General features: G+C 71.8%; 190 protein-coding genes and 5 pseudogenes (2 of these 195 cut by a window edge). 99 read left to right on the top strand and 96 right to left on the bottom strand.

All coding sequences use genetic code 11. From position 1 onward, the window contains the following. Positions 1-799: the 3' portion of an ABC transporter ATP-binding protein gene (locus tag IE212_RS11600; protein WP_190197677.1), read on the top strand. Its footprint begins 68 nt before the window's first position; 799 of the gene's 867 nt are visible here — the last part of the coding sequence; its start codon lies off the left edge, out of view; the stop codon is at positions 797-799. Then, on the top strand, positions 796-1,467 hold the full coding sequence (locus IE212_RS11595; RefSeq protein WP_190197676.1) for an ABC transporter: 672 nt from the start codon (positions 796-798) through the stop codon (positions 1,465-1,467). Before IE212_RS11600 ends, IE212_RS11595 begins: the two co-directional genes overlap by 4 nt. Before the next feature lie 68 nt (positions 1,468-1,535). On the opposite strand, the gene IE212_RS11590 is transcribed toward IE212_RS11595, so the two are convergent. From IE212_RS11590 to zapE, 8 genes are all read right to left on the bottom strand, one after another. Beyond that, on the bottom strand, positions 1,536-2,372 hold the full coding sequence (locus IE212_RS11590; RefSeq protein WP_190197675.1) for a polysaccharide deacetylase family protein: 837 nt from the start codon (positions 2,370-2,372) through the stop codon (positions 1,536-1,538). Positions 2,373-2,434: 62 nt separating this feature from the next. Continuing rightward, a complete protein-coding gene (locus tag IE212_RS11585) occupies positions 2,435-3,952 on the bottom strand; it encodes an FAD-dependent oxidoreductase (RefSeq protein WP_190197674.1) in 1,518 nt (505 codons plus the stop codon). A gap of 111 nt (positions 3,953-4,063) precedes the next feature. Then, positions 4,064-5,446 carry a PhoX family protein gene (locus IE212_RS11580; RefSeq protein ID WP_190197673.1) on the bottom strand — a complete coding sequence of 461 codons (1,383 nt, stop codon included), beginning with the start codon at positions 5,444-5,446 and terminating at the stop codon, positions 4,064-4,066. A gap of 90 nt (positions 5,447-5,536) precedes the next feature. Further along, entirely contained in the window at positions 5,537-6,427 is an 891-nt protein-coding gene (locus tag IE212_RS11575) for a slipin family protein (RefSeq protein WP_190197672.1), read from the bottom strand. A gap of 170 nt (positions 6,428-6,597) precedes the next feature. Beyond that, entirely contained in the window at positions 6,598-8,091 is a 1,494-nt protein-coding gene (locus IE212_RS11570; RefSeq protein WP_190197671.1) for a SulP family inorganic anion transporter, read from the bottom strand. A gap of 14 nt (positions 8,092-8,105) precedes the next feature. Next, positions 8,106-8,687, bottom strand: a complete 582-nt coding sequence (locus tag IE212_RS11565) for a carbonic anhydrase (protein WP_190197670.1) — start codon at positions 8,685-8,687, stop codon at positions 8,106-8,108. 79 nt (positions 8,688-8,766) lie between these two features. After that, positions 8,767-9,195 carry a hypothetical protein gene (locus IE212_RS11560; RefSeq protein ID WP_190197669.1) on the bottom strand — a complete coding sequence of 143 codons (429 nt, stop codon included), beginning with the start codon at positions 9,193-9,195 and terminating at the stop codon, positions 8,767-8,769. Between the two features lie 198 nt (positions 9,196-9,393). Beyond that, a complete protein-coding gene (gene zapE / locus IE212_RS11555; RefSeq protein WP_190197668.1) occupies positions 9,394-10,494 on the bottom strand; it encodes a cell division protein ZapE in 1,101 nt (366 codons plus the stop codon). Between the two features lie 37 nt (positions 10,495-10,531). Here zapE and IE212_RS11550 point away from each other — a divergent pair, with 37 nt between their 5' ends. From IE212_RS11550 to msrB, 4 genes are all read left to right on the top strand, one after another. Continuing rightward, positions 10,532-11,335 (top strand): pyrimidine reductase family protein, encoded by an 804-nt coding sequence (locus tag IE212_RS11550; RefSeq protein WP_190197667.1) that lies wholly within the window; start codon positions 10,532-10,534, stop codon positions 11,333-11,335. A gap of 157 nt (positions 11,336-11,492) precedes the next feature. After that, the gene (locus IE212_RS11545) at positions 11,493-11,966 is read left to right on the top strand and encodes an indole-3-glycerol phosphate synthase (RefSeq protein WP_190197666.1); all 474 of its coding nucleotides are present in this window, start codon (positions 11,493-11,495) and stop codon (positions 11,964-11,966) included. A gap of 70 nt (positions 11,967-12,036) precedes the next feature. After that, on the top strand, positions 12,037-13,428 hold the full coding sequence (gene murC, locus IE212_RS11540) for a UDP-N-acetylmuramate--L-alanine ligase (protein WP_190197665.1): 1,392 nt from the start codon (positions 12,037-12,039) through the stop codon (positions 13,426-13,428). A gap of 14 nt (positions 13,429-13,442) precedes the next feature. Next, positions 13,443-13,850, top strand: a complete 408-nt coding sequence (msrB, locus tag IE212_RS11535; protein WP_190197664.1) for a peptide-methionine (R)-S-oxide reductase MsrB — start codon at positions 13,443-13,445, stop codon at positions 13,848-13,850. Positions 13,851-13,858: 8 nt separating this feature from the next. Here the strand turns inward: msrB and IE212_RS11530 are convergent, their stop codons facing one another. Beyond that, the gene (locus tag IE212_RS11530; RefSeq protein WP_229864214.1) at positions 13,859-16,717 is read right to left on the bottom strand and encodes an ABC transporter substrate-binding protein; all 2,859 of its coding nucleotides are present in this window, start codon (positions 16,715-16,717) and stop codon (positions 13,859-13,861) included. 136 nt (positions 16,718-16,853) lie between these two features. Beyond that, positions 16,854-17,396 carry an MOSC domain-containing protein gene (locus IE212_RS11525; RefSeq protein WP_190197662.1) on the bottom strand — a complete coding sequence of 181 codons (543 nt, stop codon included), beginning with the start codon at positions 17,394-17,396 and terminating at the stop codon, positions 16,854-16,856. 221 nt (positions 17,397-17,617) lie between these two features. Here IE212_RS11525 and IE212_RS11520 point away from each other — a divergent pair, with 221 nt between their 5' ends. The 4 genes from IE212_RS11520 to IE212_RS11505 all read left to right on the top strand — a co-directional run bounded on the left by IE212_RS11520 (position 17,618) and on the right by IE212_RS11505 (position 21,147). Then, positions 17,618-18,739: an ABC transporter ATP-binding protein gene (locus tag IE212_RS11520; RefSeq protein WP_190197661.1), complete on the top strand. Its 1,122-nt coding sequence runs from the start codon at positions 17,618-17,620 to the stop codon at positions 18,737-18,739. Next, positions 18,736-19,434: an ABC transporter permease gene (locus IE212_RS11515; protein WP_190197660.1), complete on the top strand. Its 699-nt coding sequence runs from the start codon at positions 18,736-18,738 to the stop codon at positions 19,432-19,434. Before IE212_RS11520 ends, IE212_RS11515 begins: the two co-directional genes overlap by 4 nt. Then, positions 19,431-20,096, top strand: coding sequence for an ABC transporter permease (locus IE212_RS11510; RefSeq protein WP_190197659.1), 666 nt, complete (start codon positions 19,431-19,433; stop codon positions 20,094-20,096). The genes IE212_RS11515 and IE212_RS11510 overlap by 4 nt, the downstream gene beginning before the upstream one ends. Positions 20,097-20,187: 91 nt before the next feature. Further along, positions 20,188-21,147 (top strand): ABC transporter substrate-binding protein, encoded by a 960-nt coding sequence (locus IE212_RS11505; protein ID WP_190197709.1) that lies wholly within the window; start codon positions 20,188-20,190, stop codon positions 21,145-21,147. Here IE212_RS11505 and IE212_RS11500 read toward each other — a convergent pair whose 3' ends face one another. The 8 genes from IE212_RS11500 to IE212_RS11465 all read right to left on the bottom strand — a co-directional run bounded on the left by IE212_RS11500 (position 21,148) and on the right by IE212_RS11465 (position 29,113). Next, on the bottom strand, positions 21,148-21,732 hold the full coding sequence (locus IE212_RS11500) for a GTP-binding protein (protein ID WP_190197658.1): 585 nt from the start codon (positions 21,730-21,732) through the stop codon (positions 21,148-21,150). Next, the gene (locus IE212_RS11495; protein WP_190197657.1) at positions 21,719-22,078 is read right to left on the bottom strand and encodes a DUF742 domain-containing protein; all 360 of its coding nucleotides are present in this window, start codon (positions 22,076-22,078) and stop codon (positions 21,719-21,721) included. Before IE212_RS11495 ends, IE212_RS11500 begins: the two co-directional genes overlap by 14 nt. A 1-nt stretch (position 22,079) precedes the next feature. Next, entirely contained in the window at positions 22,080-22,511 is a 432-nt protein-coding gene (locus IE212_RS11490; RefSeq protein ID WP_190197656.1) for a roadblock/LC7 domain-containing protein, read from the bottom strand. A gap of 28 nt (positions 22,512-22,539) precedes the next feature. Beyond that, on the bottom strand, positions 22,540-25,032 hold the full coding sequence (locus IE212_RS11485; RefSeq protein WP_190197655.1) for a sensor histidine kinase: 2,493 nt from the start codon (positions 25,030-25,032) through the stop codon (positions 22,540-22,542). Positions 25,033-25,222: 190 nt separating this feature from the next. Continuing rightward, a complete protein-coding gene (locus IE212_RS11480; RefSeq protein WP_190197654.1) occupies positions 25,223-26,236 on the bottom strand; it encodes a substrate-binding domain-containing protein in 1,014 nt (337 codons plus the stop codon). Positions 26,237-26,598: 362 nt separating this feature from the next. Then, positions 26,599-27,855 carry a cytochrome P450 family protein gene (locus IE212_RS11475; protein WP_190197653.1) on the bottom strand — a complete coding sequence of 419 codons (1,257 nt, stop codon included), beginning with the start codon at positions 27,853-27,855 and terminating at the stop codon, positions 26,599-26,601. A gap of 128 nt (positions 27,856-27,983) precedes the next feature. Beyond that, positions 27,984-28,442 (bottom strand): DUF6114 domain-containing protein, encoded by a 459-nt coding sequence (locus IE212_RS11470; RefSeq protein WP_190197652.1) that lies wholly within the window; start codon positions 28,440-28,442, stop codon positions 27,984-27,986. After that, positions 28,442-29,113, bottom strand: coding sequence for a DUF6230 family protein (locus tag IE212_RS11465; protein ID WP_190197651.1), 672 nt, complete (start codon positions 29,111-29,113; stop codon positions 28,442-28,444). Before IE212_RS11465 ends, IE212_RS11470 begins: the two co-directional genes overlap by 1 nt. Before the next feature lie 646 nt (positions 29,114-29,759). Here IE212_RS11465 and IE212_RS11460 point away from each other — a divergent pair. Then, the gene (locus IE212_RS11460) at positions 29,760-30,401 is read left to right on the top strand and encodes a Tat pathway signal sequence domain protein (RefSeq protein WP_190197650.1); all 642 of its coding nucleotides are present in this window, start codon (positions 29,760-29,762) and stop codon (positions 30,399-30,401) included. A gap of 18 nt (positions 30,402-30,419) precedes the next feature. Here the strand turns inward: IE212_RS11460 and IE212_RS11455 are convergent, their stop codons facing one another. After that, the gene (locus IE212_RS11455) at positions 30,420-31,331 is read right to left on the bottom strand and encodes a lytic polysaccharide monooxygenase auxiliary activity family 9 protein (protein ID WP_190197649.1); all 912 of its coding nucleotides are present in this window, start codon (positions 31,329-31,331) and stop codon (positions 30,420-30,422) included. 350 nt (positions 31,332-31,681) lie between these two features. Here IE212_RS11455 and IE212_RS11450 point away from each other — a divergent pair, with 350 nt between their 5' ends. From IE212_RS11450 to IE212_RS11430, 5 genes are all read left to right on the top strand, one after another. Beyond that, entirely contained in the window at positions 31,682-33,481 is a 1,800-nt protein-coding gene (locus IE212_RS11450) for a S8 family peptidase (RefSeq protein ID WP_190197648.1), read from the top strand. A 281-nt stretch (positions 33,482-33,762) separates the two neighbouring features. Continuing rightward, a complete protein-coding gene (locus IE212_RS11445; RefSeq protein WP_190197647.1) occupies positions 33,763-34,410 on the top strand; it encodes a ScbR family autoregulator-binding transcription factor in 648 nt (215 codons plus the stop codon). A 44-nt stretch (positions 34,411-34,454) separates the two neighbouring features. Next, complete coding sequence (locus IE212_RS11440; protein ID WP_190197646.1) at positions 34,455-35,639, top strand: damage-control phosphatase ARMT1 family protein; 1,185 nt, start codon at positions 34,455-34,457, stop codon at positions 35,637-35,639. A 115-nt stretch (positions 35,640-35,754) separates the two neighbouring features. Beyond that, a complete protein-coding gene (cyc2, locus tag IE212_RS11435; protein ID WP_190197645.1) occupies positions 35,755-37,920 on the top strand; it encodes a germacradienol/geosmin synthase Cyc2 in 2,166 nt (721 codons plus the stop codon). 142 nt (positions 37,921-38,062) lie between these two features. Continuing rightward, complete coding sequence (locus IE212_RS11430; RefSeq protein WP_190197644.1) at positions 38,063-38,626, top strand: PDZ domain-containing protein; 564 nt, start codon at positions 38,063-38,065, stop codon at positions 38,624-38,626. 30 nt (positions 38,627-38,656) lie between these two features. Here IE212_RS11430 and IE212_RS34880 read toward each other — a convergent pair. Next, a pseudogene (locus IE212_RS34880) lies at positions 38,657-38,962 on the bottom strand (hypothetical protein); the annotation flags it as partial. A gap of 184 nt (positions 38,963-39,146) precedes the next feature. On the opposite strand from IE212_RS34880, the gene IE212_RS11420 reads away from it, so the two are divergent. Together IE212_RS11420 and IE212_RS11415 are read left to right on the top strand one after the other, a co-directional pair. Continuing rightward, complete coding sequence (locus tag IE212_RS11420; protein ID WP_190197642.1) at positions 39,147-40,274, top strand: aminopeptidase P family protein; 1,128 nt, start codon at positions 39,147-39,149, stop codon at positions 40,272-40,274. 47 nt (positions 40,275-40,321) lie between these two features. Next, a complete protein-coding gene (locus tag IE212_RS11415; RefSeq protein WP_190197708.1) occupies positions 40,322-41,275 on the top strand; it encodes an aminoglycoside phosphotransferase family protein in 954 nt (317 codons plus the stop codon). Between the two features lie 51 nt (positions 41,276-41,326). On the opposite strand, the gene treZ is transcribed toward IE212_RS11415, so the two are convergent. Then, on the bottom strand, positions 41,327-43,072 hold the full coding sequence (gene treZ, locus IE212_RS11410; protein WP_190197641.1) for a malto-oligosyltrehalose trehalohydrolase: 1,746 nt from the start codon (positions 43,070-43,072) through the stop codon (positions 41,327-41,329). Between the two features lie 172 nt (positions 43,073-43,244). Here treZ and IE212_RS11405 point away from each other — a divergent pair, with 172 nt between their 5' ends. Then, positions 43,245-43,796: an FHA domain-containing protein gene (locus IE212_RS11405; RefSeq protein WP_190197640.1), complete on the top strand. Its 552-nt coding sequence runs from the start codon at positions 43,245-43,247 to the stop codon at positions 43,794-43,796. Between the two features lie 175 nt (positions 43,797-43,971). Next, complete coding sequence (locus IE212_RS11400; protein ID WP_190197707.1) at positions 43,972-45,312, top strand: M14 family zinc carboxypeptidase; 1,341 nt, start codon at positions 43,972-43,974, stop codon at positions 45,310-45,312. Positions 45,313-45,330: 18 nt separating this feature from the next. Here IE212_RS11400 and IE212_RS11395 read toward each other — a convergent pair whose 3' ends face one another. The 3 genes from IE212_RS11395 to lpdA all read right to left on the bottom strand — a co-directional run bounded on the left by IE212_RS11395 (position 45,331) and on the right by lpdA (position 48,795). After that, positions 45,331-46,581, bottom strand: coding sequence for a M14 family zinc carboxypeptidase (locus tag IE212_RS11395; RefSeq protein WP_190197639.1), 1,251 nt, complete (start codon positions 46,579-46,581; stop codon positions 45,331-45,333). Continuing rightward, entirely contained in the window at positions 46,578-47,090 is a 513-nt protein-coding gene (locus IE212_RS35610) for a hypothetical protein (protein WP_373301376.1), read from the bottom strand. The genes IE212_RS11395 and IE212_RS35610 overlap by 4 nt, the downstream gene beginning before the upstream one ends. 241 nt (positions 47,091-47,331) lie before the next feature. Then, positions 47,332-48,795 carry a dihydrolipoyl dehydrogenase gene (gene lpdA / locus IE212_RS11390; RefSeq protein WP_373301375.1) on the bottom strand — a complete coding sequence of 488 codons (1,464 nt, stop codon included), beginning with the start codon at positions 48,793-48,795 and terminating at the stop codon, positions 47,332-47,334. A 90-nt stretch (positions 48,796-48,885) separates the two neighbouring features. Here lpdA and IE212_RS11385 point away from each other — a divergent pair, with 90 nt between their 5' ends. After that, positions 48,886-49,836 carry a LysR family transcriptional regulator gene (locus tag IE212_RS11385; protein WP_190197637.1) on the top strand — a complete coding sequence of 317 codons (951 nt, stop codon included), beginning with the start codon at positions 48,886-48,888 and terminating at the stop codon, positions 49,834-49,836. 464 nt (positions 49,837-50,300) lie between these two features. Here the strand turns inward: IE212_RS11385 and treY are convergent, their stop codons facing one another. Together treY and glgX are read right to left on the bottom strand one after the other, a co-directional pair. After that, the gene (gene treY, locus IE212_RS11380; protein WP_190197636.1) at positions 50,301-52,703 is read right to left on the bottom strand and encodes a malto-oligosyltrehalose synthase; all 2,403 of its coding nucleotides are present in this window, start codon (positions 52,701-52,703) and stop codon (positions 50,301-50,303) included. Between the two features lie 118 nt (positions 52,704-52,821). After that, the gene (glgX, locus tag IE212_RS11375; RefSeq protein WP_190197635.1) at positions 52,822-54,954 is read right to left on the bottom strand and encodes a glycogen debranching protein GlgX; all 2,133 of its coding nucleotides are present in this window, start codon (positions 54,952-54,954) and stop codon (positions 52,822-52,824) included. A gap of 820 nt (positions 54,955-55,774) precedes the next feature. On the opposite strand from glgX, the gene IE212_RS11370 reads away from it, so the two are divergent. Then, entirely contained in the window at positions 55,775-57,046 is a 1,272-nt protein-coding gene (locus IE212_RS11370) for a DUF5919 domain-containing protein (RefSeq protein ID WP_190197706.1), read from the top strand. Positions 57,047-57,186: 140 nt separating this feature from the next. Then, the gene (locus IE212_RS11365) at positions 57,187-57,909 is read left to right on the top strand and encodes a 3'-5' exonuclease (RefSeq protein ID WP_190197634.1); all 723 of its coding nucleotides are present in this window, start codon (positions 57,187-57,189) and stop codon (positions 57,907-57,909) included. A gap of 11 nt (positions 57,910-57,920) precedes the next feature. Here IE212_RS11365 and IE212_RS11360 read toward each other — a convergent pair whose 3' ends face one another. Continuing rightward, positions 57,921-58,796, bottom strand: coding sequence for a phosphotransferase enzyme family protein (locus IE212_RS11360; protein WP_190197633.1), 876 nt, complete (start codon positions 58,794-58,796; stop codon positions 57,921-57,923). A 303-nt stretch (positions 58,797-59,099) separates the two neighbouring features. Here IE212_RS11360 and IE212_RS11355 point away from each other — a divergent pair, with 303 nt between their 5' ends. Then, on the top strand, positions 59,100-59,648 hold the full coding sequence (locus tag IE212_RS11355) for a DUF1697 domain-containing protein (RefSeq protein WP_190197632.1): 549 nt from the start codon (positions 59,100-59,102) through the stop codon (positions 59,646-59,648). After that, positions 59,641-60,015: a nuclear transport factor 2 family protein gene (locus IE212_RS11350; RefSeq protein WP_190197631.1), complete on the top strand. Its 375-nt coding sequence runs from the start codon at positions 59,641-59,643 to the stop codon at positions 60,013-60,015. The genes IE212_RS11355 and IE212_RS11350 overlap by 8 nt, the downstream gene beginning before the upstream one ends. Positions 60,016-60,039: 24 nt before the next feature. Here IE212_RS11350 and IE212_RS11345 read toward each other — a convergent pair whose 3' ends face one another. Continuing rightward, positions 60,040-61,383 (bottom strand): VCBS repeat-containing protein, encoded by a 1,344-nt coding sequence (locus IE212_RS11345; RefSeq protein ID WP_190197630.1) that lies wholly within the window; start codon positions 61,381-61,383, stop codon positions 60,040-60,042. A 326-nt stretch (positions 61,384-61,709) separates the two neighbouring features. Here IE212_RS11345 and IE212_RS11340 point away from each other — a divergent pair, with 326 nt between their 5' ends. After that, positions 61,710-62,525 carry a GvpL/GvpF family gas vesicle protein gene (locus IE212_RS11340; protein ID WP_190197629.1) on the top strand — a complete coding sequence of 272 codons (816 nt, stop codon included), beginning with the start codon at positions 61,710-61,712 and terminating at the stop codon, positions 62,523-62,525. A gap of 28 nt (positions 62,526-62,553) precedes the next feature. Here the strand turns inward: IE212_RS11340 and IE212_RS11335 are convergent, their stop codons facing one another. The 15 genes from IE212_RS11335 to IE212_RS11265 form a co-directional block, all read right to left on the bottom strand. Further along, a complete protein-coding gene (locus IE212_RS11335) occupies positions 62,554-63,306 on the bottom strand; it encodes a sirohydrochlorin chelatase (RefSeq protein WP_190197628.1) in 753 nt (250 codons plus the stop codon). A gap of 5 nt (positions 63,307-63,311) precedes the next feature. Beyond that, positions 63,312-64,211: an ABC transporter permease gene (locus IE212_RS11330; RefSeq protein ID WP_190197627.1), complete on the bottom strand. Its 900-nt coding sequence runs from the start codon at positions 64,209-64,211 to the stop codon at positions 63,312-63,314. After that, a complete protein-coding gene (locus tag IE212_RS11325; protein WP_190197626.1) occupies positions 64,198-64,986 on the bottom strand; it encodes an ABC transporter ATP-binding protein in 789 nt (262 codons plus the stop codon). Before IE212_RS11325 ends, IE212_RS11330 begins: the two co-directional genes overlap by 14 nt. Positions 64,987-65,035: 49 nt before the next feature. Next, the gene (locus IE212_RS11320) at positions 65,036-66,139 is read right to left on the bottom strand and encodes an aliphatic sulfonate ABC transporter substrate-binding protein (RefSeq protein WP_190197625.1); all 1,104 of its coding nucleotides are present in this window, start codon (positions 66,137-66,139) and stop codon (positions 65,036-65,038) included. Positions 66,140-66,362: 223 nt separating this feature from the next. After that, a complete protein-coding gene (locus IE212_RS11310) occupies positions 66,363-67,697 on the bottom strand; it encodes a sulfate adenylyltransferase subunit 1 (protein ID WP_190197623.1) in 1,335 nt (444 codons plus the stop codon). A 2-nt stretch (positions 67,698-67,699) separates the two neighbouring features. Then, positions 67,700-68,638: a sulfate adenylyltransferase subunit CysD gene (cysD, locus tag IE212_RS11305; RefSeq protein ID WP_190197622.1), complete on the bottom strand. Its 939-nt coding sequence runs from the start codon at positions 68,636-68,638 to the stop codon at positions 67,700-67,702. Then, positions 68,635-69,171, bottom strand: a complete 537-nt coding sequence (gene cysC / locus IE212_RS11300; protein WP_229864225.1) for an adenylyl-sulfate kinase — start codon at positions 69,169-69,171, stop codon at positions 68,635-68,637. Before cysC ends, cysD begins: the two co-directional genes overlap by 4 nt. A 32-nt stretch (positions 69,172-69,203) precedes the next feature. Then, positions 69,204-69,914, bottom strand: a complete 711-nt coding sequence (locus IE212_RS11295) for a phosphoadenylyl-sulfate reductase (RefSeq protein WP_190197620.1) — start codon at positions 69,912-69,914, stop codon at positions 69,204-69,206. Beyond that, a complete protein-coding gene (locus IE212_RS11290) occupies positions 69,911-70,090 on the bottom strand; it encodes a hypothetical protein (protein ID WP_190197619.1) in 180 nt (59 codons plus the stop codon). The genes IE212_RS11295 and IE212_RS11290 overlap by 4 nt, the downstream gene beginning before the upstream one ends. Continuing rightward, entirely contained in the window at positions 70,087-71,784 is a 1,698-nt protein-coding gene (locus IE212_RS11285) for a nitrite/sulfite reductase (RefSeq protein ID WP_190197618.1), read from the bottom strand. The genes IE212_RS11290 and IE212_RS11285 overlap by 4 nt, the downstream gene beginning before the upstream one ends. A 136-nt stretch (positions 71,785-71,920) precedes the next feature. Continuing rightward, positions 71,921-72,004: a putative leader peptide gene (locus IE212_RS35605; protein WP_311241247.1), complete on the bottom strand. Its 84-nt coding sequence runs from the start codon at positions 72,002-72,004 to the stop codon at positions 71,921-71,923. A gap of 126 nt (positions 72,005-72,130) precedes the next feature. After that, a complete protein-coding gene (locus IE212_RS11280) occupies positions 72,131-72,703 on the bottom strand; it encodes a GNAT family N-acetyltransferase (protein WP_190197617.1) in 573 nt (190 codons plus the stop codon). 58 nt (positions 72,704-72,761) lie between these two features. Next, complete coding sequence (locus IE212_RS11275; protein ID WP_190197616.1) at positions 72,762-74,075, bottom strand: hypothetical protein; 1,314 nt, start codon at positions 74,073-74,075, stop codon at positions 72,762-72,764. A 176-nt stretch (positions 74,076-74,251) separates the two neighbouring features. Then, positions 74,252-75,529 (bottom strand): GAF domain-containing protein, encoded by a 1,278-nt coding sequence (locus IE212_RS11270; RefSeq protein ID WP_190197615.1) that lies wholly within the window; start codon positions 75,527-75,529, stop codon positions 74,252-74,254. A 262-nt stretch (positions 75,530-75,791) separates the two neighbouring features. Next, positions 75,792-77,426 (bottom strand): acyl-CoA dehydrogenase family protein, encoded by a 1,635-nt coding sequence (locus tag IE212_RS11265; protein WP_190197614.1) that lies wholly within the window; start codon positions 77,424-77,426, stop codon positions 75,792-75,794. Positions 77,427-77,535: 109 nt separating this feature from the next. Between IE212_RS11265 and IE212_RS11260 the strand changes: the two genes are divergently transcribed. From IE212_RS11260 to IE212_RS11240, 5 genes are all read left to right on the top strand, one after another. Continuing rightward, positions 77,536-78,663 (top strand): YihY/virulence factor BrkB family protein, encoded by a 1,128-nt coding sequence (locus IE212_RS11260; protein ID WP_190197613.1) that lies wholly within the window; start codon positions 77,536-77,538, stop codon positions 78,661-78,663. A 280-nt stretch (positions 78,664-78,943) separates the two neighbouring features. Then, positions 78,944-82,834, top strand: a complete 3,891-nt coding sequence (locus tag IE212_RS11255; protein WP_190197612.1) for a hypothetical protein — start codon at positions 78,944-78,946, stop codon at positions 82,832-82,834. Between the two features lie 22 nt (positions 82,835-82,856). Continuing rightward, a complete protein-coding gene (locus IE212_RS11250) occupies positions 82,857-83,276 on the top strand; it encodes a hypothetical protein (protein WP_190197611.1) in 420 nt (139 codons plus the stop codon). Next, the gene (locus IE212_RS11245; protein ID WP_190197610.1) at positions 83,273-83,665 is read left to right on the top strand and encodes a hypothetical protein; all 393 of its coding nucleotides are present in this window, start codon (positions 83,273-83,275) and stop codon (positions 83,663-83,665) included. The genes IE212_RS11250 and IE212_RS11245 overlap by 4 nt, the downstream gene beginning before the upstream one ends. Before the next feature lie 271 nt (positions 83,666-83,936). Next, positions 83,937-84,134: a hypothetical protein gene (locus IE212_RS11240; protein WP_190197609.1), complete on the top strand. Its 198-nt coding sequence runs from the start codon at positions 83,937-83,939 to the stop codon at positions 84,132-84,134. 15 nt (positions 84,135-84,149) lie between these two features. On the opposite strand, the gene IE212_RS11235 is transcribed toward IE212_RS11240, so the two are convergent. Beyond that, positions 84,150-85,081 (bottom strand): IS5 family transposase gene (locus tag IE212_RS11235; RefSeq protein WP_444545056.1). Its coding sequence is split into 2 segments (ribosomal slippage): positions 84,150-84,701 and positions 84,704-85,081, totalling 930 coding nucleotides; the frame shifts between segments, so codons are not numbered across the junction. 56 nt (positions 85,082-85,137) lie between these two features. Continuing rightward, positions 85,138-85,383, bottom strand: a pseudogene (locus IE212_RS11230) (YxiG-like protein); the annotation flags it as partial. Between the two features lie 320 nt (positions 85,384-85,703). Here IE212_RS11230 and IE212_RS11225 point away from each other — a divergent pair. Next, on the top strand, positions 85,704-87,860 hold the full coding sequence (locus IE212_RS11225; RefSeq protein WP_190197608.1) for a GDSL-type esterase/lipase family protein: 2,157 nt from the start codon (positions 85,704-85,706) through the stop codon (positions 87,858-87,860). A gap of 504 nt (positions 87,861-88,364) precedes the next feature. Here the strand turns inward: IE212_RS11225 and IE212_RS11220 are convergent. Continuing rightward, entirely contained in the window at positions 88,365-89,699 is a 1,335-nt protein-coding gene (locus tag IE212_RS11220) for a glycoside hydrolase family 68 protein (protein WP_190197607.1), read from the bottom strand. 209 nt (positions 89,700-89,908) lie between these two features. Further along, positions 89,909-90,928 (bottom strand): LacI family DNA-binding transcriptional regulator, encoded by a 1,020-nt coding sequence (locus tag IE212_RS11215; RefSeq protein ID WP_190197606.1) that lies wholly within the window; start codon positions 90,926-90,928, stop codon positions 89,909-89,911. 84 nt (positions 90,929-91,012) lie between these two features. Here IE212_RS11215 and IE212_RS11210 point away from each other — a divergent pair, with 84 nt between their 5' ends. Further along, positions 91,013-91,699, top strand: a complete 687-nt coding sequence (locus tag IE212_RS11210; protein ID WP_190197605.1) for a helix-turn-helix transcriptional regulator — start codon at positions 91,013-91,015, stop codon at positions 91,697-91,699. Here IE212_RS11210 and IE212_RS11205 read toward each other — a convergent pair. From IE212_RS11205 to IE212_RS11190, 4 genes are read right to left on the bottom strand one after another with little or no spacing between them, the layout of a single operon-like run. Then, entirely contained in the window at positions 91,682-92,083 is a 402-nt protein-coding gene (locus tag IE212_RS11205; protein WP_190197604.1) for a VOC family protein, read from the bottom strand. The two genes, IE212_RS11210 and IE212_RS11205, sit on opposite strands and share 18 nt — an antisense overlap. 54 nt (positions 92,084-92,137) lie before the next feature. Further along, positions 92,138-93,154, bottom strand: a complete 1,017-nt coding sequence (locus IE212_RS11200) for a DUF5954 family protein (RefSeq protein ID WP_190197603.1) — start codon at positions 93,152-93,154, stop codon at positions 92,138-92,140. Positions 93,155-93,200: 46 nt separating this feature from the next. Further along, positions 93,201-93,452, bottom strand: a complete 252-nt coding sequence (locus IE212_RS11195; protein ID WP_190197602.1) for a DUF397 domain-containing protein — start codon at positions 93,450-93,452, stop codon at positions 93,201-93,203. Further along, the gene (locus IE212_RS11190; RefSeq protein ID WP_229864210.1) at positions 93,449-94,273 is read right to left on the bottom strand and encodes a helix-turn-helix domain-containing protein; all 825 of its coding nucleotides are present in this window, start codon (positions 94,271-94,273) and stop codon (positions 93,449-93,451) included. Before IE212_RS11190 ends, IE212_RS11195 begins: the two co-directional genes overlap by 4 nt. A gap of 112 nt (positions 94,274-94,385) precedes the next feature. Here IE212_RS11190 and IE212_RS11185 point away from each other — a divergent pair, with 112 nt between their 5' ends. After that, positions 94,386-94,805 (top strand): ATP-binding protein, encoded by a 420-nt coding sequence (locus tag IE212_RS11185; protein ID WP_373301373.1) that lies wholly within the window; start codon positions 94,386-94,388, stop codon positions 94,803-94,805. Positions 94,806-94,894: 89 nt separating this feature from the next. Here the strand turns inward: IE212_RS11185 and IE212_RS11180 are convergent, their stop codons facing one another. The 3 genes from IE212_RS11180 to IE212_RS11170 form a co-directional block, all read right to left on the bottom strand. After that, entirely contained in the window at positions 94,895-95,371 is a 477-nt protein-coding gene (locus tag IE212_RS11180; RefSeq protein ID WP_190197600.1) for a hypothetical protein, read from the bottom strand. 171 nt (positions 95,372-95,542) lie between these two features. Next, positions 95,543-96,793 carry a TolB family protein gene (locus tag IE212_RS11175; protein ID WP_229864208.1) on the bottom strand — a complete coding sequence of 417 codons (1,251 nt, stop codon included), beginning with the start codon at positions 96,791-96,793 and terminating at the stop codon, positions 95,543-95,545. Positions 96,794-96,940: 147 nt separating this feature from the next. Next, entirely contained in the window at positions 96,941-97,984 is a 1,044-nt protein-coding gene (locus IE212_RS11170; protein WP_190197599.1) for a LacI family DNA-binding transcriptional regulator, read from the bottom strand. Positions 97,985-98,325: 341 nt separating this feature from the next. Here IE212_RS11170 and IE212_RS11165 point away from each other — a divergent pair, with 341 nt between their 5' ends. Then, positions 98,326-98,919 carry a peptidase inhibitor family I36 protein gene (locus tag IE212_RS11165; protein WP_190197598.1) on the top strand — a complete coding sequence of 198 codons (594 nt, stop codon included), beginning with the start codon at positions 98,326-98,328 and terminating at the stop codon, positions 98,917-98,919. Positions 98,920-99,090: 171 nt separating this feature from the next. Then, on the top strand, positions 99,091-100,644 hold the full coding sequence (locus IE212_RS11160; RefSeq protein ID WP_190197597.1) for a carboxylesterase/lipase family protein: 1,554 nt from the start codon (positions 99,091-99,093) through the stop codon (positions 100,642-100,644). A 323-nt stretch (positions 100,645-100,967) separates the two neighbouring features. Here the strand turns inward: IE212_RS11160 and mmuM are convergent, their stop codons facing one another. Beyond that, a complete protein-coding gene (gene mmuM, locus IE212_RS11155) occupies positions 100,968-101,879 on the bottom strand; it encodes a homocysteine S-methyltransferase (RefSeq protein WP_190197596.1) in 912 nt (303 codons plus the stop codon). Between the two features lie 130 nt (positions 101,880-102,009). Here mmuM and IE212_RS11150 point away from each other — a divergent pair, with 130 nt between their 5' ends. Together IE212_RS11150 and IE212_RS35600 are read left to right on the top strand one after the other, a co-directional pair. Then, entirely contained in the window at positions 102,010-103,386 is a 1,377-nt protein-coding gene (locus IE212_RS11150) for an amino acid permease (protein WP_190197595.1), read from the top strand. Between the two features lie 48 nt (positions 103,387-103,434). Next, positions 103,435-103,527: pseudogene (locus IE212_RS35600) on the top strand (IS5/IS1182 family transposase); the annotation flags it as partial. 82 nt (positions 103,528-103,609) lie between these two features. Here the strand turns inward: IE212_RS35600 and IE212_RS35740 are convergent. Further along, a pseudogene (locus IE212_RS35740) lies at positions 103,610-103,891 on the bottom strand (TSCPD domain-containing protein); the annotation flags it as partial. Between the two features lie 379 nt (positions 103,892-104,270). Here IE212_RS35740 and IE212_RS11140 point away from each other — a divergent pair. The 8 genes from IE212_RS11140 (at position 104,271) to IE212_RS11105 (ending at position 115,352) form a co-directional block, all read left to right on the top strand. After that, positions 104,271-105,572 (top strand): MFS transporter, encoded by a 1,302-nt coding sequence (locus IE212_RS11140; protein ID WP_190197593.1) that lies wholly within the window; start codon positions 104,271-104,273, stop codon positions 105,570-105,572. A gap of 651 nt (positions 105,573-106,223) precedes the next feature. Beyond that, positions 106,224-107,735, top strand: a complete 1,512-nt coding sequence (locus IE212_RS11135; RefSeq protein WP_229864206.1) for a pentapeptide repeat-containing protein — start codon at positions 106,224-106,226, stop codon at positions 107,733-107,735. A gap of 24 nt (positions 107,736-107,759) precedes the next feature. Continuing rightward, positions 107,760-108,050 carry a phosphopantetheine-binding protein gene (locus IE212_RS11130; RefSeq protein ID WP_190197592.1) on the top strand — a complete coding sequence of 97 codons (291 nt, stop codon included), beginning with the start codon at positions 107,760-107,762 and terminating at the stop codon, positions 108,048-108,050. Positions 108,051-108,077: 27 nt separating this feature from the next. Then, positions 108,078-109,049 carry a tryptophan--tRNA ligase gene (locus tag IE212_RS11125; RefSeq protein WP_190197591.1) on the top strand — a complete coding sequence of 324 codons (972 nt, stop codon included), beginning with the start codon at positions 108,078-108,080 and terminating at the stop codon, positions 109,047-109,049. After that, positions 109,046-110,446, top strand: coding sequence for an SDR family oxidoreductase (locus tag IE212_RS11120; RefSeq protein WP_190197590.1), 1,401 nt, complete (start codon positions 109,046-109,048; stop codon positions 110,444-110,446). Before IE212_RS11125 ends, IE212_RS11120 begins: the two co-directional genes overlap by 4 nt. Positions 110,447-110,567: 121 nt before the next feature. Further along, on the top strand, positions 110,568-112,619 hold the full coding sequence (locus IE212_RS11115; protein WP_190197589.1) for an aminotransferase class I/II-fold pyridoxal phosphate-dependent enzyme: 2,052 nt from the start codon (positions 110,568-110,570) through the stop codon (positions 112,617-112,619). 164 nt (positions 112,620-112,783) lie between these two features. After that, positions 112,784-114,004: a 4-nitrotryptophan synthase gene (gene txtE / locus IE212_RS11110; protein ID WP_190197588.1), complete on the top strand. Its 1,221-nt coding sequence runs from the start codon at positions 112,784-112,786 to the stop codon at positions 114,002-114,004. A gap of 160 nt (positions 114,005-114,164) precedes the next feature. After that, positions 114,165-115,352 carry a nitric oxide synthase oxygenase gene (locus tag IE212_RS11105; RefSeq protein WP_190197587.1) on the top strand — a complete coding sequence of 396 codons (1,188 nt, stop codon included), beginning with the start codon at positions 114,165-114,167 and terminating at the stop codon, positions 115,350-115,352. A 14-nt stretch (positions 115,353-115,366) separates the two neighbouring features. Here IE212_RS11105 and IE212_RS11100 read toward each other — a convergent pair whose 3' ends face one another. From IE212_RS11100 to IE212_RS11090, 3 genes are read right to left on the bottom strand one after another with little or no spacing between them, the layout of a single operon-like run. After that, positions 115,367-117,013 (bottom strand): GMC oxidoreductase, encoded by a 1,647-nt coding sequence (locus IE212_RS11100; RefSeq protein WP_190197586.1) that lies wholly within the window; start codon positions 117,011-117,013, stop codon positions 115,367-115,369. 57 nt (positions 117,014-117,070) lie between these two features. Then, positions 117,071-118,378: a DegT/DnrJ/EryC1/StrS family aminotransferase gene (locus IE212_RS11095; protein WP_190197585.1), complete on the bottom strand. Its 1,308-nt coding sequence runs from the start codon at positions 118,376-118,378 to the stop codon at positions 117,071-117,073. Continuing rightward, complete coding sequence (locus IE212_RS11090; protein ID WP_190197584.1) at positions 118,378-119,724, bottom strand: condensation domain-containing protein; 1,347 nt, start codon at positions 119,722-119,724, stop codon at positions 118,378-118,380. The genes IE212_RS11095 and IE212_RS11090 overlap by 1 nt, the downstream gene beginning before the upstream one ends. 855 nt (positions 119,725-120,579) lie before the next feature. Here IE212_RS11090 and IE212_RS11085 point away from each other — a divergent pair. Further along, the gene (locus IE212_RS11085; protein ID WP_190197583.1) at positions 120,580-121,677 is read left to right on the top strand and encodes a glycoside hydrolase family 43 protein; all 1,098 of its coding nucleotides are present in this window, start codon (positions 120,580-120,582) and stop codon (positions 121,675-121,677) included. 1 nt (position 121,678) lies between these two features. Continuing rightward, positions 121,679-123,091 carry an RICIN domain-containing protein gene (locus IE212_RS11080; protein ID WP_190197582.1) on the top strand — a complete coding sequence of 471 codons (1,413 nt, stop codon included), beginning with the start codon at positions 121,679-121,681 and terminating at the stop codon, positions 123,089-123,091. A gap of 12 nt (positions 123,092-123,103) precedes the next feature. On the opposite strand, the gene IE212_RS11075 is transcribed toward IE212_RS11080, so the two are convergent. After that, complete coding sequence (locus tag IE212_RS11075; RefSeq protein ID WP_190197581.1) at positions 123,104-124,765, bottom strand: rhamnogalacturonan lyase B N-terminal domain-containing protein; 1,662 nt, start codon at positions 124,763-124,765, stop codon at positions 123,104-123,106. A gap of 194 nt (positions 124,766-124,959) precedes the next feature. Between IE212_RS11075 and IE212_RS11070 the strand changes: the two genes are divergently transcribed. From IE212_RS11070 to IE212_RS11060, 3 genes are all read left to right on the top strand, one after another. After that, positions 124,960-125,994, top strand: a complete 1,035-nt coding sequence (locus IE212_RS11070) for a rhamnogalacturonan acetylesterase (RefSeq protein WP_190197580.1) — start codon at positions 124,960-124,962, stop codon at positions 125,992-125,994. A gap of 116 nt (positions 125,995-126,110) precedes the next feature. Further along, positions 126,111-127,793 carry a DUF2264 domain-containing protein gene (locus IE212_RS11065; RefSeq protein WP_190197579.1) on the top strand — a complete coding sequence of 561 codons (1,683 nt, stop codon included), beginning with the start codon at positions 126,111-126,113 and terminating at the stop codon, positions 127,791-127,793. A 53-nt stretch (positions 127,794-127,846) separates the two neighbouring features. Continuing rightward, positions 127,847-128,638, top strand: coding sequence for an isocitrate lyase/PEP mutase family protein (locus IE212_RS11060; RefSeq protein WP_190197578.1), 792 nt, complete (start codon positions 127,847-127,849; stop codon positions 128,636-128,638). On the opposite strand, the gene IE212_RS11055 is transcribed toward IE212_RS11060, so the two are convergent. From IE212_RS11055 to IE212_RS11045, 3 genes are all read right to left on the bottom strand, one after another. Continuing rightward, positions 128,635-129,606 carry a phosphotransferase enzyme family protein gene (locus tag IE212_RS11055; RefSeq protein ID WP_190197577.1) on the bottom strand — a complete coding sequence of 324 codons (972 nt, stop codon included), beginning with the start codon at positions 129,604-129,606 and terminating at the stop codon, positions 128,635-128,637. The genes IE212_RS11060 and IE212_RS11055 overlap by 4 nt on opposite strands. Further along, positions 129,599-130,189, bottom strand: a complete 591-nt coding sequence (locus IE212_RS11050; RefSeq protein ID WP_190197576.1) for a TetR/AcrR family transcriptional regulator — start codon at positions 130,187-130,189, stop codon at positions 129,599-129,601. The genes IE212_RS11055 and IE212_RS11050 overlap by 8 nt, the downstream gene beginning before the upstream one ends. Positions 130,190-130,260: 71 nt before the next feature. Then, positions 130,261-131,595 carry a jacalin-like lectin gene (locus IE212_RS11045; RefSeq protein ID WP_190197575.1) on the bottom strand — a complete coding sequence of 445 codons (1,335 nt, stop codon included), beginning with the start codon at positions 131,593-131,595 and terminating at the stop codon, positions 130,261-130,263. A gap of 666 nt (positions 131,596-132,261) precedes the next feature. Here IE212_RS11045 and IE212_RS11035 point away from each other — a divergent pair. The 5 genes from IE212_RS11035 to IE212_RS11015 all read left to right on the top strand — a co-directional run bounded on the left by IE212_RS11035 (position 132,262) and on the right by IE212_RS11015 (position 139,112). After that, positions 132,262-133,563: an MFS transporter gene (locus tag IE212_RS11035; protein WP_190197574.1), complete on the top strand. Its 1,302-nt coding sequence runs from the start codon at positions 132,262-132,264 to the stop codon at positions 133,561-133,563. A gap of 232 nt (positions 133,564-133,795) precedes the next feature. Then, positions 133,796-134,677, top strand: a complete 882-nt coding sequence (locus IE212_RS11030) for a universal stress protein (protein ID WP_190197573.1) — start codon at positions 133,796-133,798, stop codon at positions 134,675-134,677. A gap of 117 nt (positions 134,678-134,794) precedes the next feature. After that, positions 134,795-135,394, top strand: coding sequence for an Rv1733c family protein (locus IE212_RS11025; protein ID WP_190197572.1), 600 nt, complete (start codon positions 134,795-134,797; stop codon positions 135,392-135,394). Positions 135,395-135,853: 459 nt separating this feature from the next. Next, positions 135,854-136,729 (top strand): universal stress protein, encoded by an 876-nt coding sequence (locus IE212_RS11020; RefSeq protein ID WP_190197702.1) that lies wholly within the window; start codon positions 135,854-135,856, stop codon positions 136,727-136,729. A gap of 13 nt (positions 136,730-136,742) precedes the next feature. Further along, positions 136,743-139,112, top strand: a complete 2,370-nt coding sequence (locus IE212_RS11015) for a glycoside hydrolase family 65 protein (RefSeq protein ID WP_190197571.1) — start codon at positions 136,743-136,745, stop codon at positions 139,110-139,112. A 32-nt stretch (positions 139,113-139,144) separates the two neighbouring features. On the opposite strand, the gene IE212_RS11010 is transcribed toward IE212_RS11015, so the two are convergent. The 9 genes from IE212_RS11010 to IE212_RS10970 form a co-directional block, all read right to left on the bottom strand. Next, the gene (locus tag IE212_RS11010; protein ID WP_190197570.1) at positions 139,145-139,951 is read right to left on the bottom strand and encodes an ABC transporter permease; all 807 of its coding nucleotides are present in this window, start codon (positions 139,949-139,951) and stop codon (positions 139,145-139,147) included. A 1-nt stretch (position 139,952) separates the two neighbouring features. Continuing rightward, positions 139,953-140,756, bottom strand: coding sequence for an ABC-2 family transporter protein (locus IE212_RS11005; RefSeq protein WP_190197569.1), 804 nt, complete (start codon positions 140,754-140,756; stop codon positions 139,953-139,955). A 1-nt stretch (position 140,757) separates the two neighbouring features. Next, complete coding sequence (locus IE212_RS11000; RefSeq protein ID WP_190197701.1) at positions 140,758-141,753, bottom strand: ABC transporter ATP-binding protein; 996 nt, start codon at positions 141,751-141,753, stop codon at positions 140,758-140,760. A 137-nt stretch (positions 141,754-141,890) separates the two neighbouring features. Continuing rightward, a complete protein-coding gene (locus tag IE212_RS10995; protein WP_190197568.1) occupies positions 141,891-144,755 on the bottom strand; it encodes a glycoside hydrolase family 2 TIM barrel-domain containing protein in 2,865 nt (954 codons plus the stop codon). A 12-nt stretch (positions 144,756-144,767) separates the two neighbouring features. Continuing rightward, positions 144,768-145,649, bottom strand: coding sequence for a carbohydrate ABC transporter permease (locus tag IE212_RS10990; RefSeq protein ID WP_190197567.1), 882 nt, complete (start codon positions 145,647-145,649; stop codon positions 144,768-144,770). Then, a complete protein-coding gene (locus tag IE212_RS10985; RefSeq protein ID WP_190197566.1) occupies positions 145,646-146,611 on the bottom strand; it encodes a carbohydrate ABC transporter permease in 966 nt (321 codons plus the stop codon). The genes IE212_RS10990 and IE212_RS10985 overlap by 4 nt, the downstream gene beginning before the upstream one ends. 20 nt (positions 146,612-146,631) lie before the next feature. Next, positions 146,632-147,897: an ABC transporter substrate-binding protein gene (locus tag IE212_RS10980; RefSeq protein WP_190197565.1), complete on the bottom strand. Its 1,266-nt coding sequence runs from the start codon at positions 147,895-147,897 to the stop codon at positions 146,632-146,634. Positions 147,898-148,118: 221 nt separating this feature from the next. After that, entirely contained in the window at positions 148,119-149,366 is a 1,248-nt protein-coding gene (locus tag IE212_RS10975) for an ROK family transcriptional regulator (protein WP_190197564.1), read from the bottom strand. Positions 149,367-149,536: 170 nt separating this feature from the next. Next, positions 149,537-150,247: an ANTAR domain-containing protein gene (locus IE212_RS10970; protein WP_190197563.1), complete on the bottom strand. Its 711-nt coding sequence runs from the start codon at positions 150,245-150,247 to the stop codon at positions 149,537-149,539. A 134-nt stretch (positions 150,248-150,381) separates the two neighbouring features. On the opposite strand from IE212_RS10970, the gene IE212_RS10965 reads away from it, so the two are divergent. Then, positions 150,382-150,723: a helix-turn-helix transcriptional regulator gene (locus IE212_RS10965; protein WP_190197562.1), complete on the top strand. Its 342-nt coding sequence runs from the start codon at positions 150,382-150,384 to the stop codon at positions 150,721-150,723. Positions 150,724-150,760: 37 nt separating this feature from the next. Here IE212_RS10965 and IE212_RS10960 read toward each other — a convergent pair whose 3' ends face one another. Next, a complete protein-coding gene (locus tag IE212_RS10960; RefSeq protein ID WP_190197561.1) occupies positions 150,761-152,011 on the bottom strand; it encodes a D-arabinono-1,4-lactone oxidase in 1,251 nt (416 codons plus the stop codon). 212 nt (positions 152,012-152,223) lie between these two features. On the opposite strand from IE212_RS10960, the gene IE212_RS10955 reads away from it, so the two are divergent. The 4 genes from IE212_RS10955 to IE212_RS10940 all read left to right on the top strand — a co-directional run bounded on the left by IE212_RS10955 (position 152,224) and on the right by IE212_RS10940 (position 156,331). Further along, positions 152,224-153,231 carry a hydroxyacid dehydrogenase gene (locus IE212_RS10955; protein WP_190197560.1) on the top strand — a complete coding sequence of 336 codons (1,008 nt, stop codon included), beginning with the start codon at positions 152,224-152,226 and terminating at the stop codon, positions 153,229-153,231. Positions 153,232-153,494: 263 nt separating this feature from the next. Then, positions 153,495-155,378 (top strand): ATP-binding cassette domain-containing protein, encoded by a 1,884-nt coding sequence (locus IE212_RS10950; protein WP_190197700.1) that lies wholly within the window; start codon positions 153,495-153,497, stop codon positions 155,376-155,378. Between the two features lie 45 nt (positions 155,379-155,423). Then, positions 155,424-155,759 carry a MazG-like family protein gene (locus IE212_RS10945; RefSeq protein ID WP_190197559.1) on the top strand — a complete coding sequence of 112 codons (336 nt, stop codon included), beginning with the start codon at positions 155,424-155,426 and terminating at the stop codon, positions 155,757-155,759. 125 nt (positions 155,760-155,884) lie between these two features. Beyond that, on the top strand, positions 155,885-156,331 hold the full coding sequence (locus IE212_RS10940) for a VOC family protein (protein WP_229864204.1): 447 nt from the start codon (positions 155,885-155,887) through the stop codon (positions 156,329-156,331). A gap of 12 nt (positions 156,332-156,343) precedes the next feature. Here IE212_RS10940 and IE212_RS10935 read toward each other — a convergent pair whose 3' ends face one another. Continuing rightward, on the bottom strand, positions 156,344-156,682 hold the full coding sequence (locus IE212_RS10935) for an inner-membrane translocator (RefSeq protein WP_190197557.1): 339 nt from the start codon (positions 156,680-156,682) through the stop codon (positions 156,344-156,346). Between the two features lie 179 nt (positions 156,683-156,861). Between IE212_RS10935 and IE212_RS10930 the strand changes: the two genes are divergently transcribed. The 5 genes from IE212_RS10930 to IE212_RS10910 all read left to right on the top strand — a co-directional run bounded on the left by IE212_RS10930 (position 156,862) and on the right by IE212_RS10910 (position 163,263). Next, the gene (locus tag IE212_RS10930) at positions 156,862-158,187 is read left to right on the top strand and encodes a radical SAM protein (protein ID WP_190197556.1); all 1,326 of its coding nucleotides are present in this window, start codon (positions 156,862-156,864) and stop codon (positions 158,185-158,187) included. Positions 158,188-158,421: 234 nt separating this feature from the next. Continuing rightward, on the top strand, positions 158,422-159,936 hold the full coding sequence (locus tag IE212_RS10925) for a cellulose-binding domain-containing protein (RefSeq protein WP_190197555.1): 1,515 nt from the start codon (positions 158,422-158,424) through the stop codon (positions 159,934-159,936). Positions 159,937-160,149: 213 nt separating this feature from the next. After that, complete coding sequence (gene rsgA, locus IE212_RS10920; RefSeq protein WP_190197554.1) at positions 160,150-161,256, top strand: ribosome small subunit-dependent GTPase A; 1,107 nt, start codon at positions 160,150-160,152, stop codon at positions 161,254-161,256. Between the two features lie 55 nt (positions 161,257-161,311). Next, complete coding sequence (locus IE212_RS10915) at positions 161,312-162,778, top strand: DNA-3-methyladenine glycosylase 2 family protein (RefSeq protein ID WP_229864203.1); 1,467 nt, start codon at positions 161,312-161,314, stop codon at positions 162,776-162,778. Then, positions 162,778-163,263, top strand: coding sequence for a methylated-DNA--[protein]-cysteine S-methyltransferase (locus tag IE212_RS10910; protein WP_190197552.1), 486 nt, complete (start codon positions 162,778-162,780; stop codon positions 163,261-163,263). Before IE212_RS10915 ends, IE212_RS10910 begins: the two co-directional genes overlap by 1 nt. 43 nt (positions 163,264-163,306) lie before the next feature. Here the strand turns inward: IE212_RS10910 and IE212_RS10905 are convergent, their stop codons facing one another. Then, positions 163,307-163,789 (bottom strand): DUF456 domain-containing protein, encoded by a 483-nt coding sequence (locus IE212_RS10905; RefSeq protein ID WP_190197551.1) that lies wholly within the window; start codon positions 163,787-163,789, stop codon positions 163,307-163,309. A gap of 208 nt (positions 163,790-163,997) precedes the next feature. Between IE212_RS10905 and IE212_RS10900 the strand changes: the two genes are divergently transcribed. Both IE212_RS10900 and IE212_RS10895 read left to right on the top strand, forming a co-directional pair. Next, positions 163,998-165,695, top strand: a complete 1,698-nt coding sequence (locus tag IE212_RS10900; protein ID WP_190197550.1) for a protein phosphatase 2C domain-containing protein — start codon at positions 163,998-164,000, stop codon at positions 165,693-165,695. A 436-nt stretch (positions 165,696-166,131) separates the two neighbouring features. Then, the gene (locus IE212_RS10895) at positions 166,132-166,530 is read left to right on the top strand and encodes an ATP-binding protein (RefSeq protein ID WP_190197699.1); all 399 of its coding nucleotides are present in this window, start codon (positions 166,132-166,134) and stop codon (positions 166,528-166,530) included. Between the two features lie 140 nt (positions 166,531-166,670). Here the strand turns inward: IE212_RS10895 and IE212_RS10890 are convergent, their stop codons facing one another. Further along, positions 166,671-167,711: a DUF2637 domain-containing protein gene (locus IE212_RS10890; protein WP_190197549.1), complete on the bottom strand. Its 1,041-nt coding sequence runs from the start codon at positions 167,709-167,711 to the stop codon at positions 166,671-166,673. Positions 167,712-167,938: 227 nt separating this feature from the next. Then, a complete protein-coding gene (locus IE212_RS10885; protein ID WP_190197548.1) occupies positions 167,939-168,790 on the bottom strand; it encodes a (2Fe-2S)-binding protein in 852 nt (283 codons plus the stop codon). Positions 168,791-168,955: 165 nt separating this feature from the next. Between IE212_RS10885 and IE212_RS10880 the strand changes: the two genes are divergently transcribed. Further along, positions 168,956-169,753: a GntR family transcriptional regulator gene (locus IE212_RS10880; protein WP_229864200.1), complete on the top strand. Its 798-nt coding sequence runs from the start codon at positions 168,956-168,958 to the stop codon at positions 169,751-169,753. 299 nt (positions 169,754-170,052) lie between these two features. Here the strand turns inward: IE212_RS10880 and IE212_RS10875 are convergent, their stop codons facing one another. Both IE212_RS10875 and IE212_RS10870 read right to left on the bottom strand, forming a co-directional pair. After that, the gene (locus tag IE212_RS10875) at positions 170,053-170,823 is read right to left on the bottom strand and encodes a hypothetical protein (protein WP_190197546.1); all 771 of its coding nucleotides are present in this window, start codon (positions 170,821-170,823) and stop codon (positions 170,053-170,055) included. A gap of 165 nt (positions 170,824-170,988) precedes the next feature. Further along, the gene (locus tag IE212_RS10870; protein ID WP_190197545.1) at positions 170,989-172,662 is read right to left on the bottom strand and encodes a PucR family transcriptional regulator; all 1,674 of its coding nucleotides are present in this window, start codon (positions 172,660-172,662) and stop codon (positions 170,989-170,991) included. Between the two features lie 259 nt (positions 172,663-172,921). Here IE212_RS10870 and IE212_RS10865 point away from each other — a divergent pair, with 259 nt between their 5' ends. From IE212_RS10865 to IE212_RS10850, 4 genes are all read left to right on the top strand, one after another. Continuing rightward, a complete protein-coding gene (locus IE212_RS10865; RefSeq protein ID WP_190197544.1) occupies positions 172,922-173,812 on the top strand; it encodes an FAD binding domain-containing protein in 891 nt (296 codons plus the stop codon). After that, the gene (locus tag IE212_RS10860; protein WP_190197543.1) at positions 173,812-174,369 is read left to right on the top strand and encodes a (2Fe-2S)-binding protein; all 558 of its coding nucleotides are present in this window, start codon (positions 173,812-173,814) and stop codon (positions 174,367-174,369) included. Before IE212_RS10865 ends, IE212_RS10860 begins: the two co-directional genes overlap by 1 nt. A 2-nt stretch (positions 174,370-174,371) precedes the next feature. Beyond that, positions 174,372-176,768 carry a xanthine dehydrogenase subunit D gene (pucD, locus tag IE212_RS10855; protein ID WP_190197542.1) on the top strand — a complete coding sequence of 799 codons (2,397 nt, stop codon included), beginning with the start codon at positions 174,372-174,374 and terminating at the stop codon, positions 176,766-176,768. Positions 176,769-176,847: 79 nt separating this feature from the next. Next, the gene (locus IE212_RS10850; protein ID WP_190197541.1) at positions 176,848-177,999 is read left to right on the top strand and encodes an XdhC family protein; all 1,152 of its coding nucleotides are present in this window, start codon (positions 176,848-176,850) and stop codon (positions 177,997-177,999) included. 39 nt (positions 178,000-178,038) lie between these two features. On the opposite strand, the gene IE212_RS10845 is transcribed toward IE212_RS10850, so the two are convergent. Beyond that, positions 178,039-178,479: an SRPBCC family protein gene (locus IE212_RS10845; protein WP_190197540.1), complete on the bottom strand. Its 441-nt coding sequence runs from the start codon at positions 178,477-178,479 to the stop codon at positions 178,039-178,041. A 78-nt stretch (positions 178,480-178,557) separates the two neighbouring features. Continuing rightward, positions 178,558-179,273 (bottom strand): annotated as a pseudogene (locus tag IE212_RS10840) (polysaccharide deacetylase family protein). 122 nt (positions 179,274-179,395) lie between these two features. Between IE212_RS10840 and IE212_RS10835 the strand changes: the two are divergent. The 12 genes from IE212_RS10835 to IE212_RS10780 all read left to right on the top strand — a co-directional run bounded on the left by IE212_RS10835 (position 179,396) and on the right by IE212_RS10780 (position 192,608). Further along, complete coding sequence (locus IE212_RS10835; RefSeq protein ID WP_190197539.1) at positions 179,396-180,397, top strand: NAD-dependent epimerase/dehydratase family protein; 1,002 nt, start codon at positions 179,396-179,398, stop codon at positions 180,395-180,397. A gap of 109 nt (positions 180,398-180,506) precedes the next feature. Continuing rightward, positions 180,507-182,162 carry a carbamoyltransferase family protein gene (locus tag IE212_RS10830; protein WP_190197538.1) on the top strand — a complete coding sequence of 552 codons (1,656 nt, stop codon included), beginning with the start codon at positions 180,507-180,509 and terminating at the stop codon, positions 182,160-182,162. Next, entirely contained in the window at positions 182,159-183,157 is a 999-nt protein-coding gene (locus IE212_RS10825; protein WP_190197537.1) for a glycosyltransferase family 2 protein, read from the top strand. Before IE212_RS10830 ends, IE212_RS10825 begins: the two co-directional genes overlap by 4 nt. Continuing rightward, complete coding sequence (locus tag IE212_RS10820; RefSeq protein WP_190197536.1) at positions 183,154-183,753, top strand: D-glycero-alpha-D-manno-heptose-1,7-bisphosphate 7-phosphatase; 600 nt, start codon at positions 183,154-183,156, stop codon at positions 183,751-183,753. Before IE212_RS10825 ends, IE212_RS10820 begins: the two co-directional genes overlap by 4 nt. Next, positions 183,750-184,739 carry a glycosyltransferase family 9 protein gene (locus IE212_RS10815; protein ID WP_190197535.1) on the top strand — a complete coding sequence of 330 codons (990 nt, stop codon included), beginning with the start codon at positions 183,750-183,752 and terminating at the stop codon, positions 184,737-184,739. Before IE212_RS10820 ends, IE212_RS10815 begins: the two co-directional genes overlap by 4 nt. Then, positions 184,736-185,686 carry a glycosyltransferase gene (locus IE212_RS10810; protein ID WP_190197534.1) on the top strand — a complete coding sequence of 317 codons (951 nt, stop codon included), beginning with the start codon at positions 184,736-184,738 and terminating at the stop codon, positions 185,684-185,686. The genes IE212_RS10815 and IE212_RS10810 overlap by 4 nt, the downstream gene beginning before the upstream one ends. Continuing rightward, the gene (locus tag IE212_RS10805) at positions 185,683-186,900 is read left to right on the top strand and encodes a glycosyltransferase (RefSeq protein ID WP_190197533.1); all 1,218 of its coding nucleotides are present in this window, start codon (positions 185,683-185,685) and stop codon (positions 186,898-186,900) included. Before IE212_RS10810 ends, IE212_RS10805 begins: the two co-directional genes overlap by 4 nt. Further along, positions 186,900-187,502: a D-sedoheptulose-7-phosphate isomerase gene (locus tag IE212_RS10800; RefSeq protein WP_190197532.1), complete on the top strand. Its 603-nt coding sequence runs from the start codon at positions 186,900-186,902 to the stop codon at positions 187,500-187,502. The genes IE212_RS10805 and IE212_RS10800 overlap by 1 nt, the downstream gene beginning before the upstream one ends. Position 187,503: 1 nt before the next feature. Then, complete coding sequence (gene rfaE2, locus IE212_RS10795; protein ID WP_190197531.1) at positions 187,504-188,865, top strand: D-glycero-beta-D-manno-heptose 1-phosphate adenylyltransferase; 1,362 nt, start codon at positions 187,504-187,506, stop codon at positions 188,863-188,865. Between the two features lie 1,016 nt (positions 188,866-189,881). Further along, positions 189,882-190,820, top strand: a complete 939-nt coding sequence (locus tag IE212_RS10790; protein WP_229864222.1) for a glycosyltransferase family 9 protein — start codon at positions 189,882-189,884, stop codon at positions 190,818-190,820. A 16-nt stretch (positions 190,821-190,836) separates the two neighbouring features. After that, positions 190,837-191,715, top strand: a complete 879-nt coding sequence (locus IE212_RS10785; RefSeq protein ID WP_190197530.1) for a glycosyltransferase family 2 protein — start codon at positions 190,837-190,839, stop codon at positions 191,713-191,715. Then, complete coding sequence (locus IE212_RS10780) at positions 191,712-192,608, top strand: glycosyltransferase family 2 protein (RefSeq protein WP_190197529.1); 897 nt, start codon at positions 191,712-191,714, stop codon at positions 192,606-192,608. Before IE212_RS10785 ends, IE212_RS10780 begins: the two co-directional genes overlap by 4 nt. 21 nt (positions 192,609-192,629) lie before the next feature. On the opposite strand, the gene IE212_RS10775 is transcribed toward IE212_RS10780, so the two are convergent. Continuing rightward, on the bottom strand, positions 192,630-192,950 hold the full coding sequence (locus IE212_RS10775; RefSeq protein WP_190197528.1) for a DUF3040 domain-containing protein: 321 nt from the start codon (positions 192,948-192,950) through the stop codon (positions 192,630-192,632). A gap of 351 nt (positions 192,951-193,301) precedes the next feature. Continuing rightward, a complete protein-coding gene (locus IE212_RS10770) occupies positions 193,302-194,210 on the bottom strand; it encodes a polysaccharide pyruvyl transferase family protein (protein ID WP_190197527.1) in 909 nt (302 codons plus the stop codon). Between the two features lie 527 nt (positions 194,211-194,737). Between IE212_RS10770 and IE212_RS10765 the strand changes: the two genes are divergently transcribed. Continuing rightward, entirely contained in the window at positions 194,738-196,297 is a 1,560-nt protein-coding gene (locus IE212_RS10765) for a Re/Si-specific NAD(P)(+) transhydrogenase subunit alpha (RefSeq protein WP_190197526.1), read from the top strand. A gap of 5 nt (positions 196,298-196,302) precedes the next feature. Further along, positions 196,303-197,736, top strand: a complete 1,434-nt coding sequence (gene pntB, locus IE212_RS10760; RefSeq protein ID WP_190197525.1) for a Re/Si-specific NAD(P)(+) transhydrogenase subunit beta — start codon at positions 196,303-196,305, stop codon at positions 197,734-197,736. Positions 197,737-197,819: 83 nt separating this feature from the next. Here pntB and argG read toward each other — a convergent pair whose 3' ends face one another. The 4 genes from argG to IE212_RS10740 form a co-directional block, all read right to left on the bottom strand. Beyond that, positions 197,820-199,274: an argininosuccinate synthase gene (argG, locus tag IE212_RS10755; RefSeq protein WP_190197524.1), complete on the bottom strand. Its 1,455-nt coding sequence runs from the start codon at positions 199,272-199,274 to the stop codon at positions 197,820-197,822. A gap of 79 nt (positions 199,275-199,353) precedes the next feature. Further along, positions 199,354-200,346 carry a methylmalonyl Co-A mutase-associated GTPase MeaB gene (gene meaB / locus IE212_RS10750; RefSeq protein ID WP_190197523.1) on the bottom strand — a complete coding sequence of 331 codons (993 nt, stop codon included), beginning with the start codon at positions 200,344-200,346 and terminating at the stop codon, positions 199,354-199,356. Further along, positions 200,343-202,517 (bottom strand): methylmalonyl-CoA mutase, encoded by a 2,175-nt coding sequence (gene scpA / locus IE212_RS10745; protein WP_190197522.1) that lies wholly within the window; start codon positions 202,515-202,517, stop codon positions 200,343-200,345. The genes meaB and scpA overlap by 4 nt, the downstream gene beginning before the upstream one ends. Beyond that, the gene (locus tag IE212_RS10740; RefSeq protein WP_190197521.1) at positions 202,517-204,325 is read right to left on the bottom strand and encodes a methylmalonyl-CoA mutase family protein; all 1,809 of its coding nucleotides are present in this window, start codon (positions 204,323-204,325) and stop codon (positions 202,517-202,519) included. Before IE212_RS10740 ends, scpA begins: the two co-directional genes overlap by 1 nt. A 424-nt stretch (positions 204,326-204,749) precedes the next feature. Here IE212_RS10740 and IE212_RS10735 point away from each other — a divergent pair, with 424 nt between their 5' ends. The 3 genes from IE212_RS10735 to IE212_RS10725 all read left to right on the top strand — a co-directional run bounded on the left by IE212_RS10735 (position 204,750) and on the right by IE212_RS10725 (position 207,408). After that, the gene (locus tag IE212_RS10735; protein ID WP_190197520.1) at positions 204,750-205,952 is read left to right on the top strand and encodes a cytochrome P450; all 1,203 of its coding nucleotides are present in this window, start codon (positions 204,750-204,752) and stop codon (positions 205,950-205,952) included. Continuing rightward, the gene (locus IE212_RS10730; protein WP_190197519.1) at positions 205,949-206,170 is read left to right on the top strand and encodes a ferredoxin; all 222 of its coding nucleotides are present in this window, start codon (positions 205,949-205,951) and stop codon (positions 206,168-206,170) included. The genes IE212_RS10735 and IE212_RS10730 overlap by 4 nt, the downstream gene beginning before the upstream one ends. A 122-nt stretch (positions 206,171-206,292) precedes the next feature. Further along, the gene (locus tag IE212_RS10725) at positions 206,293-207,408 is read left to right on the top strand and encodes a winged helix DNA-binding domain-containing protein (RefSeq protein ID WP_190197518.1); all 1,116 of its coding nucleotides are present in this window, start codon (positions 206,293-206,295) and stop codon (positions 207,406-207,408) included. A gap of 100 nt (positions 207,409-207,508) precedes the next feature. On the opposite strand, the gene IE212_RS10720 is transcribed toward IE212_RS10725, so the two are convergent. The 3 genes from IE212_RS10720 to IE212_RS10710 form a co-directional block, all read right to left on the bottom strand. Further along, positions 207,509-208,300: a S1 family peptidase gene (locus IE212_RS10720; RefSeq protein ID WP_190197517.1), complete on the bottom strand. Its 792-nt coding sequence runs from the start codon at positions 208,298-208,300 to the stop codon at positions 207,509-207,511. 204 nt (positions 208,301-208,504) lie between these two features. Then, complete coding sequence (locus IE212_RS10715; protein WP_190197516.1) at positions 208,505-211,357, bottom strand: helix-turn-helix transcriptional regulator; 2,853 nt, start codon at positions 211,355-211,357, stop codon at positions 208,505-208,507. Between the two features lie 206 nt (positions 211,358-211,563). Then, on the bottom strand, positions 211,564-212,376 hold the full coding sequence (locus tag IE212_RS10710; protein WP_190197515.1) for a helix-turn-helix transcriptional regulator: 813 nt from the start codon (positions 212,374-212,376) through the stop codon (positions 211,564-211,566). A 124-nt stretch (positions 212,377-212,500) separates the two neighbouring features. Between IE212_RS10710 and IE212_RS10705 the strand changes: the two genes are divergently transcribed. From IE212_RS10705 to IE212_RS34870, 3 genes are all read left to right on the top strand, one after another. Further along, positions 212,501-214,171 carry an AMP-binding protein gene (locus IE212_RS10705; protein WP_190197514.1) on the top strand — a complete coding sequence of 557 codons (1,671 nt, stop codon included), beginning with the start codon at positions 212,501-212,503 and terminating at the stop codon, positions 214,169-214,171. Next, on the top strand, positions 214,168-215,757 hold the full coding sequence (locus IE212_RS10700; RefSeq protein ID WP_190197513.1) for an AMP-binding protein: 1,590 nt from the start codon (positions 214,168-214,170) through the stop codon (positions 215,755-215,757). Before IE212_RS10705 ends, IE212_RS10700 begins: the two co-directional genes overlap by 4 nt. Positions 215,758-216,117: 360 nt before the next feature. Continuing rightward, positions 216,118-222,927 carry a beta strand repeat-containing protein gene (locus IE212_RS34870; protein WP_268250638.1) on the top strand — a complete coding sequence of 2,270 codons (6,810 nt, stop codon included), beginning with the start codon at positions 216,118-216,120 and terminating at the stop codon, positions 222,925-222,927. A gap of 111 nt (positions 222,928-223,038) precedes the next feature. Here IE212_RS34870 and IE212_RS10650 read toward each other — a convergent pair whose 3' ends face one another. From IE212_RS10650 to IE212_RS10635, 4 genes are all read right to left on the bottom strand, one after another. Next, positions 223,039-223,545, bottom strand: a complete 507-nt coding sequence (locus IE212_RS10650; protein ID WP_190197512.1) for a GNAT family N-acetyltransferase — start codon at positions 223,543-223,545, stop codon at positions 223,039-223,041. Positions 223,546-223,571: 26 nt separating this feature from the next. Next, a complete protein-coding gene (locus IE212_RS10645; RefSeq protein WP_190197511.1) occupies positions 223,572-224,315 on the bottom strand; it encodes a hypothetical protein in 744 nt (247 codons plus the stop codon). A 126-nt stretch (positions 224,316-224,441) separates the two neighbouring features. After that, positions 224,442-225,092, bottom strand: coding sequence for a TIGR04222 domain-containing membrane protein (locus tag IE212_RS10640; protein WP_190197510.1), 651 nt, complete (start codon positions 225,090-225,092; stop codon positions 224,442-224,444). A 159-nt stretch (positions 225,093-225,251) separates the two neighbouring features. Continuing rightward, entirely contained in the window at positions 225,252-225,488 is a 237-nt protein-coding gene (locus tag IE212_RS10635; protein ID WP_190197509.1) for a hypothetical protein, read from the bottom strand. Positions 225,489-225,711: 223 nt separating this feature from the next. On the opposite strand from IE212_RS10635, the gene IE212_RS10630 reads away from it, so the two are divergent. The 6 genes from IE212_RS10630 to IE212_RS10605 all read left to right on the top strand — a co-directional run bounded on the left by IE212_RS10630 (position 225,712) and on the right by IE212_RS10605 (position 229,655). Continuing rightward, on the top strand, positions 225,712-225,963 hold the full coding sequence (locus tag IE212_RS10630; RefSeq protein WP_190197508.1) for a YkoF family thiamine-binding protein: 252 nt from the start codon (positions 225,712-225,714) through the stop codon (positions 225,961-225,963). After that, positions 225,960-226,328, top strand: a complete 369-nt coding sequence (locus IE212_RS10625; RefSeq protein WP_190197507.1) for a helix-turn-helix domain-containing protein — start codon at positions 225,960-225,962, stop codon at positions 226,326-226,328. Before IE212_RS10630 ends, IE212_RS10625 begins: the two co-directional genes overlap by 4 nt. A gap of 115 nt (positions 226,329-226,443) precedes the next feature. After that, entirely contained in the window at positions 226,444-226,950 is a 507-nt protein-coding gene (gene uraD, locus IE212_RS10620) for a 2-oxo-4-hydroxy-4-carboxy-5-ureidoimidazoline decarboxylase (RefSeq protein ID WP_190197506.1), read from the top strand. A gap of 15 nt (positions 226,951-226,965) precedes the next feature. Beyond that, positions 226,966-227,358 carry a hydroxyisourate hydrolase gene (gene uraH, locus IE212_RS10615; protein ID WP_190197505.1) on the top strand — a complete coding sequence of 131 codons (393 nt, stop codon included), beginning with the start codon at positions 226,966-226,968 and terminating at the stop codon, positions 227,356-227,358. A 4-nt stretch (positions 227,359-227,362) separates the two neighbouring features. After that, positions 227,363-228,265: a factor-independent urate hydroxylase gene (gene pucL, locus IE212_RS10610; protein ID WP_190197504.1), complete on the top strand. Its 903-nt coding sequence runs from the start codon at positions 227,363-227,365 to the stop codon at positions 228,263-228,265. Between the two features lie 10 nt (positions 228,266-228,275). Continuing rightward, positions 228,276-229,655 (top strand): 8-oxoguanine deaminase, encoded by a 1,380-nt coding sequence (locus tag IE212_RS10605; protein ID WP_190197503.1) that lies wholly within the window; start codon positions 228,276-228,278, stop codon positions 229,653-229,655. A 101-nt stretch (positions 229,656-229,756) separates the two neighbouring features. Here IE212_RS10605 and IE212_RS10600 read toward each other — a convergent pair whose 3' ends face one another. Further along, positions 229,757-230,179, bottom strand: coding sequence for an acyl-CoA thioesterase (locus IE212_RS10600; RefSeq protein ID WP_190197502.1), 423 nt, complete (start codon positions 230,177-230,179; stop codon positions 229,757-229,759). Between the two features lie 65 nt (positions 230,180-230,244). Next, positions 230,245-230,686: the 3' portion of a hypothetical protein gene (locus IE212_RS10595; protein WP_190197501.1), read on the bottom strand. Its footprint extends 188 nt past the window's final position; the window shows 442 of its 630 coding nt (coding positions 189-630); its start codon lies off the right edge, out of view — the gene reads right to left on this strand; it ends in the stop codon at positions 230,245-230,247.

Below are 230,686 nucleotides of genomic sequence, written 5' to 3'. Positions count from 1 at the left end.
CGGCGTCGACCTGACGGTCGCCCCGGGCCGGCTCGTGCGCGTCGAGGGCGCGAACGGCAGCGGCAAGTCCACCCTCCTGCGGCTGCTCGCCGGCATCGACTCCCCCAGCGAGGGCCGGATCACCGGCCGCCCGCGCACGGCCTACGTCCCCGAGCGTTTCCCGGCGGCGCTGCCGTTCACCGCCCTCGGCTACCTCACCCACCTCGGCACCGTGCACGGCCTGACCCGCGCGGCGGCCGCCCGTGCCGCGGGCGAGTGGCTGGAACGCCTCGGCGCCGCCGCGTACGCCGGGACGCCGATGGCCCGGCTGTCCAAGGGCGGCAGCCAGAAGGTCGCCGTCGCCCAGGCTTTGCTGGGGGAGCCGGAGCTGCTGGTGCTGGACGAGGCCTGGACCGGCCTGGACGCCGATGCCCGCGCCGAGTTCGAACGGGCCGTCGCGGAGCGCACGGCGGCCGGCGGCTCCGCGGTGTTCGTCGACCACGACCCGCGCCGCCTCGCCGGGCTGCCCGACGCGACCTACGCCGTGCGCGACGGACGCCTCGCCCCGCGGGCGGCCCGGGAGACGGTTCCGTCCGGCCCGCACATGACCGTCGAGACGCAGGGCCCACCGCAGGGACAGCTCCCCGAGGACGTACGCCGGACGGCCACTTCGGCCGAGGAGACCGGGCCGGGCCGCTACCGCCTCACCGTCCCCGCTCCGCACTCCGACGTCCTGCTCCGCACCCTCCTCACGGCCCGCCCGCCCTGGCATGTGGTGAGCGTGTCCCAGCCGGACGACACCTCCGGGGGCCTTCGATGACCGCCCTGCTGCGCTACCACGCCGCCCTCCTGCTGCGATCGCAGCGCTGGCTTCCGCCGTTCCTGCTGTACGCCGCCTTCCTCGCGGTCAGTGTCCGGGCCGGCCAGCCGGTGCTCGACTCGCTCGGCTACGCCGCCGCCGCACTGCTGCCGGTCGCCGCCTGGCTGACGCGGATCTGCGTCACAGCCGAGCCGGACGCCGCGCGCGGCTGCGTGGCGGCGGCCGCCGGGCCCGCCCGAGCCCACGTGGCGTGTCTGCTGGTGGCACCGGCCGCCTCGGCGGCGCTCGGCGCGGTCACGACCCTGCTGGTGACGCTGGTCAGCGCCCCCGTCGCCTCCGACCACCGCACCCCGGTGCCGCTCGTCCCCGCCTGCGGGGCCGGACTCCTCGCCGCCCTGTCGTGCGCCCTGCTCGGCACGGCCGTCGGCGCGCTCACCAGCCGCCCGCTGCTGCGGTCGCGGGGCCGTGCCGTCCTGGCGCTGCTGCCGGCGACGCTGCTGTCCCTGGTGGCCACCGGTTCTCCGGCGCAGGCGGCGGTACAGGGCCTGGTGACCGGCTCACGGTCGGGTACCGTCCCGCTCCCGCTGCTGCCCCTGGCCGCGGCAGCCCTGGTCACGGCCGCCGCGCTGGCCCTGGCCGGTGCGCTGGCGGCCCGCAGATCACCCTGAGCAGGTGGTGCGCTCCGCTTCCCGCCACTCGCGGACCCCCACCGCGTCATACGTCCAGCGTAGGACGGTCAGCGCCGTCCACCCACGGTCCCGATCAGCTCGGAGACCTTCACGAACCTGAAGCCCCTGCCGCGCAGCGCGGGCACGATCGCGCGCACCGCCCGTTCGGTCGCCGGAGCGGCACTGCGCGTGCAGTGCAGCACGACCACCGACCCCGGCCGCACCCCGTCGAGCACCTGCCGCACCACCACGTCCGCGTCGGTCTCGAACGCGTCGCCGCCGACCACGTCCCACTGCACGGCGGTCACACCGGTCGGGGTCAGCGCCCGGAGCGCCCGCCGGTCGTAACAGCCGCCGGGGAAGCGGAAGTACGGCATCGGGGCCCGCACGCCGGCCTTCCGGAAGGCGGCGTAGGCCCGCTCCACGTCCGACCGCATGAGTTTGCGGGGCACGGTCGGCAGGCCGTAGCAGTCCCGGGTGTACGCGTAGTGGCTGTAGGAGTGGTTCGCGACCTCGAAGCGCGGGTCCCGGCCGATGGAGCGGGCCTGGTCCGGATACTCCTCCGCCCACCGCCCGGTCATGAACACGGTGGCCGGCACCCTCAGCGCGCGCAGTGTCGAGATCAGCTGCGGATGGTCGAACCGTTCACCCGCCGCCGCTCGCGCCCCCTGCCCGGCGGTCATGTCGGCGTCGAAGGTGAGTGCGACGGTCCTGCCGCGCGAGCGGGGACCGTGTTCGAAGACGGGGGTCAGACCGGCCGGGCCGGGCGCGAGGGTGGGGGGCGCGGGCGGTGGCGCGGACACCGGCGCGGGGGGCGTCCTCCGCTGGGGCTGGGCGGTCCCGCAGGCGGCGAGGGCGGCGCCGAGGGCGCACACCAGGCCGGCGCGACGGAGAAGTGCGATCACCGTATGAAGATATGAGCCGGATCGCCCGGGTATTCCTGTCCCGTGCGGCTGTCACCCGAGCGTCAGATGTCCCGGCGCTCCAGCGGCTTGGTCGCCGGTCCCTGGATCACCTTGCCGTCCGTGTCGAAACGGGAGCCGTGGCAGGGGCACTCCCAGGCGCGCTCGGCGCCGTTGAAGGAGACCAGGCAGCCCAGGTGGGTGCAGCGGGCGGAGACGGCGTGCAGGGCCCCGTCGTCGTCCCGGTAGACCGCGACGCGGTGGCCGTCGGCACGGACCACGGCGCCCTCGCCGGGCGGCAGGGACTCCACCGGCGGCGACGGCCGCAACCGGTCGCCCACGAAGTGCCCGGCGACCTTGGCCTGCGTCTTCAGGAACGACGGTGCCTCCCGCACGGCGGGCCTCACCCGGCGCGGGTCGTACAGCCCGCTCCACGCGCACTCCTCGCCGGTGATCTGCGCGGTGAGCAGACGGCCCGCCATGATGCCGCCGGTCATGCCCCAGCCGGCGAAGCCGGTGGCCACATAGGCGTGCCTTGCACCCGGGTGCAACGGGCCCACCATCGGCACGGTGTCCGTCGGGTCGTTGTCCTGGGTGGCCCAGCGGTGGGTGACGTCGAGGTCCGGGAAGTGGTCGACCGCCCAGGCGGTGAGGTTCTCAAAACTGGCCCTCGGGTCGCCCGTGCCGGGCGTGAAGTGCTCGCCGGTGACCACGAGCAGGCGCCGGTCGCCCTCGAAGGGCGCGGTGCGCACCGAGCGGGTGCCTTCGTCGGGCGTGATGAACATGCCGCCCGGGTCCTGGTCCGCGGGGATCGTGCCGGCGACCACCAGTTCGCGGCGCGGGGACAGCCGGGTGAACAGCATGGCCCGGTCGAAGATCGGGTAGTGCGTCGCGACGACGACGTCCCGGGCCCGGACCGTCGCCCCGGCCGCCGTCGACAGCCGGCACGGTTCGCCTTCGTCCAGGCCGAGGACAGTGGTGTCCTCGTAGATGTGCCCGCCGCGTTCCACCAGGTCGGCGGCGAGGGCCAGCAGGTACTTGCGCGGGTGGAACTGGGCCTGCCCGGTGACTTGGACCGCGCCCGCCACCGGGAAGGGCAGACCGGTCTCCGTCACAAACGAGGCGGGCAGCCCGGCCTCGGCCGCCGCCCGCGCCTCGGCACGCAGTTCCTCGACCCGGCCCGCGTCACAGGCGTAGGTGTAGGCGCTCCTGGTCTCCCACTCGCAGTCGATGCCCAGTTCCGCGACGACCCCGGCCGCGTGCTCGAGCGCCTCGGACTGGGAGCGGGCGTACAGCCGCGCGCCCTCGGGGCCGCGGGTGCGGCGCAGTTTGTCGTAGACGAGCGAGTGCAGGACGGTGACCTTGGCGGTGGTGTGCCCGGTGACCGACGCCGCGACCCGCCCGGCCTCCAGTACCGCGACGCTCCGCCCGGCCCGCGCGAGCTCCCACGCCGTACTCAGCCCGGCGATCCCGGCCCCGATCACCGCCACGTCGACGTCCACGTCCTCCGTCAGCGCCGGGAACCGGCCGCCCGGTGCCGTGTCGAGCCAGTAGGAGCTGCTGACCTGCTGCTTCTCGCTCATACGTCGCCGAGTACCCCCGTCCGCCCGCTTCAGTGGGGCGCTTCGCGAGGAGGGAAAGAGAACTATGCCCGCCCGGGTCGCGTGGTCCGGGCGGGCATAGTGAAAGGACCCCTAACGGCGCCAGGGGCCCGTCACCGCGAACGTGGTGCCGGGGTTGTAGCAGTTGACGTACATCGTGTCCCCGTCGGGGGAGAAGGTCACGCCGGCGAACTCACCCCACTCGGGCGCTTCCGGGGTGCCGATGTTCTGCCGGTTGCGGGCCATCGCGTAGACCTTGCCGCGCCGGGTCACCCCGTAGACGTGCTGGGCGCCCTCGCCGTCCTCGCAGACCATCAGGCCGCCGCTGGGCGCCAGGCAGATGTTGTCCGGCGACTCGCCCGGGAGCTGCAGGTCGGTGTCCGGGCCGAAGACGATCACCAGGGTCAGCCTGCGGCACTCCGGGTCGTAGCGCCAGACCTGCCCGTAGTGGTCGGCGGCCGAACCGTCCGACCGGCGCGCGAACGACGACACGAAGTACACCGAACGCCCGCCCCAGTAGCAGCCCTCCAGCTTCTGCGCGTGTGTGATGCCTCCGCGGCCGAAGTCCTGGAACCGGATGGGCGTCTGAGCCGCCTGCGGGTCGGGGACGTCCACCCACTCGATGCCGTCGAACTCGGCGCCGATGTCCTGGATGGTGGACAGGTCGGGTACCCCCGGCACGCGCATGGCCTGGAGCCTGCCGCCCGCGCGCAGCGAACCCCGGCCGCCCAGGGGCTTCTCCGGCAGGAAGCGGTAGAAGAGGCCGAAGGGCTTCTCGAAGGCGTCCTCCGTCTCGTACACCACCCCCCGCCTGGGGTCGACGGCGATCGCCTCGTGCTGGAAGCGGCCCATCGCGGTCAGCGGCACGGCTCCGGTGCGGCGCGGGTCGGCCGGGTCGACCTCGAAGATGAAGCCGTGGTCCTTGGTGTAGCCGTTGGTGCCGGCCTTGTCCTCGGTCTCCTCACAGGTCAGCCAGGTGCCCCACGGCGTGGGGCCGCCCGCGCAGTTCACGGCCGTACCGGCGATCGCGACGCGCTCGGACAGCACGCGGCCCCGCGCGTCCAGCGTCAGCGCCGTACAGCCGCCCTTGCCGGCCGGATCATAGGTGAGGCCCTCGACGGCCGGGACCGGGATCTTTCCGCCTGCGCGGTTCTCGTGGTTGCGGACCAGGTGGACACGGCCGGCTCCGCCGGCGAAGGCCGACATGCCGTCGTGGTTGGAGGGGACCTTGCCCTCACCCGAACGGAGCTCGTCCCCCTGCCGGGAGAGGACCCGGTAGCTGAAGCCCTCCGGCAGATCCAGCAGCCCCTCGGGGTCGGGGACGAGCGGGCCGTAGCCGTCGCGGCCGAGCGGCTGCGCGGCGGCGGTGCCGGCGAAGAGTTCTGACAGGGCGCCGGAGAACGCGATCCCGAGGCCCGCGGCGCCCGCCCCGGCGAGCACCTGACGTCGTGTGGCGGAACGACCGGATTCGGTCATGGGGAAACCTTCCTGCTGGCGGACAGGAACAGTGATCCCGCTGTGTCTATCACCTGGGGCGGGTCGCGGGAACCACGCGCGTAGCGCGCGTCACTGCTCGACCGCGCGCCGCAGCTCCTCCATGGCCCGTTCCGTCTTGTCGGCGTCGGCGTCGGCGTCGGCGTCGGTGTCGGCGTGGGCGTCGGTGTCGGCGTGGGCGTCGGCGTCCGCCGGCCGGCCTTCCTCACGTCCCCTTTCCAGGAACCGCAGGAGCTCCACCGGGATGGGCAGCACCAGGGTCGAGTTCTTCTCCGCCGCCACGGCCATCACGGTCTGCAGCAGCCGGAGCTGGAGCGCCGAGGGGGTGTCCGCCATCTGGTGGGCGGCCTGGGCCAGTTTCTTCGAGGCCTGGTACTCGGCGTCGGCGTTGATCAGGCGGGCACGGCGCTCGCGGTCGGCCTCGGCCTGACGGGCCATGGAGCGCTTCATCGTGTCGGGCAGGGACACGTCCTTGATCTCGACGCGGTCGATGGTCACACCCCATTCCACGGCCGGGCTGTCGATCATCAGCTCCAGGCCCTGGTTGAGCTTCTCCCGGTTGGACAGGAGATCGTCCAGCTCGCTCTTGCCGATGATCGAGCGCAGCGAGGTCTGTGCCATCTGGGACACCGCGAAGCGGTAGTCCTCCACGTTGACGACCGCGGCGCCGGGGTCCACGACCTTGAAGTACACCACCGCGTCGACCCGCACGGTCACGTTGTCGCGGGTGATGCCCTCCTGGGCGGGCACCGGCATGGTCACGATCTGCATGTTGACCTTGCGCATGCGGTCCACCGCCGGAACGATCATGGTGAACCCGGGCCGGCGTACGTCGCCGTGCAGCCGGCCGAGCCGGAATACGACCCCGCGCTCGTACTGCTTCACGACCCGGGCCGCCGCGGCCAGATAGACCACGCCGGCGGCACCGGCGGCCAGAATCGCCGCGACCAGCTCTTCGAGCATGGTGACCTCCCCGTCCAGAGGTCCGGTTTTTTCTGCTTCTGCAACGATATGCCCGGTTCGGGTCGCGGGGCCACGCCCGGGGGCCGGGCGCAGCCGCACACACGGCGGCCCGGGGCGCGCGTGGGGTGCGCGCCCCGGACCGGGGGAGACCGGGTGGTACGGCCGGCTTGCTAGACCGCCGCCACCTTCTCGCTCTGAGGCGACTCCTCCGGCTCCATGACCTTCACCGGCTCGGTGCCCGTCGCGCTGTGGCGTTCGGCCCAGCTCTCCAGGGCCGTGCGGCAGGCGTGGTCGAGGTGGTGCAGACCCTTCAGGTCCAGCTCGACCGGGCGGTCCTGCGGCAGGTTCTCCAGGCTGTCCAGGATCTTCGGCAGCCGCAGGAACGTCGCGTTGCCCGACAGGTACGCCTGGATGGGACCGGCGCCCTTGTCGATGACGTCGAGCCTGACGTGCGACGCCTCCCAGGCGGTCTTCACGACCGACAGGGCCAGACCGATGAGCACACCCTCGAACATGTTCACCGCGACGATGGACACGGCGGTGACCACCAGGATCAGCGCCTCACCCTTGTGGGCCCGCCACAGCGCCGTGATCTGGCGGAACGGGATCAGCTTCCAGCCGGCGTGCACCAGGATGCCCGCGAGAGCGGGGATCGGTATCAGGGCCAGGGCCCACGGCATCGCGGCGGCGAACAGCAGCAGCCACACGCCGTGCAGCACCCGGGACGCCTTGGTCCTGGCGCCCGCGGCGACGTTGGCGGAGCTGCGCACGATGACCGCGGTCATCGGCAGCGCGCCGAGCAGACCGCACAGGGTGTTGCCCGCGCCCTGGGCGATCATCTCCTTGTTGTACTCGGTGCGCGGGCCGTTGTGCAGCCGGTCCACGGCCGCCGCGCTGAACAGGCTCTCCGCGGAGGCGATCAGCGCGAAGGCGATGATGGTGCCCCAGATGGCCGGGCTCGCCAGCTCGCCGAAGGCCTCGGCCCCGGGCGGCTGGATGACGCCGAGCAGGCCCTCCACCTGGACGGTGGCGACCGGAAGGGAGAAGGCGAGCGTGGCGGCCGTGGCCAGGACGACCGCCGCGAGGGCGCCGGGCACGGTCTGGACCGCCTTCGGCAGCTTCTTCCACAGCACGATGACGGCGATGGTGCCCGCGCCGATCGCGAGGGACATCAGGGCCCGGGTGCTGCCGAGCGTGTCGGCGAACATCCCGGGCAGGCCGGCGATCTTGTCGAGTCCGGACTCGGGTGCCTTCAGGCCCGCCGCCGCGTAGACCTGACCGGCGATGATCACCAGTCCGATGCCGCACAGCATGCCCTCGACGACCGAGACGGAGATCGCCCGGAACCAGCGGCCTATCCCGAGGAAGCCCATGGCGAGCTGGAGCAGCCCGGCGATCAGCACGATCACGCCGAGCGTGGCCACTCCGAACTCGCTGACGGCCTCGAAGACCAGCACGGTGAGGCCGGCGGCGGGCCCGGAGACCTGAAGGCTGCTGCCGCGCATCAGCCCGGTGACGAGGCCGCCGACGATGCCGGTGATGAGACCCAGCTCGGCGGGGACGCCGGAGGCGACCGCCACGCCGACGCACAACGGCACCGCGACAAGGAAGACGACGATCGAGGCGAGGAAGTCCTGCCTCAGGTAAGGGAACTTCGACAGCATGGTCACCGGCCCCCTCAGAGCGTCTCGAACGTGTCGGACTGCGCGCGGTGTTCCCGCACGACGCCGGTGTGGACCTCGTAGTACCAGCCGTGCAGCTGGAGTTCACCCGCCTCGAGGCGCTGCTCGATGCAGGGGTAGGAACGCAGCCGCAGCAGCTGCGTCAGCACGTGGTTCTGCACCGCCTCGGCGACCGTCGGGTCGCCGGGGTCGGAGCACTTGGGCTCGTCCGCCGCGTGGGCGAGCCAGTCCCGCACGGCGGGTACGGCGGCGAGATCGTCGTGGCGCACCACCGCGCCGACGGCGCCGCAGTGGGAGTGGCCGCACACCACGATGTGCTGGACGCCGAGCACCTGGACGGCGTACTCGATGGTGGCCGCCTCGCCGGTGGGGGTGGCGGAGGCGTACGGCGGGACGACGTTGCCCGCTGTGCGCAGCTCGAAGAGCTCGCCGGGCCGGGCGCCCGTGATCAGGGCCGGTACGACCCTGGAGTCGGAGCAGGTGATGAACAGGACGTCGGGGGACTGGCCCTCGGCGAGGCGGGCGAACTCCTCAGGGCGCTGTCCGAACATGCGGGCGTTGTCGATGAGGGGCTGCATGAGTGTGGTGACTCCTCCTGGCGCGCGTGGGGGCGCGTCGGACGGACATGACAGAGGTGGGGGTGAACGGCTCTGATCCTCAGCAGCGGAAGATCTGAAGCGCTGCCGGAGTGTGCGACGCCGAGGATCTCGACGTGCGTTGGTGCGCGGCGCCGGGGGTGACCGGTTCCTCCGCCGTCGGCTGGATGTGCCTGAGCGGCGGCCGCTCGGGTGCCGGGGGCGCGGAGTCGGCTGCGTGGGTGCGGAGACGGGTCCGCAGGGGACCGGTCGGGTCCCCGTGGTGTCCGGCGCGGCACGAGGCGATCTCGTCGCGCAGTGCCTTCCCGGTGAACTCGGTCCCGGGACGCGAGGACTTGCCGGAGGGTGTGGTTCCGGTCTGGGGCTTGGCCTCGACTTGACTGGGGGAGTGCGCGGTTGCGAAGGACGCTGCCGGAGCGAAGAACTGGAGGGCGAGCAGGACGGCGGAGAGCAGCGAAACCACGGTCCGTGCCGTCGTACCTCGGTACATGCGCCCCCCTCCGGATGCTCAACACGTCTAGCGCTGACCAACAGTTGGTCAATCACTGGTCAAGAAACACGTTAACCCTGCAAAGCCGTTTGCAGGGTTAACTTAGTGTTTCAAGCTGAAGAGAGCCTGAAAACCGTGGCTGGGCTGGCTTGAAAAAGCCCTTACTTCACGGTAGTTGGCGCGGTATTGGGATTGTGGTCACCGGGGGTCGGCGAGCCGGCCCGCGTCGCGGGCCAGGGCCGTGAGCCGGGAGATGGCCCGGAAGTACTTCTTGCGGTAGCCGCCGTTCAGCATCTCCTCGCTGAACAGCTGGTCGAAGGGCAGACCCGAGGCCATCACGGGCACCTCACGGTCGTAGAGCCGGTCCGCGAGGACGACGAGCCTGAGGGCCGTCGACTGGTCGGGAACCGGCCGCACCCCGGTGAGGCACACGGCCTCGATTCCGTCCGTCAGAGCGCCGTAGCGACTGGGGTGGACCCGGGCGAGGTGCTCCAGGAGGGGCGAGAACGCGTCGAGCGAGGCCCCCTCGGTGGCGTGCGCCGCCTTGGTCACCTGCTCGTCGGAGTAGGGCGGCGGAGCCTTGGGCAGGCCGCGGTGACGGTAGTCCTCGCCGTCGATGCGCAGGGGGCGGAAATGCGCCGACAGGCCCTGGATCTCGCGCAGGAAGTCGGCCGCGGCGAACCGGCCCTCACCGAGCTTGCCGGGCAGGGTGTTCGAGGTGGCGGCGAGCGCCACGCCCGCGTCGACGAGCTTGCCGAGCAGGGTGGAGACCAGGACGGTGTCACCGGGGTCGTCGAGCTCGAACTCGTCGATGCACAGCAGACGGTGGCCGGACAGCGTCTGGACGGTCTTCTGGAACCCGAGGGCGCCGACCAGGTTGGTCAGCTCCACGAAGGTGCCGAAGGCCTTGAGCTCCGGCTCGGCCGGGGTGGCGTGCCACAGGGACGCCAGCAGGTGGGTCTTGCCGACGCCGTAGCCGCCGTCGAGGTAGACGCCGCGCGGGCCGGCCGGAGCCTGCTTCGCCGCCTTGCCGAATCCGAACAGCCGCCGCTTGCCGGATCCGCCCGCGCCCGGGCCGAGACCCGCCGCGAAGCTCTCCAGGACCTGGACGGCCTCCGTCTGGCTGGGCTGGTTCGGGTCCGGGATGTACGTGCTGAAGCGCACCGAGTCGAACCGGGGCGGCGGCACCATTTCGGCGACCAGCCGGTCCGCGGGAACGTGCGGCTCGCGGGCGCACAGGGAAAGCGGGGCCGCGTCGGTTGTCGGGCCGGTACCGGAGGGGGCGGGGGAAGAGGACACGGTTCACCATGCTACGGCGCGTGGAACACTGCACGGCATGCGACGTCTGTTCCCTGTGACCGATGAAACAGCAGCTCCGGGCCCCGGCGAGGGGGTGGCGGACCGTGCCGGACGGGAGTGGAGCCTGGACGAGCTGGCCGCGGCTTACGCCTATCCCGAGCCGGGCCCCGAGGGGCCGGCGCCGTGGCTGCGCGCCAACATGGTGTCCACCCTGGACGGGGCAGCCCAGCACGACGGCCGTTCGCAGCCCATCTCCAGCGCCGCCGACATGCGGATCTTCGGCACGCTGCGGGCCCTGGCGGACGTGGTGGTCGTCGGCGCGGAAACAGTGCGCCGGGAGGGGTACCGCCCGGCCCGCGCGCGTGCCGAGTTCGCGGCGACGCGCGAGGCGGCCGGGCAGACCCCCGCACCCGCGATCGCGGTGATCACCGCCAGCCTGGATCTGGACTTCTCGCTCCCCCTGTTCACCTCGCCCCTGGTACCCACCCTGATCCTCACGGGAGCCTCGGCCGCCCCGGACCGCCTCGCCGCCGCGGAGCGGGCGGGCGCGCGGGTGCTGGCCGCCGGGGACGGCGTCGGCGTGGATCCGGCCCGTGCCGTTCAGGCCCTCGCCGGCCTCGGCCACACCCGGCTGCTGACCGAGGGCGGCCCGCGGCTGCTCGGGCAGCTGGTGGCGGCCGGTGTGCTCGACGAGCTCTGCCTGACCGTCTCCCCGATGCTCACCGCGGGCGGGGCGCAGCGCATCGCCGGGGGCCCCGCAGTCCCGGTGCCGCAGCGCTTCGGGCTGGTGTCGATGCTGGAGGAGGACGGCTTCCTGTTCACCAGGTACGCACGGGCCTGACGTACTGAATCCCGCGGCACGGGGTAACGGCTCCTCGGTACAGATGCCGCCGGTCGGGTCATCGGCGGCGAACACGGGGCAGGATGGTTTCCGCAGGGTCCGGCACACGGCCCACGGCATGGGGCCACAGGCCCCCCGGAGCAGAAGGGCGCCTGGTGTGTTCACAAGCGTACTGATGATCGAAAAGGCCCTGACGTCCGCCGACGTGGAGTTCGTCACCACCTTGCACGGGGAGGAGGAGGTCGCCTTCCGGGTGCTGCTCCAGCCGCGCGGCGAGCAGGCGGACCGGCTGCTGCGGGCCATCGACGACGTCGCGCTCGGCGAGCTCGACGAGGCCGTGCGCGAGGGGGAGACACCGGAGGGGCAGGAGGCGCTGAGCGTGGGGCAGCGGGCCCTGGAGGTCTCCCTCACGGCGCTGCGGGCCTCCGGGAGCCCGGCCGAAGGGCGGTTGATCGAGGATCATCCGCTGGACGCGCTGAAGTCCCTGGTCGAGGAGGCCGACGCGGACGAGGTCATCGTGCTGACCGACCCCCACTACGTGGAGGAGTTCTTCCACCGCGACTGGGCGTCCCGCGCCCGGCACAAGGTGGGGGTGCCGGTGCTGAAGCTGTTCTCGCACAGCAAGGCGTAGGGGCGTCCGGGCCCCGCGCAGGCAATAGGCTGGGGGCGCTAACCGTCCCGGAACGCTCTTGGAGATCTGCATGGCACCCGGCCTTCCCCCCGCCATGGAACGACCGCACTTCATCGGTATCGGTGGGGCCGGGATGTCGGGGATCGCGAAGATCCTCGCGCAGCGCGGGGCCGTCGTGGCGGGCAGTGACGCCAAGGAGTCGGCGACGGCCGAGGCACTGCGGGCGCTGGGTGTGACGGTGCGCGTCGGGCACGCGGCGGACCACCTGGCCGACGACGCCAGCTGCGTGGTCGTGTCGTCGGCGATCCGGCAGGACAACCCCGAGCTGGCCCGCGCGGCCGAGCTCGGCATCCCCGTCGTGCACCGCTCCGACGCGCTCGCCGCCCTGATGGACGGCCTGCGCCCGATCGCGGTCGCCGGTACGCACGGCAAGACGACCACGACCTCGATGCTGGCGGTGTCGCTGAGCGAGCTGGGCCTGAAGCCGTCCTACGCCATCGGCGGCGACCTGGACGCGCCCGGCTCCAACGCGCTGCACGGCGAGGGCGAGATCTTCGTCGCCGAGGCGGACGAATCGGACCGCAGCTTCCACAAGTACACCCCCGAGGTCGCGATCGTCCTCAACGTCGAGCTCGACCACCACGCGAACTACGCCTCGATGGACGAGATCTACGAGTCGTTCGAGACGTTCGTCGACCGCGTCACCGAGGGCGGCACCCTGGTGATCACCGCCGACCACGAGGGCGCCCGGGAGCTGACCCGCCGGATCGCGGGGCGCGCCGTGCGGGTGGTGACGTACGGCGAGTCCGAGGACGCCGGCGTGCGCATCCTGTCGGTCGTGCCGCAGGGGCTGAAGAGCGAGGTCACGGTGGTGCTGGAGGGTGAGGAGCTGACCTTCACGGTCTCCGTCCCCGGCCGCCACTACGCGCACAACGCGGTGGCCGCGCTGGCGGCCGGTGTGGCGCTCGGCATCCCCGCCGGGGAGCTGGCCCGGGCGCTGGCGGCGTACACGGGCGTGAAACGGCGGCTCCAGCTGAAGGGCGAGGCCGCCGGCGTGCAGGTGATCGACTCCTACGCCCACCACCCCACGGAGATGACGGCCGACCTGGAGGCGATGCGCTCGGCGGCGGGCGACTCCCGCATCCTGGTCGTCTTCCAGCCGCACCTGTTCTCGAGGACGCAGGAGCTTGGCAAGGAGATGGGGCAGTCCCTGGCCCTCGCGGACGCCTCCGTGGTGCTGGACATCTACCCGGCACGAGAGGACCCGATCCCCGGCGTGACCAGCGAGCTGATCATCGAGGCGGCCCGGGCCGCGGGCGCCGACGTGACGCCGGTCCACGACAAGGCGGACGTGCCGTCGGTGATCGCGGGAATGGCGAAGCCGGGGGATCTCGTTCTCACCATGGGAGCGGGCGATGTCACCGACCTCGGCCCGCGCATCCTGGACCGTCTGTCGAACTGAGGGGCTGGAGGCTCATGCCGTACGACGTCGAGAAGCCGGACGAGCAGTGGCGCGCGGAGCTGAGCCCGGGCGAGTACGCGGTGCTGCGCCAGGCGGCCACGGAGCCCGCCTTCACCGGTGAGTACACGGACACCAAGACCCGGGGCGTCTACTCCTGCCGCGCCTGCGGGGCGGACCTGTTCACCTCGGACACCAAGTTCGAGTCCCACTGCGGCTGGCCGTCCTTCTTCGACCCGAGGGACACCGACGCGGTGGAGCTGATCGAGGACCGTTCGCACGGCATGGTGCGGACCGAGGTGCGCTGCGCGCGCTGCGGCTCGCACCTCGGGCACGTCTTCGAAGGCGAGGGCTACCCCACGCCCACGGACCAGCGGTACTGCATCAACAGCATCGCGCTGCGGCTGACACCCGACGAGGGCTGAGGCAGCGCTCAGCGAAGGGCGCACTCCTTCCTCGTGAGGCGTTTGGTGTTCCCCGCTTCGCGGCTGCACACCACGCGGAGTGTGGAGGTGCCGTCCTCGGCGCGGCTGACCTCCTTGAGGACGATGCTGTGACCGGCGCGGTCGCCGTACAGCGGGGCGCCGGTGAAGTCGATGGTGCCGGTGGCCATGCCCTCGATCTTGACGTTGCGCAGGTTCACCCAGGTCGAGGCGCGGCTCTGGGGCCGGTCGTCCCGGGTGGCCGCCCAGTACAGGGCGCGGGTGGCGTCGTGCGCCAGGGCGGTCTGGCCGCTGTCCAGGGCGGGGCTGTCGTAGCGCAGGCGGTGGCCCCGCAGCCCCGGCAGGTACGCGGCGGCGTCCAGGTAGAAGGTCGTCCTCTCGGCGGCCTTCTTCAGCTCGGCCAGGGCCGCGTGGTACAGCGTGACCTTCGGAGCGACGGGTGGCCCGCCGGCGCTGAAGCGGGCCTTGGACAGGTCGTCGCCGGTGAGGATGGCCAGGGGCGTCCCGGCGCAGCCCGGCTCGGTGCCGAGGTGGGTCATCAGGGAATCGATGTCCTCGACCCGGCCGGCGAAGTAGATCACCGACGGGACCCGGCCGCCCCGGCAGATCTCCTGGGCGTGCGAGCGGAGTTCCGGCTTGCCGCCGCTGAGCGTGTAACGGCGCTGATCGAGCAGGGTGAAGCCGTGCCGGCGCAGCATGAGCTGGCCGTACCGGGCCTGTTCGTCGGTGTACAGGTCGTCGGTCCTCGCCGTGTCGCGGGCGAGGACGAGGGCGTACTGCCGCCGCTTCGGCGTGCGCAACTGGGCCGCGATCAGGCCGAGTTGTTCGGTCTGCCACTGGTCCGTGGCGGCCAGGCTGAACCAGTTGGCGAACTCGCGGGGCAGATAGGTGGCGGAGTTCGTGCCGGAGACGATCGGCAGGCCGGCCTCCATCAGCGTGCGGGTCGTCGCCCTGCTCGACTTCAGGTCGCGGCCGGTGCCGACGACCCCCACCACGGTCGGGTCCTCGGCGGCGTACGCGGCGACCGCCTCGGCCATCTCCTCCTGGTGGCCCAGGTCCACGCCGCCGTTGGCGAGCAGCACCCGCAGCTTGACGCTGGAGTTCTTGTTGATGACGGCCTGCGCCAGATACACCCCCGCCAGCTCCTCGGCGCCCTTCACGAGGGAGGAGCCGTCCGAGGAGTCGGCGCTGAGCGGCCCGGCGTAGACGACGGTGACGTACTTGCCGGAGTGGTGGTCGAGGACGTCGTCGTTCTGCCCGGCGATGAGGTCCTCCAGGTCGTCGACCGTCCAGGGCGTTCCCTCGTCGGCCGTCAGGGCACTGACCTCGTCGGCGGGCCCGGGCACGGGCAGCCAGTCGGCGAAGCGGACGCCGTCCGTCGCGATGCCGATGCACTCCGTGCCGCCGCCGGGCGTCCGCTCGCGCCGGGTGTCCCGGTTGGCGGTCAGTACGGAAGCCGAGCAGTACCGGTCGTGCAGGGCGTCGGCCCGCATGACGGTTCCGGCGGTCAGCAGGACGATCACCAGGACCAGAGTGTGCAGGGCCCACACCAGCCGGGCGGGCGTGGGCCGTGTGGAGGCCCGCAGATGGCGGCTGCGTTCCTGGACGGGAGCGAGCTGGTCGTGCGGCAGCGGGATCTTCATCACCCAGGGCAGGACGGACCGCTCCCGGCTGGGCGACTGCTCGGCGCGCAGGTTGCGCCCCCACTCGCGGTACCAGGTGCGCAACCGGTCGCTGAACCTGGACGGAATCGCCTCCGGCTCGGCTGCCGCCGGAATGACGCTGCGCTCCAGGCGCGACACGTCCTGGGCGCGCACCCCGGCGACCACGAGCAGGGGATCGAGCTCGCTGCGCCGGCTGCGGACGTCGCTGATGGCCCGGATCAGCTCGATGCCGCCGTTGCGGGTGTCCGCGTTCGGCAGGAACAGCATCGGCGGGCGCGTCCGTTTGAAGCCGCGCAGGTCCCAGCTCCAGCGGCGGTGGTTGTCCCGCAAATCCTCCCGCAGCGCGAGCACGCACAGCTGGAGGTGGAAGTCGCCGCCCGCGGTGAGCGCCTCGGCCACGTCGTACGCCCGGGCCGCGATCGCCTTCCAGGACTGGACCGGCCGGAGCAGCGAGACCTCGGTGGGATCCTCCTGGTCCGGTGCCCTGAGGAAGGTCGTCGTCATGAACCAGCGGCTCTCCCGGCGCAGCCACAGGAAGATCGGCGCCCGTCCCGGCAGGACGTAGTTGAGGACCGTCAGCAGCAGCAGGAAGACCAGACCGGCGCCCACCGCCACGTACCACTCGCTGCGGGCGAGTAGCGCGGCGAGGACGGTCACGAGGCTCGCCGGGAGGATGTGCGCCATGTCGAACAGCGGCAGCCCCGAGTGCCAGCGCGCGGTGTTCCTCGGCCGCCAGCGCTGCTGGGCCAGCTGGTTCAGCAGCCGCTGCCGCTGGTCCTGACCGGCCTCGGGACTGCCCGGGGCGGGCGCGGGCCAGGTGTCGCCCAGCGCCGCCACCGCGTCGTCGATGGCGTGCACCAGCCGCAGCCGCGGAAAGGCGTAGCGCCGGTAGACCGCCTTCGGGCCGCCCCACCTCTTCGGATCGCTCAGCGCCCGCACCATGGCCGCGGCCCGGCGCACCTCGGTGGCACCCTCGTAGGTGTCCTGCGCCACCGCGCAGCGCGTGCGGTGCGCCTCCTGGCCCGCGTGCAGCTGCCGGACCAGTCCGGTCACCGCGTCGTCGTCCGCGCCGTCCTGGGCGTGCACGACGAACACCGGCATCGGCGGCTCGGCGCTGGTGCGGAAGTCCTGGATGAGGATCTCGAGCTGGTCCTGGAGGTGGAGCCCGGCGCCACTCTCCGGCATGCCGTCATGTCCCCCAGGGCAGTCCGGTGGCGTGCGTTCGACGTTCACCATGGGCAACCCCCCGTTCACCTTCGGTGGCTTACGAGGCTAGCGGGTGCGGCTGGGGTGGGAGTGGGTGACGACAGAACCGTTGAGTTCAGACGCGTTCCAGCGGTCGGTGCGGTTCAGCCGGGAGACGCACCTCGACGGTGTCGCCCGGCCGCACCACGCCGCCCGCCCGCACCACGCTCATGACGCCTGCCTTGAGCACCACCCGGCCGGTCTCGTCGCGGCCGACGACCTGCTTCAGCAGTCCCTCCTGGAAGGCGTCGATCTGGACGCAGGGATTGCGCAGGCCGGTCACCTCCAGCACCGCGTCCGCGCCGATCCGCAGCAGCGTGCCGGCCGGCAGGCCGAGCAGGTCGATGCCGCGCGTGGTGATGTTCTCGCCGAGCTGACCGGGCGCCACCGTGAAGCCGGAGGCGGCGACCTCGGCGAACAACTCCTCGTGGATGAGGTGCACTTGACGCAGGTTCGGCTGGGTGGGGTCCTGCGCGACGCGCGAACGGTGCTTGACCGTCACGCCCGCGTGGACGTCGCCCTCCACACCGAGCCCTTCGAGCAGCGTGATGCTGTCCCGGTTCGGCTTGGTGAACGAGTACACCCCGTTGCTGCTGACCGCCGTCACCGTGGCGTTCATGCCGCCGGCCCCCTTCCGTTCGGCAGTGATCCGTCCGGAGCTTAACCCGCCGCGGCCACGGCTGCCCCTTCCCGGGCCACCGGGAAGCCCGCCGGCGCAGCACAGAACGCGGAGGGGTTCCGGCCGCCCCCGGGCCGGAAACGACCGCCGTCTAGACTCGACCGGCACCAGCCGTACGACCATGGCCGACAGTCTCCGCCAACCCGAAGGGCCCCGGCGTCTTGATACGGATCGAATCAGTCACCAAGCGGTATCCGGACGGCACGGTGGCGGTCGACCGGCTCTCGCTGGAGATACCCGACCGCTCGATCACCGTCCTCGTCGGACCGTCGGGCTGCGGGAAGACGACCACCCTGCGAATGATCAACAGGATGGTCGAACCGAGCGAGGGAACGATCCTCCTCGACGGCCAGGACATCCAGCGGCAGCCCGTCACCACCCTGCGGCGGTCCATGGGTTACGTCATCCAGAACGCCGGCCTCTTCCAGCACCGCACGATCGTCGACAACATCGCGACCGTGCCCCGCATGCTCGGCTGGGGCAGACAGAAGGCCCGGGCCCGCGCCGCCGAGCTGATGGAACGCGTGGGTCTCGACGCCGCGCTCGCCAAGCGGTACCCGTACCAGCTGTCCGGCGGCCAGCAGCAGCGCGTCGGGGTGGCCCGGGCGCTCGCCGCCGACCCGCCGGTGCTGCTCATGGACGAGCCGTTCTCGGCGGTCGACCCCGTCGTGCGCAAGGGACTCCAGGACGAACTGCTGCGCATCCAGGACGAGCTGGGCAAGACCATCGTCTTCGTCACCCACGACATCGACGAGGCGATCAAACTCGGCACCATGGTCGCCGTGCTGCGCACCGGCGGCCACCTCGCCCAGTACGCACCGCCCGCCGAGCTGCTGGCCGGCCCCGCCGACGCCTTCGTCGAGGACTTCCTCGGCGGCGACCGCGGCATCCGGCGGCTGTCCTTCTTCCCCTCCGGTGCGCTGGAGCTGACGGCAGGCCCGGTGATCCCGCTCGACGCGACCGCCGAGCAGATCGCCGCCCCCGACGCCCCCTTCCTCCTGGTCACCGACGCGGACGGCAGGCCGCTCGGCTGGAGCGAACCGGGCGACCTGGCGGCCGGGGACATCAGGCCCGACCGGCTCCTGTCCCACGGGCGGCCGTTCGTGCCCGGCACCGACTCGCTGCGCGTCGCCCTCGACTGCGCGGTGCTCTCCCCGACCGGCTGGGCCGTCGCCGTGGACACCGACGGCAAGGTGACCGGAGTCGTCTCGCAGCAGACCATCGGCGAGGCGATCCGCAGCGCCCACGCGGCCGGGCGCGCCCACGACGAGGTCGCCGGATGAGCGACTACCTCCACGACTTCTTCGACATCCCCAGCGACCTCCAGCACAGCTGGCTCGGACTGATCGGGCTGCACCTGAGGGAAGCCCTGCTGCCGGTCGCCGCCGGGCTGCTCCTCGCGCTGCCCATCGCCCAGCTGTGCGTACGCTTCCGCTGGCTGTACCCGCCCGTCCTCGGCGTCACGACCGTGCTCTACGCCATCCCGTCGCTGGCCTTCTTCGTCGTCCTCATCGACTACACCGGGCAGAGCGAACTCACCGTGATGATCCCGCTGGCCGTGTACAGCCTGGTGGTGCTCGTCCCGGCGATCGTCGACGGGGTGCGGTCGGTGTCCGAGGAGACCCTGGCCGCCGCCACCGCCATGGGCTTCGGTCCCGTACGGCGTTACTTCCAGGTGCAGTTGCCGATCGCGGTACCGGCCATCATCGCCGGTCTGCGGGTGGCGACCGTGTCGAGCGTCTCCCTCGTCAGCGTCGGCATGCTCATCGGCAACCAGGGCGCCCTCGGCAACCTGCTGCACGACGCGCAGATCTACAACCGGCCCGAACTGACCTGGAACTCCGTGATCACCACGGCCCTCCTGGCGATCGTCCTCGACGCCCTGCTGGTCCTCGTCCGCGTGCTGCTGACGCCCTGGATGCCGAACCGCCCGACGCGCCGCAGGCCGGCGCCCGCTCTGGAGGACGCCGCCCGGTGAACGTCCTCCACTTCGCGGGCGCCTTCTTCAGCGACAGCGCCCACTGGCACGGCTACGACGGCATCCCCGCCCGCCTCGGCGAACACGCGCGCTACACCCTGCAGGCGCTGCTCCTCGCCACCGCCATCGGACTGCCGGTCGGCCTGGTCACCGGCCACTACGGCAGGGGCGGGAACGCCCTGTCCCTGGTCGCCACCGCCGGACGGGCCCTGCCCAGTTTCGGGCTGCTGGTGCTGATGACCACCCTGCTGGGGTTCGGGATGCTGCCCGTGATGATCCCGCTGGTCGTCCTCGCCGTCCCGCCGATCCTGGTCACCACCTACGAGGCGATGCGCTCCGTCGACCCCGCGCCGGTGGACGCCGCCCGCGGCATGGGCATGCACGAGTCGCGCATCCTCTTCCAGGTGGAACTGCCGGCCGCGCTGCCGCTGGTCCTGAGCGGGCTGCGCTCGGCGGCCATCCAGATCGTCTCGACGGCGACCATCGCCGCGTACGTCAGCCTGGGCGGCCTCGGACGGTACATCGTCGACGGGCTCTACCAGCGCGACTACGAGAAGGTGGTGGGTGGCGCGACGCTGGTGGCCGTCCTGGCGCTGGTCACCCTCGCGCTGTTCTGGGCGGTGGCGCGGATCTCGGTCTCGCCCGGGGTGCGCAGGAGATGAGCGGCGGGGGTCGCAATCCGGCCCGAATCGACGCCGATTGGTAACCAGGCCGCTCTTGACTGAGCGAATATCCGCTGGCTTGGATCAGTGGGTGATTATTACGGCGAAGAGCAGCACCCGGTCCATCCCGAGGCACCCCGGCCCGGCAGCGGTAGCGCTGGCCGCCACGGCGGCGCTCCTCGCGGGCTGTTCCTCCGGCGGCACGTCCGAGGACCCGCTGAAGGGCGGCGACGCGAAGGGCGGCACCGTCGTCGTCGGCTCCAACAACTTCGCCGAGAGCATCCTGCTCGCCGACATCTACGGCGAAGCCCTCAAGTCCAAGGGCGTCAAGGTCACCTACAAGCCGAACATCGGCAGTCGCGAGACCACGTACGGCCTGATGAAGAACGGCGGCATCACCGTGCTGCCGGAGTACAACGGCTCCCTGCTGGCGTACCTCGACGCCAAGGCCAAGCCGAAGACGGTCGAGGAGACCACGACCGCCATCAACGGCAAGCTGGACTCCGGGCTGGAGCTGCTGAAGCCCTCGGCCGCGCAGAACAAGGACTCGGTGACGCTGAACTCCGAGACCGCGAAGAAGTACAAGCTGACCTCGGACTCCTCCATAGCGGACCTCAAGGACGTGGCCAAGGACCTGGTGTTCGGCGGCTCGCCGGAGTTCCAGACCCGGCACCAGGGCCTGGTGGGCCTGAAGTCCGTGTACGGGCTTCAGTTCAAGACCTTCAAGTCCCTCGACGCGGGCGGGCCGCTGACTCAGGCGGCGCTGAAGAAGAACACCGTGCAGGCCGCGGACGTCTTCACGACCGACCCGACCATCGCCCGGGAGAAGTTCGTCGTCCTGAAGGACCCGCAGAACCTCTTCGGCTTCCAGAACGTGCAGCCGCTGGTCCGCAAGGGCGAGCTGTCCGAGGAGGGCGCCGAGGCCCTGAACGCGGTCTCGGCCAAGCTGGACACGAAGGCACTCCTCGAGCTGGACGCGCAGGTGCAGTTGGAGAAGAAGGACCCGCTGGACGTGGCCAGGGCCTGGCTGAAGTCGGCGGGCCTGGACTGACTAGGACTGGACCGCCGACGCGATCAGCTGGTCGATCAGGGCGATCAGCACGTCACGGCAGGACTCACGGTCCCGGGCGTCGCACAGCAGCACCTTGACGTCCTCGGGCAGCGCGAGCGAGTCGTGGATGTCCTCGGCCGGGTAGGGGTGTTCGCCGTGGAAGCCGTTGACCCCCACGACGAACGGGATGCCCCGGCGTTCGAAGAAGTCGATCGCGGCGAAGCTGGACTCGGGTCTGCGCACGTCCACCAGGACCACGGCGCCGAGCGCGCCGAGGGCCAGGTCGTTCCACATGAACCAGAAGCGCTGCTGCCCTGGCGTGCCGAACAGGTACAGCACCAGCTCCCGGCTGATGGTGATCCGGCCGAAGTCCAGGGCCACGGTGGTGGCCCGCTTCTCCTCGATGCCGTCCAGGTCGTCGACGCCCAGACCGGCCATGGTCAGGGGTTCCTCGGTGCGCAGCGGGACGATCTCGCTGACCGACCCGACCATGGTGGTCTTGCCGACGCCGAAGCCACCGGCGATGAGGATCTTGACGGTGTCGGGTGCCGGGGGTGCGTCGGTGGTGGAGTCAGAGCCGGCCAAGGCCGTCCCTCACTTTCTGCAGCAGGTCCAGGTCCGGAGTGGTGCGGGAGACGAGACGCGGCGGGCGGACGCTGATCCGGCCCGCCTCGAGCAGGTCGCAGAGCAGGATCACGACCACGCTCACCGGAAGGTCGAGCAGGGCGGCCAGTTCGGCCACGGCGACCGGCTCGGCGCACAGCCGGAGGATCCGGTTGTGCTCGGGCTGGCAGCGGGCCGCCGTGGCGGGCTGCGGATCGACCGCGGTCACCGTAGAGATGAGCGTGAAGTCGGCACGGCTGGGCCGGGTCCGGCCACCGGTCAGAGTGAACGGCCGGACGAGCCGGCCCGCCGAGTCGCCTCCGCCCACCTCACACGCCGGGGTCGACGACGGGCACGGCCATGCCCCGCGGTGCCGCGCTGAGGTGCTCGCCGATCTTCTTCACCAGCATGTTCATCTGGTAGGCCACCACGCCGACGTCCGCGCCGGGCCCGGTGAGCACGACCAGGTGAGCGCCGGGACCGGCGGAGGTCAGGATCAGATAGCTGTTGGCCATCTCGATGAGCGCCTGGCGCACCGGACCGCCCCGGAAGTCCATGCTGACGCCCTTGCTGAGGCTCATCAGACCGGACGCGGTGGCCGCGAGCCGCTCGGCGTCGTCGCGCAGGAATCCGGTGGACTTGCTCACCACCAGGCCGTCCTCGGAGAGCACCACGGCCTGGTTCACGTCGGCGACCCGCTCCACGAGTCCGGTCAGCAGCTGGTCGAGCTGGGTGTGAGTGGCGGGGATGGGGCGTGTCATCGCGGTGTCCTTCTTCAGCGGTCGGCGGTCAGCGGTCGGCGGGCGGAGTCGGGGAGAACGGGGCGGCGGCCTGCCGGGGTGCGGCCGGCTCCTCGCCGTACGGAGGCTCGGCGTCGCTGCCGCGGGCCCGGAGCGTGCCGCGCTGGAAGCCGGCCAGAGAGGAGGCGGCGGCTTCCGCCGTGAACTCGTCGAAGGAGCCGTCGTCTTCGGGCGTGGGCTCCTCGCGCAGCTCCTCCACCAGGCTGGTCTGCGGCACCCGGCGGGGGAGCGGGGCGAGGCCGTCCCGGTGGGGGACGACCTCGCGGGCGGCGACGGTGGTGGCGGCGGCCGTGCGCGCCGTGGCGACGGGACGGGCCTCATGGGAGGATCCGGCGGTGCGGCCGGCTCCCCGCGGGGCATCGCCTCCTCGCGGCGCCCCGGAGTGGGCCTTTGCCGGCTCGGCGTCCGTCGCATCCCGCCCGGCCGCCGGGACCCGCCCGTCCTCCGGAGCGTCGCCGTTGTCCGTGCCGCCGTCCCCGGCTTTCGGGCCGGCCGGGGCCACCACGCCGTTCACGCCGGTTCCGCCGCCGGCGTCCCTCGCCCCGCCGCCCGGGATCTCCCGCACCACGATCTCGTGCGGGAGCAGCACGATCGCCGTGGTCCCGCCGTACGGCGACGAGCGCAGGGTGACGGCGATGCCGTGCCGGTGGGCCAGCCGGCCGACCACGAACATGCCGAGCCGCAGGTCGTCGGCGAGCGCCACCACGTCGAACTGCGGAGGCACCGCGAGCTGTTCGTTGAAGGACGTGTAGTCCTCCTCCGGCATGCCGAGGCCGCGGTCCTCGACCTCGACGGCCAGGCCCTTGGCCACCATCTGGGCCCGTACCGTCACGGGGCTCGGGGCGGGTGAGTACGCCGTCGCGTTGTCGATGAGCTCGGCCAGCAGATGGATCACGTCGGCCACCGCGGGCGGGGCGACGAACACCTCCTCCTCGGTCTGCACCTCCACCCGCTGGTACTCGGCGACCTCGCCGACCGCGCTGCGCAGGATGTCGATCAGCGCCACCGGCTCGGACCAGCTGCGGCCGGGCCGTTCGCCGCTGACGATGACGAGGTTCTCCTCGTAGCGGCGCAACTGGCTGGCCGTGGAGTCCAGTTCGTACAGGCCCTTGAGGATGCCCGGGTCGGTGTGCTCGCGTTCCAGCGCGTCGAGTTTGCTGAGCTGGAGGTTGACCAGGTTCTGGCTCTGCCGGGCGATGCCCAGGATGATCTTCTGGAAACCGCGCCGGGTGTCGGCGAGTTCGACCGCGGTGTGCACGGCCGTGCGCTGGGCGGTGTTGAACGCCCGGGCCACCTGGCCGAGTTCGTCGTGACCGTAGTCCAGCGGTTGCGCCGCCGACTCCGGGTCGACCTTCTCGCCCCGTTCCAGCCGCGCCACCACGTCGGGCAGCCGCTCCTGCGCGAGGCTGACGGCGGCCCGGCGCAGTCCGCGCAGCCGCCGGGACAGCGAGCGGGTGATCCGCCAGGACATGCCGACGCACACCAGCAGCGCCAGCAGCCCGCCGGCGCTCAGCGACGCCGCCTTGAACAGCAGCCCGTCCGCGTTGTCGGCGCTGCGCTCGAGCAGTTCCGTGGTCTGCTGCCGGATCAGGGCCGCGTAGTGGCCGGACAGCTTGTCCATGGCGGCGTTCCACCGCTTCCGGGCGTCCGGCAGCGCGATCCGGTCCGCTTCGGCGCCGGCGTTCCGGGATGCCAGCACCTGGTCCTCGACCGACTGGAGCGTCTTCCACTCCGGGCTCGCCAGGATCTGCTCCGTCCGCGCCTTGGCGGTGCCCGTCAGCTGGGGCACGACCTGGTCCTGGACCAGCCAGCGGCGGGTGTTCACCAGCTCCGTGAACCGCACCCAGTCCCGGTCGGTCAGGTGCCCGGTCGGCCAGGCCAGGGTCAGCTGCGCGTCCTCCCGGGAGACCAGCTCCGCCGCGTGCTCCAGTCCGACCAGCGGTCCGGCCTGCGAGGTGAGGTCGCCGTCGTCGACCTGGGAGAGCTCCTGGAAGGCGTGGATCTGGTCGTCGATGATCGAGGAGTACTGGTCGAGTGCCTGCTGCGCGGTGATGTCGGTGGGGTTGTCGACCTGGTCCCGGTAGTACTCCAGGCTGGCCACCGACCCCAGCACCGAGTACAGCCGGTCCGATATGCGGGCGGGCGCCTTCTCGATCGCGTCCGCCTGCCCGACCAGCTTCGCGACCGCCTTGTCGGTCTCCTCGCGCTGCGCGTCGAGGGTGGCCCGGGAACCGTGCGGCGAGGCCAGCCAGGCCGCCGACAGGCTCCGCTCCCGCTGCAGCGCGAGCGTCGCGTCGGTTCCCATGGCACCGGTCGACCGGCTCAGCTGCGTCTGGTCACGCAGCCGGAGCCCCTCCGAGAACATCTGGATCGTCGTCACGCCCCACATGGCGGCCAGGGTGACGCTGGGCACCAGGGCCAGAAGCACCAGGGAGAGGCGTATGGAACCGAGACGGCGCCGGGAACCTGTCCGTCGAGACATCGTCGTCCTAGGGCGATCAGCGGGGAGCGGGGAGCGGGGAGGCGGAACGGTGGGGGAGGAAGGGGGACGGGCGCGGGAGTGGGGGCGTGCCGCGCACGCCACATGGGATGGGCTGGATGTTATCCGTACAAGTGACCGTACGAACCGGACCTGACCGAATCTTTGGCGACACCGTCACAGGAAGTGTCCGTCACCGGGTTCCGGCGGCGGCGAGCCGGGCCACCGTGGACACGTTCGACCTGGTCACGAAGGCCGGGCCGGTGAGCACCGGGGCCGTCCCGCCGCCGCTGACGTTGCCGTTGGTCCGGTACAGCCACAGGGCGTCCACCGCCAGGTAGCCCTGGAGGTACGGCTGCTGGTCCACGGCGAACTGCACCTCGCCGCCCCGGACCGCCTCGACCAGGTCCTTGTTGAGGTCGAAGGTGGCGACCCCGGCTCTGCTGCCGGCCTGTCGCACGGCCTCGACCGCGGCCATCGCGAACTGGGCGCCGTTGGTGACGACCTCGTCGATGCTCGAGTCCTGCCGCAGCCGGGAGGCGATCGTGGCGGTCACCGCGCCGGTGTCGGTGCCGTCCACGTACAGGTTGTCGGTGTCGCCGCGGAACGTCTTCCTCACCCCGGCGCAGCGGGCCTCCAGCGCGACGTTGCCCCGCTCGTGCACGACGCACAGGGCGTGCTTGGCCTTGAGAGCGTCCAGTTTGTCGCCGACGGCCCGGCCCGCGACGGAGTCGTCCATGCCGAAGTACTGCAGCAGGCCGGAAGGCCGCCAGGCGCCGATGCCGGAGTTGAGCCCGACGACGGGGATGCCGGCCGCTCTGGCCCGGGCGATCGGCCCGCGCATGGCCGCCGGCTTGGCCAGCGTCACGGCGATGCCGTCGACCTTGTCGCGGACCGCGGTGCGCACCAGGTCGGCTTGGGCGGCCGGGTCGGCGTCGCTGGCGTAGGTCAGTTCGACGCCGTCCTTGGCGGCGGCCGTCTCGGCCCCCCTGCGCACCAGGTCCCAGAACGCGTCGCCCTTGCCGCCGTGCGTGACCAGGGCGACCTTCATCCCGGTACCCGGTCCGCCCGCCGCGTTCGTGTCCGTCCCGTCCTCGGCCGCGCGGAGGACGGAGCAGCCGGCCACCAGCAGACACAGGGCGGACGCCAGGGCCGCGGCACGGATGGCTCGTCTCGCTGCGGTGTGCGGTGGGGGAGGAGTGTTCATGGGGGGCGGACCTCGCTGTGCGGCCGAGCAGGGGGAGAGCGGGGCCGTGAACGTGCACGGCCCGATGACTCTCGCTGGCCACGGAGCCAACCGTGTGTGACCGCCGGCCGTCAAGTGAGCGGCCACATTCTGTGAGTTGATGCCGCCGCATCGTGATGATCCGTTCGACCAGTCGAACGATGGACGGCCCTTTGTCCTGGTCAGTCATGGCCTGCGCCTCACCGGTCCGTGCGTCGCGATCTTCTTCTCCTCGATCGTGCGGGAGTTCGGTCGGCTCGGCTTTCCGTACCGTCCGTGCGGTTCGGGGGCCTGTGCGCGCCGGTGTGCGCGGCTCGCGGGCCACCGGACCGCCGGTCAGCCGGTCAGCCGGTCAGAACCGGCAACGACCGGTGACCGTGGGAGATGAACGAGTCCACCGGGCGCAGTTCGTCCGACGGCACGGCGAGGGTGAGGCCGGGGAACCGCTCGAACAGGGCCGGCAGGGCGACCCGTGCCTCCAGCCGGCCGAGCGGGGCGCCCAGGCAGTGATGGACGCCGTACCCGAAGGCCAGATGGTCCTTCGCGGCGCGGGTGACGTCGAAAGCGGCGGCGTCCGGGCCGTGCTGCTCGGGGTCACGCCCGGCGGCGGCGTAGGCGGCGAGGATCGCCTCCCCCTTGTGGATCACCGCGCCGTGCGGCCCGCCCAGTTCGCCGAGCGGGATGTCCTCGACCGCGTACCGCAGCGGCAGGCTGGCCACCGGCGCCTCGGCCCGCAGGGTCTCCTCGATCACGTCGTCCCAGGAGGCGCGCCCGCCGCGCACGTGCGCGAGCTGGCCGGGGTGGGTGAGCAGCGCGTGGACGGCGTTGTCGAGCAGGTTGACCGTCGTCTCATGGCCCGCGCTGATCACCAGCATCAGGGTGTCGAGCAGTTCCTGCTCGCTGAGCCTCGTGCCGCCCTCCTCCTCGCGCGCCGCGATCAGCGCGGAGGTCAGATCGTCGCCGGGCGACGCCCGTTTGGCCGCGACGAGTTCAGCGAGGACGGCGTAGAACCGGGCGTAGACGTCGACGACTTCGGCCGGGTCGGCCGAGGTGTGGAAGACCCCGTCCACCACGGCCCTCAGTTCGGTTCCCAGCTCCTCGGGCAGTCCGAGCAGTTCGCCGATGACCTGGATGGGCAGCGGATAGCAGAACTCCTCCCGCAGATCGACCGGATGGCCGTCGGCGCCACCGCCGGCCCCGGCCTTGGCGACCCGGTCGAGCAGCGTCGCGGTGATCTCCTCGATCCGCGGCCGCAACGCGGCGGTGCGGCGGGCGGTGAACGCCGTGGAGACGAGGCTGCGCAGCCGCTTGTGCTCGGTTCCGTAGGCCGTGAACATGCTCTGCACCGCGACCCAGGTGTAGAGCGGCCAGTCCGGTGAGACCTGGCCGTCGATCCAGCGCTGCCAGTGCCGGCGCGGGTCCTTCGACACCCGCGGGTCGGTGAGCAGCCGCTTCAGCAACGGGGCGCTGCTGACCGCCCAGGCCGGGACACCCTGGGGGAGCTCGACGGGGGTGACGGGTCCGCGCTCGCGGATGCGGGTGGCCTCGCCGTGGATGTCGCGGCCGGTCGGGTCGATCACTGTCGGGCGGGTGAATTCCATCGGTCTCTCCCTGGGCTGACGACTGATGGTGCGGGCGCGCGTTCGCCTGGTGAGCGAGTACGCGCGACACGTCCAGCCAAGTCGCCGCGGCGGGGTGGCGCCAGGGGGCAGAGGAGCACTGACTTGTTTCAGGCGGTCTGGCCGGCTTCCCGCTCCAGGGGCTGCGCCACCGCCTTCGCGGCCCGCGCCTCCTTCCTGCGCTGCCGTCGGCTGACGCGCGGTTCCTGGTCCGGGAGCCACCCGAAGGTGCAGCAGCTGCCGGCGACGCCCAGGAGCAGACCCACGAAGAAGCCGCCCAGGTTCGAGGTCACCCAGCTGCCCAGGGAGACCAGGACCCCGATGACCGAGTAGAACAGGCGCTGGGAGGGGCTGAAGAGGATCAGCAGGCCGCACAGCAGCATCACGACCGGGAGCAGATAGCCGGCCAGGCCCTGCATGCCGACGTGCAGGACGACGTCGAGCGACGCTTTCAGGGTGAGCAGGATCTCCGCCCCGCCCAGGGTGAGCAGCAGCCCGCCCCAGAACGGACGGCCGGCCCGCCACCCGCGGAAGGCGGGCCGGAACTTCCCGCGCGGCACGCCGGACATCAGCAACCCGACTCGCTGAAGCCCAGCTTCAGCCCGGGCAGCCTGAACACGGCGGCCGTCGTGGCGTAGTTGGTCTGGCGCAGTTCGGTGATGCGCACGGTGTCGGACTGCTGGCTGAACACGCCCTTCGGGCCCTTGCCCTGGGGGCCGGCCTTGTTGAGCTCGCTGGCGTCGTTGCCGATCTCGATGTTGGTGAAGCGGGCGTTGCCGGACAGCTCCGTCGAGTCGGTGGTCAGGTCGCTGGCGCGGACCTTGTTCTTTCCGCCACCCGCCTTGATGACCAGGTTCGTGCCGCCCAGGTTCACGCTCTGGCAGAGCTTGGTGAGCGTCGCCTTCTTGATCACGGACGTGACGACGACCACCTGGCCGCCGGTGTCACCCGCGTTCGGGCTGCCCTCGGCCATCTCGCGCATACCGCCGAACTGCGCGAAGCCGTCGCCCTTCAGTTCGGTGGCGGTGACCGTGAACGGCATGCCGGAGATGGCGAACTGCACGCCCAGCGCCCCCTCGGCGGTGAGCACCGCGAGTCCTGCGGCGACCAGGGTGGCGGGCACCGCCATCACCGCGGCCCGGCGTGCCCGGACCCGCCCGCGTCGTGCGGGGACATCACCGGCGTCCGGCGCGGTGGCGCCGTCCGGTCTTTCGGAGGGGTGCTCAGCGGAGAGTGCCATGTCTGCTCCAGGTGCATGTCGGTGCGGATCGGACGTCGGTGGCACGTTGTCCTGGCGCGGACCCCGACCGCGTGCGCACGTCTCCCCGCAACTCCCGGCCGTTGCAAGGGCTTTCTCGTTACGCCGCAGTAGCCGACTCGGAAGTTACCGGGGGTTACATGAAGGGTCAAGGGAAGTGTGAACAAAGAGTGTGGAATGTGCGCCGCAGGTGAGCCGCCATTCTCGGATGGGCCTCAGCATGCGCACAACTACCCCGCCCGGCCTTGACGTTGACTGACGAGTAGGTCTACAACTCTCCTGGTCTCACCGGATCCGTGGCGCCGGATCCGCCGCGTGGCGCCCGTCCACGTGCCCCGCACCGTCCGTCCCGTACGGGCATCTCACCGCCCGGTGCGTCCGCACGGGCTTTCTGTTCGCCCGTGCCCGACCCGCCACGGCCTCGGTACGGCCCTTCCTTCGACAGCCGTGCCACCAGCCACCCCCCACCCGGCCCGGCCGGTACCGCGTCCCCTCACTCGGTCCAGCCGGTGACCGGCCTGACGTCGCCGGCCCGTCACGTACGGAGAAGGTGTGACGGGCCGGCGACGGCGGACGCCGACCCGCGTCCCCCACCCCACCCCCCGTTTCAGAGAAGAGGTACACCCGCATGCGTACGCGCACCCTCCTCACCCTCACCGCCGCCGTCGCCGCCCTCGGTCTCGCCGCCCCCGCCTCCGCGGCCGACACCCCGGTCCTGACCACCACCGACGGTGCGGCCGTCGCGGTCGGCGACGTCCTCGACGCGTCCTTGGCGAGCGGCACCACCGCGACCTTCTACTCCAGCGCGACCGGCACCAGCGGCATCTCGTGCACCACCTCGGCGTTCTCGGTCAAGGTCACCGACAACCCGGCCGCTCCCGGCACCGCCACCGAGTCCCTCACCTCGCACACCTTCGACACCAGCGGCTGCACCACCAACGTCGTCGGTGTGCTCGGCGTCAGCGGCATCACCGTGGACAACCTGCCGTACACCACCAGCGTGTCCTCCGACGGCAAGGTCTCCGTGACTCCGGCCCCGGGCTCCACCGTCCGGTCCACGGTCAAGCTGCGCACCCTGCTCGGCAACGTCACCTGCGTCTACCAGGCGCCCGGCCTGACCGGCACGGCGAGCAACGCCGACCACAGCATCACCTTCGCCAACCAGCAGTTCAAGAAGGTCTCCGGCTCGTCACTCTGCTTCGCCGACGCCTTCTTCACCGCCAAGTACGCCCCGGTGGCCAAGGGAGGCGTCCCCGTCAACGTCAACTGAGGCCCGGGCGGCGTCGGTTCAGCGCCGACGCAGCCGTACCATCAGGGCGGCGCCAGCGGTGAGCACCAGCACCGCGGCGGCGCCGCCCGCCAGCACGGGCGTGGACGGGCCCGAGGAGGAGCCGGAGGCGGAGGCCGCCGCGGTGCGTTCACTCTGCGGCCGGAGCCGCGGAGCCGGGACTTCCGGTTCAGTGGTGCTCTCCTCCCCTTCCTTCTCTTCCTCCTCCTTGGTTTCCTCCTTCGCCTCCTCCGTCTTCTCCGCCGTCTTCTCCGCCGTCTGCTTCTGCTTCTGCTCCGGGAACACCACGTCCGAGCACGAGTAGTACGTGTCCGGCGTGCTGCTGTTCTGCCAGACGGTGTACAGCACGTGCCGCCCGGTCCGGTCGGACGGCAGCGTCGCCTCGAGGCGGTACGCGCCGTCCGTCAGCACCGGGTCCGTCACCTCGGCGAACGGTTCACCGGGCAGGTCGGACCAGGACAGCGGGCCGGCCGGGTCGTAGCCGGGCTTCGTCAGGTACATCCGGAACGTGCCGGTGTGCGGGATTGTCGACACATAGCGCATGGTCAGCTTCGCGCCCGGCGCGACCCGGGTCGCCGGCCAGTCCGCGCGGGCGAGGTCCAGACCCCGGTAGGCGGGCAGGCCGCCGCTGCACAGCTTCCCGTCGGGGACGACCTCGCGGTCCCGGCCGTTCACGTTCGCCACCCGCAGGTTGTCCCACGCCGTGAAGGGAGCGCCGTTCGCGCCGACAGCCGCCCGGCACGCCGCCGAGCCCGCGTCGTCGCCGCCCTCGGGGGAGCAGGCCACCACTCGGCTCACCGGGTCCGTCGGCGCACCGTGCGCCGACGCCGGACCCGCCGCCCACAGCGGCAGCAGCAGCGGAGTCACCAGGGCGGCCGCGAGTGCGGCACGGGGTGCGGTCACAGGAGGCATCCGTCTGCGTCTCCTCGGCAGGGGCGGGGGCGGTCTCAAGTGCAGTACGGCGCGGCGGCCCCGCGCGTTCATCCGCCGCGACCGGATCGAAAACGGGCCATTCACATCCAACTGCCCAGCACACAGGGTGGGTTTCCGGCCGGATCGAGGGTTTCCCCCGTATCCCGATGACCTTCTGTTTGCCTATCGTTCGACCACAGCCGACCCACAGGTAACCCCGAACGGGTCCGCTCCCCACACGCCTGGCCGGCCATCGCGTCGCTTGTCGAACCACCCCCCTCCGCTTCGACGACGAAGCGCGTCCGCCGCTCCGCGCGCAGCCCGGAGTCCGGTAACGAAAGGCAACGACAGTGCGTATCTCCCCAGAGCTCAGACGGAAGCTGATATCCGTCGCCGCCGTCTCCGCCGCCCTGCTGACCGCCGCCCCCGCCTCGGTCGCCGTCGCCCAGGAGTCCGCCCCCACCCCTGCCGCCGTCCCGGCCGCCCGGACCGAGGCCGCTCCCGGCACCGCGGCCGAGCGCCTCATCGTCGGCTACAAGTCCGGTGCCGAGGAGGCCAAGTCGAACAAGGCCGCGGCCGCCGACGCCAAGGCCAAGGCCGAGAAGACCGGCGAGGACGTCGACTTCCAGCGCCGCCTCGGTACCGGTGCCGCCCTCGTCGAGCTGGGCACCGACCCCACCCGCGAGGACGTCGCCGATGTCGTCGCCCAGTACCAGGCCGACCCGCAGGTCGCGTACGTCGTGCCGGACCGCCTGAACAAGCCGGCGGCCGTCACGCCGAACGACACCGAGTACAGCAAGCAGTGGGACCTGTTCGAGCCGACCGCGGGCATGAACGTCCCGGCCGCCTGGGACACCACGACCGGCACCGGCGTCACCGTCGCCGTGATCGACACCGGCTACGTCACCCACTCCGACCTGGCCGCGAACATCGTCGGCGGCTACGACTTCATCTCCGACACCGCCGTGTCCGTCGACGGCAACGGCCGCGACAGCAACCCGGCCGACCCGGGCGACTGGTACAACGCGGGCGAGTGCGGCGCGGGCATCCCGGCCTCCAACTCCTCCTGGCACGGCACCCACGTGGCCGGCACCATCGCCGCCGCCACCGGCAACGGCAAGGGTGTCGCAGGTGTCGCCCACGGCGCCAAGATCTCGCCGGTGCGCGTCCTCGGCAAGTGCGGCGGCTACGACTCCGACATCATCGACGCCATCACCTGGGCGTCCGGCGGCACCGTCTCCGGTGTCCCCGCCAACACCAACGTCGCCAAGGTCATCAACATGAGCCTCGGCGGGAGCGGCGCCTGCTCCACCGCCACCCAGAGCGCCATCAACGGCGCCGTGAACCGCGGCACCGCGGTCGTCGTCGCGGCCGGCAACGAGAACCAGAACGTGTCGGGCGCCTCGCCGGCGAACTGCAACAACGTCATCTCGGTCGCCGCGACCAACCGAGCGGGCAGCCGCGCCTCGTACTCCAACTACGGCACGCTCGTCGACATCGCGGCCCCCGGCGGCGAGACCCGCACCTCCACGGCGAACGGCATCCTCTCCACGCTGAACTCCGGCACCAAGACGCCGTCGGGCGAGAACTACGCGTACTACCAGGGCACCAGCATGGCCACGCCGCACGTCGCCGGCCTCGCCGCCCTGATGAAGTCGGCCAACTCCGCCCTCACCCCGGCGCAGATCGAGTCGGCCATCAAGGCCAACGCCCGCGCGCTGCCCGGTACCTGCTCCGGCGGCTGCGGCGCCGGCCTCGCGGACGCCGCCAAGACGGTCCAGGCGGTCAAGGGCGGTTCGTCCACCGGCACGGTCTTCTCCAGCACCACCGCCGTCGCCATCCCGGACAACGGCGCCGCGATCGAGTCGCCGATCAGCGTCACCGGCCGCAGCGGCAACGCCCCCTCGGCCCTCCAGGTCGGTGTCGACATCACCCACACCTACCGCGGCGACCTCGTCATCGACCTCGTCGCGCCGGACGGTTCGGCGTACCGCCTGAAGTCCGCCGCCTCGGACTCCGCCGACGACGTGAAGACCACCTACACGGTGAACGCCTCCGGCGAGAGCGCCAACGGAACCTGGAAGCTGCGCGTCCAGGACACCGCGGCGCAGGACACCGGGACGCTCAACGGATGGACGCTGACCTTCTGATACTGCCACGGGAACGGTGAACGGGACCGGGCCACGAGCGGGCGGGCCGGCCGGTGCGGATGGGGCACCGGCCGGCCCGCCTTTACGTCCGGCCGCACAACCTCCACGGTTAGATACCGAACGCGCCGTTTTCTTTCACCAGTTGAGATTGTTTTGCCGGATGTGCACCCGCACTCCGGCCCACTGGTGTGGTGGACGTCCCCTCAGGGTGAGTTATCGTGTACGCGGGGTAAAAACAAACGGCATGACCCGTACATTTTCTTCCCGGGAGAGTTCAGCCGATGGCGAGGCAGTTGCGAGCCGAGCAGACCCGCTCGACGATCATCACGGCCGCCGCTGACCTGTTCGACCGTCGCGGCTACGAATCGACCAGTCTCAGCGACATCGTGGAGCACGCTCAGGTCACCAAGGGTGCCCTGTACTTCCACTTCGCCGCAAAGGAGGATCTCGCCCACGCGATCCTCGAACTCCAGTCCCACACCGCCCGCCGGCTGGCCGACGAGACCGACCACCGCGGCCACACCTCCCTCGAGGCGCTGATGCGCCTGACGTTCGGCATCACCCGCATGTCCGTCGAGGATCCGGTCCTGCGGGTGGGGCTGCGGCTCGCCACCGGAGGAATCCGGCCCCGACCGCCGCTGAGCCATCCCTTCACGGAGTGGCTGGACATCGTCACGGCCCGGCTCGTCGCCGCGGTCAAGGAGGCCGACGTCCACCCGGACATCGACATCGACGTCGTGGCCCACTCCCTCGTCTGCTTCTTCGTCGGCACCCGGGTCGTGGGCCGCTCCCGCGAGCCCGTCGACCGGCAGCCACGCCGGACGGCGGAGATGTGGAACATACTCATCCGCAGCCTGGTCCCGGTGACGCGACGCGCTCGCTACCTGAGTCTGGCGGCCCGTCTGGAGCGGGAACTCGCACCCGTCTGACAGAGCGGCCGCCCCCATGGGCCCCGCGCGCTACGGTGATCCGCATGCCCGACACCGCATCCGCGCCCGTGCTCCTCGGCAACCAGCCGGGCTCCTTCCCCCACAGCGTGCTGGCCGAGCGGCACCCCGCGATCATCCGCCAGGTGCGCGAGGCCTTCCCCTACGAGCCCCGTCAGCACCGCGCACTCGACGAACTGCTGGTGAACTGCACCAAGGGCGAGATCGAACCCCTCCCCGCCGACGCGCACGACCGGGACCTCTGGGAGGCCTGGGGAGTGCGCGAGTACGCCGGCCGGTCGTGGTTCGACGTGCCGTGGCTCTGGTCCGAGAGCTGGTTCTACCGCCGGCTGCTCCAGGCTGTCGGCTACTTCGGCCCCGGCCCCTGGCAGGGCATCGACCCCTTCCGGCCGTTCAAACTGGCCGAACTCGACTCCCAGGAGACCGACGAGGAACTGGCCGCCCTCGACGACCTCGCGGACCGGTCCGCCGAGGAACAGGACCGGGCCCTGCTGCACGGTTCGCTCTGGGGAAACCGGGCCGACCTCGGCTTCCGGCTCTCCGCCGAGGGCGCGCGGACCGCGGCCGCCGCGCCCGGCCTGGTGGCCGACGACAGCGACCGGCTGTGGGGCCTGCTCTCCGGCGCGGGCGAGGCGACGCTCTGCCTGGTCGCCGACAACGCGGGCCGCGAACTCGTCCCCGATCTCCTCCTCATCGCCCACCTGCTGGCCACCGGCCGCATCGGACGGGCCGTCCTGCACGTCAAGCCGTACCCCTACTACGTCTCCGACGCCACCACCGCGGACGTCGTCGACGCGCTGCGCCGCCTCGCCGGCGGCCGGGGCGCGGCGGCCGCACACGGACGGCAGCTGTGGTCCGCCCTGGCCGACGGCCGGCTCGTCCTGCGCGCCCACCCCTTCTCCAGCGCCCCGCTGCCGTACCACGAGATGCCGGGGGACCTGCGCGCCGAGTTCGCCTCCGCCACGCTCACGATCGTCAAGGGAGACCTCAACTACCGCCGTCTGGTGGGCGACCGGCTATGGCCCCCGACGACTGACTTCACGGACGTCACCGCGTACTTCCCCGGCCCGGTCGCCGCCCTGCGCACCCTGAAGTCCGACGTGATCACCGGACTCGACAGCCGTATGGAGGCCGAGCTGGTCGCCGCGGAGGACCAGCGCTGGCGCACCAGCGGCACGCACGCCCTGATCCAGGTGCACAGCCCCGGGTAGGCCGGCCCCCACCCGTTCGACGGGAACTCCCGTACATCCAGCCGCGATTCACGCGATGGTGTGATCATGTCCCGCCCCGCGGATGCCGCCGCGGGGCGCCGGGTAGGGCCCGGCCATGACGCAGCCGTTCGAACTCCCGCCCTTCTACATGCCGCACCCCGCGCGGCTGAACCCCCATGTCGACGAGGCCCGGACCCACTCGACGCGGTGGGCGCGCGAGATGGGCATGCTGGAGGGGTCCGGCGTCTGGGAGCAGGCCGACCTCGACGCGCACGACTACGGCCTGCTGTGCGCCTACACCCATCCCGACTGCGACAGTGCGGCCCTCTCCCTCATCACCGACTGGTACGTGTGGGTCTTCTTCTTCGACGACCACTTCCTGGAGAGGTACAAGCGCAGCCAGGACCGCGTCGCCGGCAAGGCCCATCTGGACCGGCTGCCCCTGTTCATGCCGCTGGACCTGTCGGCTGCCCTGCCGGAACCGGAGAACCCGGTGGAGGCGGGCCTCGCCGATCTGTGGGCGCGTACGGTGCCGAAGATGTCCCAGGACTGGCGCCGCCGCTTCGCCGTCGCGACCGAGCACCTGCTCAACGAGTCCCTGTGGGAGCTCTCCAACATCAACGAGGGGCGGATCGCCAACCCCGTCGAGTACATCGAGATGCGCCGCAAGGTGGGTGGCGCGCCCTGGTCCGCCGGGCTCGTGGAGTACGCGACCGCCGAAGTGCCCGCGTCGGTCGCCGAGTCCAGGCCGCTGAGGGTGCTGATGGAGACGTTCTCCGACGCCGTGCACCTGCGCAACGACCTCTTCTCCTACCAGCGGGAGGTCGAGGACGAGGGCGAGAACAGCAACGGCGTGCTCGTCCTGGAGACCTTCTTCGGCTGCACCACGCAGGAGGCCGCGGACACCGTCAACGACGTCCTCACCTCCCGGCTCCACCAGTTCGAGCACACGGCGTTCACCGAAGTGCCCGCGGTGGCCCTGGAGCAGGGGCTCACCCCGGACGAGATCGCGGCAGTCGCCGCGTACACCAAGGGGCTGCAGGACTGGCAGTCCGGCGGCCACGAGTGGCACCTGCGCTCCAGCCGCTACATGAACCGGAACGCGACGCGCGGCGGCGGCCCGTGGCCGGGCTGCAGCGGCCCGGGCACCTCCGCCGCCGACGTACGCGCCCTGCTCGCCTCGGCCGGCGCCGAGCGTGTGCGCGCCTACACGCACGTGCCGTACCAGAGGGTCGGACCGGCGCGGATCCCCGACATCCGCATGCCGTTCCCGCTGACGCTCAGCCCGCACCTCGACGCCGCCCGCCGCAGCCTGAAGGAGTGGGTGACCCGGATGGGCATCCTCGCCGAGGGCGTCTGGGACGAGGACAAGCTCCGCGCCTACGACCTCCCCCTGTGCTCGGCGGGCCTCGACCCGGACGCCACGCCCGAGGCCCTCGACCTCAGCGCGCAGTGGCTCGCCTGGGGCACCTACGGCGACGACTACTACCCGCTCGTCTACGGCCACCGCCGCGACCTGGCCGCCGCCCGCCTGACCACGGCACGCCTGTCGGACTGCATGCCGGTCGCCGGGGAGGAGCCCCTGCTCCCGGCCAACGCCATGGAGCGCGGCCTGGTGGACCTGTGGCGGCGCACCACCGCCGGTATGACGCCCGCGTCGCGGCAGACCCTCAAGGACGCGATCGACGCCATGACCGAGAGCTGGGTGTGGGAGCTGTCCAACCAGCTCCAGAACCGTGTCCCCGACCCGGTCGACTACCTGGAGATGCGCCGCGCCACCTTCGGCTCCGACCTCACCCTGAGCCTGTGCCGGATGGGCCACGGCCCGGCCGTCCCGCCCGAGGTCTACCGCAGCGGACCGGTCCGCTCCCTGGAGAACGCGGCGATGGACTTCGCGTGCCTGCTCAACGACGTCTTCTCGTACCAGAAGGAGATCGAGTACGAGGGCGAGATCCACAACGCGATCCTCGTCGTGCAGTCCTTCTTCGGCTGCGACTACCCGGCCGCCCTCGGCGTCGTGCACGACCTGATGAGCCAGCGCATGCGGCAGTTCGAGCATGTGGTCGAGCATGAACTGCCCGTCCTCTACGACGACTTCCAGCTGACCGACCAGGCGCGTGCCGCCATGGGGGACCATGTGACGGACCTGCGGAACTGGATGGCGGGCATCCTGAACTGGCACCGCGAGGTGGACCGCTACAAGGCCGAGTGGCTGGCCCGGCGTGCCCACGGCTTCCTACCGGGCCGGCCGCCCGCCAGGCCCGTGCCGGCTCTCGGCTGAGACGGCGCGGCGCACCGGTCGCATCCGGCGCCGGTCAGTCTCACTCGTTCGTGGCTCGTCGTGCGCCGATGTCCCGGGTAGGGCTCCCACCGTGATCGTTCCGCATCAGCCGGCGGCGATCCGCACCATCCGGAGGGGAGCCATGGAACAGACCGCGCTGCGACCCAAGCCGATGCCGGGTCAGGAGCCCGACGGGGCGGCGCCGGCCGCCGGGGCCGGACAGCCTGTCCGCCTGCGGCCGCACGGGCGCCGCCGGGCGGGACGGCGACTGCTCAACGTGCTGTTCGCCGGGTTTCTCGGCGCGGCCCTGGTCCTGTCCGGGGTCGGCCTCGGCGCGATGGGCGTCACGCTGATCGGCAAGGGCGGAGTCATCGAGCCGCGATGGCGCTCCACGCCGTCGCGTTCCGGCCCCTCGCCGTCCGCCGCCGCGGTGGTGCCCGCCACCGCGACGCTGGGCGTGCAGGTCATGGACGCGAGGAAGCCGGGAGCCCGGGTGGTCGGCGTCCATGTTCCCGGACCGGGGCACTCGGCGGGCCTGGTACGGGGCGACATCCTGCTCGCCTTCGGCACGACCCGCATCGACACGGCCGCCGACCTGGCCCGGGCCGTCGCCCGCGCCCGGCCCGGCTCGGAGGTCAGGCTGACGGTCCGGCACCGCGGCGGTGGCTATCAGCAGCTGACGGTCGTACCGGCCGTGGTCGCGTGACCCCGGGAACCACCTCGTCAGGTGACCCCCTCGTCCCGCGTCGTCCAGCACATGGAAGGCGAGCCCGGGCGGCGCCTCCCGGTCGGCGGCCGGCTCGCCCTCCCAGGGCAGGAGCAGCGGCCGGTACACGTCAGGCAGCGGGTGGCGCAGTGCCGACGGCGGGTGGTGGAAGGCGAGCAGGGCCGGGAGGCCGTCGTCCGCGATGTCACCGGTCACCAGCAGCGCGCCCACCCGCTCCGGCAGCTCCCACAGCCGGTCGCGCACCCGCTCGGCGCGCTCCGTCGCCCGCGGGCTCCCGTCCAGACGCAGATCGCTGATGTGCGCCAGTACGAGCACGGTCGTACGCCCCCTCACACCTAATGGCTAATGGATGTCATGCGTGTAGGCGTTAGCCGGCTGCCTGAGTGATCCTCCGCTCCCGGGAGCCGGGCCCGGGCCGAGTTCGCAGATGGCTCGCGCCGCCCCCTCCGGCGGGGCAGGATGCTGCCCGTAGCCCCTTCGTCCGCCCTGGGAGGCCCGGATGACCGGAAGCACGGCCGCGTCCTTCACCGCCGACGACTACCGGGCCCGCATGGAGCGCGCCGCGCGGGAGGCCGCCGAGGCCGGTCTCGCGGGTCTGCTGGTGGCCCCGGGACCGGACCTGGTGTGGCTCACCGGCTACACACCCCCGGCCGTCACCGAACGGCTCACCCTGCTGGTTCTCACCGCGGGCCATGACCCCGTCCTCGTCGTCCCGGCCCTGGAGGCCCCGGACGCCCGGAGGGCGGCCGGTGCGCCCGCCCTGACCCTGTGCGACTGGGCCGACGGCAAGGACCCCTACACCGCCGCCGCCACCCTGCTGGACGCCTCCGGCCGGTTCGGCATCAGCGACAACGCCTGGGCCCTGCACCTGCTGGCGCTCGGGAAGGCGATGCCCGGCAGCTCCTACACCTCGCTCACCGAGGCCCTGCCGATGCTGCGCGCCGTCAAGGACGCGGCCGAACTGGACCTCATGACGGCCGCGGGAGCCGCCGCCGACGCGACGTTCGAAGAGATCCGGAAGGTCCGCTTCGCCGGGCGCCGGGAGGCCGAGGTGGCCGCGGATCTCGACCGGCGCTTGCGCAGCCACGGGCACCAGACGGTCGATTTCACGATCGTCGCCTCCGGCCCCAACGGCGCCGACCCCCACCACGAGGCGGGCGACCGTGTCATCGAACGCGGCGACATGGTCGTCCTCGACTTCGGCGGTCTCAAGGACGGCTACGGCTCCGACACCTCCCGCACCGTCCACGTCGGCGAACCCACCGAGGAGGAACGCCGCGTCCACGACGTCGTGCGCGCGGCGCAGGAAGCGGGCTTCAGCGCCGTGCGGCCGGGCGCCGCCTGCCAGGACGTCGACCGGGCCGCCCGGGCGGTCATCGCCGACGCCGGTTACGGCGAGTACTTCATCCACCGCACCGGACACGGCATCGGCGTCACCACCCACGAGCCGCCCTACATGATCGAAGGCGAGGAGCAGTCCCTCGTGCCCGGCATGTGCTTCTCCGTGGAACCCGGCATCTACCTGCCCGGCCGGTTCGGCGTGCGCATCGAGGACATCGTGACCGTCACCGAGGACGGCGGACGGCGCCTGAACACCACCTCCCGCGAGCTGGTCATAGTGGAGTGACGCCACCGATGTCCCCCACACGCCTCCCCGACGACAACGGCGCGACCATGACCCAGGCACCGACCCCCAGCGCGGACACCGTCCGCGCACTCGTCCGTTCCCTGCTCGACGACGGCAAGGGCGGCAAGGAGACCCGGCAGGGCGGCGGCCCCGAGGTCCGGCCCGCCACCGCCGGCGCCGAACCCGCCACCTGGTGGGTCGGCACCCGCCATGTGCTGCGCCTCGCCCCCGACCGCGAGGCCACCCTGCGCCAGCGCCGCGAACTGCGCCTGCGCGACCTCGTCCGCCCGCACGTCCCGGTGACGGTTCCGGCCAGCGTGGCGCACGGCGAATGGGCGCCCGGGCTGACCTACACGCTGGACACCAAGGTGCCGGGCGGCTCGGGGGAGGAGCACGACGTGTCCGCCGTCGGTGAGACCGACCTGGCCGGACTGCTGGCGGGACTGCGTGAGGTGCCGCTGCGGCAGGCCGAGGGCATCGGCGTGCCACGGACCGCCCCGCGCTCCCTGGAGGCGCTGCGCCGGTCCGCAGCGCGCACCGCGGAAGGACTCGCGGCGGCCGACGAGTTCGACGCCGCCCGCCTGAACCAGCTCACCGCGGCCGCCGCCGCACAGCTCGCCGCCCAGCCCGGCTCGATGGTCCTCACCCACCACGCCCTCACGGGCGGGCACCTCGTGGTCAGCGCCGACGGACGGGTGCGCGGCGTCCTCGGCTGGGCCGATGCGGCCGTCGGCGACCCGGCCGAGGACATCGCGGGCCTCGCCCTCGCCGTCGGCTCGCCCGCCGCGGTCCGCGCCGCCACCCTCGCCGGCTACGGCGCCCGGCCCTGCCTGCGCGGCCTGTGGCTCGCCCGCTGCGACAGCGTCGCCCGTCTCGCCGAGGCCCTCACCGGCCGGGACACCGCCCGGCTCACCCCCGCGAGGACGCAGCTGCGCCACGCCTGGGAGCCGATCCTGCTGGAACGCGTGTCGGACCTGCGGGACACGGACGACGCCCTGTAGCGGGCTCCGGCGGCAGGGCCTGGGCGTGGTCGCCGCGGGCGGGGCGTCGCGTCATTCCTGCAACAGCACCACACCCGACTCCCCGGGCACGTGCACCACCCCGTCCGCCCCGGGGGCCGCCACCGGCTCCCAGGCGGCCAGGACGCGCGCGTGCGGGACGCCGAGTGCCAGTGCCGCCGGTTCCCGCGCGAGGTTCACCGCAACGAGGACGTCCCCGCGCCGGAAGGCGATCCAGCGGCGCTCCTCGTCGTAGGCCACCTTGGTGTCGGCGAGATCCGGATCGGTGAGGTCGGGCTGCTCGTGGCGCAGGGCGAGGAGCTGCCGGTACCAGGCCAGCACGCGCGCGTGGGGCTCGCGCTCCGGCTCGGACCAGTCGAGGCAGGAGCGGTCCCGGGTCGCCGGGTCCTGCGGGTCGGGGACGTCCTCCTCCTTCCAGCCGTGCGCAGCGAACTCCCGCCGCCTGCCGCGCCGTACCGCGTCCGCGAGCTCCGGGTCGGTGTGGTCGGTGAAGAACTGCCAGGGCGTGCCCGCCGCCCACTCCTCGCCCATGAAGAGCATCGGAGTGAACGGCGCCGTAAGGATCAGCGTGGCGGCGCAGGCCGCCAGCCCGGGGGAGAGCAGGGCCGAAAGCCGGTCCCCCTGGGCGCGGTTGCCGACCTGGTCGTGGGTCTGGCCATAGCCGAGCAGCCGGTGTCCGGCCACCCGCGTACGGTCCAGGGGGCGTCCGTGGTGCCGCTCGCGGAAGCTCGAGTACGTACCGTCGTGGAACCAGCCGCCTGTCAGGGTCTTGGCGAGGCCGCCGAGGCCGGCCCGCGCGAAGTCGGCGTAGTAGCCCTGCGACTCGCCGGTCAGAGTGGTGTGCAGGGCGTGATGGAAGTCGTCGTTCCACTGCGCGTGCACACCGAGGCCGCCCTCGGCGCGGGAGGTGATGAGCCGCGGGTCGTTCAGGTCCGACTCGGCGACCAGGAACAGCGGCCGGTCCACCTCGGCGGCCAGGGCGTCCACGGCCGTCGACAGCTCCTCCAGGAAGTGCAGCGCGCGCGTGTCCACCAGCGCGTGCACCGCGTCCAGGCGCAGCCCGTCGAGCCGATAGTCGCGCAGCCACGCCAGCGCGCTGCCGACGAGGTACGCGCGCACCTCGTCCGAGCCGGGCGCGTCAAGGTTGACCGCGGCGCCCCAAGGTGTGTGGTGGGTGTCCGTCAGGTACGGCCCGAAGACGGGGAGGTAGTTGCCCGACGGGCCGAAGTGGTTGTGCACCACGTCCAGCACCACGCCCAGCCCGAGCTCATGGGCCCGGTCGACGAAGCGTTTCAGCGCCTCGGGCCCGCCGTACGGCTCGTGCACCGCCCACAGCGAGACGCCCTCGTAGCCCCAGCCGTGCGTGCCCGGGAAGGGGCACAGCGGCATCAGTTCCACGTGGGTCACGCCCAGTTCGGCGAGATGCCCGAGCCGCTCGGCCGCCGCGTCCAGAGTGCCCTCGGGCGTGTACGTCCCCACATGCAGCTCGTAGAGCACCGCCCCCGGCAGCGGACGCCCCCGCCACGGCGCACGCCACGCGTACCGCTCGTGGTCGACGACCGCGCTCAGTCCGTCCGGCCCGTCCGGTTGCCGCCGCGAACGCGGATCGGGCAGCACCGGACCGTCGTCCAGCGCGAAGCCGTACCGGGACCCGTCCCGCGCGTCCGCCTCACCCCACCACCACCCGGGCCGCTCCGGATCGCGCTCCAACGCCCGTGTGACGCCGTCGCACTGGAGCGTCACACGGCCGGCCTGCGGTGCCCACACCTCGAACTGCACGGACGGTTCCCCTTCGTCTGCTCACCGTGACGTAGCCCGTCCATGGTGCGTCAATCGAGATCAATCCGCCGGTGCATCCGCCCATTTGCGGCGGGTGTCGCCCGGTACGAGCCCGTGGCGGCCGTTCTCCCGGTTCCTGGACAGCCCGGCCGCCCTGCCCGACAATCACCGGGTGACGTCGTCCTTCGAGTTCAACACGTACCCCGCGCGGCTCTCCGACGCGGAGCGCGACAGGGCGCTGAAGGTGCTCCGCGACGGCGCCGCCATGGGCCGCCTGTCCCACGACACGTTCGTCCGCCGCATGGAACTGGCGCTCGCCGCCCGCCGCCCGGACGAACTCGCCGTGCTCACCGCCGACCTGCCCACCGAGAGCCGGTTCTCGCGCGTCGTGTTCGGCACCGTCGAGGCGATCTCCGGGTTCACCGTACGGCTGCGCGGTGCCTGGCGGGCCGAGCGGCTGCCCAAGCTGCTGCTGCCCCACCCGGCGCACGGCCATCCGCTGCGCATAGGCCGCGACCCCGCCAGCGGACTGCGCCTCAACCACGAGACGGTCTCCCGGGTGCACGCCGAACTCCGCCATCAGGGCGGCATGTGGGTGCTGCGCGATCTCGGTTCCACCAACGGCACCACGGTGAACGGCCGGCGCGTCGTCGGCGCGGCGGTGGTCCGCGAGGGCGACCAGGTGGGCTTCGGACGGATGCTGTTCCGGCTGTCGGCCGGCTGACCGAAACGAAGCCCCACCCAAGCTCTGGCCTGGGCATTACCAACCGTCGCCATCATGGGGATGGCCGAAAAAGCTTTGCGGCACACCGTGTTGACGTACCCCTGAAGTCGTGACTGACTGTGCGTACACCATGCACAGGTGGTGAAGCGACGGCACCGCAACGGGGAGGTGTGCCCTGCCGCCACTCCCGCGCTACCCGACCGTCGACGAACTGGCCGCCCGGGCCGCCGCCCTCGTCGCCCGCCACCCGCGAAACGCCCGGCTGCGCCGCATCGGCACCTCCCGCGCGGGCACACCCATGTGGCTGCTCTCCGTCGGCCACGGCAGCCGCCAGGCCCTCGTCGTCGCAGGCCCCCACGCCAACGAACCGGTCGGCGGCGCCACCGTGCTGCGCCTGGCCGAGCGGGCGCTGGCCGACCCGGGGCTCACCGAGGACGCCGACGCCACCTGGAACCTGCTGCTGTGCCTCGACCCGGACGGACTGCGCCGCAACGAGGGCTGGCTGACCGGCCCGTACACCCTGGGCCGGCACTTCCGGAACTTCTTCCGGCCCGGCTTCCTGGAGCAACCCGAGTGGCTGCCCGACGGCGCGGCCGGCGCCACCCTGCCCGAGACCCGCGCGCTCCTCGACATCCAGGACGAACTGCGCCCGTTCCTCCAGTGCTCCCTGCACGGCGTCGACGTCGGCGGCGGCTTCGTGGAACTCACCCACGACCTGCCCGGCCTCGCCCAGCGCCTCGCCCGCACCGCCGCCCGGCTCGGCATCCCCCGCGAACTCGGCGCCTACGACGCCCTGTACTGGCCCGGCCTCGGAGCGGCCGTGTACCGGATCCCGCCGCCGCGCCGGGCCGGGCTGGCCGCGGCCATCACGGAGGCCGCCGTCGAGTCGACGTGGTACCACCCGCACCGGCACGGCACCGTCACCGCGGTGGTCGAGGCGCCCATGTGGGGCGTGACGGCCGTGGCGGACGGCTCCCCGCCCGCGGACCGGGACGCCGTACTGCGTTCCGTGAGCCGCACCCTGCGCCACGACACGGCGACCCTGCGGGGCCTGCTGGCCCGGCTCCGGCCGCACCTCGCCGCCGTGCCCGACGCGGCGCGGCTGCTCGCCCCGGTCGACGACTACGCACTGGTCTGCCCCGGCCTCGCCGACGCCTGGGACCCGGACACCGGCGACGGCGCGGCCCACCACCTCCCGGCCCTGACCACCGCTCACCTGGCCGCCCTGCGCATCTCCGGGCGGCGGCTGGCGCTGCGCACCGCCGGGCTGCTGCACCAGCTCGTGCGGGCCACCGGGCACGACCCGGTGGGAGCACTGCCGGAGCTGGACCTGCTGATCGACGAGTGGTGCGCCGACTACCGCGACGGCTGGGGGGCGCGCTGGATCCCGGTGGCCCGCCAGGCGGAGTACCAGGCACGCGTGGTGCTCTCCGCCTTCGAACTGGCTCTGCGGCACCCTCCCGCGCGCACACCCGCCGGCGAGCCGGAGCGGGGTTCGGGAGCAGCCGTGCCGTAGCTGGCCCGGGGCGGTCGCCTACTGCGTCTCCTCGCGTGCGTGCAGCGCCGCCGTCACCACCGTGCGGGACTGGTGCTCGACCTGGTTCTCCAAGGGCACCCAGCGGGCGCGGAAACGCTCCGCGAAGGCATCGCTCCAGGTCGCGACGAGCTCCTCGAGCTGCTTCGCCGCCCGGTCGTCGGTACCCCGCAGCACCCGCAGCAGCATGGCCGCCGCCCGCAACGGCACCCGGCGCGCGAACGCGTCGACGCTGCCGACGTACGCCCTGGTGCGGTCCGCCGGCGGCGTGTGGACCAGGTCGTCGGCCAGCCCCGGCACCAGCTCCAGACCCCACCGGGCGGCCCGCAGCAACGGCCCGTCCAGGCCGTCGAGCCGGGGCAGCGCGCCGTCGAGCACCCGCGTCACCTCCCGCGCGTCCCGCCGAAGCCGGTGCGCGAGCCGCCCGATCGCCGCCGCCGGAGCCGGATGCGGAGCCGGGTCGTCCACCAGGTCGCTCGCCCACATCGGGACCTCGACCACCGCCGTCAGACCGCCGTACCGGTGGGCGTGGAACCAGGTGCTGTGCCGTGCGTCGTCCGGCAGGCTCGGGTACGCCGGTCCGACGCCCGGCGCGGGCATCACGTGCACCCCCGGACCCGAGGCGGGCCAGCCCGCGGCGTCCGAGGCGCCCGTCTCGACGGGGATGTGCAGCTCCGCCGCCGACTTGGCGAACGGCTCGGCGAGGCCCGGCACGTCCTTCGTCAGCTGTACCCAGCTGCCGCCCAGGTCCGTGCCGTGCAGGGTCACCTGGAGGTAGGGGCGCAGCTCGTCGATGACGCCGGTCAGGGCCCGGGTCTCGGGCGGCAGCCGGTCGGGCGGCAGCAAGGACGGCGCCCACTCCGGCTGCTCCGGGCCCGCGGGACGGAAGAAGCCGAGGTGGTAGTCGAACAGGCTGCGGGGAGCCGGTGTCACGTGCAGGCTCGCCCCGTCGGGGTCCGCGCACAGCAGGAAGTGCCAGGAGATGCCGTCACGCAACTCCCGCTGCTCCAGCACCCGCCGGGCGACCGCGAGCAGCGTGCAGGAACCCGTCGGCTCGTTGGCGTGGGCGCCGGCGACCACCAGCACGGCGCGGCGGGCACGGCCCACCGACAGCAGGTGCAGGGGCCGGCCCGCACGCGAGGTACCCACTTGCCGCAAGGCGCAGACGCCGGGCCGCTGTGCCGTCAACCCCCGGGCGGCACGGACCAGTTCGGTCACCGTCGGATAGCGCAGCTCCGGCAGGACACTCACCGTTCCCAAGATCTGAGCGGGAGTGAGTCCTGCTGCCAGGGCTCATGCTCAGCCGGACACCCCGAACGGTGTCGGGTGGGGCGGGGTTCCTCACGCCCCGGGGCCACCGAGCCGGCCTGGGCGGTCCGATGCCCTTGCTCATCACTCCGCTGGGCAGGGGGCGGTGCCGTCCGTCGCCGGATCGGGTGTCCCAGGCCGCGCCGGCCGATCGCCACGGCCGCCGCGTCGTGGCGGGTGGTGGTGCGGTTGGGGGTGGCCGACCCGGTCCACCGCGAGGACGACTCCACCGTCAGAGCCCGCTCACGCCCGGCCCACAGCTCACTGTCGTGCTCCAGCCCGGCCGCACACCGTGCCTTCACGTCCCGGGAAGCGAACGAGCCCAGACGGTCACCGATCAGGCACAGCACGCGTTCGTCCTCGGTGGTCAAGTGCTTGAGCCGGTCACGGACCGCAACCCCGCAAGGGCCAGGCACCACGAACGGCGCCCCGGTCTCCTTCAGCCCACCCAATCCCCTCACCCCCGCTCAGCGCCAGCCGACCAATCCCTCAGCACGTCTCAACGACCCCGATAGGTAAAGGCCCGCCAGCAGTTCGAACCCCTGTCGGATCCGCCCGAGTTCGCAGTCGCAGTACCCCACGGCCGTGGTGCGGTGTCAAGGGCACAGCGGGGGAGGCTCCAGGGGGCGCCCGGAAGCATGGCGCGCACTGGGCGGCAGACCCGCGGGCACGGTGAAAGGCACCCCCTTACGCCTACTGCTGGTGCAGCCCGCGTCCCGCTAGGGTCAGGAACGCCTCGCCGACCGCCTCCGACAGGGTCGGGTGCGGGTGGATGTGCCGGGCCACGTCGGACGGCTCCGCGTCCCAGCCGACGACCAGCTGGCCCTCGGCGATCATCTCCGACACGTGCGGGCCCACCAGGTGCACGCCCAGCACGCGACCGCCGGTCTCGGTGACGACCTTCACCATGCCGCCCCGCCCGTGCACCATGCCCTTCGCCACGGCGGTCAGCGGCATGCTGTTGGCCGTCACCTCGTGCCCGCGCGCGCGTGCCTCCGCCTCGCTCAGACCCACGGCCGCGGTCTGCGGCGACGAGTAGGTGACCCTGGGCACGGCCGCGTAGTCCACGGGGGCGGACGGCACACCCGCCAGCGTCTCGGCCACCAGCAGCCCTTCCGCGAACGACGCGTGGGCCAGCCCCGGCGACGGCGGCGGCAGCAGGTCGCCGACGACGTGGACGCCGGGCACGGCCGTCTCCAGCCGGTCCCAGTCGGCCGGCACGACGAAGCCGCGCTCGTCCGTGGTGAGACCCGCGGCCGCCACGTCCAGTCCCTCGGTGACCGGGGCCCGCCCGACGGCCACCAGCAGCCGCTCGGCCTCGACGGCGAGGGTCTCGCCCCGGGCGGTGCGCACACGGGCGCGTACCCCGTCGCCGAGGAGCTCGGCGTCCAGCAGTCGCGCGCCGGCCCGGACGTCGATGCCGCGCTTCTTCAGACCCCGGGTCAGATGACGGCTCACATCGGCGTCCTCGAGCGGTACGATCCGGTCGGCGGCCTCCACGAGGGTGACCTCGGCGCCCAGGGAGCGGTGGAACGAGGCGTACTCCACGCCGATCGCGCCGCCTCCGAGCACCAGCACGGACGCCGGGAGCCCGGGCGCGAAGAGGGCGTCGTCGCTGGTCACCACGCGCCGCCCGTCGGGCACGAGTCCGGGGAGCGTGCGCGGCCGGGAACCGGTCGCGAGCACCAGACCGCGGCGGGCGGTGAACTCGGCGCCCTGCTCGTCCACCCGTATCGACCGTGGTCCCGTCAGCCGGGCGCTGCCTCTCACCACCCGCACACCGGCGTGCGCGAGATGGGCCTCCACGCCCCGGTGGTTGCGGGCCACGATGTCGTCGCGCGTGGCCACCAGGGCCGGCCAGTCGACGGTCTCCAGCGTCGCCTTCACACCCCAGCGCTCACGTGCCTCGGCGATGCCGTCGACGAGTTCGGCCGCGTGCAGCATCGCCTTGCTCGGGATGCAGCCGCGGTGCAGACAGGTCCCGCCGACCTTGTCCCGCTCGACGAGCACGACCTCCAGACCGAGGGCCGCGGCGCGCAGGGCGGTGCTGTAGCCGCCGGTGCCGCCGCCGATGACGATCACGTCCGTTGCGTTCCTGCCGTCTGCGTTCCTGCCGTCTGCGTTCCTGCCGTCTGCGTTTCTGCCGTCTGCGTTCATGGCCTCAGACTCCGCCCGGGCCTTGCCATGAGTCCAAGGCAATGTTCTTGTGGAATCGATGCAGGGCGTTTATGGGTTCGGGGGAGGGCCGTGAGCCTGCGGCAGATGGAGTACTTCCTGACGGTCGTCGAGGCGGCGTCGTTCACGCGCGCGGCCGAGCTCCTGCACGTCTCGCAGCCCGCGCTCTCCCACCAGATCAAGGCCCTGGAACGCTCGGTGGGCGGCGCGCTGCTGGAGCGCATGCCGCGTGGCGTGCGTCTGACGCCGATGGGACGCGCCTTCAGGCCGCACGCCGAACTCGCCGTGCGCAGTGCGGCCCAGGCCCGTCGCGCGGCCCGCGCCGCGGCCGGTGCCGAGGGCGGCGAACTGCACGTCGCCGCCGTCCATTCCGTCGCGGTCGGTGTCCTCCCGGACGTCTTCGCCCGCTGGCGCGCCGTCCACCCGCGTGTGCTGCTGCACCTCCACGAGTACGCGACCTCCGAGGCCCTGGAGGAGCAGGTCGAGCGGGGCGCCGCCGACCTCGCCGTGGGCCCGGCGCCCGCCGGCTGGCCGGGCACCGTGGCAGCGGTCGGAGAGGAGGAGATCGTTCTCGCGGTGCCCTTCGACGACCGTTTCGCCGGCCGGACGACGGTGACTCTGCCGGAGCTCGCCGACCGGCCCTGGGTGCGCTGCGCCATGGAACCCGTCGTCGACGGTGAACGCTTCCTCGACCGGGCGTGCGCCCGGGCCGGTTTCACCCCGCGCACCGCCGTCTTCACCGAGCACACCTCGACGGCGGTACGGATGGCCGCCGCCGGTGTCGGCGTCTGCGCCGCCCCCGCCCACCTCGTCCGTGACGCCGTCGGTGAGGACTGTGTCGTCCTCACCCCGGACCCGCCCTGGAAGCGCACGCTCACCGCCTTCTCGCGCCTCCCGCCGACGGGCGCGGCGGAGGCCTTCGTGGACCTGCTGCGGTCAGCGTGGCCGCACCCGCACACGGCCTCCGAGCCGCCCCTGCGGGCGTACCAGGACTGTCCGGAGGACGCCACGGCGGTGGCGTAGGGCGTGGGGCGGGGCACCGACGGTCGCGTGGGCGGGCCGGTGGGGACGGTCATGCGTGCACGTGTGTTCGGCCGTCATCGCGTGTGCGTGGTCCGCTGGCGTCCGGGTGGGCCTGCGCTGCTGACGGTCGCGTTCCGGGTGCGGCAGTGTCCGGTGGTCGATCCGCGGTCGCGTGGGCGGGCTGGTGGGGATGGTCATGGGTGCAGGCGTGTTCGGCCGTCATCGCGTGTGCGTGTCCCGCTGGCGTCCGGGTGGGCGTGCGCTGCTGACGGTCGCGTTCCGGGTGCGGCAGTGTCCGGTGGCCGATCCGCGGTCGCGCGGGCGGGCACGGTGGGAACGGTCATGCGAGCACGCGTGCTGCCGTCATCGCGTGTCCACGGCGCTCCCCGGCCCGCTGCCGTACGGACGGGCGGTGCCGTTGGGCGATCGCCCTCGCGTGCGGCGGCGCCCGGGTCGACCGGGGCTCACTCGCCCACCCGCTCCAGCAGAGCCACCGGCAACCGTACGAACAGCTCCGCCACGGGCACGTGGCCGGTGAACTCCTGTCCCGGCTCCACGGCGTCCACCCAGCGGCCCGGCGGCAGCGGCAGCCGGGTGTCGCGCCAGCCGCCCGTCTCCGCGAGCCGGAGTGACAGGCGCGTCACGGCGGTCAGGGCCTCACCGGAGCGGACGAATGCCAGGCAGTGGCCCGCAGCCGGTCCCTCGGCCGTCAGCGGCGCGTACGTCGCCGCGTCGCCGAAGACCTCCGGACGCCGGGCCCGCAGCCCCAGCGCCGCGCGTGTCACGACGAGTTTCTCCGCGGACGTCCCGCCGGGCTCGCCGGGTTCCCCGGGCTCGCCGGGTTCCCCGGGCTCGCCGGGCGGGAAGTCCACCGTCCGCCGGTTGTCCGGGTCGACCAGTGCCCGGTATTCGGCCTCCGTGCCCTGGTAGACGTCCGGGACGCCCGGCATCGTCAGCTGCACCAGGGCCGTGCCCAGCACGTTGGCCCGGATGTGCGGTGCCAGCCAGTCCCGGAACGCGGCGACCCGCTCGCCCGGCACCCCGCACGGCCCGGCCGTCACGAACCGGGCCACCGCCTCCTCGTACGGCGGCTCCTGCTCGGTCCAGCTGGTGTACAGACCGGCCTCGCGCACGTGCTTCAGCAGCGCCCCCCGCACCCGCTCCTCGTCCGCCGGGCCGAGCCCGAACACCGTCTGCCAGGCCGCCCACGCCAGTTGCGCGTCCGGCACGCCGCCCTCGACGCCGGGCGTCACCTCGGCCAGGAGGTCCGCCCAGCGGTCCGGGCACTCGGTGAGCACGTTCAGCGCCGCCCGGACGTCGGCACTGCGCTTGGTGTCGTGCGTCGAGGCGACCGTCCCGGTCACCGGCCAGTCGCGCTGCACACGCGCGCAGTACGTGTGGAACTCCTCCGGCGTCAGCGCCGGACCGCCCGGGTTCCCGCCCACCTCGGTCGCCGACAGCAGCGGCACGTAGCGGTAGAACGCCGTGTCCTCGACGGACTTCGCCCGCAGCGCCGACGAGGTCTGCGCGAAGCGCGTCCGGAACTCGGTGTGGGCGGGCCCGTCGCCGTACCGCCCCAGCACCAGGTCGCGTACGACGTCCACCGCACCGGCCTCCTCGGGCACGGCGAAGGCGAGCCGGGCCTCGGCGGCGGCCTCCTCGGTGACCACGGAAGCGGCGTCGACCGATTCGTACGGCCGGTAGACCTCCATCCGGACCAGCAGCTCCTGAAGCGCGGTGCGCAGTGCCCAGGGCGCGCGGTCGCGCAGGGCCGGCTCCGGCGAGGTGGCGCACAGCCGGGCCGCCACCCGGGTCAGCCGGTCCGTCTCGGTGGCCAGCTCGTGCGTGAGGACCTTGTACGCCGCCCGCCGCACGGTCGCCGCCCACTGGCCGCCCCGGTCCGTCTGCGGGGCCGCGAACCGCCGGTACCGCCCCAGCAGGTCCCCGAACCCGGCCGGGTCCGTGAAGAGCCCGTCCACGTGCCGCAGGGCGTCGTAGCCGGTGGTGCCCGCGACGGGCCAGGAGGCCGGCAGGCGCTCGCCGTCGGCCAGGATCTTCTCCACGACCGTCCAGCGGCCGCCCGTCGCCTCGTGCAGCCGCCGGAGGTAGCCGTCGGGGTCGGCGAGGCCGTCCGGGTGGTCGACGCGCAGCCCGTCGACGACGCCCTCGTGGAGCAGCTGGAAGATCTTGCCGTGGGTGGCCTCGAACACCTCGGGGTCCTCCACCCGCACCCCGATCAGCTCGGAGATGCTGAAGAACCGCCGGTAGTTGAGCTCGGTCCGGGCCAGCCGCCACCACACGGGGCGGTACCACTGAGCGTCCAGCAGGTGCGGCAGCGGCAGATCCTCGGTGCCCTCGCGCAGCGGGAACACGTGGTCGTGGTAGCGCAGGACGTCACCGTCGACGCGCAGCTCCCCGAGGACCTCGCCCAGCGGGCCGCCGAGGACCGGCAGCAGGACCTGGCCGTCCTGCGCCTCCCAGTCGATGTCAAACCAGCGCGCGTACGCCGACTTCGGGCCCTCCCGGAGCACCTCCCACAGGGCGCGGTTGTGGCGCGGCGCCATGGCCATGTGGTTGGGGACGATGTCGGCCACCAGGCCGAGCCCGTGCTCCCGCGCGGTGCGCGCCAGGGCCCGCAGCCCCTCCTCGCCGCCCAGCTCCTCGCGGACCCGCCCGTGGTCGACGACGTCGTAGCCGTGCCCGGAACCCGGCACGGCCTCCAGGACGGGGGACAGATGCAGGTGCGAGACGCCGAGCGAGGCCAGGTACGGCACCACGGCCGCCGCGGCCCCGAAGGGGAAGTCGGGCTGCAGCTGCAACCGGTACGTGGCCGTGGGCACCACCGGGTCAGGTCGCTCAGGTGTCATGGAAACCTACGTACCCGCCCCGTCGCCGTTCGTGCCATCCCCGGCGCCGGCTGCGCCGCGCGTCGCCCGGACGGGTGGCTTCCGGACGACGCGCACGCCGACGGTCCCCGGAAGGGTCCTAGACGGGTCGTTGCAACACCGTCAGGCTCCGGTCCGCGAGGGTCAGCCGGTCCCCGGCCTGCACCTTCGGGCCGGTGTCCGGGGGCACCCCTTCCGCGCGGGCCGTGTCGACCACGACCTGCCACTGCCGCCCGTGGTCGACCGGTACCAGGAACTCCAGCGGCTTCGGCGAGGCGTTGAACATCAGCAGGAACGAGTCGTCGGTGATGCGCTCCCCGCGTGCGCCCGGCTCCGAGATCGCGTTGCCGTTGAGGAACACCGTCAGCGCCGAGGCCTGCGCCGAGTCCCAGTCCCGCTGGGTCATCTCCCGGCCTTCCGGGGTGAACCAGGCGATGTCGGACAGGTCATCGTGCGTGCCCTCCACGGGCCGGCCGTGGAAGAAGCGCCTTCTGCGGAAGACCGGGTGGTCCCTGCGCAGCCACACCATGGCGCGCGTGAAGGCCAGCAGTTCCCGCTGGAGTCCCCCCTCCTCCTCCTCGTCGCCCTCCGGCCACTGGACCCAGGCCAGCTCGTTGTCCTGGCAGTAGGCGTTGTTGTTGCCGCGCTGGGTGCGGGCGAACTCGTCACCGTGACTGATCATGGGCACGCCCTGGGACAGCATCAGCGTCGCGATGAAGTTGCGCATCTGCCGGGCCCGCAGCCGCAGCACGTCCGGGTCGTCGGTCTCACCCTCGGCACCGCAGTTCCACGACCGGTTGTGGCTCTCGCCGTCCCGGTTGTCCTCGCCGTTGGCCTCGTTGTGCTTGTCGTTGTAGGCCACCAGGTCGTGCAGCGTGAAGCCGTCGTGGCAGGTCACGAAGTTGATCGAGGCCAGCGGGCGCCGCCCGTCGTCCTGGTAGAGGTCGGAGGAGCCGGTCAGCCGCGAGGCGAACTCGGCGAGCGTGCGCTGCTCGCCCCGCCACAGGTCCCGCACGGTGTCCCGGTACTTGCCGTTCCACTCGGTCCACAGCGGCGGGAAGTTGCCCACCTGGTAGCCGCCCTCGCCCACGTCCCACGGCTCGGCGATCAGCTTGACCTGCGAGACCACCGGATCCTGCTGCACCAGGTCGAAGAACGACGACAGCCGGTCCACCTCGTGGAACTGCCGGGCCAGCGTCGCCGCCAGGTCGAAACGGAACCCGTCGACGTGCATGTCCGTGACCCAGTACCGCAGCGAGTCCATGATCAGCTGGAGCACGTGCGGGGACCGCATGAGCAGGGAGTTTCCGGTCCCTGTCGTGTCCATGTAGTAGCGGGGGTCGTCCGTCAGCCGGTAGTAGCGCGAGTTGTCGAGGCCCTTGAAGGACAGGGTCGGACCGAGGTGGTTGCCCTCGGCGGTGTGGTTGTAGACGACGTCGAGGATCACCTCGATCCCCGCCTCGTGCAGCGCCTTCACCGCCGACTTGAACTCCAGCACCTGCTGACCCCGGTCGCCCCAGGACGCGTAGGCGTTGTGCGGGGCGAAGAAACCGATCGTGTTGTAGCCCCAGTAGTTGTTCAGCCCCATGTCGACCAGCCGGTGATCGTTCACGAACTGGTGTACGGGCATCAGCTCCAGCGCCGTGACCCCGAGCTCCGTGAGGTGCTCGATGATCGCCGGGTGCGCGAGCGCCGCGTAGGTGCCGCGCAGCTCCTCCGGCAGCCCCGGATGCCGCATGGTGAGGCCCTTGACGTGGGCCTCGTAGATCACCGTGTGGTGGTACTCGGTGCGGGGTCGCCGGTCGTCACCCCAGTCGAAGTAGGGGTTGACGACCACCGACGTCATGGTGTGCGGCGCCGAGTCCAGGTCGTTGCGCCGGTCGGGATCGTCGAAGTGGTAGCCGTAGACCTCCTCGCCCCAGCAGATCGACCCGCTGATCGCACGCGCGTACGGGTCGAGCAGCAGCTTCGCCGAGTTGCAGCGCAGTCCGTGCTCCGGCGCGTACGGACCGTGCACGCGGAACCCGTACCGCTGCCCCGGCATGATGCCCGGCACGTACGCGTGCCGCACGAACGCGTCGCTCTCCCGGAGCTCGATCGCGGTCTCCGAGCCGTCGTCGTGCAGCAGACACAGCTCTACTCGGTCCGCGGCCTCCGTGAAGACCGCGAAGTTGGTTCCGGCGCCGTCGTACGTGGCACCGAGTGGATACGCCTCTCCAGGCCAGACCTGCATGGATTCGACTCTTTCAGGTGTGTGGCGCCGGTGGGGACGCCTTGGCCCCGAGTCTCCCCGAAAGTAAGGGAACCTCCTATGTCTTGTCTCCCTCTTACCGAGTGACCAGTGCGTACGCGGTATGCACAAACCTTTGGGGCGAACAAATACTCCCGGGGCCCTGCGGGAGTGAGGGGAAGATGTGCGCAACATGGTGCACCACCACCTGGGCGAGGTGGTGTCGGGTGCGGCCGTCTCGATGGCGGGACGGCCGTGATGACGGGGATCACCCGGACCGGGGCGGGGGCGGACGGCACGGGGACCCGTACGGGGCGGCCCGGGGCAGCAGGCCGGACGGGCGCGGGCCGGCGCGCCGGGGGTGAGGGAGCGGGCACCGGCCCAGGGTCGCCGGCACCGAAGATCACGAACGGGACGCGGCGCGACCCCGGTCCCCGGTGATCGGCCTGAGCGCCCGCACGGTGGGCCTCACCCCGGCGGTGCCGTCCACCGCCCTGCCACAGGGTGCGCCGGCACCACCTCGGGGATGCGACGGCGCCGCGACGGCAACGCCGGCCTCGTCCTGGAGAACCTCTCCTGCCGGCCGAGCCGGACCCGGCCGGATCCACGTCCCGCACGACGGCCTGACCTGCTTCGGCTGCGCCTCGGGTCGGCTCCACGAAGAACACCGCCATTCCGACGTCATCGCGACGCACCGCTCACTCCGGCCGGGCTCGGTCGGCGGAACGGGCACCGGCGGCCGCGTCGTTGAGAGCGATGCTGCCCATCGGGCTGCACCGCCGACCGCTCCCGGAGTACCCTTCCTTGATCGTTGGCGAGGAAGGTGCTCGGGGGAGCGGAAGGCGGTGCGCGGGTGGGCTCGGGAGGGCTGGAGCTGCCCCCTGGTGACGAGGGTCACGAGGGGAACTCCACAGACGTCCCGGCCGGAGCCGTGTCCCTGGCACGGCCGATGGACGCGTCGGGCTCGATCGGTCCGGAGCTGGACTGGGGCCCCGACGCCTGGCGCGAGGTACGCACCCGGGCCCAGCGGGCGGGGCGGGCCTACATCTGGCTGAACCTCGTCGAGCAGCGGCTGCGCGCGGTCGTGGCCGCCGTCCTGCGACCCGTGTACGAGCCCGTCCACGGCGAGGACTGGGTGGTGGCCGCCGCCGGACCCGCCGGGCAGGAGTGGGTGCAGCGGGCCGTCGCCGTCCGCGAGGTCAGCCGCCGCAAGGGCTACCTCCTCGACCCGGCCGACGACAACGTCCTCTCCTTCCTCACGCTGCCCCAGCTGCGCGAGCTGATGGTGCAGCACTGGCCCTGCTTCGAGCCCTACTTCGACGACCGCCGCGACGTCGAACTGGCCCTGGACGAGCTGGAGGTCACCCGGAACGTCGTCTCCCGCAACCGGGCCCTGTCCGAGGCCGTCCTGAACCAGGCCGAGCGCGCCTCGGCCCGGCTGCTGGAGATGCTCGGCGCGGGCGGTGACGTGCCCTCCGCGCGCCGGATGCCCGTCGACGCCGTCGAGGACCTGGTCGGCGACCGGTACGCCGACGTGGTCGCCGTCCACCCGGACCGGGTGCGGCTGATGCGCCAGTTCCCGGCCGAGGACATCTTCGGCGGCGCCCGTCGCCTCGACGCCATCGGCATCGGACTCAACCTGCTCGTGCAGAACTTCTCCGGCCGGCGTCTGGTGCGGCTCGCCGAGTCCGGCTGCCGGGTGCGGCTGCTGTTCCTCAACCCGGCCTCCAGCGCGGTCAAGCGGCGCGAACGCGAACTGGGCATCAAGCGCGGCGAGCTCAGCCGGGCCGTCGAGATGAACATCCTGCACATGCGCCGCGTCCGCGCCCGGCTGCGCGACCCGGGCGCCTTCGAGATCCAGGTCTTCGACGAGACGCCCCGCTTCACGGCGTACCTGGTGGACGGCGACGGCGCCGACGGCATCGCGGTCGTGCAGAACTACCTGCGCCGGACCCGTGGCATGGAGGCTCCGGTGTTCGTGCTGCGGGGCGGCGGCAAGGTGGTCAGGTCGGGTGAGATCGACGAAGGCGGCCTCTTTCCCACCTATCGCGAGGAGTTCGAGGTGATGTGGGCGGATTCGCGGCCGGTGTCGTGAAGTGTGCCCCGGTACGGGGTGGTTGCCGGGGCCACCGAGGCCGCTGCCGGGCGTGAGCGGAACGCGATCCTCTGATTGTCAGTGGTGCGTGCGAAGGTGGGGACCACTGGGGGAACGCACCACAAGGAGGGGGACCGCCCATGGGCTGGCACCGGGAGCTGCTGATCGGCTTCGACCTGGAGACGACGGGCACGGATCCGCGCGAGGCGCGCATCGTCACGGGGGCCGTGATCGAGGTCAGGGGCGGGGAGCCGATGGGGCGCCGGGAGTGGCTGGCCGACCCCGGGGTGCCGATCCCCGAGGACGCGGTGGCGGTGCACGGCATCAGCAGCGAACGGGCGGCGGCCGAGGGCAGACCCGCCGACCAGGTGGCGGACGCCCTGGCCGGCGTCCTCGCCTCGTACTGGAAGACGGGCGTACCGGTCGTCGCGTACAACGCGGCCTTCGACCTGACGCTGCTCTCCGCCGAGTTGCGGCGGTACGGCCTGCCGTCCCTGAGCGACCGCCTGGGCGGCGTGGCCCCGGCCCCGGTCATCGACCCGTACACGATCGACCGCTGGGTCGACCGTTACCGCCGCGGAAAACGCAACCTCGAAGCGGTCTGCGCCGAGTACGGCGTGGTTCTCGACTCGGCCCACGACGCCATGGCCGACGCCCTCGCGGCGGCCCGCCTCGCCTGCGCGATAGCCGACCGCCACCCCAAGATCGCCTCCCTCGGCACAGCGGTCCTGCATCACCGCCAGATCGAGTGGTACGCGCAGTGGGCGGCGGACTTCCAGAGTTTCCTGCGCAAGAAGGGCGACGTGACGGCGGTGGTCGACGGGGCGTGGCCGCTGCGGGAGTTGACCGACGAGCCGGTCTGAGCCGGCCTGCCTCAGAACGGATACCACCGAACCGTCTCGTCCCCGTCCCGCAGCGACGCCACCCGCCGCCTGAACTCGGCCAGGGCCTTGGGATTGCTCGGCGCGTGCTGGGCCACCCAGGCGCAGCTGGCCGTCTCCCGGGCGCCGCGCAGCACCGAGCATCCCTGCCACGCCCGTACGTCCCATCCGTATGTCTCGGTGAAGGAGGCGTACGCGTCGTCCGGGAGTCCGTACCGGTCGTGGGAGAGCGCCATCACCACCAGATCGTGCTCCCGCAGATCCGCGGACACCGTCTCCAGGTCCACCAGCACCGGCCCGTCCGGCCCGACATGCACATTGCGCGGCAACGCGTCGCCGTGGATCGGCCCCGGCCGCAGATGCGGCGTCAACGCGGCGGCCTCCGCGGCGAACCCGTCCCGCCGCTCCCGCAGATACGCCGCGTCCGCAGGATCGATCGCGTCACCCGCGAGCCGCAGCCACCGTTCCACCCCGCCCAGCAGATCCCGCGCCGGCAGCTCGAAAGGAGGAAGAGGCGTCGCATGCACCACCCGTAGCAGTTCGGCCAGGTCCCGCGGCTCTGCGGGCCGCACGGCATCCGGCAGCCGCTGCCACACCGTCACCGGATGCCCGTCCACCAGCAGTGCCTTCGGCTCGGCCGCCCGCACCGCCGGCACCCCCGTCTTCGCGAGCCACCCGGCGATGTCCAGTTCGCGCCGCGCCCGGTCGAGGAGTTCGGCGTCGCGCCCCACTTTGACGACCAGGTCACCGGCGGCGAACACCGCGTTCTCGCCCAGGGAGAGCAGTCGTGCCTCGCGGACCCCGTACACCCCGGTGCGGGGCAGTACCCCCGCCGCGGTCAGTACGTCCCGTGCCCGCGCCTCGTCCATCGTCCGCCTCCGTTGTCCGCGTTCCCGCGTGGTCCGCCGTCCGGTTCCTGCCATCCGCCGGTCAGTGTCGCATCGGCACAGGTCGCACGCGGTGGGAAACGGTGGCGTGAGACGTATCGGCTCGTTTGCCGTCGGGCCCATGACGAAGGTCCATCGGGACATTCCGAGCTCCTCGTCTGTGTGGATCCTGGGCAGAAGGTTGTGCCCCGCGGTGACCGGTGAGTAATTTACGGGGCCGGGCACTGCCCGGCCGGCCGTCGTGCCCACCCCCACGGGGCACGACGGCCGACCTATCGTGGCCTGATGACGACGATGTATGCGGCACTGCTGCGCGGGATCAACGTGGGCGGCGGCAGAAAGGTCCCGATGGCCGAACTGCGCACCCTGCTGACGGGACTCGGTCACGGGGACGTGGGCACCTACCTCCAGAGCGGCCAGGCCGTGTTCTCCTCCGCCCACGGGGACGAAGGATCGCTGGCCGCGGAGATCGCGCGAGCCGTCGAAGAACACTTCGGCTTCGGCGTCGACGTGATCGTGCGCGACCACGCCTATCTGAAGGCGATCGCCGAAGCCTGCCCCTACCCGGCCGCCGATCTGGAGCCCAGGCAACTCCACGTCACCTACTACTCCGCGCCGGTGAGCCCCGAGCGCTTCACCGAGATCGACCGGGCCGCCTACCTCCCCGAGGAGTTCAGCCTCGGCGACCGCGCCCTGTACCTGTACGCCCCGAACGGACTGGGCCGCTCCAAGCTGGCCGAGCACCTGTCGAAGCCCCGCATCAACAAGGGGATCGTCGCCACCACCCGCAACTGGAACACGGTCGTCAAACTGGTGGAGCTGACAGGTGCCTGAGCACGGCCCGGCCGTCACGGCCGCCATCGCCGGCGAGCTGACGCTGCTCGACCCGGAAGTGCGCCGCTCGCCCGAGCGGGTCGCGGCGCTGCTGCACCCCGACTTCCACGAGTTCGGCGCCTCCGGGCGGCACTGGGGACGGGCCGCCATCATCGCCTCCCTGGCCGAGAACACCGACCTCGAGTCGCCTCCCGTCGTCGCCTCCCGGATGCGTGGCGTGGAGCTCGCCCCCGGCCTCGTCCACCTCACCTTCGACACCGAGTGCGACGGAAGACGTGCACACCGCAGTTCGCTGTGGCGGCGGACGGAGGCCGGGTGGCTGCTCTACTTCCACCAGGCGACGCCGTTCGGCGAGCGGCCTGCCTAGTGCCGCATGGGCGGGAGGCCGGGCCTACTGGAGCATGCCCCAGATGAGTTCGGTGTCGGCGTCGGTCACACCGGTCGTGGTGACGCCGGACGACGTGCCGGGGAAGCGCAGCGAGCCGTTGATGGCGCCGACGTAGAGGTCGGCCTTGCCGTCGCGGTTGGTGTCGCGGAGGCGGACCGGCTCGCCGAAGCAGTCGTTCCATGCGACGTCGCCGGGGACGCCGGCGGTGTTGCGGGCGAGCCACAGGGAGTTGGTGCCGGTGATCCCGCTCGCGCCGCCGCGCAGGACGTGGACGCCGCCCTCGGTCGTCTCCTGGCTGATCTTCTCTCCGAAGACGCCGATCGCGAGGTCCTTGTAGCCGTCGCCGTTGATGTCGGCGGCCGAGACGGAGGAGCCGAACAGGTCGCCGGACTCCGGGGTGCCGGCGACGTTGGTGGTGGCCTGCGTGATACGGACGGCGGTGGCGGGGCCGGTGGAGGAGCCGTACCAGAGGGACACCCGGCCCTGGTTGTTGTTGTACATCTGACTGCCCGCCGCGAGGTCCCCGTAGCCGTCCTTGTCGAAGTCGGCGATCACCGCCTCGCTGGGGTCGCCGTAGTTCGTGACGAGGCGCAGGGTCTTGCCCGCGCTGAGCGGGGAGCCGCCCTTGATGAACCACGCGTCCGTGCCGAAGTCGGGCTCCTCGGTGATTCCGATGATCACCAGATCGGTCCTGGAGTCCCCGTTCATGTTGCCCGAGACCAGGGACGTGGGCGCGAATCTCGTCGTCTTGTCGTGGCTGGTGACCGAGCCTGCCACACCGGTGCGCGTGATGCTGCGGTAGACGTAGGCCTTGCTCCCGCTGATCGCGGCCAGGTCCTTCTTGCCGTCCCCGTTGAAGTCCCCGGCGGCGAGGTCGCGGCCGAAGCGGGCGTTCGACACCTTGGCGCCGGCGTTGGGGATCGCGGTGCCACCCGAGAGGCCGCTCGCGCTTCCCCACAGGATGACGACGCCGCCCTCGTCCGTGCGTCCGTCGACGTCCTCGCGCGACACCGACACGGCGAGGTCCCCGTATCCGTCGGCGTTGAAGTCTGCGGGCACCCGGACGTCGCCGAACTGGTCCTCCGTCTCGTCGGCGCCGGGGACACCGGGGCTGTCCTGGGTGATCAACTGGGTCTGGGTGCCGGGTCCGGAGGCGGTACCGAAGGTGATCCGGACGCCGCCGCCCTTGCTGTACTGCTCGTAGGTGTAGCTGGCGTAGTCGCGGTAGCCGTCGCCGTTGAAGTCGTCCGCGTACCTGGCCGCCGCCGCACCGGCGGGAGGTGCCGTGAGGATGGGGGCGAGGGACGCCACGAGGAGTGCCGCGCAGGCTGCGGGGCGGATGCGCATGAAGTGTCTCCTGATGGTTCTGTGCGACCGCTCCTGTGCCGGTTGATCTCTCAGGGACCACGGAGACAGGAGCGGTTGATGATCAGGAGACAGCCGGACGGGGGAAAAGGTTGCAGGCGGATGGCATCAGAACACTCCCGAGTGCCGGCGGTGAGTGGAGCCACCGGGCGCGTCCGGACTGCCCCGTCCCAGGCCGGCAGAGGCCGGGGTGGCCGAAGCGCTCCACCCGCCGGCGGCAACCGGGCCGAGGGCCGCTGAACGCCCCCGCCGTCACCCCCGTACCAGAGGGCGGCACGAGAACGGAGTCTCGCGAGAGGAATCGCACCGTGACGGTCGACCTCGTCTACGCCTACGCGGTCCTGCGCCGCACCCCCGAGGCCGCCGCGGCGGTCGCGCCCCTGCGCGGGGTCGCCGGAGAGCGCGTCCACTTGGTGGAACCCGCCACGTCCGCACCTCCGCTCGCCTTCGCCGTCGGCCACGTCCCGGCCGCCGACTACGACGAGGCCCCCCTCCAGGCCCGCCTCGACGACCGCCTGGACTGGCTGGAGTCCACGGTCCGTTCCCACCACGCCGTGGTGACCGCACTGGCCGCCTCCGGCGCCGCCGTCCTCCCCCTGCGCCACGCCACCGTCTACCCTGACGAGGACACCGCCCGCCAGGCCCTCGACACCCGCCGCGCGTACTTCCTCTCCCTGCTGGACCGCCTCACCGGCCACGTGGAACTCGGCGTCAAGATCTACGCCGGCCCGGACGTCACCCCGCCCGAAGCCGGCGCCGAGAGCGCACCGGACCCGGTCACAGGCCTGCGGGCCGGCCGCGCCTACCTGGCGCTCCGCCGCCGCAGACAACGCAGGAACGAGCAGGCCTGGCGTACGGTCGCACAAGCCGCGGCCCGCCTCACCGCAACAGCGGCCGCCCTCTCCGCCGACCGCGTCACCCACACTCCCGAGCGCGGCGGCCCGGGCGGCTCGGCCCTCGGCACCAACGTGGGCAACGACGCCTACCTCGTCCCCAGGGACCGCGTCCAGGCCTTCCGCACGGGCATACTCGCGGCCGCCGAGGGCATCCCCGGTCTCCGGGTGGAGGTCAGCGGCCCCTGGGCTCCGTACTCCTTCGCTCTCCAGCCGGAACCCGCGCCGTGACCGTCACCGCCACCGGGCCGCCGAGGTGTCAGGCGCTCACCGCCGCCAACGCCGGTACTCCGGCCGCCCCGTACCGCTCCAGCACCACCCGCGCCACCTCCGGCGCCGGGCCCAGCACGTCGGCCAGGACGTCCGCCTCCGCAGCACCGCGGGCGATGCGGTCCGGGAGGAAACCAGGGGCCAGGACGTAGGGGGCGACGGCGACCCGGGAGCAGCCGAGCGCGCGGAGTTCGCGTACGGCGTCCTCTGTGCGGGGGAACCCCGCGGGAGAACCAGCGGAGGCGAACGCAGGCCGCACGGCGCACCAACCGGTGTGCCGCCACTCCCGCGCGATTTCTGCGATCACTGCGATCGCCTCCGGGTCGGTGGACCCCGCCGAGGCCAGCACGACCCCGGTCGAGGACTTGTCGGCGGGAGTCAGGCCCGCCTCGTACAGGCGCCGTTCCAGAGCCTCGAGCAGGAGGGGCGAGGGGCCCAGGACCTCCGCCTGGCGGATGCGGAGCTGCGGGGGTGCGTCCGCGAGGACCGCCGGGATGTCCGCCTTGGCGTGGAACGCGCGGGTGAGGAGCAGGGGGAGGGCCACGACGTCGCGGACACCCTGCGTCGCCAGGGACTCCAGGACGCCCCGCACGGAAGGCACGTTGAAGTCGAGGAAGCCCGTCTCCACCCGTACGCCGGGGCGCAGCGAGCGCACCCGGCGCACCAGGGCGTGCACCGTCGCGGCGTGTCGCGGGTCGCGGCTGCCGTGGGCGATGACGAGCAGAACGGGCTGGTTCGTCATGGGACTCAGCTCTTCACCAGCAGTCCGCGGTTGCGCAGCACCCACCGCTCCAGCGGGCTGAAGATCAGCAGGTCGATGGCGATGCCGACGATCAGGATGAGCAGGATGGCTTCGAAGACCATGGCCATGTCGCTGGCGTTGCGGCCGTTCTCCAGCAGCTGGCCGAGACCGACGCCGAGGTCGGGGAAGGACGCGATGATCTCCGCGGCCATCAGGGAGCGCCAGGAGAACGCCCAGCCCTGCTTCAGGCCGGCCACATAGCCGGGCAGGGCGGCGGGCAGGACGATGTGCCAGGTGCCCTTCAGCCCCGTGGCACCGAGCGTGCGGCCCGCGCGGAGGAACAGCGGGGGCACCTGGTCGACGCCGGACACCAGGCCGTTGGCGATGGACGGGACCGCGCCGAGCAGGATCACCGCGTACATCATCGAGTTGTTCAGGCCCAGCCAGATCACCGCCGGCGGGACCCAGGCGACCGAGGGCAGGGACTGCAGGCCGGAGAGGATCGGGCCGATGGCCGCGCGCACGAACTTCACCCGCGCCACCAGCAGGCCCAGCGGCGTGCCGATCAGCAGGGCGAAGCAGAAGCCGAGCAGGCCGCGCGAGACGCTGGTCCAGATGTAGCCGAGCAGCTCACCCTGGAGCCAGGCGGTGTGCACGACGTCCCAGACAGCTGACGGCGCGGGCAGCTTCGTCGGGTCGTCGACGACCTTGAAGGAGACGAGGGCCTGCCAGACCGCCAGCACCAGCGCGACGGCGAGGACCGGCGGCAGGATCTTCTGGGTGAAGGTCTGCCGGAACGGTGTGCGGCTCGTCTGCCGCGTCTCCAGCGCGTCGAGGCCCGCCTCAAGACCGGCGAGATCGTTGCCGTCCTTGTCTACGGTGTTCGTCGAGTCAGTGCTGGCCATGACGGCGGATCTCCCCACGCAGTTCTTCGGTGATCTCGACGGACAGCTCCGCCACGGCGGTGTCCTCGATCCGGCGCGGCTGCGGGATGTCCACCCGCCACTCGCGCGCGATACGCCCCGGGCGGGAGGACAGCAGAACCACGCGCTCCGCGAGCCGGACCGCCTCACGCACGTTGTGCGTGACGAACAGGACGGACAGCTGCGTCTCGCGCCAGATGCGGGTCAGCTCGTCGTGCAGCACGTCCCGCGTGATGGCGTCCAGCGCCGCGAACGGCTCGTCCATCAGCAGCAGCTTGCTCTCCTGGGCGAGCGCCCGGGCGAGCGCGACACGCTGCCGCATACCGCCGGACAGCTCGTGCACCCGCTTGCCGTACGCGCCCTTCAGACGCACCAGTTCGAGCAGCTCCTCGGTCTTGGCGCGCCGCTCGGGCTTCGGAACGCCCCGCAGTTTCAGGGCGAGTTCGATGTTCTTGCCCGCGGTCAGCCACGGGAACAGCGCGTGCTCCTGGAACATCAGCGCCGGACGGCCGCCCGTGCTGATCTCGCCGGCGGAGGGCCGGTCGAGGCCCGCCACCAGGTTCAGCAGCGTGGACTTGCCACAGCCCGAGGCCCCCAGCAGGGTGACGAACTCGCCGGGCGCGACATCGAGGGTGATGTCGTCCAGGACGAGCTGCTGCCCGGCGGGGCCCGGGAACGACTTCGAGACGTGTTCGATCCGGGCGGCGTGCGTGGCCGTCTCGGTGCCGTCGGCGGCCCTGGCGAGGGTCGTGGCCATGGTCGTCACCTCCTGGGAACTCTTCACAATGCGGCTTCGGGTTGCGGGCTTACTTCGCGCCGAGACCGGCGTCGTCGACCGCGGGCTCACCCTCGGCCTTGAGGACCTTGTTCAGCGGCGCGAGGTCGTAGATGCCCTTCAGGTCCGGCTTCTCGAGCAGCCCCGCCTTCACGGCGTGCTCGGCCTCGGTGTTGAGGGTGGAGGCCAGCGGGTCGTCGGTGAACCGGATCGACTTCCACGCCGGGTCCAGCACATCGGCGGGCAGCGCCTTGCCGGTCTCCCGCTCCAGCTGCTTGTTCGCCGCTTCCTTGGCCGCGTCCGGGTTGGCGTTGATCCACTTGTTGGTGTCGACCGAGCCCTTCAGTACGGCCTCGACGACCTTCGGGTGCTCCTCGAGGAAGTCCTGGCGCACGATGATGTTCGTGATCACGAACTTCTTGTCCGGCCACAGATCGGCCTCGTCCAGCAGCACCTTGCCGCCCTCGGCGACCAGCTTCGAAGCGGTCGGCTCCGGCACCCAGCCGCCGTCGACGGACCCGGACTTGTAGGCGTCCGGGGTGACCTTGTTGTCGCTGCGGACGACCGTGACGTCGCCCTTGCCGCTCTGCGGGTCGACCTTCCAGCCCTGCTCGGCCGCCCAGTTGAGGAACGCCACGTCCTGCGTGTTGCCGAGCTGCGGGGTGGCGATCCGCTTGCCCTTGACGTCCTTCAGCGACTTGATCTTGTCAGGGTTCACCACGAGCTTCACACCGCCGGACGCCGAACCGCCGATGATGCGCAGGTTCTTGCCGGCCGACTTGGTGTAGCCGTTGATGGCGGGGGAGGGGCCGATCCAGCCGATGTCGATGGACTTGGAGTTGAGCGCCTCGATCTCGGACGGACCGGCGTTGAAGATCGCGGGTTCGGCCTTGGTGGCGCCCAGGGCCTTCTGGAAGAAGCCCTTCTCCATACCCACCAGGGCGGTGCCGTGGGTGAGGTTGCCGAAGTAGCCGATCTTGACGGTGTCGAGGCCGTCGATCTTCTTGGCTCCGTCGGCGACCTTGGCGGTGCCGTCGTCCTTGGCCTGGGAGCCGTAGCCGCAGGCGGCCAGGGTGAGCAGGGGAAGCGCGGCGATGACCGCGAAACCGCGGCGAAGAGCGGATGGGGCAGGCACGGGAGGTTGTCCTCTCACCAGGCCCGGCGGTCACGGCCTTTCAGGTCGTGGCCGGGAGGTCGGCAGGTTTTCGTCTACGGCGGTGGGGGGTGAGGGCGCGCAGGCGGTGCGCGTACGTCAGCGCGCACATCGGGCCACTCCGCCCTGCCCGCTGCCGAGAGCACCGCTGCCGACGCGGCCGCCCTCCTTCGCGAACATCGAGTAGAAGTCGGGGGAGCTCATGTCAGAAGTCCCACCCCTCGTCCTCGGCCTCGTCCTTGACGGGCTCCGGGGAGGCGAAGGACTCGCCGACCATGCCCGCGGTGAGGGTCTGGCCGTCGTTCGGGTCGATCAGGATGAACGAGCCGGTGCGCCGCGAGTCGGAGTAGGAGTCGACCGGAAGCGGCTCCGCGGTCCGGATCTTCACCCGGCCGATGTCGTTGGCGACGAGCTGTCCCGGGTGCGGGTGCAGGGACAGGTCGTCGAGCGTGAGCCGGGACGGGATGTCCTTGACGATCGCCTTGACCGTGCGGGTGCCGTGCTTGAGCAGCACCCGGTGGTTGACGGTCAGCGGCGCGTCCGCGACATGGCAGACGGTCGCCTCGATGTCCTGGGTGGTCGCGGGCGCGTCCTTGCTCGGCACGATCAGGTCGCCGCGCGAGATGTCGATGTCGTCCTCCAGCAGGACGGTCACCGACTGCGTCGTCCAGGCGACGTCGACGGACTCGCCCAGCAGGTCGATGCCGGAGATCCTCGAGGTGCGGCCCGACGGCAGCACGGTGACGGCCTCGCCGACGCGGAACGAACCGGCGGCGATCTGACCGGCGTAACCCCGGTAGTCCGGGTGGTCCGCGCTCTGCGGGCGGATCACGTACTGCACGGGCAGCCGGGCGTGGCAGTGGCTCAGGTCGTGACTGACCGGCACGGTCTCCAGGTGCTCCAGCACCGTCGGGCCGCCGTACCAGTCCATGTTCGCGGACGGCTCCACGACGTTGTCGCCGACGAGCGCCGAGATCGGGATGGCGGTGACCTCGGGGACGCCCAGCTCGGTCGCGTACGCCGTGAACTCCTCGGCGATGGCGGCGAAGACCTGCTCCTCGTAGCCGACCAGGTCCATCTTGTTGACCGCGAGGACCACGTGCGGGACGCGCAGCAGGGCGGCGATGGCGGCGTGCCGGCGGGTCTGCTCGACGACGCCGTTGCGGGCGTCGACCAGGATGACCGTGAGCTCGGCCGTCGAGGCACCGGTGACCATGTTCCGCGTGTACTGCACGTGGCCGGGCGTGTCGGCGAGGATGAACCGCCGCAGGGGAGTGGCGAAGTAGCGGTACGCCACGTCGATGGTGATGCCCTGCTCCCGCTCGGCCCGCAGGCCGTCCGTCAGCAGTGCGAGGTCCGGCACCTCCTGGCCCCGGCTGGCGGAGGCGCGTTCCACGGCCTCCAGCTGGTCCACCAGGACCGACTTGGAGTCGTGCAGCAGCCGGCCCACCAGGGTGGACTTGCCGTCGTCGACGGAACCGGCGGTGGCGAACCGCAGCAGGGTGGTGGCCGAGAGCTCCTCGGTCGTGGTCGTGCTCATCTCTAGAAGTACCCCTCGCGCTTGCGGTCTTCCATCGCGGCCTCGGACATCTTGTCGTCGGCGCGAGTGGCGCCGCGCTCGGTGAGCCGGGAGGCGGCGATCTCGACGATCACCTTCTCGATCGTGTCGGCGTCGGAGTCCACCGCGCCGGTGCAGGACATGTCACCCACGGTCCGGTAGCGCACGAGCCGCTTCTCCACGGTCTCGCCCTCCTTCGGCCCGCCCCACTCACCGGCGGTCAGCCACATGCCGCCGCGGGAGAACACCTCGCGCTCGTGCGCGTAGTAGATCTCCGGCAGCTCGATGCCCTCGCGGGCGATGTACTGCCACACGTCCAGTTCGGTCCAGTTGGACAGCGGGAACACCCGGACGTGCTCGCCGGGGGCGTGCCGGCCGTTGTAGAGGTTCCACAGCTCCGGGCGCTGGCGGCGCGGGTCCCACTGGGAGAACTCGTCCCGCAGGGAGAACACCCGCTCCTTCGCCCGGGCCTTCTCCTCGTCGCGGCGCCCGCCGCCGAACACGGCGTCGAAACGCTCCTGCTGGATCTTCTCGGTCAGCGGCAGCGTCTGCAGCGGGTTGCGGGTGCCGTCCGGGCGCTCCTTGAGCACACCCCGGTCGATGTAGTCCTGCACGGAGGCGACGTGCAGCCGCAGCCCGTGCCTGGCGACCGTGCGGTCCCGGTAGTCGAGGACCTCGGGGAAGTTGTGCCCGGTGTCCACGTGCAGCAGCGAGAACGGAACCGCCGCCGGCCGGAAGGCCTTCAGCGCCAGGTGCAGCATGACGATGGAGTCCTTGCCGCCGGAGAAGAGGATCACCGGCCGCTCGAACTCGCCCGCCACCTCGCGGAAGATGTGGACCGCCTCGGACTCGAGGGCGTCGAGGTGGGAGAGCGCGTACGGGCTGCCGGTCTCCCCGGCAACATTGGCGACGGTCGTCGTCATGCCAGTCCCCTTTCGCTGAGCAGGGCGTACACCGACGCCGCGGACTCCTGCACGGTCTGGTTCTGCGACTCGATGCGCAGGTCGGGCGACTCGGGCGCCTCGTACGGGTCGTCGACGCCGGTGAGCCCGGTGAGCTCGCCCGCGGCCTGCTTGGCGTACAGGCCCTTCACGTCCCGCTCGCTGCACACCTCGACCGGGGTCGCCACGTGGATCTCCAGGTACGCGGTGCCGTTCGCCTGGTGCCGCTTGCGCACCGCCTCACGGCTGTCCTGGTAGGGCGCGATGACCGGGACGAGGGCGAGCACGCCGTTGCGGGCGAGCAGTTCGGCGACGAAGCCGATGCGCTGCACGTTGGTGTGCCGGTCCTCGCGGCTGAAGCCGAGGCCCGCCGAGATGAACTCGCGGATCTCGTCGCCGTCGAGCACCTCGACGCGGTGGCCCTCGGCGCGCAGCCGCCCGGCCAGCTCGTGGGCGATGGTGGTCTTGCCGGCACTCGGCAGACCCGTGAGCCAGACGGTGGCTCCGGTCGTCACGTCGGTCTCCTGAAGTGTCTGAGTCGTCGTCGTCATCCGTGCAGCCCGCACTCGGTCTTGCTGCGGCCCGCCCAGCGGCCGGCGCGCGCGTCCTCACCCTGGAGGACCCGGCGGGTGCAGGGCGCGCAGCCGACGGAGGCGTAGCCGTCCATCAGCAGCGGGTTCGTCAGCACGCCGTGTTCGGCGACGTAGGCGTCCACGTCGTCCTGCGTCCAGCGGGCGATGGGGGAGATCTTCACCTTCTGCCGCTTCTCGTCCCAGCCGACCACCGGGGTGTCCGCCCGGGTCGGGGACTCGTCGCGGCGCAGTCCGGTCGCCCAGGCCTGGTAGGCCTTCAGGCCCTCTTCCAGCGGCCGGACCTTGCGCAGCTTGCAGCACAGGTCGGGGTTGCGGTCGTGCAGCCTCGGGCCGTACTCGGCGTCCTGCTCGGCGACCGTCTGGCGCGGGGTGAGCGTGATGACGTTGACGTCCATCACGGCGTCGACCGCGTCGCGGGTGCCGATGGTCTCCTCGAAGTGGTAGCCGGTGTCCAGGAAGACGACGTCGACGCCGGGCATCGCGCGGGAGGCGAGGTGGGCGACGACCGCGTCCTCCATGGAGGAGGTCACGCAGAAGCGCTTGCCGAACGTCTCTGCGGCCCACTGGAGAATCTCCAGCGCGGAGGCGTCCTCCAGGTCGCGGCCCGCCTGCTCGGCGAGCGCCTTCAGGTCCTCGGTGGCGCGCTCGTCCTGAGTGGTCGTCATATCTGTGCCCCTGAGGAGTCGGATCGCTTCAGTCCCTGGGTCAGCAGCCCGAGGAACTTCAGAGAGAAGGCCCGGCTGCACGCCGCGCATTCCCACGCGCCGTGAGCCTCGGCGCTCGGACGCAGGTCCTCGTCACCGCAGTACGGGCAGTAGAAGGGGGCGGCGCGCTCGCTCACGACAGCGCCTCCTCGCCGGCCCGTGCCGCCCAGCTGGCGAACCGCTCGCCGTCCTCGCGCTCGGCCTGGAACCGCTTCAGGACCCGCTCGATGTAGTCGGGCAGCTCGTCGGAGGTGACCTTCAGGCCGCGCACCTTGCGGCCGAAACCCGCCTCCAGGCCGAGCGCGCCGCCCAGGTGCACCTGGTAGCCCTCGACCTGCTCGCCCTCGCTGTTGACGACGAGCTGGCCCTTGAGGCCGATGTCCGCGACCTGGATGCGGGCGCAGGCGTTCGGGCAGCCGTTGAGGTTGATGGTGAGCGGCTCGTCGAAGTCCGGCAGGCGCCGCTCCAGTTCGTCGATGAGCTGCGCGCCGCGCTGCTTGGTCTCGACGATGGCGAGCTTGCAGAACTCGATGCCGGTGCAGGCCATGGTGCCGCGCCGGAACGAGGACGGCCGGGCGGTCAGGTCCAGCGCCTGAAGGCCCTCGACCAGCGACTCGACCTTGTCCTCCTCGACATCGAGGACGATCATCTTCTGCTCGACGGTGGTGCGCACCCGGCCCGAGCCGTGAGCCTCGGCGAGGTCGGCGATCTTCGTGAGCGTGGCGCCGTCGACACGTCCCACGCGCGGGGCGAAGCCGACGTAGAAGCGGCCGTCCTTCTGGCGGTGCACACCGATGTGGTCGCGCCACTGCTGGGTCGGCTGCTCGGGTGCCGGACCGTCGGTCAGCTTGCGCTTCAGGTACTCGTCCTCCAGCACCTGGCGGAACTTCTCCGCGCCCCAGTCGGCGACGAGGAACTTCAGGCGGGCGCGGTTGCGCAGCCGGCGGTAGCCGTAGTCGCGGAAGATCGAGATGACGCCCTCGTAGACGTCCGGGACGTCGTCGATCGGCACCCAGGCGCCGAGGCGCACGCCCAGCTTGGGGTTGGTGGACAGGCCGCCGCCGACCCACACGTCGAAGCCGGGGCCGTGCTCGGGGTGCTCGACGCCGACGAACGCGACGTCGTTGATCTCGTGCACCACGTCCAGCAGGGGCGAGCCCGAGATGGCCGTCTTGAACTTCCGGGGGAGGTTCGAGTACGCCGGGTTGTTCAGAACGCGGCGCTTCATCTCCTCCAGCGCCGGCGTGGCGTCGATGATCTCGTCCTCGGCGATGCCCGCCACCGGGGAGCCGATCATCACGCGCGGGGTGTCGCCACAGGCGGTGACCGTCGACAGGCCCACGCCCTCTAGCCGGTTCCAGATCTCGGGTACGTCCTCGATCCGGATCCAGTGGTACTGGACGTTCTGCCGGTCGGTGATGTCGGCGGTGCCGCGCGCGAACTCCTGGGAGACCTCACCGATGACCCGGAGCTGCCGGGTGGTCAGCGCGCCGCCGTCGATGCGGACACGGAGCATGAAGTACTCGTCGTCCAGCTCCTCCGGCTCCAGGATCGCCGTCTTGCCGCCGTCGATCCCGGGGCGGCGCTGGGTGTACAGGCCCCACCAGCGCATCCGGCCGCGCAGGTCGTTCGGGTCGATCGAGTCGAAGCCGCGCTTGGAGTAGATCGTCTCAATGCGTGTCCGCACATTGAGACCGTCGTCGTCCTTCTTGAACTGCTCGTTGCCGTTGAGCGGGGTGAAGTGCCCCGCGGCCCACTGACCCTCGCCGCGGTGACGGCTCACCTTGCGGCGGGGAGTCGCGGCGGCAGGGTTCTGCGGGGTGGCGGCCATGGTTGATACGTCCTTCGGACAGGCGGGAATGCGGCTCTGCGGCTCTGACCTGCGCGTGCGCGCACGGGCATACGTGCGCGTCATTGCGCGGGAGGTGAGGCGAGGAGGGGGGATGTCGGGCGCGTGCTGAGTGCTCTCAGTGCGCCGGACAGATGGCGCTGGACATGCGGCCGAGGTCGACGTGCCGTCGACTCACCAAGGCGATTCCAGTTCCAGACATGACGGAAGCGTGGCATGGCGATCTGGACACAGTCCAGCTTCGTCCATGATGCGGACACTCACGTCCCGGAATCCGAGACGCGGGTGTCCTTGGTCACATTCGGGCACCCAGGGGTGTCCGTCCAGGTCAGGCGGGGAACGCCCCAGGCCACGGTCCCGGAGCGGCGGCCTCCGCCTCCTCCTCGACCTTGGTGTCGAACAGCTTGAAGCCCCGCCGCCGGTAGTTGTCCATCGCGTGCTCGCCGTCCTTGCTGCAGGTGTGCAGCCAGACCCGCTTGGTCGGGGTCAGTCCCGCCCAGCGGTCCGCGAGGTCCCAGGCGCGGGCCGTGCCGTACGACAGCAGGTGCCCGCCGATGCGCCGTCCCCGGAAGGCGGGGAGCAGCCCGAAGTACACGATCTCCACGACCGCGTCGTCCTGGGCCTCCAGCTCCACGTATCCCGCGGGAGTGCCCCGGTCGTACGCCACCCAGGTCTCGACACCCGGGCGCTCCAGGTGCTCCAGCCACCGCGCGTACGACCAGCCGAGCCGGTCCGTCCAGAGGATGTCGCCCCCGACCGAGGCGTACAGGAACCGGCTGAACTCGGGCGAGGGCACCTCGGAGCGGACGATCCGGACGTCCCCCTCCGGCGCGGCGGCCGGCAGCAGGTCGGTCGGCGCGGTCTGCTCCAGGGACCAGGTGGTCACGGCGATGGTGGGCATGGAGCTCAGGAAATCATCCGCCCGGGTGCCATGTCGATGGACGCCGGGGTTCCGCCCTTCAGCCCAGCGCCCTGTCCACCGACGTCAGCGGCAGCGCGAACAGCACGCGCCCCGACTGGGACCAGACCTCGCCGGTCTCCTCCCAGTAGGAGAGGGAGCCCGACCGGCCGCTCCAGCAGTGGCGGGACTCGTCGGTCGCGCATTCCGTCGCCCGCGCGCCGTCGAGGTCCTGGCGCCACAGCGTTCCGTGCCCCTGAGGGGTGCCTGCGGCGCGGTTCAGGTACCAGCCCGAGCGGTACGACAGCACACCGCGCACATCGGTCGTCTTCGTCTCGTACGCGTCCACCGGATCCGCCCGCCCGGAGGGGCCGGTGGCGAGCAGGCCGGACCGGGCCGGGTCCCGGCTCAGGGCGTAGCGCCACAGCCGGGTGTGCCGGTCACCGTCCGCCGGCACCCACTCGTTCGCGACCAGACTGTCGGGGGCGGTACTGCGGTCGAGGGAGACGGAGGCCGGGCGCGGCGCGTCGGCACCGCCCGGCAGGGCGTACGAGGCGACGGCGGGCAGCACGTACCGGGACCCGTGCGCCGCCCAGCCGCCCCGTACCCGGCCGACCGCGTCGGAGTCGACGGTGGCGCGCTGGATGCGGTCCATGTCGTACACGTACAGCGCGCTCCGGTCGCCCTCGCGGGTCGTCACCAGCAGCTTGTCCTGGTACCAGACCATGCCGGACAGCGGGGAGACCAGTCCCCGGTAGTCCCGCCCGCCGTCCACCGGGACGGCCAGCAGTGCCCAGGTGTACCGGAGCCGGCCGAGATCGTTCGCGTCCACGAGGGCGATCTTGGCCAGGCCCCGCTCCGGTGCCGGACCGTCCATGGAGCCGCCCTCGCCGCCGCCGCGCGTCCAGCCGGAGAGGACCACGCGGTCGGCGCCCCAGCGGCCGTCGTCGTCCGCGTCACCCGAGGTGGTGACCGCCCCGGGCCGCCAGCCGCGGGTGTCCGCGCCGCCGAAGCAGTACGCGCGGGTGGCCGCCGGTTCGATCGGCAGGGTGTGCTTCTCGGCGGTCGAGCAGTCGGCCGCCGTCCGCAGGGCGTGGTCGGCGTCGCTCAGCACCGTGCCGACACCGACGGGCCGGCCCATTGCGGAGGCGAGCCGGTCGAGCCACCGCTTGGGGACCCGCCGCTCGGTCAGGGACAGTCGCCCGTCCTCTCCGGATGCGGCGATCGGCTTCAGGGCCCCCGGGGCGTCCGCGACCGTGGCCTGAGAGGCGCTGATCATGGTGGCTGCGGCGGTGAGCGCGAGTGCCGTACCGGCCAGGGTCGCACGCAGCGCCCTGCCCCGTCTGCGCCGCCGGTGTCTGCCGCGATGCTTCATACCCGTCCTCCCGAGGCGGACCAACTGCGCCTCCTGAACCGTACGTTGACGGAGGAGCAGGTGGGGTTGGCCCGTAGGGGATGCTACGGCAGGTGGGCGGGGCAGCGGACGAAGACTTCGCAAATATGCGAAAGACGCACCCTTCGGAGCCGCCGGACGGCACCTCCGCGTGAAATTCAGGGCAGGGCCGGGGACGTGCGCAGGCCGCGCACCGCCGGTGCCGTCGAGTGCGGCAGCACACCGCGCGGGTCGTCCGGGAGCAGAACCTCGACCTCGGTGTCGTCGGCGAAGCGGTAGGGCCGGTGCTCCAGGAACGCGCCGAGATAGCGCCGCACCCGGGACATCTCGGCGCGCACCGTCACCGTCCGCGCCGGGTCGCCGAACAGGTCCCCGGCCAGGGCGGACGCGGTGCGGCCGGTGCGGTGGACGGTGAGGAGGTAGAGCAACTCGGCATGCCGGGGGCTCAGTTCACGGGTCCAGGAGCCCGCGCCGCCGGAGACCTCCACCGACCATCTGCGGGCCTGTCTCAGATCCAGTACGACCCTGGCCGCGCCGCGCGCCGCTGACTCGTCGCCGGCCGCCCGCAGCAGCCAGCCCCCGGCCAGCGGCTCCACCGCGCACCGGCCGAGCCCCGGCACCCATACCGGGCCCGGTGCCGGCGACTTCGGCGGCGTCACCCGCCGCAGGTACCCCGTCCCGCTCACGGCGGCGGTCCAGCCGTCTGCGTCGACCACCAGGGCGCGCCCGCCGAGCCGGGCCAGCACGGGCGCCGCCACCGCGCGCAGCCGCTCCAGCGACTCCAGGTGCATCTCCCGCAGCCGGGCCTCGGCGAGCCTGGCCACCGAATGGACCCAGGCGAGCGTGGCCGGGTGCATCGTCTCCAGCGGCCCGCTGACGTCCACCACACCGATCAGCCGGCCGTTCCGGGGATCCGTCAGCGGGGCGCCGGCGCAGGTCCAGCCGGCCTGGGACCGTACGAAGTGCTCGGAGGCGAAGACCTGCACGGGCCGGCGCACCACCACCGGTGTGCCCACACCGTTCGTGCCCACGACGTCCTCACGCCAGTCCGCGCCGAGTTCCAAGCCGAGCCCGTCGGCCTTGCGCAGCACCGGCGCGCTCCCCTCGCGCCACAGCACCCGGCCCTCCTCGTCGGCGACCACCATGATGTGGTGGGCGACGTCCGCGACCGCCAGCAGCCCCTCCCGCAGCACCGGCAGCACATGGCGCAAAGCCGACGCCTCGCGCCGCCGCCGCACCTCCTCGCGGGACAGCGGATCCGCCCGGACGTCGTGGTCCGGGTCGACCCCGTTGCGCAGCATGCGCTCCCAGGACTGCTCGATCACCCGGCGCGGTGCCACCGGAGCGGGCCGCCCGGACAGCCGGGCCGAGCGGACCTCGCTGAGCACCCGAGCCGCACGCGCGCTGTCCACGGCGGCGAGCTGCGTGACGTCCATAGGCGTGCGCCCCCCGGGCCCGGTCCGACTGTCCGTCTCATAGTGCCGTCCGCCCCCGGGCGGACGGGCACACTCCGCGCACAGTCAGCAGCAACTTGCAACCCCCTGCAACCCTGGTGGACAGCCCGGCCGTGGCCGAAACTTGAGCAGCGACGTCCCGAGCGGCGTTCGATGGCTCGAACGGGCCGGTGCCGCGGGGGTGGTGCCGTGTCGGCGCAGCACCACCCCCGCTTTCCCGCGTACGCGAAGACGCGACCGCGGTTCAGGACACCGGCCGGGCCCGCTCCACCACCGACGCCAGGTCGAGCGTGTGCGGCAGCGTCCCGAACACCGCGCCCCCGTCACCGCCCAGCCGTGCCGCACAGAACGCGTCGGCGACCTCCGGCGGCGCGAACCGCACGAGCAGCGACCCCTGGAGCACCAGCGCCAGCCGCTCCGCCAGCCGCCGCGCCCGCCCCTCCACGCCTTCCAGGTCGGCGAGTTCGGTCAGCAGGTTCTTGATGGCCCCGTCGAGCCGGTGGTCGGCGCCGCGCGCCTGCCCGACCTCCCGCAGATACGCGTCGAGCACCCCCGGCTCCCGCCGCAACGCCCGCAGCATGTCCAGCGCCTGGACGTTGCCCGCGCCCTCCCAGATCGAGTTGAGCGGCGACTCCCGCACCAGCCGGGGCAGTCCGGACTCCTCGACGTACCCGTTGCCGCCCAGGCACTCCGCCGCCTCGACCGCCACCGCCGGGCAGCGCTTGGTCACCCAGTACTTGGCCGTCGGCACCGCGATCCGCAGCAGCGCCCGCTCCTGCTCGCCACCGTCGTCGTACGCCGCCGCGAGCCGCAGCGCCAGGGTGGTCGCCGCCTCCGACTCGATCGCGAGGTCGGCCAGGACGTTGCGCATCAGCGGCTTGTCGACGAGCTTCCCGCCGAACGCCGCACGGTGGGCGCAGTGGTGCACGGCCTGCGCGACGGCCTGCCGCATCAGGCCCGCCGAGCCCAGCACGCAGTCGAGCCGGGTCGCCGCCACCATCTCGATGATGGTGGGCACCCCGCGCCCCTCCTCGCCGACCCGGCGGGCCCACGTCCCGTCGAACTCGACCTCGGCGGAGGCGTTCGACCGGTTGCCCAGCTTGTCCTTGAGCCGCTGGACGAGGAACACGTTGCGGGTGCCGTCCTCGAGCACCCGCGGCACCAGGAAGCAGGTCAGCCCGCCGGGAGCCTGCGCCAGCACCAGGAAGCCGTCGGACATCGGCGCCGAGCAGAACCACTTGTGCCCGGTCAGCTCGTACGTCCCGTCCTCGGCGAGCGGTCGCGCGGACGTGGTGTTCGCCCGGACGTCGCTGCCACCCTGCTTCTCCGTCATGCCCATCCCGAACAGCGCCCCGGCCTTCAGGTGCGCGGGCCGCAGGTCACGGTCGTAGACCTGGGAGGTCAGCTGTGGCTCCCACTCGGCGGCCAGCTCCGGGTCGGTGCGCAGGACCGGCACCGCCGCGTGCGTCATCGACAGCGGGCAGCCGTTGCCGGCCTCGACCTGCGTCCACACCAGGAAGGCGGCGGCCCGCCGGACGTGCCCGCCCGGCCGGGTCCAGGCCGCCGTCAGACCGGCCGAGACACCCTTGCCGAGCAGCCGGTGCCAGGACGGATGGAACTCGACCTCGTCGATCCGGTTGCCGTACCGGTCGTGCGTGCGCAGCCGCGGCGGGTTCTCGTTGGCCTGCGCCCCCCACTCCTGCACCTGGGCCGAGCCGGAGGTCCGCCCGAGCCCCGACAGCTCGCTGAGCGCCTCGTCGAGCAGATCCGGGTCCAGGTGCCGTTCCACCGCCGCCGTGAGGGCCCGGTCGGCCGCGAAGACGTCGTAGCCGACCAGCGGCGGGACCTGGTTGCTCACGGTGTGAGTGCTGCCAGTCATGGTGCGAAAGTACCCCGCGGCACCCCCTTGGTCACCAGCGAACGGGGCCCGGACGCACAAGAGCAACCTGTGGGTGAGTGGGACCAGGCACGACGGATACCGTTAGGGGGTGCAGCCAGCAAGTGAACCCCCCGCCACGCCCACCGGCCGCCTTCACCGGGCGCGGGCTCTCTACCGGAACGTCTCCAAACGCAGGACCGCCTGGCTGTTGCTCAAGGACACCGTCAACTCCTGCATCGAGTACCGCATCCTGGGACTGGCGGCCGAGGCGGCGTTCTTCACGCTGCTGTCGGTGCCGCCGCTGCTGCTGAGCATGATCGGACTGCTCGGTTACGTCGACGCCTGGACCGGCGCGGACACCATCGAGAGCCTGCAGGCCAACATCCTGGAGGCCTCCCGCACGGTTCTCTCCGACCAGGGCGTCCGGGAGATCGCGGAGCCGATCCTGCACGACGTGATGAAGGGCGGCCGGCCCGACGTCATCTCCATCGGCTTCCTGTTCGCCCTGTGGTCCGGCTCCCGCGCGGTGAACGTCTTCATCGACACCATCACCGTGATGTACGGCCTCGACGGCGTCCGGGGCATCGTCAAGACCCGCCTGCTCGCCTTCGCCCTGTTCATCGTGGCCCTGCTGATCGGCTCCGTCGCGCTGCCGCTGATGGTGGCCGGGCCGGACGCGGTGGTAAGGATCGTGCCGTGGTCGACGACGGTCGTGCAGGTTCTCTACTGGCCGGTCGTCATACTCCTGTCGATCGCCTTCCTGACCACCCTCTACCACGTGTCCGTCCCGGTCCGCTCCCCGTGGATCGAGGACGTGCCCGGCGCGCTCGTCGCCCTCGGCATGTGGGTCCTCGGCAGTTTCCTGCTGCGGATCTACCTGACCAGCACCGTCGAGGGCCCGACGATCTACGGCTCGCTGGCCGCGCCCGTCGCCGTGCTGCTGTGGATCGGTGTGTCCGCGTTCGCCGTGCTCGTGGGGGCCGCGGTGAACGCCGCCATCGACCGGGTCTGGCCGGCCGCCGCGACGGCCGCGGCCCGCGAGGCCAACGAGCGGCTCCGGCAGGCGCAGGTCGCCGAGTACGTGGCCCGCGCCGCCGCCCAGGGCGAGGCCGATCCCGACATGCCCTCCGAGTTCCCGGAACGCTGGTCACGCTTCCTGCCCCCGGAGGACGTCACGTCGCGCCTGCGCACGCATGCGAGGAGCACCCACCCGCCGCACAAGCCGGAGGATTCCTAGCCTCGCGAGGGCCGGACATGGCCGAAAGTAATCGAACTCCGGACCGAATCGCGCGTTCCGTGAGGATCATTCGGTTGCCATGATGAGCGCGTCCCCGAGGGGAGGGGGGCGCGGGGGCGCGTGCTGACCACACGCGACAACGGGGACATCTGTACCGGGGGCTTCTTCTTTCCGCACATCTTCGGCTTTCCGTACATCTCTGCCTTTTTCTGCGCCGTGTCGTGCCGTAACCGTGCTTTCCCCTCGTGGACGGACTGACCATCCACAGAGAGGCATCGGCGTGCGCACAGCACGAAGAGAACCCCGAAGAGGGCCACGAAGAGAGGCCTTCCGCGGCGGCCTGGCGGCCACCGCACTCGCCACCGCGGCGGCCGTGCTCGGCGGGCTCGTCACCGCGGCCCCCGCCCTCGCGGACGAACCGGGGGACAACCCCGCCAACCCCTATGAACGCACCCTGCGCATCAGCCTGGGCGCGCAGGCCCGCAAGGACCGCTGCCAGGCCGGCGAGGCCGTGCACTACGGCGGACCCGAGCTGAAGTCGGTCACGGCGGCGAAGCTCAGCGGGACGGACGCCGGGCTGCGCGAGTTCGTACGGCCGGACGCCATCGGCGGCGAGTGGAGCCAGGCCGACGGCCGCGACCGGGACGCGGGTATCGCCGCCCTGCGCGCCTTCGAGGCTCGGCAGACGAAGCTGAACGAAAGCAACGAACCCTACCGGGCGGTGAACAATTCCGGCGGCCGCGACTTCTGGGCTCCCGAGTTCGGCGAGGACATCGTCACCTTCACCCTCCGCCGCCGCGAGCAGATGCCCCACAAGTGGGAGGAGCCGACCCCGCGTCCCGGCAAGGCCGCCCTGGACAAGGCGCGGCAGGTCTTCGACGCGTTCAGCACCGGCGACGACGCCTGGGCGGGCGCGTACAAGGACGTCGCGGGACGCGCGTTGTTCGGCACGGACTCCTGGGAACGGGCCTCCGCCAACGACATCGCGACCTTCCTGCGCTTCGGTGGCTTCGCTACCCAGGCTCCCGAGCCGGACTCACTGGAGTTCCGTACCGAGGTCGAGGCCCTGAAGCAGGCCTGGGCGGCCTGTGACAGCGACAACCCGATCGACCACTACCGGGTCCTGACGGGGCCCGTCCTGCAGGCGTACACGGAGTGGGAGACCGAGTACACCGGTCAGGCCGAACAGCGCAAGCAGATCCTCGCCGCCGAGGCCTCCGCGTCCAAGGAGACGCGGACCGCCACCGAGGCGATGATCGAGGCGGTGCGTCAGGCGTGGCTCGCGGACCAGATCCTCTACTGGCAGAAGTACTGGGCAGCCAACAAGGACGCCCTCGACTACCCCGGCAAGGCCACCTTCACCAAGGCGACGGCCGACCTGAACGCGGCGAAGACGGCGGCTGCCAAGCAGGTGGCCCTGGCGGACGCCGCCGCGGCGCGGGCCAAGACCGCCGCCGGCAGCGCGACCGCGGCACAGCAGAAGGCGTGGGAGACCGCCGACGCGGCGAAGCAGCCGCGCGGCCGTGGCCTGCTCTACGCGCAGCAGTCCGTCCAGGTCGCCAAGGCGTCCGCCGCGGCCGCGCAGGCGGCGGCGAAGGCCACGCTGACCGCGTCGAACGCGGCGAAGGCCACCGTGGCCGACTCCAAGACACTGCTGGCGCTGGCCAAGACGCAGACGCACGCGCTGAACACCGAGTTCCGCAAGGCGGCCGCGCTGGAGGCCAAGGCACAGGCGAAGGCGGCCGCCGAGTCCGCCGCCATGCAGGCCGAGGAGGCCGCCGCCAACGCCGCCACGGCCAAGCGGGCCCGCGCCACCGCCGAGAAGGCCGAGCAGGACGCCAAGGCGGGCGCGGCCGAGGCCAAGCGGCAGCGGGGCATCGCGGAGGCCGAGAAGGCCAACGCCGAGCGGGAGCGGGACAACGCGGCCCGCGAGCGGCAGAAGGCGAAGGACGCGGAGGCCCGGGCGCGGAGCGAGCAGGACAAGGCGGCTCAGGCCCGCTCGGCTGCCAGTACGGCGGGGTCGACGGCGGCAGACAAGGCGGCCGCGGCCGAGGAGGCCGAGCGGCGCGCCTACGAGCTGCGTGACGACGCGGTCAAGGCCGAACGCGATCGGGATGCCACCGCCTCAAGGGCCGCTGCCCTTGAGGCGGCTGCCGTGGCGGCCGAGGGCACTGCGGCGGCCGGTGAGACCCGGGCGGCGGCCACGGAGGCGCGGAGCGCCGCCAACGCCGCGGCGGGGGCCGCGACGCGAGCCAGGTCTGCGGCGAACGAGGCGTCGACGGCCGCGGTGAACGCACGCGCGGCCGCCACCCGCGCCGAGGGCGCGGCCAAGCGCTCCCGGTCCGCTGCCGACGCGGCCTGGTCGGCGTACCAGAAGACCAGCGCCGCGGCGGCCACCGCCCACGCGGCGGCCGCCGAGGCGATCGACGCGGCGGCTGCCGCGAAGGCCAACGCCACGAAGGCCGACGCCGACGCGAAGAAGGCCCAGACCGCCGCGATCAACGCGCGCAAGCAGGCCACCGCAGCGGTTGCCGAGGCGGCCAGGACGGCAGCCTGGGCGGCGAAGACCGCCGGGTTCGCCGCCGCCACGGCCCAGTACGCGCAGGCCGCGCGGGACGCGGCCACCGCCACCACGAAGGCGGCCGACAAGGCGATCAGCCTCGGCTCCCCCTACCGGGAGACGGACTCCGCGGCCGCGTTCGCGGTGCTGATCGGCCAGACCTCCAAGACCCTCGCCGAGCAGCAGGCCGCCGCGGCCAAGGCCAAGTCGGACGAGGCGAAGAAGGCGGCGGCCCAGGCCAAGGCGCTGGCCGACAAGGCGGCCGGTGACGCCAAGATCGCCCTCCAGGCGGCGGCCGATGCGGCGATGTACGCGGAGAAGGCACAGGACTCCGCGGACGCGGCCCGTGCCTCGGCCGCCGCGGCGGCCGTCGACGCGAAGGCGGCGAAGAGGGCCGACGCGAACGCCCAGAAGTACGACGAGCAGGCGGGTGTGGACGCGGTCCACGCCGGTTTCGCCGCGAACGACGCCGAGTCGGCGGCCGCCCAGGCCGACCGCGACGCCACCGACGCCGAGCGCGACGCCGCGAGCGCCCGCTCCGCCGCGTCCTCCGCCGAGTCCGACGCCGCCGCGGCGGACCTGATCGCCACCCACGCGGAGTCGGACGCGACCAGGGCTGAGAAGTCCGCGGCCAACGCCGAAGGCGCGGCCAAGGACGCCGACGCGGCTGCCACCCGCGCCGAGGAGGCCCAGCGCAAGGAACTCGAGGAACTCCGCAAGCAGCGTGCGGAGAAAGCCCCCGATCTCGGCGCCGACCTCTCCGGCGACGAGGAAGCGGCCCTGCTGCGCATGTGCGGCCAGGAGTGCGTGGACCAGTACCGGGCCGCGCGCGCCCTGGCGGGCCAGAGCCTGCTGGACTGGGTGAAGGCCAACGGCGGCCAGATCCTGCTCGACGAGATCGGTTGGACCGACGTCAAGAACTGCCTGACCAAGGGCGACGTCGAGAGCTGCCTGTGGACCCTGGTCACGGCGGTCGGCATGGCCATCCCGGTCACCAAGATCCCAGCACTGGGCAAGGCGATCATCAAGATCGCCACGGGCGTCGTCGGCTTCTTCGAGAAGTCGGCCAAGGCGAAGCGGACGCTCGACAAGCTCCGGAAGCTCGCCGAGAAGGCGAAGAAGGAACCGGACCTGCCGCCCTGCGCGAAGAAGAAGTCCGTGAAGACGGCGGCGTTCTCGAGCCGTGCGTCCTCGAGCCCGGCGTCCTTCACCAAGGCGTCCGCGGCTGCGGCCTCGGGCGACGACGAGCCGGACGTGTGCGGCCTGGACCCGCAGAAGAACCTGCCCTACGAGATCCTGGACAAGATCGACGAGAAGTACGGGCCCGACGTGGCGGACGGCGTCGAGTACCAGTGGCAGCGGATGATGGGGAACAGCAAGGAAGCCGGCGACCACAACATCCCGGGTGTCGGCCGCGACCTGACGGCCATGGCCGACTACTTCAAGAAGTGGCGCGGAAAGGCGACCCACAAGGACTCGGACACGGGCAACGGTGTCGCCTACGACGAGGACAAGGGCGTGATCGTCATCATCACGGCCCGGTTCATCCACGGATACAAGATGTCCGAGGCCGACTTCCTGAAGGCGGGCAAGTATGTGCCGAAAAAGTAGCGGAACGGGAGGAGGGACAGTCATGCGAACGGAGTTCGAGCTGACCCGCGACGGGGATGACTTCGTCGCGCGGCTCGACCCGTCCCAGGTGAGTGCCCTTGAGGAGGCGCTGAGCTACGCGCGCCGCGGCGACGCCTCCGACGCGTACCTGAGAGTGCTGCTCGGGGTCGGCCGGGACGTGGTCGACGGCCTGGTGCACCGACTGCGCGGTCCTCACACCGAGCCGCTCGACATACGGCTGCGGCCGGAGGAACTGCATGCGGCGCTGAGTGCGTTGACGAATGCCGCGGCGCATTTCGTCTCGGCCGACGGCCGGTTCTCCCAGGAGCCCTTCCTGATCCGGCTGGGTTTCTACCGGGAGAACTTCGACGCCTTGGCGCTGGCCATCGTCAACGCCGCCTACCGGGCGTACGAGGTTCGAACCGACGAGGTGACCGAGTGAGACTGCGCATCCGCCTCACCCGTGAGGGAGAGGAGTTCATCGCCCGGCTCCGGCCGTACCACGCCGATGTCCTCCACCGGGCACTGACCTGCCTGCGGGCCGGCCAGCACGGGGTTACGGCCCTGGCAGTACAGGTCGGCGCGGGTCCGGAAGCCGTGGACGCCCTCGCCGCACGTCTGGCGGGCGACCACCCGGGGTCATTCGAACTGCGGCTGTCCGCAGCCGAGGTGCATCTTCTCCACAGTGCGCTGACCGCCGTGCCGCTGATGTTCCTGGACGGCGAGGACCGTCTGTTCTCGGAAGAGCGGTTCCACAAGGAGACGGGCTCCTTCAGAGAGCACTTCGACTCCCTGGCGCGCAGCCTCGTGGAAGAAGTCTCCGAGGCCTGACCTCGACGAGGGCCCGGAGCCTGTGCTCCGGGCCCTCGTCCCGTCGGGCTACGGCGTGGTCCCGACACGATCTACGGCTCGCCGTCCGCTCCCGTCGCCGTGCCGCTGTGAATGGGTGGCCCGTGCCGCCGCCAGGGCGAGGCCGACCCCGACATGCCCTCGGAGTTCCCGGAACGCTGATCCCGCTTCCTGGCCCCGGAGGAAGTCACGTCGCGGTCCACGTGACCTGAGATGATCAGAACGGCCGTACGAAAACGCAGAGGTGGGGGACATGGTCGTTCTGGGGCTGCTCGGTGTCTTGGCGCTCGTGATCGGCGGGTGCGTGTGTGTGGTGTGGGCCGAGCGCGGTGGTCCTCGCTGGGTCCGTGTCGTGGCGGCCGTGACGCGTGGCGCGGGCGAGCTGCTGCACAGCGCGGGGAGGGGCAGCCGGGGGAGCGGCAGCCGGACCAGTAGCGATGACGGCGACTAGGACTTGTCCGGGCGATCATGTCCGGAGCCAGATGGTGAGAGCTGCTGCGGTTACGGTTCCGAGGAAGACATAGCCGCGCTTGTCGTAGCGAGTCGCCACAGCCCGGTGCTGCTTCAGTCGGTTGATGGCCCGTTCCACGGTGTTGCGTTTCTTGTACCGCTCTTCGTCGAAGCCGGGTGGCCGTCCGCCGCGTGAGCCTTTGCGTTGGCGGGCAGCCTGGCTGTCGGTCTTCTCCGGGATGGTGTGCCGGACGCCCCGACGCCGCAGGTACTCACGACAGGGCCGATTGCTATAGGCCTTGTCGGCGGCGACGCTGTCGGGCCTTTTGCGGGGCCTGCCCGGCCCGGGTTTCGGGACTCGGATCTTCTCCAGCACCGGTTTGAACTGGGTGCAGTCAGCCCGCTGACCGGGGGTGACAATCAGGGACAGTGGGCGGCATAAGCCATCCGCGCTCAGGTGGAGCTTGGTGGTGAACCCGCCGCGCGATCGACCCAGGCCCTCACCTCCAGCACCACCTCCACCAGGCGGGCGACGAGGCTCTGCCACGGCGTTTCGCCCTGGTGTTCGTTGAGTTCGGCCCCTTTGGAGGCGAGAGCTGGTGGCGGTTCAGTGCGGGCGCCGGCCGCGTGCTGGTGGGCGCGGACGATGGTGGAATCGACTGAGACATCCCAGTCGATCTCGCCTGTGGCGTCGGCCGCGGCCTGGATCTGCTGGAGCAGACGCTCCCAGGTTCCGTCGGCCGACCACAGCCGGTGGCGTTCATAGACGGTTTTCCAGGGCCCGAACCGTTCAGGCAGGTCACGCCACTGTACGCCGGTCCGCACCCGGTGCAGAATCCCGTCGATCACCTGCCGATGGTCCCGCCACCTGCCACAACGCCTGTTACTGACGGGCGGGAACGGCCGCAGCCGTTCCCACTCCGCATCACTGAGATCACCCCGCCCCATGACAGGAAGAACGACCGGGACACCCACCGGTCACAAGATCACACGAACACTGGCCCCTACTCCGTGACGAACGGTGCATATCCAACCGGGACCTCGCTCACCTGAAGGTCGGAGAAGAGCAAGGTCAGGTTGTGCGCATTGGTCTCGATGCGTACCTCGTGGAAGTCGATGCCGAGGGCGTTCGACCAACGTCGCGTGGCCTCCGACTCGGGGAGAAGCTTGGCTCCCGGGTAAAGGCAGTGCCATTTCACGCCCCAGACGTACCCGTCGAGGTCGGCACCAGTTTCGTGGTCGATGAGCCGGAAGCACTACTAGCCGTCGCTGTACGCCTGAGCGAGAACCCAGGGCTCCAAGGTGCGGTCCCCGGCGTCCGTCCCCCGTGCGAGCTACGCGGAAGTCCCCCTGCAGGGGGACGAGCCAGAGCCGCCACATCCGTAGCTTGGGTTCGATGCACCCTCACACGCATTCATGATCACGACTGCCGCGCCCGTACCAGCGCGCCGCCCCACGAGCCGCCGGCCAACATGGAGACCGGAATACAGCTGTTGTGACAGTACGACAGCGTCCCGGCCGTGGGTGATCGCGTTTTCGGTATGCGTGCCGCTCAGAAGGAGGAAGATCAGTGCGCAGCACCCTGTGTCGAGTGATTTTGACGAGAAGGAGATCTTCATGTGGTGCGTTCCTCCTGGTGTTAGTTCTCTCGATGGCGCTGATACTCGCCGGGTCCGCGCTGCCCGGCGTCACTCAGGAAGCCGCCGCGGCGGAGCCCGGAGGGTGCTCGGCCCATGCCACGTCCTTCGCCACCGCGCCGGTGGAGGAGGGCACAGCCGCCCTGCGGCTCGGTTGCGCCCGGGACGCCGGCGGCCTCCGCTCGTTGGCGAGTGGTGACGACGACCTGGTGGCGGCTCTTGACTTCAATCCCGGGGCCCAGCCGGATCTGCTGCACCAGCAGATGCGGGACATGGTCGGCGCCATCCGCGAGGACCAGGCCGACGGGCTGTCGCTCAGCAGAGCCCTCACGCTGAACGCCGACAGGAACAGCGTGGGTTACTACCAGGAGCAGGATGACGGTGTCAGTTACGACGGCAGCGTCCATGTCGTCGGTAACAGCCTGGTGATGGTGGTGCCGGCCGGCGACGTCAGCGCTGCAGGCTTCTGGGACGGCTTCTGGAAGAAGTTCGTCACGGGCCTGGTCGCCACCGCCACCGCTGTCGCGGCCACCGCACTGTGCCTGGCCGCCTTCGCTCCGGGCGCTGCTGCCGCCGCACCGGTCTGCGGTGCCGTGGCGGGAGCCCTGTCGGGGGGCGTCAGCGAGTTGTTGAGCGCCGCCCTGGACGGCAAGCCGATCGACGGGGAGGCATGGGGCGCCGCGCTGGGCACCGCCATGTGGTCTGCGCTCGCCGGCGCCTTCCTCGGTGCGTTCGTCTCGTTCGCCTCGGAAAGTGCCGCCTCCCTGATCACCAACGCGCAGAAGACGTTGCGCGGTTGGGCGGTGAAGCTCGGGAACTGGGCGAACCCGCTCGGCTATGTGGCCGACATACTCAACGGCAACGTCGTCAACCGTCTGCTCGAAACCATCCAGCGGCTGAATCGCGGGGTGGGGGCCTCCGACATACACCTGCGCATCATGCCGCTGGGTGACTCGATCACGTACGGCACGGGCAGTTCGAGCGGAGCCGGCTACCGGTCGACGCTGTACGTCCACCTGAACCAGCAGGACAGGAAGGTGGAATACGTCGGCTCGCAGCGCTCGGGACCGGCCCTTTCGCCCATCGCGAACGAGGGCCATCCCGGCTGGCTGATCAAGGACATCGCCGGCATCGCGGACTCCGTCCTGACGACGTACCGGCCCAACGTGGTGCTGTTGCACATCGGCACCAACGACATGAGCAACAATGTCGATCCGAGTGGCGCGCCAGCCAGACTCGGCAGCCTGATCGACCAGATTCTGCGGTACGACCCCGGGGTCACACTGCTGGTCTCGACCATCGTGCCGTCCTCGTTCCCGGGGACCGCGGAACGGATCGCCACGTACAACGCGGCGATCCCGGGTGTCGTGGAGGCCCGGCGGGCGGCCGGCAAGAACGTCTGGCTGGTCGACATGGACGCGGTCACCACCGCCGATCTGGCCGACGGTCTGCATCCCAACGACCGCGGCTACCAGAAGATGGCGGGAGCGTTCTACGACGGACTCGTGAGCGCGGGTCAGGCCGGCCGGATCGAGGGGCCCGACGACGGTGGTGCTCCGGGTGGAGGCCCCGTCAAGGGCTGGATCCCGCAGGAGACCATCGCGTCCGGAACGTTCAGCGGAGGCACAAGTACCGTTGTGTACGCCGACCTCGATGGTGACGGCAGGGCCGACCACTTGAAGGTCAACCCCGACAGCTCGGTGCAGGCATGGATCAACGGCGGACCCAACCCCAAAGAACCGACCGGCGGCGGCGACTGGCTCTGGTACCCCCAACAAACCATCGCCAGCGGCGTCGGCACAGCGGGCAACACCATCCGCTTCGCCGACCTCAACGGTGACGGCAGAGCCGACTACCTGAAAGTCAACCCCGACAGCTCGGTGCAGGCATGGATCAACGGCGGACCCAACCCCAAAGAACCGACCGGCGGCGGCGACTGGCTCTGGTACCCCCAACAAACCATCGCCAGCGGCGTCCTCGTCGACGGAGCGCGTATCCAGTTCGCCGACCTCAACAACGACGGCCGGGCCGACTACCTTGACGTCAATCCTCAGAACGGTGCCACCCGGGCCTGGATCAACTACGGCTGAAGACGCCGTGGCCCTCGAAGCCGCTCTCCGTTTCCGTAGCCGAAGGCTCTGATCCGCCGGGGCGGGCAGCGGTGTCCTCCCCCCGCCGCCTGCCCCCGATGGTTCACGGTCCCGCCACGCGTACGCTTCGTCTACCGGCCCACTCTGGCGTCCTGGGCGCCGGCCAGCCGCTGTGACATCGTCGGCGCCATCGCCTCCGCCGCTGCGGTCATCGGCCCCCTGGTCCTGGCGCTCGGGGGGCAACAAGTCCACCGCGGAAAGACGAGAGAGACCGACTCCGAGCCACAGCCCTTGCGTCGTGGACCGAGACCGCCTCGGAACCGGACGACGAGATCTCGCTGGACAACGCGGTGGATTGACGCGCCGCGGTGCTGATCGGCCGGACAGACTCTAGTGCCGGGGCGAACGTTCCCTGCCACGGCACCAGGCTCCGGCACGGCTCGAACCCGTCGTGGCCGGCCCCCCTTTGGTGGCCGGCCACGACGGTCGCTCGACTGAGGCCGGCTACGGGATGAAGCCGTAGTCCAACTGGCCGGCGAGCCTCGTCCGGTCGCCCTTCAGGGACAGCATGAGCGTGCGTGCGAGGGTGCCGCCGAAGCGGGTGCCCCCCTCTGCGGTCGGGACGGTGTCGATGAAGCTCTCCACCAGCCCGTTGGGCATCACGTAGTGCGAGTACTGCTGTGTCGGGGCCTCCTCCGGGTTGCCCAGGATCAGCGCACTGCCGTTGAGCGGCCGGTAGTCGCTGCGCAGCGCCGGTCCGACGAATCCGTAGAGGCCGTCCCATCCGCTCAGCCCCGGCGCGAACGTGAACTTGTGGCTGATCGTGAACAGGTAGTACTTGCCGCCGCGGATGACCAGGTGCGGCCGTTCGGTCTGCTGGTTCACGCAGTTGGCCGAGAGCAGCGGGGGCTGGAGCTTCCAGTTCTCCATGCTGTCGCCGTCGGCCGTGGCCAGCCCGATGTTGCCCGTGTAGTACTTCGCGTCCTCCGGCACCTCGTGGCCGGCCGGGACGTCCCCTATGTCACGTCTGGTGCACTGGTACGTGCCCGCGGTACCGCCCGTGTTGCCCTCGAAGAGCAGGTGGATCTTGCGGTCGCGCGGGTCGCGGAAGACGAACGGGTCACGGAAGGCGTAGATGATCGGGCCTTGCTGCGACTGTTCGAGGGTCTGGTACAGCTTGCCGTCGGCCTCGGCGATGATGCGGTGGTCCCGGAAGCCGGTGAACCACACGCGGTTCTGGTCCGCGTGGATCTTGCCGGTCGCCTGCGCCAGGCGTTGCAGGGCGTCGTTGGGGTCGACCCCGCCGTTGTCGCGCCCGGAGGCGGTGTAGAAGGAGTGCACCCTGTCGCCGATGAGCGCCGCCGAGCCGGCCCACTCACGTGAGCCGAACGAGGTGCCGGGCTGGAACAGGTCGCCGCCGTACTTCCAGCTCTTGGCGTCACGCGAGTAGAAGTAGCCGATCTTCGCGTACCAGTGCCGGTCGCCGAAGGGGACCGTGCGCGGAGCCGTCAGCGAGAAGATGACGTGCCAGCCCTTGTAGGTGGCGGTCTTCGTGTCGAGCCTGGTGAGCGGCCAGGTGTCCCACACCCACACCTTGTCGCTCATCACCGGGAAGTCGGGCGACACACGTGGTGCGGTGTTCGTCTTGTCCTGCCGGAGCTTCAACGCGTCGGCGCGGGACCAGACAGCCGTGTGGTCGTCGTCCGCGCTGTACTGCCGTGTGCCCGCCCGGGGTTGGTCCGGCGTGGCGGCGGAGGCCGGAGTCACGGTGCTGCCCAGCGCCGCAAGGGCGATTAAGCCCGTGGCCAGCCGGAGCAGTGCCTTTCGTGCTCTGTGCATGCGTCACCCTTCGAGGGAGCGGAGCGAGTGGGAGGCCTGGAACCGATGGAAGGATTGGAACCGGTTCCGCGTGACCGTATCGCGACGCACAGAAGTGACGTCAGTAGCAGCAAGTGAAGTTCTGAGGCTGAAAATGCAAAGATGAGCCTCGACGGACGCTGACTTGGAAGGGCCATGGAAACGGTTCCAGAACCCGGCGTGCCGGTGGATCAGGCCCCGGCGACGGTGGTGGTACGCCGAGGCACGACCTCCAGCTCCAGCACCTTCCTCACGGGGTCGCCGAGAGTTTGGCCGACGCGTTCCAGCAGCAGGCGTGCGGCGGTCTCGCCGCTGGCGTGCAGGGGCTGGCGCACGGTGGTGAGCCCCACATAGGCCGCCACGTCGAGGTCGTCGAACCCCACGACGGACAGATCCTGCGGAATCCGCACGCCGGACGAGCTCGCTGCTTCGAGTACCCCCAAGGCCTGAGTGTCGGACGAGGTGACGATCGCGCTGGGGCGCTCGGGAAGAGCCAGGAGCTCGTCGGTGAGGCGATGGGTCGCCGCGCGACCGCGGGGTCCGACCCGGACGTAGGGCGCTTCCAGCGCCAGGCCGTATGCCTCCAGCGCCAGCTCGCAGCCTTCGCGCCGACGGGCGCTCGCGGTGAAACGGAAACGCTCGTCGGCGTCCTCACCCATGAACGCGATCCGCCGGTGGCCCAGTTGCAGCAGATGGCGCGTCGCCAGCATGCCGCCACGGACGTCGTCGATCACCACGCGCGGCAGGTCCGGATGGTCGCAGTCCAGCAGCACCGTGGGCAGACCGGCACGTGCCAGGCGTTTCACGTCGTCGTCAGTGGGAGTGAGTGAGATCGCCAGCAGCGCGTCGAAGCGATCGCCGGCGGCCACCGCCCGGTACTGCCGATCACGCTGGTCCGCCGTGGCCACATCGAGCAGTGTGAGGTCGTAGTCGCTGCCTTGCAGGACCCGCGAGATACCGCGCAGCCGCTCGACGACCGACGGTTCGGTGGCGAAGGGCGCCATGACGGCGACGTTCTGGGTGCGTCCGGTGGACAAGGCGCGAGCACGCCGGTTGGGCCGGTAGTCCAGATCGCACATCGTCCGCAGCACCCGCTCACGGGTGTCCTCGCTGACATTCCGGCTGCCGTTGAGGACGCGCGAAACCGTGCCCACGCCCACTCCGGCTCGTGCGGCGACATCGCCGATGGTCGCCCGTTGTCTCACGGCCATACACAGTATCCGACGCCGCAGCTCAACCCTGCCGGCGCGAGGAGCGCCACGGGCTCATGGGCGACCAGGCGTAGCCTCTTCCACGTGTACGCGGAGCGGGTGTCCCGGCTGGCCGGTGCCGTGGTGTGGACGAACACCCCGGACGGCGGCGGTGCGGCACGCGTCCTGCCCGACGGGTGCATGGATCTGCTCTGGAACGACGGGCGGCTGCTGGTCGCGGGCCCCGACACGCGGGCGTACGTCATCGAGGGCGAGCCCAGCAGCTGGGCGGGGGTCCGCTTGCCCCCGGGGACCGCGCCCGCCCTCCTCGGCGTACCTGCGCACGAGCTGCGCGACCGGCGGGTCGCCCTCTCCGACCTGTGGCCCGCCTCGAAGGTGCGGCGCCTCACGGCCGGGGTGAACGGGGCCGCGGACCCGGCGAGCGGTCTGGAGGCGATGGCCCTGACGTGTGCGGCTGACGCCGAACCCCCTGACCCACTGCTCCGGCAGGTCGTCGTGGCCCTGGCCGCGGGCCGCCCGGTCGCCGCGACCGCCGACGAAGTCGGCCTCGGCGCCCGGCAGCTGCACCGCCGCTCGCTGGCCGCCTTCGGCTACGGCCCCAAGACGCTGGCCCGGGTGCTGCGGATGCGCCGCGCCCTCGCACTGGCCCGGGACGGCGTGCCCCTCGCGGAGACGGCCGCCCGGGCCGGGTTCGCGGACCAGGCCCACCTGGCCCGGGACGTCAAGGAGCTGGCCGGTGTGCCGGTGCGTGCCCTACTGGGCGGCCGGTAGCGGGGCGAACAGGTCGACACCGTTGCCGTCCGGGTCGTGCACCACCGCGTACCGCTGTCCCCAGAACGCGTCCCAGGGCTTGAGCTCGCCGTGGTGGCCGGCGCCCACCAGCTCCTCGTACAGCGTGTCCACCTCTCCGGGACCGTCGCACAGGAAGGCCAGCGACGACCGGCCCCCGCCGGTGGGCGGCCGCCACCCGGGGTGGAACGAGCGGACCGTCTCCTCCGTGTCGAGCAACAGCCGCAGCCCGCCGGGCAGTTCCGCCTCAGCGTGCGGCTGCTCCTCGGAGCCCGCCGGGAAGGCGACACCGAGGCGACGGTAGAAGGTCACGGACGCGGCCATGTCGGAGACGACCAGGCCGATGGCGTTGAATCGTGCGGTCATGAGGCCACCGTAGGCAGAGGGTGGCGGGCCGGTCTTGAAGGAATCGGACAGGGCTCACTCGTAGGTGATCGAGCCGTCCTCGTCCATCCGCGGATGGATCTTCATGGGTCCGTACTCGTCGACGTCCGAGGGGCGCGGCGGCTCCGGGCCGTCGGGGCCCATCCGGAGCACGCGCTCGACGCGGCAGATCCGGAAGAGCCGGTCGTCGACACGGAACTCGTCGGCACCGCCGAGCGCCCGGTACTCCTCGGCCGCCTCCGCGTACCGGGCCTTCTTGGCGTCGTCGTACCGGTGCAGCAGCGCCCAGATCTCCGCCAGGCCGTTGTAGAGCATGCGCCGGGCGTCGTGCGGTGTGGTCATGAGCGCGCCGCACGGCTCCCAGCCGGCCTCGTCCCGCTCCACCACGCTGTAGGTGGTCGGCAGCAGCACGGTCTCCGGGTGGGTGGTGACCGCCCGCTGTGAGTCCGCGCGCACGCGGGAGGGGAAACGCGCGCCCGAGTACGCGAAGTCCCGCAGCCCCAGCTTCAGCGCGCCCGCGAGGGGGCCGTCCGAGCGGGCCGGGTCGAGGACGAAGCCGGTGTCGGGGGACGGGGCGTCCTTCGCCCGTTTCCCCCACGACCGTTCCCTCGGCTCGGGGTCCGTGGGCCGGGGCGGCTCGAGCCCGTCCTCGTTCATCCGCGCGAACTCGTCCCCGCGCACCACCCGGTAGCGCACCCCGCACGCCTCCACCTCGTTCACCGGCTCCCGCTCCAGCACCGCGACGGCCGCCAGCAGTCCACGCCGTACGGCCGGATCGTCGGTGCCGTCCTTGGCGGTGAACCACAGATGCGAGTTCAACCCGTCCCGGGCCATCTGCGGCATGCCGTCCACCACCGGCTTCAGCAGCCGCCACTCGGGCCCGGCCGCCGGATCCAGCGCGGCGATCCCGAAGACCGGCCCGCGCATCGCGAGGTGCGGATACCGCCGGGAGGCGTCCACCGCGTCGGCCTCCCGCACCCAGGCGGCGGGGTCGTCGCGGCGGATCAACTCCTCGTGGAGCGCGTCGATCTGTTGCTGCCAGTCATCGGTCATGCACGCATTGTCGCCGGAGGTGGGGGCGCGGTGCAGGCCGAACGACTCAACAGACGGTGTGGTTGGGCAGCTTCAGGAAGGCGGTCCAGGTGGACGGGGTGACGGTGAGGTGGGGGGCGGTGGGGGTCTTCGAGTCGCGGATGTGGATGGCGGTGGGATGGGTGGCGACCTCCAGGCATGCGCCGCCTTCACTGCCGCTGTAGCTGGACTTGCGCCACGTGCAGGCGACTTCGATGCATGCGCCGCCCTCTTCGTTGCTGTAGCTGGACTTGAACCACTCAAGTGCCGTGCCGCTCATCTCTCTCCCAGAAGACGGTCCAGCAGGTCCCTCGTGTCCTCGGTGGTGAGGGCCTGTGTCCGCAGCATTGCATACTTCTGATTGAGGATCGCCACCTCGTTCGGGTCGGCGATGAGCTGGCTTCCACGCTGTGTCTCCAAGTAGGCGAGTCGCTGGTGTTCGGGGGTTTCCAGGAGGATGAACGGGCCTTTGAGCCCGGCGTGGGAGGTCCGGCCGAGCGGCAGGATCTGGAGTGCCAATCCGGGAAGGTCGGCGTACTCCCGTAGGTGTCGCAACTGCTCGCAGTACACCTCGTCTCCGCCCAGACGGTCCCGCAGTGCCGCCTCCCAGACCACGAAGCTCATCATCGGCGGGACCTTGCGGTGGAGGATTTCCCGCCGTTCGATGCGGGCTGCCACCAACTGCTCGATCTCGTCCTCGTCGTAGACCGGCACGCGGTTACGAAAGACCGCCCGCGCGTAAGCCGCTGTCTGGAGCAGGCCGGGGACCAGCAGGCTCTCGTACCACGACACGGCGATCGTCTCCCGCTCCCGGTCCAGATACTCCTCGGCCCACAGCGGCACCAGATCCACCTCCGGCATGTGCTCCAGCGCGGCGACCAACGCCCCCTTCGTCTCCAGGAGTTTGTCGAGCTGCTCGGCGAGGTCCGGTTTCAGTGGCCGTCTGCCCTGTTCGATCGAGGCGATCTGCTGCTCGCCCACGACGAACCGCTCGCCCAGCGATTTCTGCGTGTAACCGGCGGCCTCGCGGAAAACGGCGAGCAACGCGCCCACCATCTTCATCGCCGAGGCGTTCCTGCGTGCCCGTCGAGTCGTGCTCATGCGGTCCAACTCCCCACCCGCGCACGTACGTTCCCCGTCGTGCGCCCGTACAGAGGAGCTGTACGGGCGCACGCACTGTTCCATGATGGCCACGGAGAGTGACCCTGGTGGTGTGAACGAGGAAATCCCCCACCTGTCCCCGCGTGAACGCTTCTACCGTCGCGAACGCCAGTCCGTCCCCGCCGCCCGCGCCTTCACGCGTGAGGCGCTCGCGCAATGGGGCGCGGTGGAACGGTCGTGCGACATCGTGCTGTGCGTCAGTGAACTCGCCACCAACGCCCTGGTGCACGGCGTCCCGCCGGGCCGCGGCTTCCTGCTGCGGCTGCTGCCGCTGTCGCTGCCTTACGACGGCGGCGTGCGCGTCGAGCTGCACGACAGCGGGGCCGGCGTACCGGCCGTACCGCAGACGGAGGGCGGGGAACCGCGCGAGGGCGGGCGCGGGTTGCTGCTGGTGTCGGAGCTGGCGGACAAGTGGGGCGTGGGGGAGCGGGACCCCGGGAAGATCGTGTGGTGCGAGTTCACCGGGCGGTGACGCCTGCCCCCGTGTCGGGTGTTGCCCGGGTGGCGTCGGCCTGCAAGTCGGTCATGGGGTACACACCCCGGGATCGAAGCGAGTCACGCTCACACATCGATGGCCCTGCGAGCATGGCTCACGAATTGCTCCCGCTTGTTCGACGCATGGTTGAGGAAACGCCGGATGCGGTGTGACTCGTTCGCTTCAAGTGCGTCATTGCTGTCTCGGCCCAGGAGTCGCGCATGAATCGCTGCGGCGCAGGCCGACAGTGACTTGGTCAACTCGCCGGCCATGCGGGCCAGCGCCTCTGGACCTTCGAGCTCGACGGCGGTCTGAACATCGACCAGATCCCCTCGAAGCAGCCTGCGGGTCTCGTCAAGAGCGCTGCGCAGCCCGTCGAGATCATGACCGGGTCTGGCCAACTCGACTTCGACACCGCGTAGTGCCTCATAGGCCTCATCAGCTTTCACCGTGAAGGCGGCATACGCGTCACGGCGCAGCTGGCGACGCCAGTGACGATGCTCAGCGCGAACCTGGCGCTGCCCCGCTACCCCGGCAATGATCGCCGCAAGGGTTGTTCCCACTACACCTACTCCGGCACCCAGTACCGCCGCAGTCCCCGCATCCACAGCGCCAGGGTGCCAGTAAGAGCCTGTGGGTTACAGAGCGAGGCCTGCGCGGCCACTCGGGGCGGGCCACCGACCTGGAATGGTCTACGGCACGGGCACGTTGGGGCGTTCGAGTGGACGGGCCCGTCAGCGCAGGCGCACGGCGACCGCCTGCCGCTCGCTGGAGCCGTTCTCGCCCTGGAGGTCGAGCCGCTCCCCGTCGAAGGCCACGACACGGCCCCGGGCGTCGATGCCCGGATGGGCGGCGGGCCGCTGATTCAGCGAGCCGTCGGGGCGCGCGCTGAGCAACTCCACCCGACCGCTGCGCAGATCACGCCAGTAGACGACCTGAAGCGGAGGCTGACCGACCTCCGACTTGGTCGCGGCGAAGGCGATCCGGCGGGCGTCCGCGCTCGGCCGGGCGCTGTGAGTTCCGAACTTCGGGTCCCGGGCCGGCACGGGCCACAGCGTGCCGCGCCGGACGTCCCGTACGAAGGTGCCTCGGGTGTCGCCGGTGCCATCCGAGGGCAGGGTCCGGCAATTCCGTTTGAACACGACATGGCGGCCGTCGGCGCTGATCCGGGGCTCATTCACCCCGCTCTCCGTAGGGTCTCCCGGGCAGTCGGCGTCCGCGCGGATCCGCTCACCCGTCCGCCGGTCAAGCACGTAGACGCCCTCGCGACTCTCGCCGGGCTCGGTTCCCGCTTCCCCCACCTCGTAGGCGAGGCGGCTGCCGTCGTGGCTCAGCGTGGGGGAGCCGAGGCTCTGTTTGCCGCTGGGCAGCGGATGGTCGATCCAGGAACCGGTGTCGCGCAGGAGGTCGCGTACGTAGATCCGGGACGGGGTGCCGGCCCCGCCCGGCCGGCCGGTGAAGGTCACGTACCGTCCGTTTCCGCTGAGGAGTGGTGTCCACACGTGGCGGAGGGCGGGGTCGGTCGTCTCGTCGATTCGTTCCGTGTGGCTCGTCCGGGTGTCATGGACGTAGGCCGGGCGCGCCACGTCCCGGGGCGGCCAGGTGTCGGGACCCAGCGAGGCGAACGCCACCCGGGTGCCGTCCGCGCTGATCGAGGGCGGCCCGAAGTCCACCCCCTCGCCCCCGCCGCCGGGGACGTCACTGACCCAGCGGAGCTTTCTGGTCCGCAAATCCTTCACGTAGACATCGGCGGTACGGTCGGTGTCGCCGGGCGCCAGGTTCGTGGCCTCGGACAGGAACGCCACATACCTGCCGTCGGCACTGACCACGGGGTCCGACGACGCGCCGTTCCCCATCACGCCGTCGGCCGTGACGTTGACGAACTCCAGCTCCGGTCTCGACTCGGACGCCTCAGCGGGCATGGCCGGCGCCACCGCGCACATCGATGCCACGGCGGCGACGGCCGCGCGTAACGCAGAACCCATACTTCCCCCCGGTCGACACGTCCCCCTGCCCCTGCGGCAAGGGGCCCACCCTCAGGCAACGGCCCCATCGGCCCCAGGTCAATGCGTCCATTTCCGTACAACCCGAACGCGCGGTCGGCCGTCCGCGCCCGCGAGGGAGACGCCGCCCTACACCCTCGGCGCCGCCGTACTCGCCCGCTCCACCAACTTCGTCGACAGCTCCGTCCGCGTGCTCTCCGGACGGTGGCCGTCCATCATGCGCAGCAGCGAGCGCAGCGCCGTCGCCGCCATCTCCGACAGCGGCTGGCGGACCGTGGTGAGGGCGGGGGAGGCCCAACGGGCCTCGGGGAGGTCGTCGAAGCCGACCACGCTGACATCGTCCGGGACCTTCAACTTCCGCTCGGACAGGGCCTCGTACACCCCGAGTGCCATCCGGTCCGAGCAGACGAACACGGCCGTCGGCGGCTCCGGCAGGTCGAGGAGTTCCCGCATACGGCGGCGGGCCTGGTTCTCGTCGAAGCCGGCGTGCCGGACGTACTCGGCGCGGTGCCGGACACCGGCCGACGCGAGCGCCGAGCGGTAACCGGCGACCCGGGCGCTGCTGCACATCGTGCGCCGGTTTCCCGCGATGACGGCGATGCGCTCGTGTCCCAGGGACAGCAGGTGCTCAGTGGCCGTCAGACCGCCCTGCCAGTTCGCCGCGCCCACCGACGCCACACCCTCCGGCGGCTCCTGGACCGGGTCGATCATCACGAACGGGATGCGGTGCTGCTCCAGCCAGGCGTACTGGGAGTCGCTCAGCTCGGCGAGGTTGAACAGGACGCCGGACGAGCCCCGGGCGACCAGCTTGTCCAGCCAGCCGCGCTCCGGGCGGCCGGCCCGGGTGCGGGTCAGGGCCGCCGACACCACGACTTCCAGGCCCGCGTGGTGCGCCGCCTCCTCCACCCCGTGCAGCACCGCACCCGACCAGGAGCTCTCCAGCGAGTGCACGACCAGATCGACCAGCCGGGGCGCTCTGCTCGCGTCGAACCGGGGTCTGCGCACATAGCCGAGCCGGTCGAGTGCCTCGGTGACCCGGCGGCGGGTCTCGGGCGCCACGTCCTCGCGCCCGTTGACCACCTTGGACGCGGTCGGCACCGACACCCCCGCCTCGCGGGCCACGACCGCCAGCGTCGGACCGGCAGCCGCGCTCGCGCTCGCCGTACGAACCATCGAAGAACCCGCCTCTCCGGCCCGCCCGAGGGCCGTGGAAAGTTTCGACCGGCGTTGCTCACGGCGGTCCGGAGCCCGGCCGGGCAGAAAGCGCTTCCTAATGTAAGTGCGGCGCAGGACGGCGGGAAGGGAAGTGAATTCGCCGGTTCGCATCGCTCAAAACTTTCGAAACCCCGAACGCCGGGCTCTGGCGAGCGTCCGGCTCGGCCGGCACCGGGCGGTGCAATGGTGGCATGTTCCAGTCAAAACCGGCCGGAAAGAGCCGTGTTCGTGATCAGATGATGACATAGCGTGATCGCGCTCGGTACGCCGATACTTCGTGACCGAAGGGAAGTTTCCCCATGCGCACGAGAACAAGGTTCAGCGTCATCCTGGCTGCGGGTGTCATGGCCACACTTGGCCTGGCAGGGCCGACCTCCGCGTCGACCGAACTCCAGAGCACGATCGCGGCTCAGGCGGAGAAGGCAGGCCTGAGCGAGAGCGAGGTCTCCAAGCTCCAGGGGCAGATCGACAAGCAGATGGCCATCACCCCTGGCGGGAAGCAGATCGGCGTCAATCAGATCTCATGGCGTGACGGCAAGGCCGTCATGACCTTCCCGCTGCCGGGCGAGAAGAAGGCCCGAGCCGTCAACGAGCCCCGCGGCGCGTTCGGAACGCCGAACTGCAACTACCTCTGGACGTGCCTCTACGAGCACTCCAACTTCGACGGTCGCCGCCTGACTTGGTCGGACTGCAACTTCGAGAACCTCGCGAACTGGGGCTTCAACGACCAGACCACGTCCTGGCACAACAACCAGAGCCGGGGAACCCAGACCCACGTGTACAACTGGACGGGCAGTTCCTGGGCCTTGCTCTGGACGTCCACCGCCCCCTCGTCCAGCTCCAACGTCGGTGCCGCCAACAACGACAAGGCCGACGGCCTGTGGGTGTGCTGAGGTTCGCCCAGCACGGTATCGGCAGGCCGGTGTCCGCGAAGTGACCGTGCACAGGCAGTGACCGACTACCCGAACAGCCCTCTCACCCGCTCGTGCGCCGGAATACCGGGCGACAATGAGTTGCTCTGATCTTCACGGTGCACGAGCGCGGTGAGGAGGCTGGTGGGACGTATGACAGCAGTCCAGGCAGATCCCGTGGTGAGCACGCCCTACGGCGCCGTGCGGGGCCGCTGCGAGCGCGGTGTCGCGGTCTTCCGTGGCATCCCCTACGCGGCACCCCCCGTCGGCCCCCGCCGCTTCCGGCCGCCCGTCCCCCAGGAGCCCTGGGAGGGCGTCCGCGACGCCGCCGCCTTCGGCCCCACCCCTCCGAAGCCCCCGTACTCCGACGCCTTCGCGCACTACCTCTCGGACCCGGTCGTGCCGGGCGACGACTGCCTGAACCTCAACGTCTGGACCCCGCAGCCGGGCCGCGGGGCCCGCCTCCCCGTCCTCGTCTGGCTGCACGGCGGCGCCTTGACCAGGGGATCCTCCGCCGTCCCGGTCTACGACGGCCACGCCTTCGCACGCGACGGCGTGGTCTGTGTCTCGGTCAACTACCGGCTGGGCGTGGAAGGCTACGGACTGTTCCCGGACGCGCCCCCGAACCCCGGCCTACGCGACCAGATCGCCGCGCTGACCTGGGTGCACGAGGCGATCGAGGCCTTCGGCGGCGACCCCGGCCGCATCACCCTCGCCGGCCAGTCCGCCGGGGCGATCAGCGTCGGGGCGCTCATCGCCGCCCCCCAGACCCAGGGGCTGGTGCGCCGGGCGGTCCTGCAGAGCGGGCCGCCCGAGGCGTCCGAGCGGGCCAAGGTACGGCGGATGGTGCGCCGGATGGCCACCCGGCTGAAGATCCCGGCCACCGCCGCGGCCTTCGCCGCCGTCGACCGCGACCTGCTGCTGCGTACCCAGGCCGAGGTGGGCCGGCTGAGCAGCCCGGTCGTCGGCGGCCCCGCCTTCGGCATCGTGATCGACGGTGACGTCGTTCCGCGCGACCCCCTGGAGGCCCTCACCGAGGGCGGCGCCGCCCCCGGAGTCGAGCTGCTGATGGGCTGGACCCGCGACGAGTACCGGCTGTGGCTGGTACCCGGCGGCCTCCTGGAGCGCGTCGACCGCCTCGGAGCCGTAGCCCTCGCGGGGGCCATGGCCCGCTGCCGCTGCGGCAGCGAGGTCCCGCGCGGCTACCGGGCCCTGCACCCCGAGGCCGGCACCGTGGAGACCGTCGGCCAGCTCGTCACCGACCATCTGCTCCGCGGCCCCCTGCACCGCCTGGCCGACGCCCGCACGGAGCCGTCGTACGTCTACGAGTTCGCCTGGCCCTCCAACCTCCCCGGCCTCGGCGCGTGCCACGCGCTGGAACTCGGCTTCGTCTTCGACACCGGGGAGGCCCCCGAATCGCGGAAACTGGCCGGGGAGGGGGCCCCGCAGGAACTGGCCGACGCGATGCACGCCGCCTGGGTGCGGTTCGCCACGGACGGTGACCCGGGCTGGGAACGCTGGGACCCGACCCACCCGGTACGGATCTTCGGAGACCGCGCCCCGGACGCCGAGAACGGCCTGGCCTACACGGCGTACGGCCCCCGCGACCGAGAACTCGCCCTCTGGACGAGGGACGCGGCCCCGCCGCCCCCTGAGGAACTCACACCGGCGACACGATCAGCCCTGCGACGGCTCCGTCGGCACTGAGGAAAGGAAGGCGGTCTCCTCGAGGCAGTTGCCGCCCTCGTCGCCGCTGTAGCCGGACTTCGGCGGCGAACTCCCCACCCGGGCACGTACGTTCACCGTCGCGCCCCCGTGCGAAGCAGCTGACGGGTGCGCGTTCTGTTACACGAGGCATTCGGGTGACGCCACGCCAATTCCCTCGGGGGATCCCGCCGGAACCATGTCCCCCTGAGTCTCGTCGAAGGTGATCTCGGCCGCCCGTCGAGAGGCCGCCTTCCCGTGTCGGAGGCCGGCAGCGGAGGGAGGAACGGAGGAGGGCTGCGCGAGGGCCGGGGTGGGGCTCCCGCCTACGCCGCCCCCAGCGTCCCCGCGATCCCCGAGATCGCCTCCGGGCCCACCCGGCAGCAACCGCCGATCATCCGCGCCCCCGCCCGCTGCCAGCCCTTCACCTGGTCGGCGGTGAAGGTGGCGCGGCCGGTCCAGGCGCGCGCCTCGGCGTTCCAGGTCTCGCCGCTGTTGGGATAGACGACGACCGGCTTGCCGGTGACCCGGGCCGCGATCGCCGCGGCGGTGTCCGCGTCCTCCGGCGCGCAGCAGTTGACGCCCACCGCGATCACCTCGTCCACGTCGGCGGCCAGGGTGAAGGCCTCCTCCAGCGGCTGCCCGGCGCGGGTGCTGTCGCCGGCGACGGAGTACGTCAGCCAGGCCGGCACTCCGAGCCCGCGCACGGCCCGCAGCAGGGCCGCGGCCTCATCGGCGTCCGGGACCGTCTCCAGTGCGAGGACGTCCGGGCGGGCCGCGGCCAGCACCTCCAGACGCGGGCGGTGGAAACGCTCCAGCTCGTCCACCGACAGCCCGTAACGGCCCCGGTACTCCGAGCCGTCCGCGAGCATCGCCCCGTAGGGGCCGACCGAGGCCGCCACCCACAGGGGGCGGGAGAGGCGCGCCCGCCTGGCGGCATCCCGGGCCAACTCCACACTCAGCGCCATGAGTCCGGCCGCCCGGTCGTGGCTGATGCCGCGCCCCGCGAAGCCTTCGAACGTGGCCTGGTAGCTGGCCGTGATCGCCACGTCCGCGCCCGCCCGGAAGTAGGCCAGGTGTGCCTCGGTGATCGCCTCCGGCTGTTCGGCGAGCAGCCGGGCCGACCACAGTTCGTCGCTCAGGTCGTGCCCGGCGGACTCGAGCTGGTTGGACATGCCGCCGTCGAGGACGACGGTCCCGGCGGCGAGGGCTTCGGCGAGGGTGATGGTGCTGGTCATGGGACGACGGTAGTCGAGTCCCGGCGGCCGGCCCCAGCCCATTGTGTCCATCACATGAACAGGTCGCCCAGTATGTGGGACAGCGGGTTACGATCACGGCCTCCCCCCTCCGCCTGCACCAGGAACGCCCATGACCGTCCCCACCCCCACCGAGGCCGCCGAACCCGCCGAGCCGGCCCCGGCCCCCGCTCCCCGCCGCACCTTCGGCCTGGCCGCCGCCACGGCCCTCGTCATGGGCAACATCATCGGCGGCGGCATCTTCGCCCTCCCCGCCACCGTCGCCCCCTACGGCACGGTCAGCCTGCTCGCCTTCGTCGTGCTGTCGGTCGGAGCGGTCGGGCTCGCGCTGCTCTTCGGCAGGCTCGCCCGGCGCAGCCCGGTCACCGGCGGCCTGTACGTCTACCCGCGCGACGCCTTCGGCGAGTTCGCCGGGTTCCTGTCCGCCTGGTCGTACTGGACGATGTGCTGGGTCAGCATCGCCGCCCTGGCCGTCGCGGTCGTCGGCTACGTCGAGGTCCTGATACCCCTGCACGGTGACCACGTCCTCCAGGCCGCCGTCGCCCTGGCCGCGCTGTGGCTGCCCGCCGCGGCGAACTTCGCGGGCACGCGGTGGGTGGGCGCGGTGCAGGTCGTCTCGACGATCCTGAAGTTCGTCCCGCTGCTCCTGCTCGCCACCGTCGGCCTGTTCTTCGTCGACACCGACAACTTCGGCCCGTTCAACGCCTCCGGCCAGAGCGTCTCCGGCGCGCTGGCCGCCTCCGCCGCGCTGCTGCTGTACAGCTTCCTCGGGGTCGAGTCGGCCGCGGTCAGCGCGGGCGAGGTCCGTGACCCGGAGCGCACGGTCGGCCGGGCGAGCGTCCTCGGCACGCTGGCCTCGGCCCTGGTCTACGTCCTCGGCACGGTCGCCGTGTTCGGCCTGGTCCCGCACGACCGGCTGGTCGACTCGGGCGCGCCCTTCGCCGACGCCGTGAACTCGATCACCGGCGGCGGCTGGGGCGGCACCGCCATCGCCCTGGTCGCCGTCGCCTCGATCACCGGCTGCCTCAACGGCTGGATCCTCATGGCCGCGCAGATGCCGTACGCCGCCGCCCGCGACGGCCTCTTCCCCGCCCCGTTCGCCCGAGTCGGAAAGGGCGGCGTCCCCGGCTTCGGCGTATGGGCCTGCGTCGTACTCGGCACGCTGCTCATCGCCCTCAACTACACCGCGGGCCCGGACACCACGTTCCGCGTCCTCGTCCTGATCACCACCTTCACCGGCTGCGTGCCGTACCTGCTGTCGGCCGCCGCCCAGCTCTACTGGCTGGTCCGCGGCACCCGCGCCCGCGTCCGCCCGGCGGGCCTCGCCCGCGACCTGACCGTCGCGGTCCTCTCCTTCGCCTTCTCGTTCTGGCTGATCGCGGGCGCCGGGTACGCGGCCGTGTACCAGGGCGTGTTGTTCCTCTTCGCCGGCATCCCGGTGTACGTGTGGCTGCGGGGACGCAAGGACAGCGCGGAGGCGTGGGACTGAAAAGTGAGGGCTGAGCCGGTGTGGGTGCTGACGTTCACCGGGCTGCGGATGGGGCGGTCCGAGAATCTGCCGGGGGTGGTGCGGGAGCGGGACGGAAACGGTACCGGGGGTGGTTGGCCGTGCGGTCTTCCGCCGGCCGAGCCGCCCTCGCGGCACGTTCCGCGGTGGTGAGCACGCCCAGTTGGGCCCTTGCCTCGTGCGACAGGTGGTCAAGGGCCAAGCGGCGGCCGACGTAGTCGATGACGGAGCCGGCCTGCCGTATCTCCGGATCGTCGGTCAGGCCCGAGGGTTCGAAACGTGTCCCGACGTAGTCGGCGACAAGCACCTCGAGCGGAACTCCGTGCTGGAGGCTCCTGGTGACGGTCGAGGAGAAGGCGTCCATCATGCCCGCGAGCGTGGATCCCTGCTTGGCCATGCGGACCGTCACCTCGGCGACCCGCCCCGCAGGGGTGCGCGCGACCGTGAGGTAGCCCTTGCCCTCGCCGACGGTGAACGACCGGGTCATCGAGTTCATGCGCTTCAAGGGGCTCGGCAGGGCGGGCTGCGGAGCCTGCTCCTTGCCGGTCGCTCGTGTCGCCTTGCCCTCGAACCACTCGGTCATGACCGTCCTCGTCCGTCGTCGCGAAATCGGGCAGAGCGCACCCATCTGCACAACTTGTGGGCGTCACACTGCGAATGGCCACCAGATGTTGTGGTCCAACATAGAGTTGGAAGCCCTTGACGGCCAAGCACCGCACGCGGGGAAGGCCTTCCTCCGCCAGCTGGTGCACCAACTGTGAAGGAGGCGCGGCCCGTTCACCGACACCGCAGGCCAACTGTTAACGTCTGCCCCGCCGTTGAGGAGATCCAGGCGTCAAAGCCTCTCTCGAGAAAGTTCGATCGCGATGCAGAGCACCGCCGGAGACCCACAGGACGAGTCGGCCCGCCCGAGATCGCTGCTGGCCCGTAACCGTCCCTTCCTTCTCCTGTGGTCCGGGGAATCGATCAGCCTGCTGGGCAGCGAGATCAGTGTCGTGGCGCTGCCCTCCTTGGCGGTCCTCGTCTTCGGTTCGGGTGCCGTCGGGGTCGGCATGCTCGTGGCGCTGCAATGGTTGCCTTTCGTGCTGCTCGCACCGGTCATGGGAGTCGTCACCGACCGGCTGCGGCGCCGCCCGCTGATGCTGGTCGCCAACATGGCACGCTTCGTCATCCTCGGCTCCCTGCCCCTGGCCGCGGTCCTCGATCGCCTCACGGTGCCCCACCTCTATCTCGCCGCGTTGCTCAAGGGCGTCTTCGACGTGGTGTTCCAGGTCGCGTACCAGGCATACATGCCGCAACTGCTCGATCGAGCCGACCTCGTCGACGGCAACGTCAAAACTCAGTTGAGCCGGTCGTTCGCGCTGGTGGCGGGCCGGTCCATCGGTGGCGCTCTGGTCGGACTCATCGGCGCCGCGCGTGCGGTCGCGGCCGACGCGGCATCGTACGTCGTGGCCGCGGCCACGCTCCTGTTCATCCGTCAGCCCGAGTCGCCTCCGACGCCCTCGCAGCGCGGTGTGTCCGCGGCGCTCAAGGACATCCGGGACAGCATGCCGATGGCTCTCGGCAACCGCGTGGTGCGCCACCTCATGCTGATGGCGACGTTCGGGAACATGGGGGGTTCGCTGGCCTTGGCCATGGTCATCGTCTACGCCTACGAGGATCTGCACCTCTCCTCGGGGCAGCTCGGCCTCGCGCTGAGCCTGGGCGGCGCCGCGGTCCTGCTCGGCGCCGCGATGTCCCAACGGATCAACGAGCGGTTGGGGATGGGACGTTCCCTCGTGCTGACCCACGCCATGCTCGCTCTGGCGTTCTTGCTGCTGCCGACGGCCGTGTTGGGCGGCACGACTTTCGGGTTCGCGATCATCGTGGTCTCCCAAGCCATCTCGAACTTCACCATGCCCGTGACGAACGTGGCCGTCATGACGCTCATCCAGAAGGCGACGCCGTCGGACATGCTGGGGCGGGTCACCGGCGTCGCGCTGCCGTTCGTGTGGGGTGCCAACGCGTTGGGCCCCGTCGTAGGCACCGCCGTCGCCGCGGCCACGGGCAACACCGCCGCGTTCCTCCTCTCGTCGCTGCTCGCCGGTACAGCCGTGCTGTGGATCCTGGTCGGGGGCCTCCACCGGCTGACCGACGAGGTGCCGGAGCAGCTCCGGGTCAGCGCGTAGAGCACGTACGCGGATGTCTGAAGGGCGCGCGGAAGGCCGGGGGGGGGGTGACGTGTCTGGGTGACGGCTGAGCTTGCTGTTTGACCCCGCCATGGCGAGGTTGCGTCAGTTGCTGAAACTCTTCTCGTGCCTGCCGCCACGGCCGGCCACCACCGTGGGCCGTTTCCGCCCCGCTCCCGCACTGCCCGCGGCAGCTCCCACTCCTCCTGGACGGAATCGCCGCTCAAGCGCTGCAGCGTCGCAGGCCGATCCCGGGAATTCCGCTGTCTCCATGCGCGCCTTCGCCCGGCATCTCGCGACGCCAGAGTGTTCGACATTACGAACCAGAGTGACGGTTCTCGTTCCGGAGCGGCGGCCATGCTGATGCAAACGTGGCTGTCGATCAAGGGCTGCAAGCAGCCAGATCAGAAGTCATTCGGAAGCGGATGGCGCCGGAGGGGCAGGCAACGGTCCTGTGGCGAGCCGGAATGCCGCATGGACGTTCTGACCTGGGACGTTGTGCGGATTGTCAACCGGTTGGCTGGGTGGCGGAAACAGCTCACGTCACTCCGAACACTTCTGACCACTCTGGCCGAAACGTTTCCTTGTGTCACTCAGATAGCGCTTGCTAGCATGGCGTGAAGATCAAGTCTACCGCGATTATTCGCCCACATGTACGGCGCAGCGTTCAAACCGCAAACATTGCTCGAAGGAGAGATGCGGGTGGGTGTGGCGACTTGTTTCGTGATCATCAGTCATACCGTCGATGACGCTTTCGAGGATCTCGTACTCGGTCTCCGCGCTTTCTGTCCGGGCGCTGATGTCGCCTGGTACAACTCGGGGCCACCGATGGAAACCCCTTTCGATCTTCGCCTGGTCACCCCCGCTCGGCCGTTGAAGTACATGAAGATCACTCCGGCCTTCTTCGATATCTTCGAGTGGGCGCTGAACGAGGGTTACGACCGAATCGTCAATGTCGAGACGGACCTCGCTTTCATCAGGCCAGGGTTCCTGGATTTCCTTGACTCCTACATGCAGGAAGCCGACTACCTGGCACCGGGATTGAGGCGCAACATCCCGTCGGTTTCGCTGTGGCCGGCCTACCGCACTCTGGCCGGTGAACGGGAGAAGCTAGCCTCCATTCTGGGGACGAGTCACGTCCATCGCGGCTTCAGCCCTGCCCAGGTGTTCAGTCGCGGATACATCTCGGCGGTGCTGTCGAGTGACAGCTATGCCCGGCTTCGGGCGTTCGTCGAACAGAATCAGCAGCCTGAACGGTCCTTGACACTGCAGGAATTGATCCTACCGTCCCTCGCGGACAGCGTCGGCGTGCCGTCCCGCTCGTATCCCGCCCACCTGGGCCGGTTCAACCGCTTCCGCCCCTACCAGGCGCCGATCGATCTGAAGCATGCCCTCAACGCTCCGGACGCCTTCTTCATCCACCCGGTCCGTCGCGACAGCGAGGACCCCGTCCGAAGCTTCGTCAGAGGCCTTGTCCGCGATACGCCGCAGCAGCCCGGTGCGTCCGACGCGACCGGCGGGAGAACGTGGACGAAAGCCGGCGCGATCCAGGCGATACGAGACGGCCAGGCGCTCAAGGGTGCAGATCTCAGCGGCCTGGACCTCAGCGAAGCGGACTTCGCCGGGGCCATGCTGCGCGGCGCGAGCCTGGCCGAGGCGACACTCATCGGCACCAGTGTGCGGGGCGCGAACCTGTCCGGAGCCTTCCTGGGGGGTGCGGACCTGCGCGCGGCCGACTTGAGCGGTGCCTTTCTGGGGGGTGCCTTCCTGGGATGGGTCCTGCTCGGCGAAGCGAATCTGAGCGGCGCCTATCTCAGAGGAACAGACCTCCATGAGGCCGATCTGAGCTGCGCCCACCTCAATGGTGCCGACCTGTCGGGTGCGTATCTGGGCGACGCCGTCCTGGAGAGGGCCGACCTGCGGCAGGCGAACCTGGAAGGCGCCGACCTGCGCGAGGCTGATCTGAGCGGCGCCCTTCTCGAGGGCGCGAGTCTGCGAGGCGCGTTACTGGCGGAGGCCAGGTGGACCCCGGAAACACGCTGGCCGACCGGAGAGTTTGACGCAGTACGAAATATGTCCCGGGAGGAGAGTCCCGGGAAGTTCGTGGTCAACACCGACGAGTCCCTGCAAGTCCGTGTTCATGTTCAGCATCCGTCGTCCTGATCCCCGGCAGGCACTGGAGGGACATTGGGAAAGAACTCCGAGCTGTTTCCGGAACACAAAACAGCTGAAGACATCCAGGAAATAGTGCGGGCCAGCTGGGAGGCCGTCTTCGAAACCTCGGAGATCGACCTCGACGCCTATTTCTTCGACCTTGGCGGCACCTCTCTCCAGGCGCTGCAGGTGGTGGATCGACTGGAACACGAGCTGGGCATCCTGGTGCCGACCACCATGCTGTTCGAATCTCCTACCATGCGCCTTCTCACGGCATCGCTCGCCCAACTCCTGGCGGACGCCCGGAAACCGGAAAGTGCTTGACCGGCCCTTGTCGCGAAAGGGAAATGCATGTCCTTGCTCATGACTGGCGCGCGACCGACCGGCGGGCTGCACATCGGTCAGTATCTCGCCGCGTTCAAACCCTTCGTCCAGCGGCAACGGGAGTTCGATCAGGCGGTCTTCATCGTATCGGACCTCCACATGCTGACCACCGGCTTCTCCCCGGAGCGGACCAAGTACCTGGCCGCAGCGACCCGCCGACTCGTGGCGGAAGCCGTAGGATTCGGCGTCGATCCCGACGTCAGCACCTTCTATCTGCAGTCGTCCGTCGGTTGGCATGCCAGGATCTATGCCGTCCTGCAAAGTCTTGCGGATATATCGCGGCTGGAACAGCACGGCAGCTTCGCCGAGATGGCACGTCATTCGGCGGATGCCCGTCCGCCGTCCCTCGGACTTCTGGGCTACCCGGTGCTCGAGAGCAGTGATGTCCTCTCCATCGGCCCCACCCATGTGTGCATCGGCGAAAGCAACGTCAGTCATTTCGAGCATCTGGCTGAGATCGTCGAACTGCTCCATGACGGATGGGGAGTCAACTTCACCGTTCCCGAAATGATCACCGGCCGGAAGAACCTGGTCGGCCTCGACGGTTCCAACAAGATGAGTAAGTCGCTGGGAAACGCGGTGTTCTTCGCGGACGGGCCCGACGCCCTTGTCCGCAAGGTGCACGGCATGTCCGTCCGCTCGACCGACGGGAAGATCGTCGCAGTCGAATACCTGGAGGCTCTTGAGGCCCCGGCTGACCTGTGCCGGGAGCTGGAGGAGGACATCGAGAACGCCGGCAGGGTGACCGAGCGCGCCGCGAAGGAGCTCGCGGACCGGCTGATCGCCTTCATCCAGCCCGTGGACAGGGCCGCGCGCGAACTCCTCGCCAGTGGTGCTGTCGACGATCTGCTGCAGCGTGGGCGTGACCTCGCGGAAGACCGGGGCGCACGCGCGTACCACGAGCTCGCGGCGAAGGTCGGACTGCTGCGCCTGTCATGACCGGGCAACGAAGGGAAAAAGTGAAGCATACAAGAGTCCTCGTTGTCGGCGCCGGTCTCATCGGCACGGATGTGGCGAGAGCCCTGTCGGCCGACCACGAGGTGATCCTGCACGGCCGCCGCCGCGCATCGGTGGAACAAGCCGCACAGGAAGTCGGTGTGCCGCCCGACCGGGCGTGGTACGGAGATCTCGTGGCCATGGACGGCGGCCTGACCAATCTGGACGGCAAGTGTGTCCAGGACGACGCCGAAGCTCAAGGTGCCTGGGCGCTGGGAGCCCTCGTCCGGTCCATCGGCCCCACCGTCGTGGTGGACGCCACCAACATCGCCACCTCGTCAGCCGATCATCTGATCTTCGGGCCTGCAGCGGGGCAGAGCGCGGTGGATGGCGACCTGGGGCTGGAAAATGCGGCCAAGGCCGTGCGCGGTCGAGCGATGGAACTGCACCGGTTGCTGCGCTCCGGTTCCTTGATCCGGTACCTGCGGATATCGACAACGGGGCTGGGGGCCAGGGGGCTTGAAGTACCGTTCACCCACGGCGACGCCGGTTCCTGGATGTCGCCGGCTCTGTGGCACAAGGTGCTGTTCGCGGGCATGGAGCACCAGGTGCTGTGGGCTCTGGCCCGCAGCTACCCCGGCCGGGTCAATCTGGTGATTCCCGCTGCCTTCGTCGGTTTCGAACAGATGGCTCCCTTGGTGGAGGGCATCACCGCGGGCGAGTCGGCCGAGGTCGACCTCCTCGCGGCGGGCGAGGACAGGTCATACACGGCTGAGGAGTTGGCGGTCCTCAGTTCGCCCTTCCAGATGGGAGCCGTGACGCGAGAAGACGTCACCGAGGCGGTGCTGGCCGTACTCACCGGAAGCGACACTTCTCGGGATGTCACGAGAGCCATGACCGAGGCGGCGTTGGGCCCCACCGTCGAAGGCTATGTTGCGAGGAATCACATCATCCGCTGGCTGCGCTCCCCACGTGACGGACGAGCACCCTTGCTCACCAGCGGCGCGCTGGGTCGCAGAGTCAGCCGGGGGCTGATCCTGCTGGCCGCGCTCAAGGCGAGCTGGGAGGGACCCCTCTGGGGCCACCTCATGGCACCGTCCGAGACGAACGTGGCGGCACAGGCTGTACTGCCGAAGGATCTTCTCGCCACCGCGGAGCAGCAGGGTCTGTCGGTGGGAACCACCCACGAGCAGCCGGCTTCCGGGGACATCTGTCTGTGCCCGACGTGCTTCGAGAGCCTGGGCTCCGCGGTGCTGAGCAGACTCCGGGAGTGGTACGACCACGCCTCGGCGGCTGACCGGCTTCAGTTCCGCGAACTCGCGGGAACGGCCGACTGGCCGGAAGGCGACGTGCTGGCCATTCTGTGGCAAGGCGCGGGAAGCGAGGCCATGCCCTTCTGACCAGGCCCGCGACCGTATGCGGCCCAGGACGCCCGGGACCCACCCCATTGAGAGGGCAACTGTGAACCAATCGCCGACACTGCATTCTCTCCTCAACGACCCCGTCCACGGGGAAGGCATCTTGCGCCTGCACCTCAACGAGAATCCGTACGGTCCACCAGCCGGTGCCCTGGAGGCGGCCGCCGACGAGCTGAGGCGTTGGGGTACGGCGTATCCGGACAGCGACTGCGCGGGGCCGAGGAAAGCGGTCGCCGACCACTTCGGTCTCACCCCCGAGATGGTGGCCGTCGGCAACGGCTCGGACGAACTCGTGCTCCTCATCGCCCTGGCCTTCCTGCGCCCCGGCGACACGGTACTGCTGACCGAGGGCACCTACCTCGGCTACGCCATGGCAGCCGCAGCCGCCCGTGCCGAGGTGCGCACGGAACCGCTGAAACGATTCGGCGTACCCGCGCGGGCTCTGGCCTCAGCCTTGGGTGAGGGTGCGCGACTGTGCTACGTCTGCAATCCGCACAACCCGACAGGGACGGTACTTGACCCCTCCGATGTGGAGAGGATCATCGCCGCGGCAGAGAACACCGGAGCCGTCCCCGTCTTCGACGAGGCGTACATGGAGTTCGCCGATCCCGCTTACGACTACGCCTTGGACGCCGTTCGCAAGGGCCGTCGCCTGCTGGTTCTGCGGACGTTCTCCAAAGCATGGGGACTGGCCTCCTTGCGCTGCGGGTACGCGCTGGGACCGGCGGACCTGATCGACCAGGTCTGGCGCGTCCGGCAGGCGTTGCCCTTCAGCGCGAACCGTCTCGCTCAGCGGGCAGCCATGGCGGCACTCGGCGATCGTGGTCACCTCGCCGAGATCCGACGCCTTACCGGCGAGGCCCGGCAGAGAATGTGCGACCGGCTGGACCGAGCCGGCGTGCCCCATGTGCCATCGGTGACGAACTTCGTGATGCTCCGCCCCCCGGGGGACAGCGCACTCGTCGCGGCCCGGCTGGCGGAAGAGCATCGGATACTGGTCCGTGACGTCACGATGCTCGGCCTGCCGGGCCACCTTCGGGTCTCGGTCGGTACGCCCGAGCAGGTCGACGTGTTCTGCAGCGCCCTGGAGGACGTACTCGGGTCTGAAGTCGCGACCGCTTCCAGGCCGTCGGCGAACTCGGCCGTCCCCGTCGTTCCGCCACAAGCTCCCACCCTCGCTCCGCTCGACCCGGCGACCCTGTTCAACGGATACGTGGGCGCCGGTGTTATCCACGCCCTGGGCGAACTCGGCGTGTGGGACCTCCTCCTCGACGGTGCGGCGACACCGACTGCCCTTGCGAAGCGGACCGGAGCCGACCCTGATGGACTGCTCGTCCTGCTGAAGACCATGGCGCTGCTCGGGCATGTGACGATGACGGCGGACTCCGCTGTCGCACTCACCTCTGCGGGACGTGAACTGGTGCGAAACCGCGGTTATTTCACCTGGTGCGTCGGTGGTTACGGTGAAGTGCTCCACAATCTGGCCGATCTGACCACGGGACGGCGTTCGCTCGGCCGTGACGTGATCAGACACGGCGACAAGATTGCCGCCGGCTCGGGCATCACGGGCCGCAACCTGATGCTGCCCGTGGAGCGGGAAGTCGTGTCCGGCCTCGAGTTCGACCTGGTCGCCGACCTCGGCTGCGGGGACGCCGCACGCTTGATCCGCTGGTGCGCCAAGGACACCGGCCGACGTGGGATCGGCTTCGAGGCCGACGAGGAAGCCCACAGATCGGCGGTGGAACACGTCCGAGAGGCCGGACTGGAGGACCGGCTGGAGATCGTGCACGGAGACGTGCTGAGCCAAGTGGGGCAACGCACCTACCCGGGCGTGGATCTGGTCAGCAGCTTCCTGATGATGCACGACCTGTTCAACGCGACGGGCGACCCCGTGAAGGCGATCCGGCTGCTCCACCACGTGTTCCCGGACGCGCGAAAGTTCCTCGTCGCCGACAGCGTCAGCCAGGACTGGCACAGCCACGAGGGTCCGCTGCCGATCTTCTCCCTCGGTTTCGAGCTGGTGCATGCGTTCATGGACACCCACATCGCCGAGCGAGACGTCTACGAGGACGCGTTCACCAGAGCGGGTCTGCGCATCGATCGGCGCACGCCATTCGGTACTCCCGCTACCTACCTCTGGCTTCTCACCTCCTGAGGCGGACACGAGACCGCCGACCCGCGCCCTGAGCGACGTCAGGGCGCGAAGCCGCGGCTGGCCTCGGCCGGCGTGAACCGACCTCTCGCGTCGGTCTGCCCCAGGCCGATGCCACGCGGAGCCGCAGTCGTGCCATTCCCGAATCGACACTCCAGGAGCGAGCCATGCCCAGTTCGTCCCCGCTGTCCGACCCCGCCATCATCCCCGACCCTTACCCCGTCTACGCCGAGCTGTCCGAACGTGAACCCGTCCACTGGTGCGAGGGCCTGAACGCGTGGGCGGTCCTGCGTCATGCCGACTGCGCCGAAGCGCTCAAGGATCCTCGCCTGAAGGCCGAACGCATGGAGGAAGTCCTCGGCGCGAAGTTCGACGGCCGGGTGCTGCCGCCTGACAGCATTTACCACCGGTTCACCAAGAACGTCATGATGTACACCGATCCGCCGCTCCACGACGACCTGCGCCGTGCCACCCACGCCGGCTTCACGCGTGCCGCGCACGAGCACTACAGCGACGTCATCAAGAAGGTCGCCGCCGACCTGGTCGCCGAAGTCCCGGACGGTGTACAGGAGATCGACGCGGTGTCCGCGCTCGCCGCCAAGCTGCCGGTCAACGCAGCGGTACGGGCCTTCGGAGTGCCGGAGAGCGACCTGGAGTTCGTGGTGCCGCGCGTGGACACCGTCATGACCTTCTGGTCAGGACCGCAGGATCAGCCGATCGGACTCGACACTCTGCTCGAACAGCTCACCGAGTTGCACGTGTACGCACTCGAACTCCTCGAGGGCAAACGGGGCGAGGTCCTCCCGGACACCGTGATAGCTCGCCTCGCGGCGGCTCAGCAACGGCCCACCGAGGACGAGTTGCGGCAGACCGTGCACCAGCTCGTGCTGCTGCTCATCGCCCTGTTCGCGCCCACCACTCCCGGTTCGGTGAGCAGCGGCATGCTCAGCTTCGCGCAAAACCCCCGGCAGATCGAGCGGTTCCGATCCGATCAGGGGTGCGTGGACAACACCGCCAACGAGGTCGTGCGGTACAACGCGTCGAACCAGTTCACCTGGCGTGCCGCAACCACCGAACTGGAGATCGGAAACGTGCGAATCAAGCAGGGCCAGAACCTCGCCCTCTTCCTCGGCGCGGCCAACCGCGACCAACGTGTCTTCGCGCAGCCGGACGTGTTCGACCTGGACCGGCCCAACAGTGGCAAGCACCTGTCCTTCGGTCTCGGTCTGCACTCCTGCCTCGGGCGGCAGATCGCCGCCCTTGAAATCAAGTGGTTCTTTGTCGCGCTGTTCGCCCGCTACCCGCGGATCCGTATCGCCGGCGAACCCGAATGGAACACCAACCTCGAGTTCCGCTCCTTGCGCCTGCTGCCCCTCGCGGTCGGATGACCGGTCACGCCGACTAGCCCGGCCCACCAGGGCCAGGGCGACGCCTGCGCCACACCGGCGACCTCACCACACTCGCGCTCCGCACCGTTCACCGTGTTCGCGACGGTCGACGGTGCGGTCGCCCCTTCCCCACATCCCCCCGGTACCCGCGAGGACGGCCGTGAAATCCGAGAGCCTCCGGCGTCGCAGCGCCTTCCCTCCCTCCCACGCCCGCCGCCTCTCGTCCGGCACGGACGCCGTTGCCGACCCGGACGAGGCGGAGGAGTTTCTGCGGCTGTTCCACGGCGAGAACCCTGACCAGCCCGTCTCCCTCCTCGAACGACTGCACCGAGTCCGCACCGACATCGACACCACGGGCACCTACCGCCATACCCATGAGGAGCTCACCTTCGGAGCCCGCGTCGCCTGGCGCAACGCCAGCCGATGCATCGGCCGTCTGTACTGGAACAGCCTGCGCGTCCTGGACCGCCGTGCCGACCACACTCCCGCGCAGATCCACCAGAGCCTGTGTGAGCATCTGCGCCTGGCGACCAACTCGGGCCGGGTCCGTCCCGTCATCTCCGTTTTCGCTCCGGACGCACCAGGCCACCCCGCCCCCCGAGTCTGGAATGACCAGCTCATCCGCTACGCCGGTTACCGCCGGGACGACGGTACGGTTCTCGGTGACCCCGCCTACGTGGGATTCACCGACCTGGTGCGCCGCATGGGCTGGCAGGCGCCCGAAGGACCCTTCGACGTGCTGCCACTGCTGATCGACACCGGGCAGGACAAGCCCCAGCTCTTCGATCTGCCCAGGGATCTGGTGCTGGAGGTCCCGATCGTGCACCCGCATCACCGGAAGATCAGCGATCTCGGCCTGCGCTGGCATGCCGTGCCTGCCATCTCGAACATGCGGCTGCGCATCGGCGGCATCGACTACCCGCTCGCCCCCTTCAACGGCTGGTACATGGGCACCGAGATCGGCGCCCGCAACCTGGTCGACACCGACCGCTACGACCTGCTGCCGCTGATCGCCGACCTGCTCGGGCTGGAAACCAGCGGAGAGCACACCCTGTGGCGGGACCGCGCACTGGTGGAACTCAATGTCGCGGTCCTGCACTCCTTCCGGGCAGCCGGGGTCCGCATCAGCGACCACCACACGGAATCACGCCACTTCCTCACCCACCTCGCCAGGGAGGAACGCCAGGGCCGCCTCGTTCCCACCGACTGGAGCTGGATCGTGCCCCCGGTCTCCGGCGGCATCACCCCCGTCTTCCACCGCTACTACGACGAGGCCGACCAACGCCCCAACTTCTACCTCGACGAACAGGCCCGGGCCAGGGCCAGAGGATGCCCCCACCCTCACTGATCCCACCGGTCGGTTCAGTGGCTGCCCTTCTTCAGCAGGTGCGCGGCGTGCCGCCCGGCCCTGGCGGACAGGGCCATGATGGTCAGGGTCGGGTTCTGCCATCCGCCGGACGGGAAGCAGGCGCCGCCGGTCACATAGACGTTCGGGCAGTCCCAGCAGCGGTTGTGCGAGTCCACCACGGAGGAGTCAGCGCTGGCTCCCATGCGGGCGGTGCCGAGGTCGTGGGCGTTGAGCCCTGGCGCGGTCAGCTCTTCCGAGAGAGCCGTGATGCGCAGGCCCGCGAGGGCGGCGGCCTGCTCGATGCCGCGCCGCATCGCGGTGTAGAGACGCTCCTCGTGAGGGCCGTACGCGCACTCGATGACGGGCAGCGGCATGCCCCACTGGTCGCGCGCGTCGCTCAGCCTGATGCGGTTCTTCCGGTAGGGGAGCATCTCGCCCTGGGCGTCGATGCTGCCCAACGCCCGCCCCTGCGAGCTGAGTCGCTGGAGGGTCACCCACATTCCGAATGGACGCACGTCGCTCTTGCCTCCGGGCTGCGGCGGTACCAGTAGGCCTCGCTGGCGAGCCGACCACTCGTAGCCCGCCACGTGCGGATAGTCGTCGAGAACGCCCGCGGCGGTCACGAGCGGGTGGTCCATGAGCCCGCGGCCCAGCCATCCGCTCGAATTGCCGAGCCCGGCCGGGTGACGCGGATTGTGCGAGTTCAGCATGAGCCGTGTGGTCTCGATGGTCCCGCCGCACAGGAAGACCACTCGGCCCTGTGCGCGGTGCCGGGACCCGTCTCGCACATCGACGTAACGGACACCAGTCGCCAGGCCGGTCTCCGGAGCGACGGTAACCTCGGTGACCAGGGCATGGGGCCGCAGCACCAGCCGCCCCGTGCTCTCGGCGGCGGCGAGCGCGGTGGCCTGCATCGTGTATCCCGGCCACCCGTGGTGTTCTCTCTCGGACGGGATGAACCGGACGGGGACCGGGTGCGTGTTCGGTCGCCTGTACGCCTCCTGGAAGTCCTTCTCCGCCGGCGTCAGCGCGAACGGTTCGTTCCGGTAGACGCTGTCGGGGAGCTGCTCCAGGCCCTCCGTGCTGCCGTGCAGGCCCGTGAACTCCTCGACGAGGGTGTATGCGTCGGCCAGTTCCTCGGATCGCACCGGCCAGGACAGTGCGCAGTCGTCAAGCTCGGGTGCCTCGAGTTCGTAGCGCGACAACCGCATCGCCGAGCCGCCCCAGGTCAGCGAGCGGCCACCGACCTGCATCCCCCGGATCCAGAAGAACGGCTTGTCCCGCGGAGTCTGGTACGGATGCTGTGCGTCGTCGACGAACAGGTGGGGTCCACGGGATGCGAAGGCGGGATGCCTGGCCTGGACATGCCGGCTCATCTGCAATCGCCCGTTCTCGCTCCCGGGGTCGTCCACGCAGTGAGCGAAGGTGTCGTCACCGTGCCGTGCGCGGAAGGCGCTGTCCTGGCGTGCGTGCCGCCCGGACTCCTGCCCCTGGTCCTGAACGAAACGGTCGGGCACTTCATCAGCGGATCGGGGCGGGCCGGCTTCGAGGACGAGCACGTGCAGCCCTGACTCGGTCAGTTCCTTGGCCGCCCATGATCCGGCGAAGCCGGAGCCGACGACAACGGCGTCGTAGGCATGGGGGGTGTCGTCCTCCGTCACGTTGCACCTCCGTGGTGTTTCCGAAGTCGGGTTCGTGACTGGCCGATTCGGCGGGAATCAGCGAGAGTCGGCAAACTCGGCGCCGGCCGATTCGATGTCGCTGAGGCTCGCGGCCTCGCGTTGGAGCTTCTCGATCGCCGAAGGGAGGGCCTCGAAGGCGTCGTTCGGTGCGAGCAGCACTGAGTGGTGGAGCGTCAGAACCTCCCGATGCGCACGCTCTGTCTCCGGCAGACCACCGGCAGGACCGGTCAGACGGCCCGGATCGAGGCCTTCGATCAGGAACCGCCGTTTGGTGAGGGGCCGGTAGAGAGGGTGCCGGTACAGCGGGTCGTACGGAGGCTGGAAGGGCATACCGGTCTCGGCCGCGAGCGCCCGAGCCACCGTCGCGGCCGAGACGCCGCCGAAGACCTCCCGGTCGATCCGTGCCGTGTACTGGTAGAAGGTCCGCTCGGTCACGAACGGCGACGCCGCCACAGGCGTGACACCGGGCAGGTTCGCGAGGAGCCTGTCGAGGACGGCCGCGTTCTCGGCGCGGTGCCGGTTCTGCTCCGGAAGGTCGGCGAGCTGGGCTTCCAGCACCGCGGCACACAGTTCGGACATGCAGTAGTTGGCACCGATGACCGAGCCGTCGAAGGTGAGCTCCGACCCGCCCAGGACAGGCCGGGCCTCCGGCCGACGACCGTCCGAGCGGAGTTGGAAGAGGCGGTCGTGGAGATCGTCGCTGCGGCAGACGACGGCACCGCCTTCACCCGCGGTCAGAAGTTTCCTCTCCTGCATGCTGAACACGCCCACGGCGCCCCACGTGCCGACCCTGCGCCCCTTCCAGGACGCACCGTGTGCGTGGGAGCAGTCCTCGACCACGGGGATCCCGTACCGCTCACCGATCGCCAGGATCGCGTCGAGGTCCGCGACCGAACTGTAGACATGAACCACCACGATTGCCCTGGTGCGCTCGGTCACCGCCGCCTCGACCGCGGCTGGGGACATGCACAGAGTCGTGGGATCCAGGTCCGCCATGATCGGGGTCGCGTTCACCGCGAGGACGGTCGAGGCGTTCGCCACCCACGTCAGTCCCGGAACGATGACCTCGTCGCCGGCGCCGACGCCGAGCGCCTCCAGCGCGATGACCAGTGCCGACGAGCCGTTCATGGTGGGCACGCAGTGGGGCGCGCCGAGGAAGTCGGCGAAGCGGTCCGCGAACCGGCCCTCGGCGGACGGACCACCCTGCCAGTTCCCCGCCACGGACCAGCGGCCCGATTCGAGGACCGCCTGCACGTTGCTCAGAGCGTTCTCGGCGGCGCGGGGCCAGGAGGGGACGGTGAAGCTCCCCACCGGCGGTCCGCCTTGCAGGGCCAGTTTCGCCATCACGACGTCCTTTCCGAAAGGGGGCCCGCGGAAGGAAGCCGCCGTATACGTTCCTCGATCCTGGTCAGCGCCCAGATGATCTCGTCATCCTCCAGGACGTTCGATTCCAGTTTCACCGACAGGCCGGCGCAGCCCGGGTTCGGATCGATCGCGAACTCCAGGTGAGGGGAGTTGGATACGGCGACGCTGTCGACGAGTGTCACCGACGTGTCGGAGTACTCGGTCCGGTCCGCGCTGCCCAAGAGTTGCCCGCCCACCCCATCGGCGATTGGCCGTCTGTCATTGAATCCCATGAGGAAGTGAGGTCCCGACCGGCGAAGGATCGTTTCGGCTTCTCCTGGCGGAAGCTGTGCGTGCTGATGGGCGACCAGTAAGGACTTCCAGACGCGGTTCGCTGAGTTCTCGAAGGAGTCGGTGCCCCTCTCGTACGGCATCAGCGACATGCTTTTCAAGCGGGTCACGGAGTCACGCAGTGCCGGACGGAACCTGTTGCCGCAGTGCAGGTTGAATATCAGCCGGTCGCGCTGGAGCACTTCCGATGCGGCGTCTGCGCACAAGGCCAGGAGCGCCGCTGAGCTACTCATGGACATCGCCTGCGAGGCACGTGCCAGGGCGAGGGCGGGACCGGCGTCGAGTGACAGACCGCCGCGACGCATGGGCCGCAAGGGCCTGGACGGTGCCCCGGCCGCCTTCGCGTTCGTCCCGCTGTGCTCCAGAAGTTGCCTGCGATAGGAAAGAGCCGCGTCCGCGCGCATGACGCCGTGCTTCGAACGCTCCCACTCCCACTGGTCGAGTTGATGAAACGTCGGCACTGCCGGACCGTCGCTCCCGGGGTCCGACAAGAGGCGGTGCAGATCCTGCAGCAGGTTTTCCAGGCCCCACCCGTCGACCACCATGTGTGAAATCACCACGACGATGCGGCGCACCCGCTCGGATTCGATGACGAGTCCGAAGCGGACAGGGAACTCGGATGTGACATCGATCGGTTCCGCCGTGAGCGTCTCCTGAAGATGTGCGGTTGCCCGCTCCTGCTGGTCCGCCGCAGCCCGGCAGGTGACCACAGGCATCGTCCCCTCGCCACAGACATGCTGCGAGAGGAACTCGCCCTCGCCTTGTTCAAACGTTGTCCGAAGGGCCTCCTGGCGGGTCACCAGTTCCCGGAGCACGTCTTGGCAGGCTTCCGGTGTCAGGCTGCCGGGGAACTTCAACACGTCCTGCAAATCCGGCTTTTCCTGCGCGGTTTGGGACTCGCTGCCGTAGATGAATCCGTAAATGTCCTGTTGGGCCCACGTGATCCCGCCGAATCGGTCGCTACAGCCGTCAAAACGGACTTCCAGGAAACTCACGTTTCTCCGCTCTCCAAACCCTGGGACATGGTCGGCGGCCGAGGTGGAGCCGGTGCCTCCAGTCGCATCTCGTCGGTGCCGATTGTTTACATGGGAACGCTGACAGTTCCAGAGAGATCGTCCACATCAAGATTCCCTCCGCTGTACGTAAGTGTCAACGGTGAGTGGGAAGTTGGGCTATGAAAATGTGATGGTTCACCCAAGGCTCTGCAGGGGTATGGAGCGGGGCGAGATGCTCCTGATCTGCTGAGATGGCCAGGACGTCGCACTCGAGCCCGGCGTTGTGACATTCCTTGTGCAGCTATGGCAGGTTCCGCTACTGTGACTGTGGAGAGCGCTTACTCCTGAGGTTCTGCGGTGCGCGGGACGCAATTCTGCACACCGTGTCCCTGTCGTTTCGTCGCCCGCCGTGCAGGTGTTTTTCGAGTAGTGCCGTCATTCAGGAACGAGTTCACCAAGGTCGGGTCGACGGTCACCCGGCAGTGGTAGTCCAGTTGCGGGATGGCGGGCGGGCGCCAGGGCGCTCCCAGGCCTTCCGGCGCACGTCAACGGCGCCTGCTCGGCACTGATGCCGGACGGGCCGTTTTCGGCTTGCTGGCGGTATCGCGCGACACGGCTCCGGCTGCCCGCCGATCGTGAAGCGTGGCCGCGCGCCGTCCACGACCGCGTACGCCAGGACCGTCATCGGTGCCCCTTCTGACGCCCGGCTGCCTTCGTCCCGTCAGACCCGTTGACCTGCTCGTGTCACCCCCTTACCTTTCCAGCGTTCGTAATGCCAGATGGCGTTCGAAATATCAGACGACGCATCAGACGGCAACACCGTGTGTCACCCCAGTGAGAGGCAGGCCCCACCGCATGAGCCGCGACCGCGACCACGCTCTGCCCCAACCCCCCACCCGTAGAACGCTGCTGACGGCCGCCGCAGCCGCAGGCGCCCTGGCCGCCGTCCCCGCCCTCCCCGGCACCGCCGTGGCTGCCGCCCCCGCCGGGCGCCCGCAGCCGGCCCCCTTCGTGAACCCGCTCGTGCGCAACCGGGCCGACCCGCACATCCACCGGCACACGGACGGCTTCTACTACTTCACCGCCACCGCCCCCGAGTACGACCGCATCATCCTGCGTCGCTCCCGCACCCTGAAGGGCCTCGGCACGGCGGCCGAGTCGGTCATCTGGCGCGCCCACTCCACGGGGAACATGGGCGCGCACATCTGGGCGCCCGAACTGCACCGCATCGGCGGCAAGTGGTACATCTACTTCGCCTCCGCGCCCGCCGAGGACGTCTGGGCGATCCGCATCTGGGTGCTGGAGAACGCCCACCCCAACCCCTTCCAGGGCACCTGGGTGGAGCGGGGCCAGGTCAAGACGGCCTGGGAGACCTTCTCCCTGGACGCAACGACCTTCACCCACCGGGGCAAGCGCTACCTCGCCTGGGCGCAGCACGAGCCCGGCATGGACAACAACACCGGCATCTTCCTGTCCGAGATGGCGAACCCGTGGACACTGAAGGGCCCTCAGGTACGGCTCTCCACCCCGGAGTACGACTGGGAGTGCATCGGCTTCAAGGTCAACGAGGGCCCGTACGTCCTCAAGCGCAACGGCCGCCTGTTCATGACGTACTCGGCCAGCGCCACCGACTTCAACTACTGCATGGGCCTGCTGACCGCCGACGCCGACAGCCACCTCCTGGACCCCATGAGCTGGTCCAAGTCCCCGACGCCGGTCTTCACCAGCAACGACACCACCAAGCAGTACGGCCCGGGCCACAACTGCTTCACGGTCGCCGAGGACGGCCGCACCGACGTCCTCGTCTACCATGCCCGCCAGTACAAGGAGATCAACGGCGACCCGCTGAACGACCCCAACCGCCACACCCGCGTCCAGAAGCTCGGCTGGAAGGCGGACGGCACCCCGGACTTCGGCATTCCGGTCGCCGACACCGCTCCGGCAGGTGACTGACGTGAGACGTGCGTACACCATCCTCCTCGCCCTGTGCCTGGGCCTGTTCGGCGCGCTCGCCACCGCCGGCGCCGCCCAGGCCGCACCCCAGACGATCACCAACGGCACCCAGTTCAGGGACACCTCGGGCAACCCCGTCCACGCCCACGGCGGCGGGGTCCTCAAGGTCGGCTCGTACTACTACTGGTTCGGCGAGCACCGCAACGCCGACAACACCTTCCGGTACGTCGACGCCTACCGCTCGGCCGACCTGAAGAACTGGGAGTTCCGCAACCACGTACTCACCGAGGCGAGCGCCCCCGAGCTCGCCACCGCCAACATCGAACGGCCGAAGGTGATGTACAACGCGGCCACCGGCAAGTTCGTGATGTGGATGCACAAGGAGAACGGCACCGACTACAGCGAGGCCCGGGCCGCCGTGGCCGTCTCCGACACCGTCGACGGCGACTACACCTGGAAGGGCAGTTTCCGCCCGCTCGGCCAGCACATGTCCCGCGACATCACCGTCTTCGTCGACACCGACGGCGCCGGTTACATGATCTCCGCGGCCCGCGAGAACTACGACCTCCAGATCTACCGCCTCACCGCCGACTACACCGCTGTCGCGAGCCTGGTCGCCAACCCCTGGCCGGGCGGCCACCGCGAGGCCCCGGCCCTGTTCAAGCGGGGCGGCGTGTACTTCATGCTGACCTCCGGCGCCACCGGCTGGAACCCCAACCAGCAGCAGTACGCCACCGCCACGAACCTCGCCGGGCCCTGGTCCGCCATGAAGAACATCGGCGACTCGACGGCGTACGGCTCGCAGACCGCGTTCGTCCTGCCCGTGCAGGGCGGTTCGGGCACCTCGTACCTGTACTTGGGTGACCGCTGGGGCAACTCCTTCGCAGGCACCGTCAACGACTCGCGGTACGTGTGGCTCCCGCTGACTTTCCCGGGCTCGGCCACGATGTCCATGTCCTGGTCGCCGGAGGTCACCGTCGACACGGCCGCCGGGACCGTCTCCGGCACGACTGCCACCTACAACACGCTGATCGCCCGCCACTCCTCCAGGTGCGCGGATGTCACGAGCCAGTCGCTCTGGCCGGGCGCCCAGCTCAGGCAGTACGACTGCAACGGCGGCACCAACCAGAAGTACTGGTTCAAGCCCGTCGGAAGCGGTTACTACCAGCTGATGGTCCGCAACAGCTCCCTGTGCGTGCGGGAGAACGCGAGCACGGTCACCCAGGAGAACTGCGACGCCTCCGCGACGAGCCAGCAGTGGTCGCTGACCACCACCGGCTCGTACGTGAACGTCAGGTCGCGCGCCACCGGGGAGTGCCTGGACGTGAACGGCGCGTCCACCGCCAACGCCGCCGCGGTCATCACCTACACCTGCAACGGCGGAACCAACCAGCAGTGGACACGCGGCACATGACTCAGGGACCCCTCAGGCCAGGAGGTCGATCGCGTCGATCGCGGTTCCGGCGCTGAGGAAACCGGTTGCCCCCGACCCGCTCACCACGTCGATCCTGAGCACGTTGTACTGACCGGCGTCCGTCTTCCAGGCGGACGCCGGGACGCTGTACGTGAAGGTGTGGTTGTTGCCCCGGTACGAGCCGTTGGTCAGCGACCGGGTGTTCGGCTGGGTGGGAGGGGAGGGGATGGCCGAGGTCCAGGTGTCGTTGACGGTGACCCGGGGGCGGCCGTTCGCGTACGCGGTCGTCACTCCGATGCGCAGGGTGTGCGCGGCGGCCGCCTGGGCCGCCGTCAGCTTGAAGTAGACCAGGATCCCGCTGTTGACGTCCTTCCAGAGGTAGCAGGGGAAGGCCGCGGTCTGCCCGTCGCCGATCACCACGTTCCCGGTCCAGGGCGCGGCCCGCGTGTCGGACGGATGCGCGTACGTCATCAGCTCCGCGTTCTTGAATCCGGCCGGCGTGCCGTTCCAGTCCCCGATCCGCCAGATCGCGCTCGCGTTGGACGGGTCGTTGGAGGCCGGGACGGCGATCGTGTTCAGGGTGGTCGTCCCGCCCGCCGACACGCTCACCGACGTGGTGTACACGGCCAGTTCGCCCTTGAAGACGGTCAGCGTGTACGTCCCCGGCAGCACACCCGTGATGGAGAACCAGCCGTCCGAGGCCCGCGCCGAAGCCCAGTACTGCGCCGACGGGTTGGCCAGCCCGACCGTGTACGGATACGCGGTGTTCCGGCCGGAGATCCCGACGCCCGCCACCCTGCCCCGCCCCCTCGCCGGCACGTACCCCGGGATGCCGAGCGAGTCGGCCCACGGCGTGGTCAGCGTGCCCGGGTACAGCGCCGGGGAAGGCGCGCCGCCGTCCGTGAAGGCGATGACGTACGGGCCCTGCAGGCCAAAGCGCTGTGCCTCCGTCTGGTTCTGACCGTAGTAGAGGATCTCGTACAGTCCGCCGCCGTCCGCGCTCTGGTGCCGCAGCAGGGAACGGTAGAAGGGGCCGCCGGAGGCCTTCTCGTGGTTGCTGCGCACGACCCAGAGGCCGACGCCCCCGGCGGACCAGCCGATGTAGTCGTAGTCCATGACGCGCCGCCGGGAGTAGTGCTTGGAGCGGGTCTGCCCGTCGGGCTTCCGGAACACGTCCGAGGCCTCGATGGCGGTCGGCGCGTAGGTGTACGAGTCGGGCTCGTCGTTGAGGAAGGCGCCCTTCTTCACGCGCACGATGTACCGGGTCGCCGAGACGGACGCGTCGGCCTTGTCGGTCCACAAGTAGACGTTGTTCTCGCCGCTGCGGGCGGCGTAGTAGTGCTTGAGCGTGCCGTGCGCGACGGAGACGAGGATCGTCGAACCGGACTGCCTGATGCCGACGGTGGAGGCGCCGAGGCCGGACTCGATGTGCGAGTTCTTGCCTCCGTAGCCCTGGTATTCCGTGCCCCGGTAGACCAGGGAGGTCAGGTCGCCGGTGGACTTGCTGACCCTGAAGACCAGTTGGGCGCCGGTGTCGACGACGTAATTCGAGCCGTCGTCGGTCCAGCCGAAGCCCGCGGCGTGTGCCGTGCCGGTGAGGGCGGTGCCCGCGGCGGCGGTGGCGCCGAGGACGAAGGTGCGGCGGCCGACCGGTCTGTTCGCGGATCCGGACATGTGGGGGTGCCTCCTCCGGGAGCGTGGGGGAACTGCGGGTGGGAGCGAGAGTGACAGTTGAATCGATTTCGCGAAAGGGCTTTCACTCGCATCTGGCTGGAGATCTCGGCAAAGCCGCTCGAAGTCTAGAAAGCGCTTGTTGGGAGCGGTACGGTCCACCTCCAGGTCTTGTCGTCCGCTGGGAGGAGCCGCGAGTGAGACGTTTCAGCATCGCCGTCGTGGCGGCGATGACCCTGGGCACCGGGTTGTCGTCCGTACCGGCCCAGGCTCACCCGGACTCGGGCCTGGCGCACTGCACCGACGGCACCTGCCACTTCGACGTCCCGCCGGGCACCTACGACGTGCGGGTCACCCTCGGCGGAAACGCCGCCTCCAGTACGAGCGTCAGCGGGGAGACCCGCCGCTCCCTGCTCCCCGAGACGGCCGTACCGGCGGGCGAGCGCGTCACCCGCAGCTTCACCGTGAACGTCCGCACTCCCGAGGGCGAGCCCACCGGCCCCGACGGAGCCCCCGGCCTCGACCTGCGCGTCGGCGGCACCGCCCCCGCGCTCGCCGGTCTCAGGGTCACCCCGGCCCGGCACCCGCGACAGATCCTCCTGGTCGGGGACTCCACCGTCTGCGACCAGCCCGGCGACCCCTATTCCGGCTGGGGCCAGCAACTGCCCCAGTACCTCGACAGGGGCGTCTCCGTCGCCAACTACGCCGATTCCGGGGAGAGTACGGTCTCGTATCTGGGGAACCCGAGGCTCTGGGCCACCGTGCGGCCCCAGATCCGCCCCGGCGACCTGGTCCTCGTCCAGCTCGCCCACAACGACAAGACGACGGACGAGGCCACCTACCGGGCCAACCTCGAGACCCTGGTGGCGGGAGTCCGGGAGCGGGGCGGACAGCCGGTCCTTGTCACTCCCATCGTGCGGCGCTGGTTCAACCCCGACGGCACGCTGAACAACGGAACCGCGCTCCTGGTCAACGGGCTGGGCGTCGACCACCCGGCGGTCACGCGCGCCGTCGCAGCCGCGCGGGGCGTCCCGCTGATCGACCTGACGGCGAAGACGAAGGAACTCGTCGAGTCGCTGGGGGTGGAAGGCTCGAAGGCGGTGTACCTCTACAACGAGGCGCGGGACAACACGCACACCTCCGTGCGCGGCGCCACGCTCTACGCGGGCCTGGTCCGCGACGAACTCGTCACCCGGCATCTATTGCCGAAGGGCAAGGTGCGGGTGGAATGAACCCCTGGGGCGCCCCGACCGGAACCGGGGCGCCCCAGGTTCCAGCTGTTGCCAGATCCCCGGCGCCTTTGAACACGAGCGTGTGAGCACAAGCCCGTCAGCACGAGAGAGAACCGATGCAGCTGCCTCCCGCCGACCGTACGACGTCCCCGTTCACCGGCTTCACCCGCGCCCACTGGGAGGTGGCGGCCGACGCCCTGCTCGCCGCGGTCGAGCCGTACGCGAGCCCGGACCGCGCGCTGTACCACCTGCCCGGCGAACGCACCAGCTGGTCGGGCCGCCTCTCCGACGGACTGGAGGGCTACGCCCGCACCCTGCTGCTGGCCGCCTTCCGCCGCGACGAGAAGGCCCTGGAACGCTATGCCGACGGCCTCGCCGCCGGGGTCTCCGGCATCTGGCCCCGCATCGAGGACCGCAGCCAGCCGCTGGTGGAGGCGGCGTCGATCGCCTTGGCCCTGCGCCTGACCAGGGACCAGCTCTGGGACCGGCTGGACGACGGTGTGCGCCAGCGGGCGGCCGCCTGGCTCGGTGACGCCCTCACCGCCGAACCCTGGCCGTGCAACTGGGAGTTGTTCCCGGTCACGGTGGGCGGCTTCCTCGCCGAGATCGGCCACGAGCCGGACGCGTCCCGCACAGCGATCGACCGGGGCCTGGAGCGCATCGAGCAGTGGTACGCGGGCGACGGCTGGTACACCGACGGCGACGGCCGCAAGTTCGACTACTACAACGGCTGGGCGATGCACCTGTATCCCGTGCTGCACGCCTGGCTGGAGCGGGACGAGCGGTTGCTGGAGTTGTACGGCGACCGCCTGTCGCGTCACCTCTCCGACTACGCCCGCCTGTTCGGCGGCGACGGCGCGCCCATGCACCAGGGGCGCTCCCTCACCTACCGCTTCGCGACGACGGCCCCACTGTGGCTGGGCGCGCTGACCGGCCGTACCCCCCTGACGCCGGGCGAGACCCGGCGCCTCGCCTCCGGAGCCCTGAGCTACTTCCTGGACCGGGGCGCTGTGGACGACCGGGGACTGCTCACCCGGGGCTGGCACGGGCCCGACGAGTCCGTCCTCCAGGGCTACTCGGGCCCGGCCTCCCCGTACTGGGCGAGCAAAGGCTTCCTCGGTCTGCTCCTGCCGGCCGACCACGAGGTGTGGACGGCGCGGGAGCGGCCCGGCCCGGCCGAGCGCACGGACGCCGTCACCCCCGTCGGCCCGCCCAACTGGCTGCTCCAGTCCACCCGTTCCGACGGCGTGGTCCGCCTGCACAACCACGGCAGCGAGGACGTCCGCTACGACCCGTACTACACGCGCCTGGCCTACTCGACCGTGACGGCACCGTCCCCGTCGTACGACAACAGCGTCCTGGTCGGCGACGATCCCAGCCGTACGGACATCGAACCGCTGGGCGCAGGCGACGGCTGGGTGGCCTCGCGGCACACGGCGGGTGGGGGAGCGCGGGTGACGAGCGTGGTGCTGGCACGCGGGGCGGCCGAGGTCCGGGCGCATCTGGTCGCGGGGGCCGCCCCGGGTACGCCGGTGCGGGTGACCGGATGGCCGGCCACGGAGGGTGTCCAGGCCGAACTCCTGCCCGTGTTCGGCCTGGACGACGCGCTCACCGGTGTCACCGGCGAGGACGCCACCCTCTTCGTCGCCCTGGCCCGGCTGACGGCGGACGCGGATCCCGTTCCGCTGGCGGAGCTGGTTTCCGTACGGGCGGACGAGCACGGCGCAGTGGAGGTCCGCTGGAGCGACGGTGAGACGCTGCTGGTCCGGCTGGGGGCCCAGGCCGTGGAGGTCACCTGAGGCCGCACCGTACTTCGGTCCGCGCCGAAGTGACCCGCGCCTAGCGTGGTGTCATGACCGCACACCCGAAGCAGACGCCGCCCGCGGAGGCCGTGAGCGCCTTCGCCGCTCTTCATCACGCCGAGGAGCCCCTCCTGCTGCCCAACGCCTGGGACCACGCGTCGGCCCGATTCCTCGCCGGGCAGGGGTTCCAGGCGATCGGGACGACGAGTCTCGGTGTCGCCGCGGCCGCGGGCCTGCCCGATGGCGGGGCGGCGACCCGGGAGGAAACGCTGCGGCTGGCCGTCGCCTTGGGGTCCGAGGCCTTCCTGCTGTCGGTCGACGCGGAGGGCGGCTTCGGTGACGACCCTGACGAGGTGGCCGAGTTCTCCCGGGAGCTGCACGCCGCCGGCGCGGTCGGCATCAACCTGGAGGACGGCCTGGGGCCTGTCGACCGGCACGCGGCGAAGATCGCGGCGGTCAAACAGGCCGCACCCGGGCTCTTCGTCAACGCCCGCACCGACACCCACTGGAGGAGCGACGGCGACGGCACCCTGGCGCGCCTCGACGCCTACCGACAGGCGGGCGCCGACGGCGTGTTCGTCCCCGGCCTCACCGACCTGCGCCGGATCGCCACCCTGGTGCGCCACCTGGACGTCCCCCTCAACGTCCTCTACTCGCCCGGCGGCCCGACCGTCGCCCACCTCGCCGACGCCGGTGCACGCCGCATCAGCCTCGGCTCCCTGCTGTACCGGCGGGCACTGGGCGCGGCCCTGGAGGCGGTGGCGGATGTCCGGGCCGGGCGGACACCCCAGGGCGTGACACCGTCGTACGACGACGTGGCCGGGCTGACGAAACACCCCTAAGTACCGAGCGCGGCGACCAGCAGCGAGACGGCGGCCGGGCCGGGCGCTCCGCGCAGCCAGGTGACGGCCTGCCTGCCCGCGAACTCGCGTTGTGCGGCGGTCACGGATGGATCGACGGCGGTCTCGGCCTGTACGTGGATGTAGTTCAGCTCCGTGGCGAAGAGCATCGAGAACGACTCCGGGCCCGTGACGACGGCCCGGCCTCCAGCGTCGCGGTAGGCCCTGGCCAGGCGCCGGGCGGCCTCGGTGTTCACCTCATTGCCGCCCGACCAGACGAACAAGGCCCGCGCGAACTCTCGTTCCGCCGAGACCGGCCCGGCGTTGTCCCAGTCGAGGAGGACCGGACCGTCCGGGCCGACCAGGACGTTCTGGGGCTGAAGATCGAGGTGCGAGGTCACGAGGCCGTCCGGGGCCGAGGGTGTCACCCAGTGAGCCAGCTGCGGCGCGGACGTGGCGACGAAGCGGCCGAGCTCCTCCGCCCACGGCAGGCCGGCGTCCCGCACCTTCTTGAGCACCTCCTCCCAGTCGGTGTCGTCAGGGCACCGCTCGTACCAGTCGCCCGGCGTCTCGACGGTGCCGTCACCGGCCTGGTGGAGCAGCGCCATGGTCCGGCCGAACCAGTCCAGAACGTCCAGGTCGGAGGCGTCCGCCGGGGTGCCGTCGACCCAGTCGTACAGCTTCACGTACGACCCGCCCGAGGAGCCGGGACGGCAAACGTGCGCGCCGTGCCGGTCGGTGTGGATCCGGGGCGAGGCGATGCCCAGCTCCGCCGCGGCGTCCCGCAGCGCGGCCTCGCGGCCGACCTGTGCCTCGTCACAGCCGAAGAGGAGCTCCTTCACGGCCCATGCGTGCCCGTTCCCGGAGAGCTTCCACACCTGGCCCAGTGCGCCCCGGGTGACCGGCGTCATCGCCCAGGGGCCGGAGCCGAGAGCGTAGGTCTCCGCTATGGAGCCGGCTGCGTCATACATCGGTTGTCGTCCCCTCGCCGGGCCAGTTGAGAAGCAGTACGTGCAGGGCGTCGATCGCCCTGTCCCAGGACGCCTGTACGTCACGGGGCGCGCCGAAGGCGCCGGTCGACTCCAGGGCGCAGTAGCCGTGGAAGGCGCTGCGCAGCAGACGTACGGCGTCGGTGAGGTCGGGTTCCTCCAGGCCGTAGGCGCGGAGCATGCCGTAGGTGACGTCGGCGGTACGGCGCATCGCGGGGGAGTCGGTGACGAGGGACTGGTCGACGGGGATCTGGGTCGCGGCGTAGCGGCCGGGGTGTTCCAGGGCGTAGGCCCGGTAGGCGCCGGCGAAGGCGCCGAGGGTGTCCCGGCCGGGTTCCCTTCCCTCGACCGCCGCCGCGATCCTGTCGATCATCTCGCCGCCCGCGAGGAGGGCGATGCGGGTGCGCAGGTCCTGCAGGTTCCTGACGTGCGAGTAGAGACTCGCGTCCTTCACGCCGAAGCGGCGTGCCAGGGCGGACAGGGTGACGCGCTCGAAGCCGGCCTCGTCGGCGAGGTCGGCCGCGGCGGCGACGAGGCGGTCGGGGGTGAGGCCGGCTCTGGGCATGGGGGCTGGGGGCTACCTCTCGAGCAGTGCCGGATCGTTGGCGCAGAGAGGAAGAGAGCCTAGTACGGGCCTCAGCGGATCGGCGCGTAAATCACCCCCAGCTTGTCGACCTCGTCGCCCGCGCGTCCCGTGAACCCGGCGATCTGCCGGCCGGCGGGGGCCGTGAAGGTCTTCGCGTCGGATGTGGCCGTACCGGCGGACACGGTCCGTCCCGCGTCGGTCGTGAAAGCCGCCGAGAACAGGCGGGTACGGCCGTTCTTCTGGCCCTGCGTCAGTTTGACCGAGGTCAGGTGCTCTCCCGGCGCCAGCGTCAGGGACGCCGCCGTGCCGCCCGTGCCGCCGTGGGTGAGGGTCGTACCGCCGTCGTGGGTGAGGGACACCGCGTCCAGGCGGGCGCCGCCGCGCAGCGTGAGGGTGCGGGGAGCGGGGGCCGCCGGCAGGTCGTCCGCGTCGTTGAAGGCCGTGCCGTGCGGGCCGCCGAAGAAGTCGCTCGCCCGCAGGGCGGAGTTGAGCGTGTACGAGAAGTCGACCGTGTGCGGGAAGTGGTCGGAGAGGTTGTTGCCGGCCGGGTCCAGGAAGGACGCCCAGTCGTTGTGGTAGCGCGTCGCGTTCAGGCTCAGCAGCCCGCTGCCCCGGTAGAGGACCTTGTCCACGACCTCGCAGTCCTGGGCGGGGGCCGTGGTGGTGCAGACGAGCGGGTCACTGCCCTGGGCCGGGGGCTTCCCGCCCTTCACCCGCTGGACCCACGCGTCGGTCAGGCCGTTCTCGGTCAGAAGCGTGCGGATGTTGTCGCCCGCGCGGGTGTACCTCGTGTTCGTGTCACCCATGACGATCACGGCGTTGCCCGCGGAGTTCGCCTGGATGAAGTCGGAGAGCTGCTCGATGTTGGCCCGGCGGGCGGCGAGCGCGTCGTCCGTCGAGTCCGCGTTCGTGTGCACGTTGTAGAGGTCCACGAAGACACCCTCGGCGAGCCGTACCCGTGCCAGCGAGAAGCCCTTGGGGGTGAGGCAGTTGGTGCCGGTGCACTTGTTCCACTTCACCCGCTGGAAGTCCTCGAAGGGGTGGTCCGAGAGGGTGTTGAGGCCGTCCCCGAAGGGGACTCCGCCGCTGGTCGCGGTGCGGTGGGCGTGGTCGTCACCCGCGTACAGGGCCGCGTGGTAGTTGAAGTCCTCCTGAACGTTGACGATGTCGTACGCCCCGAGGCGCGGGGAGATCAGCGGCGTGTTCTTCGCCGGACTGCCGGAGCTCAGGCCCTCGGGGAGACCCGCGACGTTGTAGGTGAGCACGTTGAAGGAGCCGGAGTCCGTGGCGGCGGCGGGCGTCGCTGCGGCGGGCGTCGCGGAGGCGGTGGCGAGGCCCGTGACGGCCAGAGCGGTGGCCATGAGGGTGCCGATCAGTCTCTTCATGGGGGGTGTCTCCGGTCGGGGGAGCGAGCGGGGGAAAGGTGAACGGTGCTCAGGTTCGGGGCCAACAGCCTTACGACGCAAGGGGCTTCGGGAAAACAGGGGGCAACCCCTCGGCGTCAGGCGTGGAGCAGCCTGTGCGGCCGGACGCGGCGGTGCGGGGCGAAGAGCAGCTCCAGGGCGTACGGGACGGACTCGGCCGCGTCCAGGTGACCCACGGCGGGGCGGCCGTCGCGGTGGCACTTCGGAGAGCGGTAGGCCTGGTTGACGTAGGCGTCGAGCCAGCCGTCGACGGCGGCCCGAGTGGACGGTCGGCATGCCCTCGTGGACGCGGGAGCCGCTGAGGAGCAGCCCGGCGACGCCGGGGGTCCGCTGCCGCCCGTGCGGTGAAGGCCGCCAGGGGCTCCTCAGGGGTGTTGCCCAGGGCGAAGTGCATCATGAACTCTCCCAGCGGAACGTCACGGAGATCACCTCACGGCACGAACGCCATCCCCTCCGCCCGCCCCCTCGGTAGCGGTTATTCGCTGGGCCGCCCCAGCGGGCACCTCGTAAGGTTGCCGGGGAACCGGGACACGGGGGAGGCGCCATGACGGATCGTCGGGCCGCACGGAACTTACCGACCACGCGGCTCGTACCGATCGCGCGAACGGCGCTGACCGCACGCGCGGCATGACGCATGAGACGGCGCGGCGCGAGGACGAGTCCGGCAGCGGCACCCCCGCGGGCGTCTGTGACGACGGTCCGGCCGGCACCCGTCCGCTGTGGCGGCAGCGAGACTTCACCATCTTCTGGGTCGCGCAGACCCTCTCCGTGCTCGGCGACTCCTTCGCGCTCATCGCCCTGCCCCTGCTGGTCCTGGAGGCGACCGGTTCGGTCGCGCGGATGGGGCTGCTGACCGCGGTCGGCGGGGCGGCGGCGGTCGTGGCGGCGGTGTTCGCCGGGGCGGTGGTGGACCGGGTGGACCGGCGCCGTCTGCTCATCGGCTGCGACCTGGTGCGCATGGGCCTGTACGGGGTGATCCCCCTGGTGTGGCTGTTCGGCCCGCAGCTCTGGCTGCTGTACGGGGTGCTGCCGCTGTGCGAGGCCGTCGGCATGCTGTTCGCGGTCGGCTACGTCACCGTCGTGCGCGCTCTGGTGGGCACCGAGCTGCTCACCGAGGCCAACGGCCGGCTCAACGCCACCGCTGCCGCGGCGGGCGTCCTCGGACCGCTGTGCGCGGGGCTGGTCGCCGCCTGGTCCGGGCCGGCCGCGGCGGTGGGCGTGGACGCGGCCAGCTTCGGGGTGTCGGCGGCGTGCCTGTTCTTCGTACGGCTCCGGACGAGCACGGCCGACGACGAGCGGACGGGCGAGCGCCAGGGACTGTGGCGGGACCTGCGCGCCGGCATCACCTTCCTCCACGGCCATCCGGTGCTGCGCTCGCTCACCGCCCTGCTGTTCGGTTTCAGCTTTCTCACTCTCGGCCTGAACGACCTGGTCATCTACCACCTCAAGCACGACCTCGGTCACGACGACGGCACGGTCGGCACCGTCATGGCACTCGGCGCCCTCGGCACCATCACCGGCGCCCTGCTGGTGGCCCGGGTCCGCCGCCGTCTCGGCTTCGGGCCGGCCTGGACGGGCTCGGTCGCGGTGTGCGGAGCGGCCTTCGCGGGCCTCGGCTGGGCCCGTGACGTGCCTGTCGTCGCGGCCCTGAGCGCCGCCTTCCTCGCCTGCGCGGGCATGGCGGGCACCTGCTCTATGTCGCTGCGTCAGGAGGTCACCCCGGAACATCTCCTGGGCCGGGTCACCTCCGCCTTCTGGACCTTGCAGTACGCGGCGGCCCCCGTCGGCGCGGTCATCCTCACCTGGGCCGCGGAGGTACAGGGCACGACACCGGTCGCCCTGGCCGCCGGAGCGGCCTGCGTCCTGCTGGCCGCGGCGGCCCTGCTCACCCCGATCCGAGGGACGGGCAGCGGCCGGGGCGGCCCGTGAAGCAGGGCCCTCACGCACCAGGACCGATCGGCGCCGGTCAACCGGCGCCTCGTGCCGCGGCACCGCCATGGGGCCGGTCGGTTCCGGCACGGGACCTATGGCCCCTCCACCGGGGCGGCCGGTCGAGGCCATGCTCGAACCGTCAGCCCTCGCTCCGGAGGTGGAGAGGATGCCCCGTACGAGCACCGGCCGCCGTCGTCCCGCGCCGGCTGCCCAGCCAGGACGATGACGCATGGACCGGCCGCTTGTCGTCGGCGTGGACGGCTCCGAGCCGAGCCTGCGGGCCGTGGACTGGGCGGCCGACGAGGCGGCGCTGCGCGGGGTCCCGCTGCGCGTGGTGTACGCGTCGCTGTGGGAGCGCTACGAACGGGCCGTCTTCGCCTCGGGGCCGGAATCGTCGGAGCAGGTGGTCACCGACGTCCTGGCGGTGACCGCCGCGAGACGTGCCCGGCGGCGGGCGCCCGGTTTGAAGGTCACCTCCGAGGTCGTGCCCGAGGGGCCGGTACCGGTGCTCCGGCGGGCGTCGCGCGAGGCGTCCGCGCTGGTCGTGGGGTACCGCGGCCGCGGGGGCGCCGCCGAGTTGCTCCTGGGCTCGGTCAGCCTGGCCGTGGCCGGGCACGCCGACGGCCCGGTGATCGTGGTGCGCGGCGACCACGACGACCAGGCCGGGACAGGGCGGCGGGGCCGCCGCGTCGTCGTCGGAGTCCCCGCCGATCCGGCCGACTCGGAGGCGGTGCGGTTCGCCTTCCGGGAGGCGAGCCGGCGCGGTGTTCCGCTGGAAGCCGTGCGCGCCTGGCACCGGCCCGCGCACGACAGCACCGATCAGCCGCCGTTCACCGGCGACCCGGCCTCCGTGCAGCGGCGGCACGCCGACGAGGCCCTGGAGAGCGGGCTGCGCGCGCCGGCCGGGGAATGCCCGTCCGTCGAGGTGCGCAGACGTCTCGTCGAGGGCCACGCCCGCACGGTGCTGCTCGACGCCTCGGCCGATGCCGCCCTTCTGGTGGTCGGCGCCAGGCGGCCCAGCGGACACTTCGGCCTCCACATCGGCCGCGTCACCCACGCCGTGCTGCACCACGCTGCCTGTCCCGTCGCGGTCGTCCCGGAGCGGGGCTGACCAGGCGGCGGGCCGGTCCCGCCGTGCCGGCACCCGCCTTCCGCGCTCCCCGCCGCGCAGGCGCTCCGGGGCGGTGGCGGCGCACACTGGAAGCACGCCCGTGAGGGGGTGAACGCGATGGCGGTGACACGACACGGAAGTGCGGACAGGGTGCGGCTGTGGCGGTGGCGGAGCAATCCGCTCCGGCGCCGCAGCGACCGCGTCGAGGCCTGGATCGTGCTCCTCACCTGGGTCCTCGTGGTGCTGGGCGGAGCCATCGCCGGCCTGGTGGCGGCCGGAGCGGCGGACCGGGCCCTCGCCGCGCAGCGCGCGAAGGCGCACGCGGTGTCCGCCGTGCTGACCGAACGGGCGCCGAAGTCCTCGCAGGCGACGACGGACGGCTCGCGCAGCGACACGGTGCTGGCCAGGGTGCGCTGGACCGCCCCGGGCGGCTCGACGCACACCGGACGGACCGAGGCCGAGCCCGGCGCCGCGGCGGGAACCAGGGTCACGGTGTGGACGGACCGCACCGGTGAACTGGTCGACGCGCCGCTCAACCCGGCGGAGGCGACGATCCAGGCGGCCGCCACCGGTGTCCTGGCCGGAACCGGCACCGGAGCCGCGGTGTGGACCGTCGGACGACTCGCACGTGTGCGGCTGGACCGGCGGCGTCTCGCCGAGTGGGACATGGAGTGGGAGCGGGTCGGGCCGCAGTGGCGCAAGCGCATGACCGGCTGACCGGGAGGCGGGCGGGGCCGGGTGTGGGCCCCAGGCCCCCCGCTGCCGTGGGCGGCATACCGGCCGTGCGGGTCGGGTCAGGCCCGCGCCGAGGTGCGCGGCGGAGGACTTTGTCGCGGTGCGTGGAGCAGAGAGAGCAGAGGCCTGCGATCAGCGGCGGCCAGGATCCGCGCGCGACGGAGCCGCGCTCCGCCGTGGCGCGGCTGTGACCGGGCACGGGACGCGTGCAGCCGCCGGCCCCCTCCCGGCCGCTCCCTCCCGGTCGTCCCGGGCCGCGATGGCGACTCCGCACCCGGGACCCGCGGCTTCGCAACCTGCGGCTCCCTGGCACCCCGGAGCAGCACGGGCCGTAAGGCCCCCCGCGGTGGCCCGGTCGCCCCTCGCGCCCGCCCGCCGGAGGTGGGACGGTGGGAGTGGATCTGCGGGCTGCCCGAGCGCGAGGCGGTGGGAACGATGACCATGGAACTTCCCCTGGTCGTGGGCGTCGACGGATCGGACGGCAGCCTCCTGGCGGTCGACTGGGCGGTGGACGAGGCCGCCCGGCACGGTCTTCCGCTGCGGCTGGTCCACGGCTCACTCTGGGAGCGGTACGAGGGCCTCACCCCGTCGGCCGGTCCGGGCCGCCCCACGGGCCAGGTGATGGCCGACCACATCGTCGCCTCCGCGGCGGAGCGCGCCGGGCGGCGCAACCCCGACGTGAAGGTGTCCACCGACGTCCTCCCCGACGACGGGGCGGACGCCCTCCTGCACGCGGGCAACAACGCCACCGCCGTGATCACGGGGGCACAGGGCCGAAGTGAACTGCAGGGACTGCTGCTCGGCTCCGTGGGACTGGCCGTCGCCGCCCGCGCGCACTGCCCGGTGATCGTGGTGCGTGGGGACCAGGCCGGCCTGGCCGGTTCACACGAGCGGATCCTCCTCGGCGCGGGAGACTCCGACACCAGTGAGGAGGCGGCGCGATTCGCCTTGCGTGAGGCGGAAGCACGCGGGTGCCGTCTGGAGGTCATCCGGGCCTGGCGCAGCCCCGCGCACGAAACCGCCGGCACGGCCGCGCTCGCCGGGGAACCCGGCCGCGAACGGGAGGAGCAGGCCCGCGCCGAGCTCGACGCACTGCTCCGCGAGGCCGTGGCCGAGCACCCCGGCGTACGGGTGCGCCGCACGACGGTCGAGGGCCCGGCCCGCAAGGTGCTGGTGCACCGTTCGGCCGCGGCCGACCTGGTGATCCTCGGAGCCCGGCGTCGGCAGGGCCACTTCGGGCTCCAGCTCGGCAGGGTGGCCCACACGCTGCTGCACCACGCCGGCTGCCCGGTGGCCGTCGTGCCGCAGCGCGTCTAGAGGAGACAGCCCCGTGACGGACCGGACACTGGAGTACGAGGGATACGATCCCGCGGACGAACGGCTGCGCGAGTCGCTGTGCACCCTGGGCAACGGCTACTTCGCCACCCGCGGGGCGCTTCCCGAGTGCGCGGCCGACGACGTGCACTACCCGGGCACCTACGTGGCCGGCTGCTACAACCGCCTGGTCTCCGAGGTCGCGGGACGCCGGGTGGAGAACGAGGACCTGGTCAACCTCCCCGACTGGCTGCCGCTGCGCTACCGCCTCGCGGGCGGGGAATGGCTCACGCCGGACACGGCGACCGTCCTGGACCACCGGCAGACCCTTCACCTGGACCCGGGTCTGCTGGAGCGCCGTACCCGGTACGCCCTCGGCGAGGGGCGGACGCTGACCGTGCGGCAGCTGCGGCTGGTGCACATGGCGGATCCGCACATCGCCGCGCTGCGCACCGAGTTCACCGTCGACGGCGGTGCCGGTGAGCTGGAGGTCGAGGCGGCGATCGACGGGTCGGTCACCAATGCCGGAGTGCCGCGCTACCGGGACCTGGACGGCCGCCACCTGACCGATGTGCGGACCGGTACCGCCACGCCCGGCACGGTGTGGCTGCGCTGCCGCACCCGCACCTCCGACATCCGTGTCGCCCTGGCCGCCCGGCTGACCGCACCGGCACCCATCACCGACGAGCCGGGGCCCACGCGGGCCGTTCAGCGGCTCGCACTGCCGCTCACACCCGGTCGCGCCGCCACCGTCGACAAGACCGTCGCGCTCCACACCTCACGCGACCTGGCGATCAGCGACCCGCTGCAGGCGGCGGTGGAACGGGTGGGCGCGGCACCGGCCTTCGACGATCTGCCGGCCTCCCACCGGACCGTCTGGAGCCAGCTGTGGCGCCGGGCCGGCCTCGACGTCCCGGGGGAGGCGGGAAGCATCCTGCGCCTGCACCTCTTCCACGTGCTGCAGACCCTCTCCCCGCACACCGCCGACCTGGACGTGGGCGTGCCGGCCCGGGGACTGCACGGCGAGGCCTACCGCGGGCACGTCTTCTGGGACGAGCTGTTCGTCCTGCCGTATCTGAACCTGCACTTCCCCGAGGTGTCCCGCGCCCTGCTCCACTACCGTCACCGGCGCCTGGACCGGGCCCGCGCCGCGGCTCGGACCATCGGCCGGCGCGGGGCGCTGTACCCGTGGCAGAGCGGCAGCGACGGACGTGAGGAGAGCCAGCAGCTGCACCTCAACCCCCGCTCGGGCCGCTGGCTGCCGGACCACACCCACCTTCAGCACCACGTCGGTTCGGCGATCGCCTACAACGTGTGGCAGTACTGCGAGGCCGGCGGCGACGCCGAGTTCCTCCACACCAAGGGCGCGGAGATGCTGCTCCAGATCGCGCGCTTCTGGGCCGACTCGGCCACCTGGGACGAGTCCCTGGGGCGGCACCGCATCCGGGGCGTGGTCGGCCCCGACGAGTACCACGAGGCCTACCCGGACTCGGTGCGGCCCGGCCTGGACGACAACGCCTACACCAACGTCATGGCGGCCTGGGTGCTCACCCGCACCGTGGAAGTGCTGCGCGCCCTGCCCGCGCCCCGCCGCCGCGAACTCGTCGAACGCACCGACCTGGACGACGGCGAACCGGAGCGCTGGGAGGAGGTGTCCCGCACCCTCCACGTCCCCTTCCACGACGGGATCATCAGCCAGTTCGAGGGCTACGGCGAGCTCGCGGAACTCGACTGGAACGCCTACCTCGAGCGCTACGGCGACATCCGTCGCCTGGACCGGATCCTGGAGGCCGAGGGCGACAGCGTCAACCGCTACAAGGCCTCCAAACAGGCCGACGTGCTGATGCTCGGATACCTCTTCTCACCGGCCGAACTGCAGGGACTCTTCGACCGGTTGGGTTACCCGCTGGACGAGGAGACCTGGCAGCGCACCGTCGACTACTACCTCGCCCGCACCAGCCACGGCTCCACCCTCAGCGGCCTGGTCCACGGCTGGGTCCTGGCCCGGTGCCGGCGCTCCGAGGCGTGGAAGTTCTGCCAGGAGGCCCTGCGCGGCGACATCGCCGACCTGCAGGGCGGCACCACCGGCGAGGGCATCCACCTGGGTGCCATGGCCGGCACCCTCGACCTGGTCCAGCGGGGACTGACCGGGCTGGAGACCCGCGCCGGGGCTCTGTGGCTGGACCCCGTGCCCCTGCCGGAGCTGTCGTCGTACGGGTTCTCCATCGCCTACCAGGGCCACTGGGGCATCCGGCTGCGTCTGACCAGCGGACGGCTGGAGATCGCCGTGCCGCCGTCCGACCTTCCGCCGATCGACGTCGAACTGCCCGACCGCTCGGTCGGCGTCGAGCCCGGGGAGACCGCCACGCTGGTGGTTCCCGACTGACCGGGACCGGCCGGGACCGGCCGGGGCGGCCGTCACCCGTTGATCCCGCTGTAGTGCCGCAGCCCCCACCGCCACACCAGTCGCGCGCCCAGATACGCGAGCAGCCCGAGCAGGGGCGAGGCGGCCGCCAGCCAGTAGGGCACGCCGGTGGTGTGGCCGTGGCCGGTCAGGACCGCCGCCGGGAAGTACGCGACGAACGCGAGGGGAAGCCCGAAGGTGAGGAAGCCGCCCACCGCCTTGGGAAGCACGTTCAGCGGATAGCTGCCGAACGTGCCCAGCAGTTCCTCCAGCCAGCGGCCCCAGTAGTCGGCGGCCGGGAAGCGCAGTGCCGCGCTGGCCACGAGGGTGAACAGGGCGGCCTCCAGCAGCATGCCGCCGAGCACGGCCGCGATCAGGTAGGTGACGCGGCCGGCGGTCCAGTCCAGGTCGCTGCGGGACAACGCGCCCGCCATCAGGCCCACCGCGACCGTCAGGTCCCCGATGGCGTTGGTGGGGAAGAACGCCAGCTGGATCTGGCGGTGGACCGGCATGGGCCGCATCAGGTAGATGTCGACCCGGCCCTCCTGGATCTGCCTGCCGGCCCAGTGCATCCGGCCGAGGAACAGCACGAACAGCCCGTGCGCGAGCATCCGGGTCGCCGGGATCAGCAGCACGTCGGAGCTGTCCCAGCCGCCCATCCCCGTGAACCGGGTCAGCAGCACCGTGGCGAACACGATCACCGACACCTGCCAGATCGCCCCGATCGCGATCATCAGCAGGAACTCGGTGCGGTACTCCATCTGCGCGCGGAAGTTGAGCGCGGTGACGCGCCACACGATCCGCAGAGCCCTCAGCGACATCTCAGCCTCCCTGCGAGATCACGCGCCGGGCGGCCCGCCGCCACAGCAACCGGGTGAACAGCGCCAGCACCACGACCCAGACGGCCTGCACGGAGAGCTGGAACGCCGCGTCGGACAGCGGGATGCGCCCCACGTACAGCGACAGCGGCACGCTCAGCGTGGCCTGGAAGGGCAGGAAGGCGCTCATCGTCACGAACCAGTCCGGGAAGAACCACAACGGCGCGTACACCCCGGACAGCAGGTTCTGCGCGAACAGCAGGATGAGCATCGCCGCGGTGTTGCGGATCGTCCAGAAGCACAACTGGTCCAGCACGAGCATGACGTAGTACAGGACCCACTGGCCCAGCAGCATGCTCAGCAGGAAGACACCGGCCACCGACGCCGAGCGGGGCGGTCCGACGACCCCAGCGGTCAGGCAGATCACGTACCCGGTCAGCGCCCACGCCAGCCCGTACAGCTGCTCGCCGGCGGCCCGCAGGGCGTAGTAGCGCTGCGGGGGCAGCGGACGCAGGTACCAGTAGACGATCGTGCCGAAGTGCATGTGCTGGAGCACCGTGTCCCGGCCCGCGTACTGGTCCAGTTCCCTCAGGCGGGAGGCCAGCACGGCCAGCACGGCGTACGTGACGGCCTGGTCCCGGCTCAGCCCCGCGGTGGTGCCGGTGTGCGCGTACAGGCCGCGCCACAGCGACCAGACCAGCACCACCTGCACGGCCAGCCGGAGGGCGACGGCGGTCATCCGGGGCGGGGCGTTGAGCTCGCCGAGCGGGGTGACGCGGGCGGCGCGCCAGGCGTACGGCGCGGTCACCTCAGACCTCCTCGACGTGCACGTACGCGGCCCGCATCACGTCTTCCAGGTCGGCCTCGTCGAGGGCGATGTCCGTCACCTCGTACCGCTCGATCACGGCCTTCAGCGCCTGGTGGACGGTGGGTGCCCCGGGCCCGTCGGGGCCGAAGACGACCTGTGCGCCCTCGTGCCGCAGCAGCGTCGTCCCCGGCGGCGGCACGACCTCGGCGTGCGCGTCGGCGAGCGTGGCCCGCACCTGCCAGGTCGAGCCGAACTTCCGGCGGATCTCGTCCAGGGTCCCGTCCAGCACCAGCCGGCCGTGGTTGACCAGCACCACCCGCTCGGCGAGCCGCTCGACCTCCGTCATGTCGTGGGTGGTCAGCAGCACCGTGCGGCCGCGCCGCTCCACCTGGTGGCGCAGGAACTCCCGCACCTGCTCCTTGACCACCACGTCCATGCCGATGGTCGGCTCGTCGAGGAACACCACCGGCGGGTCGTGCAGCAGCGCGGCGGCCAGGTCGCTGCGCACCCGCTGGCCGAGGGAGAGATGGCGGACCCGGGTGTCCCAGAAGGACGACAGGTCCAGGATGTCGTCGAACTCCTCCAGGCGGGCGGCGTGTTCGGCCTTCGGCACCTCGTAGATGTCCCGCAGGATCGCGAACGACTCGCGCACCGGCAGGTCCCACCACAGCTGGGTACGCTGCCCGAACACCGCCCCGACGTTCCGGGCGTTGCGCTCCCGCTCCCGGTACGGCACCACGCCCGCGACCCGGGCCTCGCCGGAGGTGGGGGTGAGGATGCCGGTCAGCATCTTGATGGTGGTGGACTTGCCGGCGCCGTTCGGGCCGAGCAGGGCGAGCAGCTCGCCCTGGGCCACGTCGAAGGAGATGCCGGCGACGGCGTGCTTGGCCACCCGCTCGGGGTTCACCAGTGATCTGACGGCGCCCAGGAAGCCGGGGCGGCGGACGGTGGTGTGGAAGGTCCGGGACAGTCCGCGGACTTCGATGGCGACATCCAATCGACTCACCAACTCCCTTGCGGTGAACGCGGACGCGGCCGGTCGGCTGGAGGGCCGACCGGCCGCGGACGGTGTCCCGACACTGTCAAAATGTCGATCAATAGGTCAATCGATTAATCGAGCTTTTACTGTGCGGATCACTTCACGGCCGAGAACACGAACGAGAACTCCGCCGGCTCCGCCTTCAGGAAGTACCGCGGCAGCGGGCCCGGGCCGCAGGACTGCGAGCCGATGCCGTGCTGTCCGTGGTCGAGGTTGACCCACACCGTGTCGCCGGGCGTCAGGTCGGTGCGGTGCCTCGCGGCGTCCAGCTGCTCGGTGGTCCAGCGCCGCGCGGTGAACCAGAACTCCGGGTCGCCCTCGATCCGCAGCCCGCCGAGCTCCACCCAGCGGACGTCGGCACGGGCGCCGTTCTCCTGCGGACGCAGGTACGGCGTCTGCAGCCCGTCGACCGTGGACTGCCAGCGGCCCACCATGGAAGCCGTCCGGGTGTCCGGGTACGCCTCACCGGGACCGCCGCCGAACCACTCCACCCGGTCGGCGCGCGACAGCCCCAGCCGGACACCGAGCCGGGGCAGCGGCACCGACCAGTCGCCCTCGGGCGTCACGGACACGGTCAGCCGCAGCCGCTCGCCGTCGGACGTCCAGCGGTACACCGTGTCCAGGCCCACCTCGCGGGCGGCGGGCGCCACCCGGGTGCGGACCGTCAGCGCGTCCTCACCGGCCTCCACGGAGGCCAGCCGGTGCCGCATCCGGTGCAGGCCGAGGGTGCGCCACAGCAACCCGTAGCGGGTGTCGGTCTGCCACTCCGCGCCGTCGTCGTTGTCGGTCGGCGCCCGCCACACGTCCAGCCGCGGCGAACCCACCTCGATCCCGCCGATCGAGCGCAGCGCACCGGTGCGCGCGTCGAACTCGGCCGGGCCGAGCGTGATCCGGTCCTCGCCGCGCACCGGCCGGTCGGTCGCCGGGACCACCGGCAGCGGCCGGGCCGCCACGGCGAACTGGCCCCACGCCACGACGTGGTCCTTCGCGGCCCAGGCCGTGTCGTCCGCGAGCAGCGCCCGCACCGTCCACTGCCGCTCGCCGCCCCGGCCGTCCGCGGGCGGCTCCGGCAGCTTCACCTCGGCGCTCTCGCCCGGCGCCAGCGCCGGCACCGCGAGCGCACCCGACTCGACGGTCTCGCCGTCCACCTGGCAGGACCACTCGAAGGCCAGGGCGGACAGGTCGGCGAAGTCGTGCTTGTTGGTGATCCGCACCGTGCCGCCGGCGGCGTCGCCCTCGATCCGGACCGGCTCGATGACCTTCTTGTACTCGATCAGGCCCGGCGACGGCGTCCGGTCCGGGAAGACCAGCCCGTCGCAGACGAAGTTGCCGTCGTGCAGCTCCTCGCCGAAGTCACCGCCGTAGGCGTAGCCCAGCTCGGCGTGCTCGACGCCGTGGTCGATCCACTCCCAGATGAAGCCGCCCTGGAGCCGCTCGTACTTCTCGAACAGTTCCTGGTAGTCGGCGAGACCGCCCGGGCCGTTGCCCATCGCGTGCCCGTACTCGCACTGGATGAACGGCAGTTCCCGGCGCTTGTGCGTGCCGCCGTCGAGCCGCTGCCCGATCTTGTCGACCTCGTCGTGGAAGGCGTACATCCGCGAGTACACGTCGGTGTCGCGGCAGTTCCAGTCGCCCTCGTAGTGCACCAGCCGCTCGGGGTCCCGCTCGTGGATCCACTCGGCCATGGCGGTGAGCCCGCGCCCGGTACCGGCCTCGTTGCCCAGCGACCAGAACACGACCGACGGGTGGTTCTTGTCCCGCTCGACCATCCGCGCCGCCCGGTCCAGCAGGGCCGGGGTCCAGCGGTCGTCGTCGACCGGATTGTCCCGCCAGTCCTGCTCGACGAAGCCGTGGGTCTCCAGGTCGCACTCGTCGATGACCCACAGGCCGTACTCGTCGCACAGGTCGAGGAAGGCCGGGTGCGGCGGGTAGTGGGAGGTGCGCACGGCGTTGAGGTTGTGCCGCTTCATCAGCAGCACGTCCTCACGCATGGTCTCCAGGTCGAGGGCGCGGCCCTTCTCCGGGTGCCACTCGTGCCGGTTGACGCCCCTGAAGAGGACGGCCCTGCCGTTGACCTTGATGAGCCCGTCCTCGAGGACGACGGTCCGGAAACCGATCCGCAGCGGCACCCGCTCGCCCGCGGTGGCCAGCACACCGTCGTACAGCTTCGGCGTCTCGGCGGTCCACGGCTCGACGGCGACCGTCACCGGCTCACCGGTGGCGACGTCGATGCCCAGGGCCGGGACGGTCACCCGCCCGTCGACGTCGGAGTCCACGCGCAGGGTGCCCTCGCCGGTGGTGTGGTCGTAGGAGGCGTGCACGAAGAAGTCGCCCACGCTGCCCGCCGGGCGGTGCAGCAGGGTGACGTCACGGAAGATGCCCGGCAGCCACCACTGGTCCTGGTCCTCCAGGTACGAGCCCGCCGACCACTGGTGCACGCGCACGGCCAGCACGTTGCCGCCCGGCTTCAGCAGGTGCCCGACCGCGAACTCGTGCGGCAGCCGGGAGCCCTTGAACTCGCCGAGCTCCGTGCCGTTCAGCCAGACCCGGGCGCAGGACTCCACCCCGTCGAACCGCAGCACCGCCGAGCCGTCCGCCGGCCAGTCGTCCGGCAGGTCGAAGACGCGCAGGTGGTCACCGGTCGGGTTCTCGGTCGGAACGTGCGGCGGGTCCACCGGGAAGGGGTAGAGGTGGTTGGTGTAGATCGGGGACCCGAACGCCCCGTCGCCCTGGAGGACCCAGTGCCCGGGGACCGTGACCTCGGCCCAGTTCCCGGCGTCGTAGCCCTCCTCGGCGAACGAGTCGTCCTCGGCGTCGATCGTCGCCGACAGCCGGAAGCGCCAGCTGCCGTTCAGCGACATCGACCGCGCGTCCGAGGCCGCGTACCAGGCGCGGGGCGGCAGGGCCCCGCTGCCCGGGGAGACGTCCTCGACGTAGTCGACGGTAGTGCGGTCAGACATCGGACTCCTAGCTCAGCCCTTGATACCGGTCTGGGCGATCCCCTGCACCAGCCAGCGCTGGAGGAAGAGGAAGACGAACACCAGGGGGAGGATGGAAATGGCCGTGGCCATGAAGATCAGGTGGTAGTTGACGGTCTGGTTCGTCATGTACGACGACAGCGCCACCTGGACGGTCCAGGCACTCGGATCCTGCCCGATGACCAGGGGCCACAGGAAGGAGTTCCAGCCGGCGATGAACGTGATGGTGGCCATCGCGGCGAAGAAGTTCAGCGAGTTGGGTACGACGATGCGCCAGTACGCGCCCCAGTAGCCGAGCCCGTCCACGCGCGCCGCCTCCTCCAGCTCCTTGGGGAAGCCCAGGAAGTACTGCCGGAAGAGGAAGCAGGTGAAACCACTGAACAGGCCCGGGATGATGAGACCCCGGTAGCTGTCCACCCAGCCGAGGGACGACACGAGCACGAAGCTCGGCACGAAGGTGACGGCGGTCGGGACCATCAGGGTCGCCAGGACGGCGTAGAAGACCTTGTTGGCGTGCTTGTACGGGATGCGGGCGAGGCCGTATCCGGCGAGCGAGCAGATCAGCAGGATGCCCGCGGTGTGCAGGACGGCGACGACGACGGAGTTCCACAGGGACCGGGCGAAGTCGACGGTGACGTCGTCGAAGGGCTCGGTGAAGTTGCTCCACTGGATGGAGGTGGGGAACCACTTCCATTCCTCGCCCGTGATCTCCGGGTCCGTCATCAGCGCGTTGCGGACGATCAGGTAGAAGGGCACCAGGAAGAGGACTGCGGCGATACCGGTCGCGAGGTAGAGGCCGGTGTTGCCGATGACGCCGCCCCGCTTGCCCGTGACCGGCTCCGTGACCTTGTCGAGGTCGGGTGCTGTGATGGTCACTTGGACTCCTCACCCCTTCCGAAGCCCATGAGCTTGCCCTGGAACAACGTGACGACACAGATGAGCAGGGTGAGGACGACCGCGCCCGCGCTGCCCACGCCGTAGTTCTGGTTCTCGCCCAGCGCCATCTTGTACAGCTCGACCAGCGGCGGCTGGCCCCAGGTGGCCTTGGGCAGCAGGTTCCAGAACTCGTCGAACGCCTGGTAGGCGGCGACGAGCAGGAGCAGGATCACCGCGGTCGAGGTCGCCCGCAGCTGGGGCAGCGTGATGTACCGGAAGGTCTGCCAGCCCGGCTTGGCGCCGTCGATCGCCGCGGCCTCGTACAGCTCCCGCGGGATGTTCTGCAGCGCCGCGATGAAGAGGATCATGTAGAAGCCCGACTGGAGCCAGAGGCGGACGGTCACGATGACCAGCCAGTACCAGGGCGGATCGGGATTGGCCAGCCAGGCCACGTTGTCGATGCCGACCCAGCCGAGCACGGTGTTGGCCAGGCCGAAGCGGACGCCGTTGAAGATGGACATCTTCCAGATCAGCGCGGCGGCGACATAGCTGACCGCGGTGGGCAGGAAGAACACCGACCGGAAGAACGCCCGCATGAAGGTCAGCCGGTTCACCAGCAGGGCGAGCCCCAGCGACATCGCCCAGGTGGCGGGCACGATGAACGCGGCGAACACGGTGAACGTGACGAGCGAGCTCAGGAAGTCGTCGTTCGTCAGGATCGACACGTAGTTCTCGAAGCCCACGAACTCGCTCGGCGTGACCGTGAAGCGGGCCTCGAAGAAGCTGAGCCAGACGCTCCAGCCGATGGGTACGAAGACGAAGATCACCAGGCCGATGAGGAAGGGCCCGGTGAAGAGCCAGAAGTTGAAGGTGCTGCTCGCCCTGAGGCCCCGCCGCGGCCGGTCCCCGGAGACCTCGGCCGGGGCGGGGGAGGCGACCTGGCGTGTGGTGGTGGTCGACATGTCGAGATCCGTCCGGTGGCCTATCCGAAGAGCTTCTTGAGCTCGGCGTCGACCTTCTTCTCGGCGGCGGCCAGCTGGGCCTTGGGGTCGCCGTTCTTGCGGATGGTGTTGGCGATCACGTCCCAGAACGCGGCGATCATGGACTGCGTCCAGCCGATGTTGTCGAAGTGGCCGAACTCGTTGAAGAGCTTGACTCCCTCGGCCGGCAGACCGGACTTCAGCTTGTCCGCGGACTGGGCGAGCGAGGTGCGCGGCGGGATGTGGAAGCCGTAGGAGGTGGCGAAGTCCTCCTGGTACTGCTTCTGGTCGATCCACAGCCACTTGACGTATTCCTTGGCCGCGTCGACGTTCTTGCCCTTGGCGTTGACGAACATCGACCAACCGCCGTTGTAGACCGACTGCTTGCCGGCCGAGCCGACCTTCGGGAACGGGAAGATGCCGATGTCGTCGCCGAGCGCCTTCTGCATGGCCGGCATGGCCCACATGCCGCACCACTGGATCGCGGTGAGGCCCTGGATGAAGGCCGACGGGTCCCAGGAGTCGGCGGGGGCGTCGAGGAGCAGATTGCCGCTGGTGAAGAGGCCGCGCAGCTGCTTGAGGCCGTCGGCGACGGCGTCGGTGTTGAAGGCGGGCTTGTTGTCCGCGGTGAGCGTGTCGGCGCCGGCCGACCAGATCAGCGGGCGGTCGATCGAGGTCAGGTCGTTGCCGAGGAAGATGCCCTTGACCTTGCTGGTGGTCAGCTTGTCGGCGGCCTCGATCAGCTCCTCCAGCGTGGTCGGAACCTCGATCTTCGCCTTCTCGAACAGCGAGGGCCGGTAGAAGAGGAACTGCGGGTCGTCGATCATCCGGACGCCGTATATCTTGCCGTCGACCGTGTGCGACTTGATGTCGGCCGGGTTGAAGTCGTCCTTGACCGGCTCGATGATGTCGGTCAGATCCGCCACCTGACCGCTCTTGACCATCTGGATCTGCGGGTGGAACTCGAAGACGTCCGGCGCGTTCTTGGTGAGCAGCGCGGCGAACAGCTTCTGCTCGAAGTTGTTGCCGGTGATCCACTGCGTGGTCACGTTGGCGCCCTTGTAGGCCTTCGCGTAGCGCTTCACGGCCTGCTCCACGCCGGGTTCGCCGTACGCGTGGAAGTACTGAACCAGGCCCTCGCCCGACCCGGCCCCGCCGCCCCGGCCGGTGTTGCTGCCGCACGCTGCCAGTCCGCCGGCGGCGGCCAGGCCCATCGCGGCCCGCAGTACGTTACGGCGGTCCCAGTTCATGTTGCTCGATGCCGACATGCTGACGTCCTTGTCTCGAGTGCGGCTGCGGCTCTTCGGCTCACTGCCGGATGGCGCTCGGCCCGGTGGCTTGCGCCGGATGGCTCAAAGAAGAGGTGCGGTGCGGGACGCTAGAGCTTCGACTAAGGCTTCGGCAAGGGGTTGGACGAAGTCTGTTCGAAGCGTTGCGTTCGGTTCGCGATTTCGAACGCGGGGGCGTGGAGGAGGAGTTGGTTCCGCTCCTACGAGGGTGGCGCGGCGGCGCGGCTCCTCGGTGGCGCGGTGCGTTTGCCGTTCTTCTGCCCGACGACCTGGAGTGCGCCTTCGAGGGCGAACGTCGCCGCGCCCAGGCACACGGGGTCGGTGGGGATCGGGGAGAGGACGATCTCCGTCGCGGCCAGCGGCCGTGGCAGCGCGTGCCGGTTCACGGCCTCGCGCACCTCGTGCAGCAGCGGTTCGCCCAGGGTGCGGGCGACCCAGCTGCTCAGCACGACGATCTCGGGGTTGAACAGGTTCACCAGGTCCGCGACGCCCGCGCCCAGATAGCGGGCGGTCTCATGCACGGCCCGGCGTGCCACCGGGTCACCCGTGGCGAGCCCGCGGGCCAGCGCGTCGATGGTCGCCGTCTGGTCGTCGGGGTGCAGCAGGGGGCTGTCGGGTCCGACCTCGCGCAGGTTCAGCATGATGCCGCGCGCTCCGACGTACGTCTCCACGCAGCCGTGGTTGCCGCAGCGGCACAGCCGCCCGTCCAGCACCATCGTGGTGTGGCCCCACTCGCCGGCGCTGTTGCTCACGCCGCGGTGCAGCGCGCCGCCCAGCACGAGTCCGGCGCCCACGCCGGTCCCGAGGTTGACGACCACGGCGTTCCCCCGCCCCCGCGCCGCCCCGAACCACAGCTCGGCGACCGCGCTGGCGCGCAGCGGGTTGTCCAGGTGCAGCGGGTAGGCGATGTGCTCGGTGAGCAGGTCGAGCAGGGGGACGTCGTGCCAGTCCCAGTTGGGCGCGTACTCCGAGGTGCCGGTGGCGCGGTCGACCTGCCCCGGCACGCTCACGCCGACGCCGAGCACCCGGGCGCCCTCGATGCCCGCCTGGGTGACCACCGACCCGACGGCGGTGGCCACGTGGCCGACGACCTGCTCGGGCAGGCTCTCGCTCGCGCGGACGTCCTCCTCGGCCCGGGCCAGGACGTTCAGCCCCAGGTCGAACAGCTCGACATGGACGTACGTCTCGGCGATGTCGACGCCGATGAGCGCGCCCCCCGAGCTGTTGACCGCGACCAGGCCCCGGGGGCGGCCGCCGGCCGAGTCCTCGAAGCCGACCTCCGTGATCATGCGGAGTTCGAGCAGCTCACCGACGAGCGTGGCCACCGTGGCGAGGCTGAGCCCGGTGGCGGCCGCCAGTTCCTGCCGGGAGGTGGGCGACTCGGCGATGATCTGGCGCAGCACCTCGTAGCGGTTGGCGGTGCGGATGTCACGTGATGTGCGCTTCACCGGGGTGCCCCATTCCTTCCCAGACCGGCCCTGGCCGGGTCGACGTCGGCACCGGCGCGGCGCAAGGCTATGGGCTGCCGGGACTTTCGACAAGGGGTTCGGAAAGGGGCTTTATAAAGTGTGCCGCAGCCACGGCCGGGTGCGGCCCGCCGTGGCCTGACCATGATGCCTCAGGGTGGGCAGTCCAGGCTCGCGGCCGCCGCCGTCAGTTGCCGCCGCACCTGTTCGGGCAGCGTGCCGCCCTGCGCGGTGCCCACCAGGTCGCCGGCCAGGTCGTGCAGCTTGGTGTCGGTGTTCTGGGAGGTCCTGACCAGGACGCTCCAGGCCGCCTCGGGGGTCAGCCCGAAGGAGGCCATCAGGATGCCGCGGGCCAGATCGATGGTCGGCCGGGTCTGCAGGGTCCGGCGCAGCCGGCCGACCTCGGCGTGGAGGCCGTCGCCTGCGCCCTCCGTGTCCCGGCCCTCCGTGCGTACGCTCTCCGGGGCGACGCCCTCCGTGAACAGCTCGCGCGTGCCGGTCAGGTCGAGGAGCCGGCCGACCGCGCGGCCGCTGGAGCGGACGGTGACCGTCTTGCCCTGGCCGAGGGCGTGCGAGCGCAGGTCGAGCAGCACGTTGACGCCCGAGCAGTCGCAGAACCCGACCGTGTCGAGACGCAGGTCGATGCCGCTGTCCGACAGCGTGAGGATGTCGTGCAGGTCCGGCAGGAGCCTGCGGCTCCCCAGGTCGAGTTCACCCCACAGGGTCACGGTCATCCGGTCCTGGTCCGGGGTGACGTCCATGGTCGCCGTGCAGGGCGGGATCGCCGCCGGCGCATTGGCGCTCACCGCGGGTGCGGCGCTCTCCCGGGTATGAGACCGCGCGGTGTACGCAGGCTCCGGCATGGCCCTGTTCTCCCTTGTCTGTCGCCCTGCCACCGCTTTCCAGCGTTGCCTCTGTACCCCATATACGTCAACCGATACATGAAATGCAGTACGTGTTTTTGGGTGCGTGAACGCCAGGTCGCTATTGTTGGAGCATGGATGGAGTGCCTGAGCCACACACCGGATGGACGTTCCTCACCAACCACGCCCGGGTGCTGGCAGCCATCGCCGACAACCACACTGCCCGTATCCGGGACATAGCGGCCCACTGCCGGCTCACCGAACGCGCGGTCCAGAAGATCATCGCCGACCTGGAGCAGGACGGTTACCTCTCCCACACCAGGGAGGGTCGCGGCAACACATACGAGATCGACCCCGGCAAGGTGCTGCGTCATCCGGCCGAGGCCGGTCTGACCGTCGCGTCGCTGCTCTCCCTCCTCGTCGAGGACGAGGCCGGCCGCGCGACCACCCCCGGCCGGCCGCACGCCACGGCCTGACCGTGCCGCGCTCCGCACAGGACGGCCTCCGCCGCTCCTATGCCAGCACGTCCCGCACAAAGGCGTTGGCGAACTTACCGACGGGGTCCAGCTCCCGCGCCAGCTCCCGGAAGTCACCCAGTCGCGGGTACAGACCGCGCAGAGCGGAGGCGGGCACGGTGAACACCTTCCCCCAGTGCGGCCGCGCCCCGAACGGCGCCAGCGCCTCCTCGACCCGCCGCACCACCGGCAGCACCGCCTCCGTGTCCTCGACCCAGGTGAAGTGGGCCGCCACGGTGTCCCGGCCGTAGGACGGGCTCAGCCACTGGTCGTCACCGGCGACCGTGCGCACCTCGCAGATCCGCAGGACGGGGGCGATCGTCTCCCGGATCGCGTCCAGCGCGTGCAGCATCTCGACGGCGTGCCCGCGCGGCAGCAGGTACTCCGACTGCAGCTCCGCCCCGCTGCTCGGGACGAATTCGGCCCGGAAGTGCGGCAACCGCTCGTGCCAGGGCCCCGGCACACCGAACTGCTCGGTGCAGTTGACCGCCGGCATGCCCGGCACGGGGTGCATCTTCTCGGTGGCGGGAGCGGCCCAGGGGAAGGCGGGCAGCGGTTGGTCGGTGCGCCGCTTGAGCCACACCTGACGAAAGCCCGGCTCCCGCCAGTCGGTGAACAGACTCACGCTGTACGCCGTCGCCATGACCGTCTCGAACGTCCCCGAGTCCAGCCCTTCCAGAGGCATCTCGGTGAACACGTGCTGCTCGGCCTCGAAGGCCGGCTCCAGGTCGAGGGTGAGCGCGGTGACGACGCCGAGCGCGCCGAGCGCGGTGACGGCCCCGCCGAACCGCTCCTCGTCCCGCCCTATGCTCACCGTCGAGCCGTCCGCCGTGACCAGCTCCACCTCGCGCACGACCGTCGAGAGCGGGCCGTTGAGCACTCCCGAGCCGTGGGTGCCGGTCGCGACCGACCCGGCCACCGAGATGTGCGGCAGGGAGGCCATGTTGTGCAGCGCCAGACCCTGCCCGTGCACCCGCCGGGCCAGCTCCGCGTACCGTACGCCGCCGCCGACCCGGACCGTACGGGCCGCCGTGTCGACATCCACCTCCGGCGGCAGGCCGGCCAGTGACAGCAGCACGCCCCCGGCACCCGGCTCGGCGATCTCGTTGAACGAGTGCCCGCTGCCCAGCACCCGCACCCGGTCGCTGTCCCTGACGAGCGCGTGCAGGGCGGTGAGCGAACCCGGACGGTGCACTTCCCCGGCCGCGTAGGTGATGTTCCCCGCCCAGTTGGTCACGGTCCCGCGCATCACGTCGTCCTTCCCCTAGGCAGCGGGGCCGGCGGACCCCCGCCGCGAACCTACCCGGCGTCCGTTGCTCACACCGCCCGCCTCGGCCTACCGTTGGGGCACCGTAGAGAGCGTTTTCTATCCCGTCTGTCGCCAGTCTTTCGTCCGTCTGCTTGCCCGTCTGCCCGCCCCTCTGTTCTCCCGTCCGCCGTCGAGCCGGAAGGTCACTCCCCTTGAGCCAGCGCCCCCAGGCACTGTTCGCCATGGCCCCCGAGAACGTGCCGCAGGTCTTCCCGCCCGAGGTGCTGGCACGACTGCGCGGGTCCGTGGACATCGATCCGGCCCTCGTCGCATGGGACTTCACCGACCCGGGCGTGCGCGACGCCCTGGCCCGGGCCGAGTTCCTGATCACCGGGTGGGGCTGCCCCCGGATCGACGAGGCGGTCCTCGACGCGGCCCCCCGGCTGCGCGCCGTCCTGCACTCGGCCGGGTCGGTGAAGTCCTTCGCCACCCACGCGATCTGGCAGCGCGGCATCGCCGTCTCCACGGCCGCCGCGGCCAACGCGCTGCCGGTCGCCGAGTACACCCTGGCCATGATCCTGCTCGCCGGGAAGGACGTCCTCGCCGCCCGCGACCGGTTGCGCGCCACCCGCACCTCCTCCGGCTGGGGCGTCGTCCCCGGCATCGGCAACTACGGCCGCCGCGTCGGGGTCGTCGGCGCCTCCCGCATCGGCCGCCGCGTCCTGGAACTGCTGCGCCCCTTCGATCTGCGCCCCGCCCTCACCGACCCGTACGTCGGCGCGGAGGAGGCCGCCGCGCTCGGCGTCCCCCTGCTGCCGCTGGACGACCTGCTGCGCACCAGCGACATCGTCACCGTGCACGCCCCCGAGACGCCCGAGACCCACCACCTGATCGGCCGCCGTGAGCTGGCCCTGATGCCCGACGGGGCGGTGCTCGTCAACACCGCCCGTGGCGCCCTGGTCGACCACGACGCCCTCGTGGCGGAACTGCGCACCGGGCGCCTGACCGCCATCCTCGACGTCACCGACCCCGAACCGCTCCCCGCCGACTCGCCCCTCTACGACCTGCCGGGGGCCTTCGTCACCCCGCACCTCGCCGGCTCCCAGGGCAACGAGCTGGCCCGGCTCGGCCTGACGGTCGCCGAGGAGGCGGAACGGCTGCTGACCGGAGGGGAACTGGCGTACGCGGTCGAACTGGCGGTACTGGGGCGCACGGCCTGAGAGACGTGCGGGGCAGCCGTCGACAGGCGGGATCAAGCCCTGATGAACCCACTGGCAACAGCCGCCCCAAGCGCCGGCGTTTCGGCCAACCTCGGCCACGCCGGAAGCCCTGCGGCACGGCCACCGTGCGTTCGACGGCCCCGATTTCCGGGCCCCACCGGCGACCGGAATCGAGCGTGTTCGATTCGATCCCCTCTCGTTGAGCCGGGCACTGCCGGACCGTCCAGGCCTGGCGCCGACCTCAAGGAGGGACGCAGGTGCCCCTGACCGCCACCTCTGCCGACAGCTCCGAAACACCTCCTCCCCCACCTCCGGCCACCATCGTCTACGAGGGCAAGTTCGGGAAGAACCCGCTGGAGGAAGCCGACTTCCGCACCATGTGCGCCCGTCTGCCGTCCGTCCTGGGCGACACAGCACGTATGGCGTGGGCCGTCGACCGACGCGGAGTCGTCCTGCTCCTCGCGTGCCAGCTCCTCACCGGAACCGCGGCCGCCGTCGTCCTCGGATTCACCGCGAAGGCCATGACCCACCTCCTCGGCGCCGGCACCGTGACCGAACGCCTGCACGCCGCCCTCCCCGCCCTCGTCGTCGTCACGGCCGCCGCGGCGATCGGCCGGATCAGCAGCGCTCTCGCCTCGTACGCCGACGGCAGGATCACCCCACGCCTGGTCACCGAGGCCGATGTCGCCCTCGTCTCCGCGGTCTGCCGGGTGGAAGCGGCCGCCTACGGGAAGGACGGCTTCGCCGACCGGCAGGAAGCCGCCGAGGTCGGTGTCACCCGCACCACCATGATGGTCGAGGACGCGCAGCGGTTCATGTCCGCGCTCATCCGCATGATCGCCGCGGCCGGCGTGATCACAGCGCTGCACTGGCTGATGCTCCCGCTGCTGCTCCTCGCCGTGCTCCCGGCCGGCGCCGGGGCCGTGCTGTCCGCCCGCGTCGACTACGAGACGCATTACGCCAACGTCGGCGACCGCAACGTCCGCGGCATGATGCGCTGGTGGGCCACCTACCCCCGCTACGGTGACGAGGTCCGCGCCAACGGCATGACCGGCTACCTCGCCTACTGGTACCGCGCCCTGTCCGAACGCATCGACCAGCGCACCCTGACCGCGGCGCCGCGCATGCTCCGCATCGCCCTGTGGGCCTCCGCCTTCAGTGGCCTGTTCCTCCTGCTCACCTGGACGGCGCTCGCCTGGCTCGCTGCCACCGGCCGAGTCGGCCTGCCGGTCGCCGCCACCGCCGTGGTCGGCGTCCAGACCGCACTCGCCGCACTCTCCCAGGTCGTCATCCACGGGGCCGCCCTGTTCCACACCTCCCTCTACCTCGCCGACATGCGGTCCTTCCTCGACACCGCCACCGAGCAAGCCCCCAAACGCGGAGGTCTGACCATCCCTGAACAGGTGGACGAAATCCGTCTCGACGAGGTCGTCTACCAGTACCCCGGCAAGGACCAACCCGCCGTGGGCGGCGTCTCCCTCACCCTGCGCCGCGGCGAAATCCTGGCCATCGTCGGCGAGAACGGCTCCGGCAAGTCCACACTCACCAAGCTCCTCACCGGCATCCTGCTCGCCGACAAGGGCCACGTCCTGTGGGACGGCACCGACCTCGCCGAGGCCGACCCCGAGTCGGTGTGGAAGCGCACCGCGCTGGTCCCGCAGAACTTCGCCTGCTGGCCCCTGCGCACCCGGGAGAACATCACCCTCGGCCAGCCCAGGACCTTCGACGACGGACCCGTGTGGGACGCCGTGGACGCCGTCGGCATGCGGGAGGCCATCGAGGAACTGCCCCACCGGCTCGACACACTTCTGGCACGCGAACTCTTCGGTGGCGCGGAGCTGTCCGGCGGTCAGTGGCAGCGCCTGGCCTGCGCACGCGCGCTGTACCGGCGTACGCCGCTGCTCATCCTGGACGAGCCGACCTCTCAGATGGACCCCCGGGGCGAGCACCAGATCTTCCTGGAGATCAAGCGGATCGCGGCCGAGCGGATGACCATCGTGGTCACCCATCAGCTGGAGAACACCCGTCTCGCGGACCGGATCGTGGTCATGCGGCACGGCCGGATCATCGAGCAGGGCCGGTACGTAGACCTCGTCAACGCCGGGGGTCTCTTCGCCGAGCTCGTGGCTCTCGCCCAGGACCGCTGACCGGTGCCTTCCCCGCACCGGTGCCCTCACAGAATCGAGCCGCACGTGGAAAACACCTGGACGACCATCGCCCGTCTCGTCAGCCGCTTGGAGGAGCATTCCACGCTTCCCCGCGAACAGAGGATCCTCCTGCAGTTGCTCAAGATCCAGGAGGAGGCCGGTGAGGTCGCCGAAGCCGTGATCGGAGCGATGGGACAGAACCCTCGCAAGGGCTACTCCCACACGTGGGACGAGGTCGAGGCGGAGGTCTGCGACGTCATCGTGACCGGCATGGTGGCCTTGGCGCGCATGAACGCGGATGCCCCCGGGGTGTTCGCCCGGCACCTGGAACGCATCCGTCGGCGAGACCTGGGCGAGGCCGCCCCCATCGCGTCCCAGTAGTCGAGGACGGGGCGCCCGTCAGAGGCTTTCGAACTCGTGTCGGCCAGGACCACCGCCTGGCCGACCTCGGGAGGCATGGCGGGCGCGGCCGCGCCGGAAGCACCCGATCGGCCCGGCTCGGTAGCATGCGAAGCGTGGCCATCAAGCTGGAGAACGTCGCCATCGCCGTTCGAGACCTCGAAGCGGCGGTTTCCTTCTTCACCGACCTCGGCCTCACGGTCGTCGGCCGTGACACGGTCAGTGGTGAGTGGGCCGACACCGCCGTCGGCCTCGACGGCAATCACGCCGACATCGCGATGCTCCAGACGCCGGACGGTCAGGGTCGCCTTGAGCTCTTCGAGTACATCCACCCAGAAGCGATCGAGTCGGAGCCCACTCGTCCCAACGAGATCGGCATGCATCGCGTCGCCTTCTCGGTCGACGACATCGACCAGGCCCTCGAGACAGCCGCACGGCACGGATGCCTTCCGCTCCGCGGGGTGGCGACCTATGAGGATCTCTACAAGCTCACGTACGTCCGTGGTCCCAGCGGCATCCTCGTGATGCTCGCCGAGGAGCTGAAGAAGCACTGACGGCCGATCGGGTCAGGACCACGCCCCCAGCGCGTGGCCCGCGACGACGGCGCAGAGTGTCAGCTGGACCGCCCCCGTGTACAGGTGCCCCGACCGCAGCAGCAGGACGCCCGTCACTCCCACGGCCAGGGCCAGCGCGCCGAAGGACACCGGCGGTACCCAGTCCGTGGGTGGGGGGCCGGCCGCGGTCTGCCCGGACGGGGGCTCCATCCGGCCCAGCGCCCGTACCGAGAGCAGGATGAGGACCAGTAATCCGGCCACCACGTCCGCCAGCAGCACGAGTAGCAGCAGACATCCCGCGGTGAGCGGGTCCGTACCGGGGGAGGGCTGTTCGTCAGCGCGTTCGGTCATGTCCGCAGCGTCGTGCGGAACTCACCCTTCCATCCGGTCCGTCGCAGACTTGCAACCCAGGCGTACTCCATTCTCCACGAGCCGCGCATACGCCCGGGTCAAGGGGACCCGGTACCCGCCCCGCACACGCATGGGCATACCGTGAGGACTCGTACGTCCGAACCGGGAGGAGAGACGGGATGGGCAGCGGCAGCCGTACCGCGCTGGTCGAGGATCTGATGGAGCGATTCCCGCACGTCCCGCGGGAGGCCGTCTTCAAGGAGGACCTGCTCCGCGGCGGCGTGGCCTTCGACGCCTCCGCGCTCAGCGACAATGAGGGCGGTGAGGTCAAGCCGAAGTCGTACTTCATCTTCTCCTTCGACCACGGCACCCTGCCCGAGCTCGGCGAGGCCGCGCTGCGCCGCCCGCCGGAGGAGATCATCCTCACCGGCGGCCCGTACGACCTGCGCCGGACCGTCGTCTCGGTGCGGGTGAACCCCTCCTCGCCGTACCGCGTCGCCGCGAACGAGGACGGCGTGCTCGGCCTCTACCTCGACGGCAAGCGGATCTCCGACGTCGGCGTACCGCCGATGCCCGAGTACTACCGGCACACCCTCGCGAGCGGGAAGTCGGTCATGGAGGTCGCCCCGACCATCCAGTGGGGCTACCTGATCTACCTGACCGTCTTCCGGGTCTGCCAGTACTTCGGCGCCAAGGAGGAGTGCCAGTACTGCGACATCAACCACAACTGGCGCCAGCACAAGGCCGCCGGGCGGCCCTACACCGGGGTCAAGGACGTCGAGGAGGTCCTGGAGGCCCTGGAGATCATCGACCGCTACGACACGGCGAAGGCGTCCACCGCCTACACCCTCACCGGCGGCGCCATCACCAAGACGGTCGCGGGCCGCGACGAGGCCGACTTCTACGGCCACTACGCCAAGGCCATCGAGGAGCGCTTCCCCGGCCGCTGGATCGGCAAGGTGGTGGCCCAGGCGCTGCCCCGCGACGACGTCCAGCGCTTCAAGGACTACGGCGTGCAGATCTACCACCCCAACTACGAGGTGTGGGACGAGTACCTGTTCAAGATGTACTGCCCCGGCAAGGAGCGGTACGTCGGCCGCGACGAGTGGCACAGGCGGATCCTCGACTCGGCCGAGGTCTTCGGCGCGCGCAACGTCATCCCCAACTTCGTGGCGGGCGTGGAGATGGCCGAGCCGTTCGGCTTCACCTCGGTCGACGAGGCCATCGAATCGACCACCGAGGGCCTGCGCTTCTTCATGTCGCACGGCATCACGCCGCGCTTCACCACCTGGTGCCCGGAGCCCACGACCCCGCTCGGCAAGGCCAACCCGCAGGGCGCGCCGCTCGAGTACCACATCCGGCTGCTCCAGGCCTACCGGCAGACCATGGAGGACTTCGGTCTCTCCTCGCCCCCCGGCTACGGCCCGCCCGGCGCCGGCAACGCGGTCTTCTCGGTCAGCTCCTTCATGGACAGCCTGCCGGCGGACGCGGACACGCCCGTTTGATAACGCTTCGATGACGTCGTCGATATTCGGCGTGCGGCGTTGAGCGCGGGGCGGACCGGGCCCGTATGCCATCCGAGAGTGGAGCCGAGGGGCACGTCCGTCCTGTGCTGACATCTGATCAGGGCGCTTGTCAGTTGTGTGAGTGACGTGAAAAGCTCTTGCCCTGCCGCGAGGGTCCCCGCAACTCCATTACCTATGTGGTGAGTTGACCTCGCTTGTGGATGCAGGAGACTCATGCCCGACCTGCCGACCCCTCAGGACGCCGCCGAGGCCGCGTTGTTCTCCGAGTGCTGGGACGCGGTTCTCGCGTACGCCGATCTGTGCACGTCCGGCTCCGCGGCCGCCGCGCAGCTCGGCCGCGAGGCGTTCGCGTACGGCACGCGGGAGGCCCGCGCGGCCGAAACCGGCTCAGCCCGGGGCAGCGGCCGCCGTCCCGCCCGGCTGCCCCGCATACCCCTGCTGCTGACCGCCGTCCGCACCACGGCCGCGGCCTGGGAGGAGGAGGGACAGGGCCACAAGCTCGACCCCGACCTGCGTCTGTGGCTCAACTCGGACAACGCCGCCCGCTACAGCGGACCGCCCCTGCAGCGCCCACTCGCGCTGCGTGGCCTGCGCGACCTCCAGCAGGCGGACGCGGAACTGCTGTGGCTGGCCGAGGTGGAGGCGCTGCCGCTGCCCGTGGTCGCCCGCCGCCTGGGCCTCGACCCCGCCACCGTCGCCGAGGAACTCCAGCAGGTGCGCACCCTGTTCCGGGACCGCTGCCACCGCAACCACCTCGACACCCCGATGGATGCCCGGTGCCGCAGCTACGCCCGGCTGCTGGACGCCGTCACCCGCTCCTCCGCCGCCGACGCCCCGGGCGACCTCTCCCGGCACCTCGCCACCTGCGTGCAGTGCGCCGAGGCCGCGGCCTGCCTGCGCCTGCACGGCGGCGGACTCCCCGGGGCACTGGCCGGCGGAGTGATCGGCTGGGGCGGACTCGCCTACCTTGAGCGCCGCCGCCGCGCCGCCGAGGTGCGGCTCGGCGCCGGCCGGCCCGGCCCGGAGGGCAAGGCTGCCGCCGAGCAGGAGGAGGGCGAGCAGAAGGCGCGCGTCGCCCGGAACGGACTCCTCGTCGCCGCCGTCCTGGTCTCCGCGCTCGCGCTGGGCGTCTCGATGATGCCCTTCGGCGGCGGCAACGACATCGGTGCGCGCGGCGATGTCCGCCGTGAGCCGGTGGCCGATCCCAACCCCTCCCTGCCGTCCCCGCCCGCGCTGCCCCCCGCGACCTCGAAGCCGGCCGCCACCGCCACCGGGGACAAGGGGCACACCGGCAAGCCGGACGAGCCGAGCAAGTCGGACAGGCCGCAGGGCGGCAACGACAACCGCCGGACCGAACCCCAGGGCACCTCCTCTCCCACCGGCCGGGCCGAACCGGAGGAGAGCGAGGAACCCACCTGCCGGGTCGAGTACGACCTGGTCAACCAGTGGCCCGACGGTTTCCAGGCCACCGTCACCGTCACCAGCGGCGAGGCCCTCGACTCCTGGCGCGTGTCCTGGTCCTTCCGGGACGGCCAGCGGGTCGGCCAGATGTGGGACGCCTCCGTCTCCCAGGACGGCTCCCGCGTCACCGCCACCGCCGCCGACTACAACAAGGCCGTCTCCGCCGGCTCCGACCTGACCTTCGGCTTCATCGCCTCCTGGCGCGGCAAGAACTCGCCGCCGTACGACTTCGAGCTGAACGGCCACGCCTGCGCGAAAAGCAGTTGACGCGACGCCGCCGTGACGGGATAGCGTTACGGCGGTTCAGAGAACCCTTCCGCGAAGAGTTCTCCAACGAGTCGAGGAACGAGGAGGTGTCGACCGATGGCTGTCATTGCGACGAGTGCTGCCCGCATCCAGTTCATCAAGTCCACCTCCGTGGCCGCCGGCTGATCCGACCGACTTCTCGGGGCCGGGGGCCGACCTTGGGAAGGGTCACCCTTGACTTCCAGCTCTGCCGCATCCGTTTCCTCCGCGCTCGCCCCCTACGGCTGGGACGACGCATGGGCGAAGGAGTTCGCCCCCCACTCATCCGAAGGACTGCTGCCCGGACGCGTGATCCGGGTCGACCGCGGGCAGTGCGACGTCGTCACCGCCGACGGCGTGCTGCGGGCCGACACCGCGTTCGTCACCCCGCACGACCCCCTGCGGGTCGTCTGCACCGGTGACTGGGTCGCCGTCGAACCCGGCGGCAACCCGCGCTACGTCCGCACCTGCCTGCCGCGCCGCACCGCCTTCGTCCGCTCCACCTCCTCCAAGCGGTCCGAGGGGCAGATCCTCGCCGCCAACGTCGACCACGCCATCGTCGCCGTGTCCCTCGCCGTCGAGCTCGACCTCGGCCGCATCGAGCGGTTCCTCGCGCTCGCCTGGGAGTCCGGAGCGCAGCCCGTCGTCGTCCTCAGCAAGGCCGACCTCGTCCCCGACGCCGTGACCCGCTCCCACCTCGTCCAGGACGTGGAGACCAGCGCGCCCGGCGTGCCGGTGGTGCCCGTGAGCGCCCTCGGCGGAGAGGGGCTCGACGTGGTCGCCGCGATCGTCGCCGGCGGGACGTCCGTGCTGCTGGGGCAGTCCGGCGCGGGCAAGTCGACCCTCGCCAACGCGCTGCTCGGCGAGGACGTCATGACGGTCCAGGCCACCCGGGACGTCGACGGCAAGGGTCGCCACACCACCACCACCCGCAACCTGCTCGCCCTGCCCGGCGGTGGCGTCCTGATCGACACCCCTGGGCTGCGGGGGGTCGGGCTCTGGGACGCCGGGACCGGCGTCGGGCAGGTGTTCTCCGAGATCGAGGAACTGGCCGAGCGGTGCCGCTTCCACGACTGCGCCCACGAGGCCGAACCGGGCTGTGCCGTACTGGCCGCCATCGACTCCGGCGAGCTGCCTGAACGACGACTGGCCAGCTACCGCAAGCTCCTGCGGGAGAACCAGCGCATCGTCGCCAAGACGGACGCGCGGCTGCGGGCCGAGATCCGCAAGGACTGGAAGAGGAAGGGGGCGATCGGACGGGCCGCGATGGAGGCGAAGCGCGGTCCGCGCCGGCGCTCGTAGCCGGGCTCTCTCGCGGCGGCCGGCCGGGCAGACCGGGGACGAGTCCGTCGACGTCATGTCCGATTTCCGCCAGCGGCATCCCGGCCGACGGCGGAGACTGGGCCCTGTGAGGGACGAAGCCACCACGGAAGACCCCAGGTACGAAGCCGTACGCAGCCGGGACGGGCGTTTCGACGGCGCCTTCTTCTTCGCCGTCGAGACGACCGGCATCTACTGCCGGCCCAGCTGCCCCGCGGTCACCCCGAAGCGGGCCAACGTACGGTTCTTCGCCACGGCCGCCGCCGCGCAGGGCTCCGGATTCCGGGCCTGCCGGCGGTGCCGCCCGGACGCCGTGCCCGGCTCCGCCGAGTGGAACGTCCGCGCGGACGTGGTGGGCCGGGCCATGCGGCTCATCGCCGACGGCGTGGTGGACCGGGAGGGCGTCGCCGGTCTCGCCGGACGGCTCGGCTACAGCGCACGGCAGGTGCAGCGGCAGCTCACCGCCGAGCTCGGCGCCGGGCCGGTCGCCCTCGCCCGTGCCCAGCGGGCCCACACCGCGCGCGTCCTGGTGCAGACGACCGAGCTGCCGATCACCGAGATCGCGTTCGCGTCCGGCTTCGCCAGCGTGCGGCAGTTCAACGACACGATCCGCGCCGTGTACGCGTCGACACCGAGCGAGCTGCGCGCCGCCGCCGCGCGGGGCAGCGGCCGGGGCCGGCGTACCGCCACCCCGGACGCCGGCATCCCGCTACGGCTCGCCCACCGCGGCCCGTACCAGGCGGGCCCCGTCTTCGACCTGCTGGAACACGAGGCCGTGCCCGGCATCGAGGACATGAGCGGCCCGCCCGGCGCGCGCACCTACCGGCGCACGCTCCGCCTCCCGTACGGCACCGGCATCGTCGCCGTCGACGAGCGGCCCGGCGCCGCGCGGACCGGGCTCGGCGCCCGCCCGGGCGGCTGGCTCGACGCCCGGCTGCACCTCACCGACCCCCGCGACCTCACCACCGCCGTACAACGGCTGCGCCGGCTGTTCGACCTCGACGCCGACCCCTACGCCGTCGACGAGCGCCTCGCCGCCGACCCGGGACTGGCCCCCCTGGTCGCCGCCCGGCCGGGCCTGCGCTCGCCCGGCGCCGCCGACCCGGAGGAACTCGCGATCCGCGCGCTGACCGGCCGGGCGGAGGCGGAACGGCTGGTGCGGCGCCACGGCAAGGCCCTCGACGCACCCTGCGGCAGCCTCACCCACCTCTTCCCCGAGCCCGCCGCCCTCGCCGGGAGCCAGCCCGGCGGCACCCTCGGCGCGCTCGCCACCGCCCTGGCCGACCACGCCGTACGCCTGGACCCGGGCGCCGACCGGGACGACGCGCAGGAAGCCCTGCGTGCCGTGCCCGGCCTGGACGCCCGCACGATCGCCGAGATCCGCACCCGCGCCCTCGGCGACCCCGACGTGGCTCCCCCCGGAGCCGACGCCCCCGACAGCTGGCGCCCCTGGCGCTCGTACGCCCTGAACCACCTGCGTGCCGCAGGGAAGTGGGAGTTGTGATGACCTCGACGTACTGGACGAGCGTGGCCTCCCCGCTCGGGCCGCTCCTCCTCACCGCCGCCCCGGACGGCGAGCTGACCTCGCTGTCCGTGCCCGGGCAGAAGGGCGGGCGGGTGCCCGGGAACGACTGGCGGCGGGACCGCGGGCCCTTCCGCGAGGCCGAGGAACAGCTCACCGCCTACTTCGCCGGGGAACTGAAGGAGTTCCGGCTGGGCTGGCGCACCGAGGGCACCGCCTTCCGGGAGAAGGTCTGGGCCGCGCTGGACGACATCCCGTACGGCTCCACCGTGACCTACGGGGAGATCGCGGCGCGCGTCGGAGCGCCCAGGGCGGCGGTTCGGGCCGTCGGCGGGGCGATCGGCGCCAATCCGCTGCTGGTCGTCCGGCCGTGTCATCGGGTGATCGGCGCGGACGGCACGCTGACGGGCTACGCGGGCGGCCTGGAGCGGAAGGTGCTGCTGCTGACGCACGAGGGCGTGCTGTAGGCACCGTGTGTCATGCACACCGGTGTGATTCATCCCGTGTCATTCATCCCGAGAACACGGCGCCGACCCACGCGGCCGCGATCAGCTGGCAGGTGAACAGTTCGGCCAGGACGCTGGAGCCGCCTGAGCGCATCGCGGTGCGCAGGGCGGTGACCGCCTCGGCGTGGCCGCCGAGGCGGAGGCGTTCGCAGAGGTAGATGCCGGCCAGGAAGCCGGGGATCGCACCGAGCACGGGGAGCAGCACGAAGCCGAGCGAGGATCCGGCTCCGGCGTAGGCCAGCATCCGCCGGTTGGCTCGGCTCGCCCGCAACCGCCGCGGCGGCAGGGCCCAGCGGACGCCCTGGGAGACCAGCATCAGGGCGGTGGCCCCCACCAGGACCCACCAGGCGACGGGCTGGGGATCCTTCAGCGCCCACCACATGACCGCGGCCCACACCAGCAGCGACCCGGGCACCGCGGGCAGCAGCACTCCGCACAGCCCGAGCAGGATGACCAGCCCGACCAGCAGGAGGTCCCACACTCCCATCTGACCAGACTGCCGGAAACGGAGAGAAGGCGCAGGTCAGGGGCTTGGCAGGAGTCGGGATCCGCAGGTCAGCCGGTCGCGGCCGCCGACGCCCGGTCTCGTACGGGAGTTCTGCTACTCACTCGGCGCGCGGTTCGCCGTGCCGGAAGGGGCCGGTTTTTCCACAAGCCCCCTGTTCATCCCGCCCCTGCGGTGGACAATCAGGGTCATGAGCCAGCAGGGGGGAAGGCCCACCGGTCACGGTCACGAGGACGACTGGTGGAGGCAGTTGTACGACGGCTCCACCGGCGACACGGGCCCGGCGTCCGCGCCCGATTCCCTCGACGACCGCTTCGCCTCGGCGGCGGGGGCGGTGGGGGAGCGGGGCGTTTCCGGGGGCCGGGAGGACGCGAGGGCCCGCTCCGAGCCAGTGGTTCCGGCGCCTCGGGCCGAAGACCTCGCGGACACCCCAGCGGTCCCGGGCGCGGCCCAGCAGCGCGCGCCCTGGGAACCGCCGCCGGCGCGGCCTGCGGGCCCGGTGACCTTTCCGACCGCGGCGCGACGGCAGGGAGGAGAGCAGACACCCGGAGGCGGGGCGGGCGGGCGGACACCCGCGGGCGGTGCGGACGGGCCCGGCAGCCCCTCGGACGGTCCGGGGGAGACCTGCGCGACGAGGAGCCCCACCTCGCGGACGCCCCCCGCCCCGCCGACGGTCCCGCCGCCACCCCCGGCCCCTCCCTTCCAGCCGAGCTCCGAGGCGACCGGTTACACGATGGCGGGAGCCCCGCCCGGGGTCCCCACCACCCCACCGGCCGAGCCCCGGCCCGGCGGGCCGGCGTCCCGCGCCCCAGCCGACCCGCCGCGCGTACCACCCCGTCCCGCCGGCCCTCCGCCCACGCCGTCCCCGTCCGCCGGCGCCTCGCCCGGTCAACGCGGCTTCGAGCGCCCCGCGTCCTCCCCCCGGCCCCGCGGGCACGTCGGCTCGCGGCCGCCCACCTACGACGCCGAGCCCACCGCCCTTCCGCTCGCCGACCCCGATGAGCTGGACGACCTCGTCGCGGACACCGTGCTCGACGGCGCCCGGTACGGGGTCTGCACGGTGCGGGCCGTGTCCGTGCGGGGGGACTCGGCGCGGTACCGGGGGGAGCCGCGCCGGGACTCGCTGCTGACCGCACGGTTCGGCACCGGCGAACAGGCGCTGCTGCTGGTGGCCATGGCGACCGGGGTCCGGACCACGCCGGGGGCGCACCGCGCCGCCGCAGAGGCGTGTCACTGGATCGGGCGGGCCGTCGGACGCAGTCACGCGCGGCTCGTGGAGGACATCAGGGCCGGGCGGCGCGCCGACCTGAAGTCCGGACTGCACCGCCTCACCGACCGCAGCCTCGGCAGGCTCCGCGCGAGCGCCGCCGAGCGGGGCGTGAACCCGCAGGAGTACACGGCCGGCCTGCGCTGTCTGCTGCTGCCCGCCGACCCCCAGTGCCGTACGCGCGTCTTCTTCGGCGTCGGGCCCGGCGGGCTGTTCCGGTTACGGGACGGCGAGTGGCGGGACATCGAACCGCAGGTCGCCGAGCTCAAGGGCGAACCGGTCGTGGGGTTCGGATCGCCCCCCACCGAGACGCCCGACGGCGACCGGCTCACCATGGACCTGGGCATCCCGACCCCGCCCAGCCCCTACGAACCGGCCCCCGAACCACCTCGCGAACCCTTCCGTTTCCGTGCTTCCGTCGCCCGCCCGGGCGACACGCTCCTCGTGTGCAGCGGCGGCCTCGCCGACCCGCTGCGCGGCGAACCCGAACTGGGTGAGTACCTGGCCGAGCGGTGGTCCCGCGACGAGCCGCCCGGCCTCGCCGCGTTCCTCGCGGACACCCAGGTACGGGTCAAGGGTTATGCGGACGACCGTACGGCGGTGGCGGTTTGGGAGGGGTGAGGGTGCCCGGACCGTCGTAGTTCGGCCAACTTCACCGGACCGCCGCGCAGGGGGACCGACCGCGTCGACCCTCCGCCGGGTACGGAAGGAAAGGCAGTCGGCCATGGGCAGTTCGTCCGATCTTTGGCGCTCAGACGCCACCGCAGGGCCTGTAGCGGCTACCCTCTTGTCCCCCTGCCCCTCGCCGCCGTACCGCTCACGACCGCTCCGGCCGGCCCGTCGGCCGTGTCCGCGTGGCCGAACATCCGGTCGTTGACGACGGGACATGACTGCCGCGTGCCCGATGGGGCATGGATCCCCGTGAACGTGTTCGAGCAGGAGGGGAACCGACATCGGCGCGCGGGCGGGGGTCATGGAGAGGCAGGCACGACGAGGCGGTCCCATAGCGATCGGGGCCTTCTCGGCGAAGACGGCGGAGGACAAGACCGAAGACGTCATGGAGCAGGCGCGGGCGCCACAGCTGAGGCGCAGACTCGGGCGGGCGGATTTGCGGGCCGTGCCGGAGGCCCGCAAGGCACTGCGTGAACTGCTCGGACAGTGGGGGAAGAACGGACAGTCGGACGTAGCGGAACTGCTCACCAGCGAACTCGTCACCAACGCGATCGTCCACACCGACCACGACGCGGTCCTGACAGCCACCGTCGGACCTCGTGGACTGCGCGTGGAGGTAAGGGACTTCGTGGCCCGCAGACCCCGGCTGCGCGTACCGGTCGCCGACGACGGTACGAACGGCAGGGGTCTGTTCCTGGTGGAGTCCCTCGCGGACGACTGGGGGGTCAGGGCACACGGTGTGGGCAAGGCCGTCTGGTTCGAACTCGGCGCCGAGGCGGCGTGAGTGGCAGGGTCTGAGTCGTGGGGCTGAGCGGCGGGGCCTGAGCGGACGGGCCTGGGCGGCGGGGCCTGAGCGGCGGGCCTGAGCGTAAAAGGGGACGCGGCCCGTGGGCCGCGTCCCCTTCCGTTCTGTGTGCCGTCCGGTCAGCCGAACTGCTGCTCCAGGTCCTTGAGCTTGCGCTCCAGCGAGTCGAGGCGCGGCAGCGCCATGGTGTCGTCCTCCGCGGTGAGGTCGACGGTCACCTGGTCAGCCCCTGTGCGGACCGGCTGAAGGGAGGGACGCGAGCGGACGGGCAGGGGCTCCGGCCCGGATATGGCAGGCTCCGCGGAGACCTGCGAGGAGCCGCGCTCCACCTGCACCTCCAGCTGCCGGCCGCCGCCGCGGCCGAGATGGCCACGATGGCCGCGGCTGATCGCCTTCAGCTGGGCCCGCTCCACGCGCTGCTGGTCGCGGCGCCGCTGCCGGGCCTCGTCCTTCTTGCGCTTGTCGTCGCGCGCCTCGTCGACCGCCTCGTCGAGGCTGCGCACGCCCTCCAGGAGCATCAGCGACCACGCCCGGTACGTCTCCCGGGGGGCCCGCAGCCATCGCACGATACGGATCTGCGGCAGCGGGCGCGGCACCAGGCCCTGCTCCCGCAGGGCGGCCCGGCGGGTCTGCTTCAGCGCGCGGTCGAAGAGCACCGCCGCCGACAGGGACATGCCCGCGAAGAAATGAGGCGCCCCCGCGTGGCCGATGCCCCGGGGCGCGTGCACCCAGTTGAACCAGGCCGCGGCGAACGCGAACGCCCAGACCAGTATGCGGGAGCCGAGCGCGGCGTCACCGTGGCTGGCCTCGCGCACCGCGAGCACGGAGCAGAACATCGCCGCGCCGTCCAGGCCGAACGGGACGAGGTACTGCCAGCCGCCCGTCAGGCCGAGGTTCTGCTCGCCGAAGCCGACCAGGCCGTGAAAGGAGAGTGCGGCGGCCACGGCCGCGCAGCAGAAGAGAAGGACGTAGGAAACGGTGCCGTAGACGGCTTCCTTGCGTCTGCGGCGCTCCTCGTTGCGCTCCCAGGAATCGTCCGCGCTCGTGTCCTTGACCGAGGAGCGCTTGCCGCGCGCGAGCACCGCCACCGCCGCCAGCATGCCCAGGAGAAGCACGGCGCCCGGAAGCAGCCAGTTCAGCGATATGTCGGTCAGTCTCATGGGGGTGGTCCCTCGCATTGGGATAGGGCGTAACGCCCGCCATAGTGGCCCAATCCCGTTGGCCCTCAGGGGGTTTCGGGGCAAGAGGCCGCCAAGGAAGTGCGAGGGAATGCCGAGGGCGGCGTTCTGCTCGAACGCCCGCTTGAAGGAGGGGGGTCAGTTCGAATGGAACTGCCCGTGCGGGTGGGTCCTGAGGGGGCTCCGTGACCTGTGAGGGCGGTGCGACCTCAACTGGCGGTGGCCAGCAGCTTGGTGACCCGGTCCGCGTCACAGGTGCGCGGACAGGTGGCGCAGGTGTCCTCGGGACGCAGGGTGTAGAACATGCAGCAGCTCGCCCGGTCCCGGGTGCGCAGGGGCTCGCCGCCGGGGCCGGTCAGTTCGCGGAAGGCGGCCGTGCCCACGTACGGCTTCGTGGCGCCCGGCAGGAGCAGCTCCAGCTCGCGCATCGCGCGCCGCTCCTCGATCTCGCCGAACAGCTGGGCGACGTACCAGAGCCCCTCGACGATCTCGTCCGTGGCCATGCCCCACAGGGCTCGTCCGCGCCGCCGCATCCGCGGGCCGAAGCCGGTCAGGACCGGCTCCATGTGCTCGGCGACCGCCGAGCGGACCTCGGCCCGCAGGGCCTCTTCGTCTGCGACGACCCGGGCGCCGGGCAGCGTGGCGGCCTCGTCGCCGGGCAGGCAGGCGAAGCCGGCCGGGCGGACGGCCAGGTGGCCGAGGGCGTGGCCCGGCGCTGTGCGGTCGTACGAGACGTGCGTCACGGGGTAGCGGGGGACGCGGCGGTGCAGGAACCAGGGGACGGTGATCAGGAGGCACGCGGGCCAGGCGTACCGGTGCAGGCCGAAGCTGGCGATGACGTCCGGGCGGGCCTGCTGCTCGTAGTCCCGGCGGATCTGGCTGTCGTCCCAGGCCAGGTACGTCTCGAGGTCGGGGCCGGCGGCGGCGAGGGTGGCGGCGCTGATCCAGCCGCCGCCCTGCGGGGCGGGGTCGTCCGGGGTGAGTTCGGTGACGGCGAGCCCCGGGAGGACCTCGGCCAGGCGGGTGTAGGCGCCGGAGACGGCCGAACGGGGCACGGGCATGTGATCACCGATCCACGCTGTCGAACGGATGAGTTGGAAGGTAAGCCTTACCTTAACGGAGATCGCTGGGATTTGAACTGGCGGCCGGTGCGCTTATGGTGCTTGACGGGCGAGTAACAACCCGCCGTAATGACCCCAAGTACCGATACGTCCGGAGGAGGACCCGTGAGGCAGGTCGCGCAGGGGTCCGCCCGGACGGGGGAGCCGCAGGCGCGTGCCGGGGAGGCGGGGGAGGGCGGGGAGGCCGGGCAGGCCCGGGTGCCCCGGCAGGACGGGGCGGCGCGCGGTGAGCACACGCACGGTGAGCCCGCGCCTGCGCGGCACCGGTCCGTCGTGCGGCGGGCCTCGGTGCGCGGGCAGATCGTGGACGCGCTGCGGGCCGCGCTGGTGGCGGGGGAGCTCAGACCCGGTGAGGTGTACTCGGCTCCTGCGCTCGGCGAGCGGTTCGGGGTGTCGGCTACGCCGGTGCGGGAGGCCATGCAGCAGCTGGCCCTCGAGGGGGCTGTCGAGGTTGTGCCGAACCGGGGGTTCCGGGTGGTCGAGCGGGGGGCGCGGCAACTGGCGGAGCTGGCCGAGGTGCGGGCGTTGATCGAGGTGCCGGTGATGCTGCGGCTGGCCCGTACGGTGCCGGCCGAGCGGTGGGCCGAACTCCGTCCCTTCGCCGAGGCGACGGTTCGCGCGGCGTCCTCCGGCTGCCGTGCCACCTACGCGGACGCGGACCGGGTGTTCCACCGGGCCGTGCTGTCCCTGTCCGGCAACGAGCAGTTGGTGCAGATCGCGGAGGACCTGCACCGGCGGGCCCAGTGGCCGCTGGTCGGGGGCGGGCCGGGGGTGCGGGGGTGTGCGGACCTGGTGGCGGACGCGCACGAGCACACGGCGTTGCTGGACGCGTTGATCGCCCGGGACCTGGAGGTGGTGCGGGAGTTGGTGGGGGAGCACTTCGCGGGGGCTTGTGGCGCGTGACGCCTGCTGCTGGGTGGGGGGTCGGGGCCGCGCCGGGGGGTGTCCGTCCTCGGAACGGCGCGATGGAGTCGGATATCGAGTGACTGTCCGTTGACGCGCCAACCGCTGCGGGCGGACACCCCCCGACACGTCCCCTTCCGTGCGTACGCGGCTGCGGGCCGTCCTAGCTGCGGGCAGTCGTGCCGCTGGGGCGGCACGGGTGGGCGCAGCGGCACCTCGTCGCGCCGAGTTGCGCAACGCCCCGCCCCCAGCACCAACGCCCGGCACCTCGCAACGCCGAGCTCCGCGGCCGCTGGGCCTCAGGCCGTCGCCCCCGCGGCCGGAGGCAACGGGGTCAGCACTCGCGCCAGCCACGTCGGGACACCCCCGAGCAACCGGAACAGCCGCCGCGCCTCCTCCCGCAGCCGGGACGCCTCCGGCTCGGTCTCCGTGTCGGCCAGGGACACCAGCGCCGGGGCCGTGCCGACGAGGTAGCCCAGTTCCTCGCGGATCCGCAGGGACTCGGCGAAACCGTGCCTGGCCTCCGCCAACTCCCCCTCCCGCAGGGCGAGTCCGGCCAGGTGGCGCCAGGTGAAGGACAGCAGCAGCGGGTCGGAGTGCGCCGTCGCGCCCGCGTGTGCTCGGCGATACGCCGCCCGCGCCGCCTGCGGGGACCGTGTCAGGTTCTCCGCGAGCAACCCGCGCCGGAAGTCGAGCAGGGCCCGCCGCTCGGCCCCCGGAGGGATCAGCGCCGCCGCCCTGCCCAGCGCCGCGCGCGCCTCGTCGGCGCGGTCGCGGACCGCGAGCACCGTCGCCGCGTAGGCCAAGTACCCGCGTTCACAAGCGGCCGCGCCCCGCTCGTCGTCGCTGTGCGCCAGCGCCTCGGCGACGCGCAGGGCGTCCTCGGCCTCCTGCCAGCCCTGCTCCGTGTACAGACACCGCTCCACCAGCAGCGAGGCGCGTTGCAGCGCCGCCGCGGGGGTGTCCGGCGGCAGCAGGGCGGCGGCGTCGGCCCAGCACGCGCGTGAGCGCAGCCGCCATACCGCGGTCTGGAGGGGATCGTCACCGGCGGTCGTTCCGTTACCAGACATGGCGGTATGCGCCACGTTGCCCTCCCCGAGCACGCCATCGAGCTGTTGAGTGGTGGCGGCATCTCAGCACGAATCGCGGCGCCGGGCCAAGAGGGTGGGTGAAGGATTTCACAAAGTCGTGGGACACCGGCCTCCTTGAAGTTCGGGCCGGGACGCGTCCGCGTCTCAGCTCATGCGCAGTGCCAGGAAGAAGTCCAGCTTGTCCTCGAGACGTGAGAGGTCCCGGCCCGTCAACTGCTCGATGCGGCCCACTCGGTAGCGCAACGTGTTGACGTGCAGGTGCAGGCGGGAGGCGCAGCGGGTCCAGGAGCCGTCGCAGTCCAGGAAGGCCTCCAGCGTGGGGATCAGTTCGGCTCGGTGGCGGCGGTCGTAGTCGCGGAGCGGGTCCAGGAGGCGGGCCGTGAACGCGCGCCGGACGTCGTCCGGGACGAAGGGCAGGAGCAGGACGTGGGAGGCCAGCTCCTGGTGGCCCGCCGCGCAGACCCGGCCGGGGCGTGCCGCCGCCACGCGGCGGGCGTGCCGGGCCTCCTCCAGTGCGCCCCGCAGTCCCTCCGCCGAGTGGACCGTCGCGCTGACACCGAGGGTGAGGCGCCCGTCGTCGTCGAGACCCGCCGTGAGGGGGTCCCGTACGGACTCCAGCAGGGCGTCCGCGACGATGCCGGTCTCCGAGCCGTCGGGCTCCGTCGGGACGGCGGGCAGCGGGACGAGGGCGACGGCCTCCTCGCCCGTGTGGGCCACGGCGATGCGGTCGGAGTGATCCGGGCCCGCCGGCAGCGGGTCGACCAGGATCTCCTCCAGCAGGGCCTGGGCCATCGGGCCGCTCTCGGTCTCCCCGCCGTCCCAGTCGACGCGGGCCACGACCACCTGCCAGTGCGGCGCCGCGCCGAGGCCGGGCAGCAGCACCGGTGCGGCCACGCGCAGACGGGCGGCGATCTCGGCGGGGGCCGCGCCCGTCTGGACCAGTTCCAGGACCTCCTGGGCGAGGCGGCGGCGGACCGTGCGGGCGGCGTCCCGGCGGTCGCGCTCGACCGCGATCAGCTGGGTGACGCCGTGCAGCAGGTCCAGGCGCTCCTCGGCCCAGTCCCCGGCGTCCGCCTCGACGGCCAGCAGCCAGTCGGACAGCACGGTCTCGCGGACGTCGCGGGCGGTCTGCGGTGAGCGGCCCGTCGAGCGGACCGGGAACAGGGAGTAGGTGGAGCCGCCCAGGAGGACGCGGTGCGGGGCGCGGCGGCCCGAGCGGGTGGCCGTGAGGTGTTCCGCCGCCAGCCGTCCGCAGGCCTCGGCGGGCAGGGCCGGTGCGCCGGCCTTGGGGCCCGCGATCAGCCGGCCGGTGGGGGAGAGGACCCAGGCCCGCAGGTCCAGGTCCGAGCCGAGCAGGTCGAGGACCACGTCCGGGCCGCCGCCGGCCGGGCCCGAGGTCATCATCCGGCGGTGCCGGTCGACGACCGCCGCGAGGTCTCCGGCGCGCTCGCCGGAGACCTGCCGCACGACGTGCTCGGTGATGGTCGCGAAGGCCACCGACTCGTGGACCGCGAAGAGCGGGAGGCGGTGCCGTGCGCAGGCGACGACCAGGTCCTCCGGCACGTCGCCCAGCTCGGCCTCGCCGGCCGCCAGGGCGGCCACGCCCTCCTGCACCAGGAGCCGGACGAACGGCTCCGAGTCCGCGGCGCCCCGGCGCCAGGCGAGGCCGGTGAGCACCAGTTCGCCGCCCGACAGGTAGCGGCTGGGATCCCTGAGGTCGGTGGTCATCACGCCGCGCACGGTGCGGTCCAGCTCGTCCTCGCCGCTCAGCAGCTTCAGGCCCAGCGCGTCCGTCTCCAGCAGTGCGCGCAGCCGCATGCTCGTCGCCGCCGTTCTTTGTCTCGATCACGTTTCCACAGGAAGACGAGGACGTTCCTGAGGGCCTTTGTTCATACGAATCTACAAGATGCCCGCCCTGGCCAGCCAACTCCTTCATGGTTTCCGTGACTGACCCGTCGGAGTGCCGCGCTGTGTACTGGGTCCATCACGCGTCGACAGCACATGACGAGCCGGGACCGCCGCACACGGATTGGCTCAATCTGATCGCCCCACGAGATGACGGAGAAGAGAGCCGGTCATGGACTTCCTTCGCCCCGCCAGCTGGGAGGAGGCGCTCGCCGCGAAAGCCGAGCACCCCACCGCTGTGCCGATTGCGGGTGGCACCGACGTGATGGTCGAGATCAACTTCGACCACCGCCGGCCCGAGTACCTCATGGACCTGAACCGTGTCGGTGACCTCTTCGAGTGGGAGGTCGGGGCGGAGAGCGTCCGGCTCGGCGCCTCCGTGCCCTACACCCGGATCATGGAGAACCTGCGCGCCGAGCTGCCGGGGCTGGCCCTCGCCTCGCACACGGTCGCCTCCCCGCAGATCCGCAACCGCGGCGGCGTCGGCGGCAACCTCGGCACCGCCTCCCCGGCGGGCGACGCCCACCCCGCGCTGCTCGCCGCGGGCGCCGAGGTGGAGGTCGAGTCGGTGCGCGGGTCGCGGCGCATCCCGATCGACGAGTTCTACACCGGCGTGAAGCGCAACGCGCTCGCGGCTGATGAGCTGATCCGGGCCGTGCACGTGAGGAAGGCCGACGGGCCGCAGCAGTTCTCCAAGGTGGGGACCCGGAACGCCATGGTCATCGCCGTGTGCGCCTTCGGGCTGGCGCTGCACCCGCAGACGCGGACCGTGCGGACCGGGATCGGTTCGGCCGCCCCGACACCCGTTCGGGCCAAGGTCGCCGAGGAGTTTCTGAACGCCGCTCTGGAGGAGGGTGGTTTCTGGGACAACGGGAAGATCGTCACCCCGTCGGTCGCCCAGCGGTTCGCGGACCTGTGCTCGGCCGCCTGCAACCCGATCGACGACGTCCGGGGCACCGCGAGCTACCGCCGCCACGCGGTCGGCGTCATGGCCCGCCGCACGCTGACCTGGACCTGGGAGTCCTACCGCGGCGCCCGCCGCATCACCGAGGGAGCCGCGTAATGCGTGTCAACTTCACGGTCAACGGCCGTCCGCAGGAGGCCGACGACGTGTGGGAGGGCGAGTCCCTGCTGTACGTGCTGAGGGAGCGGCTGGGCCTGCCGGGGTCGAAGAACGCCTGTGAACAGGGCGAGTGCGGGTCGTGCACCGTCCGGCTCGACGGTGTGCCGGTGTGTTCGTGTCTGGTGGCGGCCGGGCAGGTGGAGGGCCGTGAGGTCGTCACCGTCGAGGGCCTCGCCGACTACGCCGGGCAGCGGTCCTGCGGGACCGGCGACCGTACGTCCCCGAGTGGTACCGCGCGGGACACCGACTCGCAGACCGGCGAGGGCACCCGGCTCGCCCCGATCCAGCAGGCGTTCATCGACGCCGGCGCGGTCCAGTGCGGCTTCTGCACGCCCGGTCTGCTGGTCGCCGCCGACGAGATGCTGGAGCGCAACCCCGACCCGACCGACGCGGACATCCGCGAGGCCCTGTCGGGCAACCTGTGCCGCTGCACCGGCTACGAGAAGATCATGGACGCGGTCCGCCTCGCGGCCGCCCGCCAGTCCGAGGGGGCCTGACCATGGCAGCCAACGGCGCACCCACCAAGATCACCCAGGGGTCGCAGACCAAGGGCGGCATCGGTGAGTCCACCCTCCGTCCGGACGGCACCCTCAAGGTCACCGGCGAGTTCGCCTACTCGTCCGACATGTGGCACGAGGACATGCTCTGGGGGCAGATCCTCCGGTCGACGGTCGCGCACGCGCAGATCGTGTCCATCGACACGAGTGAGGCCCTCGCCCTGCCGGGCGTCCACGCCGTCCTGACGTACGACGACCTGCCCACGGACGTGAAGCACTACGGGCTGGAGATCCGGGACACCCCGGTCCTCGCCCACGGCAAGGTCCGCCACCACGGCGAGCCGGTCGCGATCGTCGCCGCCGACCACCCGGAGACCGCCCGCCGCGCCGCCGCCAAGATCAAGGTCGACTACCGCGAACTCCCCGTCATCACCGACGAGGCCTCCGCGACCGCCCCGGACGCCGTCCTCGTCCACGAGAACCGTGAAGACCACCACGCCGGCCACGTCCCGCACCCCAACATCCTCCACCGCCAGCCGATCGTCCGCGGCGACGTGGCGCGGGCCCGTGCGCGCGCCGACGTGATCGTCGAGGGCGAGTACACCTTCGGCATGCAGGACCAGGCCTTCCTCGGCCCCGAGTCCGGCCTCGCGGTGCCGGAGGAGGACGGCGGCGTCCACCTCTACATCGCCACCCAGTGGCTGCACAGCGACCTGCGGCAGATCGCGCCCGTGCTCGGGCTGCCCGAGGACAAGGTGCGGATGACGCTGTCCGGCGTCGGCGGCGCGTTCGGCGGCCGCGAGGACCTGTCGATGCAGATCCACGCCTGCCTGCTGGCGCTCCGCACGGGCAAGCCCGTCAAGATCGTCTACAACCGGTTCGAGTCCTTCTTCGGCCATGTCCACCGCCACCCGGCCAAGCTCCACTACGAGCACGGAGCCACCCGCGACGGCAAGCTGACCCACATGAAGTGCCGGATCGTCCTGGACGGCGGGGCCTACGCCTCGGCCTCCCCGGCGGTCGTCGGCAACGCCTCCTCGCTGTCCGTCGGCCCGTACGTGATCGACGACGTGGACATCGAGGCCCTCGCCCTCTACACCAACAACCCGCCCTGCGGCGCCATGCGCGGCTTCGGCGCGGTCCAGGCGTGCTTCGCCTACGAGGCGCAGATGGACAAGCTCGCCGCCCGGCTCGGCATGGACCCGGTGGAGTTCCGGCAGCTCAACGCCATGGAGCAGGGCACCGTCATGCCCACCGGGCAGCCGGTCGACTCCCCGGCGCCGGTCGCCGAACTCCTGCGCCGGGTCAAGGCGATGCCCATGCCGCCGGAGCGCCAATGGGAGTCCAGCGAGGGCGCCGACGTGCGGCAGCTGCCCGGCGGACTGTCGAACACCACGCACGGGGAGGGCGTCGTCCGCGGGGTCGGCTACGCGGTCGGCATCAAGAACGTGGGCTTCTCGGAGGGTTTCGACGACTACTCGACCGCCAGGGTCCGGATGGAGGTCGTGGGCGGCGAGCCCGTCGTCACCGTCCACACCGCCATGGCCGAGGTCGGCCAGGGCGGTGTCACCGTCCACGCGCAGATCGCCCGCACCGAGCTGGGCGTCACCCAGGTCACCATCAACCCGGCCGACACCCGGGTGGGCAGCGCCGGTTCGACCTCCGCCTCCCGGCAGACGTACGTCACCGGCGGGGCGATCAGACACGCCTGCGAGCTGGTGCGCGAGAAGGTGCTGGAGATCGGGCGTCGCAAGTTCGGCTCCCACCACCCGGCCTGGGCGACAGCCGAGCTGCTGCTGGAGGGCGGCAAGGTCGTCACGGACGGCGGCGAGGCCCTCGCCGACCTGGCCGACGTCCTGGAGGGCGAGAGCGTCGAGGTCGAGGAGGAGTGGCGGCACCGGCCGACCGAGCCCTTCCACCCGCGCACCGGCCAGGGCAACGGGCACGTCCAGTACTCCTTCGCCGCGCACCGCGCCGTCGTCGAGGTCGACACCGAACTCGGCCTGGTGAAGGTCATCGAGCTGGCCTGCGCCCAGGACGTCGGCAAGGCACTCAACCCGCTGTCCGTGCTCGGCCAGATCCAGGGCGGCACGACGCAGGGCCTGGGCATGGCGGTCATGGAGGAGATCGTCGTCGATCCGAAGACGGCGAAGGTCAAGAACCCGTCCTTCACCGATTACCTGATCCCGACGATCCTCGACACGCCGACCATCCCGGTCGACGTGCTGGAACTCGCCGACGAGCACGCCCCGTACGGGCTGCGCGGCGTCGGCGAGGCACCCACCCTGTCGTCCACCCCGGCGGTCCTCGCGGCGATCCGCGACGCGACCGGCCTGGAGCTGAACAGGACGCCGGTCCGACCCGAGCACCTGACCGGCACGCGACGCTCCGAGGGCTGAGCCACAGCGTCCCGCCGGGGAACTCGTCCCCCGGGATTCCACAGCTCGCCGCCTCGCCGACCCAAGGAGACCGAGACAGATGCTGGACATCGCCGAGGAGCTGAACCGGTGGGTCGAGCAGGGACGTGACTTCGCCGTGGCCACCGTGGTGGCCGTCGGCGGCAGCGCACCCCGCGGGCCCGGTGCCGCGCTCGCCGTGGACGCCGAGGGCACGGCCATCGGCTCGGTCTCCGGCGGCTGTGTGGAGGGCGCGGTCCACGAGCTGTGCGAACAGGCGCTGCGGGACGGCGAGACCGTCCTGGAGCGCTTCGGCTACAGCGACGACGACGCCTTCGCCGTGGGTCTGACCTGCGGCGGCGTCATCGACGTCCTGGTCACCCCGGTACGGGCCGCCGATCCGGTCCGGCCGGTGGTCGCGTCCGCGATCGGCGCCGCCGCTCGAGGGGAGGCGGCGGCGGTGGCACGCATCGTGTCGGGGCCGCGCGAGCTGACCGGCCGGGCCCTGCTCGTCCGCCCCGACGGCTCCCGTGAGGGCGGCTTCGGCGCGCGCCCGGAACTGGACCGCACGGTCGCCGCCGAGGCCCGCGCCCTCCTGGACGCGGGCCGCACTGGCACCGTGGAGATCGGAGAGCAGGGCTCACGCTGCGGAGCGCCGCTCACCGTTCTGGTCGAGTCCTCGGTCCCGCCGCCCCGCATGATCGTGTTCGGCGCTGTCGACTTCGCCTCCGCCCTGGTCCGGGTCGGCAAGTTCCTCGGCCACCACGTCACGGTGTGCGACGCGCGGCCCGTCTTCGCGACCCCCGCGCGTTTCCCGGAGGCCGACGAGGTCGTCGTGGAGTGGCCCCACCGCTACCTCGAGCGCACGGACGTCGACGCCCGCACGGTCCTGTGCGTCCTGACCCACGACGCCAAGTTCGACGTGCCCCTGCTGAAGCTGGCATTGCGCCTGCCGGTGGCGTACGTCGGTGCCATGGGCTCCCGGCGCACCCACCTGGACCGCGCCGCACGCCTGCGCGAAGCCGGCCTCACCGAGCCGGAGCTGAGCCGGCTGCGCTCCCCGATCGGCCTGGACCTCGGGGCCCGCACGCCCGAGGAGACGGCACTGTCGATCGCGTCCGAGATCGTCGCCGAGCGGCGAGGCGGCAGCGGGGTCTCGCTGACCGGGGCGCACACGCCGATCCACCACGAGCCGGAGGTGAAGGCGGTACGGCGGATCGGGTCGGTCGCCTGACCGGGCCGGGGGCCGTCAGGCGCGGCACGGGGCCGGCCGTCACGGCGACCTGAGCAGGCGGTTCAGCGCCCGCCCGAACACATACCGGGAAGAGCGCCGCACCACGCCGTCGAGGAGCGGCGGCAGCAGCCGGATCCGGATCTCCTCCCGCCAGAGCACGCGGGTACGGCCTCCGGGGCCCGGCCGGACCTCCAGCTCCGCCCAGCCGAGAACCACCCGGCCCCGCTTCTCCAGGCGGCACAGCCCCGGTGCCCCGCCCTCGGGCGGCTGCCACACCGTGACCTCCATCGGGTCGTCGAAGGACAGCGGGCCGACGCCCGAGCGGGCCACGACGACGGTTCCCCGACGGGTCGGCTCGGGCGGGTCGACTCTGACCACGGTCAGCGGCACCGCCTCACCGTGCCGCCGCCACCGGGTGATCCGCCGCCACGCCTCGTCGAGGGGGAGCGGGGCCGTTCGTTCGAGCAGGATGTTCGCCACGTCCCGATCGTAGGAAATCCGCGCTGCTCAAGGCCTGTTCTGTGCATGTCTCACCCGCTTGGCCCAAGGATTCGGGTCCTACCGGTAGACCTCCCCGGGCTCCGCCGTGCCCGGTGCCAGCAACTGCGGCACCGTCACGAACACGTACCTTCGTTCCTTCAGGGCGTCGATGATGCCCGGCACGGCCGGCACGGTGCCGTCGTAGATGTCGTGCAGCAGGATGATCCCGTCCCGGGACGCCTGGGCGAGGACCCGGCGGGTGATCAGGTCCGAGTCGGTCGTCCGGTAGTCCTTCGCGGTCACGCTCCAGAGCACCTCGGCGAGGCCCAGCTCGCGGCAGATCTCGTGCACGGTCTCGTTCGTGCGGCCCTGCGGCGGGCGCATCAGGGCCGGGCGCCGTCCGGTGAGGCGTTCTATCTCCTGGTTGGGGCGTTCCAGCTCCTTGCGTATCTCCTCGGGGCGCAGCCGGGTCAGGATCTTGTGGTCCCAGGTGTGGCTGGCCACCTCGTGGCCCTCGTCGGCCATCCGCCGCACCGGCTCCGGGTACTTCTCGATGTGCCGCTCACCGAGGAGGAAGAAGGGTCACCGGGACCTGTTTCACCTTCAGGATGTCCAGTCGCCCGGCGGCAGTCGGCCGTACCGAACCCGGCCGCTTGGACGTCCACCGCCGCCTGTGCCCGGACGGTGGCGGGAGCGGTGGTCTCGCGCCCCGCGCACCCGCCCAGGGCCAGGGTGAGCGCGGCGGCCGCCGCGAGCGTCGCGGCCGTGCGGAACGCGGTCCCCGTTTCCTTCATCTTCTTGGTCAGAGAAGGCATGCCGGGACTATACATGTGGTGTATACGTCAGGTGTATAGAGTTTCCCGGGCTGTGAGTGGTTACCCGCCGCCGGAACGCGACCCGGCGGAGGGAGAGTCTCGTGAACGGACATGTCTGGCGCCGGGCTCTGGTGACCGGTGGTGCCGGGTTCCTCGGGTCGCATCTGTGCGCACGGCTGCTCGACGCCGGCGCGGACGTCGTGTGCCTGGACAACCTGGCCACCGGCTCCCGGGCCAACGTGGCCGACCTGGAGCCCCGCCCGGGCTTCCGCTTCGTGCGCGGTGACGCCACCGATCCGGAGGCGTTCGCCGGTCTGCCCGGCCGGTTCGGCCTCGTCCTGCACTTCGCGTGCCCGGCCTCGCCCGCCGACTACCTGCGACTGCCCCTGGAGACCCTGGACGTCGGCAGCACCGGCACCCGTCTGGCGCTGGACCGCGCCCGCGCCGACGGCGCCCGGTTCGTCCTCGCCTCCACCTCCGAGGTCTACGGCGACCCGCTGGAACACCCGCAGCGCGAGGGCTACTGGGGCAACGTCAACCCCGTCGGCCCGCGCAGCGTCTACGACGAGTCCAAGCGCTTCGCGGAGGCCCTGGTCACCGCCCATCGCGGCGTGCACGGCACCGACGCCGCCATCGTGCGCATCTTCAACACCTACGGGCCCCGGATGCGCACCGGCGACGGCCGAGCCGTCCCCACCTTCATCGCGCAGGCCCTGGACGGCATGCCCCTGACCGTCGCCGGGGACGGCGGGCAGACCCGCTCGCTGACCTACGTCGACGACACCGTGGACGGCGTGCTCGCCCTGGCCGCCTCCGCCGAGACCGGACCGGTCAACATCGGCGGCGGTGACGAGATCACCATGCTGGAGCTGGCCCGCCGGATCGTCGAGCTCACCGGCTCGTCCTCCCGCATCCGGTTCGTGGACCGCCCCGTGGACGACCCAGGCCGGCGCCGCCCCGACACCCGGCTGGCCCGGGAGCGGCTCGGCTGGCGGCCCCGCGTCGGCTGGCCGGAAGGGCTGGAGAGGACCGTTGACTGGTTCTCGCGGTCCGTGGCGGCTGAGCCGGTCACCAGGACCTCACTTCTGGGATACAGAGCGTGACAAAACTGGCGATTTCTTGGCAGTTGGCTCCAATTGTTTGAGACAGCCGCACCGCGGCACTCGCCAGAACCGTAGTCCCCCATCGACCACGGGACGGAGCACAGCCCCCATGCGCATCCTCGGTATCAACGCCCTGTTCCATGACCCCGCCGCCGCCCTGGTGGTCGACGGCAGGACGGTGGCGGCCGCCGAGGAGGAGCGCTTCAGCCGACGCAAGCACGGCAAACGACCGCTGCCGTTCTCCGCGTGGGAGCTGCCCGAGCTGTCCGCCCGCTGGTGCCTTGACCAGGCGGGGCTGCGGCCCGAGGAACTGGACGCCGTCACCTACTCCTTCGACCCCAAGCTCGCCCGGCCCGCCCGCGACCTGGGCCTGAACGACCCCTGGGACCCGCTGCGCCTGGAGTACGCGCGCCGCGCCCCCGAGTTCCTCGCCGAGGCCCTGCCCGGACTCGACCCCGAGCGGGTCGTCTTCGTCCCCCACCACGTCGCCCACGCCGCCTCCGCCGGGCCCGCCTCCCCGCACCCCGACAGCGCCGTCCTCGTCCTCGACGGCCGCGGCGAGGCCGCCTCCCACCTGGCCGGCCGCTACCGCGACGGCAAACTCGACACCCTCGCCACCCAGGCCCTGCCCGACTCCCTCGGCCTCGTCTACGAGGAGCTCACCGAGCACCTCGGCTTCCTGCGCAGCAGCGACGAGTACAAGGTCATGGCCCTCGCCTCCTACGGCACCCCCCGCTTCCTGCCCCGGCTACGGCAGTACGTGCACCCCACCGGCCACGGCGGCTTCCGCGCCCACGGCGTCGACTGGGCCTCCTTCGCCCCGCCCCGGGCCAAGGGCGAACCCTGGAGCCAGGACCACGCCGACCTCGCCGCCAGCACCCAGGCCGCACTCGAGGAGGTCCTGCTGGAGCTCGTCGACTGGCTGCACCGCGAGGCGGGCGGCGAGGCGCTCACCATGGCCGGGGGCGTCGCCCTCAACTGCGTCGCCAACTCCAGGATCGCGGCGAAGGGCCCGTACCGGGACGTCTGGGTGCAGCCCGCCGCCGGAGACGCCGGCACCGCCCTCGGCGGGGCGCTGCACCTCGCCGAACGGCCCGCCCCCATGCCCGGCGCCGATCTCGGCCGCGGCTGGAGCGACGAGGAACTGCGCACCTGGCTGGACACCGCCGCGATCCCCTACGAGGAGCCCGACGACATCGCCGAGGCCGTCGCCGGGGAACTGGCCCGGGACGGCGTCGTCGCCTGGTTCCAGGGCCGCAGCGAGTTCGGGCCGCGCGCCCTCGGGCACCGCTCCCTGCTCGCGCACCCCGGCCGCGCCGAGAACCTGGAACGCCTCAACAGCGTCAAGGGCCGCGAGGAGTTCCGGCCCGTCGCCCCCATGGTCCTCGCCGACCGCGCCGCCGAGCTGTTCTCCGGCGGCCCCCTGCCCAGCCCGTACATGCTGTTCGTGCACGACGTCGCCCAGCAGTGGCGGGACCGCATCCCCGCCGTCGTGCACGTCGACGGCACCGCCCGCATCCAGACCGTCGAGGAGCGGCGGGAACCGCTGGTGGCGCGGATGCTGCACGCCTTCGAGCGGCGCACCGGACTGCCCGTGGTCGTCAACACCAGCCTCAACACCGCCGGCCGGCCCATGGTCGACGACCCGCGCGACGCCCTGGAGTGCTTCGGCTCCGCGCCCGTCGACCTGCTGGCCATCGGGCCGTACGCGGTCCGCCGGGAGCGGGCGTTCGCCGCCGGAGCCGGAGGGAGGACCGCCGCATGACCTCGTACGCCGTCGTGATCCCGACCCTCGTGCGGGACACCCTCGCCGACTGCCTCGCGTCGCTGGCCGCCGCGACCGGGCCGCGCCCCGAGCAGATCATCCTCGTCGACGACCGGCCCGACCCCGAACCGGACAGGCTGGAACACCCGCTGAGCGTCCTCGGCGACCTGCGGGAACGCACCACCGTGCTGGGCGGCGGCGGTCGTGGGCCCGCCGCCGCCCGCAACACCGGGCTGCGTGCCGTCACCGCACCGTGGACCGTGTTCCTCGACGACGACGTCCAGGTCGGACCCCACTGGGGTGAGCAACTCGCCGAGGACCTCGCCGAAGCGGCCCCCGACATCGCCGGAGTCCAGGGCGTCATCGCCGTACCCCTGCCCGGCGAACGCCGCCCCACCGACTGGGAGCGCGGCACCGCCGGGCTCGCCCGCGCCCACTGGATCACCGCCGACATGGCCTACCGCACGGAGGCGCTCAAACAGGTCGGCGGCTTCGACGAACGCTTCCGGCGCGCCTTCCGCGAGGACGCCGACCTCGCGCTGCGCGTCCTCGACGCGGGCTGGCGCATCCGGCAGGGCCGCCGCACCACCCGCCACCCCGTGCGCCCCGCCTCCCGCTGGGTGTCCGTACGGCAGCAGCGCGGCAACGCCGACGACGCCCTCATGCGGCGGCTGCACGGACCCGACTGGTGGGACAAGGCGGTCGCGCCACGCGGCCGGATCCGCACCCACGCGGCGATCACCACCGCGGGCGTCGCGGCCTGCGCACTCGCCGCCACCGGGCACGGCCGGGCCGCCGCGGCCTGCGCCCTCGGCTGGGCGGCCGGCACCGCCGAGTTCGCCCGGGCCCGCATCGCCCCCGGACCCCGCACCCGCCACGAGGTGACCACCATGCTCGCGACCAGCGTGCTCATCCCGCCCGCCGCGACCTGGCACCGGCTGACCGGCGCCCTGCGCCACCGCCGCGCCCCCTCCTGGCCGGAGGTGACCCGATGAGCCCGGTCAAGGCCGTGCTGTTCGACCGCGACGGCACACTCGTCGAGGACGTCCCCTACAACGCCGACCCCGACCGCGTCCGCCCCGTGGAGGGCGCCCGGGAGGCGCTCGCCATGCTGCGCGCCCGCGGCATCGCCACCGGCGTCGTCACCAACCAGTCCGGTGTCGCACGCGGACTGCTCACCGAGGCCGACGTCCGCCGCGTCAACCACCGCGTCGACGAACTCCTCGGCCCGTTCGGCGTGTTCGCCGTCTGCCCGCACGGCCCCGACGACGGCTGCCACTGCCGCAAACCCCAGCCCGGCATGGTGCTGTGGGCGGCCGGGCGGATCTGCACCCACCCCGCCGAGCTCGTCGTCATCGGCGACATCGGCGCCGACGTGGAGGCCGCCCGCCGGGCCGGTGCCCACGGCATCCTCGTCCCCACCGCGCAGACCCGCCCCGAGGAGACCGCGGCCGCCGACCACGTCGCCCCCGACCTGCTGACCGCCGTCCGCGCGGTACTTCACGGGCCGCCGCGGGGCCGCGTCGTCGCCGACGAACGCCCCATCCAGGAGGCCTACGCGACCGGCCCGGGCCAGGGGAGGGGCGCGTGAAGGCACTCGTCACCCGCCTCGACAGCTTCGGGGACGTCCTGCTCGCCGGGCCCGCCGTCCGCGCGGTCGCCGCCCGCGCCGACACCGTCACCCTGCTGTGCGGACCGCGCGGCGCGCCCGCCGCCGCGCTGCTGCCGGGCGTCGACGAGATCCTCGTGTGGGACGCGCCCTGGGTGGGCTTCACACCCCCGCCCGTCGGCCGCGGAGAGGTCGAGCAGCTCATCGACACCATCGACGCCGACACCGCGCTGATCCTCACCTCCTTCCACCAGTCGCCGCTGCCCGCCGCCCTGCTGCTGCGCCTCGCCGGGGTCGGCTTCATCGCCGCCGACAGCGAGGACTACCCCGGCTCCCTCCTCGACGTACGCCACCACCGCGCCCCGCACGCCCACGAGGCCGAGGCGGCACTGGACCTGGCGGAGGCCGCCGGGTTCCCACCGGCCGACGACGGCCGGCCGCGGGTGCTCCCGCCGCCCGCCACCGCCGGACTCACCGGCCCGGGCCCGTACGTCGTCCTGCACCCCGGCGCCAGTGTCCCGGCCCGCGCCTGGAGCCCCGGGCGCTGCGCCGAGGCGGTACGCGAACTGGCCGCCGCCGGCCACCGGGTGGTGGTGACCGGAGGCGCGGGGGAGAGAGACCTCACCGCGTACGTCGCCGGCTCGCACGCCCTCGACCTAGGCGGCCGCACCGGGGCCGCCGAACTGAGCGGCGTCCTCGCGGGCGCCGCCGTCGTCGTCACCGGCAACACCGGACCCGCCCACCTCGCCGCCGCCGTCGGCACCCCCGTCGTCTCCCTGTTCGCGCCGGTCGTCCCGGCCGAGCGCTGGCGGCCGTACGGCGTCCCGTACGTGCTGCTCGGCGACCAGGACGCGCCGTGCGCGGGCAGCAGGGCCAGGGAGTGTCCGGTGCCCGGCCACCCCTGTCTGGACACCGTCACCCCGCACGACGTGGTGACCGCCGTCGAGAAGCTGATGGGGGAGACATGAGGATCCTCATCTGGCACGTGCACGGATCGTGGACCACGGCCTTCGTACAGGGCCCGCACACCTACGTCGTCCCCGTGACACCCGACCGCGGCCCCGACGGACTCGGCCGCGCCCGCACCTGGGACTGGCCCGACTCCGTCGTCGAGGTGCCGCCGGAGCGGCTGCGCGACGAGGACATCGACGTCGTCGTCCTGCAGCGCCCGCACGAACTCGCCCTGGTCGACGAGTGGCTGGGCCGCCGCCCCCCGCTGGTGTACCTGGAGCACAACGCCCCGCACGGTGACGTGCCCGACACCCGGCACCCCGCGGCGGACATCCCCGGCGCCACCCTCGTCCACGTCACCCACTTCAACCGGCTGATGTGGGACGCCGGTACCGTGCCGAGCACCGTCATCGAGCACGGCATCGTCGACCCCGGGCCGCTGTGGACCGGGGAGCTGGCACGCGCGGCGGTCGCCGTCAACGAGCCGCTGCGGCGCGGCCGCACCACCGGCACCGACCTGCTGCCGGCCTTCGCCGAGGCGGCCCCGCTGGACGTCTTCGGCATGGGCACCGAGGGGCTCGCGGACCGGCTCGGCATCCCCGCCGACCGCTGCCGCTCCCACGAACTCACCCAGTCCGCACTCCACACGGCGATGGCACGCCGCCGCGTCTACGTCCACCCGGTGCGCTGGACCTCCCTCGGCCTGTCCCTGCTGGAGGCGATGCACCTGGGCATGCCCGTCGTGGCGCTCGCCACCACCGAGGTCACCGAGGCCGTACCGCCCGGAGCCGGAGTGGTCTCCAACCGGATCGAAGAACTCACGGACGCCGTACGGGACTTCACGGCCGACCCGCTGCACGCGCGGATGGTCGGCGAAGGAGCACGGGCGGCGGCGCTCGCCCGCTACGGGCTCTCCCGCTTCCTGGACGACTGGGAGCGGCTGCTGAAGGAGGTGGCCCGATGAGGATCGCCATGGTCTCCGAGCACGCGAGCCCGCTCGCCGCGCTCGGCGGCGTCGACGCCGGCGGCCAGAACGTGTACGTGGCCCGCCTGAGCGAGGAACTGGCGCGGCGCGGCCACGACGTGACCGTCTACACCCGCCGTGACGCGGCCGGCCTGCCCGACCGGGTACCGCTGCCGGGCGGCGCCGTGGTCGAGCACGTCCCGGCCGGACCGGCCCAGGCCGTCCCCAAGGACGAACTGTTTCCGTACATGCCCGCGTTCGGCGCCTGGCTGGAACGCGCCTGGGCGCGGGAACGGCCCGACGTGGCACACGCCCACTTCTGGATGTCCGGCATGGCCTCCCGGATCGGCGCCCAGCCGCACGGCGTGCCCGTCGTGCAGACCTTCCACGCCCTCGGCACCGTCAAGCGCCGCCACCAGGGCCGGCTCGACACCAGCCCGCCCGAACGCGTCGGCATCGAGCGGCAGATCGGCCGCGGCTGCGCCCGGGTCCTGGCCACCTGCACCGACGAGGTGCGGGAGCTGGCCGAGCTGGGCGTGCCGGCCCGGCAGGTGTCCGTGGTGCCCTGTGGGGTGGACGCGGAGCAGTTCCGGCCCGGCGTACCGCAGGGCGGCGTCCCGGCACGCCGGGAGCGGCACCGGCTGCTCGCCTGCGGCCGGCTCGTCCCGCGCAAGGGCTACGACCAGGCCATCCAGGCCCTCGCCGGCATCCCGGACGCCGAACTGCTCATCGCGGGCGGACCGGACGCCGGACTGCTCGCCGACGACCCCGAGGCGCGGCGGCTGCGGCGCCTGGCCCGGCGCATCGGCGTGGGCGACCGGGTCCGGATGCTCGGCGCGGTCGACCCGGCCCGCATGCCCGCCCTGATCGGCAGCGCGGACCTGGTGCTGTGCACGCCCGTCTACGAGCCGTTCGGGATCGTGCCGCTGGAGGCGATGGCCTGCGGTGTCCCCGTCGTCGCCAGCGATGTCGGCGGCCACCGGGACAGCGTCGCCGACGGCGTCACGGGCCGGCTCGTCCGTCCGCAGGACCCCGGGTCGGTCGCCGCCGCGGTACGCGAGCTCCTCGACCACGACGCACTGCGCCGCCGTCACGGCACGGCCGGGCGGGAACGCGTCCTCGCCCACTACACCTGGCGGCGCGTCGCCGACGGCGTGGAGCGGGTCCACCGCCAGGTCCTCGCCGGACCCGCACAGCAGAAGGAGGTGGCGTGATGACCGTGCACCCGCCCGTCACCGGGCACTGCGACGAACTCCAGGACGCCCTGACCCTGTTCCGTGCCTCGGCGCACATCACCGAGCGGTGGGGCGAGCGTCTGGCTGACGTGCTCACCGGCGGCGGCCGGCTGCTGGCCGCGGGCAACGGCGGCAGCGCAGCCCAGGCCCAGCACCTGACCGCCGAACTCGTCGGCCGCTACCGCGACGACCGGCCACCGTTCTCCGCGCTCGCCCTGCACGCCGACACCTCCAGCACCACGGCCATCGCCAACGACTACGGCGTGGACGAGGTGTTCGCCCGCCAGGTCCGCGCGCACGGCCGTCCCGGGGACGTGCTGATGCTGCTGTCCACGTCGGGCGCCAGCGCCAACCTGCTGTCCGCGGCGCACGCGGCCCGGGCGGCCGGGGTGCGCGTGTGGGCCCTCACCGGCTGCGCACCCAACCCGTTGATGGCGGGCAGCGACGAATACCTGTGCGTCGAGGCGCCGACGGCGGCGACCGTGCAGGAACTGCACCTGGTGGCCGTGCACATGGTGTGCGCGGCGTTCGACGCCGCGGTGGAACGCGGCGGCCGGCGCGACGACGAGGGCGGGAGGTGACATGAACGGCAAGGCACCGCTGGTCGTGGTCGGCGACGCGCTGCTGGACCGGGACCTGACGGGCCGGGCCGAACGGCTCGCGCCCGACGCGCCCGTGCCCGTCGTCGACGACTGCGGCGAACGCACCCGGCCCGGTGGCGCCGCGCTCGCCGCGTACCTCGCGGCCCGCGACGGCCGGGACGTCACGCTGGTGGCCGGGGTGGGCGACGACCCGGCCAGCCAGACCCTGCGCCGCCTCCTGGAACCCTGGCTCACGCTCGTTCCGCTGCCCCTGACCGGCTCCCTGTCCGAGAAGACGCGGATCCTCGCGCAGGACCGCCCGGTGGTCCGTCTGGACCGGGGCGCCGGACGCACCAGCGAGGCCACGGACACCGCCCGCGAGGCCGTGCGCACCGCGCCCGCGGTGCTGGTCTCCGACTACGGCCGCGGCACGGTCGACGCGCTGCGTGACGTACTCGCGGCCCGGCCCCCGCTGGTCTGGGACCCGCACCCGCGCGGCGGAACCCCGGTGCCGGGCACCCGGCTGGTGACCCCCGCCGAGAAGGAGGCCCACGGGCTCGCACCGCGCGACGGCACCCCACGCCGTGACCTGCACGCCGCCGCCCACAGCGCCGCCGCCCTGGTGGAGCGCTGGCGGGTGGCCGCCGTAGCGGTGACCCTCGGCGCCCGCGGCGCCCTGCTGTCCTACGGCGAGCACCCGCTCCTCGTCCCCGCGCCCGCCGCACACCACGGCGACAGCTGCGGGGCCGGGGACCGGTTCGCCGCCACGGCCGCCGGGCTGCTCGCCGACGGCGTCCTGGTCGCCGAGGCCGTCGAGGGCGCCGTCGCCTCGGCGACCGGATTCGTCGCGGCGGGCGGCGCCGCCGCCGTCCCGGACGCGGACGGCGAACCGGCGCCGCCGCCCGACGACGACCCCGGCGCCCTGACCGCACGGGTCCGGGCCGCCCACGGCACGATCGTCGCCGCCGGCGGCTGCTTCGACCTGCTGCACGCCGGCCATGTCGGCCTGCTCCAGGCCGCGCGGCGGCTCGGCGACTGCCTGGTCGTCTGCGTCAACTCGGACGCCTCGGTACGGCGCCGCAAGGGTGAGGGCCGGCCCGTCACCCCGCTCGCCGACCGCATCCGGGTCCTGCGCGCCCTGTCCTGCGTCGACGCGGTCGCCGTCTTCGACGAGGACACCCCCGAACGCCTCCTGGCCGACCTGCGCCCCGACGTCTGGGTCAAGGGCGGCGACTACGCGGCAGCGGACCTCCCGGAAGCCGCCCTCCTCCAGCGGTGGGGAGGCCAGGCGGTCCTGCTGCCCTACCTCGACGGCCGCTCCTCGACGGCCCTGATGGAACGGGCGGCGGAAGGAGCACGATGACACGCCCGACAAGGTGGGGCGCGGGGACGGACCCGGAGGACACAGGGCGCTCTGCCGGCACGACACCGGACGGCACATCGGGCACGGCCGGGCGCGCGGAGGGGAGCACGCCTTCGGGTGAGAGGCCGGGCACGGCGCCCGACGCCTCCCGGGGATCGGCTCTGCGCCCGGGGCAGCCTCGGCCCGGCCTGCTCGTCCTGCGTGCAGCCGGGCGCGCGGAGGCGAGCACGCCTCCGGGTGCGGCGCCCGACGTCTCTGGGGGCGCGGCTCTGCGCCCGGGGCAGCCTCGGCCCGGCCTGTTCGTCCCGCGTTCAGTCGGGCGCGCGGAGGCGAGCACGCCTTCGGGTGGGACGCCGGGTGCGGCGCCCGACGTCTCCGGGGGCGCGGCTCCGCGCCCGGGGCAGCCTCGGCCCGGCCTGTTCGTCCTGCGTGCAGCCGGGCGCGCGGAGGCGAGCACGCCTTCGGGTGGGACGCCGGGCGCGGCGCCCGAGGCCCCTCGGGGCACGGCTCTGCGCCCGGGGCAGCCTCGGCCCGGCCTGTTCGTCCTGCGTGCAGCCGGGCGCGCGGAGGCGAGCACGCCTCCGGGTGAGAGGCCGGGCGCGGCGCCCGACGCCTCCCGGGGATCGGCTCTGCGCCCGGGGCAGCCTCGGCCCGGCCTGCTCGTCCTGCGTGCAGCCGGGCGCGCGGAGGCGAGCACGCCTTCGGGTGGGACGCCGGGCGCGGCGCCCGACGCCTCCCGGGGATCGGCTCTGCGCCCGGGGCAGCCTCGGCCCGGCCTGCTCGTCCTGCGTGCAGCCGGGCGCGCGGAGGCGAGCACGCCTTCGGGTGAGAGGCCGGGCGCGGCGCCCGACGCCTCCCGGGGATCGGCTCTGCGCCCGGGGCAGCCTCGGCCCGGCCTGCTCGTCCCGCGTGCAGCCGGGCGCGCGGAGGCGAGCACGCCTCCGGGTGGGACGCCGGGCGCGGCGCCCGAGGCCCCCCGGGGCACGGCTCCGCGCCCGGGGCAGCCCCGGCCCCGTCTGCTCGTCCTGCGTGCCCTGGGACTCGGAGACCTCCTCGCCGGCGTCCCCGCGCTGCGCGGCCTGCGGCGGGCCTACCCCGGGCACGAGATCGTGCTGGCCGCGCCCGCCGAGCTCGAGCCGGTCGCGGCGGCGACGGGGGCCGTGGACCGGTTGCTGCCCACCTCCGCACCGGGCCGGGAGGTGCCCGCCTCACTCGACTGGAGCGGGCCGCCTCCGGACATCGCCGTCGACCTGCACGGCAACGGGCCGCCGAGCCACCGGCTGCTCACACGCCTGCGCCCGCCGACGCTGTTCGCCTTCGCCCACCCCGGCACGCCCGAGATCGACGGCCCGCCCTGGTACCCCGAGGAACACGAACGCGACCGCTGGTGCCGGCTGCTCCGGTCGTACGGCATCGACGCCGACCCGGGGGACGTACTCCTGCCCAGGCCGCGCGCCGCCTCCCCGGCGCCCGGTGCGGCCGTACTGCACCCCGGCGCCGGGTCGCCCGCCCGCTGCTGGCCCGTCGAGCGCTACGCGGCCGTCGCGGCCGGACTGCGGGCCCGGGGCCTGCGGGTCGTCGTTACCGGCGGGGCGGACGAGGGCGACCTCGTGGCCCGGCTCGCCAAGCAGGCGGGGCTGCCCGACACCGATGTCTTCGGCGGCGGCCTGCCCTTCGGCCGGCTGGCCGCTCTCGTCGCCGACGCGCACTGCGTGATCAGCGGCGACACCGGCGTCGCCCACCTCGCGGTCGCCCACGCCACGCGCTCCGTCACCCTCTTCGGCCCGGTCGCGCCGAGCCGCTGGGGCCCGCCGGACAGTCCACGCCACCGCGCGCTCTGGTACGGCCCCGAGGGCGACCCGCACGGCCGCCACCCCGACCCGGCGCTGCTGCGCATCACCCCCGAGGACGTCCTGCGCGCCGTCGACGAACTGCCCGGCACCCGAAACCCGTAAGGGGGCGCCCCGCGCCATGACCAGCCCGCACCCGAAGACCAGCCCCGTCGGCATCGTCATCGCCACCCGCAACCGGTCGGCCGCCCTCGCCGAGGCCCTGCGCCACCTCACGACCCTCCCCGAACGGCCCGAGATCATCGTCGCGGACAACGCCTCCACCGACGACACGCGCGCCATGCTCGCCCACGGCTTCCCCCAGGTCCGCGTCCTGGCGCTGCCGCTCAACCACGGCGCCCTGGCGCGGACCTACGGCGCCCGCGCCCTGGACACCCCGTACGTGGCGTTCAGCGACGACGACTCCTGGTGGTCGCCCGGCGCCCTCACCACGGCGGTCCGCCTGTTCGAGGACCACCCGCGGCTCGGCCTCATCGCCGCCCGCACCCTCGTGGGCCGCACCGCCGACCCCGACCCGCTCAACGAGGTGCTCGCCGACTCTCCCCTCGGCCGGGTCCGCGACCTCCCCGGGACCCAGGTCCTGGGCTTCCTCGCCTGCGCCTCCGTGGTCCGCCGGAGGGCCTACCTCGACGCGGGCGGCTTCCACCGGCTGCTGTTCTTCGGCGGGGAGGAGACCCTCCTCGCCTACGACCTGGCCGCCCGCGGCTGGGGCGTCACCCACTGCCCGGACGTCGTCGCCCACCACCACCCGGCGCCCGCGCCTCGCACCGGCCGCCCGGTCGTGCAGCGCCGCAACGAGCTGCTCACCGCCTGGCTGCGCCGCCCGGTGCCGTACGCGCTCGCCCGCACCCGCGACCTCGCCTCCGAGGCCCGGCACGACGACGACGCACGGCAGGCCCTGCGCGGGACGCTGGCCCGCCTGCCCGCCGCGCTCCGGGACCGCAGGCCCCTGCCGCCGCACGTGGAGCGGGCCGCGCGCCTGCTGGAGCATGCCGCATGACCGACCGCCGCACGACCGTGGTCGTCATCACCCACAACCGGTGCGCGGAGCTGCTGCGCACCCTGGACCACCTCGCCGTGCTGCCGGAGAACCCACCGGTGATCGTCACCGACAACGGTTCCACGGACGGCACCGCCGACGCCGTCGCCCGCCACCACCCCTGGGTCCGGCTGCTGCGGTCCGGCCGCAACCTCGGCGCTGTCGGCCGCAACCTGGCGATCCGGCAGGTCGACACGCCCTACGTCGCCTTCTGCGACGACGACTCCTGGTGGGCGCCCGGCTCGCTGACGGGCGCCGCCGACCTGCTCGACCGGTACCCGGGGCTGGGATCCGTCACGGCCCGGATCGTCGTCGAACCGGACGGCACCGACGACCCCATCGTGGAGGAGCTGCGCGACTCGCCGGTTCCGGGGCCCGCCTGGCTGCCCGGGCCGGCCCTCGGCTCGTTCCTGGCCGCCGCGACCGTGCTGCGCACCGGCGCCTTCCGGGCGGCGGGCGGTTTCCATCCGCGTCTGTGGCTGGGCGGCGAGGAGGAGCTGCTCGCCGCGGACCTGGCGGCCGACGGCTGGTGGCTGACGTACGCCGACCACCTCGCGGTGCACCACCACCCGTCCGTGGCGCGGGACGCCACCCTGCGCCGCACCCACGGCATCCGCAACACCCTGTGGTTCACCTGGCTGCGCCGCCCGGCCGGTTTCGCACTGCGCCGCACCGTCGACCTGGCCCGTACGGTCCCGCGGGACACCGCGTCCCTGCGCGCCTTCGCCGAGGCGGCCGCGGCACTGCCGTGGGTCCTGCGGGAACGCCGTGTCCTTCCCCACGAGGTCGAGTCCCGTCTGCGCACGCTGGAACCGGCCCAACGCGCCTCCAAGGCACGCCGCTACACGGGCTGAACCCGCACCCGGGGCGGACGCTCAGCCTCCGGACCACCGGCACAGCAGGCGGAACGCGGCGAACAGGGCCACCGGCCACAGGGCCGCGAACGCCCAGATCACGCCGGGCGCGGAGGTGACGATGCCGGCCACCATCAGGCCGGTCGACACCGCGAGCAGGACCGCCACGGTCCAGACCCGGGGGCGGTAGGCCGACAGGCGGACGAGGAGGCGGGCGGGGTCGGGGAGGCGGCTCAGCCGCAGGGTGCGCATTCGGCGGTCGAGGCGGCGGTCGCGGCGCAGGGCGCGTTCCATCTCGTCGAGGATGCGCTGCTCGTGATCGGGAAGTCGGCCGATGGACACGCGGTTCTCCTTCCGGGCGGCCGGACCGTCTCTCCTCCCGGGGGGACGTGCGACGGGGCAGGAAGCGGGGACTGACACAGCGGGTGCCCCGTGAGGCGCCGGAGCTAACCGGGCACGGACGGTGGGGGAGTGCGGGCCGACGCCGTGGGGCAGGTGTCGCCCGGGCAGGTTCCGGCCGGTGTCCTGGCGGGCCGGTCGCCGGCGGCCGGGCGGGGTGCTGTTTCCCCGGTCGGGTTGTGCCGCTCCGGCATGGCCGGTTGCTCGTTGCCGGGGACGAGCCGTCCGGGCACGGGCCGGGCCGGAACGCCCGCGCCGGCCCCGGGCCCGAGTGTCCGGTGTCCGGCGGGGGGGCTAACCGGGCACCGGGCGTGCCAGGGCCTCGACCAGCCGGTCCGCGCTGTCCGGCACGGTGCCCTCGCGGAACCCGTCGCGGATCTGCCGGGCGGTCACCCGTCCGCCGGTCAGGCACCAGTCCCACCAGCGGTCCAACTGCCGCACGTCCAGGCGTTCCGCGGGTACCAGCGCAGGCCAGCCGCAGGCGCGGGCCTGCGCGGTGACCTTCGCGCCGCCCGTGACCGGGTCCACGGCCAGCACGGGCGTGCCGACCCGCAGCGCTATGACCAGTCCGTGCAGCCGGTCGGTGACGACCAGGTCCAACCGGGCCAGCACGGACTGGAGCTGCGCGGGCGTGGCGCTCAGATGCCAGTCGTGGGTGTCGAGCCGCGTCTCCAGCTCCAGCCGTCCGCAGTCCTTCCCGGCCAGCCAGCGCGTCACCTCCTCGGCGACCTGCCCGTGCCGGCGCTGCTGCCCGTACTCGTGCTGTCCGTGTGTGAGGATCACCCCGACGACCGGCCGGGCCGGCACATCCGGGGCGCGGGCCGCCAGGTCCTCCACCGGCTCGGTGTCCGGCGCGTCCCGCGGCAGCACCCGGTGGAAGCCCGTCACGGCCGCGCTGCCGGGGTCGATCACCGAGGTGCCGACTGCGATCCGGACACAGTGCGCGAACCGCCGGTGCAGCTCCTCGATCTGCGGCCCGTGCAGCGGGCCGCACACGAACACCAGGTGGGAGTAGTCCTCGGGCCAGAGCCGGTCCAGATGCAGGGCCTCCGGGCGGAAACCGGGACTCCAGGCGACGTCGTAGGGGATGCCCGTGCCGAGCAGTACGTCCTCGACCCGGCGCAGGGCCAGCACGTCCCCGGCGGTCGCCTCCCCGTCCCGGAAGCTGAACCACCCGGCCAGCAGGACCCTGCGCGGGCGCATGCCGTCTTGTGAGTGCACATGCCCTGAGTGCCCGCCCACCGGGAGAACAATCAGAACAATAAGGGCGTTTGCTGCGGCGGCGCCCGCACCGAGCCGTCGGCCCGACAAGCGGGCCCTGCCGGTCGGGACGCGCACGTCGAGGTCGTCCACCGCGTGCGCGGTGCCGGTGGCCGGCCCCAGACCGAGTCCGGCGACAGCGCGGCGTCGAACCGCCGCCGCACCACCCGTGCCTCGCTTCAGCCCAGGTCCTCGAGCCAGGCCGCGAGGGTGCCGGCGGTGTCGATCCGGGCCGGCTGCCCCAGCCCAAACCTCAGAAACCCCATCACGCCACGGGCCGGGAAGCCACCGCCATACTCGGCAGTAGGTTCACTCGGCAACCCCCCGTTCGTGTGAGGCAGGACTCTCCATCCGTGTGAAGACGACCGCCCGCGGATCCCGTATCGACAGTGCAAGATTCGGGCACCGAAGGATGGACGGGCACTCGACGACGGCAGCCGGCGAGCGAGAGACGAGGAGAGAGGCACACGATGGTCCCAGCGGAACCTGAACCCCAGCGGATCGGCGTACCGGCCGAGTCCACTGCGGGCGAGACCAGGGTGGCGGCCACGCCGGCCACCGTGGGGAGACTCGTCGCGCTCGGATACGACGTGGTGGTCGAACCGGGGGCGGGAGCCTCGTCCCGCTTCTCCGACGCGGCCTACCAGGAGGCGGGCGCCCGACTCGGCGACCCGTGGGCCGCCGATGTCGTTCTGAAGGTCAACGGCCCCTCGACCGAGGAGATCGGACGGCTGCGGGACGGAGCGACGCTGGTCGCGCTCATCAGCCCCGCGCTCAACCCGGAGCTGGTCGACGAACTGGCCCGGCGGCCGATCACCGTGCTCGCCATGGACGCCGTCCCGCGCATCTCGCGCGCCCAGTCCCTGGACGTGCTCAGCTCGATGGCGAACATCGCCGGTTACCGGGCCGTGGTCGAGGCCGCGCACGCCTTCGGCCGCTTCTTCACCGGGCAGGTGACCGCCGCCGGCAAGGTACCGCCCGCCAAGGTTCTGGTGGCCGGTGCCGGTGTCGCCGGGCTCGCGGCCATCGGCGCCGCCCGCAGCCTCGGCGCCGTGGTCCGCGCCACCGACCCCCGGCCCGAGGTCGCCGAGCAGGTGCGCTCGCTGGGCGGGGAGTTCCTGACGGTGACCGCCGAGCAGGAGGTGAGCAGCGACGGATACGCCAAGGCCACCTCGGACGACTACAACCGGCTGGCCGCGCAGCTGTACGCCGAGCAGGCCGCCGACGTCGACATCATCATCACCACCGCGCTGATCCCCGGCCGGCCCGCGCCGCGCCTGATCACCGCCGAGGACGTCGCGCGCATGAAGCCCGGCAGCGTGATCGTCGACATGGCCGCCGCCCAGGGCGGCAACGTCGAGGGCACGGTCGCCGGCAAGGCGGTCGTCACCGACAACGACGTGACGATCATCGGCTACACCGACCTGCCCGGCCGGCTCCCCGCCCAGGCCTCGCAGCTGTACGGCACCAACCTCGTCAACCTGATGAAGCTGCTCACCCCGGGCAAGGACGGCCGGCTCGTCCTCGACTTCGACGACGTGGTGCAGCGGTCGATGACCGTGGTCCGTGACGGGGAGAAGACCTGGCCCCCGCCCCCGGTCCAGGTGTCCGCCGCGCCCGCCCCCGGCGGAGCCCCGGAACCCGCGGCCGCGCCCGCCTCCGAGGCGCCGGCCAAGCCCGCACGGCCCGCGTGGTCCTCGTACGCGCTCGTCGGCGCCGGAGCGCTCGCGCTGTTCCTGGTGACCGCCTTCTCACCGAGCGAACTGATCGGCCACTTCACGGTCTTCGTCCTGGCGATCGTCATCGGGTTCTACGTCATCGGCAACGTGCACCACGCGCTGCACACGCCGCTGATGTCGGTCACCAACGCCATCTCCGGCATCGTCGTGGTCGGCGCGCTGCTGCAGATCGGGCACGGGAACACCGCCGTCACCGTGCTGTCGTTCGCCGCGATCCTGCTGGCGAGCATCAACGTCTTCGGCGGATTCGCCGTCACCCGCCGCATGCTCGGCATGTTCTCGAAGGGCTGATCAGGATGAGCACAGTCACGGCCACACAGGCCGCCTACGTCGTCGCGGCGCTGCTGTTCATCCTCAGCCTCGCCGGGCTCTCGCAGCACCGGACCTCCCGATCGGGAGTCGTCTGGGGCATCGCGGGCATGGTCATCGCCCTGGCCGCCACCATCGGGCTCGCGTCGAAGAGCATCACCGCCACCGGTCTCGTGCTGATCGTCGTCGCGACGGCCGTCGGCGCGGGCATCGGACTGTGGCGGGCCCGGGTCGTCGAGATGACCGGCATGCCGGAGCTGATCGCCATCATGCACAGCCTGGTCGGTCTGGCGGCGACGTTCGTCGGCTGGAACGGCTACCTCGACGTCGACGCCGAGCTCAGCGGGTCGCTGCTGGGCATCCACCACGCCGAGGTGTTCATCGGGGTGTTCATCGGCGCCGTCACCTTCACGGGGTCCGTCATCGCCTACCTGAAGCTCTCGGCGCGCATCGCCTCCCGCCCGCTCACGCTGCCCGGCAAGCACGTCCTCAACATCGGCGCCCTGGTCGCCTTCGCCGGGCTCACCGTCGCCTTCGTGGCCCGCCCGAACATGGGGCTGCTCATCGCCGTCACCGTGATCGCGCTCGCCCTGGGCGCGCACCTGGTGGCCTCCATCGGCGGCGGTGACATGCCGGTGGTGGTCTCCATGCTCAACAGCTACTCCGGCTGGGCGGCGGCGGCCTCGGGCTTCCTGCTCTCCAACAACCTGCTCATCGTCACGGGCGCGCTCGTCGGCTCCTCCGGTGCCTACCTGTCGTACATCATGTGCAAGGCGATGAACCGCTCCTTCATCTCGGTGATCGCCGGCGGATTCGGCACCCCGGCCGCGGCGGCCGACGAGGGCGAGCAGGGCGAGCACCGGGAGATCAGCGCCGAGGAGACCGCCGAGCTCCTCCGCGACGCCTCCTCGGTGATCATCACGCCGGGCTACGGCATGGCGGTCGCGCAGGCCCAGTACCCGGTCGCCGAACTGGCGCGCAAGCTGCGCGAGCGGGGCGTCGAGGTGCGCTTCGGCATCCACCCGGTCGCCGGCCGGCTGCCCGGGCACATGAACGTGCTGCTCGCCGAGGCCAACGTGCCGTACGACATCGTCCTCGAAATGGACGAGATCAACGACGACTTCGCCGCCACCTCGGTCGTGCTCGTCATCGGCGCCAACGACACCGTCAACCCGGCCGCCACGGAGAACCCGGCCAGCCCCATCGCCGGTATGCCCGTGCTGCACGTGTGGGAGGCGGCCGACGTGGTCGTCTTCAAGCGGTCCATGGCCGCCGGGTACGCGGGTGTGCAGAATCCGCTGTTCTTCCGGGAGAACAGCCAGATGCTCTTCGGCGACGCCAAGCAGCGCGTCGAGGACATCCTGCGCGCTCTGGACAGCCTCGACGCACCGGTCCGGGAGATGGCCGGCAGCTCGCGCTGAACCCCAGGAAAGCTGAAAGGCCGGCTCGGCACTGCCGAGCCGGCCTTCGCCGTGCTGTGCCCTTCGCGAGGCACGGCCACCGGTCAGTCCGTGCCGGACTCCATCGCCGCGCGGTCCAGCCACGCGTCCTCCTCCGAGACCTCACCGCGGGAGGCGATGACCTCGGCGCCGCCCTGCGGCAGCTCCGGCATGGTGCCGATCAGCCCGGTCGCGGCGGCCTGGGAGGCGCCGATGGTGGGGCTGCCGGTGCCGATCAGGCCGATGCCGGCGTACTGCTCCAGCTTGGCGCGGGAGTCGGCGATGTCGAGGTTGCGCATGGTGAGCTGTCCGATCCGGTCCACCGGGCCGAACGCGGAGTCCTCGGTGCGCTCCATGGACAGCTTGTCCGGGTGGTAGCTGAACGCCGGGCCCGTGGTGTCGAGGATCGAGTAGTCCTCACCGCGCCGCAGGCGCAGGGTCACCTCTCCGGTGACGGCGGCGCCGACCCAGCGCTGCAGCGACTCGCGGATCATCAGCGCCTGCGGGTCCAGCCAGCGGCCCTCGTACATCAGCCGCCCGAGGCGACGGCCCTCGGTGTGGTACTGGGCGAGGGTGTCCTCGTTGTGGATCGCGTTGACCAGCCGCTCGTACGCGGCGTGCAGCAGGGCCATGCCCGGGGCCTCGTAGATGCCGCGGCTCTTGGCCTCGATGATCCGGTTCTCGATCTGGTCCGACATGCCCAGGCCGTGCCGCCCGCCGATGGCGTTGGCCTCCATGACCAGGTCGACGGCGGACGGGAACTCCTTGCCGTTGATCGACACCGGGCGGCCCTGTTCGAAGCCGATCGTCACGTCCTCGGTGGCGATCTCGACCTCGGGGTCCCAGAACCGCACGCCCATGATCGGCTCGACGGTCTCGATGCCGGTGTCCAGGTGCTCCAGCGTCTTCGCCTCGTGCGTGGCGCCCCAGATGTTGGCGTCGGTGGAGTACGCCTTCTCCGTGCTGTCGCGGTAGGGCAGCCCGTGCGCGAGCAGCCACTCGGACATCTCCTTGCGGCCGCCGAGCTCGGTGACGAACGCCGCGTCCAGCCAGGGCTTGTAGATCCTGAGGTGCGGGTTGGCGAGCAGGCCGTAGCGGTAGAACCGCTCGATGTCGTTGCCCTTGAAGGTCGAGCCGTCGCCCCAGATCTGGACGTCGTCCTCGAGCATCGCCCGGACCAGCAGCGTGCCCGTGACGGCCCGGCCGAGCGGCGTGGTGTTGAAGTACGCCCGTCCGCCCGAGCGGATGTGGAACGCGCCGCAGGTCAGCGCGGCCAGGCCCTCCTCGACCAGGGCCGCGCGGCAGTCGACCAGACGCGCGATCTCGGCGCCGTAGGTCTTCGCACGGCCGGGCACCGAGGCGATGTCGGGCTCGTCGTACTGGCCGATGTCGGCGGTGTAGGTGCACGGGACGGCGCCCTTGTCGCGCATCCACGCGACCGCGACGGACGTGTCGAGACCGCCCGAGAAGGCGATGCCGACGCGCTCGCCGGCCGGCAGGGAGGTGAGGACCTTGGACATAGGAAGAGTATGTATCGACACGCATAATCATGCAAGTCGCTGCGCGTGAATCCACCGGGTCCGGTGAACAGCGCCGTGCTCAGGAACCGTCCGGCCCGGGACCCCCGAGAGCCCCGAGGATCCGCTCGGCGGCCAGTGTCGGAGTCAACTCGCCTTCTCTGACCCGCTGTTCCAGCTCAGGCGCGAGCGCCCGTACCGCCGGATCGGCGTGCAGGCGGCCGAGGAGTTCCTCGCGGACCATGGTCCAGGTCCAGTCGACCTGCTGGTCGCGGCGCTTGGCGGTGAGCCGGCCGGTCGAGTCCAGCAGTGTGCGGTGCTGTTCGAGGCGCTCCCACACGGTGTCCAGGCCGCTCGACTCGCGGGCGCTGCAGCTGAGCACGGGCGGCGTCCAGACCGCGTCCTTGCCGTGCATCAGCCGCAGCGCGCCCGCCAGTTCACGCGCGGCGGCCCGGGCGTCGCGCTCGTGCGGACCGTCCGCCTTGTTGACGGCGATCACGTCCGCCAGTTCCAGGACGCCCTTCTTGATGCCCTGCAGCTGGTCGCCGGTACGGGCGAGGGTGAGCAGCAGGAAGGAGTCGACCATGTTCGCGACCGCGGTCTCGGACTGGCCGACACCCACCGTCTCCACCAGGATCACGTCGTAGCCGGCCGCCTCCATCACCACGATCGACTCGCGTGTCGCCTTGGCCACCCCGCCCAGCGTTCCGGCCGTGGGGGAGGGGCGGACGAAGGCCGCCGGGTCGACGGCCAGCCGTTCCATACGGGTCTTGTCGCCCAGGATGGAACCGCCGGTACGGCTGGAGGACGGGTCGACGGCCAGCACGGCCACCCGGTGCCCGAGCCCCGTCAGCATCGAGCCGAACGCGTCGATGAACGTCGACTTGCCCACGCCCGGCACTCCGCTGACGCCGATCCGCCGCGCCCGCCCGCTGTGCGGCAGCAGCTCGGTCAGCAACCGCTGCGCCAGCTCCCGGTGCTGGGGGCGGGTGGACTCGACGAGCGTGATGGCGCGGGCGACGATCGCCCGCTTCCCGTCGAGTACGCCCTTCACATACGCGTCGACGTCGATCACAGGTCGTGCCCGAGGCCGTCCGACAGTCGCTTCACCAGGTCGTGGGCCGCGTCCGGGATCACCGTCCCGGGCGGGAAGACCGCGGCCGCGCCCATCTTGAGCAGCGTCGGCACGTCCTGCGGCGGGATCACCCCGCCCACCACGATCATGATGTCCTCGCGCCCCTCCTCGGCGAGCTGTTCCCGCAGCGCCGGCACGAGGGTGAGGTGGCCGGCCGCCAGCGACGACACCCCGACGATGTGCACGTCCGCCTCGACGGCCTGCCGGGCCACCTCCGCGGGGGTCTGGAACAGCGGGCCGACGTCCACGTCGAAGCCGAGGTCGGCGAAGGCGGTGGCGATCACCTTCTGGCCGCGGTCGTGGCCGTCCTGGCCCATCTTGGCGACCAGGATGCGCGGGCGGCGGCCCTCGGCCTCCTCGAAGTCGGAGACCAGCGCTCGGGTGCGGTCCACGGACGGGGACTCCCCTGCTTCGTTGCGGTACACGCCGGAAATCGTACGGATCTGGCTCGCGTGCCGGCCGTACACCTTCTCCAGGGCGTCGGAGATCTCCCCGACGGTCGCCTTGGCACGGGCCGCGTTCACCGCCAGCTCCAGCAGGTTGCCGTCGCCGCCGGCGGCCCGGGTCAGCGCGTCCAGCGCGTCCTGGCAGGCCCGCTCGTCCCGCTCCGCCCGCAGCCGCCGCAGCTTCTCGATCTGCTGAGCCCGCACGGAGGAGTTGTCGACCTTCAGGACCTCGATCTGCTCGTCGCTGTCCACCCGGTACTTGTTGACGCCGATCACCGGCTGGCGACCGGAGTCGATCCGGGCCTGGGTGCGGGCCGCGGCCTCCTCGATGCGCAGCTTGGGGATGCCCGCGTCGATGGCCTTGGCCATGCCGCCCGCCTGCTCGACCTCCTGGATGTGCTGCCAGGCCCGCCGGGCCAGGTCGTACGTCAGCCTCTCGACGTACGCGCTGCCGCCCCACGGGTCGATCACCCGGGTCGTGCCGGACTCCTGCTGGAGCAGCAGCTGCGTGTTGCGGGCGATGCGGGCCGAGAAGTCGGTGGGCAGCGCCAGCGCCTCGTCGAGGGCGTTGGTGTGCAGCGACTGCGTGTGGCCCTGCGTCGCCGCCATGGCCTCGACGCAGGTGCGCGTCACGTTGTTGAAGACGTCCTGCGCGGTCAGCGACCACCCCGAGGTCTGCGAATGGGTGCGCAGCGACAACGACTTGGCGTTCTTCGGGAAGAACTGCCGCACCAGCTTCGCCCACAGCAGGCGCGCCGCCCGCAGCTTGGCGACCTCCATGAAGAAGTTCATGCCGATCGCCCAGAAGAACGACAGCCGCGGCGCGAACGCGTCCACGTCCAGTCCGGCCTCACGCCCCGCGCGGATGTACTCGACACCGTCCGCGAGGGTGTACGCCAGCTCCAGGTCGGCCGTCGCACCCGCCTCCTGGATGTGGTAGCCGGAGATGGAGATGGAGTTGTAGCGCGGCATCCGCTGCGAGGTGTAGGCGAAGATGTCGGAGATGATCCGCATCGACGGCTTCGGCGGATAGATGTAGGTGTTGCGGACCATGAACTCCTTGAGGATGTCGTTCTGGATGGTCCCGGCCAGCTTCTCGGGCGGTACGCCCTGCTCCTCCGCCGCCACGATGTACAGCGCCAGCACCGGCAGCACGGCGCCGTTCATCGTCATCGACACGGTCATCCTGTCGAGGGGGATCCCGTCGAACAGCTGGCGCATGTCGTAGATCGAGTCGATGGCCACGCCCGCCATGCCGACGTCGCCGGTCACCCGCGGGTGGTCGCTGTCGTAACCCCGGTGGGTGGGCAGGTCGAAGGCGACCGACAGGCCCTTCTGCCCGGCCGCGAGGTTGCGCCGGTAGAAGGCGTTCGACTCCTCGGCCGTGGAGAAACCGGCGTACTGGCGGATGGTCCACGGCTGGTTGACGTACATGGTCGGGTACGGGCCGCGCAGATAGGGCGCCGCGCCCGGGTACGTGTCCAGGAAGTCCAGGCCCTCCAGGTCACGGCCGGTGTACAGCGGCTTGACCGTGATGCCCTCCGGGGTCTCCCACAGCAGGTCGTCGCCGCCGGAGGCGTTCTTGACCGCCGTACGCCACTCGTCCGGGCCGCCGTCGGCCGCCGGGGTCCCCAGCTCGATCCCGGTGAAGTCGGGGATTCCCATCAGGACACTCCCATGCGGTCGAGGGTGGCGGACAGCACGGCGACGGCGTCGCAGCCCGCGAAGACGTATGAGTCGACACCGGGGTGGTTCCCGGGCCGCCCGGCGAGGAACACATGCGCGGCACCGGCGGCCTTCAGCTGTGCGGTCACCGCCTCCGCCCGCTCCTCGTACAGGGCGTCGCTGGAGCACAGGCAGGCCTCGGTGGCGCCGCTCTCCTCGAAGGTGCCCTCCGTGACGGGCTCGACGCCGCCCGCCTGGAAGAGGTTGGAGGCGAAGGTGAGGCGTGCGGTGTGGGCGGCGGCCGGGCCGAGCGCGGCGAGGAAGATCCGCGGCCGGGAGCCGGTCGCGGCCAGGTGGGCGTCGGAGCGGGCGCGCAGCGCCTCGAACGCCTCGTCGCGACGCACCCGCGGCAGCCCGCCGGACGGCGGCTCCGGCGCGCTGTCCCGGACGACCGGTTTCTCCGCGAGGTACGGGAACTCGCTGACTCCGGTGACGGGTTCGCGCCGCTTGGCCAGCTTCGCGCTGCGGGCCTGCCAGGTGCCGGCCAGGTCCTGCGCGAGGTCTCCCGAACGCAGGGCCGCCGCCTGGCCGCCGAGCCGCTCGATCCGCTGGAAGAACTGCCAGCCGGCGTGGGCGAGTTCGTCGGTCAGCCGCTCCACGTACCAGGAGCCGCCCGCCGGGTCGATCACCCGGGCCAGGTGCGACTCCTCGATGAGGATGGTGGAGGTGTTGCGGGCGATCCGCCGCGCGAACGCGTCCGGCAGGCCGAGCGCGTGGTCGAAGGGCAGCACGGTGACCGCGTCGGCCCCGCCCGCCCCGGCGGCCAGCGTGGCGATCGTCGCGCGCAGCATGTTCACCCACGGGTCGCGACGCGTCATCATCACCGGCGAGGTCACGACGTGCTGGAGCTGCGCCCCGGCGCGCGGTGCCCCGCACGCCTCGGCCACGCGCGCCCACAGCCGGCGCGCGGCCCGCAGCTTGGCGATCGTCAGGAACTGGTCGGCCGTCGCCGCGTACCGGAACTCCAGCTGCGAACAGGCCTGTTCGATGCTCAGCCCCGCTCCGGCCAGCTCCCGCAGATACGCCACCGCCGTGGCCAGCGAGCAGCCCAGCTCCTGGGCGGCGGAGCCACCGGCCTCGTGGTACGGCAGCGCGTCCACGGTCAGCGCCCGCAGCCCCGGGTACTGCCCGGCGCACAACCGAGCGAGCTCCGCCGCCGGAGCGAACTCGCCCCGCTGGCCGCTTCGGGCCTCCAGGCCCAGCGGATCGGCGCCCAGATTGCCCCGCGCCGCGTCCCGGGCGACACCACGCTCCTCGTACAGCCGCAGCAACTCCCGCGCGGCGGGCTCTGTGTCGGCCCCGGCGTCGAGGACGACGGGCGCGAGGTCGAGATAGACACCGTCGAGAACCCGGCCGAGCTCCGGCACGGGGATGCCGGAGCCACCGACGCCCAGCCACAGCGAGGCCGCGCCGTTCTCCAGGTCCGCGAGCACCGCGCCGGGGTCGGCCACCGTGTGCCGCTGCCGTACGTCCCAGCCGCCGAGCGTGTTCCCCTCGGGGCGGCCGCCGCGCACAAAGGGCGCGAACCCGGGCAGACCCGGCTCGGGCGCGGCGTCGCGGGCGGTGTACAGAGGCCGGGTGCGCAGCCCGTCCTCGAGCGCGGTGGACAGGGCTTCCTCGGCCTCGGCGCCCTCCACGTCCTTGCCCGACTTGCGCAGCACGCCCGCCACCAGGCGCTGCCACTGCTCGTGGGGCACATCAGGGAACTCGCCGGCCAGCTCAAGCCCGTCGTCAGGCAGGACCGTCATGCTCGGATGCTAGGTCATCGACTCGAAGGAGCAGCAGTGGGCGAGGCTGTGACCTTTCCCTCCCGGGCGCTGTGGCCCTGATCTCCACCGCGCCCCCTTGAATCAGGGCTGGTCACGCCCTATTGGAGCGAGGTCAAGCGGGCGGCGTCACCCGAGCGCCCCGTCCGGCCGGGATCGTCGCCCATGCCGGTGCCGGGCGTCAATCGCCCGCCGTCACCGGGTCGTTGCCCATGGCGACGGGCCGGGCGTTGCCTTACGTTCTCGCTCATTGCAATGCAGTGTTGCGTTCACTTCAGCTTCATTGCATCAATTTTGGGTCTGTGACCTGCTAATACGCCTTAATCTGCATTGACGAAGATATGAACGCAACGTAGCTTTCTTCCTGCGTGAAGCAGCACGCCATGTCGCGAGATGAGGAATGGCCATGAATGAGTCCCTCCACACCGTCACCGCGTTACCGGCAGCGCGTCCGGCAGACCGCCCCTTCGACCCCCCGGCCGAGCTGCTCGACGCCCGCCGGCACGGACCCATCAGCCGCTACACCCACCCGGGCGGCAGACCGGGCTGGCTGATCACCGGATACGACCTGGTCCGCTCGGTCCTGGCCGACCCGCGGTTCAGCTCGCGCAGAGAACTCATGAACGTGGTCGACTTCGAGCTCCCGCCGGCGCCGCCGGGTGAGTTCCTCCTCATGGACGACCCGCAGCACCGCCGCTACCGCAAGCCGCTGGCGGGCAGGTTCACGGTGCGGCGGATGCGCCTGCTCGCCGAGCGCATCGAGCAGATCACCGCCGAGTGCCTGGACGCCATGGAGCAGACAGGGCCGCCGGCAGACCTGGTGACCGCTTTCGCCAAGCCGATCCCCACCATCGTCATCTGCGAGCTGCTGGGCGTGCCGTACGAGGACCGGGGCTCCTTCCAGGAGCAGATCGACACGTTCATGGGAGGGGAGACGAGCGAGGAGGAGCTCATGGCCGCCTACACCGCGACGCAGGAGTACCTCGCCGAGCTGGTGGCCGCCAAGCGGGCGAACCCCACCGACGACGTGCTCAGCGAACTCACCGGCACCGACCTGACCGACGAGGAGCTGAAGGGGATCAGCCTGATCCTGCTGGCCGCAGGATTCGACACCACGGCGAACATGCTGTCACTCGGCACCTTCGCGCTCCTGCGGAACCCGGAGCAAATGGCCGCGCTGCGCGCCGACCCCGCGCTCACCGACGGGGCCGTGGAGGAACTGCTGCGGTATCTGAGCGTCGCCAAGACGTTCATGAGGACGGCGCTGGAGGACGTCGAACTGGGCGGCCGGACCATCGAGGCCGGCACGACGGTCGTCCTGTCGTACCACACCGCCAACCGCGACCCCGAACGCTTCGCCGACCCCGACGTGCTCGACCTGCGGCGGCAGGACGCGGGCGGGCACCTGGCCTTCAGCCACGGCATCCACCAGTGCCTGGGGCAGCAGCTGGCCCGCGTCGAGATGCGGGTCGCGTTCCGCGCCCTGGTCGACCGGTTCCCCACGCTGCGCCTGGCCGTACCGGCGGAAGAGGTCCGCCTGCGCCCGGAGACCGCGGACATCTACGGCGTCAAGAGCCTCCCGGTCACCTGGGACAAGGGGGAGTCATGAGGACGACACCCCTGCGTGCCGACCGTGAACGCTGCATCGGCGCCGGGATGTGCGCCCTGACCGCCCCCGAGGTCTTCGACCAGGACCCCGACGACGGCCGCGTCCTCCTGCTGCGCGCCGATCCGCCCGCCGCCCATCGCGCGGCCGCACAGACGGCCGTCGGCGTCTGCCCCTCCGGGGCGATCACCTTCCAGGAGCCGGAACCCAGCGGCTCCTGATGCCGCTGCGGCCGCACCCGCGCCGAGAGCCTCCCGCCGCGCACCCATGAACGGGGGCGGGCGGAGAGCGCCGCCGCAGTCGCGGCCAGAACCTGTCCGCAAGCCCGGCTACCGTGCCTCACATGACGAACACCAAGCGGAGCGTCACCGGCACGGAGCCTCGGCTCGGCACCCGTGCCCTCAACCGCGCCACCCTCGACCGGCAGTTGCTCCTGCGCCCGGCCCGGCTCTCCGCCGCAGCGGCCGTCGAGCATCTGGTGGGTCTCCAGGCGCAGAACGTCAAGCCGCCGTACTACGCGCTCGCCGCCCGCCTCGACGGGTTCGCCCCCGAGGAGCTGTCCCGGCTGATGGCCGGCCGCGAGGCCGTACGGATCGTCACGATGCGCTCCACCATCCACACCCACACCGCGGACGACTGCCTCACCCTGCGGCCGCTGGTGCAGCCCGCCCGCGACCGGGAGCTCGTCACCTTCCGCAAGGGACTCGCCGGGGTGGACCTGGAACGGCTCGCCGCGCTCGCCCGCGACCTCGTCGAGACCGAGCCCCGCACCATGACGCAGCTCCGCGAGGCCCTGCTCCGGGAGTGGCCCGACGCCGATCCCCAGGCCCTGGCCGTCGCCGCCCGCTGCCGCCTCCCGCTCGTGCAGGTGACGCCCCGCGGGCTGTGGGGGCGCAGCGGACAGGTCCGTCTCACCACCGCCGAGCACTGGCTTGGCCGGCCCGCGCAACCGGCGCCCGCGCCCGACGCGGTCGTCCTGCGCTACCTCGCCGCCTTCGGTCCGGCCTCGGTGAAGGACATGCAGGCCTGGGCCGGCCTGACCCGGCTGCGCGACGCCTTCGAACGCCTCCGCCCACGGCTCATGACCTTCCGGGACGACAGCGGCGTCGAACTCTTCGACCTCCCCGACGCCCCCCGCCCCGACCCGGACACCCCGGCACCGCCGCGTTTCCTGCCCGAGTTCGACAACCTGCTGCTCTCGCACGCCGAGCGCGGCCGCGTCGTCCCGCCCGAGTACCGGGGCCGCTCGTGGAAGGGCAACATGGCCCACCGCACGCTCCTCGTCGACGGCTTCCTCGCGGGGCTGTGGCGGCTGGAGGAGGACGCGCTCGTGATCGAGCCCTTCGGCCGTCTCACCCGCGCGCAGCGGGACGAGGTCACCGCCGAGGGGGAGCGGATGCTGCACGTCATGCACCCGGGCTCGGCGTACGACATCCGGTTCGGCGTCGTACGGACCTGACGCGCCTCGCGACATGGAGAGGGGGCGTTGCGGGCCGCTCGTGGAGGCCCGCAACGCCCCCTGGTCTTTCACCTGAGGGGTGCTCAGGAACTGGTGACGGTCAGGAGTTGACCTGTGTCGTGACCAGGTCGGAGAAGGTGGTCAGCCGGGTGTAGACACCCGGGTAACCGGCCTGGGCGCAGCCTTCGCCCCAGGAGGTGATGCCTGCCAGGACGCCCCCGATGAGCAGGGGACCGCCGCTGTCGCCCTGGCAGGTGTCCACGCCGCCGGAGGTCTTCCCGGCGCACACCATGTCGCTCTGCACGAAGTCGGAGCCGTAGGAGCTCGCGCAGCCGGCGTCGGACACGGTCGGTACGGTCGCGGTGCGCAGCTGGTTGGAGGAGCTGCCGCCCGAGGAGGTGGTGCCCCAGCCGAGGATGCGGGCGGTGGTGCCGGCCGCGTACACCGAGGTCTGGGAGGAGGAGACGTACTTCGCCGGGGTGTACGGCATCGACGTCGACAGGGTCAGCACCGCCACGTCGTCGCCCTTGGTGGTGCCGGTGTAGCCGGGGTGGATCCAGATCCTGCTGACGCGGCCGACCGTGCCGTTGGTGCCGTTGAGGTAGGTGCGGCCACCGACCACGCGCACACTGCCGGTGGTCTCGCCGACCATGCAGTGGGCGGCGGTGACGACCTTGGTGGGCGAGACCAGCGTGCCGCCGCAGAACTGCTTCTGCGAGGCGTCCGTGATCTGCATGACGAACGGGTACGCGGTCGTCGTGGTCGTGGTGCCGCCGACGATCGGCTGGGGCGCGGCGACGGCGGCGGGAGCGGTCAGCAGCGCGGTCGCGGCGGCGGCAGCGGTCGCCGCGGCGACGGCGGCGGCCTTCTTGGCACGGTCGAGCCCGGACATGGGTCTCCTCGGGGAGTTGCCGGTGGGGGGTCGCGCGGGTGGGTGGTGCACGGGGACCCTGACGCCGTTGACCGGATCTCCGTGTGCCCGGCGAGCGGCACGCGACAAAGCTAGAGCCCGGCACGGAAGGGCCCCAAGAGGGGAACTCCCTAAGGGAGTTGGGTCAGGGAAAACCCTCGGTCGGGTTCCGGGAACCCAGGCCGGTCAGCTCGTTCGGCGGCCCGCCGCCAGCCGCACGATGTCCACCCGCGAGCGGATCCCCAGCTTCCGGTAGACCCGGGTGAGGGTCGCCTCGACGGTCTTCACGCTGATGAACAGGCGGGCCGCGATCTCCCGGTTGGTCGCGCCCTCCATCACCAGTGAGGCGACCTGACGCTCCATCGAGGCGAGGCCCTCCAGCGCGTCCAGCGCGACCGGCGGCGCCACGGAAGCCGACTCCACCGCCGTGGGACCGGCCGCGGCGGCCGCGTCGACCTGCCGCAGCCAGGGCAGTGCCCGGCAGCGCCGGAACAGCCGGGCGGCCTCGTCGTAGGACGCCGGGCCCGGCAGCGGAGTCCCGCCGGTGCGGGGGAAGGCGGCGGTCCGGCCGCGCAGGCGGGCCAGCGCGAAGGCCGCGCGGGCCTCCTCCAGGCCGTAGCCGAGCCTGCCGAGCCGGTCCTGCACGGACGTCAGCCGGACCAGGGCGGCGTCGTGTTCACCGCGTGCCGCCCGCACCAGCGCCTCGGCCCGGTCCAGCACGGCCAGCACGCTCTGCCGGCCCAGCCGCAGCGCGTGCACCCGCGCCGTGTCGATCACGTCCTGGGCTTCGTCCGGCTCACCGACCCGGACCAGGGCCTCGGCGAGGTCGCCGTGCCAGCGGCCGCGCGCCGGGTCGTTGATGCCGAGGCCGTGCTCGAGCTCCCGCACCCGGCGCAGCGAACGGACCGTGCCCGTCGGGTCCCCGGCCACCAGCTGGGCGTAGCCCAGGGCCGCCAGCGCCCGGGACAGGTACATCTGGTCGCCGTCGACCTCGGCGTGGTCGGCCGCCTCACGGGCGAGGGCCAGCGCCCGGTCGACATCCCCGGCCGAGGCCTCCGCGAGGGAGGTGAGCATCGCCGAGGCGCCCTCCCCGATCCCCGAGTCCCGGGCCAGCCGCAGACTCTCACGGGCCAGGTCCAGGGCCCGGCCGCAGTGCCCGCTGCGCAGTTCCGTCTCGGCGAGGAAGCGCAGGAAGTGCACCTCGCTCTCCACCATGCCGCGCCTGCGCACCTCGCGGAGCAGCGCGGTGATGGTGGTCCGCGCCTCGGGCAGCTGGTCGCTCATGATGAGCCAGCGGAACCGGGCCGAGCCGGCACCGTTGTGGTGGCAGGCCACATACGGGTCCTGGGGTTCCTTCAGCGCCCGTTTGACGGTGGCGGGGGCGTCCGGATGGCCCATCAGGGTCTCGGTGGAGGCCTGGAAGGACAGCGCCATCAGCTCGGTGCGGCGGTCCCCGCCCCGGGCGGCCAGCTCCGCCGCGTGCGCGGCCTCCTGCCGGGCCTCGGCGAAGTCGCCCTCGACGACCAGTCCCCGCCAGGCCAGCTGGTAGTGGACCAGGGCGAGCAGCCCGGGGTCGTCCCCCGCGTCGGCCAGCACCTGCGGGAACAGGGCGTCGACGTCGCCCAGCGCCTGCCCGGCGGCCTCGATGACCACCATCCAGGCGCGTACGCGCTCCGCGGGCACGGTGGCACGCTTCAGTACGTCGCGGGCGATGTCCCGGGCGAGATCGGCCTCGCCCGCGGTGATCGCGTCCTCGGCGGCCTGCAGACGGCGCTCGTCCGGGCCGGGCGTACTGTCCGCAGGGGTGTGCCGGGCCGCGAGCAGCCCGAGCGAGGCGGCCACGGACGGTGCCCCGCGGTCCCGGGCCAGCGCACCGGCCTCGGCGAGCCGGGCCGCCACCTCCGGGTCGGTGCCGGTCGTCGCCAGAGCCAGGTGCCGGGCCCGCTCGATCGGGTCGGAGGCGGCCGTGGACAGCGCGGCGTGCACGGCCCGCCGCTCCCGCGCCGGGGCCTCCGCGTACAGCGCGGCCGAGATCAGCGGATGCGCGAACCGCACGGCCGGGCCCTCCGCCTCGGTCGCGAGCAGCCCGAGCGCCGCCGCCTGGGCCGTCTCGGCCTCGGCGTGCTCCCGGCCGGCCGCGTGCAGCAGCGCCAGCGTGGGACGGGCGCCGGCGCTGGCCACGAGGAGGGTGCGGCGCGCCTCGTCCGACAGCATCTCCAGCCGGCTCAGCACCAGGGCCCGCAGCGAGGTGGGCACGGGCAGCGGCTCGCCGGGCCGGGGCCGGGCCGGGCTCTCGGCCAGGGCGCGGCCCAGCTCCAGGGCGAAGAGCGGGTTGCCGCCGCTGGTGCGGTGGATGTCGCGGACCGTGGAGCGGGACAGCGCCGTGTAGCCGCGGTGGTCGAGCAGTGCCGAGACCTGCGCACGGGACAGCGGGCCCAGCCGGACGGCGACCGTGTCGGGCGGGGACGCGCGTAGATGGCGGTCGTACTCCTCGCCTTCGGTCCGCACCGCGCACAGCATCTGCACGGGTGTGTCGCCCAGCCGGCGGGCGGCGAAGCCGAGCAGCTCGGCACTGGCCGCGTCCAGCCACTGGAGGTCGTCGGCGACGACGAGCACCGGGCCCTTGGCGGCCAGCGCCCGCAGCGCCGACAGCACCGCCAGACGCAACGCGAGCCCGTCCCGCTGGAGGGTGGACTCGCCGCGGCCGGTGAGCGCCGACTCCAGCGCGGTGTGCTGGGCCGCGGGCAGCCGGCCGGAGATCTCGTCCAGTACCAGGCCGAACAGGTCGGCCAGCGCCAGGAAGGGCAGGTGGGATTCGGACTCGGTGGCGGAGCAGCGCAACACGGTCCGGGTGCCACCGCTGTATTCCGCGGCCAGCGCCCGCAGGACGGTCGACTTACCAATTCCGGCCGGACCGTGGAGCAGCACACTGCCGCCCCGGCCGAGCTGCTCACGCGCCGACGTGAACGCGTCGTCCCGGCCGATGACCAGGTCAGGGCGGCTCCTGGGAGGCTCCTGGAAGTCCCGTCGCACGGTCACGGAATCCCCTCCCTGTGTCGTGTCCTGGCCAATATTAGGCATCAGCGCTTTGAATTTCGGAGGGACGGCGTGGTGAGGGAAATAACAACCGGCGTCGGCAGACGAATTCCACCGCCCTCCCGAATGCGGCGGAACACGACGGCGGCGCCCGGCCGGGGACCCCTCGGCACGGGGAACGCGCGGACGTCATGGAAACCACCCCAAACCTACGGCAACCATCCCGCCCGGCGCGCGGCGACCACAGCCTCACCACGGGTCCGGGCACCCAGCTTCCGCATGGCCGACCGCAGATACCCCTTGACGGTCTCCGGGGTCACGCCCAGCCGCTCCGCCACGACCGCGTTCGTCGCCCCGGTGGCGACCCAGGTCAGCACGTCCACCTCGCGCGGCGCCGGCCGGACCCGGGACGGCGGCTGGCCCCCCGCGGTCAGCAACGCACACACGTCGAGCAACTCGGCGCGCAACCGCGCGTCCGCGATCCTCGCCGCCAGCGCCCGCAGGGCCGCGTGCGCCTCCCGCACCTGCTCCCGGCCCCCACCCGCCGCCCCGGCCTCGGCGGCGAGCGTAAGGGCCTCGTCCCGCACCACCAGGGCCCGCTCCACGTCCCGGGCCGCCTCCACGGCTGCGTCCAGGGTGCGCCCGCCCAGCGGCCCGGCCGCGCGCCGCGCCCCGTACAGCACTCCGCGCACCCGGTGCCGCACCACCACCGGCACGGCGAGCACCGAGCGCAGCCCCTCCACGGCGCCCGGGGCGTCGTACTCGTGACTGATCCGCCGCGACGCCGAGTAGTCCGTCACCACGCACGGCCGGGCGAGCGCCACGGTCTTCCCGCCCAGACCGTTCCCGGACGTCACCACGAGCGACCGCAACGCGTGCGTCGCCGTGCCGGTGAGTTCGCTGATGCGCATCTGCTGCCCGGCCTCCACGAGACCGCCGAAGGCGACCGGAAGGCCGGTGGTGCGGCGCAGGCGCAGCAGCGCGTTCCGTATGTCGACGGCGTCGGACGCCTCCGCTGTCACCTGTTCGCCCCTTCGCTGCGGCCGCTGTGCGGGCCCACCCCCGTACGGGGGTAGTGAGACCTGCGTCACGGATTACACGATGGCTGAGAGCCGCCCGGCAATGGTCCGGCACCCAGGAGGACAGATGACATCGGCGACGGAGCTGTTCCGCGACGCGCGGGACTTCCTGCTGGAACACCGCGAGGACTACGCGACGGCCTGCGAGGGCTTCCGCTGGCCCCGCCCCGAGTACTTCAACTGGGCGCTCGACTGGTTCGACGAGATCGCGGACGGCAACACCCGCACCGCGCTGCACATCGTCGAGGAGGACGGCCGCGAGACACGGCTGTCCTTCGGCGAGATGTCCGTACGGTCGTCGCAGTGCGCGAACTGGCTGCGCGCCCGGGGCGTGCGCGCCGAGGACCGGATCCTCGTCATGCTGGGCAACCAGGCCGAACTGTGGATCACCGCGCTCGCGGCGATGAAACTGCGCGCCGTGGTCATCCCGGCCACCCCGCTGCTCGGACCCGCCGACCTGCGCGACCGAGTCGACCGCGGGCGCGTCCGGCACGTCATCGTGCGCGCGGAGGACACCGGCAAGTTCGCCGAGGTGCCCGGCGACTACACGCGCATCGCGACGGGCGCCGCCACGGACGGCTGGCTGCCGCTGGAGGACGCCCAAGGCGCCCCGGCCGGCTTCACCCCCGACGGCCCCACCCGCGCCGACGACCCGCTGATGCTGTACTTCACCTCGGGCACCACCGCCCGGCCCAAACTCGTCGAGCACACCCACACGTCGTACCCCGTCGGGCATCTGGCGACCATGTACTGGATCGGCCTGAAACCGGGTGACGTGCACCTGAACATCTCCTCACCGGGCTGGGCCAAGCACGCCTGGTCCAACCTCTTCGCCCCCTGGAACGCCGAGGCGACCGTTTTTATTTACAACTACACGCGCTTCGACGCCGCCCGTCTGATGGCCGAGATGGACCGCGCGGGTGTCACCACCTTCTGCGCCCCGCCCACCGTCTGGCGCATGCTCATCCAGGCCGATCTGACCCAGCTGCGCACCCCGCCGCGCGAGGTCGTCGCCGCCGGCGAGCCGCTCAACCCGGAGGTCATCGAGCAGGTCCGCCGGGCCTGGGGCATCACCGTCCGGGACGGCTTCGGCCAGACCGAGACGGCCGTGCAGGTCGCCAACAGCCCCGGCCAGCCGCTCAAGACCGGCTCGATGGGCCGGCCCAGCCCCGGCTACCGCGTGGAGCTGCTTGACCCCGTCTCGGGCGCGCCGGGCGCGGCCGAGGGAGAGATCGCGCTCGACCTGTCGGCCCGCCCCGTCGGCCTGATGACCGGCTACCACGGCGACGCGGACCGCACGGCGGAGGCGATGGCCGGGGGCTACTACCGGACGGGAGACGTCGCCTCCAGAGACGAAGACGGCTATCTGACGTACATCGGCCGAAGCGACGACGTCTTCAAGGCCTCGGACTACAAGATCTCGCCCTTCGAGCTGGAGAGCGCGCTGCTGGAGCACGAGGCGGTGGCCGAGGCGGCCGTCGTGCCCGCGCCGGACGAACTGCGCCTCGCGGTCCCCAAGGCCTACGTCGTCCTGGCGGAAGGCTGGGCCCCGGGCCCGGACACCGCGAAGGTGCTGTTCGAGCACTCCCGTGAGGTCCTGGCCCCCTACAAGCGCATCCGGCGCCTGGAGTTCGGCACCCTGCCCAAGACCGTCTCCGGCAAGATCCGCCGCATCGAGCTGCGCGAGGCCACGGCGGCCGGGTCGGACGCCGAGTACCGCGAGGAGGACTTCCGGTGAACTCCTACAGCCACGGCACCAGCCAGACGGCCCTGCTCGGCGAGACCATCGGGGCGAACCTGGACCGTACGGTGGCCACCTGGCCGGACCGCGAGGCGCTGGTCGACGTGCCGTCCGGACGTCGCTGGACGTACCGCCGGTTCGGCGCGGCCGTCGACGAACTGGCGTCCGCCCTGCTCGCCTCCGGGATCACCAAGGGCGACCGGGTGGGCATCTGGGCGGTCAACTGTCCCGAGTGGGTGCTGGTCCAGTACGCCACGGCCCGCATCGGCGCGATCATGGTCAACATCAACCCGGCCTACCGCACCCACGAGGTCGAGTACGTCCTCAACCAGTCCGGCGTCTCCCTGCTGTTCGCCTCCCTCAGCCACAAGACGAGCGACTACCGGGCGATGGTGGAACGAGTGCGGCCCAGGTGCGGTGGGTTGCGCGAGGTCGTGTACTTCGGCGACCCCAGCTGGGAGGCGATGCTCCAGAGGGCGGCTCCCGGCGCCACGCTGGAGGACGGCCTGTCCTGCGACGACCCGATCAACATCCAGTACACGTCGGGCACGACGGGCTTTCCCAAGGGAGCCACCCTCTCCCACCACAACATCCTCAACAACGGCTACTTCGTGGGCGAGATGATCGCCTACAGCGAGCAGGACCGGGTGTGCGTCCCCGTGCCCTTCTACCACTGCTTCGGCATGGTCATGGGCAATCTGGCCGCCACGTCCCACGGCGCCTGCGTGGTGATCCCGGCCCCGTCCTTCGACCCGAAGGCCACGCTGGAGGCGGTCCAGCAGGAGCGCTGCACCTCCCTCTACGGCGTCCCCACCATGTTCATCGCGGAGCTCGGCCTTCCCGGTTTCGCCTCCTACGACCTCTCCTCCCTGCGCACCGGCATCATGGCGGGCTCGCCCTGCCCGGTGGAGGTGATGAAACGGGTCGTCACCAAGATGCACATGGCCGAGGTGTCGATCTGCTACGGCATGACGGAGACCTCGCCCGTCTCCACCCAGACCCGGCGCGACGACGACCTGGAGCACCGCACCGGCACAGTCGGCCGGGTCCTGCCGCACATCGAGGTCAAGGTCGTCGACCCCGCTACGGGCGTCACCCGGCCACGGGGCTCGGCGGGCGAGTTGTGCACCCGCGGCTACAGCGTGATGCTCGGCTACTGGAACGAGCCGGAGAAGACCGCCGAGGCCGTCGACGCGGGCCGCTGGATGCACACCGGTGACCTCGCGGTGATGCGCGAGGACGGCTACGTCGAGATCGTCGGCCGCATCAAGGACATGATCATCCGGGGCGGCGAGAACATCTACCCCCGTGAGATCGAGGAGTTCCTCTACGCCCACCCCAAGATCCAGGATGTCCAGGTCGTGGGCGTCCCGCACGATCAGTACGGCGAGGAGGTCCTGGCCTGCGCCATCCCCGCCGACCCCGCCGACCCGCCCACCCTGGAGGAACTGCGGTCCTTCTGCGAGGGCAAGCTGGCCCACTACAAGATCCCGAGCAGGCTGCGCATCCTCGACTCCTTCCCCATGACGGTGTCCGGCAAGGTGCGCAAGGTGGAACTGCGGGCGACGTACGCGGCGGACTGAGCGACGTCACCCGCGCCCGGCCCCTCCTCAGCCGGCCGGGGCGGTTCCCGAACCGGCGCGTTCTCCTCCTCACGCCTGACTGCCCGGCGTGCGCCCGCCGGTGCGCGCCGGTGTCGTAGGCGTTCCCCGCGTCGCTCGAGCGGCTTGTGCGCTCCGCTGTCCGGGGGATTTGGGTGTCGCGGTTCTGGCGTGGCGGAACCGGTCGGGAGCGTACTGGTGCTACTCCCCGGGGCCGCGCGTCTCCCCGGCGAGGTACGGCGGTCAGTGGTGCACGGCATCCCTCACCGTCCGTGGCCCCCCCGGCGGTTGGGGGACGAGAAGCGGCCCCGACCATCCGGATTCCTCGTGGAGGGCCGAACCATGCCTGGAACCGTAACCTTAGTCAGTGCCTCACCGAACCCCGCGGTCGTAGGCCAGCCGGTCACGCTGACCGCGACCGTCATCCCACTCGGGCCGGGGACTCCGACCGGGACGGTCACCTTCACCGTCAGCGGCGGACCGACCGTGACGGCGCCCGTGGTGGGCGGTACCGCGACAGCGACGGTCACCAACCTGCCCGTCGGAAGCCTCCCGGTGACCGCCACCTACAGCGGCGACGCCAACTTCACCTCGTCGACGGGCACCACGGTCGAGGTGGTCCTCAAGGCATCCACCACCACGACGGTGACCTCGACACCTGATCCGTCGACCTTCGGTCAGACGGTGACGATCACGGCGACGGTGGCGCCCGTCGCGCCGGGAACCGGCACACCGACGGGCACCGTCACCTTCGTCATCAGCGGAGGGCCGACCCTGACGGCGCCGCTGGTGGGGGGAACGGCGACGGTCACCACCAACACGCTGAGCGTCGGCCCGCACTCGATCACCGCGATCTACTCCGGAGACGCCAAGTACCTGCCGTCGACGGGGACGGACACGCACACGGTGCAGGGCAAGGCGGCCACCACGACGACGGTGACCTCGTCGCCGGACCCCTCGGTGGTGGGTCAGCAGGTGAGCATCACCGCCACCGTGGCACCGGTGCCCCCGGGGTCGGGCACGCCGACCGGAACGGTGACCTTCACCTTCGGGGACGGGTCGCCCGCGGTGACGGTTCCCCTGGTGGGAGGTTCCGCGACGGTCAACCACACCTACACCAGCACCAGCGGCAGCCCCTACACCGTCACCGCGACCTACAGCGGAAACGCCAACTTCAACCCCTCCACCGGCGTCGACACCCAGACCGTGCTGCCGGCGGCGACCACCACCACGGTGGTGTCCTCGCCGGATCCGTCGGTGGTGGGACAGCCGGTGGTCTTCATCGCGACGGTGGCGCCCGTGGCTCCGGGTGCGGGAATCCCGACGGGCACGGTGACCTTCACCTTCGGCGACGGGTCGCCGCCGGTGACGGTGCCGTTGTCCGGAGGCACGGCCACCACCACGCACGCCTACACCACCACCACGGGCAGCCCGTTCACGGTGACGGCCACGTACGGCGGCACCGGGAACTTCACACCGTCGACCGGCACGGACACCCAGACGGTGAACGCGGCGTCGACGACCACCACGGTGGTGTCCTCGCCGGATCCGTCGGTGGTGGGTCAGCCGGTGACGTTCACGGCGACGGTGGCCGCGGTCGCGCCGGGCGCGGGCACGCCCGCCGGGACGGTCACCTTCGACTTCGGTGACGGCTCGCCGACGGCGACCGGAACCCTGGTGGGCGGTACGGCGACGGTGACCCACACCTACACCACGACGGCCGGCAGCCCGTTCACCGTCACCGCCACCTACGCCGGGAACAGCGACTTCGCCGGCTCCTCGGACACCGACACACACACCGTCAACCAGTCGGCGACGACCACAACGGTCACCTCCACGCCGGATCCCTCGACGGTCGGCCAGCCGGTGACCATCACCACGACGGTCGCGCCCGCGGCACCCGGGGCCGGCACGCCCACGGGGAACGTCACCATCAACTTCGGTGACGGCAGCCCGTCCACGACGGTACCCCTGGTGGCCGGCGTCGCGACGGTGACCCACACCTACACCACGACGACCGGCAGCCCCTTCACCATCACCGCCTCCTACGGCGGCGACAGCAACTTCGGCTCGTCGACCGGCACGGACACGCAGACGGTGAACGCGGCGTCGACGACCACGGTGGTGGTGTCCTCGCCGGATCCGTCGGTGGTGGGGGAGTCGGTGACGTTCACGGCGACGGTGGCTCCGGTGGCGCCTGGTGCGGGCACGCCGACGGGCACGGTCACCTTCGACTTCGGCGACGGCAGCCCGACGGTCACCGTGCCGGTCGCGGGTGGCACGGCGACGGCCACCCACGCCTACTCCACGACCACCGGCAGTCCGTTCACCGTCACCGCCTCCTACAGCGGTGACGGTGACTTCTCCGGTTCGACCGGCACGGACACGCAGACGGTGCTCGCGGCGTCGACGACCACTGCCGTGGTGTCCTCGCCGGATCCGTCGGTGGTGGGTCAGCCGGTGACGTTCACGGCGACGGTGGCCCCGGTGGCACCGGGGGCCGGTACCCCGACGGGCACGGTCACCTTCACCTTCGGCGACGGCAGCCCGGCAGTCACGGCGCCGGTCGCGGGTGGCACGGCGACGGTGACTCACGCCTACTCCACTACGACCGGCAGCCCGTTCACCGTCACCGCCTCCTACGGCGGAGACGGCAACTTCGGTTCGTCCACCGGCACGGACACGCAGACGGTGAACGCGGCGTCGACGACCACCACGGTGGTGTCGTCTCCGGATCCGTCGGTGGTGGGCGAGTCGGTGACGTTCACGGCGACGGTGGCTCCGGTGGCGCCTGGTGCGGGCACGCCGACGGGGACGGTCACCTTCGACTTCGGTGACGGTTCGCCGACCCAGAGCGCAGCCCTGGTGGGCGGTACGGCGACGGCCACCCACGCCTACACCTCGACCGCCGGCAGCCCGTACACGGTGTCGGTGGCCTATGCCGGTGACGGTGACTTCTCCGGTTCGACCGGCACGGACACGCAGACGGTGAACGCGGCGTCGACGACCACCACGGTGGTGTCGTCTCCGGATCCGTCGGTGGTGGGGGAGTCGGTGACGTTCACGGCGACGGTGGCTCCGGTGGCGCCTGGTGCCGGTACGCCGACGGGCACGGTCACCTTCGACTTCGGTGACGGTTCGCCGACCCAGAGCGCAGCCCTGGTGGGCGGCGTGGCGACGGTGACTCACGCCTACTCCACGACGACCGGGAGTCCGTTCGCCGTCACCGCCGCCTACAGTGGCGACGCGAACTTCGGCTCGTCGACCGGTACGGACACGCAGACGGTGAACGCGGCGTCGACGACCACGGTGGTGGTGTCGTCTCCGGATCCGTCGGTGGTGGGGGAGTCGGTGACGTTCACGGCGACGGTGGCTCCGGTGGCGCCTGGTGCCGGTACGCCGACGGGCACGGTCACCTTCGACTTCGGTGACGGTTCGCCGACCCAGAGCGCAGCCCTGGTGGGCGGCGTGGCGACGGTGACTCACACCTACTCCACGACGACCGGGAGTCCGTTCGCCGTCACCGCCGCCTACAGTGGCGACGCGAACTTCGGCTCGTCGACCGGCACGGACACACAGACGGTGAACGCGGCGTCGACGACCACCGCCGTGGTGTCGTCTCCGGATCCGTCGGTGGTGGGGGAGTCGGTGACGTTCACGGCGACGGTGGCTCCGGTGGCGCCGGGTGCGGGCACGCCGACGGGGACGGTCACCTTCGACTTCGGCGACGGCTCGCCGACGGTCACGGTGCCGGTCGCGGGTGGCACGGCGACGGCCACCCACGCCTACTCCACGACGACCGGCAGTCCGTTCGCCGTCACCGCCGCTTACAGTGGCGACGCCGGCTTCGGCTCGTCGACCGGCACGGACACGCAGACGGTGAACGCGGCGTCGACGACCACCACGGTGGTGTCGTCTCCGGATCCGTCGGTGGTGGGCGAGTCGGTGACGTTCACGGCGACGGTGGCCCCGGTGGCGCCGGGCGCGGGCACGCCGACGGGGACGGTCACCTTCGACTTCGGTGACGGTTCGCCGACCCAGAGCGCAGCCCTGGTGGGCGGTACGGCGACGGCCACCCACACCTACACCTCCACCACCGGCAGCCCGTACACGGTGTCGGTGGCCTATGCAGGTGACGGTGACTTCTCCGCCTCCACCGGTACCGACACCCACACGGTGAACGCGGCGTCGACGACCACCACGGTGGTGTCCTCGCCGGATCCGTCGGTGGTGGGCGAGTCGGTGACGTTCACGGCGACGGTGGCCCCGGTGGCGCCGGGGGCGGGTACGCCGACGGGGACGGTCACCTTCGACTTCGGTGACGGCAGCCCCACTCAGACCGTGTCGGCCACAGGCGGAACGGCGACGGCCACCCACGCCTATGCCACGACGACCGGCAGTCCGTTCGCCGTCACCGCTGCCTACAGTGGCGACACCAACTTCTCCTCCTCCACCGGCACCGACACCCAGACCGTCCAAGCGGCCGCGACCACCACCACGGTCACGACCAGCCCCGACCCTTCGGTCGTCGGCCAACCGGTCACCGTCACCGTGGCGGTGGCCGCACAGGCACCCGGTACCGGAACGCCGACCGGAAACGTGGTGGTCACCTTCGGGGACGGGTCACCCGCCCAGACCGTGACCCTGGCCGGCGGGACGGCGACGGCCACCCACACCTACACCAGCACCGTGGGCAGCCCCTACACCGTGACCGCCGCCTACGCCGGGGACGGTGACTTCAGCGCCTCCACCGGTACCGACACGCAGACGGTGAACTCCGCGGCCACGACCACCACGGTCACGTCGACGCCCGACCCCTCGGTCTTCGGCGAACAGGTGACGATCACCGCCACGGTGACACCCACCGCGCCAGGAGCCGGTACGCCCGGAGGGACGGTGTTCTTCGTCATCAGCGGCGGACCGGTCCTCAGCGCCCCCGCCGTGGGGGGCACCGCCACCGTCACCACCGACGCCATGACGGTCGGCCCGCACACCATCACCGCCATCTACACCGGCAACAGCAACTTCAACCCGTCGGTCGGCACCGACACCCACACCGTCAACCAGTCGGCCACGACGACCGTGGTGACGTCCGCGCCCGACCCGTCGCTGGTCGGTGAGCAGGTCACGGCCACGGCGACGGTGACGGCGACCGCTCCGGGGGCGGGTACGCCGACGGGAACCGTCACCTTCGACTTCGGTGACGGCTCCACGCCGGTCCCGGGAGTCGTCGTGGGCGGCACGGCCACCGCGACCCACAGCTACGCCACGACGACCGGCAGTCCGTTCACCATCATCGCCACCTACGGAGGAGACACCAGCTTCGCGGGCTCCTCGGACACCGACTCCCACACGGTCGGCGCGGCTGACACCACCACCACGGTGAGCTCCACGCCCGACCCGTCGGTGGTGGGCGAGCCGGTGACGGTGACGGCGACGGTGGCTCCGGTGGCTCCGGGTGCGGGCACGCCGACGGGGACGGTGGTCTTCGACTTCGGCGACGGTTCCCCGACGGTCAACGGCACCCTGTCGGGTGGCGTGGCGACGGCCACGCACGCCTACGCCACCACGGCGGGCAGCCCGTACACGATCACCGCCGTCTACACCGGAACCGGCAACTTCAACACCTCCACCGGTACCGACACGCAGACGGTGAACCAGGCCGCGACGACGACCTCGGTGAGCTCCTCGCCGGATCCGTCGGTGGTGGGTGAGCCGGTGACGGTGACGGCGACGGTGGCTCCGGTGGCTCCGGGTTCGGGTACGCCGACGGGGACGGTGGTCTTCGACTTCGGCGACGGCTCGCCGACGGTCACCGTGACAGTGGCAGGCGGCGTGGCCACGGCCACGCACGCCTACGCCACCACGGCGGGCAGCCCGTTCACCATCACCGCGACCTACGGCGGGGACGCGGACTTCGCCGGCTCCGCGGGCACGGACACGCAGACGGTGAACCAGGCCGCGACGACGGCGACGGTGTCGTCCTCGCCGGATCCGTCGGTGGTGGGTGAGCCGGTGACGGTGACGGCGACGGTGGCTCCGGTGGCTCCGGGTTCGGGTACGCCGTCGGGGACGGTGGTCTTCGACTTCGGTGACGGCTCGCCGACGGTCACCGGCACCCTGTCGGGTGGCGTGGCCACGGCCACGCACGCCTACACCGACACGGCGGGGAGTCCCTACACCATCACGGTCTCGTACGGCGGGGACAGCGAGTTCGGCGCCTCCACCGGTACCGACACGCAGACGGTGAACCAGGCCGCGACGACGGCGACGGTGTCGTCGTCTCCGGACCCGTCGGTGGTGGGTGAGCCGGTGACGGTGACGGCGACGGTGGTCGCGGACGCTCCGGGTTCGGGGACGCCGACAGGGACGGTGGTCTTCGACTTCGGCGACGGCTCGCCGACGGTCACCGCGACAGTGGCAGGCGGCGTGGCCACGGCCACGCACATCTACACGGCCACGGCGGGCAGCCCGTACACCATCACCGCGACCTACGGCGGGGACGCGAACTTCGCCGGGGACACCGCGACGGACACGCAGACGGTGAACCAGGCCGCGACGACGGCGACGGTGTCGTCCTCTCCGGATCCGTCGGTGGTGGGCGAGTCGGTGACGGTGACGGCGACGGTGGTCGCGGACGCTCCGGGTTCGGGTACGCCGTCGGGGACGGCGGTCTTCGACTTCGGCGACGGCTCGCCGACGGTCACCGGCACCTTGTCGGGTGGCGTGGCCACGGCCACGCACACGTACACCACGACGACCGGCAGCCCGTTCACCATCACGGCGACTTACGGCGGGGACGCGGACTTCGCCGGGGACACCGCGACGGACACGCAGACGGTGAACCAGGCCGCGACGACGGCGACGGTGTCGTCCTCTCCGGATCCGTCGGTGGTGGGCGAGTCGGTGACGGTGACGGCGACGGTGGTCGCGGACGCTCCGGGTTCGGGTACGCCGTCGGGGACGGCGGTCTTCGACTTCGGTGACGGCTCGCCGACGGTCACCGGCACCTTGTCGGGTGGCGTGGCCACGGCCACGCACACGTACACCACGACGACCGGCAGCCCGTTCACCATCACGGCGACTTACGGCGGCGACGCGGACTTCGCCGGGGACACCGCGACGGACACACACGTGGTCAACGCTGCCTAGCAGCCCGGCCACAGGGCGAGGCCCGTGGGCCGGTGAGCGAGATCTCTCAGATCCCGACTCGCCGGCCGGCGGGCCTCGTCGGTGTGTGCGCACATGGATCGACGACGTCGGTCACAGCGGTGCGCGCATACAGGCCCGTGGCCATCGGTCCAGGCCGTGCTCGGCTTCCGCCGCGCGGATGGCGCGCAGGCCGGGAGTGAGGTCCGGCTCGGGCAGGGGGCGGAAGCCGAGTCGGGCGTAGTAGGGGGCGTTCCACGGGACTTCGGTGAAGGTGGTCAGGGTCAGGGCGGCCAGACCCTCCTCACGGGCGCGGTCGGCGGCGTACGCGAGGAGGGCCCGGCCCACACCACGGCGCGCGGCGCGCGGGTGCACCGAGACCTGCTCGATGTGCAGGGCCCCGTCCACCGGTTCGGCGACGAGGTACGCGACCGGCTTGTCCCGCTCGTCCGCCGCGACCCAGCAGCGGCCCGCCGCGCGGTAACGCTCCAGGACATCGAGGCCCGGCGGCTCGTCGTCGGCGATCTCGCGCATGCCGAGGTCCCGGAACGGCGCGCCTGCGGCACGCTCGACATCCTGGAGGGCGGGGAGCTCGGCGCGGGCGGCGGTGCGGATACGCATGCCGTGAGTATGGGCCTCGCCCATCCTCAGGGCACCGCGTTTCCCGTACCGCCGACGGCCAGCGCGCCGGCCGGGGCGTTCACCGGCCGCGGCGTGCCGGTGAGGTCGAGCACGAACAGGGCGATGCCCAGGTCGTCGGCGCGGGCCCGGGCGTCGTCGGCGTACCCGGCGAGGGAGAAGCAGAGGCAGTCCGCCGACTCGGTCATGGCCGTCAGCCACAGGCACTCCACGTCCCGCAGGGTCGTCGGCCGCACGGTCGGGTCGACCTGGGCGACGACGCCGCGGGCGGTGAGCCCGATGCCGGACGGCGGACGCTGATCCGCCCGGCGCACACCCCGGTAGCCGAGCCGGCGCAGATACAAGGCGGTGGCCGTGACGGCGTCGAGGGCCGTGCGGATCGTGACGGAGTGGAAGGGCGGCGTGGCGGGGCCGGTGCCGGCGTCGGTGTCCGCTTGCGACGTGGTGGCGCCGTCTCCCTCGGTGGCCTGCCCGGTCGCCGCCGCCGCGGGTCCCTCCACCACCGCCACCCGCAGCACCACCCCGCACGGACACCCTGTCTCCGGCCGTGGCCATTCCCCGTGCCGGCCGCAGGACTCGCACCGCACCATCACCCACTCGTCCTGCCACACCCGGTGGGCGACGGGCGTCACCACCCCACGCGGATCCAGCGGCGGGGCGACGGGCGCACCGCAGGCGCACGGATACGCCGGAACGGTGTAGCGGTGCTCGCGTCGGCAGGACGGACAGCGCAGCGGCACGCTCTCGGCCATGGCCACTCCAGGACGGCGTCACGTCGGGTCAGCTCGTCCATCGTCCTCCGGTGAGCCCCCGCCTGTCCGGCGCTTGCCGCCTCGCGGCCTTCATCCGCCCCGTCTCGCCGGGGCCGGGGGCCCGGGTCACTCTCCGCCGCCTCCGCCCCCACTCCCGCCGCCCCCACTCTCGTCCCCGCCGCTCCCGTCCCAGCCCCAGGCCCAGTAGAGGTGGCCGCCACCGCCGTTCGCACTGCGCGGCGAGTGCTTGAGGAGGCGCTTGCCGCCCACTTCGGCCCGCCGGACCAGCCCGGCCCGGAGGGCGAAGCGCGGCACCATCCGCCGCAGGGCCGCCTCGCCGTGCAGCGCGACGGCGAGCAGCCGCTCGTGGTCCGTCAGACCGCGTCTGCTCGCGGGCAGCGGATGGCGTTGCCGCAGGTCCCGCACCTGACGGCGGGCGCCGCGGGTCGCGCCGAGCCGCGGGTAGCGCAGCAGGCCCGCCTCCGCGAGGGGGATGCGCATGCGGGCCACCGCGACCCGGACGTCCGGGTCCTTCACCAGCGTCTTCGGACCGGCGGGCTCGCGCAGAGCGGCGTACACCGCCCGGGCCAGCGGGGACAGGGGCCGCTCCGCGCTCACGGCGTCCGCGACCGATGCCCGGACCGTCCCCGGCTGGCCGGGCTCCACCAGGCCCCGCAGATGCAGCTCCACCACGGCGACGGTGACGGCGGCCCGCGGACCTTCCCCCAGCAGTGCGATCTCGTGCGGCTCCAGCCGGGCCGCCGTACCGTCGCTCATGGCTTCACCCCCGTGCCGGGGCCCGCCGCCCCCGTGCCGGCGGGCCCCGTGTGCCGGGAATGTGCCCGGCCCCGGGGGTGGTTGAAGCCCCCGGGGCCGTCTTTCAGAGCTTGATTTGAGGCTTCCGTACGGCGTGTACGACCGGTGCCGTAGACGCGCTTACGCTTCGTGGTGCTCCGACAGCCCCGGCCAGTCGTCCGGGCCGCCGCCCTGCCACTCGACGATGTCGCTCTCCGCGACATCGGTCACGTACAGGTCGGCCAGCCGCAGGATCTCGGCGACGTCGTCGGTGTGTGTGGCGACGCCCAGCGGTTCGTCGCCCAGGGTGACCCGGCGGGATCCGTCCAGGGCGGGGGCGTGGACCACGACATGCGGATGCTCGGTTGGATGTGCCATGCCTTCAGGCTGCTGCGGCCGGCACTGATCCGCACCCCGAAGGCGCCGGCCCTGCGCCAGCTTTTCCAGAGGACGGAGGTCGTCGCCCGCTGTCCGTGGAGGGTGTCCGGGCAGGTCCTCGGCTAGGGTCACTCGTGACGGGCGCGGCGCGTCCGCAGGGCCGCTTCGATGCGCCCCACGGTGGGTGATCCGGGCGCAGGTCACGATGGTGTTTGGGGGCAGGATGCGACTGAGGGTGGAGTTCACCACGGAGCCCTTCGATCTCGACGAGGCGCCCGCGCACGCGCTGGTGGCCCGCGAGGTCGTGGAGGCCGCCGAGCTGGACGCCGTGGACGTCGGCCCGTTCGGCAACACCGCGGAGGGCCGTGCCGACACGGTGCTCACCGCCGTCGACACCCTGCTCCGCAAGGCCCTGGAGGCGGGCGCCACGCGCATCTCGCTCCAGGTCAACGTGATCGAGGAGGGTGAGGGATGAGCGGAGCGGGCGATGAGCCGTTCATCGCCGCCGTGAAGCCCCTGGTCGATGCCATGGGCGGCGAGATGATCCCGCCGGACGAGGCCGGCCCGGACGACGTCGTCCTGACCTGGGAGGGCCGCGACGCCGTCGCGGTACGCCTGCCCCAGCTCGCCGACTCGCTCGATCACATCCTGGCCGCCATGGAGCGCCGCAGGGGCATGCCGCTCGCCGACCTGGACCGCAAGGCCAAGCAGGAGGTCGTGCGGACACTCGAGGCCCGCGGCGCCTTCTCCGTACGGCACGGCGTGGAGACCGTGGCGAGCGCCCTCGGTGTCAGCCGCTTCACCGTCTACAACTACCTCAACCGCGAGAAGGGGAGCTGACGGGACCCGGCTCCCCGCCAATTTTCAACAAACTGTTGACGTACTGTCGCGGGAGGGCGTTAGCTGTCGGCACGCCCGTTCAGTACGAAGGCCGTATCCGGCCACGGAGGCTCCCGTGACTCCCCCTTCCACGCCGGGCCTGGCCCGGTTCAACGCCCTCGTGGAGCACGAGGCCTTCACCGTGCTCCACGAGGCGTGCGCCTGCACGGCGTGGGTCGAGCGGCTGCTCGCCGCCCGTCCCTGCGCCACCGCCGAGGACCTGTACGCCGCGAGCGACGCCGCCATGGCGGAGCTGACGCCCGAGGACCTCGCCGAGGCGATGGCCGGCCACCCGCCCATCGGCCGCCCGAAGCCCGGCGACCCCGCCTCGGCGCGGGAACAGCGCGGCATGGCCGGCGCCTCCGACGCGCTCAAGGCGGAGATGCTGGAACTGAACCTCGCCTACCAGGAGAAGTTCGGCCATGTCTTCCTGATCTGCGCCACCGGCCGGACCGGCGAGCAGATGCGCGACGCGGTCCGGGACCGGATCGGCAACACACCCGAGCGGGAGCGGGAGATCGTCCGCGCCGAACTGGGAAAGATCAACCGTATCCGGCTCGCCCGTCTCGTCGAAGAAGACTGAAGAGGACACCTCGCCATGAGCACCGCCACCGCCTCCGTGTCGACGCACATCCTGGACACCAGCGCCGGCCGCCCCGCCGAGGCCGTCGCCGTCCACCTCTCGGCCCGCTCGGGACGTGAGGCGGACTGGCAGGCGCTCGGCGGCTCCGCGACCGACGGGGACGGCCGGTGCAGGGACCTCCCGGCGCTGCCGGAGGGAACCACCCATGTACGGCTGGACTTCGCGGTCGAGCCGTACTTCGCCCACCAGCAAGCCGATGCGCAGCAGGACGCCCCCGCGAATCGGGACAGCGGTGCCGGTGCGTTCTTCCCGGAGGTGGCGATCACGTTCGCCGTCGTGCCGGGCGAGCACTACCACGTACCGCTGCTGCTCAGTCCGTTCGGCTACTCCGTATACCGAGGGAGCTAGCTCCATGCCCATCCTGGGACCGAACCAGTACGGCAAGGCCGAGAACCGAGTCGTCAGGATCACGCGGGACGGCGCCACCCACCACATCAAGGACCTGAATGTCTCCGTGTCGCTCTCCGGCGACATGGACGAGGTCCACTACTCCGGCTCCAACGCCAACGTCCTGCCGACCGACACCACCAAGAACACGGTGTACGCGTTCGCCAAGGAGTACGGCATCGAGTCCGCCGAGCAGTTCGGCATCCACCTGGCCCGCCACTTCGTGACCTCGCAGGAGCCGATCAGAACGGCCCGTATCCGCGTCGAGGAGTACGCCTGGGAGCGCATCGAGCACTCCGGCGGCGGCGCGCACTCCTTCGTGCGCAAGGGGCAGGAGACCCGGCTCGCCCAGATCACCTACGACGGCTCCTCGTGGGAGGTCGTCTCCGGCCTCAAGGATCTCACCGTCATGAACTCGACCGGCTCCGAGTTCCGGGGATACGTCAAGGACAAGTACACGACCCTCCCCGAGGCCCGCGACCGCGTCCTGGCCACCGACGTCTCCGGCCGCTGGCGCTTCAACTGGACCGACGACGCACAGGAAGCGCCCGACTGGGAGGAGTCGTACGCCCAGGTGAAGGGACATCTGCTGCGCGCCTTCGCGGAGACGTACTCCCTGTCGCTCCAGCAGACCCTCTACGCCATGGGCGCGCGCGTCATCGATCAGCGCGGCGAGATCGACGAGGTGCGCTTCTCCCTCCCGAACAAGCACCACTTCCTGGTCGATCTGGAGCCGTTCGGCCTGAAGAACGACACCGCCGACGGTGCCGTGTACCTCGCCGCCGATCGCCCCTACGGACTGATCGAGGCCACCGTCCTGCGGGACGGCTGCGAGGCGAAGATCCCGGCGGACCTCACCAACCTCTGAAGGACCCACCATGGCAGCAGTCCAGCGCATCGTCATCGAGAACTGCTCGGTCGCGACGGTCGACGCGCACGACACCGAGTACGCGAGCGGGTACGTCGTCCTCGCCGGCGACCGCATCGAATCGCTCGGCGCGGGCGGGGCCCCCGAGGGCCTGGAGAACGTCGTACGCCGCATCGACGCCACCGGCCACCTGGTCACTCCCGGCCTGGTCAACACCCACCACCACTTCTACCAGTGGATCACCCGGGGCCTGGCCACCGACCACAACCTCTTCGACTGGCTGGTCGCGCTGTACCCGACCTGGGCGCGCATCGACGAGCCGATGGTCCACGCCGCGGCCCGGGGCTCGCTCGCGATGATGGCCCGCGGCGGCGTCACCACCGCCATGGACCACCACTACGTCTTCCCGGAGGGCTCCGGCGACCTCGCCGGAGCCATCATCCGCGCCGCACGCGACCTGGGCGTCCGCTTCACTCTCGCCCGCGGCTCCATGGACCGCGGCGAGAAGGACGGCGGCCTGCCGCCCGACTTCGCCGTCGAGACCCTCGACGCCGCCCTCGCCGCGACGGAGCGGACCGTCGCGGAGCACCACGACAGCTCCTTCGGCGCGATGACCCAGGTGGCCGTCGCCCCCTGCTCGCCCTTCTCCGTCTCCACCGAACTGATGCGGCAGGGCGCCGAACTGGCCCGCCGCCTCGGCGTGCGGCTGCACACCCACGGGTCGGAGACCGTGGAGGAGGAGAAGTTCTGCCACGAACTGTTCGGCATGGGCCCGACCGACTACTTCGAGTCCACCGGCTGGCTCGGCGAGGACGTGTGGATGGCGCACTGCGTCCACATGAACGACTCCGACATCGCCGCCTTCGCCCGGACCCGGACCGGCGTGGCCCACTGCCCGTCCTCCAACGCCCGCCTCGCCGCCGGTATCGCCCGCGTCCCCGACATGCTCGCGGCCGGCGTCCCGGTCGGCCTCGGCGTCGACGGCACCGCCTCCAACGAGTCCGGTGAACTCCACACCGAGCTGCGCAACGCCCTGCTCATCAACCGCCTCGGCCCGCACAAGGAGCGGGCGCTGAACGCCCGGCAGGCGCTGCGGCTCGGCACGTACGGCGGTGCTCAGGTCCTCGGCCGGGCGGCGGAGACCGGCTCCCTTGAGCCGGGCAAGCTCGCCGACCTGGTGCTGTGGCGGATGGACACGCTCGCCCACGCCTCCATCGCCGACCCCGTGACCGCCCTGGTCTTCGGAGCGGCGGCACCAGTCACCGCCTCCTTCGTGAACGGCCGTCAGATCGTCGAGGACGGGCGGCTGCTCACCGCGGACGAGGACGCCATCGCCCGCTCCACGCGGGATGCGGCCCGGCGGCTGGCGGAGATCGCCGCGCGGGGCTGAAGACCCGGATGACTCCGGCCGGGAGGGACGGCTCCCGGCCGGTGACCGTGACCCGAGCGGGGCCCACGGCACCGTCTCCGGAACCCGAGCCGGGGCAGTGGCTACAGCCCGAAGAGGCCCGGGTCGGCTGCCAGCTTCCTGAAGTACTCCCGGGGATCGGCGACCAGCTTGCGGGCCTTCAGGTCCATCAGCCCGCCGACCGCCGTGATCTCGGCCGCCACCGTGCCGTCGGCCTTGCGGACGATCTGCTCGATGCGGAAGACCTTGCCCTCGCCGAAGTCGAAGGCGCAGGTCACCTCCACCTCGTCACCCGCGAGCAGCTCCCGCTTGTAACGGATGGTCGTCTCCAGGGCGACCGGGCCCACACCGCTGCCGATGAGCCCGGACTGGGTGATCCCCGCGGCCCGCAGTAACGACCAGCGGGCGTGCTCCGCGTAGTTCAGGTACACGCTCTGGTTGAGGTGACCCTGCACGTCGGTCTCGTAACCGCGTACGGTCACCGGGACGGAAAACGGCTCGCTCATGGGATTTCCCTCTCGCGCCGGACTCTCGTGGCGTACACAACGGTCCACCGATCTTGGCATGCTCATCACGCTCGGCGTGGTGAAGCCAGGAGATAGCGGGTGCCGGCGCGCGGCTCGCGGTGCTCGCTCACCTGCCAGCCTGCCCCCTCCAGAGTCGCCGCGCAGGCCCGCAGTTCCTCGCCGTCCGGCTCGTACACGGCGACGGCCTCCGGCTGCGGGGTCTCCCGCACCCGGTATCCCCCCTCGTCCCCTCCGGCCGGGCGGTGTCCGGCCGCTTCCAGCGCGAGCGCGGCGGCCTGCACCAGATGCGTACGCTCCCAGCCGCAGGGCCGGTCCACGGAGCCGTCCGGATTGGTCATCCGGCGCAGCTCCAGCAGCCCCTGCCAGGCACTGTGCACCTCACGGCGCCGGGCGGGCCCGGCCTGTGGCCCCGGCTCCTCGCCGCCGACGCGCGCGGCGAACACACCGGCGCCGGCGGGGGCCTCGGCGGCGGGCTGAGGCACCTCC

The sequence above is a fragment of the Streptomyces djakartensis genome, from assembly GCF_014651075.1.
In the GTDB taxonomy this organism is placed as follows: Bacteria; Actinomycetota; Actinomycetes; order Streptomycetales; family Streptomycetaceae; genus Streptomyces; species Streptomyces djakartensis.
The sequence above is the reverse complement of the archived record's forward strand: the minus strand, read 5'-3'. Positions and strand labels throughout refer to the sequence as shown.

Excerpts from the sequence above, each read along its gene's own strand:
- IE212_RS11595 (WP_190197676.1), top strand. The coding sequence starts at position 796 with ATGACCGCCCTGCTGCGCTACCACGCCGCCCTCCTGCTGCGATCGCAG.
- IE212_RS11585 (WP_190197674.1), bottom strand. The coding sequence starts at position 3,952 with ATGAGCGAGAAGCAGCAGGTCAGCAGCTCCTACTGGCTCGACACGGCA.
- IE212_RS11580 (WP_190197673.1), bottom strand. The coding sequence starts at position 5,446 with ATGACCGAATCCGGTCGTTCCGCCACACGACGTCAGGTGCTCGCCGGG.
- IE212_RS11575 (WP_190197672.1), bottom strand. The coding sequence starts at position 6,427 with ATGCTCGAAGAGCTGGTCGCGGCGATTCTGGCCGCCGGTGCCGCCGGC.
- IE212_RS11570 (WP_190197671.1), bottom strand. The coding sequence starts at position 8,091 with ATGCTGTCGAAGTTCCCTTACCTGAGGCAGGACTTCCTCGCCTCGATC.
- IE212_RS11565 (WP_190197670.1), bottom strand. The coding sequence starts at position 8,687 with ATGCAGCCCCTCATCGACAACGCCCGCATGTTCGGACAGCGCCCTGAG.
- IE212_RS11560 (WP_190197669.1), bottom strand. The coding sequence starts at position 9,195 with ATGTACCGAGGTACGACGGCACGGACCGTGGTTTCGCTGCTCTCCGCC.
- IE212_RS11550 (WP_190197667.1), top strand. The coding sequence starts at position 10,532 with ATGCGACGTCTGTTCCCTGTGACCGATGAAACAGCAGCTCCGGGCCCC.
- murC (WP_190197665.1), top strand. The coding sequence starts at position 12,037 with ATGGCACCCGGCCTTCCCCCCGCCATGGAACGACCGCACTTCATCGGT.
- msrB (WP_190197664.1), top strand. The coding sequence starts at position 13,443 with ATGCCGTACGACGTCGAGAAGCCGGACGAGCAGTGGCGCGCGGAGCTG.
- IE212_RS11530 (WP_229864214.1), bottom strand. The coding sequence starts at position 16,717 with ATGCCGGAGAGTGGCGCCGGGCTCCACCTCCAGGACCAGCTCGAGATC.
- IE212_RS11525 (WP_190197662.1), bottom strand. The coding sequence starts at position 17,396 with ATGAACGCCACGGTGACGGCGGTCAGCAGCAACGGGGTGTACTCGTTC.
- IE212_RS11515 (WP_190197660.1), top strand. The coding sequence starts at position 18,736 with ATGAGCGACTACCTCCACGACTTCTTCGACATCCCCAGCGACCTCCAG.
- IE212_RS11490 (WP_190197656.1), bottom strand. The coding sequence starts at position 22,511 with ATGACACGCCCCATCCCCGCCACTCACACCCAGCTCGACCAGCTGCTG.
- IE212_RS11485 (WP_190197655.1), bottom strand. The coding sequence starts at position 25,032 with ATGTCTCGACGGACAGGTTCCCGGCGCCGTCTCGGTTCCATACGCCTC.
- IE212_RS11480 (WP_190197654.1), bottom strand. The coding sequence starts at position 26,236 with ATGAACACTCCTCCCCCACCGCACACCGCAGCGAGACGAGCCATCCGT.
- IE212_RS11475 (WP_190197653.1), bottom strand. The coding sequence starts at position 27,855 with ATGGAATTCACCCGCCCGACAGTGATCGACCCGACCGGCCGCGACATC.
- IE212_RS11470 (WP_190197652.1), bottom strand. The coding sequence starts at position 28,442 with ATGTCCGGCGTGCCGCGCGGGAAGTTCCGGCCCGCCTTCCGCGGGTGG.
- IE212_RS11465 (WP_190197651.1), bottom strand. The coding sequence starts at position 29,113 with ATGGCACTCTCCGCTGAGCACCCCTCCGAAAGACCGGACGGCGCCACC.
- IE212_RS11460 (WP_190197650.1), top strand. The coding sequence starts at position 29,760 with ATGCGTACGCGCACCCTCCTCACCCTCACCGCCGCCGTCGCCGCCCTC.
- IE212_RS11455 (WP_190197649.1), bottom strand. The coding sequence starts at position 31,331 with ATGCCTCCTGTGACCGCACCCCGTGCCGCACTCGCGGCCGCCCTGGTG.
- IE212_RS11445 (WP_190197647.1), top strand. The coding sequence starts at position 33,763 with ATGGCGAGGCAGTTGCGAGCCGAGCAGACCCGCTCGACGATCATCACG.
- IE212_RS11440 (WP_190197646.1), top strand. The coding sequence starts at position 34,455 with ATGCCCGACACCGCATCCGCGCCCGTGCTCCTCGGCAACCAGCCGGGC.
- cyc2 (WP_190197645.1), top strand. The coding sequence starts at position 35,755 with ATGACGCAGCCGTTCGAACTCCCGCCCTTCTACATGCCGCACCCCGCG.
- IE212_RS11430 (WP_190197644.1), top strand. The coding sequence starts at position 38,063 with ATGGAACAGACCGCGCTGCGACCCAAGCCGATGCCGGGTCAGGAGCCC.
- IE212_RS11420 (WP_190197642.1), top strand. The coding sequence starts at position 39,147 with ATGACCGGAAGCACGGCCGCGTCCTTCACCGCCGACGACTACCGGGCC.
- IE212_RS11415 (WP_190197708.1), top strand. The coding sequence starts at position 40,322 with ATGACCCAGGCACCGACCCCCAGCGCGGACACCGTCCGCGCACTCGTC.
- lpdA (WP_373301375.1), bottom strand. The coding sequence starts at position 48,795 with ATGAACGCAGACGGCAGAAACGCAGACGGCAGGAACGCAGACGGCAGG.
- treY (WP_190197636.1), bottom strand. The coding sequence starts at position 52,703 with ATGACACCTGAGCGACCTGACCCGGTGGTGCCCACGGCCACGTACCGG.
- glgX (WP_190197635.1), bottom strand. The coding sequence starts at position 54,954 with ATGCAGGTCTGGCCTGGAGAGGCGTATCCACTCGGTGCCACGTACGAC.
- IE212_RS11365 (WP_190197634.1), top strand. The coding sequence starts at position 57,187 with ATGGGCTGGCACCGGGAGCTGCTGATCGGCTTCGACCTGGAGACGACG.
- IE212_RS11360 (WP_190197633.1), bottom strand. The coding sequence starts at position 58,796 with ATGGACGAGGCGCGGGCACGGGACGTACTGACCGCGGCGGGGGTACTG.
- IE212_RS11355 (WP_190197632.1), top strand. The coding sequence starts at position 59,100 with ATGACGACGATGTATGCGGCACTGCTGCGCGGGATCAACGTGGGCGGC.
- IE212_RS11345 (WP_190197630.1), bottom strand. The coding sequence starts at position 61,383 with ATGCGCATCCGCCCCGCAGCCTGCGCGGCACTCCTCGTGGCGTCCCTC.
- IE212_RS11335 (WP_190197628.1), bottom strand. The coding sequence starts at position 63,306 with ATGACGAACCAGCCCGTTCTGCTCGTCATCGCCCACGGCAGCCGCGAC.
- IE212_RS11330 (WP_190197627.1), bottom strand. The coding sequence starts at position 64,211 with ATGGCCAGCACTGACTCGACGAACACCGTAGACAAGGACGGCAACGAT.
- IE212_RS11325 (WP_190197626.1), bottom strand. The coding sequence starts at position 64,986 with ATGGCCACGACCCTCGCCAGGGCCGCCGACGGCACCGAGACGGCCACG.
- IE212_RS11310 (WP_190197623.1), bottom strand. The coding sequence starts at position 67,697 with ATGAGCACGACCACGACCGAGGAGCTCTCGGCCACCACCCTGCTGCGG.
- cysD (WP_190197622.1), bottom strand. The coding sequence starts at position 68,638 with ATGACGACGACCGTCGCCAATGTTGCCGGGGAGACCGGCAGCCCGTAC.
- IE212_RS11295 (WP_190197620.1), bottom strand. The coding sequence starts at position 69,914 with ATGACGACCACTCAGGACGAGCGCGCCACCGAGGACCTGAAGGCGCTC.
- IE212_RS11285 (WP_190197618.1), bottom strand. The coding sequence starts at position 71,784 with ATGGCCGCCACCCCGCAGAACCCTGCCGCCGCGACTCCCCGCCGCAAG.
- IE212_RS35605 (WP_311241247.1), bottom strand. The coding sequence starts at position 72,004 with ATGTCTGGAACTGGAATCGCCTTGGTGAGTCGACGGCACGTCGACCTC.
- IE212_RS11280 (WP_190197617.1), bottom strand. The coding sequence starts at position 72,703 with ATGCCCACCATCGCCGTGACCACCTGGTCCCTGGAGCAGACCGCGCCG.
- IE212_RS11275 (WP_190197616.1), bottom strand. The coding sequence starts at position 74,075 with ATGAAGCATCGCGGCAGACACCGGCGGCGCAGACGGGGCAGGGCGCTG.
- IE212_RS11270 (WP_190197615.1), bottom strand. The coding sequence starts at position 75,529 with ATGGACGTCACGCAGCTCGCCGCCGTGGACAGCGCGCGTGCGGCTCGG.
- IE212_RS11265 (WP_190197614.1), bottom strand. The coding sequence starts at position 77,426 with ATGACTGGCAGCACTCACACCGTGAGCAACCAGGTCCCGCCGCTGGTC.
- IE212_RS11250 (WP_190197611.1), top strand. The coding sequence starts at position 82,857 with ATGCGAACGGAGTTCGAGCTGACCCGCGACGGGGATGACTTCGTCGCG.
- IE212_RS11240 (WP_190197609.1), top strand. The coding sequence starts at position 83,937 with ATGGTCGTTCTGGGGCTGCTCGGTGTCTTGGCGCTCGTGATCGGCGGG.
- IE212_RS11220 (WP_190197607.1), bottom strand. The coding sequence starts at position 89,699 with ATGCACAGAGCACGAAAGGCACTGCTCCGGCTGGCCACGGGCTTAATC.
- IE212_RS11215 (WP_190197606.1), bottom strand. The coding sequence starts at position 90,928 with ATGGCCGTGAGACAACGGGCGACCATCGGCGATGTCGCCGCACGAGCC.
- IE212_RS11205 (WP_190197604.1), bottom strand. The coding sequence starts at position 92,083 with ATGACCGCACGATTCAACGCCATCGGCCTGGTCGTCTCCGACATGGCC.
- IE212_RS11200 (WP_190197603.1), bottom strand. The coding sequence starts at position 93,154 with ATGACCGATGACTGGCAGCAACAGATCGACGCGCTCCACGAGGAGTTG.
- IE212_RS11195 (WP_190197602.1), bottom strand. The coding sequence starts at position 93,452 with ATGAGCGGCACGGCACTTGAGTGGTTCAAGTCCAGCTACAGCAACGAA.
- IE212_RS11190 (WP_229864210.1), bottom strand. The coding sequence starts at position 94,273 with ATGAGCACGACTCGACGGGCACGCAGGAACGCCTCGGCGATGAAGATG.
- IE212_RS11175 (WP_229864208.1), bottom strand. The coding sequence starts at position 96,793 with ATGGGTTCTGCGTTACGCGCGGCCGTCGCCGCCGTGGCATCGATGTGC.
- IE212_RS11170 (WP_190197599.1), bottom strand. The coding sequence starts at position 97,984 with ATGGTTCGTACGGCGAGCGCGAGCGCGGCTGCCGGTCCGACGCTGGCG.
- IE212_RS11165 (WP_190197598.1), top strand. The coding sequence starts at position 98,326 with ATGCGCACGAGAACAAGGTTCAGCGTCATCCTGGCTGCGGGTGTCATG.
- IE212_RS11160 (WP_190197597.1), top strand. The coding sequence starts at position 99,091 with ATGACAGCAGTCCAGGCAGATCCCGTGGTGAGCACGCCCTACGGCGCC.
- mmuM (WP_190197596.1), bottom strand. The coding sequence starts at position 101,879 with ATGACCAGCACCATCACCCTCGCCGAAGCCCTCGCCGCCGGGACCGTC.
- IE212_RS11150 (WP_190197595.1), top strand. The coding sequence starts at position 102,010 with ATGACCGTCCCCACCCCCACCGAGGCCGCCGAACCCGCCGAGCCGGCC.
- IE212_RS11140 (WP_190197593.1), top strand. The coding sequence starts at position 104,271 with ATGCAGAGCACCGCCGGAGACCCACAGGACGAGTCGGCCCGCCCGAGA.
- IE212_RS11135 (WP_229864206.1), top strand. The coding sequence starts at position 106,224 with ATGTACGGCGCAGCGTTCAAACCGCAAACATTGCTCGAAGGAGAGATG.
- IE212_RS11125 (WP_190197591.1), top strand. The coding sequence starts at position 108,078 with ATGTCCTTGCTCATGACTGGCGCGCGACCGACCGGCGGGCTGCACATC.
- IE212_RS11120 (WP_190197590.1), top strand. The coding sequence starts at position 109,046 with ATGACCGGGCAACGAAGGGAAAAAGTGAAGCATACAAGAGTCCTCGTT.
- txtE (WP_190197588.1), top strand. The coding sequence starts at position 112,784 with ATGCCCAGTTCGTCCCCGCTGTCCGACCCCGCCATCATCCCCGACCCT.
- IE212_RS11095 (WP_190197585.1), bottom strand. The coding sequence starts at position 118,378 with ATGGCGAAACTGGCCCTGCAAGGCGGACCGCCGGTGGGGAGCTTCACC.
- IE212_RS11085 (WP_190197583.1), top strand. The coding sequence starts at position 120,580 with ATGAGCCGCGACCGCGACCACGCTCTGCCCCAACCCCCCACCCGTAGA.
- IE212_RS11075 (WP_190197581.1), bottom strand. The coding sequence starts at position 124,765 with ATGTCCGGATCCGCGAACAGACCGGTCGGCCGCCGCACCTTCGTCCTC.
- IE212_RS11065 (WP_190197579.1), top strand. The coding sequence starts at position 126,111 with ATGCAGCTGCCTCCCGCCGACCGTACGACGTCCCCGTTCACCGGCTTC.
- IE212_RS11060 (WP_190197578.1), top strand. The coding sequence starts at position 127,847 with ATGACCGCACACCCGAAGCAGACGCCGCCCGCGGAGGCCGTGAGCGCC.
- IE212_RS11055 (WP_190197577.1), bottom strand. The coding sequence starts at position 129,606 with ATGTATGACGCAGCCGGCTCCATAGCGGAGACCTACGCTCTCGGCTCC.
- IE212_RS11050 (WP_190197576.1), bottom strand. The coding sequence starts at position 130,189 with ATGCCCAGAGCCGGCCTCACCCCCGACCGCCTCGTCGCCGCCGCGGCC.
- IE212_RS11045 (WP_190197575.1), bottom strand. The coding sequence starts at position 131,595 with ATGAAGAGACTGATCGGCACCCTCATGGCCACCGCTCTGGCCGTCACG.
- IE212_RS11035 (WP_190197574.1), top strand. The coding sequence starts at position 132,262 with ATGACGCATGAGACGGCGCGGCGCGAGGACGAGTCCGGCAGCGGCACC.
- IE212_RS11030 (WP_190197573.1), top strand. The coding sequence starts at position 133,796 with ATGGACCGGCCGCTTGTCGTCGGCGTGGACGGCTCCGAGCCGAGCCTG.
- IE212_RS11025 (WP_190197572.1), top strand. The coding sequence starts at position 134,795 with ATGGCGGTGACACGACACGGAAGTGCGGACAGGGTGCGGCTGTGGCGG.
- IE212_RS11020 (WP_190197702.1), top strand. The coding sequence starts at position 135,854 with ATGGAACTTCCCCTGGTCGTGGGCGTCGACGGATCGGACGGCAGCCTC.
- IE212_RS11010 (WP_190197570.1), bottom strand. The coding sequence starts at position 139,951 with ATGTCGCTGAGGGCTCTGCGGATCGTGTGGCGCGTCACCGCGCTCAAC.
- IE212_RS10995 (WP_190197568.1), bottom strand. The coding sequence starts at position 144,755 with ATGTCTGACCGCACTACCGTCGACTACGTCGAGGACGTCTCCCCGGGC.
- IE212_RS10985 (WP_190197566.1), bottom strand. The coding sequence starts at position 146,611 with ATGTCGACCACCACCACACGCCAGGTCGCCTCCCCCGCCCCGGCCGAG.
- IE212_RS10980 (WP_190197565.1), bottom strand. The coding sequence starts at position 147,897 with ATGTCGGCATCGAGCAACATGAACTGGGACCGCCGTAACGTACTGCGG.
- IE212_RS10970 (WP_190197563.1), bottom strand. The coding sequence starts at position 150,247 with ATGCCGGAGCCTGCGTACACCGCGCGGTCTCATACCCGGGAGAGCGCC.
- IE212_RS10965 (WP_190197562.1), top strand. The coding sequence starts at position 150,382 with ATGGATGGAGTGCCTGAGCCACACACCGGATGGACGTTCCTCACCAAC.
- IE212_RS10960 (WP_190197561.1), bottom strand. The coding sequence starts at position 152,011 with ATGCGCGGGACCGTGACCAACTGGGCGGGGAACATCACCTACGCGGCC.
- IE212_RS10940 (WP_229864204.1), top strand. The coding sequence starts at position 155,885 with ATGCGAAGCGTGGCCATCAAGCTGGAGAACGTCGCCATCGCCGTTCGA.
- IE212_RS10935 (WP_190197557.1), bottom strand. The coding sequence starts at position 156,682 with ATGACCGAACGCGCTGACGAACAGCCCTCCCCCGGTACGGACCCGCTC.
- IE212_RS10930 (WP_190197556.1), top strand. The coding sequence starts at position 156,862 with ATGGGCAGCGGCAGCCGTACCGCGCTGGTCGAGGATCTGATGGAGCGA.
- IE212_RS10925 (WP_190197555.1), top strand. The coding sequence starts at position 158,422 with ATGCCCGACCTGCCGACCCCTCAGGACGCCGCCGAGGCCGCGTTGTTC.
- IE212_RS10915 (WP_229864203.1), top strand. The coding sequence starts at position 161,312 with ATGTCCGATTTCCGCCAGCGGCATCCCGGCCGACGGCGGAGACTGGGC.
- IE212_RS10910 (WP_190197552.1), top strand. The coding sequence starts at position 162,778 with ATGACCTCGACGTACTGGACGAGCGTGGCCTCCCCGCTCGGGCCGCTC.
- IE212_RS10905 (WP_190197551.1), bottom strand. The coding sequence starts at position 163,789 with ATGGGAGTGTGGGACCTCCTGCTGGTCGGGCTGGTCATCCTGCTCGGG.
- IE212_RS10900 (WP_190197550.1), top strand. The coding sequence starts at position 163,998 with ATGAGCCAGCAGGGGGGAAGGCCCACCGGTCACGGTCACGAGGACGAC.
- IE212_RS10895 (WP_190197699.1), top strand. The coding sequence starts at position 166,132 with ATGGAGCAGGCGCGGGCGCCACAGCTGAGGCGCAGACTCGGGCGGGCG.
- IE212_RS10890 (WP_190197549.1), bottom strand. The coding sequence starts at position 167,711 with ATGAGACTGACCGACATATCGCTGAACTGGCTGCTTCCGGGCGCCGTG.
- IE212_RS10885 (WP_190197548.1), bottom strand. The coding sequence starts at position 168,790 with ATGCCCGTGCCCCGTTCGGCCGTCTCCGGCGCCTACACCCGCCTGGCC.
- IE212_RS10875 (WP_190197546.1), bottom strand. The coding sequence starts at position 170,823 with ATGTCTGGTAACGGAACGACCGCCGGTGACGATCCCCTCCAGACCGCG.
- IE212_RS10870 (WP_190197545.1), bottom strand. The coding sequence starts at position 172,662 with ATGCGGCTGCGCGCACTGCTGGAGACGGACGCGCTGGGCCTGAAGCTG.
- IE212_RS10865 (WP_190197544.1), top strand. The coding sequence starts at position 172,922 with ATGGACTTCCTTCGCCCCGCCAGCTGGGAGGAGGCGCTCGCCGCGAAA.
- IE212_RS10860 (WP_190197543.1), top strand. The coding sequence starts at position 173,812 with ATGCGTGTCAACTTCACGGTCAACGGCCGTCCGCAGGAGGCCGACGAC.
- pucD (WP_190197542.1), top strand. The coding sequence starts at position 174,372 with ATGGCAGCCAACGGCGCACCCACCAAGATCACCCAGGGGTCGCAGACC.
- IE212_RS10850 (WP_190197541.1), top strand. The coding sequence starts at position 176,848 with ATGCTGGACATCGCCGAGGAGCTGAACCGGTGGGTCGAGCAGGGACGT.
- IE212_RS10830 (WP_190197538.1), top strand. The coding sequence starts at position 180,507 with ATGCGCATCCTCGGTATCAACGCCCTGTTCCATGACCCCGCCGCCGCC.
- IE212_RS10825 (WP_190197537.1), top strand. The coding sequence starts at position 182,159 with ATGACCTCGTACGCCGTCGTGATCCCGACCCTCGTGCGGGACACCCTC.
- IE212_RS10820 (WP_190197536.1), top strand. The coding sequence starts at position 183,154 with ATGAGCCCGGTCAAGGCCGTGCTGTTCGACCGCGACGGCACACTCGTC.
- IE212_RS10810 (WP_190197534.1), top strand. The coding sequence starts at position 184,736 with ATGAGGATCCTCATCTGGCACGTGCACGGATCGTGGACCACGGCCTTC.
- IE212_RS10805 (WP_190197533.1), top strand. The coding sequence starts at position 185,683 with ATGAGGATCGCCATGGTCTCCGAGCACGCGAGCCCGCTCGCCGCGCTC.
- IE212_RS10800 (WP_190197532.1), top strand. The coding sequence starts at position 186,900 with ATGACCGTGCACCCGCCCGTCACCGGGCACTGCGACGAACTCCAGGAC.
- rfaE2 (WP_190197531.1), top strand. The coding sequence starts at position 187,504 with ATGAACGGCAAGGCACCGCTGGTCGTGGTCGGCGACGCGCTGCTGGAC.
- IE212_RS10785 (WP_190197530.1), top strand. The coding sequence starts at position 190,837 with ATGACCAGCCCGCACCCGAAGACCAGCCCCGTCGGCATCGTCATCGCC.
- IE212_RS10780 (WP_190197529.1), top strand. The coding sequence starts at position 191,712 with ATGACCGACCGCCGCACGACCGTGGTCGTCATCACCCACAACCGGTGC.
- IE212_RS10770 (WP_190197527.1), bottom strand. The coding sequence starts at position 194,210 with ATGCGCCCGCGCAGGGTCCTGCTGGCCGGGTGGTTCAGCTTCCGGGAC.
- IE212_RS10765 (WP_190197526.1), top strand. The coding sequence starts at position 194,738 with ATGGTCCCAGCGGAACCTGAACCCCAGCGGATCGGCGTACCGGCCGAG.
- pntB (WP_190197525.1), top strand. The coding sequence starts at position 196,303 with ATGAGCACAGTCACGGCCACACAGGCCGCCTACGTCGTCGCGGCGCTG.
- argG (WP_190197524.1), bottom strand. The coding sequence starts at position 199,274 with ATGTCCAAGGTCCTCACCTCCCTGCCGGCCGGCGAGCGCGTCGGCATC.
- scpA (WP_190197522.1), bottom strand. The coding sequence starts at position 202,517 with ATGGGAATCCCCGACTTCACCGGGATCGAGCTGGGGACCCCGGCGGCC.
- IE212_RS10740 (WP_190197521.1), bottom strand. The coding sequence starts at position 204,325 with ATGACGGTCCTGCCTGACGACGGGCTTGAGCTGGCCGGCGAGTTCCCT.
- IE212_RS10735 (WP_190197520.1), top strand. The coding sequence starts at position 204,750 with ATGAATGAGTCCCTCCACACCGTCACCGCGTTACCGGCAGCGCGTCCG.
- IE212_RS10730 (WP_190197519.1), top strand. The coding sequence starts at position 205,949 with ATGAGGACGACACCCCTGCGTGCCGACCGTGAACGCTGCATCGGCGCC.
- IE212_RS10725 (WP_190197518.1), top strand. The coding sequence starts at position 206,293 with ATGACGAACACCAAGCGGAGCGTCACCGGCACGGAGCCTCGGCTCGGC.
- IE212_RS10720 (WP_190197517.1), bottom strand. The coding sequence starts at position 208,300 with ATGTCCGGGCTCGACCGTGCCAAGAAGGCCGCCGCCGTCGCCGCGGCG.
- IE212_RS10705 (WP_190197514.1), top strand. The coding sequence starts at position 212,501 with ATGACATCGGCGACGGAGCTGTTCCGCGACGCGCGGGACTTCCTGCTG.
- IE212_RS34870 (WP_268250638.1), top strand. The coding sequence starts at position 216,118 with ATGCCTGGAACCGTAACCTTAGTCAGTGCCTCACCGAACCCCGCGGTC.
- IE212_RS10650 (WP_190197512.1), bottom strand. The coding sequence starts at position 223,545 with ATGCGTATCCGCACCGCCGCCCGCGCCGAGCTCCCCGCCCTCCAGGAT.
- IE212_RS10645 (WP_190197511.1), bottom strand. The coding sequence starts at position 224,315 with ATGGCCGAGAGCGTGCCGCTGCGCTGTCCGTCCTGCCGACGCGAGCAC.
- IE212_RS10640 (WP_190197510.1), bottom strand. The coding sequence starts at position 225,092 with ATGAGCGACGGTACGGCGGCCCGGCTGGAGCCGCACGAGATCGCACTG.
- IE212_RS10635 (WP_190197509.1), bottom strand. The coding sequence starts at position 225,488 with ATGGCACATCCAACCGAGCATCCGCATGTCGTGGTCCACGCCCCCGCC.
- IE212_RS10630 (WP_190197508.1), top strand. The coding sequence starts at position 225,712 with ATGCGACTGAGGGTGGAGTTCACCACGGAGCCCTTCGATCTCGACGAG.
- IE212_RS10625 (WP_190197507.1), top strand. The coding sequence starts at position 225,960 with ATGAGCGGAGCGGGCGATGAGCCGTTCATCGCCGCCGTGAAGCCCCTG.
- uraH (WP_190197505.1), top strand. The coding sequence starts at position 226,966 with ATGAGCACCGCCACCGCCTCCGTGTCGACGCACATCCTGGACACCAGC.
- pucL (WP_190197504.1), top strand. The coding sequence starts at position 227,363 with ATGCCCATCCTGGGACCGAACCAGTACGGCAAGGCCGAGAACCGAGTC.
- IE212_RS10605 (WP_190197503.1), top strand. The coding sequence starts at position 228,276 with ATGGCAGCAGTCCAGCGCATCGTCATCGAGAACTGCTCGGTCGCGACG.
- IE212_RS10600 (WP_190197502.1), bottom strand. The coding sequence starts at position 230,179 with ATGAGCGAGCCGTTTTCCGTCCCGGTGACCGTACGCGGTTACGAGACC.